General features: G+C 58.3%; 188 protein-coding genes, 3 tRNA genes, 4 rRNA genes and 2 pseudogenes (1 of these 197 cut by a window edge). 113 read left to right on the forward strand and 84 right to left on the reverse strand.

The annotated features are described in order from the left end of the window. The 4 genes from dnaA to gyrB are packed head-to-tail and all read left to right on the forward strand — an operon-like array spanning position 1 to position 6,211. Entirely contained in the window at positions 1 to 1,521 is a 1,521-nt protein-coding gene (gene dnaA / locus ACA063_RS00005; protein WP_497664307.1) for a chromosomal replication initiator protein DnaA, read from the forward strand. A 39-nt stretch (positions 1,522 to 1,560) separates the two neighbouring features. Then, positions 1,561 to 2,664, forward strand: coding sequence for a DNA polymerase III subunit beta (gene dnaN, locus ACA063_RS00010; protein ID WP_017341709.1), 1,104 nt, complete (start codon positions 1,561 to 1,563; stop codon positions 2,662 to 2,664). A gap of 20 nt (positions 2,665 to 2,684) precedes the next feature. Continuing rightward, a complete protein-coding gene (gene recF / locus ACA063_RS00015) occupies positions 2,685 to 3,788 on the forward strand; it encodes a DNA replication/repair protein RecF (RefSeq protein ID WP_497664308.1) in 1,104 nt (367 codons plus the stop codon). Positions 3,789 to 3,793: 5 nt separating this feature from the next. Continuing rightward, complete coding sequence (gene gyrB, locus ACA063_RS00020) at positions 3,794 to 6,211, forward strand: DNA topoisomerase (ATP-hydrolyzing) subunit B (RefSeq protein WP_497664309.1); 2,418 nt, start codon at positions 3,794 to 3,796, stop codon at positions 6,209 to 6,211. A 237-nt stretch (positions 6,212 to 6,448) separates the two neighbouring features. On the opposite strand, the gene ACA063_RS00025 is transcribed toward gyrB, so the two are convergent. From ACA063_RS00025 to glyQ, 4 genes are all read right to left on the reverse strand, one after another. After that, a complete protein-coding gene (locus ACA063_RS00025; protein ID WP_497666598.1) occupies positions 6,449 to 7,228 on the reverse strand; it encodes a lysophospholipid acyltransferase family protein in 780 nt (259 codons plus the stop codon). Between the two features lie 81 nt (positions 7,229 to 7,309). Further along, positions 7,310 to 7,849 (reverse strand): D-glycero-beta-D-manno-heptose 1,7-bisphosphate 7-phosphatase, encoded by a 540-nt coding sequence (gene gmhB / locus ACA063_RS00030; protein WP_497666599.1) that lies wholly within the window; start codon positions 7,847 to 7,849, stop codon positions 7,310 to 7,312. 4 nt (positions 7,850 to 7,853) lie between these two features. Further along, a complete protein-coding gene (glyS, locus tag ACA063_RS00035) occupies positions 7,854 to 9,908 on the reverse strand; it encodes a glycine--tRNA ligase subunit beta (protein WP_497664310.1) in 2,055 nt (684 codons plus the stop codon). Next, positions 9,905 to 10,858 carry a glycine--tRNA ligase subunit alpha gene (glyQ, locus tag ACA063_RS00040; RefSeq protein ID WP_008155694.1) on the reverse strand — a complete coding sequence of 318 codons (954 nt, stop codon included), beginning with the start codon at positions 10,856 to 10,858 and terminating at the stop codon, positions 9,905 to 9,907. The genes glyS and glyQ overlap by 4 nt, the downstream gene beginning before the upstream one ends. 81 nt (positions 10,859 to 10,939) lie before the next feature. Here glyQ and tag point away from each other — a divergent pair, with 81 nt between their 5' ends. The 3 genes from tag (at position 10,940) to ACA063_RS00055 (ending at position 12,771) form a co-directional block, all read left to right on the forward strand. After that, complete coding sequence (tag, locus tag ACA063_RS00045; RefSeq protein ID WP_497664311.1) at positions 10,940 to 11,497, forward strand: DNA-3-methyladenine glycosylase I; 558 nt, start codon at positions 10,940 to 10,942, stop codon at positions 11,495 to 11,497. A gap of 40 nt (positions 11,498 to 11,537) precedes the next feature. Beyond that, positions 11,538 to 12,425 (forward strand): lysophospholipid acyltransferase, encoded by an 888-nt coding sequence (locus tag ACA063_RS00050; RefSeq protein WP_497664312.1) that lies wholly within the window; start codon positions 11,538 to 11,540, stop codon positions 12,423 to 12,425. Positions 12,426 to 12,531: 106 nt separating this feature from the next. Continuing rightward, positions 12,532 to 12,771 carry a PilZ domain-containing protein gene (locus ACA063_RS00055; RefSeq protein WP_497664313.1) on the forward strand — a complete coding sequence of 80 codons (240 nt, stop codon included), beginning with the start codon at positions 12,532 to 12,534 and terminating at the stop codon, positions 12,769 to 12,771. On the opposite strand, the gene ACA063_RS00060 is transcribed toward ACA063_RS00055, so the two are convergent. The 5 genes from ACA063_RS00060 to def form a co-directional block, all read right to left on the reverse strand. Continuing rightward, entirely contained in the window at positions 12,772 to 13,086 is a 315-nt protein-coding gene (locus tag ACA063_RS00060) for a tetratricopeptide repeat protein (protein ID WP_497664314.1), read from the reverse strand. A 174-nt stretch (positions 13,087 to 13,260) separates the two neighbouring features. Next, positions 13,261 to 14,634, reverse strand: coding sequence for a Trk system potassium transporter TrkA (gene trkA / locus ACA063_RS00065; protein ID WP_497664315.1), 1,374 nt, complete (start codon positions 14,632 to 14,634; stop codon positions 13,261 to 13,263). 21 nt (positions 14,635 to 14,655) lie between these two features. Next, positions 14,656 to 15,966 carry a 16S rRNA (cytosine(967)-C(5))-methyltransferase RsmB gene (rsmB, locus tag ACA063_RS00070; RefSeq protein ID WP_497664316.1) on the reverse strand — a complete coding sequence of 437 codons (1,311 nt, stop codon included), beginning with the start codon at positions 15,964 to 15,966 and terminating at the stop codon, positions 14,656 to 14,658. Continuing rightward, complete coding sequence (gene fmt, locus ACA063_RS00075; protein WP_497664317.1) at positions 15,963 to 16,922, reverse strand: methionyl-tRNA formyltransferase; 960 nt, start codon at positions 16,920 to 16,922, stop codon at positions 15,963 to 15,965. Before fmt ends, rsmB begins: the two co-directional genes overlap by 4 nt. A gap of 57 nt (positions 16,923 to 16,979) precedes the next feature. Further along, the gene (gene def, locus ACA063_RS00080) at positions 16,980 to 17,486 is read right to left on the reverse strand and encodes a peptide deformylase (RefSeq protein ID WP_162437592.1); all 507 of its coding nucleotides are present in this window, start codon (positions 17,484 to 17,486) and stop codon (positions 16,980 to 16,982) included. A gap of 167 nt (positions 17,487 to 17,653) precedes the next feature. Here def and ACA063_RS00085 point away from each other — a divergent pair, with 167 nt between their 5' ends. The 3 genes from ACA063_RS00085 (at position 17,654) to tsaC (ending at position 20,471) form a co-directional block, all read left to right on the forward strand. After that, positions 17,654 to 18,679 (forward strand): LysM peptidoglycan-binding domain-containing protein, encoded by a 1,026-nt coding sequence (locus ACA063_RS00085; RefSeq protein ID WP_497664318.1) that lies wholly within the window; start codon positions 17,654 to 17,656, stop codon positions 18,677 to 18,679. Positions 18,680 to 18,758: 79 nt separating this feature from the next. Further along, positions 18,759 to 19,859: a DNA-processing protein DprA gene (gene dprA / locus ACA063_RS00090; RefSeq protein ID WP_497664319.1), complete on the forward strand. Its 1,101-nt coding sequence runs from the start codon at positions 18,759 to 18,761 to the stop codon at positions 19,857 to 19,859. A gap of 54 nt (positions 19,860 to 19,913) precedes the next feature. Then, the gene (gene tsaC, locus ACA063_RS00095) at positions 19,914 to 20,471 is read left to right on the forward strand and encodes an L-threonylcarbamoyladenylate synthase type 1 TsaC (protein ID WP_497664320.1); all 558 of its coding nucleotides are present in this window, start codon (positions 19,914 to 19,916) and stop codon (positions 20,469 to 20,471) included. Positions 20,472 to 20,583: 112 nt separating this feature from the next. Here the strand turns inward: tsaC and ACA063_RS00100 are convergent, their stop codons facing one another. Continuing rightward, complete coding sequence (locus ACA063_RS00100) at positions 20,584 to 21,561, reverse strand: NADPH:quinone reductase (RefSeq protein WP_497664321.1); 978 nt, start codon at positions 21,559 to 21,561, stop codon at positions 20,584 to 20,586. 173 nt (positions 21,562 to 21,734) lie between these two features. On the opposite strand from ACA063_RS00100, the gene hemF reads away from it, so the two are divergent. Next, positions 21,735 to 22,649 (forward strand): oxygen-dependent coproporphyrinogen oxidase, encoded by a 915-nt coding sequence (gene hemF / locus ACA063_RS00105; RefSeq protein ID WP_497664322.1) that lies wholly within the window; start codon positions 21,735 to 21,737, stop codon positions 22,647 to 22,649. A gap of 13 nt (positions 22,650 to 22,662) precedes the next feature. After that, positions 22,663 to 23,484: a shikimate dehydrogenase gene (aroE, locus tag ACA063_RS00110; protein WP_497664323.1), complete on the forward strand. Its 822-nt coding sequence runs from the start codon at positions 22,663 to 22,665 to the stop codon at positions 23,482 to 23,484. A 111-nt stretch (positions 23,485 to 23,595) separates the two neighbouring features. Here the strand turns inward: aroE and ACA063_RS00115 are convergent, their stop codons facing one another. The 3 genes from ACA063_RS00115 to betC all read right to left on the reverse strand — a co-directional run bounded on the left by ACA063_RS00115 (position 23,596) and on the right by betC (position 27,707). Further along, the gene (locus tag ACA063_RS00115) at positions 23,596 to 25,164 is read right to left on the reverse strand and encodes a SulP family inorganic anion transporter (RefSeq protein WP_497664324.1); all 1,569 of its coding nucleotides are present in this window, start codon (positions 25,162 to 25,164) and stop codon (positions 23,596 to 23,598) included. Between the two features lie 91 nt (positions 25,165 to 25,255). Further along, positions 25,256 to 26,176, reverse strand: a complete 921-nt coding sequence (choX, locus tag ACA063_RS00120; RefSeq protein WP_497664325.1) for a choline ABC transporter substrate-binding protein — start codon at positions 26,174 to 26,176, stop codon at positions 25,256 to 25,258. Between the two features lie 16 nt (positions 26,177 to 26,192). Further along, the gene (betC, locus tag ACA063_RS00125) at positions 26,193 to 27,707 is read right to left on the reverse strand and encodes a choline-sulfatase (RefSeq protein WP_497664326.1); all 1,515 of its coding nucleotides are present in this window, start codon (positions 27,705 to 27,707) and stop codon (positions 26,193 to 26,195) included. A 114-nt stretch (positions 27,708 to 27,821) separates the two neighbouring features. Here betC and ACA063_RS00130 point away from each other — a divergent pair, with 114 nt between their 5' ends. Next, entirely contained in the window at positions 27,822 to 28,772 is a 951-nt protein-coding gene (locus ACA063_RS00130) for a choline sulfate utilization transcriptional regulator (protein ID WP_497664327.1), read from the forward strand. A 173-nt stretch (positions 28,773 to 28,945) separates the two neighbouring features. On the opposite strand, the gene ACA063_RS00135 is transcribed toward ACA063_RS00130, so the two are convergent. Then, positions 28,946 to 29,611, reverse strand: coding sequence for an NAD(P)-dependent oxidoreductase (locus tag ACA063_RS00135; protein WP_497664328.1), 666 nt, complete (start codon positions 29,609 to 29,611; stop codon positions 28,946 to 28,948). An 84-nt stretch (positions 29,612 to 29,695) separates the two neighbouring features. On the opposite strand from ACA063_RS00135, the gene ACA063_RS00140 reads away from it, so the two are divergent. Next, positions 29,696 to 30,022, forward strand: coding sequence for a DOPA 4,5-dioxygenase family protein (locus tag ACA063_RS00140; protein ID WP_497664329.1), 327 nt, complete (start codon positions 29,696 to 29,698; stop codon positions 30,020 to 30,022). Here ACA063_RS00140 and ACA063_RS00145 read toward each other — a convergent pair. Continuing rightward, positions 30,023 to 30,424 (reverse strand): annotated as a pseudogene (locus tag ACA063_RS00145) (GFA family protein). Between the two features lie 436 nt (positions 30,425 to 30,860). On the opposite strand from ACA063_RS00145, the gene ACA063_RS00150 reads away from it, so the two are divergent. From ACA063_RS00150 to ACA063_RS00190, 9 genes are all read left to right on the forward strand, one after another. Then, entirely contained in the window at positions 30,861 to 32,168 is a 1,308-nt protein-coding gene (locus tag ACA063_RS00150; RefSeq protein WP_497664330.1) for a CitMHS family transporter, read from the forward strand. 85 nt (positions 32,169 to 32,253) lie between these two features. Then, the gene (locus ACA063_RS00155; RefSeq protein ID WP_497664331.1) at positions 32,254 to 33,021 is read left to right on the forward strand and encodes a TerC family protein; all 768 of its coding nucleotides are present in this window, start codon (positions 32,254 to 32,256) and stop codon (positions 33,019 to 33,021) included. A 371-nt stretch (positions 33,022 to 33,392) separates the two neighbouring features. Beyond that, positions 33,393 to 35,051, forward strand: coding sequence for a Na/Pi cotransporter family protein (locus tag ACA063_RS00160; RefSeq protein ID WP_162437576.1), 1,659 nt, complete (start codon positions 33,393 to 33,395; stop codon positions 35,049 to 35,051). Between the two features lie 176 nt (positions 35,052 to 35,227). Then, on the forward strand, positions 35,228 to 36,616 hold the full coding sequence (locus ACA063_RS00165; protein WP_497664332.1) for a M16 family metallopeptidase: 1,389 nt from the start codon (positions 35,228 to 35,230) through the stop codon (positions 36,614 to 36,616). A 217-nt stretch (positions 36,617 to 36,833) separates the two neighbouring features. Then, complete coding sequence (locus tag ACA063_RS00170) at positions 36,834 to 37,862, forward strand: DUF5924 family protein (protein WP_497664333.1); 1,029 nt, start codon at positions 36,834 to 36,836, stop codon at positions 37,860 to 37,862. A 54-nt stretch (positions 37,863 to 37,916) separates the two neighbouring features. Further along, entirely contained in the window at positions 37,917 to 39,065 is a 1,149-nt protein-coding gene (locus ACA063_RS00175) for an ABC transporter permease (RefSeq protein WP_497664334.1), read from the forward strand. After that, complete coding sequence (locus tag ACA063_RS00180) at positions 39,062 to 39,865, forward strand: ABC transporter ATP-binding protein (protein ID WP_497664335.1); 804 nt, start codon at positions 39,062 to 39,064, stop codon at positions 39,863 to 39,865. Before ACA063_RS00175 ends, ACA063_RS00180 begins: the two co-directional genes overlap by 4 nt. 1 nt (position 39,866) lies before the next feature. Next, positions 39,867 to 40,805 carry an MlaD family protein gene (locus ACA063_RS00185; RefSeq protein ID WP_162437571.1) on the forward strand — a complete coding sequence of 313 codons (939 nt, stop codon included), beginning with the start codon at positions 39,867 to 39,869 and terminating at the stop codon, positions 40,803 to 40,805. Continuing rightward, positions 40,802 to 41,443, forward strand: coding sequence for an ABC-type transport auxiliary lipoprotein family protein (locus tag ACA063_RS00190; RefSeq protein WP_497664336.1), 642 nt, complete (start codon positions 40,802 to 40,804; stop codon positions 41,441 to 41,443). The genes ACA063_RS00185 and ACA063_RS00190 overlap by 4 nt, the downstream gene beginning before the upstream one ends. A 108-nt stretch (positions 41,444 to 41,551) precedes the next feature. Here ACA063_RS00190 and ACA063_RS00195 read toward each other — a convergent pair whose 3' ends face one another. The 5 genes from ACA063_RS00195 to ACA063_RS00215 form a co-directional block, all read right to left on the reverse strand. Continuing rightward, the gene (locus ACA063_RS00195) at positions 41,552 to 42,781 is read right to left on the reverse strand and encodes a nucleoside recognition domain-containing protein (RefSeq protein WP_497664337.1); all 1,230 of its coding nucleotides are present in this window, start codon (positions 42,779 to 42,781) and stop codon (positions 41,552 to 41,554) included. A gap of 214 nt (positions 42,782 to 42,995) precedes the next feature. Next, a complete protein-coding gene (gltP, locus tag ACA063_RS00200) occupies positions 42,996 to 44,327 on the reverse strand; it encodes a glutamate/aspartate:proton symporter GltP (protein ID WP_162438875.1) in 1,332 nt (443 codons plus the stop codon). Positions 44,328 to 45,042: 715 nt separating this feature from the next. Further along, positions 45,043 to 45,507, reverse strand: coding sequence for an inhibitor of vertebrate lysozyme family protein (locus tag ACA063_RS00205; protein WP_162438876.1), 465 nt, complete (start codon positions 45,505 to 45,507; stop codon positions 45,043 to 45,045). Between the two features lie 2 nt (positions 45,508 to 45,509). Then, positions 45,510 to 45,674: a DUF1328 domain-containing protein gene (locus ACA063_RS00210; protein ID WP_003177151.1), complete on the reverse strand. Its 165-nt coding sequence runs from the start codon at positions 45,672 to 45,674 to the stop codon at positions 45,510 to 45,512. Positions 45,675 to 45,755: 81 nt separating this feature from the next. Beyond that, the gene (locus ACA063_RS00215) at positions 45,756 to 46,043 is read right to left on the reverse strand and encodes a hypothetical protein (RefSeq protein WP_162438877.1); all 288 of its coding nucleotides are present in this window, start codon (positions 46,041 to 46,043) and stop codon (positions 45,756 to 45,758) included. Positions 46,044 to 46,476: 433 nt separating this feature from the next. Here ACA063_RS00215 and algB point away from each other — a divergent pair, with 433 nt between their 5' ends. Then, positions 46,477 to 47,823, forward strand: a complete 1,347-nt coding sequence (gene algB / locus ACA063_RS00220) for a sigma-54-dependent response regulator transcription factor AlgB (RefSeq protein WP_162438878.1) — start codon at positions 46,477 to 46,479, stop codon at positions 47,821 to 47,823. A 10-nt stretch (positions 47,824 to 47,833) separates the two neighbouring features. Next, positions 47,834 to 49,624 carry a KinB sensor domain-containing domain gene (locus tag ACA063_RS00225; protein WP_497664338.1) on the forward strand — a complete coding sequence of 597 codons (1,791 nt, stop codon included), beginning with the start codon at positions 47,834 to 47,836 and terminating at the stop codon, positions 49,622 to 49,624. Positions 49,625 to 49,631: 7 nt separating this feature from the next. On the opposite strand, the gene ACA063_RS00230 is transcribed toward ACA063_RS00225, so the two are convergent. From ACA063_RS00230 to ACA063_RS00260, 7 genes are all read right to left on the reverse strand, one after another. Then, complete coding sequence (locus ACA063_RS00230) at positions 49,632 to 51,245, reverse strand: EAL domain-containing protein (RefSeq protein ID WP_497664339.1); 1,614 nt, start codon at positions 51,243 to 51,245, stop codon at positions 49,632 to 49,634. 76 nt (positions 51,246 to 51,321) lie between these two features. Continuing rightward, entirely contained in the window at positions 51,322 to 52,101 is a 780-nt protein-coding gene (locus ACA063_RS00235) for an N-acetylmuramoyl-L-alanine amidase (RefSeq protein ID WP_497664340.1), read from the reverse strand. A 103-nt stretch (positions 52,102 to 52,204) separates the two neighbouring features. Beyond that, complete coding sequence (locus ACA063_RS00240) at positions 52,205 to 54,232, reverse strand: GGDEF domain-containing protein (protein WP_497664341.1); 2,028 nt, start codon at positions 54,230 to 54,232, stop codon at positions 52,205 to 52,207. A 12-nt stretch (positions 54,233 to 54,244) separates the two neighbouring features. Continuing rightward, positions 54,245 to 55,108 (reverse strand): endonuclease/exonuclease/phosphatase family protein, encoded by an 864-nt coding sequence (locus tag ACA063_RS00245; protein ID WP_497664342.1) that lies wholly within the window; start codon positions 55,106 to 55,108, stop codon positions 54,245 to 54,247. A gap of 14 nt (positions 55,109 to 55,122) precedes the next feature. Further along, positions 55,123 to 55,764, reverse strand: coding sequence for a thiol:disulfide interchange protein DsbA/DsbL (locus tag ACA063_RS00250; RefSeq protein ID WP_497664343.1), 642 nt, complete (start codon positions 55,762 to 55,764; stop codon positions 55,123 to 55,125). 200 nt (positions 55,765 to 55,964) lie between these two features. Further along, positions 55,965 to 56,576: a c-type cytochrome gene (locus ACA063_RS00255; protein WP_162438885.1), complete on the reverse strand. Its 612-nt coding sequence runs from the start codon at positions 56,574 to 56,576 to the stop codon at positions 55,965 to 55,967. Between the two features lie 46 nt (positions 56,577 to 56,622). Next, the gene (locus ACA063_RS00260) at positions 56,623 to 56,913 is read right to left on the reverse strand and encodes a c-type cytochrome (RefSeq protein ID WP_150702330.1); all 291 of its coding nucleotides are present in this window, start codon (positions 56,911 to 56,913) and stop codon (positions 56,623 to 56,625) included. 191 nt (positions 56,914 to 57,104) lie between these two features. Between ACA063_RS00260 and yihA the strand changes: the two genes are divergently transcribed. Beyond that, positions 57,105 to 57,746: a ribosome biogenesis GTP-binding protein YihA/YsxC gene (yihA, locus tag ACA063_RS00265; RefSeq protein WP_162438886.1), complete on the forward strand. Its 642-nt coding sequence runs from the start codon at positions 57,105 to 57,107 to the stop codon at positions 57,744 to 57,746. A gap of 300 nt (positions 57,747 to 58,046) precedes the next feature. On the opposite strand, the gene polA is transcribed toward yihA, so the two are convergent. Then, complete coding sequence (gene polA, locus ACA063_RS00270) at positions 58,047 to 60,818, reverse strand: DNA polymerase I (RefSeq protein ID WP_497664344.1); 2,772 nt, start codon at positions 60,816 to 60,818, stop codon at positions 58,047 to 58,049. A gap of 74 nt (positions 60,819 to 60,892) precedes the next feature. Between polA and ACA063_RS00275 the strand changes: the two genes are divergently transcribed. Together ACA063_RS00275 and ACA063_RS00280 are read left to right on the forward strand one after the other, a co-directional pair. Next, positions 60,893 to 61,183, forward strand: a complete 291-nt coding sequence (locus tag ACA063_RS00275; RefSeq protein ID WP_162438888.1) for a DUF2782 domain-containing protein — start codon at positions 60,893 to 60,895, stop codon at positions 61,181 to 61,183. 58 nt (positions 61,184 to 61,241) lie between these two features. Next, a complete protein-coding gene (locus ACA063_RS00280; protein WP_497664345.1) occupies positions 61,242 to 62,192 on the forward strand; it encodes a homoserine kinase in 951 nt (316 codons plus the stop codon). Between the two features lie 78 nt (positions 62,193 to 62,270). Here ACA063_RS00280 and ACA063_RS00285 read toward each other — a convergent pair whose 3' ends face one another. Continuing rightward, positions 62,271 to 63,191, reverse strand: coding sequence for a zinc ABC transporter substrate-binding protein (locus ACA063_RS00285; RefSeq protein WP_497664346.1), 921 nt, complete (start codon positions 63,189 to 63,191; stop codon positions 62,271 to 62,273). Positions 63,192 to 63,257: 66 nt separating this feature from the next. Here ACA063_RS00285 and zur point away from each other — a divergent pair, with 66 nt between their 5' ends. Genes zur through ACA063_RS00305 form a run of 4 tightly spaced genes read left to right on the forward strand, consistent with a single transcriptional unit; the run spans position 63,258 to position 66,060 of the window. After that, positions 63,258 to 63,740, forward strand: a complete 483-nt coding sequence (zur, locus tag ACA063_RS00290) for a zinc uptake transcriptional repressor Zur (RefSeq protein WP_162438891.1) — start codon at positions 63,258 to 63,260, stop codon at positions 63,738 to 63,740. Further along, entirely contained in the window at positions 63,740 to 64,525 is a 786-nt protein-coding gene (znuC, locus tag ACA063_RS00295) for a zinc ABC transporter ATP-binding protein ZnuC (protein WP_162438892.1), read from the forward strand. The genes zur and znuC overlap by 1 nt, the downstream gene beginning before the upstream one ends. Beyond that, positions 64,518 to 65,306 (forward strand): zinc ABC transporter permease subunit ZnuB, encoded by a 789-nt coding sequence (gene znuB / locus ACA063_RS00300; protein ID WP_162438893.1) that lies wholly within the window; start codon positions 64,518 to 64,520, stop codon positions 65,304 to 65,306. Before znuC ends, znuB begins: the two co-directional genes overlap by 8 nt. Before the next feature lie 37 nt (positions 65,307 to 65,343). Next, on the forward strand, positions 65,344 to 66,060 hold the full coding sequence (locus ACA063_RS00305; protein ID WP_497664347.1) for a PA5502 family lipoprotein: 717 nt from the start codon (positions 65,344 to 65,346) through the stop codon (positions 66,058 to 66,060). 74 nt (positions 66,061 to 66,134) lie between these two features. Here the strand turns inward: ACA063_RS00305 and katE are convergent, their stop codons facing one another. Then, the gene (gene katE / locus ACA063_RS00310) at positions 66,135 to 68,273 is read right to left on the reverse strand and encodes a catalase HPII (RefSeq protein WP_497664348.1); all 2,139 of its coding nucleotides are present in this window, start codon (positions 68,271 to 68,273) and stop codon (positions 66,135 to 66,137) included. Positions 68,274 to 68,534: 261 nt separating this feature from the next. On the opposite strand from katE, the gene ACA063_RS00315 reads away from it, so the two are divergent. The 3 genes from ACA063_RS00315 (at position 68,535) to ACA063_RS00325 (ending at position 71,050) form a co-directional block, all read left to right on the forward strand. After that, positions 68,535 to 69,542: a methionine ABC transporter ATP-binding protein gene (locus ACA063_RS00315; RefSeq protein ID WP_497664349.1), complete on the forward strand. Its 1,008-nt coding sequence runs from the start codon at positions 68,535 to 68,537 to the stop codon at positions 69,540 to 69,542. Beyond that, positions 69,542 to 70,216, forward strand: coding sequence for a methionine ABC transporter permease (locus ACA063_RS00320; RefSeq protein ID WP_497664350.1), 675 nt, complete (start codon positions 69,542 to 69,544; stop codon positions 70,214 to 70,216). The genes ACA063_RS00315 and ACA063_RS00320 overlap by 1 nt, the downstream gene beginning before the upstream one ends. Positions 70,217 to 70,279: 63 nt before the next feature. Then, complete coding sequence (locus tag ACA063_RS00325) at positions 70,280 to 71,050, forward strand: MetQ/NlpA family ABC transporter substrate-binding protein (RefSeq protein ID WP_497664351.1); 771 nt, start codon at positions 70,280 to 70,282, stop codon at positions 71,048 to 71,050. Positions 71,051 to 71,229: 179 nt separating this feature from the next. Here ACA063_RS00325 and ACA063_RS00330 read toward each other — a convergent pair whose 3' ends face one another. The 5 genes from ACA063_RS00330 to ACA063_RS00350 are packed head-to-tail and all read right to left on the reverse strand — an operon-like array spanning position 71,230 to position 75,138. Continuing rightward, a complete protein-coding gene (locus ACA063_RS00330) occupies positions 71,230 to 71,865 on the reverse strand; it encodes an SCO family protein (RefSeq protein WP_497664352.1) in 636 nt (211 codons plus the stop codon). Then, the gene (gene cyoE, locus ACA063_RS00335) at positions 71,862 to 72,761 is read right to left on the reverse strand and encodes a heme o synthase (RefSeq protein ID WP_497664353.1); all 900 of its coding nucleotides are present in this window, start codon (positions 72,759 to 72,761) and stop codon (positions 71,862 to 71,864) included. Before cyoE ends, ACA063_RS00330 begins: the two co-directional genes overlap by 4 nt. Further along, complete coding sequence (locus ACA063_RS00340) at positions 72,749 to 73,828, reverse strand: COX15/CtaA family protein (protein WP_497664354.1); 1,080 nt, start codon at positions 73,826 to 73,828, stop codon at positions 72,749 to 72,751. Before ACA063_RS00340 ends, cyoE begins: the two co-directional genes overlap by 13 nt. 10 nt (positions 73,829 to 73,838) lie before the next feature. After that, on the reverse strand, positions 73,839 to 74,432 hold the full coding sequence (locus ACA063_RS00345; protein WP_497664355.1) for a PA_0111/PP_0108 family redox-active disulfide protein: 594 nt from the start codon (positions 74,430 to 74,432) through the stop codon (positions 73,839 to 73,841). After that, on the reverse strand, positions 74,398 to 75,138 hold the full coding sequence (locus ACA063_RS00350; protein WP_497664356.1) for an SURF1 family protein: 741 nt from the start codon (positions 75,136 to 75,138) through the stop codon (positions 74,398 to 74,400). Before ACA063_RS00350 ends, ACA063_RS00345 begins: the two co-directional genes overlap by 35 nt. Before the next feature lie 70 nt (positions 75,139 to 75,208). Here ACA063_RS00350 and ACA063_RS00355 point away from each other — a divergent pair, with 70 nt between their 5' ends. Beyond that, on the forward strand, positions 75,209 to 75,412 hold the full coding sequence (locus tag ACA063_RS00355) for a twin transmembrane helix small protein (RefSeq protein WP_008064738.1): 204 nt from the start codon (positions 75,209 to 75,211) through the stop codon (positions 75,410 to 75,412). A 4-nt stretch (positions 75,413 to 75,416) separates the two neighbouring features. Here ACA063_RS00355 and ACA063_RS00360 read toward each other — a convergent pair whose 3' ends face one another. The 4 genes from ACA063_RS00360 to coxB form a co-directional block, all read right to left on the reverse strand. Further along, the gene (locus tag ACA063_RS00360; protein WP_497664357.1) at positions 75,417 to 76,304 is read right to left on the reverse strand and encodes a cytochrome c oxidase subunit 3; all 888 of its coding nucleotides are present in this window, start codon (positions 76,302 to 76,304) and stop codon (positions 75,417 to 75,419) included. 25 nt (positions 76,305 to 76,329) lie between these two features. After that, complete coding sequence (locus tag ACA063_RS00365) at positions 76,330 to 76,881, reverse strand: cytochrome c oxidase assembly protein (RefSeq protein WP_497664358.1); 552 nt, start codon at positions 76,879 to 76,881, stop codon at positions 76,330 to 76,332. Positions 76,882 to 77,061: 180 nt separating this feature from the next. Further along, entirely contained in the window at positions 77,062 to 78,648 is a 1,587-nt protein-coding gene (gene ctaD / locus ACA063_RS00370; protein WP_150711544.1) for a cytochrome c oxidase subunit I, read from the reverse strand. Between the two features lie 82 nt (positions 78,649 to 78,730). After that, positions 78,731 to 79,858, reverse strand: coding sequence for a cytochrome c oxidase subunit II (gene coxB, locus ACA063_RS00375; RefSeq protein ID WP_497664359.1), 1,128 nt, complete (start codon positions 79,856 to 79,858; stop codon positions 78,731 to 78,733). A gap of 369 nt (positions 79,859 to 80,227) precedes the next feature. Here coxB and ACA063_RS00380 point away from each other — a divergent pair, with 369 nt between their 5' ends. After that, positions 80,228 to 80,878, forward strand: coding sequence for a hypothetical protein (locus tag ACA063_RS00380; RefSeq protein WP_497664360.1), 651 nt, complete (start codon positions 80,228 to 80,230; stop codon positions 80,876 to 80,878). 58 nt (positions 80,879 to 80,936) lie between these two features. On the opposite strand, the gene ACA063_RS00385 is transcribed toward ACA063_RS00380, so the two are convergent. The 3 genes from ACA063_RS00385 to ACA063_RS00395 all read right to left on the reverse strand — a co-directional run bounded on the left by ACA063_RS00385 (position 80,937) and on the right by ACA063_RS00395 (position 84,582). Further along, complete coding sequence (locus ACA063_RS00385) at positions 80,937 to 82,463, reverse strand: SulP family inorganic anion transporter (RefSeq protein WP_497664361.1); 1,527 nt, start codon at positions 82,461 to 82,463, stop codon at positions 80,937 to 80,939. A gap of 81 nt (positions 82,464 to 82,544) precedes the next feature. Further along, positions 82,545 to 83,279, reverse strand: coding sequence for a carbonic anhydrase (locus tag ACA063_RS00390; RefSeq protein WP_497664362.1), 735 nt, complete (start codon positions 83,277 to 83,279; stop codon positions 82,545 to 82,547). A 244-nt stretch (positions 83,280 to 83,523) separates the two neighbouring features. After that, positions 83,524 to 84,582, reverse strand: coding sequence for a PA0069 family radical SAM protein (locus tag ACA063_RS00395; RefSeq protein WP_497664363.1), 1,059 nt, complete (start codon positions 84,580 to 84,582; stop codon positions 83,524 to 83,526). A gap of 184 nt (positions 84,583 to 84,766) precedes the next feature. On the opposite strand from ACA063_RS00395, the gene ACA063_RS00400 reads away from it, so the two are divergent. Both ACA063_RS00400 and ACA063_RS00405 read left to right on the forward strand, forming a co-directional pair. After that, positions 84,767 to 85,072, forward strand: coding sequence for a hypothetical protein (locus tag ACA063_RS00400; protein WP_497664364.1), 306 nt, complete (start codon positions 84,767 to 84,769; stop codon positions 85,070 to 85,072). A 195-nt stretch (positions 85,073 to 85,267) separates the two neighbouring features. Further along, the gene (locus ACA063_RS00405; protein ID WP_497664365.1) at positions 85,268 to 85,924 is read left to right on the forward strand and encodes a dual specificity protein phosphatase family protein; all 657 of its coding nucleotides are present in this window, start codon (positions 85,268 to 85,270) and stop codon (positions 85,922 to 85,924) included. On the opposite strand, the gene ACA063_RS00410 is transcribed toward ACA063_RS00405, so the two are convergent. The 3 genes from ACA063_RS00410 to prlC all read right to left on the reverse strand — a co-directional run bounded on the left by ACA063_RS00410 (position 85,893) and on the right by prlC (position 90,412). Beyond that, entirely contained in the window at positions 85,893 to 87,962 is a 2,070-nt protein-coding gene (locus tag ACA063_RS00410; protein ID WP_497664366.1) for a M3 family metallopeptidase, read from the reverse strand. The genes ACA063_RS00405 and ACA063_RS00410 overlap by 32 nt on opposite strands. A gap of 120 nt (positions 87,963 to 88,082) precedes the next feature. After that, a complete protein-coding gene (locus ACA063_RS00415; RefSeq protein ID WP_497664367.1) occupies positions 88,083 to 88,364 on the reverse strand; it encodes a YheV family putative zinc ribbon protein in 282 nt (93 codons plus the stop codon). Continuing rightward, positions 88,361 to 90,412 (reverse strand): oligopeptidase A, encoded by a 2,052-nt coding sequence (gene prlC, locus ACA063_RS00420; protein WP_497664368.1) that lies wholly within the window; start codon positions 90,410 to 90,412, stop codon positions 88,361 to 88,363. The genes ACA063_RS00415 and prlC overlap by 4 nt, the downstream gene beginning before the upstream one ends. Positions 90,413 to 90,501: 89 nt before the next feature. Between prlC and ACA063_RS00425 the strand changes: the two genes are divergently transcribed. Both ACA063_RS00425 and ACA063_RS00430 read left to right on the forward strand, forming a co-directional pair. Then, entirely contained in the window at positions 90,502 to 91,047 is a 546-nt protein-coding gene (locus ACA063_RS00425) for a gamma carbonic anhydrase family protein (RefSeq protein ID WP_497664369.1), read from the forward strand. Positions 91,048 to 91,089: 42 nt separating this feature from the next. Then, on the forward strand, positions 91,090 to 91,740 hold the full coding sequence (locus ACA063_RS00430) for an HAD family hydrolase (RefSeq protein ID WP_497664370.1): 651 nt from the start codon (positions 91,090 to 91,092) through the stop codon (positions 91,738 to 91,740). Between the two features lie 99 nt (positions 91,741 to 91,839). Here ACA063_RS00430 and ACA063_RS00435 read toward each other — a convergent pair whose 3' ends face one another. Then, positions 91,840 to 92,931, reverse strand: a complete 1,092-nt coding sequence (locus ACA063_RS00435; RefSeq protein WP_497664371.1) for an aminopeptidase — start codon at positions 92,929 to 92,931, stop codon at positions 91,840 to 91,842. A gap of 60 nt (positions 92,932 to 92,991) precedes the next feature. On the opposite strand from ACA063_RS00435, the gene ACA063_RS00440 reads away from it, so the two are divergent. Further along, a complete protein-coding gene (locus ACA063_RS00440) occupies positions 92,992 to 93,414 on the forward strand; it encodes a PA0061/PA0062 family lipoprotein (RefSeq protein ID WP_497664372.1) in 423 nt (140 codons plus the stop codon). Between the two features lie 40 nt (positions 93,415 to 93,454). Next, positions 93,455 to 93,874 carry a PA0061/PA0062 family lipoprotein gene (locus ACA063_RS00445; RefSeq protein ID WP_497664373.1) on the forward strand — a complete coding sequence of 140 codons (420 nt, stop codon included), beginning with the start codon at positions 93,455 to 93,457 and terminating at the stop codon, positions 93,872 to 93,874. 6 nt (positions 93,875 to 93,880) lie between these two features. Here the strand turns inward: ACA063_RS00445 and ACA063_RS00450 are convergent, their stop codons facing one another. Continuing rightward, on the reverse strand, positions 93,881 to 94,120 hold the full coding sequence (locus tag ACA063_RS00450) for a DUF1161 domain-containing protein (RefSeq protein ID WP_497664374.1): 240 nt from the start codon (positions 94,118 to 94,120) through the stop codon (positions 93,881 to 93,883). A gap of 186 nt (positions 94,121 to 94,306) precedes the next feature. Beyond that, the gene (locus tag ACA063_RS00455) at positions 94,307 to 94,738 is read right to left on the reverse strand and encodes an OsmC family protein (RefSeq protein ID WP_064675278.1); all 432 of its coding nucleotides are present in this window, start codon (positions 94,736 to 94,738) and stop codon (positions 94,307 to 94,309) included. A gap of 240 nt (positions 94,739 to 94,978) precedes the next feature. Between ACA063_RS00455 and ACA063_RS00460 the strand changes: the two genes are divergently transcribed. Beyond that, complete coding sequence (locus tag ACA063_RS00460) at positions 94,979 to 95,980, forward strand: LLM class flavin-dependent oxidoreductase (protein ID WP_497664375.1); 1,002 nt, start codon at positions 94,979 to 94,981, stop codon at positions 95,978 to 95,980. Positions 95,981 to 96,043: 63 nt separating this feature from the next. Here ACA063_RS00460 and ACA063_RS00465 read toward each other — a convergent pair whose 3' ends face one another. Both ACA063_RS00465 and ACA063_RS00470 read right to left on the reverse strand, forming a co-directional pair. Further along, positions 96,044 to 96,265: a DUF1161 domain-containing protein gene (locus tag ACA063_RS00465; RefSeq protein ID WP_497664376.1), complete on the reverse strand. Its 222-nt coding sequence runs from the start codon at positions 96,263 to 96,265 to the stop codon at positions 96,044 to 96,046. 121 nt (positions 96,266 to 96,386) lie between these two features. Continuing rightward, positions 96,387 to 96,602: a dodecin gene (locus tag ACA063_RS00470; protein WP_162438925.1), complete on the reverse strand. Its 216-nt coding sequence runs from the start codon at positions 96,600 to 96,602 to the stop codon at positions 96,387 to 96,389. A gap of 157 nt (positions 96,603 to 96,759) precedes the next feature. Here ACA063_RS00470 and ACA063_RS00475 point away from each other — a divergent pair, with 157 nt between their 5' ends. After that, complete coding sequence (locus ACA063_RS00475) at positions 96,760 to 97,086, forward strand: ElaB/YgaM/YqjD family protein (RefSeq protein ID WP_162438926.1); 327 nt, start codon at positions 96,760 to 96,762, stop codon at positions 97,084 to 97,086. Here ACA063_RS00475 and ACA063_RS00480 read toward each other — a convergent pair. Then, a complete protein-coding gene (locus tag ACA063_RS00480; RefSeq protein ID WP_497664377.1) occupies positions 97,083 to 97,976 on the reverse strand; it encodes a LysR family transcriptional regulator in 894 nt (297 codons plus the stop codon). The two genes, ACA063_RS00475 and ACA063_RS00480, sit on opposite strands and share 4 nt — an antisense overlap. Positions 97,977 to 98,088: 112 nt before the next feature. Here ACA063_RS00480 and trpB point away from each other — a divergent pair, with 112 nt between their 5' ends. After that, entirely contained in the window at positions 98,089 to 99,324 is a 1,236-nt protein-coding gene (trpB, locus tag ACA063_RS00485; RefSeq protein WP_497664378.1) for a tryptophan synthase subunit beta, read from the forward strand. After that, a complete protein-coding gene (trpA, locus tag ACA063_RS00490; RefSeq protein ID WP_497664379.1) occupies positions 99,324 to 100,136 on the forward strand; it encodes a tryptophan synthase subunit alpha in 813 nt (270 codons plus the stop codon). The genes trpB and trpA overlap by 1 nt, the downstream gene beginning before the upstream one ends. A 212-nt stretch (positions 100,137 to 100,348) precedes the next feature. Here the strand turns inward: trpA and ACA063_RS00495 are convergent, their stop codons facing one another. The 10 genes from ACA063_RS00495 to ACA063_RS00540 all read right to left on the reverse strand — a co-directional run bounded on the left by ACA063_RS00495 (position 100,349) and on the right by ACA063_RS00540 (position 110,198). Next, positions 100,349 to 102,310 (reverse strand): DUF7844 domain-containing protein, encoded by a 1,962-nt coding sequence (locus ACA063_RS00495; protein WP_497664380.1) that lies wholly within the window; start codon positions 102,308 to 102,310, stop codon positions 100,349 to 100,351. After that, the gene (locus ACA063_RS00500) at positions 102,307 to 102,627 is read right to left on the reverse strand and encodes a DUF2388 domain-containing protein (protein ID WP_162438931.1); all 321 of its coding nucleotides are present in this window, start codon (positions 102,625 to 102,627) and stop codon (positions 102,307 to 102,309) included. Before ACA063_RS00500 ends, ACA063_RS00495 begins: the two co-directional genes overlap by 4 nt. A gap of 27 nt (positions 102,628 to 102,654) precedes the next feature. Continuing rightward, positions 102,655 to 102,972, reverse strand: coding sequence for a DUF2388 domain-containing protein (locus ACA063_RS00505; RefSeq protein WP_497664381.1), 318 nt, complete (start codon positions 102,970 to 102,972; stop codon positions 102,655 to 102,657). Positions 102,973 to 103,077: 105 nt separating this feature from the next. Beyond that, positions 103,078 to 103,395 carry a DUF2388 domain-containing protein gene (locus tag ACA063_RS00510; RefSeq protein ID WP_497664382.1) on the reverse strand — a complete coding sequence of 106 codons (318 nt, stop codon included), beginning with the start codon at positions 103,393 to 103,395 and terminating at the stop codon, positions 103,078 to 103,080. 367 nt (positions 103,396 to 103,762) lie between these two features. Then, positions 103,763 to 103,978, reverse strand: coding sequence for a DUF1127 domain-containing protein (locus ACA063_RS00515; protein ID WP_007902752.1), 216 nt, complete (start codon positions 103,976 to 103,978; stop codon positions 103,763 to 103,765). Positions 103,979 to 104,297: 319 nt separating this feature from the next. Further along, complete coding sequence (gene scpC, locus ACA063_RS00520) at positions 104,298 to 105,791, reverse strand: succinyl-CoA:acetate CoA-transferase ScpC (protein WP_497664383.1); 1,494 nt, start codon at positions 105,789 to 105,791, stop codon at positions 104,298 to 104,300. Between the two features lie 180 nt (positions 105,792 to 105,971). Next, positions 105,972 to 107,405 carry an NAD(P)(+) transhydrogenase (Re/Si-specific) subunit beta gene (locus ACA063_RS00525; RefSeq protein ID WP_162438935.1) on the reverse strand — a complete coding sequence of 478 codons (1,434 nt, stop codon included), beginning with the start codon at positions 107,403 to 107,405 and terminating at the stop codon, positions 105,972 to 105,974. Further along, positions 107,405 to 107,725 (reverse strand): NAD(P) transhydrogenase subunit alpha part 2, encoded by a 321-nt coding sequence (locus ACA063_RS00530; RefSeq protein WP_003187417.1) that lies wholly within the window; start codon positions 107,723 to 107,725, stop codon positions 107,405 to 107,407. The genes ACA063_RS00525 and ACA063_RS00530 overlap by 1 nt, the downstream gene beginning before the upstream one ends. 15 nt (positions 107,726 to 107,740) lie before the next feature. Beyond that, entirely contained in the window at positions 107,741 to 108,862 is a 1,122-nt protein-coding gene (locus tag ACA063_RS00535; RefSeq protein WP_497664384.1) for a Re/Si-specific NAD(P)(+) transhydrogenase subunit alpha, read from the reverse strand. 436 nt (positions 108,863 to 109,298) lie between these two features. Further along, complete coding sequence (locus ACA063_RS00540; RefSeq protein ID WP_497664385.1) at positions 109,299 to 110,198, reverse strand: LysR family transcriptional regulator; 900 nt, start codon at positions 110,196 to 110,198, stop codon at positions 109,299 to 109,301. 157 nt (positions 110,199 to 110,355) lie between these two features. Here ACA063_RS00540 and ACA063_RS00545 point away from each other — a divergent pair, with 157 nt between their 5' ends. The 8 genes from ACA063_RS00545 to rrf (ACA063_RS00580) all read left to right on the forward strand — a co-directional run bounded on the left by ACA063_RS00545 (position 110,356) and on the right by rrf (ACA063_RS00580) (position 118,806). Next, on the forward strand, positions 110,356 to 111,537 hold the full coding sequence (locus tag ACA063_RS00545; protein WP_497664386.1) for an acyl-CoA dehydrogenase: 1,182 nt from the start codon (positions 110,356 to 110,358) through the stop codon (positions 111,535 to 111,537). A gap of 13 nt (positions 111,538 to 111,550) precedes the next feature. Then, the gene (locus ACA063_RS00550) at positions 111,551 to 112,771 is read left to right on the forward strand and encodes a CaiB/BaiF CoA transferase family protein (protein ID WP_497664387.1); all 1,221 of its coding nucleotides are present in this window, start codon (positions 111,551 to 111,553) and stop codon (positions 112,769 to 112,771) included. Positions 112,772 to 113,356: 585 nt separating this feature from the next. Beyond that, a 16S ribosomal RNA gene (locus tag ACA063_RS00555) occupies positions 113,357 to 114,893 on the forward strand. A 122-nt stretch (positions 114,894 to 115,015) separates the two neighbouring features. Continuing rightward, positions 115,016 to 115,092: transfer RNA gene (locus tag ACA063_RS00560), tRNA-Ile, on the forward strand. Positions 115,093 to 115,102: 10 nt separating this feature from the next. Further along, a tRNA-Ala gene (locus tag ACA063_RS00565) sits at positions 115,103 to 115,178 on the forward strand. Between the two features lie 239 nt (positions 115,179 to 115,417). Then, positions 115,418 to 118,309: ribosomal RNA gene (locus ACA063_RS00570) — 23S ribosomal RNA — on the forward strand. A gap of 157 nt (positions 118,310 to 118,466) precedes the next feature. Beyond that, a 5S ribosomal RNA gene (gene rrf / locus ACA063_RS00575) occupies positions 118,467 to 118,582 on the forward strand. Positions 118,583 to 118,690: 108 nt separating this feature from the next. Next, a 5S ribosomal RNA gene (rrf, locus tag ACA063_RS00580) occupies positions 118,691 to 118,806 on the forward strand. Together the 16S, 23S and 5S rRNA genes with 2 tRNA genes alongside form the textbook arrangement of a ribosomal RNA operon. 199 nt (positions 118,807 to 119,005) lie before the next feature. Here the strand turns inward: rrf (ACA063_RS00580) and ACA063_RS00585 are convergent. Continuing rightward, positions 119,006 to 120,013 carry a DUF4880 domain-containing protein gene (locus ACA063_RS00585; protein ID WP_497664388.1) on the reverse strand — a complete coding sequence of 336 codons (1,008 nt, stop codon included), beginning with the start codon at positions 120,011 to 120,013 and terminating at the stop codon, positions 119,006 to 119,008. 296 nt (positions 120,014 to 120,309) lie between these two features. Continuing rightward, complete coding sequence (locus ACA063_RS00590) at positions 120,310 to 121,020, reverse strand: GntR family transcriptional regulator (RefSeq protein WP_497664389.1); 711 nt, start codon at positions 121,018 to 121,020, stop codon at positions 120,310 to 120,312. 202 nt (positions 121,021 to 121,222) lie between these two features. On the opposite strand from ACA063_RS00590, the gene lapG reads away from it, so the two are divergent. Together lapG and lapD are read left to right on the forward strand one after the other, a co-directional pair. Next, positions 121,223 to 121,915: a cysteine protease LapG gene (gene lapG, locus ACA063_RS00595; protein ID WP_497664390.1), complete on the forward strand. Its 693-nt coding sequence runs from the start codon at positions 121,223 to 121,225 to the stop codon at positions 121,913 to 121,915. A gap of 14 nt (positions 121,916 to 121,929) precedes the next feature. After that, positions 121,930 to 123,876 carry a cyclic di-GMP receptor LapD gene (lapD, locus tag ACA063_RS00600; RefSeq protein WP_497664391.1) on the forward strand — a complete coding sequence of 649 codons (1,947 nt, stop codon included), beginning with the start codon at positions 121,930 to 121,932 and terminating at the stop codon, positions 123,874 to 123,876. A gap of 103 nt (positions 123,877 to 123,979) precedes the next feature. Here the strand turns inward: lapD and ACA063_RS00605 are convergent, their stop codons facing one another. Continuing rightward, positions 123,980 to 124,318, reverse strand: a complete 339-nt coding sequence (locus ACA063_RS00605; protein ID WP_162441129.1) for a tryptophan synthase subunit beta — start codon at positions 124,316 to 124,318, stop codon at positions 123,980 to 123,982. A 148-nt stretch (positions 124,319 to 124,466) separates the two neighbouring features. Continuing rightward, positions 124,467 to 148,709, reverse strand: coding sequence for a retention module-containing protein (locus tag ACA063_RS00610; protein WP_497664392.1), 24,243 nt, complete (start codon positions 148,707 to 148,709; stop codon positions 124,467 to 124,469). A 547-nt stretch (positions 148,710 to 149,256) separates the two neighbouring features. Here ACA063_RS00610 and ACA063_RS00615 point away from each other — a divergent pair. The 7 genes and pseudogenes from ACA063_RS00615 to ACA063_RS00645 all read left to right on the forward strand — a co-directional run. Continuing rightward, positions 149,257 to 149,406, forward strand: a pseudogene (locus ACA063_RS00615) (TolC family outer membrane protein); the annotation flags it as partial. A 42-nt stretch (positions 149,407 to 149,448) separates the two neighbouring features. Continuing rightward, on the forward strand, positions 149,449 to 151,605 hold the full coding sequence (locus ACA063_RS00620) for a type I secretion system permease/ATPase (RefSeq protein WP_497664393.1): 2,157 nt from the start codon (positions 149,449 to 149,451) through the stop codon (positions 151,603 to 151,605). Beyond that, a complete protein-coding gene (locus ACA063_RS00625; protein ID WP_162440961.1) occupies positions 151,595 to 152,962 on the forward strand; it encodes an HlyD family type I secretion periplasmic adaptor subunit in 1,368 nt (455 codons plus the stop codon). Before ACA063_RS00620 ends, ACA063_RS00625 begins: the two co-directional genes overlap by 11 nt. Before the next feature lie 315 nt (positions 152,963 to 153,277). Continuing rightward, positions 153,278 to 154,165 carry a TauD/TfdA dioxygenase family protein gene (locus ACA063_RS00630; protein ID WP_497664394.1) on the forward strand — a complete coding sequence of 296 codons (888 nt, stop codon included), beginning with the start codon at positions 153,278 to 153,280 and terminating at the stop codon, positions 154,163 to 154,165. 16 nt (positions 154,166 to 154,181) lie between these two features. Then, a complete protein-coding gene (locus ACA063_RS00635; RefSeq protein WP_497664395.1) occupies positions 154,182 to 155,207 on the forward strand; it encodes an ABC transporter substrate-binding protein in 1,026 nt (341 codons plus the stop codon). Positions 155,208 to 155,212: 5 nt separating this feature from the next. Then, positions 155,213 to 156,073, forward strand: a complete 861-nt coding sequence (locus ACA063_RS00640) for an ABC transporter ATP-binding protein (RefSeq protein WP_497664396.1) — start codon at positions 155,213 to 155,215, stop codon at positions 156,071 to 156,073. A gap of 21 nt (positions 156,074 to 156,094) precedes the next feature. Continuing rightward, a complete protein-coding gene (locus ACA063_RS00645; protein WP_497664397.1) occupies positions 156,095 to 156,961 on the forward strand; it encodes an ABC transporter permease in 867 nt (288 codons plus the stop codon). A gap of 115 nt (positions 156,962 to 157,076) precedes the next feature. On the opposite strand, the gene ACA063_RS00650 is transcribed toward ACA063_RS00645, so the two are convergent. Beyond that, positions 157,077 to 158,081, reverse strand: a complete 1,005-nt coding sequence (locus ACA063_RS00650; RefSeq protein WP_497664398.1) for an RHS repeat-associated core domain-containing protein — start codon at positions 158,079 to 158,081, stop codon at positions 157,077 to 157,079. Positions 158,082 to 158,339: 258 nt separating this feature from the next. On the opposite strand from ACA063_RS00650, the gene ACA063_RS00655 reads away from it, so the two are divergent. From ACA063_RS00655 to ACA063_RS00690, 8 genes are all read left to right on the forward strand, one after another. Next, positions 158,340 to 159,257 (forward strand): LysR family transcriptional regulator, encoded by a 918-nt coding sequence (locus tag ACA063_RS00655; protein ID WP_497664399.1) that lies wholly within the window; start codon positions 158,340 to 158,342, stop codon positions 159,255 to 159,257. A 202-nt stretch (positions 159,258 to 159,459) separates the two neighbouring features. Then, positions 159,460 to 160,986: an MFS transporter gene (locus ACA063_RS00660; protein WP_497664400.1), complete on the forward strand. Its 1,527-nt coding sequence runs from the start codon at positions 159,460 to 159,462 to the stop codon at positions 160,984 to 160,986. Between the two features lie 26 nt (positions 160,987 to 161,012). Next, a complete protein-coding gene (locus ACA063_RS00665) occupies positions 161,013 to 162,077 on the forward strand; it encodes an HlyD family secretion protein (RefSeq protein ID WP_497664401.1) in 1,065 nt (354 codons plus the stop codon). After that, positions 162,074 to 163,651, forward strand: a complete 1,578-nt coding sequence (locus ACA063_RS00670; protein WP_497664402.1) for an efflux transporter outer membrane subunit — start codon at positions 162,074 to 162,076, stop codon at positions 163,649 to 163,651. The genes ACA063_RS00665 and ACA063_RS00670 overlap by 4 nt, the downstream gene beginning before the upstream one ends. A gap of 113 nt (positions 163,652 to 163,764) precedes the next feature. After that, the gene (locus ACA063_RS00675) at positions 163,765 to 164,349 is read left to right on the forward strand and encodes a hypothetical protein (RefSeq protein ID WP_497664403.1); all 585 of its coding nucleotides are present in this window, start codon (positions 163,765 to 163,767) and stop codon (positions 164,347 to 164,349) included. A 94-nt stretch (positions 164,350 to 164,443) separates the two neighbouring features. Then, entirely contained in the window at positions 164,444 to 164,953 is a 510-nt protein-coding gene (locus ACA063_RS00680) for a sigma-70 family RNA polymerase sigma factor (RefSeq protein WP_497664404.1), read from the forward strand. Then, the gene (locus ACA063_RS00685) at positions 164,950 to 165,906 is read left to right on the forward strand and encodes a FecR domain-containing protein (RefSeq protein WP_497664405.1); all 957 of its coding nucleotides are present in this window, start codon (positions 164,950 to 164,952) and stop codon (positions 165,904 to 165,906) included. The genes ACA063_RS00680 and ACA063_RS00685 overlap by 4 nt, the downstream gene beginning before the upstream one ends. A gap of 101 nt (positions 165,907 to 166,007) precedes the next feature. Then, positions 166,008 to 168,473: a TonB-dependent siderophore receptor gene (locus ACA063_RS00690; RefSeq protein ID WP_497664406.1), complete on the forward strand. Its 2,466-nt coding sequence runs from the start codon at positions 166,008 to 166,010 to the stop codon at positions 168,471 to 168,473. A 121-nt stretch (positions 168,474 to 168,594) separates the two neighbouring features. On the opposite strand, the gene ACA063_RS00695 is transcribed toward ACA063_RS00690, so the two are convergent. Together ACA063_RS00695 and ACA063_RS00700 are read right to left on the reverse strand one after the other, a co-directional pair. Further along, a complete protein-coding gene (locus ACA063_RS00695; RefSeq protein ID WP_162440859.1) occupies positions 168,595 to 169,353 on the reverse strand; it encodes a slipin family protein in 759 nt (252 codons plus the stop codon). Positions 169,354 to 169,355: 2 nt separating this feature from the next. Continuing rightward, positions 169,356 to 169,889 carry an NfeD family protein gene (locus tag ACA063_RS00700; protein WP_497664407.1) on the reverse strand — a complete coding sequence of 178 codons (534 nt, stop codon included), beginning with the start codon at positions 169,887 to 169,889 and terminating at the stop codon, positions 169,356 to 169,358. A 199-nt stretch (positions 169,890 to 170,088) separates the two neighbouring features. Between ACA063_RS00700 and ACA063_RS00705 the strand changes: the two genes are divergently transcribed. The 9 genes from ACA063_RS00705 (at position 170,089) to ACA063_RS00745 (ending at position 178,870) form a co-directional block, all read left to right on the forward strand. Further along, positions 170,089 to 170,550, forward strand: a complete 462-nt coding sequence (locus ACA063_RS00705) for an aminoacyl-tRNA deacylase (protein ID WP_162440861.1) — start codon at positions 170,089 to 170,091, stop codon at positions 170,548 to 170,550. Positions 170,551 to 170,691: 141 nt separating this feature from the next. Beyond that, on the forward strand, positions 170,692 to 170,937 hold the full coding sequence (locus ACA063_RS00710) for a DUF2789 domain-containing protein (RefSeq protein WP_497664408.1): 246 nt from the start codon (positions 170,692 to 170,694) through the stop codon (positions 170,935 to 170,937). Between the two features lie 365 nt (positions 170,938 to 171,302). Further along, positions 171,303 to 171,731, forward strand: a complete 429-nt coding sequence (locus ACA063_RS00715) for a MarR family winged helix-turn-helix transcriptional regulator (protein WP_497664409.1) — start codon at positions 171,303 to 171,305, stop codon at positions 171,729 to 171,731. After that, positions 171,728 to 173,800, forward strand: coding sequence for an FUSC family protein (locus tag ACA063_RS00720; protein WP_497664410.1), 2,073 nt, complete (start codon positions 171,728 to 171,730; stop codon positions 173,798 to 173,800). The genes ACA063_RS00715 and ACA063_RS00720 overlap by 4 nt, the downstream gene beginning before the upstream one ends. Beyond that, complete coding sequence (locus tag ACA063_RS00725) at positions 173,797 to 174,006, forward strand: DUF1656 domain-containing protein (protein WP_008034684.1); 210 nt, start codon at positions 173,797 to 173,799, stop codon at positions 174,004 to 174,006. Before ACA063_RS00720 ends, ACA063_RS00725 begins: the two co-directional genes overlap by 4 nt. Then, positions 174,003 to 174,890 carry an efflux RND transporter periplasmic adaptor subunit gene (locus ACA063_RS00730; RefSeq protein WP_497664411.1) on the forward strand — a complete coding sequence of 296 codons (888 nt, stop codon included), beginning with the start codon at positions 174,003 to 174,005 and terminating at the stop codon, positions 174,888 to 174,890. The genes ACA063_RS00725 and ACA063_RS00730 overlap by 4 nt, the downstream gene beginning before the upstream one ends. Beyond that, entirely contained in the window at positions 174,887 to 176,335 is a 1,449-nt protein-coding gene (locus tag ACA063_RS00735; protein WP_194691844.1) for an efflux transporter outer membrane subunit, read from the forward strand. Before ACA063_RS00730 ends, ACA063_RS00735 begins: the two co-directional genes overlap by 4 nt. Before the next feature lie 93 nt (positions 176,336 to 176,428). Further along, a complete protein-coding gene (locus ACA063_RS00740) occupies positions 176,429 to 177,064 on the forward strand; it encodes an NADH:ubiquinone oxidoreductase subunit N (protein ID WP_162440362.1) in 636 nt (211 codons plus the stop codon). A 294-nt stretch (positions 177,065 to 177,358) separates the two neighbouring features. Next, positions 177,359 to 178,870 carry a YdgA family protein gene (locus tag ACA063_RS00745; protein ID WP_497664412.1) on the forward strand — a complete coding sequence of 504 codons (1,512 nt, stop codon included), beginning with the start codon at positions 177,359 to 177,361 and terminating at the stop codon, positions 178,868 to 178,870. Between the two features lie 284 nt (positions 178,871 to 179,154). On the opposite strand, the gene ACA063_RS00750 is transcribed toward ACA063_RS00745, so the two are convergent. Then, the gene (locus tag ACA063_RS00750) at positions 179,155 to 179,508 is read right to left on the reverse strand and encodes a DUF6124 family protein (protein WP_497664413.1); all 354 of its coding nucleotides are present in this window, start codon (positions 179,506 to 179,508) and stop codon (positions 179,155 to 179,157) included. A gap of 665 nt (positions 179,509 to 180,173) precedes the next feature. Further along, positions 180,174 to 181,703 carry an FAD-dependent oxidoreductase gene (locus ACA063_RS00755; protein WP_497664414.1) on the reverse strand — a complete coding sequence of 510 codons (1,530 nt, stop codon included), beginning with the start codon at positions 181,701 to 181,703 and terminating at the stop codon, positions 180,174 to 180,176. A gap of 139 nt (positions 181,704 to 181,842) precedes the next feature. On the opposite strand from ACA063_RS00755, the gene ACA063_RS00760 reads away from it, so the two are divergent. From ACA063_RS00760 to ACA063_RS00780, 5 genes are all read left to right on the forward strand, one after another. Next, a complete protein-coding gene (locus tag ACA063_RS00760; RefSeq protein ID WP_497664415.1) occupies positions 181,843 to 182,403 on the forward strand; it encodes a YbhB/YbcL family Raf kinase inhibitor-like protein in 561 nt (186 codons plus the stop codon). 87 nt (positions 182,404 to 182,490) lie between these two features. Continuing rightward, positions 182,491 to 184,179, forward strand: a complete 1,689-nt coding sequence (locus ACA063_RS00765) for a vWA domain-containing protein (protein ID WP_497664416.1) — start codon at positions 182,491 to 182,493, stop codon at positions 184,177 to 184,179. Position 184,180: 1 nt separating this feature from the next. Continuing rightward, positions 184,181 to 184,747 (forward strand): RNA polymerase sigma factor, encoded by a 567-nt coding sequence (locus ACA063_RS00770; protein ID WP_497664417.1) that lies wholly within the window; start codon positions 184,181 to 184,183, stop codon positions 184,745 to 184,747. Then, positions 184,744 to 185,376: a hypothetical protein gene (locus ACA063_RS00775; RefSeq protein WP_497664418.1), complete on the forward strand. Its 633-nt coding sequence runs from the start codon at positions 184,744 to 184,746 to the stop codon at positions 185,374 to 185,376. The genes ACA063_RS00770 and ACA063_RS00775 overlap by 4 nt, the downstream gene beginning before the upstream one ends. Positions 185,377 to 185,397: 21 nt before the next feature. Beyond that, on the forward strand, positions 185,398 to 185,670 hold the full coding sequence (locus tag ACA063_RS00780; RefSeq protein ID WP_235992873.1) for a hypothetical protein: 273 nt from the start codon (positions 185,398 to 185,400) through the stop codon (positions 185,668 to 185,670). Positions 185,671 to 185,698: 28 nt separating this feature from the next. Here ACA063_RS00780 and ACA063_RS00785 read toward each other — a convergent pair whose 3' ends face one another. Both ACA063_RS00785 and ACA063_RS00790 read right to left on the reverse strand, forming a co-directional pair. After that, on the reverse strand, positions 185,699 to 186,553 hold the full coding sequence (locus ACA063_RS00785) for a hypothetical protein (protein WP_497664419.1): 855 nt from the start codon (positions 186,551 to 186,553) through the stop codon (positions 185,699 to 185,701). A gap of 153 nt (positions 186,554 to 186,706) precedes the next feature. Beyond that, a tRNA-Arg gene (locus ACA063_RS00790) sits at positions 186,707 to 186,783 on the reverse strand. A gap of 348 nt (positions 186,784 to 187,131) precedes the next feature. Between ACA063_RS00790 and gabD the strand changes: the two genes are divergently transcribed. The 3 genes from gabD (at position 187,132) to ACA063_RS00805 (ending at position 191,395) form a co-directional block, all read left to right on the forward strand. Next, entirely contained in the window at positions 187,132 to 188,574 is a 1,443-nt protein-coding gene (gabD, locus tag ACA063_RS00795; RefSeq protein ID WP_497664420.1) for an NADP-dependent succinate-semialdehyde dehydrogenase, read from the forward strand. Positions 188,575 to 188,760: 186 nt separating this feature from the next. Continuing rightward, on the forward strand, positions 188,761 to 190,038 hold the full coding sequence (gabT, locus tag ACA063_RS00800) for a 4-aminobutyrate--2-oxoglutarate transaminase (protein WP_162440351.1): 1,278 nt from the start codon (positions 188,761 to 188,763) through the stop codon (positions 190,036 to 190,038). Between the two features lie 142 nt (positions 190,039 to 190,180). Continuing rightward, positions 190,181 to 191,395, forward strand: a complete 1,215-nt coding sequence (locus tag ACA063_RS00805) for an HDOD domain-containing protein (RefSeq protein ID WP_497664421.1) — start codon at positions 190,181 to 190,183, stop codon at positions 191,393 to 191,395. A gap of 144 nt (positions 191,396 to 191,539) precedes the next feature. Here ACA063_RS00805 and ACA063_RS00810 read toward each other — a convergent pair whose 3' ends face one another. After that, a complete protein-coding gene (locus ACA063_RS00810) occupies positions 191,540 to 192,529 on the reverse strand; it encodes a GGDEF domain-containing protein (protein ID WP_497664422.1) in 990 nt (329 codons plus the stop codon). A gap of 187 nt (positions 192,530 to 192,716) precedes the next feature. Continuing rightward, positions 192,717 to 193,901, reverse strand: a complete 1,185-nt coding sequence (gene desA, locus ACA063_RS00815) for a delta-9 fatty acid desaturase DesA (RefSeq protein ID WP_162440348.1) — start codon at positions 193,899 to 193,901, stop codon at positions 192,717 to 192,719. A 147-nt stretch (positions 193,902 to 194,048) separates the two neighbouring features. Between desA and dibA the strand changes: the two genes are divergently transcribed. From dibA to ACA063_RS00845, 6 genes are all read left to right on the forward strand, one after another. Next, entirely contained in the window at positions 194,049 to 195,968 is a 1,920-nt protein-coding gene (gene dibA / locus ACA063_RS00820) for a phosphodiesterase DibA (RefSeq protein WP_497664423.1), read from the forward strand. Positions 195,969 to 196,202: 234 nt separating this feature from the next. Next, positions 196,203 to 196,385 (forward strand): sulfur starvation response protein OscA, encoded by a 183-nt coding sequence (gene oscA, locus ACA063_RS00825; RefSeq protein ID WP_022643503.1) that lies wholly within the window; start codon positions 196,203 to 196,205, stop codon positions 196,383 to 196,385. 148 nt (positions 196,386 to 196,533) lie between these two features. Further along, positions 196,534 to 197,547, forward strand: coding sequence for a sulfate ABC transporter substrate-binding protein (locus ACA063_RS00830; RefSeq protein ID WP_497664424.1), 1,014 nt, complete (start codon positions 196,534 to 196,536; stop codon positions 197,545 to 197,547). Between the two features lie 70 nt (positions 197,548 to 197,617). Further along, positions 197,618 to 198,436 carry a sulfate ABC transporter permease subunit CysT gene (cysT, locus tag ACA063_RS00835; RefSeq protein WP_497664425.1) on the forward strand — a complete coding sequence of 273 codons (819 nt, stop codon included), beginning with the start codon at positions 197,618 to 197,620 and terminating at the stop codon, positions 198,434 to 198,436. 12 nt (positions 198,437 to 198,448) lie between these two features. Next, complete coding sequence (cysW, locus tag ACA063_RS00840) at positions 198,449 to 199,318, forward strand: sulfate ABC transporter permease subunit CysW (RefSeq protein WP_497664426.1); 870 nt, start codon at positions 198,449 to 198,451, stop codon at positions 199,316 to 199,318. A gap of 3 nt (positions 199,319 to 199,321) precedes the next feature. Then, a complete protein-coding gene (locus tag ACA063_RS00845; RefSeq protein WP_162440343.1) occupies positions 199,322 to 200,311 on the forward strand; it encodes a sulfate/molybdate ABC transporter ATP-binding protein in 990 nt (329 codons plus the stop codon). A gap of 113 nt (positions 200,312 to 200,424) precedes the next feature. Here the strand turns inward: ACA063_RS00845 and ACA063_RS00850 are convergent, their stop codons facing one another. Next, positions 200,425 to 200,946, reverse strand: coding sequence for an Mpo1 family 2-hydroxy fatty acid dioxygenase (locus ACA063_RS00850; protein WP_497664427.1), 522 nt, complete (start codon positions 200,944 to 200,946; stop codon positions 200,425 to 200,427). A gap of 84 nt (positions 200,947 to 201,030) precedes the next feature. Here ACA063_RS00850 and ACA063_RS00855 point away from each other — a divergent pair, with 84 nt between their 5' ends. Further along, positions 201,031 to 201,717 carry a Crp/Fnr family transcriptional regulator gene (locus ACA063_RS00855; RefSeq protein WP_497664428.1) on the forward strand — a complete coding sequence of 229 codons (687 nt, stop codon included), beginning with the start codon at positions 201,031 to 201,033 and terminating at the stop codon, positions 201,715 to 201,717. A 57-nt stretch (positions 201,718 to 201,774) separates the two neighbouring features. Next, entirely contained in the window at positions 201,775 to 202,140 is a 366-nt protein-coding gene (locus tag ACA063_RS00860) for a response regulator (protein WP_497664429.1), read from the forward strand. Between the two features lie 160 nt (positions 202,141 to 202,300). Here the strand turns inward: ACA063_RS00860 and ACA063_RS00865 are convergent, their stop codons facing one another. Further along, a complete protein-coding gene (locus ACA063_RS00865) occupies positions 202,301 to 203,305 on the reverse strand; it encodes an AraC family transcriptional regulator (protein ID WP_497664430.1) in 1,005 nt (334 codons plus the stop codon). Positions 203,306 to 203,405: 100 nt separating this feature from the next. Between ACA063_RS00865 and ACA063_RS00870 the strand changes: the two genes are divergently transcribed. After that, positions 203,406 to 204,479: a fatty acid desaturase gene (locus ACA063_RS00870; protein ID WP_497664431.1), complete on the forward strand. Its 1,074-nt coding sequence runs from the start codon at positions 203,406 to 203,408 to the stop codon at positions 204,477 to 204,479. Positions 204,480 to 204,586: 107 nt separating this feature from the next. Here the strand turns inward: ACA063_RS00870 and ACA063_RS00875 are convergent, their stop codons facing one another. After that, entirely contained in the window at positions 204,587 to 205,507 is a 921-nt protein-coding gene (locus ACA063_RS00875) for a LysR family transcriptional regulator (RefSeq protein WP_497664432.1), read from the reverse strand. Positions 205,508 to 206,024: 517 nt separating this feature from the next. Between ACA063_RS00875 and ACA063_RS00880 the strand changes: the two genes are divergently transcribed. The 3 genes from ACA063_RS00880 to ACA063_RS00890 are packed head-to-tail and all read left to right on the forward strand — an operon-like array spanning position 206,025 to position 208,004. Beyond that, a complete protein-coding gene (locus ACA063_RS00880) occupies positions 206,025 to 206,831 on the forward strand; it encodes an energy transducer TonB (protein WP_497664433.1) in 807 nt (268 codons plus the stop codon). Between the two features lie 44 nt (positions 206,832 to 206,875). Continuing rightward, positions 206,876 to 207,601 carry a MotA/TolQ/ExbB proton channel family protein gene (locus tag ACA063_RS00885; RefSeq protein ID WP_497664434.1) on the forward strand — a complete coding sequence of 242 codons (726 nt, stop codon included), beginning with the start codon at positions 206,876 to 206,878 and terminating at the stop codon, positions 207,599 to 207,601. A gap of 1 nt (position 207,602) precedes the next feature. Further along, positions 207,603 to 208,004 carry an ExbD/TolR family protein gene (locus ACA063_RS00890; protein ID WP_003220570.1) on the forward strand — a complete coding sequence of 134 codons (402 nt, stop codon included), beginning with the start codon at positions 207,603 to 207,605 and terminating at the stop codon, positions 208,002 to 208,004. Between the two features lie 86 nt (positions 208,005 to 208,090). On the opposite strand, the gene ACA063_RS00895 is transcribed toward ACA063_RS00890, so the two are convergent. Continuing rightward, the gene (locus ACA063_RS00895; RefSeq protein ID WP_497664435.1) at positions 208,091 to 208,909 is read right to left on the reverse strand and encodes an IclR family transcriptional regulator; all 819 of its coding nucleotides are present in this window, start codon (positions 208,907 to 208,909) and stop codon (positions 208,091 to 208,093) included. 369 nt (positions 208,910 to 209,278) lie between these two features. On the opposite strand from ACA063_RS00895, the gene ACA063_RS00900 reads away from it, so the two are divergent. The 8 genes from ACA063_RS00900 to ACA063_RS00935 all read left to right on the forward strand — a co-directional run bounded on the left by ACA063_RS00900 (position 209,279) and on the right by ACA063_RS00935 (position 217,599). After that, the gene (locus ACA063_RS00900; RefSeq protein ID WP_497664436.1) at positions 209,279 to 210,037 is read left to right on the forward strand and encodes an ABC transporter substrate-binding protein; all 759 of its coding nucleotides are present in this window, start codon (positions 209,279 to 209,281) and stop codon (positions 210,035 to 210,037) included. Positions 210,038 to 210,109: 72 nt separating this feature from the next. Further along, positions 210,110 to 210,769, forward strand: coding sequence for an amino acid ABC transporter permease (locus ACA063_RS00905; RefSeq protein ID WP_497664437.1), 660 nt, complete (start codon positions 210,110 to 210,112; stop codon positions 210,767 to 210,769). Further along, a complete protein-coding gene (locus ACA063_RS00910; protein ID WP_497664438.1) occupies positions 210,766 to 211,497 on the forward strand; it encodes an amino acid ABC transporter ATP-binding protein in 732 nt (243 codons plus the stop codon). The genes ACA063_RS00905 and ACA063_RS00910 overlap by 4 nt, the downstream gene beginning before the upstream one ends. 66 nt (positions 211,498 to 211,563) lie before the next feature. Continuing rightward, a complete protein-coding gene (locus tag ACA063_RS00915; protein WP_497664439.1) occupies positions 211,564 to 212,847 on the forward strand; it encodes an NAD(P)/FAD-dependent oxidoreductase in 1,284 nt (427 codons plus the stop codon). A 241-nt stretch (positions 212,848 to 213,088) separates the two neighbouring features. Beyond that, positions 213,089 to 213,670 carry an alpha/beta hydrolase gene (locus tag ACA063_RS00920; protein ID WP_162437062.1) on the forward strand — a complete coding sequence of 194 codons (582 nt, stop codon included), beginning with the start codon at positions 213,089 to 213,091 and terminating at the stop codon, positions 213,668 to 213,670. Positions 213,671 to 213,725: 55 nt separating this feature from the next. Next, positions 213,726 to 214,658, forward strand: a complete 933-nt coding sequence (locus ACA063_RS00925) for a sigma 54-interacting transcriptional regulator (protein WP_497664440.1) — start codon at positions 213,726 to 213,728, stop codon at positions 214,656 to 214,658. A 296-nt stretch (positions 214,659 to 214,954) separates the two neighbouring features. Continuing rightward, complete coding sequence (locus ACA063_RS00930; protein ID WP_497664441.1) at positions 214,955 to 215,737, forward strand: MetQ/NlpA family ABC transporter substrate-binding protein; 783 nt, start codon at positions 214,955 to 214,957, stop codon at positions 215,735 to 215,737. Between the two features lie 716 nt (positions 215,738 to 216,453). Beyond that, a complete protein-coding gene (locus ACA063_RS00935; RefSeq protein ID WP_497664442.1) occupies positions 216,454 to 217,599 on the forward strand; it encodes an RHS repeat-associated core domain-containing protein in 1,146 nt (381 codons plus the stop codon). Between the two features lie 24 nt (positions 217,600 to 217,623). On the opposite strand, the gene ACA063_RS00940 is transcribed toward ACA063_RS00935, so the two are convergent. Next, positions 217,624 to 218,784, reverse strand: coding sequence for an AAA family ATPase (locus tag ACA063_RS00940; protein WP_497664443.1), 1,161 nt, complete (start codon positions 218,782 to 218,784; stop codon positions 217,624 to 217,626). 359 nt (positions 218,785 to 219,143) lie between these two features. Between ACA063_RS00940 and ACA063_RS00945 the strand changes: the two genes are divergently transcribed. From ACA063_RS00945 to ACA063_RS00960, 4 genes are all read left to right on the forward strand, one after another. Next, a complete protein-coding gene (locus ACA063_RS00945) occupies positions 219,144 to 220,247 on the forward strand; it encodes an efflux RND transporter periplasmic adaptor subunit (protein WP_497664444.1) in 1,104 nt (367 codons plus the stop codon). Next, positions 220,244 to 221,311, forward strand: coding sequence for an efflux RND transporter periplasmic adaptor subunit (locus ACA063_RS00950; protein WP_497664445.1), 1,068 nt, complete (start codon positions 220,244 to 220,246; stop codon positions 221,309 to 221,311). Before ACA063_RS00945 ends, ACA063_RS00950 begins: the two co-directional genes overlap by 4 nt. Then, a complete protein-coding gene (locus ACA063_RS00955; RefSeq protein WP_497664446.1) occupies positions 221,308 to 224,361 on the forward strand; it encodes an efflux RND transporter permease subunit in 3,054 nt (1,017 codons plus the stop codon). The genes ACA063_RS00950 and ACA063_RS00955 overlap by 4 nt, the downstream gene beginning before the upstream one ends. A gap of 102 nt (positions 224,362 to 224,463) precedes the next feature. Next, positions 224,464 to 226,719 (forward strand): glycoside hydrolase, encoded by a 2,256-nt coding sequence (locus ACA063_RS00960; protein ID WP_497664447.1) that lies wholly within the window; start codon positions 224,464 to 224,466, stop codon positions 226,717 to 226,719. A gap of 196 nt (positions 226,720 to 226,915) precedes the next feature. Here ACA063_RS00960 and ACA063_RS00965 read toward each other — a convergent pair whose 3' ends face one another. The 5 genes from ACA063_RS00965 to ACA063_RS00985 all read right to left on the reverse strand — a co-directional run. Next, the gene (locus ACA063_RS00965) at positions 226,916 to 227,545 is read right to left on the reverse strand and encodes a class I SAM-dependent methyltransferase (protein WP_497664448.1); all 630 of its coding nucleotides are present in this window, start codon (positions 227,543 to 227,545) and stop codon (positions 226,916 to 226,918) included. 187 nt (positions 227,546 to 227,732) lie between these two features. Beyond that, entirely contained in the window at positions 227,733 to 228,083 is a 351-nt protein-coding gene (locus ACA063_RS00970; RefSeq protein WP_497664449.1) for a DUF6124 family protein, read from the reverse strand. A 520-nt stretch (positions 228,084 to 228,603) separates the two neighbouring features. Beyond that, positions 228,604 to 229,248: a methionine ABC transporter permease gene (locus ACA063_RS00975; protein ID WP_497664450.1), complete on the reverse strand. Its 645-nt coding sequence runs from the start codon at positions 229,246 to 229,248 to the stop codon at positions 228,604 to 228,606. Continuing rightward, positions 229,238 to 230,359, reverse strand: a complete 1,122-nt coding sequence (locus tag ACA063_RS00980; RefSeq protein ID WP_497664451.1) for a methionine ABC transporter ATP-binding protein — start codon at positions 230,357 to 230,359, stop codon at positions 229,238 to 229,240. Before ACA063_RS00980 ends, ACA063_RS00975 begins: the two co-directional genes overlap by 11 nt. Before the next feature lie 2 nt (positions 230,360 to 230,361). Continuing rightward, positions 230,362 to 230,686 carry the final stretch of a MetQ/NlpA family ABC transporter substrate-binding protein gene (locus tag ACA063_RS00985; RefSeq protein WP_497664452.1) on the reverse strand. Its footprint extends 485 nt past the window's final position, so the window shows 325 of its 810 coding nt (coding positions 486-810); its start codon lies beyond the right edge, outside the window — the gene reads right to left on this strand; it ends in the stop codon at positions 230,362 to 230,364.

Here is a 230,686-nt window from a genome sequence, read left to right on the forward strand (position 1 = left end):
GTGTCAGTGGAACTTTGGCAGCAGTGCGTGGAGCTTTTGCGCGATGAGCTGCCTGCCCAACAATTCAACACTTGGATCCGTCCACTACAGGTCGAAGCCGAAGGCGACGAGTTGCGCGTGTACGCACCGAATCGTTTTGTTCTCGACTGGGTCAACGAAAAGTATTTGAGCCGCGTCCTTGAGCTGCTTGATGAGCATGGCAATGGCATGGCGCCGGCGCTGTCCTTATTAATAGGCAGCAAACGCAGTTCGGCACCTCGTGCCGCGCCGAATGCTCCGCTTGCCGCAGCTGCTTCTCAGGCCCAGGCCACGCAAGCGCCTGTCAGTGCTCCAACCCAGACTCCGGCATCCTTGCCGACCAAGCGGTCGACGCAACGCGTGGCGGACGTCAGTGAAGAGCCGTCTCGTGACAGCTTTGATCCAATGGCCGGTGCAAGCTCGCAACAGGCACCGGTTCGCGCTGAGCAGCGCACCGTGCAAGTCGAAGGTGCTCTCAAGCACACCAGTTACCTGAACCGTACGTTCACATTCGAAAACTTCGTCGAAGGCAAGTCCAACCAATTGGCCCGGGCTGCGGCCTGGCAAGTAGCTGATAACCCAAAGCACGGATACAACCCGCTCTTTCTTTATGGCGGCGTCGGCTTGGGTAAAACCCACTTGATGCACGCTGTGGGTAACCACCTATTAAAGAAGAATCCGAATGCGAAGGTCGTTTACCTGCATTCCGAGCGCTTTGTAGCGGACATGGTCAAGGCCTTGCAGCTGAACGCGATCAACGAGTTCAAGCGCTTTTATCGCTCGGTGGATGCGTTGCTGATCGATGACATTCAGTTCTTCGCACGCAAGGAACGCTCCCAGGAAGAGTTTTTTCACACCTTTAACGCGTTGCTTGAAGGTGGTCAGCAGGTCATTCTCACCAGTGACCGCTATCCGAAAGAAATCGAAGGCCTCGAAGAGCGCCTGAAATCACGCTTCGGTTGGGGCCTGACAGTTGCCGTCGAGCCTCCGGAACTGGAGACCCGTGTCGCGATCCTGATGAAAAAGGCCGACCAGGCCAAAGTCGATTTGCCACACGATGCGGCCTTCTTCATTGCTCAACGTATTCGTTCCAACGTCCGCGAACTGGAAGGCGCGCTCAAGCGCGTGATTGCCCACTCGCACTTTATGGGCCGCGATATCACCATTGAGCTGATTCGCGAATCCTTGAAGGACCTGTTGGCTCTACAGGATAAATTGGTCTCTGTGGATAACATTCAGCGCACTGTCGCCGAGTACTACAAGATCAAGATCTCCGACTTGCTGTCCAAACGTCGTTCACGTTCGGTTGCCCGTCCGCGTCAGGTTGCCATGGCATTGTCCAAGGAACTGACCAACCACAGTCTGCCGGAAATCGGTGACGTGTTTGGCGGCCGGGACCACACGACTGTTTTGCACGCTTGCCGCAAGATCAACGAACTTAAGGAATCCGACGCGGACATCCGCGAGGACTACAAGAACCTGCTGCGTACACTGACCACTTGATGAACACCAGCGCAGCTTATTAAGGCAAGGGACTAGACCATGCATTTCACCATTCAACGCGAAGCCCTGTTGAAACCCCTGCAACTGGTCGCAGGCGTCGTCGAACGTCGACAGACCTTGCCGGTGCTCTCCAACGTGCTGCTGGTTGTCGAAGGCCAGCAACTGTCGCTGACCGGTACCGACCTGGAAGTCGAGCTGGTCGGTCGTGTACAACTTGAGGAGCCTGCTGATCCGGGCTCCATCACTGTGCCGGCACGCAAGCTCATGGACATCTGCAAGAGCTTGCCCAATGACGCGCTGATCGACATCAAGGTCGACGAGCAGAAGCTTGTGGTCAAAGCCGGACGTAGCCGATTCACGCTGTCGACGTTGCCGGCCAATGACTTCCCGACGGTAGAAGAAGGTCCTGGCTCGCTGACCTGCAGCCTCGAGCAAAGCAAACTGCGTCGTCTGATCGAGCGCACCAGCTTTGCAATGGCCCAGCAAGACGTACGTTACTACTTGAACGGCATGTTGCTGGAAGTCTCGGCCGGTATCATCCGCGCTGTTGCTACGGACGGTCACCGCCTGGCGATGTGCTCGATGCAGGCCGATATCGGTCAGCCGGATCGTCACCAGGTCATCGTGCCGCGCAAGGGTATCCTTGAGTTGGCGCGTTTGCTGACCGAGCCGGACGGCATTGTCAGTATCGTCCTGGGTCAACACCACATCCGCGCTACTACGGGTGAATTCACCTTCACCTCGAAACTGGTCGATGGCAAGTTCCCTGACTACGAGCGCGTGCTGCCTAAAGGCGGCGACAAGCTGGTACTCGGTGATCGTCAGGCGTTGCGCGAAGCGTTCAGCCGTACCGCGATTCTGTCCAACGAGAAGTACCGTGGTATCCGTCTGCAACTGGCCAATGGTCAGCTGAAAATCCAGGCGAACAACCCGGAACAGGAAGAGGCGGAAGAAGAAGTCGGCGTTGAATACAACGGTGGCAATCTGGAAATCGGCTTCAACGTTAGCTACTTGCTGGACGTACTGGGCGTAATGACGACCGAGCAAGTCCGTCTGATCCTGTCCGACTCTAACAGCAGTGCGCTGGTGCAAGAGTCCGACAACGACGATTCGGCTTACGTTGTCATGCCGATGCGTCTGTAATCATGCTCAGCAGAAGCTAGATGTCTCTAAGTCGCGTCTCGGTCACCGCGGTGCGCAATCTGCACCCGGTGACCTTCTCCCCCTCCCCCCGAATCAACATTCTGTACGGCGCTAACGGCAGCGGCAAAACCAGTGTTCTGGAAGCCATTCATCTGCTGGGGCTCGCCCGGTCGTTTCGCAGCAGCCGCCTTTTACCCGTCATTCAGTATGAGCAGCTGGCGTGTACGGTATTCGGCCAAGTTCAGCTTGCCGAGGGTGGGCACAGTGCCTTGGGGATATCTCGCGACCGCTCGGGTGAGTTTCAGATTCGCATCGACGGACAGAATGCCCGCAGCGCGGCGCAGTTGGCGGAGATCCTGCCACTTCAGTTGATTAACCCCGACAGCTTCCGTCTGCTTGAAGGCGCACCGAAGATTCGTCGGCAGTTTCTCGACTGGGGAGTGTTCCACGTGGAACCCCGCTTCATGTCGACCTGGCAACGGTTGCAGAAGGCCCTGCGCCAGAGAAACTCTTGGCTGCGGCATGGTACACTTGACGCCGTTTCGCAAGCGGTTTGGGACAGGGAACTGTGTCAGGCCAGCGCTGAAATTGATGAATACCGCCGCGCTTATATCAAAGCCTTGAAACCAGTCTTTGAGAAGACCTTGAGCGAATTGGTAGAGCTTGAGGGATTAACGCTCAGCTATTACCGCGGTTGGGATAAAGATCGCGAGTTGAGTGCCGTGCTCGCCGGATCCCTTCAGCGGGATCAGCAAATGGGTCACACCCAGGCTGGACCACAACGTGCTGATTTGCGTCTTAGATTAGGTGCGCATAACGCCGCGGATATCTTGTCCCGGGGTCAGCAGAAGCTGGTGGTTTGTGCCTTGCGGATTGCTCAGGGGCATCTGGTCAGCCAAGCCCGACGCGGCCAGTGTATTTATCTGGTGGATGACTTGCCGTCCGAACTGGACGAGCAACATCGCCGCGCGCTTTGCCGCTTGCTGGAAGACTTACGCTGCCAGGTGTTTATTACCTGTGTAGATCACGAATTATTGAGGGAAGGCTGGCAGACGGAAACGCCAGTCGCTTTGTTCCACGTGGAACAGGGCCGTATCACCCAGACCCACGACCATCGGGAGTGAAGGCATTGAGCGAAGAAAATACGTACGACTCAACGAGCATTAAAGTGCTGAAAGGCCTGGATGCCGTACGCAAACGTCCCGGTATGTACATTGGTGACACCGACGACGGTAGCGGCCTGCACCACATGGTGTTCGAGGTGGTCGACAACTCGATCGACGAAGCTCTCGCCGGCCACTGCGACGACATCAGCATCATCATCCACCCGGATGAGTCCATCACCGTTCGCGACAACGGCCGTGGCATCCCGGTTGACGTTCACAAAGAAGAAGGCGTCTCCGCAGCCGAGGTCATCATGACCGTGCTGCACGCTGGCGGTAAGTTTGACGACAACTCCTACAAAGTATCCGGTGGTCTGCACGGTGTAGGTGTATCGGTGGTTAACGCCCTGTCCGAAGAGCTTATTCTCACGGTGCGACGCAGCGGCAAAATCTGGGAACAGACCTACGTCCACGGTGTTCCTCAAGAGCCGATGAGAATCGTTGGCGAGAGCGAAACAACCGGTACACAGATCCACTTCAAACCGTCCGATCAGACGTTCAAAAACATCCACTTCAGCTGGGACATCCTGGCCAAGCGGATTCGTGAACTGTCGTTCCTCAACTCCGGTGTCGGCATCGTCCTCAAAGACGAGCGCAGCGGCAAGGAAGAGCTGTTCAAGTATGAAGGCGGCCTGCGTGCATTCGTTGAATACCTGAACACCAACAAGACTCCGGTCAACCAGGTGTTCCATTTCAACATCCAGCGCGAAGACGGCATCGGTGTAGAAATCGCCCTGCAGTGGAACGACAGCTTCAACGAGAACCTGTTGTGCTTCACCAACAACATTCCACAGCGCGATGGCGGTACTCACCTGGTGGGTTTCCGTTCCGCACTGACGCGTAACCTGAACACCTACATCGAAGCGGAAGGCCTGGCGAAGAAGCACAAGGTTGCCACTACCGGTGACGACGCCCGTGAAGGCCTGACTGCGATCATTTCGGTAAAGGTTCCGGATCCGAAGTTCAGCTCCCAGACCAAAGACAAGCTGGTTTCTTCCGAAGTGAAGACCGCAGTCGAACAGGAAATGGGCAAATACTTCTCCGACTTCCTCCTGGAAAACCCGAACGAAGCCAAACTGGTCGTCGGCAAAATGATCGATGCGGCACGGGCTCGTGAAGCGGCGCGTAAAGCCCGTGAGATGACTCGTCGTAAAGGTGCGCTGGACATCGCCGGCCTGCCGGGCAAACTGGCTGACTGCCAGGAAAAAGACCCTGCCCTCTCCGAACTGTACCTCGTGGAAGGTGACTCTGCTGGCGGCTCAGCCAAGCAGGGACGTAACCGTAGGACCCAGGCCATCCTGCCGTTGAAGGGCAAGATCCTGAACGTCGAGAAGGCGCGCTTTGACAAGATGATCTCTTCGCAGGAAGTGGGCACCTTGATCACCGCCCTGGGCTGTGGCATCGGCCGCGACGAGTACAACATTGCGAAGCTGCGTTATCACAACATCATCATCATGACCGATGCTGACGTCGACGGTTCGCACATCCGTACCCTGCTACTGACCTTCTTCTTCCGTCAGTTGCCTGAGCTGATCGAGCGTGGCTACATCTATATCGCTCAGCCACCGCTGTATAAGGTCAAGAAAGGCAAGCAAGAGCAATACATCAAAGACGACGACGCCATGGAAGAGTACATGACGCAGTCGGCCCTGGAAGACGCGAGCCTGCACCTGAACGAAGAAGCCCCAGGTATCTCCGGACCAGCGCTGGAGCGCTTGGTGAATGACTTCCGTCTGGTGATGAAGACCCTCAAGCGTTTGTCGCGCCTGTACCCACAGGAGCTGACCGAGCACTTCATCTACCTGCCTGCGGTGAGCATGGAGCAGCTGTCCGATCACGCGGCGATGCAAGATTGGCTGGCCAAGTATGAAGTTCGTCTGCGCACTGTCGAGAAATCCGGCCTGGTTTACAAAGCCAGCCTGCGTGAAGATCGTGAACGTAACGTCTGGCTGCCAGAGGTCGAGCTGATCTCCCATGGCTTGTCGAACTACGTAACGTTCAACCGTGACTTCTTCGGCAGTAACGATTACAAGACCGTTGTTTCCCTGGGCGCTCAATTGAGCACCTTGCTGGACGAAGGCGCGTATATCCAGCGTGGCGAACGCAAGAAGCCCGTTACCGAGTTCAAGGAAGCTCTTGAATGGCTGATGGCTGAAAGCACCAAGCGTCACACCATCCAGCGCTACAAAGGTCTGGGTGAGATGAACCCGGATCAGCTGTGGGAAACCACCATGGACCCAGCGCAGCGCCGGATGCTCAAAGTGACCATCGAAGACGCCATTGGCGCGGACCAGATCTTCAACACCCTGATGGGTGATGCGGTCGAGCCTCGTCGTGACTTCATCGAAAGCAACGCCCTGGCGGTTTCGAACCTGGATTTCTGATTCAGCGTTACCCCGCTAAATAAAAAGGCCAACGCACAAGCGTTGGCCTTTTTGTTTGCGGCTTGATTTTCACCTATAAAAAAACCGGCTATATCAGCCGGTTTTTTTACGTCCTAAAAAAACTTATGCACCATTTCGGCAATTTTATGAATTTAAGAAATATGTATATAAATCATTAACCTATGAACAAATTACGTCGATTTTCAATCAAACGGTACACAGGTTATCCACAGAATCTCAGACAGCCATTTGATCGCTCTCGACCGGAGCCTGCGGTGCAGGTGGAATCGAGCCCATCTCGCGCTGCATTTGCTCGTTCCAGGCTTGAACCCGATCATTCAGTGCGGCGATGGCTCGCGGTCCGCTGCCTTCGGCATACATCGGTTCACCGATGATTACGGTAATCACGCCCGGCTTCTTGGCCCAACCGGTTTTTGGCCAGAACTTGCCGGCATTGTGTGCAATCGGCAGCACTGGAAGCGCAGCATTAACAGCGAGCGCGGTGCCCCCGCGGGAGAATTTGCCGACGGTGCCGTAAGGTACCCGCGTCCCTTCCGGGAAGATCAGTACCCAAACACCATCCTTGAGCAGCTCGTCGCCCTTCTTGGCTACGTGCTTGAGCGCCGCTTTCGGGTTGTCGCGATCAATCGCGATCGGACGCAACATGGCCATGGCCCAACCGAAAAACGGCACAAACAGCAACGAGCGCTTGAGGACCTGACTTAATGGCTGGAAATAGGCCGAGAGAAAAAACGTCTCCCAGGTGCTCTGGTGATTCGACTGAATTACGCAGGGTTGGTCAGGCACATTTTCTGCGCCCTTCACTTCGTAACTGATTCCCAGGAAAACCTTGCTCAGCCATAAGGCGCAGCGGCACCAGTAGACATTGATGAAGCGATAGCGCGCCTTGAACGGCAGGAAAGGCGCGATAAAAAAGCTCAGGCTGCACCAAAGCAGAGAGCTGGTGCCCAGCAACAGGTAAAAGAGGAAAGTTCTGATGGCCTGCAGTATCGACATGGCGACGTTTACCGTGCGGGCTTTGCCCGTCTTTATAAAGCGCACTCCCGATCAATCCTTGGTCAGAATATCGAAAACGCTCTAATTGTGGATAAGTTCTGCGGCAATCGCCGCCAGATCGTCAAAAATCAAGGTGCCCAACGGCAAGGTCTTGCCCAGCGTTTTTTCGCCCTTCCCGGTTTTAACCAACACAGGCTGAGAATCGACGGCTTTGGCGGCTTCCAGGTCACCAAGACTATCGCCGACGAACCATAGATTGGTCAGCGATACGTTGTAATGAGCGGCGATGTTTTTCAACATCCCGGGTTTTGGCTTACGGCAATCGCAGCCATCGTCCGGCCCATGCGGGCAATAGACAATCAGCCCGACTTCCCCGCCCTGCTCCGCCACGAGCGAGCGCAAGCGCTCGTGCATGGCATCCAGGGTGGCGATGTCGTAATAACCGCGAGCGATGCCCGACTGGTTGGTAGCAACCGCTACCGTCCAGCCGGCCTTGCTCAACTGCGCAATGGCTTCGATCGAACCGGGGAGTGGAATCCACTCCTCCACCGACTTGATGTAAGCGTCGGAGTCGTAATTAATCACCCCGTCCCGATCGAGAATCAGCAGTTTCAACAGCAGCCCCTCAGCCCAGCAGCGAAATGTCGGCGACGCCGAGGAACAGACCACGCAGGCGCGCCAGCAACGCATAACGGTTGGCGCGCACGTTGGCGTCTTCCGCGTTGACCATCACGGCTTCGAAGAACGCATCCACTGGCTCGCGCAAGGCAGCCAGGCGCGCCAGGGATTCACTGTACTGACGCGCAGCAGCCATTGGCTGAACAGCCTGATCAGCCTGTTGAATCGCCGAGTACAGGGAGAACTCGTTGGCGTTGTCGAAATACTTGGCTTCAACAACCGTCGGCACCGAGCCTTCGACCTTGCTCAGCAAGTTCGAAACACGCTTGTTTACCGCTGCCAGCGCAGCCGCTTCCGGCAATTGACGGAAGGCTTGTACGGCTTGAACACGCTGATCGAAGTCCAGCGCAGAACCCGGCTTCAAAGCACGCACCGACAAGTACGTCGCCACATCGACACCTTCGTCTTCGTAACGGGCACGTAGACGGTCGAAGATGAACTCCAGTACCGAGTCGTTCAGGCCGGCAACCTTGACCTTGGTGCCGAAGGCATTCACAGCGAATGCCACCGCGTCGTTCAGGTCGAGGTCGAGCTTCTTGTCGATCAGGATGCGCAACACACCAAGGGCAGCACGGCGCAGGGCGTACGGGTCTTTGCTACCGGTGGGCAGCATGCCGATGCCGAAGATGCCGACCAGGGTGTCGAGCTTGTCAGCGATGGCCACGGCCGCACCGGTCAGGGTGGTTGGCAACTCGGCGCCAGCACCGCGCGGCATGTACTGCTCGTTAAGTGCCAGAGCGACTTCTTCCGGCTCGCCATCGTTGAGGGCGTAGTAGTAACCGGCGACGCCTTGCATCTCCGGGAACTCACCGACCATTTCGGTCGCCAGGTCGCACTTGGACAACAGGCCCGCACGGGAAGCCCATGCAGCGTTGCCGCCGATGCGCTGAGCGATGAACGCGGCGAGTTTGGAAACGCGCTCGGCCTTATCGTAAACGCTGCCCAGTTTTTCCTGGAACACCACGTTTTGCAGGCGCAGGTTGAAGTCTTCGAGTTTCTGCTTCTTGTCTTGCTTGAAGAAGAACTCGGCGTCGGTCAGACGTGGACGAACCACTTTCTCGTTACCGGCGATGATTTGCTGCGGGTCTTTGCTTTCGATGTTGGCCACGGTAATGAAACGCGGCAGCAACTTGCCGTCGGCGTCCAGCAGGCAGAAGTACTTCTGGTTGTCCTGCATGGTCGTGATCAGCGCTTCTTGCGGCACGTCGAGGAAGCGTTCTTCGAACGAGCACACCAGCGGCACAGGCCATTCGACCAGCGCGGTGACTTCGTCGAGCAGCGCAGGTGGAACGATCGCCGTACCTTCCTGCAGCGTTGCCAGTTCTTCGGTGCGCTTGCTGATCAGCGCGCGACGCTCATTGGCATCGGCCAGCACGTAAGCAGCACGCAGGTCGTTCAGGTAATTGGCCGGCGAAGTAATGCGCACGTTTTCCGGGTGATGGAAACGGTGACCGCGAGAGTCGCGGCCAGACTTCTGGGCGAGGATTGTGCAATCGATCACCTGGTCACCGAGCAGCATCACCAGCCACTGGGTCGGACGTACGAATTCTTCCTTGCGAGCGCCCCAGCGCATGCGCTTAGGAATCGGCAGGTCGTTCAGCGAATCTTCAACGATGGTTGCCAGCAAGCTTGCGGTCGGTTTGCCGGCGATGCTTTGGCTGTAACGCAGTTTCGGGCCGCTCTGATCAATTTCGCTCAGGTCGACGCCGCACTTCTTGGCGAAGCCCAGGGCTGCTTGAGTCGGGTTGCCTTCGGCATCAAAGGCCGCCTGACGTGGCGGGCCGTCGAGGTTGATGCTGCGATCCGGCTGCTGGGTGGCCAGCGAGGTGATCAGCACAGCCAGTCGGCGCGGTGCGGCGTAGACGGTTTTGGTTTCGTAGTTCAGGCCAGCCGCTTGCAGGCCCTTGTCGATACCGGCCAGGAACGCATCAGCCAGCGTGTTCAGGGCTTTGGGTGGCAGTTCTTCAGTGCCCAGTTCAACCAGAAAATCCAGAGCACTCATTGTGCAGCCTCCAGCTTGGCCAGTACTTCATCACGCAGGTCCGGGGTCGCCATCGGGAAGCCCAGCTTGGCGCGAGCCAGCAGGTAGGCTTGCGCAACGGAACGCGCCAGGGTGCGCACGCGCAGAATGTATTGCTGACGCGCGGTCACCGAGATCGCCCGGCGCGCATCCAGCAGGTTGAAGGTATGGGAGGCCTTCAACACCATTTCGTAGCTCGGCAGCGGCAACGGCTGGTCGAGTTCGATCAGGCGCTTGGCTTCGCTCTCGTAGAAGTCGAACAACTCGAACAGCTTCTCGACGTTGGCGTGTTCGAAGTTGTAGGTCGACTGCTCGACTTCGTTCTGGTGGAACACGTCGCCGTAGGTCACTTTGCCCATCGGGCCGTCAGCCCAGACCAGGTCGTAGACCGAGTCCACGCCTTGCAGGTACATGGCCAGACGCTCGAGACCGTAGGTGATCTCGCCGGTCACCGGGTAGCACTCAATGCCGCCCGCTTGCTGGAAGTAGGTGAACTGCGTCACTTCCATGCCGTTGAGCCAGACTTCCCAGCCCAGACCCCAGGCGCCCAGGGTCGGCGACTCCCAGTTGTCTTCGACGAAACGAATGTCGTGGACCAGCGGGTCCAGACCGACGTGCTTGAGGGAGCCCAGGTACAGTTCCTGGAAGTTGTCCGGGTTCGGCTTCAGGACTACCTGGAACTGATAGTAGTGCTGCAGACGGTTCGGGTTTTCGCCGTAGCGGCCGTCAGTCGGGCGACGACTGGGCTGCACATAAGCGGCGTTCCAGGTTTCCGGGCCGATGGCGCGCAGAAACGTGGCTGTGTGGAAAGTGCCGGCGCCTACTTCCATATCGTAGGGCTGAAGTACCACGCAACCTTGCTCGGCCCAGTATTGCTGGAGGGCGAGGATCAAGTCTTGGAAGGTACGCACGGCTGGCGTAGGCTGGCTCACGAAATTCACCTGTTTCTTGGGCTGCGATTTAAAGAGCGGGAGTATACCCGATTCGGTCCTGCGCACGCCCCCTGGAGCCTTATGCCACGCTGCTTTTGGTGTTCCGAAGATCCGCTGTACATGGCTTATCACGATCAGGAGTGGGGCGCGCCGCTTCGCGATGCGCAGGGATTGTTCGAGTTGCTTTTGCTCGAAGGGTTCCAGGCCGGCCTCTCATGGATCACCGTGCTGCGTAAACGCGAGCGTTATCGCGAGGTGCTGTTCGGCTTCGACGTCCAGCGCGTGGCGCAAATGAGCGATGCGGAAATCGATGAGCTGATGCTCGATCCGGGGATCATTCGCAATCGTCTCAAACTCAATGCTGCCCGGCGCAATGCCCAAGCCTGGCTGGCGTTGGAGGACCCGGTGGCGTTTCTCTGGTCCTTCGTTAACGGTACGCCAGTGATCAATCATTTTAAGGATCGCAGCGAAGTGCCAGCGGTGACCCCGGTCGCCGTGGAAATGAGCAAAGGCTTGAAAAAGGCCGGGTTCACGTTCGTCGGACCGACCATTTGTTATGCGCTGATGCAGGCCTCGGGCATGGTCATGGACCATACCCAGGATTGCGATCGCTACGCGACGTTGGCGAACGGCGGTTAGAATGGCCGCCTCGCGCACAGCACAAGATCAGGAGTGACCTGTGGATAAGTTTAAAGGCGCCTTGCTGGTAGGCGCTCTGCGGTTGTTTGCCCTGCTTCCATGGCGGGCAGTGCAGGGAGTAGGTTCGGCGATTGGCTGGTTGATGTGGAAAACCCCCAACCGTTCCCGTGATGTGGTGCGGATCAACCTGGCCAAGTGTTTTCCGGACATGGACCCGGCCGAACGCGAGCGTCTGGTTGGCCAGAGCCTCAAAGACATCGGCAAATCCCTGACCGAAAGCGCGTGCGCGTGGATCTGGCCGGCTCAGCGCTCCATCGATCTGGTACGTGAAGTCGAAGGGCTCGATGTTTTGAAGGACGCCCTGGCGTCGGGTAAAGGCGTGGTCGGCATCACCAGTCATCTGGGCAACTGGGAAGTGCTGAATCACTTCTATTGCAGCCAGTGCAAGCCGATTATTTTTTATCGCCCGCCAAAATTGAAGGCGGTGGATGATTTGCTGCGCAAGCAGCGGGTGCAACTGGGTAACCGCGTAGCGGCCTCCACCAAGGAAGGCATTCTCAGTGTCATCAAGGAAGTGCGCAAAGGTGGTGCAGTGGGTATTCCGGCTGACCCGGAACCGTCCGAATCTGCCGGAATCTTCGTGCCCTTCTTCGCCACCAAGGCCCTGACCAGCAAATTCGTGCCCAACATGTTGGCTGGCGGCAAAGCGGTCGGCGTGTTTCTGCATGCCCTGCGGCTGCCGGACGGCTCAGGCTATAAGGTGATTCTCGAAGCCGCACCAGAGGCCATGTACAGCACCGACACCGAAACGTCTTGTGCCGCCATGAGCAAAGTGGTCGAGCGCTACGTGGCGGCTTACCCGAGCCAATACATGTGGAGCATGAAACGCTTCAAGAAGCGGCCGCCAGGTGAAGAACGCTGGTATTGACGTAAGTGGCACGCTCTGTGGATAACCTGTAGGAGCTGCCGAAGGCTGCGATCTTTTGATCTTGCTCTTCAGGTTATCCACAACCCGTTCAATAAGGGCGCTGAAGATGTCCGAACACCGTAAATCATTTCGCATCAAGATCAGTCACGACAGCTTCGGCGAATGCCTCGGCCAGACCCGCAATCTGTCGACCACGGGTGTCTACGTCAAGCATCCGCGCCTGTCGTCGTTGCCCAAAGGCGCGGTGGTTTATGGTCAGGTGCAGGGGTTACCCACTGGTGCGCCGCAAGTGCGCATGGAAGTTGTGCTGGTAGATGCCGATGGCATTGGGCTGCGCTATCTCTGATCAGTGAGCCTGACGCTCAAGCTTCTTCAGAAACACCGTCATCTCCTTCTCCGCCTGCTTGTCGCCATGGGCGCGGGCGGCTTCGAGGCCCTGTTCCCATGCCTGACGTGCAGCCGGAAAATCCGCCTGCGCCAGCCAGGCTTTGCCCAACAGCTTCCACGCCGCCGAATACTTGGGGTCGAATTCGACACAACGCTGGAAATGCTCGGCCGCCTTGGCGTTGTCGCCCAGATCCAGATAACCCTTGCCCAGGCCGAAGCGCAGCAAAGCGTTATCCACACCCTTGGCGAGCATCTTTTCCAGGGATTCGATCATGGTGGATTCCTTGTAGATGGGTGTCAGGATTGGGGCTGGTTTAGTTAGATCGCCATCGCGGGCAAGCCCGCTCCCACAGGGTGTTGCAGTGAACACGTATTTACGGACGGCTGATATTCCTGTGGGAGCGGGCTTGCCCGCGAAGAGGCCAGTCCAGCCACCGCGGAACAGGGATCAGAAAAAGCTCAACCCCACGTGAAACAGCTTTTCCACATCCCGGATATGCTTTTTATCCACAAGGAACAGAATCACATGGTCGCCCGTTTCGATCACCGTGTCGTCATGGGCAATGATCACTTCTTCATCGCGGATGATCGCCCCAATAGTCGTGCCCGGTGGCAGGCCGATGTTCTCGATGGCCTTGCCAATCACTTTGCTCGACTTTGCATCACCATGGGCAATTGCCTCGATGGCTTCCGCCGCACCCCGACGTAACGAATGCACGCTGACGATATCGCCGCGACGCACGTGGGCGAGCAAGGTGCCGATGGTGGCCAGTTGCGGGCTGATGGCGATGTCGATATCGCCGCCCTGGATCAGGTCGACGTAGGCCGGGTTGTTGATGATGGTCATCACCTTCTTCGCACCCAGACGTTTAGCCAGTAGCGAAGACATGATGTTGGCTTCGTCGTCGTTGGTCAGGGCCAGGAAGAGGTCCGCGTCTGCAATATTTTCTTCGAGCAGCAAATCGCGGTCCGAGGCGCTGCCCTGCAACACGACCGTGCTGTCCAGGGTGTCGGACAGATGGCGGCAGCGGATCGGGTTCATCTCGATGATCTTGACCTGATAGCGGCTCTCGATGGCCTCGGCCAGACGCTCACCGATTTGTCCGCCACCGGCGATGACGATGCGCTTGTAGGTTTCATCAAGGCGGCGCATTTCGCTCATCACCGCACGAATGTTCGCTTTGGCGGCAATGAAAAACACTTCGTCATCCGCTTCGATCACGGTGTCGCCTTGGGGCAAAATCGGTCGGTCACGACGGAAAATCGCTGCGACGCGGGTTTCCACGTTCGGCATGTGCTCACGCAATTGCCGAAGTTGCTGACCTACCAAAGGTCCGCCGTAATAAGCCTTCACGGCCACCAGCTGCGCCTTGCCTTCAGCGAAGTCGATTACCTGCAACGCGCCCGGATGCTGGATCAGGCGCTTGATGTAATTGGTGACCACTTGTTCCGGGCTGATCAGCACGTCCACCGGAATCGCTTCGTTGTCGAACAGTTCGGCGCGTGTGAGGTACGCAGCTTCACGGACACGGGCAATCTTGGTCGGCGTATGGAACAGGGTGTGGGCAACCTGGCACGCCACCATGTTGGTTTCGTCGCTGTTGGTCACGGCCACCAGCATGTCGGCGTCGTCCGCGCCGGCCTGACGCAGCACCGTTGGCAGCGAACCGCGGCCTTGCACGGTACGAATGTCCAGCCGGTCACCGAGGTCACGCAGGCGTTCGCTATCGGTATCGACCACGGTGATGTCATTGGCTTCGCTGGCCAAGTGTTCAGCCAGCGAACCGCCGACCTGCCCCGCGCCGAGGATGATGATTTTCATCCAGTCACTCCCTTAAACCGGTTAACCGCGCGCGGCGGCGATCTTGATCAGCTTGGCGTAGTAGAAACCGTCGTGCCCGCCTTGCTGCGCCAGCAATTGGCGACCATGGGGCTGCTTGATGCCGGCCGCTGTGGCGAGGTCCAGTTCACGGGCACCCGGTGTGCGAGCCAGGAAAGCCTCGATCACTTCCGTGTTCTCGGTGGGTAGCGTGGAGCAGGTGGCGTACAGAAGAATGCCGCCCACTTCCAGGGTTATCCACATGGCGTCCAGCAACTCGCCCTGAAGGACAGCCAATGCTGCGATGTCGTCGGGTTGGCGAGTCAGCTTGATGTCCGGGTGGCGACGAATCACGCCAGTCGCCGAACACGGTGCGTCGAGCAGGATGCGCTGGAACGGCTTGCCGTCCCACCAGTTTGCCGTGTCACGGCCGTCGGCAGCGATCAGCTCCGCGCTCAGTCCCAGGCGTGCAAGGTTTTCCCGCACGCGCACCAGGCGCTTGGCTTCCAGGTCTACCGCCACGACACCTGCAAGAGCAGGCTCGGCTTCAAGAATGTGGCAAGTCTTGCCCCCCGGTGCGCAGCAGGCGTCGAGTACCCGTTGGCCCGGTGCCAGATCCAGCAGATCGGCAGCCAGTTGCGCCGCTTCGTCCTGCACGCTGATCCAGCCTTCGGCGAAACCCGGAAGACTGCGCACGTCGGCCGCGGCATCGAGGATGATGCCGTCCTGGCTGTATACGCACGCGCTGGCAGCGATGCCGGCCTCACTCAGCACACCGAGATACGCGTCGCGGGAGTGATGGCGGCGGTTGACCCGCAGAATCATCGGCGGATGGGCGTTGTTCGCGGCGCAAATCGCTTCCCATTGTTCAGGCCAGAACGCCTTGAGGGATTTTTGCAGCCAGCGCGGATGCGCGGTGCGCACTACCGGGTCGTGTTCCAGTTCAGCCAGCAGCGCTTCACTTTCGCGTTGGGCGCGGCGCAGCACGGCGTTGAGCAAAGCCTTCGCCCAGGGCTTTTTCAACTTGTCGGCGCAACCGACGGTTTCGCCAATGGCGGCGTGGGCCGGGACGCGGGTGTAGAGCAGTTGATAGAGACCGACCAACAACAGCGCTTCGACATCGGCGTCTGCTGCCTTGAAGGGTTTCTGCAGCAGCTTGGCTGCCAGTGCGGACAAACGCGGTTGCCAGCGAGCGGTCCCGAACGCCAGGTCCTGGGTGAAACCACGATCGCGGTCTTCAACCTTGTCCATCTGCGTCGGCAGCGAACTGTTGAGTGAGGCTTTTCCGTTCAGAACAGCAGCCAGTGCCTTGGCGGCGGCCAGACGCGGGTTCATTGAGCGTCCGCCACTTGTCCAAGCACCGTGCCGACGGCGAATTTCTCACGACGGCTGTTGAAGAAGTCGCTGAAGTTCAGCGCCTTGCCGCCGGGCAACTGCAGGCGAGTCAGGCACAACGCCTGTTCACCGCAGGCGACGATCAAGCCGTCTTTGCTGGCACTGAGAATTGCCCCCGGTGCGCCCTTACCTTCGGCGAGGCTTGCGGCCAGCACTTTCAGTGCTTCGCCATTGAGCGTGCTGTGGGTAATCGGCCACGGATTGAAGGCGCGAACCAGGCGCTCCAGCTCAACGGCAGGGCGGCTCCAGTCGATGCGTGCTTCGTCCTTGTTCAGTTTGTGCGCGTAGGTGGCGAGGCTGTCGTCCTGCACTTCGCCGACCAGCGTACCGGCAGCGAGACCGGCAATCGCCTGCAGGACTGCCGGTGGGCCAAGTTCAGCCAGACGGTCGTGGAGACTGCCGCCCGTGTCCTGCGCCGTGATCGGTGTAATGGCTTTGAGCAGCATCGGCCCGGTATCGAGGCCCAGCTCCATACGCATCACGGTCACGCCACTTTCGCTGTCGCCGGCTTCAACGGCACGCTGGATCGGTGCCGCTCCGCGCCAGCGCGGCAGCAAGGACGCGTGACTGTTGATACAACCCAGACGCGGAATATCCAGCACCGCTTGCGGCAGGATCAAACCGTAGGCCACCACCACCAGCAAATCCGGCTTGAGCGCGGCCAGTTCTGCCTGAGCGTCTTCGTTGCGCAGGGTCGGAGGCTGCAACACCGGAATCTGGTTTTCCAGCGCGAGCTGCTTGACCGGGCTTGGCATCAGTTTTTGCCCACGGCCCGCCGGACGATCCGGTTGGGTGTAGACCGCAACGATCTCGTAGGGGCTGTCGAGCAGGGCCTTGAGGTGTTCGGCGGCGAATTCCGGGGTGCCGGCAAAGACGATGCGCAGTGGCTCAGTCATGGGAGCAATCTCTGAAAAGAAAAAGGCTTGCCGCAGCAAGCCTTTGATAGGAGGGCATCAAGCGTTCTGGCGATGGAGCTTTTCCAGTTTCTTCTTGATTCGGTCGCGTTTGAGGTTGGACAGGTAATCAACGAACAATTTGCCATTGAGGTGGTCGCATTCGTGCTGGATGCACACGGCGAGCAGGCCTTCGGCGATCAGTTCGTAAGGCTGGCCGTCGCGATCCAGGGCCTTGACCTTGACCTTCTGCGGGCGATCAACGTTTTCGTAGAAGCCCGGTACCGAGAGGCAACCCTCCTGATACTGCTCCATCTCGTCTGTCAGGGATTCGAACTCGGGGTTGATAAACACCCGGGGTTCCGTGCGGTCTTCGGAGAGGTCCATCACGACGATACGTTTGTGCACGTTGACCTGGGTCGCGGCGAGGCCGATGCCTGGCGCTTCATACATTGTTTCAAACATGTCGTCGACCAACTGACGCACTTCGTCGTCCACTACGGCCACAGGTTTGGCGATAGTGCGCAGGCGCGAGTCGGGAAATTCGAGGATGTCTAAAATGGCCATAAGCTTATTTGCTGCACGTGTGAGGTAAAGTCGGGTCGATGGCCTGGCGGGTCCGAAGATGCAGGCTACCGTTGTGAAGCGTAGCTCCCTTTTCTCTCAAGAGTCGGGAGCGAGCCACGAGGGCTCTGGCGTTTCACGCGAACGCACATAATAAAGGGATTCACCGCATGAGGAAATCACTACTCGCCCTGCTCCTTCTGGCTTCGGCCGGTTTGGCACACGGGCAAGTGCAACTCAGGGAAGGTTTTCCACAGCAATACACAGTGGTGGCTGGAGACACACTCTGGGACATATCGGGAAAATTCCTGCGTGAACCGTGGAAATGGCCAGAGCTTTGGCAGGCCAATCCCCAGATCGAAAACCCCAATCTTATTTATCCCGGCGACTCGCTTTCGCTTGTCTACGTCAACGGCCAGCCGCGCCTGACCCTCAATCGTGGGGCTTCCAGGGGCACTATCAAGCTGTCGCCGCGCATCCGCAGTTCGCCGGTGGCGGAGGCCATTCCGAGCATTCCACTGCAATCGATCAACAGCTTCCTGCTCAGCAATCGCATCGTCGACAAGGCTGAAGACTTCGACAAGGCGCCCTACATCGTCGCTGGCGATGCGGAGCGCGTGCTCAGTGGCAACGGCGACCGGATTTTCGCTCGCGGCCATTTCGATCCGAACCAGCCGGTGTACGGCATCTTCCGTCAGGGCAAGGTCTACACCGATCCGGACAGCAAGGAATTTCTGGGCATCAACGCGGACGACATCGGCGGCGGCGAGATTGTGGCCTCCGAAGGCGATGTCGCCACCCTCGCCGTGCAACGCACCACGCAGGAAATACGCCTCGGAGATCGTTTGTTCAGCGGCGAAGAACGATCGATCAACTCGACGTTCATGCCCAGCTCGCCAAAAAGTGAAATCAACGGCTTGATCATCGATGTGCCTCGCGGCGTCACGCAAATTGGCGCGATGGATGTGGTCACCCTCAACAAGGGCCAGCGTGATGGTCTAGCGGAAGGCAACGTACTGGTGGTGATGAAAACCGGCGAAACCGTACGGGACCGGATCACCGGACAACCCTTGAAAATCCCCGATGAGCGTGCCGGTTTGCTCATGGTTTTTCGCACCTACGACAAGCTTAGCTATGGATTGGTCCTTAATGCATCGCGCTCTTTGGCGGTGATGGACAAGGTGCGAAATCCTTAGTTTGCTCAACAAGTTACCAACAGAGTTATCCACAGCTTATTCCCGTTTGAACGGGGCTCATAACGATCAAGGATGATCCATGACACTGCCAGCCGTGACACCAGTATCCCCTGCGGAGCTGGAAGCCCGTTTACGCCTGCACCGTTTGCCTGAACTCGGTCCTGCGCGATTCAAGAAACTGCTCGAAGCCTTCGGTTCGGCGTCCAAAGCGCTAGGCGCACCGGCGAGTGCCTGGAAGTCGCTGGGTTTGCCTTTTGCTTGCGCAGAGGCTCGACGAGCCGTTGAAGTTCGTGACGGCGCCAGTCATGCATTGGCCTGGTTAGAGCGTCCGGGCCAGCATTTACTGATGTGGGACCAACCTGACTATCCGGCGCTGCTGGCCGAAATCAGCGATGCGCCTCCTCTGCTATTCGTGGCAGGTGATCCAGGCATTCTGGAAAAGCCGCAGTTGGCGATGGTGGGCAGCCGCCGAGCATCACGTCCGGGAATGGACACTGCCGCAGCGTTTTCCCGAAGCCTGGCGGGTGCCGGTTTTGTCATTACCAGTGGCCTGGCCTTGGGAATTGATGCCGCAGCGCATCAAGCAGCAGTCGATGTCGGTGGTCGAACGGTCGGGGTACTTGGCACGGGTCTTGAAAACTTTTATCCACAGCGCAATCAACGCTTGGCCGACGCCATGATCGCGTCCGGTAGCGCGGTCGTTTCTGAGTTCCCGCTGGACGCCGGACCCACCGCCAGCAACTTCCCCCGGCGCAACCGAATCATCAGCGGTTTATCCCTCGGGGTGCTGGTGGTCGAGGCGAGCGTTGCCAGCGGTTCGTTGATCACCGCGAGACTGGCAGCGGAGCAAGGTCGCGAGGTGTATGCGATTCCAGGATCGATTCATCATCCCGGCGCCAAGGGATGTCACCAACTGATCCGCGACGGTGCGGTGCTGGTTGAAACCATCGAGCATATTCTTGAAGCGTTACGCGGCTGGCAACAATTGCCGTTGTCTTCAGAGACACCGCCCGTGAGTCATCCATTGCTTATCCTGCTCCATGCGGCGCCGCACACCAGCGAAGCTTTATCCATCAGCAGCGGCTGGGCTTTGCCGAAAGTGCTGGCCGCTTTGACGGAGCTGGAAATGGACGGCAGGGCCGTTTGTGAAAGCGGGCGCTGGTTTGCGCGGGTGAGCTAGGTTTTACAAGGAAGAACGGTAAACTGCGCAGAGCCTTATTCCGGAGAGTTTTTCATGGTCAACAGTTGGCGTGTGCAACAAGCCGCGCAAGCCGTTCGCGCAGGAGCGGTCATTGCCTATCCAACCGAAGCGGTGTGGGGGCTGGGATGTGATCCGTGGGACCAACAAGCGGTAGAGCGGCTCCTGATGATCAAGGGTCGGTCCATGGAAAAGGGACTGATTCTGGTGGCCGACAACATTCGGCAGTTCGACTTTCTTTTCGAAGACTTCCCAGAGCTGTGGATGGACCGCATGGCCAGCACCTGGCCGGGACCGAATACCTGGCTGGTGCCGCATCAGAACCTGTTGCCCCAGTGGATTACCGGCGTGCATGAAACCGTGGCGCTGCGCGTCAGCGATCACCCGCAGGTCAGGGATTTGTGTTCGCTGGTCGGGCCGTTGGTGTCGACCTCGGCAAACCCGCAAGGCAGGCCGGCGGCGCGTACGCGGATTCGCGTCGAGCAGTATTTCCGTGGACAGGTTGATCTGGTCCTGGGCGGAAACCTCGGCGGGCGCAAGAACCCGAGCGTGATTCGGGACCTGGCCACCGGGCATGTTGTGCGCCCGGATTGAGACCGAGTCATCGTTCATCGCTGGCAAGCCAGCTCCCACAGGATTTTGGTCGTCCACATAACATGTTTACGACACTGAATCCGTGGGAGCTGGCTTGCCAGCGATGGCGTCCTCAAGGCAACAGAACAGTCGAACCCGTGGTACGCCGCGCTGACAACTCCGTCTGCGCCTTCGCCGCATCAGCCAAGGAATATTTCTGGCTGATATCCACTTTCAACTTCCCGCTGCTGATCATCTCGAACAGCTCATCCGCCATGCGCTGCAGGTTTTCGGCGTTGTTGGCATAAGTGGCAAGTGTGGGACGGGTCACGTACAGCGAACCCTTCGCCGACAAAATCCCCAGATTCACGCCGTCCACCGCGCCAGACGCATTGCCAAAGCTCACCACCAGGCCGCGAGGCGCAGCGCTGTCGAGCGACGTCAGCCAGGTGTCCTTGCCAACACCGTCATACACCACCGGGACTTTTTTGCCGTCGGTCAACTCCAGCACGCGCTGCGCTACGTTTTCGTGGCTGTAATCAATGGTCGCCCAAGCGCCATTCGCTTTCGCCAAGGCGGCTTTTTCCGGGGAGCTGACGGTGCCGATCAACTTCACTCCCAAGGCTTTGGCCCACTGGCAGGCCAATGAACCCACACCACCCGCGGCAGCGTGGAACAGAATGGTCTCGCCACTCTTGAGGTCATAGGTTTGGCGCAGCAGGTACTGGACGGTCAGTCCTTTAAGCATCACACCGGCCGCCTGTTCGAAACTGATCGCATCAGGCAGGTGCACCAGATTAGCGTCCGGCAGGACGTGAACATCGCTGTAAGCACCCAATGGGCCGCTGCCGTAGGCCACTCGATCACCGACCTTGAAACGGGTGACTTCACTGCCGACTGCCTCGACCACCCCCGCGCCCTCTGCGCCCAGGCCCGATGGCAGGGCCGGCGGTGCATACAGCCCGCTGCGGAAATAGGTGTCAATGAAGTTCAAGCCGATGGCCTTGTTGGCCACGCGTACTTGCTGCGGGCCGGGTTCGGCGGGCTGGTAGTCGACGTACTCGAGCACTTCTGGTCCGCCGTGGGCGCGGAACTGGATACGCTTTGCCATCAGAACTCTCCTTAAGGTCTTGGCTACGAGTGTTGTAGCGCGAAGCCGTCTATCGAACTCCCAACCTTGATCTTCGTCAACTGCGGTCGAACAGGGTGCGGTGTTATCCTACGCAGCAATTTGCCGCCGGCCATTCGTGCGCCGCGTAGCTTTGCCCGATTCAAGGTGATGACATGACGACCCGCACCGAGGCCGTAAAAGCCTACCTGCTCGACCTGCAAGACCGCATTTGCGCTGCTTTGGAAGCCGAAGACGGCGGCACGCATTTCGTCGAAGACGCCTGGACCCGGACAGCCGGCGGTGGCGGCCGAACCCGAGTGATTGAAAACGGAGCCCTCATCGAAAAAGGCGGCGTCAACTTTTCCCACGTGTTTGGTAGCGGTCTCCCACCGTCTGCCAGCGCTCATCGACCAGAACTGGCCGGCCGTGGCTTCGAAGCGCTCGGCGTGTCCCTGGTGATCCACCCGCACAACCCGCATGTACCGACTTCCCACGCCAACGTGCGCTTTTTCATTGCTGAAAAAGAAGGAGAGGAGCCGGTCTGGTGGTTCGGTGGTGGCTTCGACCTGACCCCTTACTACGGTAATGAAGAAGACTGCGTTCACTGGCACCGCGTTGCCGAGCAGGCGTGTGCACCGTTCGGCCCGGATGTTTACTCGCGCTACAAGGCGTGGTGCGACAGTTACTTCCACATCAAGCATCGCCACGAACCGCGCGGTATTGGCGGCCTGTTTTTCGATGATTTGAACGAGTGGGATTTCGACACCAGCTTCGCCTTCATGCGCGCCATCGGTGACGCGTTCATCGACGCGTACCTGCCGATCGTTCAGCGCCGCAAGAACGATGCATTCACTGCCAGGCAGCGCGAGTTCCAGGAATTCCGTCGTGGCCGTTATGTCGAGTTCAACCTGGTCTACGACCGCGGTACGTTGTTTGGCCTGCAATCGGGGGGGCGTACCGAATCGATCCTCATGTCCCTGCCTCCGCAAGTGCGCTGGAGCTATGACTGGAAGGCCGAACCGGGTAGCGAAGAAGCACGCCTGACCGAGTACTTCCTGCAAGACCGCGATTGGTTGGCCAAGGCCTGAAGGAGCACTACCGATGGACCGTTACGTCGTATTCGGCAACCCGATTGGCCACAGCAAATCGCCATTGATCCATCGTCTGTTCGCTGAACAGACCGCGCAGCAATTGGACTACAGCACCTCGCTGGCGCCGCTCGACGATTTTTCCGACTTTGCCCGGGCGTTTTTCCGCGAAGGTCGGGGGGCAAATGTCACGGTGCCCTTTAAGGAAGAGGCCTATCGCCTTGCTGACAGCCTGACCAAGCGGGCACAACGGGCCGGTGCGGTGAACACCCTGAGTAAACTGGCCGATGGCACGCTGCTGGGCGACAACACCGACGGCGCCGGGCTGGTGCGGGATCTGAAGGTGAATGCCGGTTTCAGCCTCAAGGGTAAGCGCATTCTGTTGCTGGGCGCCGGTGGCGCAGTGCGTGGCGCGCTTGAACCGTTACTGGCTGAACAGCCTGCTTCGGTGATCATCGCCAATCGCACGGTGGAAAAAGCCGAGTTGCTGGCGGAGCTGTTTGCCGATCTCGGTCCGGTATCAGCCAGTGGTTTTGATTGGTTGAAGGAATCGGTGGACCTGATCATCAACGCGACCTCCGCGAGCCTGTCGGGCGATGTTCCACCGATTGCCAGCAGCTTGATCGAGCCGGGCAAGACGGTGTGCTACGACATGATGTACGGCAAGGAACCGACTTCGTTCTGTCGCTGGGCCCAGGCGCATGGCGCGGCCGTGGCAATGGACGGGTTGGGGATGCTGGCAGAACAGGCGGCGGAAGCGTTCTACCTGTGGCGCGGCGTGCGCCCGGACACGGCGCCGGTGCTGGCTGAACTGCGCCGGCAATTGGCGCTTTAGAACGTTGTGGCGAGGGAGCTCGCTCCCGCTGGGCTGCGAAGCAGCCCCAAATTCTGCGGGCGCTTCGCACCCGAGCGGGAGCAAATTATCCGTCGTTCTCAATAATTTGTTTCAATCTTCAAACCGGATCGGGCAGTGTTCCGCGCCCTCCAGTTTTCTTAATTCTTCCACCACCTGAGGCCGAGCCCGCCGCAGGGTCAGGCTGCGATTCTGTTTCAGCAGGCGTCGCGCTTCCTGGTGGAGCATTTCGACTCCCGAGTAGTCGATGAAATTGATCTGCTGCGCCTCGATCACCACGCGCTCACCGTGCATGCGTTGCAAGCGCACCTGCAGGTAATGGCTGGCGCCAAAGAAGATCGAACCACCCACGCGCAAAATGTCCTCGTCGCCCTCACGCCAATGCTGCACCCGCGGTTGCGAGGTGCGCTTGAGGTAGAAAAACAGCGAAGCCAGCACCCCGGCGTAGATCGCCGTCTGCAATTCCAGCAGCAGCGTGGCGACACAGGTCAGCGCCATCACGACAAATTCGGCGCGACTGACCCGCAATAGCGCACGAATGCCGCGATGGTCCACCAGCCCCCAGGCGATCAACAAAATACTGCCGGCCATCGCTGGAATGGGAATGTGCGCGATCAGCGCCGCACCGAAAATCGCGAACAGCGCTACCCACAACGCTGAAAACACGCCAGCCAATGGCGAGCAGGCGCCCGCTTCGTAGCTCAGGCCCGAGCGAGTAAACGAGCCGGCTGACAGTGAACCGGAAAAAAATGCGCCGACGATGTTCGATAAACCCTGGGCGCGGACCTCTTGATTGGCATCAAGCAGTTGCTGCGATCGCGCCGACAGGGAGCGTGCGATCGACAAACTCGTCACCAGCCCAAGCATCCCGACCGCCACTGCGCTGGGCAGCAAGCGCAGGATCAGGTCCAGATCCAGCGGCACCGGGCTGAACGGCGGCAGCCGTCCGACAAAGGCACTGACCAGTTTCACATGACCGAACATCGATGGCCAAAGCCATACCAGCAGCCCTGCCAGTACCAGTGTGATCAACAGCGTCGGCCAGCGTGGCAGCAGCCATTTCAAGAAGACGCCCACGACAACGGTCGCCAGGCCCAGTATCAGTGAGGCCCTGTCAAATTGACCGAGGTGCTGGAGCAGCGTCATGAAACTGTCCAGCGCCGTGGCCTGACTGGGCAGGTCCAGCCCCAGTAAATTCGGCAACTGACCGATCGCAATCACCACCGCCGCGCCTAGCGTGAAGCCCAGTACCACGGAGTGGGAGACGAAATTCACCAGGGCGCCGAAACGCAGCAAGCCCAGCAGCCACTGAAAAATACCGGCCAACAACGTAAGCAGCAGGATAAGGGTGATGTAGTCCTGTGAAGCAGGAACGGCCAGAGGGCTGACACTCGCGTACAGAACAATGGAAATCGCTGCGGTGGGACCACAAATCAAATGCCACGACGAACCCCAAAGACAGGCGATCAGTACCGGGATGATCGCCGCGTACAAGCCATACTCCGGTGGCAGACCGGCGATCAGGGCGTAGGCAATAGACTGCGGTAACGCGAGAATCGCACCGCTCAGGCCGACGACAAGGTCGCGCCCGACGCTGGCGCGGGTTTGTCTGGGCAACCAGCTTAAGAAGGGGAAGAGCGAATGGCGGCTGGGGAAGGCCATGGGTCCTCTCGGGTGGGGTTTTGCGCAGGGTAGCAGGGTCAACGCAATCATTGTGGCAAGGGAGCAAGCTCCTTCGCCACAGGGAGATTCCTTACAGCTTGGCTTTCACCGCCGGCAACGCGTCTTTACCATCAACCGTCTTCACGCCATCAAGCCATTTATCCAGCACTGCAGGATTAGCCTTGATCCAGGCTTTAGCGGCGTCCGCATTGCTGACTTTCTTGTTCACCACCTCAGCCATGATGCTGTTCTCCATTTCCTGGGTAAAGCTCAGGTTGGCGAGCAACTTGCCAACATTCGGGCAGGCCTGTGCATAACCTTTTCGGGTCAATGTATAAACCGCGCCGGTATCGCCAAAGTATTTCTCGCCACCCTTGAGGTAATGCATCTTCAGCTGCACGTTCATAGGGTGCGGGGTCCAGCCGAGGAAGGTCACGAACTTCTGTTTCTTCACGGCACGTGACACTTCCGCCAGCATCGCCTGTTCGCTGGACTCAACCAGTTTCCATTGGCCCAGGTCGAAATCGTTTTTCTTGATGATGTCTTGCAGCGAGATGTTCGCTGGCGCGCCAGAGCCGATGCCGTAGATTTTTTTCTCGAACTTGTCGGCAAATTTGTTCAGGTCGGCGAAATTATGCACACCCGCATCCCAGACGTAATCCGGTACCGCGAGCGTGAACTCGGTTCCGTCCAGGTTCTTCGCTAATTGAATGACATCGCCGTTGGCGACGAACTTGTCGTAAAACCCCTGCTGCGCGGGCATCCAGTTGCCCAAAAATACATCGACCTGGCCGTCCTTGAGTCCCCCAAACGTTATCGGCACCGCAAGCGTGTCGACTTTGGCCTTGTAGCCCATGCCGTCCAGCAAAAATCCGGTAATGGCGTTAGTCGCGGCGATGTCGCTCCAGCCAGGATCGGCCATTTTCACCGTATCGCAGCTTTGCTCGGCAAAAGCCGAAGCGCTGCCCAGCGCCAATAGCCCGACCGTCAGTACTGTGGATAACCTTTGCATGGACTTCCCCTTAACATTATTGGTTTTGGCAGGGTTGTGGATAACGTGCTTTGCGCTCCAGATCATCGAGGTCGATGTGGTTGCGCATGTACTGCTGACTGGCGTCCACCAGCGGCTGGTGATCCCAGCTCTTCAGCTTGCCGATAGTCAACGCGTCGGCAACAAACCGTCGACGCCGCTGACTCGCGAGCACCTGTTGGTGAATCGCCGGGATATCCCATTTGGCGCGTGCCTCGGCGAGAAATTCCGCTAACAGTGGCTGATGCTGCGGCGACTGACTGAGCTCTTCCTGTTCTCGTGGGTCGTTGTGTACGTCGAAGAGTAGGCAAGGGTCGTCTTCGCTGTAGATGAATTTGTAAGCACCCCGGCGAATCATCATCAACGGGCTGATGGTGCCCTCTGCCATGTACTCGCCAAACACTTCGTCGTGCCCGCCCTGCCCCTTCAAGTGTGAAACCAGCGAGCGCCCATCCAGCGGCAATCCAGGCTCGAGCGAACCGCCAGCCAATTCAACAAAGGTTGGCAGCAAGTCGGCAGTGGAAACGGCCGCGCTGATCCTGCCCGCACCGAACTGCCCAGGCGAACTGATCAACAGCGGCACGCGGGCCGCCATTTCGAACCAATGCATTTTGTACCAGAGCCCGCGCTCACCGAGCATGTCGCCATGGTCCCCTGAAAACACAATGATGGTGTCATCAATCAAACCCGTATCTTCGAGGGTTTGCAGGAGTTTGCCGACATTGCTGTCGATATAGCTGCAAGCTCCGAAATAGGCGCGACGTGCGTCACGAATCTTATCCACAGGCAGCGGCTTGTCCCATAGGTCGTAAACCTTCAGTAGTCGCCGGGAGTGCGGGTCCAGGTCGGACTGAGGCGGTGTTTCAGGAAGCGGGATGTCGGCGTCGTCATACAGGTCCCAAAAGGCTTTTGGAATGGTGTACGGATCGTGTGGATGCGTCATGGAAACGGTCAGGCAGAAAGGTTGATCGCCGTCCTCGCGGATGTGGTCAAACAGATATTGCTGAGCCTTGAACACCACCTCTTCGTCGAAATCCAGCTGATTGGTACGCACGCACGGACCGGCTTGGAGCACCGATGCCATGTTGTGGAACCAGGTAGGTCGTACGTCCGGTTCGTCCCAGTTAACCGACCAGCCGTAATCCGCTGGGTAAATGTCGCTCGTCAGGCGCTCTTCGTAGCCATGCAATTGGTCGGGACCGCAGAAGTGCATCTTCCCTGACAGCGCCGTGCGATAACCGAGGCGACGCAAATAGTGAGCATAAGTGGGCACATCGGCGGGGAAGTCAGCCGCGTTATCGTAGGCGCCGATCTTGCTCGGCAACTGGCCGCTGACCAGGGTAAAGCGCGACGGCGCGCACAATGGGCTGTTGCAATAGGCGGCGTCGAACACCACGCCTTCGGCGGCGAGGCGGCTGAGATTGGGTAATTTGATTGGCGAAGGACCGTAGAACGGCAACATTGGCGCGGCCATCTGATCGGCCATGATGAAAAGAATATTCTTGCGCTTCATGTGATCGCGGCATTCCATAGTGAATATTTATGCGAGAGTGCTGCGACCGAGCATGGGATCCATAGAGTTTGAGGTAAAGCCCATGCCAAGCAATGACTAGGATAAGCACAGCTTATGTATGACGCCCTTGGTGATTTGTCCCTCGACCTGTTGCGCGCATTTGAAGCTGCCGCGCGCCAACGAAGTTTTACGGCTGCCGCGGCGGAGATTGGCACTACGCAGCCGGCCATTAGCCAGCAGATCAAACGACTGGAGGATCAGCTCGCCATCCGCTTGTTTGATCGTATCTATCGCGGCATCGAGTTGACCGAGGCTGGCGCTATCCTGTTTGAGCAAGTTCAACTCGGTTTGCAGAATATCGATGCAGGATTGAGCGCGATCAGTACACAGAACCAGCACGAGGTGCTGCAGGTCGCCACCGATTTTGCCTTCGCCGCCTATTGGTTGATGCCGCGACTGCACCGCTTCCACGCGGCGCATCCCAATGTTGATGTCAGTCTCGTCACCAGTGAGCGCAGCCAGAACATGCTGCGTACGGATATCGATGTCGCCGTTCTGTTCGGGGAAGGTCGTTTCAAGCAGGGCGAGAGTCATTGGCTGTTCAGCGAAGAAGTTTTCCCGGTGTGCAGCCCGCTGTTATTGAAGGACCGACCCCTATCCTTGCCCGTCCACTCATTGCTTGAATTTCCGCTGTTGCACTTACGGGGTGAAAACGGCAGTAACTGGTTTGATTGGAGCGGCGTTTTTCGCGAGTTGGGGATCAATTCGGCACCCGCGCCCGGGCAGCTGCGTTTCGACAACTACACCTTGCTCATTCAAGCGGCGATCGGCGGTCAGGGCGTTGCCATTGGCTGGCGCCACCTTGTGGATAACTTGCTCGCCCAGGGATTGTTGTGCCGACCCATCGCTGAAACGGTTATTTCGCGGCTGGGCTATTACGTTGTCCTGCCCCAGCGCAAGCGGCGTGGGGTGTTGATTCGTCAGTTCGTGGATTGGTTGATGGCAGAGCAGGCCAATAGCGCGCAGTCGCTGAATGGGCTGCCGTTGCCTTCGATTGCGGTGTGAGCTTACAAAAGATCACAAGATCGCAGCCTTCGGCAGCTCCTACAGGGATCGCGTGCTCAAGTCGGGCCAATCAAGCGATGCGAAACTTGCACTTGCTCGGTGAGGCTCAAGACAGTATCTACACGAGCACGCGATCCCCTGTAGGAGCTGCCGAAGGCTGCGATCCTTTGATCTTAGTGGGCCGAAGCCGCAACGAAACTCACATGCTCACCCACGTGCAGGTTCAGATGCAGCTCATCGGCAATCCCCACCGCGACCCTGTTCAACCGTTCAAGTGGCTCGGCCAAACCGGGCTCCAGACTGCTGCTGACCTGGCTGAAATGTTCAATGGTCAGCCCATGCACTCCGCGCGGCGCGTTGACCATCGTCCATTGCAATGAGCTGCTTTGCAGGGCTTCGCGAATTTCTTCAGCAGCGTGGCGTTGCAGGCGATCTTCTATATCCGGATCGTCCAGCAATTCGAAATCGCCCACCAGGAACAGCCGGGAAATGTTTGATGCCTGCATGCCCTCGATCAACGCATCGACCGCCAGCACTTGCTCGACCGGTCCCGGCACGATGGTTTTTTCCACGTATTCACTGTTGAACGGCAGCCCCGGTGCGTCTAAAAGACAGACCACCGCCGAGCTGCCTGCAACGCTCTGCTTGACACGTTCGGCATCAAACAAGTCACCGCTCTTGGCGCGCAAGCCTGGTCGTGGCGCGAGCGCTGTCAGGTCGTCGAGAATGGCGATCACTTCGTGCTGGCGCCGTAGCATTTCAGCCATCAGCGCACTGCCCAGGCTACTCATGGCACCATAGAGCACCACTTTCACAACGGGCGTTTCGGCATTTTTCATGGCTGAGCTTCCTTGATTCCTACGTATATGGCGTGTGACCTGTGGGAATCGGTGAGGGTTCGACTGGGTTTCAGAGGTATTCAGATGCAACGGATCAAGGGGTATCACGCCCATGTGTATTTCGACGCCAACAGCATCGATCAGGCGCGGGCCTTGTGTGAGCAGGCGGCTCAGTTGTTTGCGGTGAAGATGGGGCGCGTGCATGAGCGTCCGGTCGGGCCGCACCCTGACTGGAGCTGCCAATTGGCGTTCGAACCGCAATACATTGGCGATGTGTTGCCGTGGCTGGCGCTTAATCGCAAAGGGTTGGTGGTGTTCCTGCACCCGGACACCGGTGACGATCTGCTGGATCACACTGATCACGCGATCTGGATGGGCGAGGTCCGGCCGTTGAACCTGTCGATGTTCTGATCAGAGCGTTTCTTCGGGCTCAGAGGGCAGGTGTTCGTCCAGGTGCAGCCAGGGCAAACGGCTGTCGGTCCAGATGTGCCGCTCTGCTGGCGCCTGTTCCGGGTGATCGAGCGTGGCGATCGTAACGTCAATGCTCTCGGGGCTCAGGCGTGTCACCAATGCCAGTTACGCCCCGCAGTTGTCACAGAAATATCGCACACAGCTGGATGATGATTCGTACTGCGCAGGCGTCCCTTTCAGCCATGCGAAGGCTGATGCGGGCGTCGTGATCCAGGTGGTGATGATGCCGCCGCTGACCTTTCGACAGATCGAACAGTGGCAGTGGGCAATGTCGTGCAATGGCCCGCTGAACTGATAGCGCAATTGGCCGCAGTGGCAACCGCCGGTGTGAATTTCGTTCATGACAGGGCCTCCTGTTGTGTATTCGCTGACGCCATCGCGAGCAGGCTCACTCCTACAGGGATCTCCAGTGACCATAAATCTGTGCACGGCGCAGACTCTCCGTGGGAGTGAGCCTGCTCGCGATGGTCGCGACGCGTTCTGACTACCTTCCCCCGCCCGACGACCGGTTGCACATCCGGTCAATGCATTCACCAGCGAAAGCTGGCTGAAAGCTTTCGCGATTAGGATCGCCCTACTCCCGGCAACAGACCGGTTGGCCACTGCCAGTGTTTTATCGCTCGCACGGTCCATTAAACAACAACAATGGTGATTCTGATGTCCTCTGCTTCCCGCCGCTTCGCTGTCACTCCGCCCGTACATCTCGTGCTTCCCGTTCTGCGCTGAGCCCTTCCGGTTCGCCCATTTCCCTTAGCCGCGCTACGCCTGGAGTATTCCCATGCTGACTTTCCTTGGCTTTGCCATGGTCATCACGTTCATGTTCCTGATCATGACCAAGCGCCTGTCCGCGCTGATCGCATTGATCATCATCCCGATTGTTTTTGCCCTGTTCGGTGGTTTTGCACCGAAGATCGGTCCGATGATGCTCGAAGGCATCACCAAGCTTGCGCCGACCGGCGTGATGCTGATGTTCGCCATTCTGTACTTCGCCCTGATGATCGACTCCGGCCTGTTCGACCCGGCCGTGCGCAAGATCCTCAAACTGGTCAAGGGCGACCCGCTGAAAGTGTCGGTCGGCACCGCCGTACTGGCGCTCGTCGTTTCCCTCGATGGTGACGGCGCGACCACTTACATGATCTGCGTCGCCGCCATGCTGCCGCTCTACAGCCGCATCGGCATGAGCCCGCGAATCATGGCCGGCCTGATCATCCTCGCCGGTGGCGTGATGAACATGACGCCTTGGGGCGGTCCGACCGCGCGTGCAGCCAGTGCGCTGCATGTCGACCCGTCCGATATTTTCGTACCGATGATTCCGGCGATGCTGGCGGGCGTCGTGGCAATCCTGGCGATTGCCTACTTCTACGGTAAACGCGAGCGCGCTCGTCTGGGTGAATTGCACCTGGCCGGCGATGAAATCGACCACAGCGAGATCAGCGTTTCGCAGTTCCCGGATGCCCGTCGTCCGAAACTGATCTGGTTCAACGGCGCGTTGACGCTGGCCTTGATGTGCACCCTGATCGCCGGTCTGTTGCCGTTGCCGGTGCTGTTCATGGTGGCGTTCAGTATCGCGATGATCGTCAACTACCCGTGCCTGCAAATGCAGAAAGACCGCGTCGCCGCTCATGCCGGTAGCGTGCTGGCAGTGGTCGGTTTAATCTTCGCGGCCGGTATCTTCACCGGTATCCTGACGGGCACCGGCATGGTCGATGCGATGTCGAAAAGCCTGTTGGCGGTCATCCCGGATTTCCTCGGCCCGTACCTGGCTGTGATTACCGCGCTGGTGAGCATGCCGTTCACGTTCTTCATGTCGAACGATGCTTTTTATTACGGCGTGTTACCAGTACTTGCCGAAGCCGCGAGTCATTACGGTATAACCGCAGTTGAAATGGCACGTGCCTCGATCGTCGGTCAGCCCGTCCACTTGCTGAGCCCGTTGGTACCATCGACGTACTTGTTGGTGGCTCTGGCCGGGATCGACTTCGGTGACCATCAGCGCTTTACCCTGAAGTGGGCAGTGCTGGTGTGCATGTGCATACTGGTTGCAGCATTGCTGATGGGGATTTTTCCGCTGTTCAGCACTCTATAAGCTCAAGACTCACCAAGACGGGTCCAGGCTTTGTTTTTTGAAGCCCGGGCCCTTCGTGGTTTAACACTCGCTCAAAGGAATACACATGGAATGGCTGACCAACCCTGAAATCTGGGTTGCCTTCTTCACCCTGACCGCCCTGGAAATTGTCCTGGGTATCGATAACATCATCATGATCTCGATCCTGGTCAGCCGCATGCCCAAGCACATGCAGCAGCGCACCCGGATCTTCGGTCTGGCGTTGGCGATGGTCACGCGAATCGCGTTGCTGCTGTCGATCACCTGGGTCATGCAACTTACCGCCGATCTGTTCGAGGTCCTCGGCCAGGGTATTTCCGGACGCGACCTGATTCTGTTCTTCGGTGGTCTGTTCCTGCTGTGGAAGAGCTCGCAAGAGATGTACCACGCGCTGGAAGGTGAAGACGAAACCAGCGAAGAGCCAACAGGCAAAGGCGGCAACTTCCTGTACACGATCATCCAGATCGCGATCATCGACATCGTGTTCTCTCTGGACTCGGTGATCACTGCGGTCGGCATGGTTTCCCATGTGCCGGTCATGGTTGCGGCAATCGTCGTCGCCGTACTGGTGATGATGCTGGCTGCCGGCACCATCAGCTCGTTCATCGACAAGCACCCGTCGCTCAAGATGCTGGCACTGTCGTTCCTGTTGATCGTCGGTACCGTGCTGATCGCTGAATCCTTCGACGTACATGTGCCAAAAGGCTACGTCTACTTCGCCATGGCGTTCTCGCTGGCCGTGGAAGCGATCAATATCAAGATGCGCACCGCGATTGCGAAAAAGAAGAAGCAGCAAGACCCGGTGAAACTGCGCAAGGACATTCCTGGCCAGTAAAATGGGCTTTGGCAGCAACCATAGGGCTTTTGTGGCGAGGGAGCTTGCTCCCGCTGGATCGCGAAGCGGTCCTCAACCGGTGGTTTGCATACGCCGTTTTACGGCGGCTACGCAGCCGAGCGGGAGCAAGCTCCCTCGCCACAGTTAATCGGTCGCTCTACATAGAGTACTCAGATGATCAAGGAGCTTCGGCTCCTTTTTCGTTTCTGCATCAAGCTGTTTTTATGACAGTTTTGTTTCAAACACCTCTTTAGCTATGCGATGCTGGCGCACAGACCGTTAGCCAACTACAGCTTAAGTACAGAACGTAGAAAGTCGCGCGGCACCGTCAACTTGCCCCTTTGGGGCGCTACCACCACAGGGGGCCCCTTATGCTCACCCTGCTCAATTTGTTATCTGCCGTGGCCTTGTTGATCTGGGGCACGCACATCGTCCGAACCGGCATCTTGCGGGTCTACGGCTCCAACCTGCGCCACGTCATTGGCCAGAACATGTCCAAGCGATGGCTGGCGTTCATTGCCGGGATTGTCGTGACCGCCATGGTTCAGAGCAGCAACGCAACGGCGATGCTGGTCACCTCGTTTGTGGGGCAAGGCCTGATGGCGCTGACTCCGGCCCTGGCCACCATGCTTGGGGCCGACGTTGGTACCGCGTTGATGGCACGGGTGTTGACGCTCGACCTGTCCTGGCTGTCGCCGCTGCTGATTTTCCTCGGGGTCATCTTCTTTCTGTCACGCAAGCAAACACGGCTTGGACAGATGGGCCGCGTCAGCATCGGATTGGGGCTGATCATTCTGGCGCTGCAACTGATCGTCGAGTCCGCCGCGCCCATCACTCAGGCCCAGGGCGTGAAAGTGATTTTCGCGTCCCTGACCGGCGACATCCTGCTCGATGCCCTGGTCGGGGCGCTGTTCGCGATGGTGTCCTACTCCAGCCTCGCCGCCGTCCTGCTCACCGCCACCCTCGCCGGTGCTGGCGTAATCAGTTTGCCGGTGGCCATCGGCCTGGTGATCGGCGCCAACATTGGCAGTGGTGTGCTGGCCTTCCTCAGCACCAGCATGCAAAACGCCGCGGGTCGTCAGGTAGCGCTGGGCAGCCTGTTGTACAAACTGATCGGGCTGTTGCTGATCATCCCGGTGCTGGACCCGCTGGTGCACTGGATCGACAGCCTCGATTACAGCCCACAGGAAATGGTCATTGGCTTCCACCTGCTCTACAACACCGCGCGTTGCCTGATCCTGCTGCCCAGCGTTGGACCCATGGCCAGGCTGTGTGCCTGGCTGTTGCCAGAGCGACCGGAAATAAACGGGATGGCCAAGCCGCGGCACCTTGATCCGACGGCGCTGGTCACGCCCGGCCTGGCGCTGGCCAATGCCGCGCGTGAAACCTTGCGCATTGGCGATTTGATCGACAACATGCTCGAAGCCATGCTCGACGTCCTGCACGGCAAACAGACCGCCGTAACCCAGGAAATGCGCCGTCTGACGGACGATGTCGAAGCGCTCTATAGCGCCATAAAACTGTATCTGGCGCAAATGCCCCGGGAAGATTTGAGCGACCAGGATAGTCGGCGCTGGGCAGAAATCATTGAGCTGGCAATCAACCTCAAACTCGCCAGCGACTTGATCGAACGCATGCTGCGCAAGGTTCAGCAGCAGAAAACCTCGCAGCGTCGGTCGTTTTCCGAGGTCGGCCTGGAAGAGTTGGCGGGATTGCACAGTCAGTTGATTGCCAACTTGCGCCTGGGGCTTTCGGTGTTCCTCAGTTCCGATAAGGAAAGCGCCCGTCAGTTACTGCGTGAGAAACGTCGTTTTCGCGCACAGGAACGGCGTTTGGCCCACGCCCATGTCAGCCGGTTGCAACGTAAGATCGTGCAGAGTATCGAGACCAGTTCACTGCATCTGGAGCTGATTGCCGACATGAAACGCTTGAACTCATTGTTCTGCAGCAGTGCGTACGCTGTATTGGAAACGTCCGACACGGGCGCGTTGGTGGTGGACGATTTGGCTGACATCACGCATTCGCCTTGAACGTCTGGCACCGTGGTCAGTCAGTAACATTGGTTCAGGTTCAAGATCATCGCGAGCAGGCTCGCTCCCACAATGATCGGGTGTAACACCCAATAACCCGATGGGGGAGCGAGCTTGCTCGCGATGGCTGCCTGGAAAGCGACACGGATCTCCAATCAGCCGTATGGAAGCTCGTTATGCGTTGCCTGTTATTCGCCTGCCTATTGCTTGGATCATTCCCTTCATTCGCCCTGGACCGCTTCCAGGTTGAGGGCTATACGTTGCCCAATGGTCTGCAATTGCTGCTCAAACCCGGCCTGGACCGTGGGCATGTAGCAATCCGGCTGGTCGTTGGCGTCGGTCTGGATGACTTCGATTGCGCCGACAAGGAGCTGCCGCATTTGCTCGAGCACTTGCTGTTCAGCGGCATCGACGCCACCGGCGAAGGCGGTCTGGAAGAACGCATGCAGGCCTTGGGCGGTGAGTGGAACGCTTACACCAGCAATGCCGACACCACGTTCGTGATCGAAGCCCCGGCGAAAAACCAGCGCAAGGTGCTCGACCTGCTGCTGGCGCTGCTGACCCAGACCCATTTCGACGACAACGCTGTCAACGCCGCCAAGCAGGTGGTCGAGCGTGAAGACGGCGGCCATTACTCGCACCTGCAACGCTGGCTGGACCGGCAGGACCTGGGGCACACGGCCAGTAACCAGCTCGCCGTGGAACTGGGCCTCAAATGCCCCGAGCGTGCAGAAGTTGATCACCTGACCCGCGAGCAGCTCGAGCAGGTACGCAAAGCCTGGTACGCGCCCAACAACATGACGTTGATCGTCGTTGGTGACCTTGACCGGTTACTGCCGGCGTATCTGGAACGCTCATACGGCGAACTGGAGCCGGTTGACCCGACCGATCACCCGCCTCTGCCGGAGATCAAGGCGACGGCAGCGCACGAGCGTACGTTGAGCAACGGCCTGGTTGGCAATGGCGCGAAACTTCACTGGCTGGTACCGGAGCCTGTGCTGGAGGATCAGCACGATGAGACCTTCGACTTGCTCAAGGACTATCTGGACTGGGCGCTCTATCGCCAGATGCGTCTGGCCCATAGTTTGTCTTACGGGCCCTCTGCCGAGCGCGAGGTGTTTGGCGGGGTTGGCTTCATGAGCCTGAACGCCGATCTTGAGCGAGATGATCTGCCGCAAGCCAAGCAGGTACTCGAGGAATTGAAGGCCGGGTTGCTCAAGGACGGGCTCAACGCCGAGACCTTCAATCGCCTCAAGCAAGCCGCGATCGCGCGGCAGACCTGGGCGGTACAAGGCAATAGCGCGTTGGCGGATTACTACTGGAGCGCATTGGGCGACTTTCAAGACGGTCGTTTCGCCAACCCGGCCAAGGAGCTGCAAGGCGTGACGCTGGAAGAGGCGAACAAGGCCATGCGTGAACTTCTGCTGCAGCCGGGGTATCTACGGATTGAAACGCCGTTGATGAGCGATGATGAGCTGGTGTGGGCGATCGCCGGATTGTTGGGGTTGATTGTGCTCGGATTAGTGGCGTGGCGTTTACACCGAAAGACACGACGGACCCTGTAGCAGCTGCCGAAGGCTGCGTTCGGCTGCGCAGCAGTCGCAAATCCCGTTGGTCATTCATCTGGAGTACCGAGGTGACTGGTTGACGACTGCTGCGCAGCCGAACGCAGCCTTCGGCAGCTGCTACAGGGGATTTGTGTGAAATGCAGCCCCTCGCCACACCGCCCCTTCGGGCGGTAACCTGTCGAGGATTTTTCCTACGACTAGTGCGAACCGCCGAATGCCTACCCTGAACCTGTACGTCCAGCGCATCCTGGAATTGATGAAGCGCTACCCTGGGGTGATTGCGCTCGGTGGGTTTATCTCCGGGGTCGGCAGTTTCATTCTGGTTGATCGCCAGCAAGGCCTGGCCACCTGGATCACCATCATCATGGTGCTCAGCTGGATCTGGCTGATGCTGGAAAACAGCCTCACCAAGCTGTTCGCGAAGCTGTTCAAACGCGAAATTCCCCAGCCTTTGCTGCGTTACGCCACGCAGATGATCCACCAGGAAAGCCTGTTCTTCGTCTTACCGTTTTTCTTCATCACCACCACCTGGAACAGTGGCCAGTTTTTCTTCACCGGGTTGCTGTGCATCGCGGCACTGATTTCCATTATCGACCCGCTCTACTACAAGTGGCTGGCGCCCCGTCGCTGGGCGTTTCTGGCGCTGCATACGCTGACTTTGTTCGCGGCACTGCTCACCGCCCTCCCCGTCATTCTGCACCTGACCACCGCCCAGAGCTTCAAACTGGCGCTGGGTATCGCGGTCGTGCTGTCTTTCCCGAGCCTGGCGTCGATCTTTCCGATCCGTACGGTGCGCAACGCAGTGGCGATTCTGTGTATCACCGTGGGCATTGGTGGCGTGGGCTGGGTACTGCGCTCATGGGTACCGCCAGCCACGTTGTGGATGACCGATGTGGCCATCAGCACGCAACTGCAGGACCGTACCCCCGGCGACAGTCTTGATGAGGTCAGCGCAGAGCAGATACGCGGTGGCGGGCTATACGCCTATACCGCGATCAATGCGCCGCGTGGCCTGGACGAGCGGATTTATCATGTGTGGCAGTTCAACGGCAAAGAAGTCGATCGCATCCCGCTGGATATCCACGGTGGACGCAAGGAAGGCTACCGGGCCTGGACCCACAAACAGAACTTCCCCGGCAACCCGGCGGGCAACTGGCAAGTGCGCGTCCTGACCGAAGACGGCCAGGTCATCGGCGTGTTGCGTTTCAAGATCACGGACAGCACACCGATCAAAGAAAAGTAATACGCTTCGTGATATTACGTAGCCCAGCCTCTCAGTCGATCAAGCATGGAGCTTATGACCAGCAGCACAACGGCCGGCAATGCCCAACTGGACACCTCTCACTCTCCTGCACAGTTGCGGGTTACGGGTGACTGGACGCTTGCCCATTACGCCGACCTCAAGGACCTGAGCGAAAAGATTCGCGGCCAATACGACGACAGCGCCCACATCGACCTTAATGGTCTTGGCGCGCTCGATACCGCTGGCGCTTCGCTGCTGGTGGAGTTGCTGGGGTCCGAGCGTCTCGGCCGCTCCGCCGAACATCCGGATTGCACATTGTCCGGCGCCGATCGCGCGTTACTGCAAACCGTGTACTGCTCGATGACGGACTTCTGCGTACCGATCAAGGAACCGGAAATCAGCGTCGGCATTCAATTGCTGACCCGCATTGGTCGCGCAGTTGACACGGTCTGGCAGGACACCTTGCAGCTTTTGGGGTTTGTCGGCCTGATCCTCGAAACCATCGCCCGCAGCCTGTTTCGGCCCAAACGCTGGCGTATCACGCCAATGATCGCGCACATCGAACAGACCGGCCTCGACGCCGCGCCCATCGTTGCCCTGCTGACCTTTCTGGTGGGTGCCGTTGTGGCGTTTCTGGGGGCAACGGTGCTGGCGAGCTTTGGCGCGACCGTCTTCACCGTGGACCTGGTGGCGTTCTCTTTCCTGCGCGAGTTCGGCGTCCTGCTGACCGCGATCCTGATGGCCGGCCGCACCGCCAGTGCGTTCACCGCTCAGATCGGTTCGATGAAGGCCAACGAAGAAATCGACGCCATCCGCACGTTGGGCCTGGACCCGATGGAGTTGCTGGTGGTGCCGCGTGTCCTCGCCCTGTTGGTCGCGCTGCCGATGCTGACCTTTCTGGCGATGCTTTCGGGGATTATCGGCGGCGGCGTGGTGTGTGCCGTGTCGCTGGATATCTCGCCAGCGATGTTCCTGTCGCTGCTGCAATCGGACATCGGTGTTCAGCACTTTCTGGTGGGGATGGTCAAAGCGCCTGTTTTCGCCTTCCTGATTGCGGCTATTGGCTGTCTTGAAGGCTTCAAGGTGAGTGGCAGCGCTGAGTCTGTTGGCGCGCACACCACGTCCAGCGTGGTCCAGTCGATTTTTGTGGTGATCGTTCTCGACGCAGTCGCTGCGTTGTTTTTCATGGAGATGGGCTGGTGAGTCGTCTACCCCGAGCGCCCTCCGAGGCCGTGATCGAAGTCCGTGACCTGTGCAATCGCTTTGGCAATCAGAGCGTGCACGAACATCTGGACCTGGATTTGTACAAAGGCGAAATCCTCGCCGTGGTCGGTGGTTCCGGCAGCGGCAAATCGGTGCTGCTGCGCAGTATTGTCGGCTTGCGCCAGCCCACTGAGGGCGTGGTCAAGGTGTTTGGTAAGAATCTCCCGACGCTGTCCGAGCACGAGCGCTCGATGGTCGAGCGGCGTTTCGGTGTGCTGTTTCAGAAAGGTGCCCTGTTTTCTTCGCTGACCGTGACCGAAAACGTCGCCCTGCCCCTCATCGAACACGCAGGCTTGAGCCGCAACGATGCCGAGCACCTGGCGGCGGTGAAACTGGCATTGGCGGGCTTGCCGTTGTCTGCGGCGGACAAGTACCCCGCCTCGCTCTCCGGCGGCATGATCAAGCGTGCTGCGCTGGCCCGGGCGCTGGCGCTGGACCCGGACATTCTGTTTCTCGACGAACCTACGGCCGGCCTCGACCCGATTGGCGCTGCGGCCTTCGATCAATTGATCCTGACCCTGCGCGACGCGTTGGGCCTGAGCGTATTTCTGGTCACCCACGACCTGGACACGCTCTACACCATCACCGACCGTGTGGCGGTGCTGGCGCAGAAAAAGGTACTGGTGGCCGATGCCATCGACAAGGTTTCGGAAACCGACGACGCGTGGATTCACGAATACTTCCATGGCCCTCGTGGCCGCGCGGCGCTGACTGCCGCTCAACAGCTCAACGAGGTCTGACATGGAAACCCGAGCCCATCATGTGTTGATCGGCCTGTTCACTGTAATCGTGGTGGCAGGCGCCCTGCTTTTCGGCCTGTGGCTGGCCAAGTCCAGTGTCGACACCGAGTTCAAGGATTACGAAATCGTCTTCAACGAGGCGGTCAGCGGCCTGTCCAAAGGCAGCGCCGTGCAGTACAGCGGGATCAAGGTCGGCGATGTCGTGACGTTGCGCCTGGACCCGAAAGATCCGCGTCGGGTGCTGGCGCGCATCCGCCTTGGGGGCGAAACGCCGATCAAGGAAGACACCCGGGCCATACTGGCGCTGACCGGTATTACTGGCACCTCGATTATCCAGCTCAGCGGTGGCACGCCGCAAAGCCCGGCGCTCAAGGGCAAAGGCGGTGACCTGCCGACGATTGTGGCATCGCCCTCACCCATCGCCCGTCTGCTGAACGACAGCAACGACCTGATGGCCGGTGTGAATACGCTGATGCATAACGCCAATCTGATGTTCTCCACGGAGAACGTCGAACGCATCAGCAAGACCCTGGAGCATCTGGAGCAAACCACCGGCACCATTGCGGATCAACGTGGCGATATCCGTCAGGCCATGCAGCAACTGGCATCGGTGGGCAAGCAAGCAGGTGCCATGCTGGAACAGACCTCGGCGCTCATGCGGAACGCCAATGGCCTGCTCAATGATCAGGGAAAGCAGATGTTCGGCAGCGCCGAGCAGGCAATGAAGTCGCTGGAACAGAGCAGCGCGACCATCAACAAGCTGATCTCCAGCAATCAGGATTCCCTGAACAACGGCATGCAAGGCCTTAACGGGCTGGCGCCGGCGGTGCGTGAACTGCGTGACACGCTGACTTCGTTGCGCGCGATTTCCCAGCGCCTTGAAGCCAACCCCAGCGGTTATCTGCTGGGCAACGACAAGAACAAGGAGTTCACGCCATGAAGCTGAGCCACGTCGCCCTCCTGGCCAGCTTCGTGCTGCTTAACGGTTGTTCGATCCTGCCCAAGCCCGAGCCGTTCGATGTGTATCGATTGCCGTCGGCCCAGGGTGCCGCCCCGGCCAGCCACGTAGCGCCGCAACGCTGGTCGCTGCGCCTGGCCAAACCGCAGGCGAGTCAAGCGTTGAACAGCCCGAACATCGCGGTGATACCGCAGGGTGATCTGATCAGCAGCTACAAAGGTTCACGCTGGACCGATCCGGCGCCGGTGCTGTTGCGCAATCGTCTGCTGGACGGTTTTCAGCGTGACGGTCGAGTTCAGTTGTTGAGCACCGACGAAAGCAATTTCCAGGCGGACCTGGAGCTGGGCGGCAACTTGCAGGCGTTCCAGACCGAATATCAAGGCACAGTCGCGAGCGTGGTCGTGCGGCTGGATGCGTTGCTGGTGCGCGGCTATGATCAGCGAATTCTCGCCAGCCGACGCTTCGAAGTGCGCCAGCCGTTGAGTGATGTGCAGGTGCCGTCGGTTGTTGCCGGTTTTGGCCAGGCCAGTGACCAGTTGACGACGCAGGTGGTGAATTGGGCGGTGGAGCAAGGACAGAAAGTCGCGCCGCCCGCTCGAAACGTCGCAAATCCTTTGTAGCAGCTGCCGAGGCACGAGGCTGCGTTGGGCTGCGCAGCGGCCCCCGAGGGCGGTCCTGCGGACACGCAACGCAGCCTCGTGCCTCGGCAGCTGCTACAGGGATTGTTGTTAGCCGAAGAACCAGTAGCACACGCCGATGGCGGCGAGCACGCCGGCCAGCTCGGCCAGCAGTGCACAGCCCACCGCGTGCCGTGCGCGCTGGATGCCCACCGCACCGAAGTAAACCGCCAATACATAGAATGTCGTTTCGGTACTGCCCTGGATCGTCGCCGCCACCAGCGCCGGGAAGCTGTCGACCCCTGACGTTTTCATGGTTTCGATCAACATCGCCCGGGCGGCGCTGCCTGAGAATGGCTTGACCATTGCCGTCGGCAAGGCATCGACAAAGCGCGTGTCCCAACCCGCCCACTCGACCAGATGCCGAATCCCGTCGAGACCAAAATCCAGCGCACCGGATGCCCGCAGTACGCCGACCGCACAGAGCATTGCGACCAGATACGGCAGCAGATTCTTCGCCACATCGAAGCCTTCTTTCGCCCCTTCGACGAAGGCTTCGTACACCTTTACTTTGCGCAAGGCGCCGATCACCAGAAACAACATGATCAGGCCGAACAGCGTCAAATTGCCGAGGATCGAGGACAAACCGGCCAGTGCGGTGGCTGAAAGAGTCGCCAGCAAGGCCATGAAGCCACCGAGGACCAAGGCGCCGGGAATCAGGTAGGCAAGCACCACGGGGTCCCACAGGCGCAGGCGCTGCATGAACGCGACGGACAGCAAACCCACCAGCGTCGAACAGCTGGTGGCCAGCAGGATGGGCAGGAACACCAGCGTCGGGTCGGGCGCGCCTTGCTGGGCGCGGTACATGAAGATGGTCACCGGTAGCAGAGTCAACGACGAGGCGTTGAGCACCAGAAAGAGGATTTGCGCATTACTGGCAATCGTCGGGCTGGGATTGAGCTCCTGCAACGCTTTCATGGCTTTCAGGCCGATGGGTGTGGCGGCGTTGTCGAGACCCAGGCCGTTGGCGGCGAAGTTAAGGGTGATCAGGCCGATGGCCGGATGGCCCGCCGGCACTTCCGGCATCAGGCGCAGGAACAGTGGCCCCAGGGCTTTCGCGAGCCAATCGACGATTCCGGCTTTCTCGGCGATCCGAAGAAATCCGAGCCAAAGTGTGAGGGTGCCGAACAGCAGCACCATGACTTCGACCGACAATTTGGCCATGGCGAAAATGCTCTCCACCATCGCCGCGAAGATCCCGGCGTTGCCGCCGATCAGCCATTGCGCCAGTGCCGAAACGGCAGCCACGATGAAGAAGCCAAGCCACAGGCCATTAAGCATCAGTCAAATCCCCCAAAGAATGCGGCGAATGATAGCGGGGTAGCCAGAAACGACAAACCCCGGATTTCTCCGGGGTTTGTGGGCAGGGCTGACTCGATCACTGTGGGAGCCGGCCTGCTGGCGATGAGGCCGGCACATTCAACATCTCTGTTGTTTTATGTACCGCTATCGCCAGCAGGCTGGCTCCCACAGAAAAGCCACCACAGGGTTCAGATCAGTTACTGGAAATCTCGCCAGCCGGCAGCTTTTCCTTGCTGCGCCAGTGCGGCAGGGAGTTCCAGTAGCGCTCGCCCTTGGCGTCGTCGTACATGCCTTCCCAGCGGGAGATGACCAATACCGCCAAGGCATTGCCGATCACGTTCAACGCGGTACGTGCCATGTCCATGATGCGGTCGACACCGGCGATGAATGCCAGGCCTTCCAGCGGAATACCCACGCTGCCCAGTGTGGCCAGCAGCACCACGAAGGACACACCCGGTACGCCGGCGATGCCTTTGGAGGTGACCATCAATGTCAGTACCAGCAGCAATTGCTGGCTGATGGACAGGTCGATGCCGTACAGCTGGGCAATGAAGATCGCCGCGATGCTTTGATAAAGCGTCGAGCCGTCGAGGTTGAACGAGTAGCCGGTCGGCACCACAAAGCTGCAGATGGCCTTCGGCGCGCCGTAGGCTTCCATCTTCTCGATAACGCGTGGCAGCACGGTTTCCGAACTGGCGGTGGAGTAGGCCAGCACCAGCTCATCCTTGAAGATGCGCATCAGTTTGAGCACCGAGAAACCGAACAGGCGAGCAATCAGGCCCAGCACCACGAAGGCGAAGAAGGCGATGGCGACGTAAACCAGGATGACCAGTTTGGCCAGCGGGATCAGGGAAGCGAAGCCGAAGTTGGCGACCGTCACCGCGATCAGTGCGAACACGCCGATCGGGGCGTAGTTCATGATCATGTGGGTGACTTTGAACATGCTTTCCGATACGCCCTGGAACATTTTTACCAGGGGTTCGCGCAAGTCGGCTTGCAGGCTCGACAGACCAAGACCGAACAATACCGAGAAGAAGATGATCGGCAGCATCTCGCCACGGGCCATGGCCGCGAAGATGTTCGACGGGATCAGGTTGAGGATGGTTTCGATGAACGCATGTTCATGCTGAACCTCGGCAGCAGTCGCCTGGTACTTGGAAATATCCACGGTACCCAGGGTGCTCATGTCGATGCCGGTGCCCGGATGGAACACGTTTGCCAGCACCAGACCTACCACGATAGCGATCGTGGTAACGATCTCGAAGTAGATGATGGTCTTCAGACCGATACGCCCGAGTTTCTTCGCGTCGCCAACGCCGGCGATGCCGACGATCAGCGAGGAGATGACGATCGGAATCACGATCATCTTGATCAGACGGATAAAGATATCGCCCGCGGGTTGAAGGACGTTACTGATCCACCAGGCTTTTTCGGCACTGAAATGGTTGAGCAGCGCACCGATTGCAATCCCCAATACCAGACCGATGAGGATCTGCCAGGCGAGGCTAAGCTTTGCCTTCTTCATATCTTTACCCTTACTTGCGTTTGACTCAGGCAGATGCGCGGAACTGGAACGCTCGTGGCGAAAAAGTCTTGTGCATCGGCCTCCGTATAAGGTGCCCCGAAGCGCGTGTGTGCGGCTCTCTGGCAGGCGAAAAAAGGCGCAACTATTCCGATGCAAGGAAGCGACGTCTAATGCCGTAAACGCCTACCCTATGCCGAATCGGCATGAGCTTTTTTAAGTGAAACTCGCGTCCCAACCGGTTCGAATACGACATTTCGGCAGGCATAAGTGCCGTGAACCGGCCATCACAGAGCAGGTTGAACGTTTTTTGATCAGGCGAGGCGGGGTGGTTTTAGGGCTGAAATCGGACAATCCGACAGGAAGATGCCGTTGAAAAATCAGGCAATTTTTCTCGATGTACGGTCGCGATGAAACACCAAGAAAAGTATTTTTTCGAGAAGTTGATACAAATTGTAGAGAAGAGAAGCTCAACCGAGTGGTTGACCTAAGATCGATGCCTCAATTGCATAAGCTCTCCGCAAGTCCGTCGATGCCTATGATCGGCGAACTTGCGTCGCAGCTATTCCTGACCCGGTCCTTTCGCAAGTACTCCCTGTACTCGTAGGTCACTCCGCCCCTGAAACAGGCAGAACATCCCGACCCCCTGGTCATGCGTCTACCTTCCTCGGGTAGCGCATTTGGAAAGACGCCATTTGGCCTCTTTCTTGTTACGAACTCAGTACCAGTTCGGATCTTTCTTCAGTTGTTCCATCAACAGCTTTTGCATGCCCTCGTCCGGCTTTCCAAGGAAGCGATAGTCGGCATGTCGTGTAGGCGACTTGTCGGCTGGCAACCCGGCAGGCACTTCGACCAGCATGGCGTACGCATCCTTTTTGTCGAAGCTGACGGCGACGATCAAGCGCTTGTTGAGACAGGTCGCCTGCGTTTCGCAAAGCGGTCCAACGAGGTACTTATCGCCATCTTCTTCAACGGCATTCATTTGCTCGGCGTCGCCGGACAGGTTCATGACCCATTCCGGCAGGCGTTCTTCCTTCTTCACCACGCCTTGCCAGGTTTCCCGGTATTGCGGGTCAGTGTTCAGCAACTCGTTGACCCGCGCCTGGCCGTCATTGGCCGCCATCGCCATGGCACTACCGCCCAGGAGCAGGGCGGCTGCCAGTGTCTTTAACGAAACGCTCATGTTCAGCCTCGACCGCGACGGCCAAAGAAGAACGAAGCAATGAACATCACCAGGAACACGACAAAGAGAATCTTGGCGATACCCGTGGCGGTGCCCGCGATACCACCGAAGCCCAGTACGGCGGCGATGATGGCAATGATCAAGAATGTGATTGCCCAGCTCAACATGGTGATTCTCCTTACGCTTCTATTAGAGGTGATGCTTTGGTGGTGCATTTCCCGGCGCATCGAACGCGCCAAGTTCGTGAGTTAGAACACCCAACGTTCCTGACGAGGCATCTCATCCACAGGCTGAGCCTGGTCGACGTCCATCATTCGTAGCGGGGTTGTGTCAGCCTGATTGCTGCTGACGGCACTGAAGTGGGTCTGGGTCGGATGCTTGAGCGACACGTGTGGCGCTTCTGGCTGCTGGCTCTGCTCCCAGAGAAGAAACTGTTGGCCGCCGATCAGAGTGATCAAAAGGGCGAGCATGGCGAACAGACCTTGCTGGATATGCAGTGGCGAGATGCGCAATTGGGCGGCACGTTGGCGATTCATCCGGAAACTCCTCCCACTCTGGTGGTGATCTTGTTATGGGCGATGGTTTTGCCCTGATTGACCAGAGTATTGCAGCCTGCATGCCAGCTTTTTGATGTAAATAAACCCTTTAAAATCAATAACTTAAAAGATAGTTAAAAATCGTATTGAACGCATCCTGCACGATGGGCTCTGTACGGTCGTGCGTAATGCACGATAATGCCGTAGGAACTTTCATTCTTTTTGAATTGAGAGGAGGGCGCAGATGTCAGAAAAGGATGTGGGCAAAGGCTGAAAGCGCTGTTTTTCGATAAAAAACTAAAGAAATCAGGCCATTGGCTGGGAATCGCTTAGATAGCTACCCTGTCAGAGATGGAAAGGCACAGAATCAACCATGCAACTTGCCCGATTTTTACGGGACTAACCAAGATCATTCAGAAAGGAGCGTAGGAAAATGGAGTCAGCCACTGAGCATCAAGGCCGCATTCTGCTGGTGGACGACGAATCCGCCATCCTGCGAACTTTCCGTTATTGCCTCGAAGACGAGGGCTACAGCGTTGCTACTGCCAACAGCGCAGCCCAGGCGGATGCATTACTGCAACGCCAGGTGTTCGACCTGTGCTTTCTCGATCTGCGGCTAGGCGAAGACAACGGCCTTGATGTTCTCGCCCAGATGCGCATTCAGGCCCCGTGGATGCGGGTCGTCATTGTCACGGCTCACTCTGCCGTAGACACAGCTGTAGATGCCATTCAGGCGGGTGCTGCCGATTATCTGGTCAAGCCGTGCAGCCCTGATCAGTTGCGCCTTGCGACGGCCAAACAGTTGGAAGTTCGGCAATTATCGGCGCGTCTGGAAGCGCTGGAAGGTGAGATTCGCAAACCCAAGGACGGCCTGGATTCCCACAGCCCGGCAATGAAAGTAGTGCTTGAAACAGCACGCCAGGTCGCCAGTACCGATGCGAACATTCTGATTTTAGGTGAGTCCGGTACAGGTAAGGGGGAGCTGTCCCAAGCCATTCATGGCTGGAGCAAGCGCGCTAAAAAATCCTGCGTCACGATTAACTGCCCGTCTTTGACCGCCGAATTGATGGAGAGCGAACTGTTTGGTCACAGTCGTGGTGCGTTCACAGGCGCAAGCGAAAGTACTTTGGGGCGTGTGAATCAGGCTGACGGCGGAACACTGTTTCTTGACGAGATCGGCGATTTTCCTCTCACGTTGCAGCCAAAATTGCTTCGTTTCATTCAAGACAAAGAATATGAGCGTGTCGGTGATCCGGTTACCCGCCGCGCCGATGTGCGAATCCTGGCAGCGACCAACCTTAATCTTGAAGACATGGTGCGCGACGGTCGCTTCCGTGAGGACCTGCTCTATCGCCTGAATGTCATTACCTTGCACTTGCCGCCATTGAGGGAACGTCGCGAAGACATCCTGAACCTGGCTGATCGTTTCCTGGCGCGCTTCGTCAAGGAATATGCGCGTCCGGCTCGTGGTTTCAGCGACGAAGCCCGGGAAGCGCTGCTGAGTTACCGCTGGCCAGGCAATATTCGCGAACTGCGCAACGTCGTGGAGCGGGCGAGCATTATCTGCCCGCAGGAGCGTGTCGAGATCAGCCACCTGGGCATGGCCGAAACGCCGGTCAACAGCGCGCCACGTATAGGCGCCGCGTTGAGTCTGGACGAGTTGGAGAAAGCGCACATCGGTGCGGTCCTGGCCACGGCGGATACGCTGGACCAAGCCGCTAAAACACTGGGCATCGACGCTTCGACGCTGTATCGCAAACGCAAGCAGTACAACCTGTGAGTCATCCCCGATGAAACTGGCGATGAAGTTGCGCACCCGACTCTTCCTGAGTATTTCGGCGCTGATCACGGTTGCGTTGCTGGGGCTTTTGCTCGGGCTTGTCAGCGTGATGCAGATGGCCAGCTCTCAGGAAGCCCTAGTCCGCAACAACTTCGCGACCCTGGATTTGGGGCTGAAACTGAGGCAAACCTTAGGCGATCAATTAGTTGTCATGCTCAGTGACAAACCAGATGACGGGGCCTTTGAGAGATCCAGGCAGAAATATCTGGAGCTGCTCGATAAAGGTATCGCCCACGAACAAGCGGGCGATGTCATCCAGTATGGTTTCAGGCAGGCTAAAGCGGATTATCAGAGCTTTCTTGAGGCTTACGCACAATCCCGTGATACGAACCACGCGTTGAGTGGCAACGAGACGCTCACTGAAAAATTCAATGCGCTGCGAAATGGTTTGCTTACAGAGCACAAGCGCGCGCTGGATAACATTAATGAAACCCAGCGCAGCGCGCGCGACCGGGCGTTGTTGGTCGCGGGACTGCTGGGGTTGGTCGGGCTCGCGGTGCTGATCATAGGTTTTATTACCGCTCACGCCATCGCCAGGCGTTTCGGTGCTCCCATCGAAGCGTTAGCCCAAGCGGCAGACAATATAGGCAAGGGCAATTTCGAAGTGACGCTGCCGATTTCCTCGGCGGTGGAAATGAACCTGCTTACCAAGCGTTTCGGGATCATGGCCGAGGCATTGCGCGAGCATCAGGCCACGAACATCGATGAACTGCTCGCGGGGCAGCAGCGTTTGCAGGCGGTCCTCGACAGCATCGATGACGGGCTGCTGATGATCGACCGTGAAGGGTATCTGGAGCATTTGAACCCCGTCGCTCAACGGCAGTTGGGTTGGGACGCTGATCGACTCGGCCAGGGATTGGGCTCTGCGCTCGAACGCCCCGAACTGGATGAACAGCTGCAATTGGTTCTGCGCGGCGGCACTCTGGAGCGTGCACCGGAGGATCTGAGTATCGAGGTCGATGGTGAGTCGCGGCTGCTGACGTATAGCCTGACGCCGGTCAGTCATACGCAGGGTCATATTCTAGGTGCCGTGATGGTGCTGCATGACGTGACCGAGCAGCGTGCCTTCGAGCGGGTGCGCAGCGAGTTCGTGTTACGTGCTTCCCATGAGTTGCGAACCCCGGTCACGGGGATGCACATGGCCTTCGGCCTGTTCCGGGAGCGGGCGAAATTTCCTGAAGATTCACGCGAGGCCGATCTGCTGGATACCGTGAATGAAGAGATGCAGCGGTTGATGCAATTGATCAACGATCTGCTGAACTTCTCTCGTTACCAGAACGGATTGCAAAAGCTCACGCTGGCGCCGTGTTCCATCGACGAGTTGCTGGAAGAGGCGCGGTTGCGGTTTGCCGGGGTGGCACAGGACAGCGGCATCGATCTGCTGGTGGAAGTGCAAGGTCCTTTGCCCAGGCTGCAGGCTGACAAGGTCCAACTGGATCGCGTACTCGATAACCTGATTGATAACGCGTTGCGCCACACCGGGCCGGACGGGCAGATCCGTTTGCAAGCCCGACGCCATGGTGAGCGCGTCATCATCAGCGTCGAAGACAACGGCGAAGGCATTGCCTACGGACAACAAGGGCGTATCTTCGAACCGTTTGTGCAGGTGGGCCGCAAGAAGGGCGGCGCAGGGCTCGGTCTGGCGTTGTGCAAGGAGATCGTGCAGTTGCACGGCGGGCGGATGGGCGTTTATTCGAGGCCAGGGCAGGGCACGCAGTTCTATATGGCGCTGGCGGTTTAAAGTGGGTTCACGCTTCGTCGTCAAGGCGTCTACCGGCCAAGCGGCGACCCCGGGTAATCAGCTCAATGAATTGAACTGCACTTAACGCATGAGCGAATAGCCAGCCCTGGCCGTACTTAACGCCTTCGCTACTCAGGAACGCGGCTTGGGATTCCAGTTCGATCCCCTCGGCAATCACTTTGAGTTGCAGGGCCTGGGCCATGTGGATGATGTGCGGGGCAACACCGCTGCTGGCGGCGTCATGGCCCAGCGCATCGATGAATGCCTTATCGATCTTCAGGCAGTCCACTGGCAGAGTCTGCAGGTAGGCGAGGCTGCAATAGCCGGTGCCGAAGTCATCGATCAAAACTTGATGCCCTACATCTCGCAAGGCTTGCAGGTTTTCCCTGGCGACCACCACGTCGATCAATCCCCGCTCGGTCACCTCAAAAGCAATCTGCTGCGCTGCGACCCGGTGCAGGGTCAGCAAACGCGCCATCACTTGTCCGATACGGGGCACCATGACGTCGCATGCCGCCAGGTTGACCGAGATGTAAAGCTTTGGATTGGCTCGCAGTAGCTGTCCCAGCTGCTCAAGCAATCGCTGCAAGACGAAGTCGGTCATCTGCCGGATCTGACCGGTGTTCTCTGCCATGGGAATGAACAGGTCGGGACTGGTCAGGGTTCCATCCGGTCGACGCCAGCGCAGCAAGGCTTCCGCCCCGACACAATTACGGCTGTCGAGGTCGAAGATCGGTTGATACAACACCTGCAACTCGCCCCTGCGTATGGCGCCATTGAGCTCGGCATCCAGTGACTGTCGCTGACGGACCAGCAGGAACACCAGGAAACCCATGAAGCAGCCTAGTAACACGCTGGCTGGCAGCAACCACCACCACACTGCAGGCACGTGAATAACAGTGCGAGGTGAGATGAGCACGAGTTGGTACGCGGGATTATTGGTGGGCATGCGGTAGATCAAACTGGTTTGCGTGATCTGCAACGCATCGCGGCTTGTTGGTGGCCAGCCTTCTGGCGGCGGCCAGGCCTGTGCGACTCCCAGGACCGGAATCGCCCGAGCGCCACGGTCGAGCACCACCAACAGGCTGCTACCCGGCGACAAATCGACCATGTCGGTCAAGTGCCCGCGAGAGGTGGCGACGCGGAAGTTGCCACGTCCGAGCATCAATGCCGCGCGGTTTTCGTCGGGCTCGGTCGTGGTATTTAGCCAGTAGCTGTAGGTGGGGCCTGTGATATCAGGCGGTCTGCTCATCGATAGCCCTTCCTGGCGAGGGCGGTTGGAGCAGATCCGGGAGCCGTCCATGTAGGCGGCTTCGTAAACGAAGCGGTAGTTGAAGGTGACTTGCTGCAGGGTGGCGATCATTTCGTCGTCACAGCGTCTGAGCGGCTGGGCTTCAAGGTCGTCGAGGCTTTCGCGCAGCTGTCCGAAGAGTTGCTCCAGGCGGGCGAGGAATCGCTCGCCCTGGGCGTTCATCTCTTCGCTTTCGTTCTGGTCTACCTGGTGTACAGCAACGAAAAGACTGCCAGCCATCAGCAGTGTCGCGCTCAAGACAGCAGCCAGCGTCGCCAAAAACCAAGGGCGATAGAACCAGCTACGCAATGCCTCTCGAGCAGCAGCCATCAGTGAACATCCGAAGAATTACCAATGAGTTATAGCTGCTGATTGAGAAAAAGCGTTGACCGTCGGGCGGGCGTCATTATTTTGTCTGATTCAAAACCTGTAACAGCGCTGCGGTTTGGGCATCCGGTGTTCCGTCGAAGCGCGTAGGCCGGAAGTGCATCTGGAACGCGGCGATCACATGGCGAGTCGCTACATCCAGCTCACCGGTTTGCGGGGTGCTGTAACCCAGGCGCGCCAATTGACTCTGGTACCAGCCGATGGCCGGTAACTGGTTTTCGAATCGTGGTTGAAGGCGCGCGACGGCCTGCTCGTTCGGCCACACGCCCAGGCCTTCTGCTGCCAGACGTTTCCAGGGAAACAGCGGGCCCGGATCGAGTTTGCGCAGCGGTGCAATGTCGCTATGGCCGATGATGCTGTGGGGATTGATGGCGTAACGCTTGCTGATGTCCTTGAGCAGGGCGATCAGCGACTGGATCTGATCTTCGCTGTAGGGGTACCAGAGGCGTCCGGTCGGCGTGTCTTTGAAGCCCGGATTGACGATTTCGATGCCGATGGAGCTTGAGTTCAGCCAGGTTCTGCCTTGCCACTCACTTTCCCCGGCATGCCAGGCGCGGAGGTTTTCATCCATCAGTTTGTAAATGGTGGCGCCTTTGTCGTCACCGATCAGGTAGTGGCTGCTGACTTCGCCATGGGTCAGCAGCTGGAGCGAGCGCTCGAGCGATGCAGAGGTGTAATGCACCACCACGAACTGTATGCGACTGTCGTGATTGGCGGAGGCGTGGCTGGTGTCGTATCGCGGGCCGCTGGCGCAACCGGCCAATAGAATCAGTGAAACCAGTAGGGCTAAATATTTCATGGCGAAAGGCAGTACACACAGGACGATAATGCAACAGTGTAACGTACTGCCTTGATCGCGGTGGACTACGGTGCGTATTTAAACAAAATGGAACATTTTGTCTTCAGCCAGGTTCGACGCGATTCCGACCTGCATGTTTGGCCCGATATAGCGCCTGATCGGCTCTTTTGAGCACAATATCGCTGCGTTCGCCTGCTTTGAAAGCGGTCAAACCCACAGAGACAGTGATGGTTACCGGCTCACCCTTGAAGTGGAAAGGGCAGGCTTCAACCGCTGCGCGTAAGGTTTCCAGCAGTTTCACACCGGTCGTGAGCGCTGTGGCGGGTATCAGCAAGACGAACTCTTCACCGCCAAACCGGGCTATGAAATCAGATCCACGCAGGCGCTTGCGCAGCACGTTCGCAATGATCTTCAGAACCTTGTCGCCTGCCAGGTGGCCGTAGTTATCGTTGATGCGCTTGAAGTGGTCGAGATCCAGCATGGCCAGCAACAGCGTGTTGCCATGTTGTTGCCACTGGCTGATTTCGTGATCCAGCCGTTCGTTCCAGGCGGCGCGGTTGGGCAATCCGGTCAGCGGGTCGATCAAGGCTTTCTGACGCTGCTCCTCCAGGTGTTCGCGGAAACCCAGGGCTTCCTGTTCCATGTGGGCCACTCGATCCGCGAGGCCCTGCAGGCGGGTTGCCACTTCCTGCTCACGCTGGTCGCGCTGCTTCTGGTGATGATCGAGCGTGCCGAGCAAACCTTCGAGATGGTTTTCCAGTACATGCTTGAGATCGTCCAGATCCGCGGCCTCTTGCACACTGCTTTGCAAGCCATCGACCTGCTCACGGATCTGAGTGTCCATTTCGCGTGCGGCGGATCGGCTGTCAGCGTGGCCATCGCTGGCGGCCTGCAGGTTATTCTGGAACGCTTCGAGGCGCTCGTTGAGCTGCTGCAGGTACGTTTCGAACTCGTGCTGCCCACTGCCGGTGATGGCCAGCATCAAGGTGGCCAGATCATCGAGGATCGGGATCAATTCGTACCAATTCAAACCGTTTTGCAGGCGATGACGCATCGCTTCAGCTTGCGGGCGATGGCGTTCAGGGAGTGTCAGGTCGTCGAGCAGGCCAAGGAGGGTGTCTTCAATATGCTTGGCGACAGAGCTGTAGGTTGGCTCGGGTGAGACAGGTAGCGCGTAGAGCGCGTCGTGTACCGGTTGCTGCGGATTGATGGCGAGCGATTCCGGTACCGTTTCGGCGGGTATCGGCTGGCTGTCGATGACGTCCAAAGAATCGGGTTCGCTGGAAATGATTGAGGCGTGGGCGTCAGCGTCAGCTTTGGTGGTCGGTGCCGGCGGCTCTTTTGCCTGCTCAACGTCCAGTAGCACCGTTGGTGGTGGTGTGATTTTGGGCTGCGGCTCCGGCGCTACCTGAATAGGCGCGGCAGCTTGAGGCTCGTTCACGATGGGTTCGAGCGTGGCAGCGGGCGCCATGACGGGCATCGGTTTTACGGGTTCATCAACGGCAAATTCAGTCGGTGCGGGCTCTACAGCCGATGCGCGAACGGCCTCTACTGGTTGTACAGAGGGTAACTGCACCGTGGCGGGCAGGGGGGCGATTTCCTCCGGTTCTCGGTTACCGAACAATCGCTGAAGCAAACCCGGCCGGCCAGGTTCTTCCGGGCTTTCAAGCTGACTCAGCGCTTTGCCTTGCAAGCCACTCAACTCGCTCAGCAGCAAGGGCATTTCACGTGCCTGCCCGACACGAACATCGAGTTGTTTGGCAAATTGCTTGAGAGGTCTGGCCACTTCTCGTGGCAGCGGCAAGGTTTGCAGCTGAGCAACCAGCGCCGTCAGTGCGGCGTTCGTTTGGTTGACCCGGGTTTCACGGCGCTGCTCTGAGTCGAGAACGGCTTTTTCCAGGCGCGGGAGCAGGGCGGCGAGTCCGGCATCCATGTCATCTGTGCGCACGACGTCGCGCATTTCCTTCATGCATTCGTCAACTGCGCGATCAGTCCCCTCTGCCGCCAGGGTGCTGCGCACGAGCCCGCGCCGCAGCAAGTCGAGGCGGGCATCCCAACGGCGTTCGAGTTTTTCCTGGTGTTCAATGCTTTGAAGGTATTTCTCTTTCCAACGCTGTGCTTCGTCGCTCATTCAAGGGATCCGCTAGGGGGCAGGACTCAGCGCGGGCAATGCATCGGCCGTGAGCGAACCCGGCAGACGAATCTCTACCGCGACCGGCAGGTGATCGGAAATGGGTTGCGCCAGTACCTCGAATTTTTCCAGGGTCAGGCTCGGACTTAGCAGAATATGGTCCAGGCAGCGCTGTGGGCGCCAGCTAGGGAATGTCGCTTCCAGCTGCGGTGCCAGCAGGCCGAGATCACGCAGCGGGGAGTTTTGCAGCAAATCGCTGGCGTGGGTGTTCATGTCACCCATGAGCACCTGGTGTTTATAGCCGCCGATCAACTCGCGGATGTAGGACAGTTGCAGGCTGCGTACCCGGGCACCCAGCGCCAGGTGCATCATGACCACCACCAGTGCTTCGGGGCCTTCGCCGAAGCGCACCAGAATTGCCCCGCGACCCTTTGGCCCCGGCAACGGATGGTCCTCAATAGCCCACGGGCGCAGGCGACTGAGCACGCCATTGCTGTGCTGGCCGAGGCGACCGAGATTGCGATTGAGTTGTTGATACCAGTAAGGGAAGGCACCGAGCTGTGCCAGGTGTTCGACCTGATTGACGTAGCCCGATCGAAGGCTGCCGCCATCGGCTTCCTGCAAGGCGACCAGATCGAAGTCACCCAGCAGATTGCCGATTTTTTGCAAATTTCCGGCACGAGCGTTGTTGGGCAGCAGGTGCTGCCAGCCCCGGGTCAGGTAGTGCCGGTACCGCTCGGTACTGATGCCGACCTGAATATTGAAACTGAGCAGGCGCAGACGGCTGTCTGCGGGCAAGCCCGTCGATACCAGATGGTGTTCGTTGACCCGCGGATCATGCAGGCCAACAACGCGTTCAGTTCCCCAGCGGCGCATGGCAGGCTCCGCGCTTAGTTGGCAGCAGCCTTGTTAGCCGCTCGCTCTTGTTCGACCAGTTTGTCGGCCAGTTGCAGGGCTTGTTCGGCACCACCAGCAGAACCCACATCGAAGCGGTACTTGCCGTTGACGATCAGGGTTGGAACGCCGGTGATTTCATACTTCTTGGCGAGCTCGGTGGCCTTGACGATCTGACCCTTGATAGCGAAGGAGTCGAAAGTCGCCAGGAACTTGTCCTTGTCGACGCCTTGGGTGGCCAGGAAGTCAGCCATTTCATTTTTGTCGACCAGCTTCTTGTGCTGTTTCTGAATAGCTTCGAACACCGCGGCGTGAACCTTGTGCTCAACGCCCATGGCTTCGAGGGTCAGGAACAGCTGGCCGTGTGCATTCCAAGGACCGCCGAACATCGCCGGAATCCGCACGAAATTCACATCGGAAGGCAGCTTCTCGACCCAAGGATTGATCACCGGCTCAAAAGCGTAGCAGTGCGGGCAGCCGTACCAGAAAAGCTCAACGACTTCGATCTTGCCAGGTACCGCGACCGGGACTGGTTTGCTCAGTTCAACATAAGGGGCGGCAGGTGCTTCGGCGGCTTGTGCAGTCATGCCGAACAGGCTGGCAGCGACGAGAGCGGCGCTGATGATCAGATTACGCATGCTTTACTCCTGGACAATTTTGGTCGCCTCGCGCGACCTGTTTTCAGACAGGTCATGGCGGGCTTGAGTTCTGTAGTGTAACGGCAGCGGCCACAAAAAAGGGCGGCCTAAGCCACCCTTTTTATGCTTGCATCGACGGATTAATCGAGCGTTAACATTGCAAGAGACGAACATCTCTCGCAACGCTCGATCAACAGGCCTCAGTGCAGACCCTGGATATAGCTGGAGACTGCCGCGATGTCTTCGTCGCTCAGTCGTTTAGCAATGGTCTGCATGGTTTTGGTGTCGCCGTCGTTGGTGCGTCCACCTTCTTCCTTGCGGAAGTCAGTCAGTTGCTTGGCAACGTATTGAGCATGCTGGCCGCCCAGATGCGGGAAGCCTGCAGCTGCGTTACCTGCGCCATTAGGCGAGTGGCAGCCGGTGCAGGCTGGCAGGCCTTTGGCCAGGTCACCACCACGGAACAACGCTTCACCGCGAGCCACGACTTTCGGGTCGGCGGCGCCAACGCTGCCTTTCTGGGTGGCGAAGTAGGCGGCGATATCGGCCAGGTCCTGATCGCTCAGGTTGGTCAGCAGGCCGGTCATTTCAAGTACCTGGCGTTTGCCGGACTTGATGTCGTGCAGCTGCTTGTTCAGATAACGCTCGCCCTGACCTGCCAGTTTCGGAAAGTTAGGCGCCATGCTGTTGCCATCCGGGCCATGACAGGCGCCACATACTGCGGCTTTCGCCTGACCAGCAGTTGCATCACCTGCAGCATGGGCAATGCCGGAGATCCCCACGGTCAACAGCAGACTCACGATCAATTTGTTCATCAGCTAATCCAACTACGGCTAAGGGTTAAAGAGTTATGGACCGGGATCACTCGCTCATCCAGTGGATGATGGCCTGGTAATCCTCGGCACTGCAGTCCATGCACAAACCACGCGGCGGCATCGCCTTGAAACCCTGGGTCACGTGTTGCACCAGCGTCTCCATACCTTTCGCCAACCTCGGCGTCCAAGCTTCCTGATCGCCCTTTCTGGGCGCCATGGGTAGTTGGCCGGAATGACAGGCACCACAAACACGGTTGTACACAGCTTCCGGATCCTGTGTAGCCTGAGCGCTGTAAAGCGGTATCAAGACACCGGCAGCTAGCAGCCATTTCGTCATAAAACGACCTTTTCAGGGTTGAGAGCGTGCTGCGTTCTAATGCGCAATCGAGGTCTATCGCTCTCGTGAACTTCATCCTACGCTGGGACAAAGCGCACACAAAATCTGCGGCATTATATACTGGCGTCACTGAAACGGAAACGACACTGCTCGCCGCGTCCATTCCCGGCGCCGCCCACATCGGAAATCCCATGCAACTCAAGAATCCCATCCTCGGTCTGTGCCAACAGTCCACCTTCATGCTCAGCGCCGCCAAAGTCGACCAATGTCCCGACGACGAAGGCTTCGAAGTCGCTTTTGCCGGGCGTTCCAACGCCGGTAAATCCAGCGCCCTGAACACCCTGACGCACGCCAGCCTGGCACGAACCTCGAAAACCCCGGGTCGTACGCAGCTCTTGAACTTCTTCAAGCTAGACGATGATCGCCGTCTGGTCGACCTGCCAGGCTACGGTTACGCGAAAGTACCTATTCCGTTGAAGCTTCACTGGCAGCGTCACCTGGAAGCCTACCTGGGTGGTCGCGAGAGTTTGAAGGGTTTGATTTTGATGATGGACATCCGTCATCCAATGACCGATTTCGACCTGCTGATGCTGGATTGGGCCGTTGCCAGCGGCATGCCGATGCATATTTTGCTGACCAAGGCGGACAAACTGACTTACGGCGCGGCGAAAAACGTCCTGCTTAAAGTCCAGTCGGACATCCGTAAAGGCTGGGGCGATGCAATCAGCATTCAACTGTTTTCCGCCCCAAAACGCTTGGGGCTGGAAGACGCCTACACTGTATTGGCGGGCTGGATGGAGCTGGCAGACAAGGGTGCCGAACTCGCTGAGTAAGCGCCTTTGGACAAATCGCGGGCAAAAAAAACCCCGGACTTCTTATGGGGAGGGGGAAGTTCCGGGGTTCAAGCTCCGGACCGCTAGGGCGGGGTCCAGATATCTGCCAACACTTAACACAACATAGGAGCATCGAAGGGCTTCACCAGCCATTCAGTAACTCTGAGTGACGATTCACAGGATTAGTTCAGAATTTTTTCAAATGGCTTTGGAATAACGCTGAGCATTTTGCGAACTAATGGCCCTTCGCCGTTTTCTGCCGCGGCACTATGCCGCAGCAGAAAAAGCCAATTAGACGGCTCAGTGAGCCTCATCCCAGTTATTGCCTACCCCTACTTCGACCAGCAGCGGCACGTCCAGTTTCGCGGCATCACTCATGTGCGTGCGAATGTCCTCACGAACCTGATCCACCAGATCTTCACGCACCTCGAGCACCAATTCATCGTGCACCTGCAGGATGACTTTGGCGTCCAGGCCAGACGTCGTCAGCCAGTTATCCACCGCCACCATGGCTTTCTTGATGATGTCCGCGGCAGTGCCTTGCATCGGAGCGTTAATGGCCGTGCGTTCAGCGCCTTTGCGCAGGGCCGGGTTCTTCGCGTTGATTTCCGGCAGGTACAGGCGACGGCCGAAGATCGTTTCAACGAAACCCTGCTCGGCTGCCTGGGCGCGGGTGCGCTCCATGTACTCCAGTACACCTGGATAGCGGGTGAAGTAACGGTCGATGTAAGCCTGGGACTGCTTGCGATCCACACCAATCTGTTTGGCCAGGCCAAACGCGCTCATACCGTAGATCAAACCGAAGTTGATCGCCTTGGCGCTGCGACGCTGGTCCGTGGTGACGTCCGCCAGTTCCACGCCGAAGACTTCAGCAGCGGTGGCTTTGTGCACGTCCAGATCATTGCGGAAGGCGTGCAGTAATCCTTCGTCCTTGGCCAGGTGGGCCATGATGCGCAATTCGATTTGCGAGTAGTCAGCTGCCAGCAGCTTGTAGCCCTTCGGCGCGACGAATGCCTGACGAATCCGACGGCCTTCAGCGGTACGAATCGGGATGTTTTGCAGGTTTGGATCGCTGGAGGACAAGCGCCCGGTTGCCGCAACGGCTTGATGATAAGAGGTATGAATCCGGCCGGTGCGCGGGTTGATCTGCTCTGGCAGGCGATCGGTGTAGGTGCTTTTCAGCTTGCTCATCGAGCGATACTGCATCAGCACTTTAGGCAGCGGATAATCCTGCTCGGCCAGTTCAGCCAGCACGGCTTCGGCAGTCGAAGCCTGGCCCTTGGCAGTTTTACTCAGAATCGGCAGACCTAATTTTTCATACAGGATCACACCCAACTGCTTCGGCGAACCCAGGTTGAACTCTTCCCCCGCGATGGCAAACGCCTCGCGTTCGAGGGCAACCATTTTTTCGCCCAGCTCCACGCTTTGAATACCCAGCAGGTTGGCATCGACCAGCGCGCCTTGACGTTCAATGCGCGCGAGAACCGGTACCAGGGGCATTTCAATTTCGCTCAGAACCTTGCTCAGGCTCGGAATGGCATTGAGCTTTTCCTGCAGCGTTTGATGCAGACGCAAGGTCATGTCAGCGTCTTCGGCGGCGTAAGGCCCGGCCAGTTCGAGTGAGATCTGATCAAACGTCAGCTGCTTGGCACCCTTGCCGGCGATGTCCTGGAAGCTGGTGGTCGTGTGATTCAGGTACTTGAGCGCCAGGCTGTCCATATCGTGACGGGTGGCGGTGGAGTCCAGCACATAGGACTCCAGCATGGTGTCGAACGCGATGCCTTGCATCGTGATCCCGCAGCTTTGGTCACCGCCAATTGCGCAGTTCGCCAGGATGTTCATATCGAACTTGGCGTGCTGACCGACTTTGAGTTTGTTCGGGTCTTCCAGGATCGGCTTCAGTGCGCGCAGCACGGTGTCGCGATCCAGCTGGTCCGGCACGCCCATGTAGGAGTGGGTCAGCGGAATGTAGGCGGCTTCGTTGGCTTGTACGGCAAACGACAGGCCTACCAGTTGCGCCTGCTGCGCATCGATGCCGGTGGTTTCCGTGTCGAAGGCAATCAGTTTGGCGTCGTTGAGTTTCTTCAACCACAGGTCGAAATCGGCCTGGGTGAGGATGGTGGTGTACTTGAGTTCGGCATCGACGGTAGGTTCTTCGGCGACCGGCGCCACGACTTCCTGGCCGGAGCGCTTGGCATCGCGCTGATTTTCGTCGAACCAGCTTTTGAACTCGAGCAGCGTGTACAGCTCGGCGAGTTTGTCGTGATCCGGTTTGCCCATCTGCAGGTCGTCGAGTTCGACGTCCAGTGGCACGTCGATCTTGATCGTTGCCAGTTGATAGGAGAGAAACGCCATCTCCTTGTGCTCTTCCAGCTTGGCCGGCAGGGTCTTGGCGCCGCGAATCGGCAAGGTTGGAACGATGTCGAGGTTCGCGTACAGCTCGGTCAGGCCGCCATTCACGCCGACCAGCAGCCCGGACGCGGTCTTCGGGCCGATGCCTGGAACGCCCGGAATGTTGTCGGACGAGTCGCCCATCAACGCCAGATAATCAATGATTTGTTCGGGAGCGACGCCGAATTTCTCCTTCACGCCCTCTACATCCATCGCGCTACCGGTCATGGTATTGACCAAGGTAATGTGGCCGTCGACCAGTTGCGCCATGTCCTTGTCGCCGGTGGAGATGATCACCGGGCGGTCGGCCGCGGCGCTGCTGCGGGCCAATGTGCCGATCACGTCATCGGCCTCTACACCATCGACGCACAGGAGCGGGAAGCCCAGGGCGATTACGCTCTGGTGCAGTGGCTCGATTTGAACGCGCATGTCATCGGGCATGCTTGGGCGGTTCGCCTTGTATTCGGCGTACATGTCATCGCGAAAAGTCCCACCCTTGGCGTCGAACACCACGGCGAACGGACTGTCCGGGTACTGCTTGCGCAGACTCTTGAGCATGTTCAACACGCCTTTGACGGCACCGGTCGGCAGTCCTTTGGACGTGGTGAGCGGTGGCAGGGCGTGGAAGGCGCGGTACAGGTAAGAAGAACCGTCCACCAGGACGAGGGGGGCTTGGCTCATGAGCAGGATCAACCTTTTCGGCGGGTCCGGCGCTAGAATAGCGGGACCGTTGACGACAAAGGGACAAGGTTATCATGCGTACACTAAATCGCCTGTTGCTGGCTGGCTTGTTTGCAATCACTCCATTGGCCGTCATGGCGGCGGACGATGCACCCTCGCCGGAGCCGGAAGTCACCATCCGCACGGAAGGCGATAAAACCATCCAGGAGTACCGCCAAAACGGTTTCCTGTATGCGATCAAGGTTACGCCGAAGGGCGCGCCGCCTTACTTTCTGGTGCGCGCGGACGGGACCGATGCAAACTTCATCCGCTCGGATCAGCCGGATATGCTGATTCCGTCGTGGAAGATCTTCGAGTGGAAGTAGTTTCTTAATTTCAATCGGCGCTGGCTCATTCTGCGGCGCCCGTACTGGCAGTTTAAACATGTCTGTGTTCACCCCCCTGGCTCGGCCTGAGCTGGAAACCTTTCTCGCCCCATACGGGCTTGGCCGCCTGCTTGATTTCCAGGGGATTGCCGCCGGTAGCGAAAACACCAATTTCTTTATCAGCCTGGAGCAGGGCGAATTCGTCCTGACCCTGGTTGAGCGCGGTCCGGTGCAGGAGATGCCGTTCTTCATCGAGTTGCTCGACGTGCTGCATGATGCCGACCTGCCGGTGCCCTACGCGCTGCGAACCACCGATGGCGTTGCCTTGCGCGAACTGGCGGGCAAACCTGCATTGTTGCAGCCGCGCCTGGCGGGCAAACACATCAAGGACGCCAACGCGCAACATTGCGCTCAGGTTGGCGACTTGCTCGGCCATCTGCACCTGGCCACTCAGGCCAACATGATCAAGCGCAAGACCGATCGTGGTCTGGACTGGATGCTGGAAGAGGGCACCCGGCTGCTTTCTCATCTAGACGCCGGGCAAAGCGATTTGCTGAAGCGGGCGCTGGACGAAATCAGCGAGCAGAAAGCGAAAATCCTGGCGCTGCCGCGAGCCAACATCCATGCGGATCTGTTCCGTGATAACGCGATGTTCGAAGGTACGCACCTGACCGGGTTGATCGACTTCTACAACGCCTGCTCCGGTCCGATGCTCTACGACGTGGCGATTGCCTTGAACGATTGGTGTTCGGACGACGAAGGTCTGATCGACGGGCCTCGGGCGCGGGCGCTGCTGGGTGCTTACGCGGCGTTGCGACCGTTCACGGCGGCAGAGGCCGAGTTGTGGCCGACGATGCTGCGGGTGGCGTGCGTGCGGTTCTGGTTATCGAGGTTGATTGCCGCTGAATCGTTTGCCGGGCAGGACGTGTTGATTCACGATCCGATGGAGTTTCAGCGCCGATTGGCGCAGCGGCAGAAGGTCAGCACACCGTTGCCGTTTGCCCTTTAAAAATCAAGAGATCGCAGCCTGCGGCAGCTCCTACAGAGATCGGTGTAGGAGCTGCCGCAGGCTGCGATCTTTTCGGGGTTACAACGACTCCAGGCACCCCGCCAGGTCATTCCCCAACTTCTCCAGTACCTGTTCATACCCTTGAGCAGTCGCCGGCGTGTAGCCGCCCAGGGCGTCGAGCTCAGCCAACTTCACCGGTAGGCCGGCCACCAGGGTTTCTGCCAGGCGCGGACGCAGCGGTGGTTCGCTGAATACACACGTCTTGCCAACTTCCTGCAAACGCGTGCGCATGGCCGCGACGTGCTGGGCACCTGGCTGGACTTCGGCCGCGACGCTGAACACGCCGGTGTGCTTGAGGCCGTAGGCTTCTTCGAAGTAGTCGAATGCTTCGTGGAACACGAAGTACGGCTTGCCCACAATGCCGGCAAGGCGCGACTTCAGGCGCAAGTCCAGCGCATCAAGACGTTCATCGAAGGCCTTGAGGTTGCTCTGATAGCGCGCAGCGTTAGCGGGGTCGGCAGCACTCAGGTCAGCAGCCATTTTCGTAGCGATCACACGAGCATTCACTGGCGATAACCACAAATGCGCGTCCAGGGTGCCTGGGCGGTGATCGTGGTCGTGCTCGTCCGGCTCTTCGGTGTGCGACTGACTGTCTTCGGCAAAATGGCGAAGCTTCAGGTCAGGCAAATCCTGCACGGCGACGCTCGGCAGCGTCCGACCTTTCAGGACCCGGGGCAGGAAACCTTCCATGTCCGGACCGATCCAGTAAACCAGATCCACCGACTGCACCTTCCGTACGTCGGATGGGCGCAAAGCATAATTATGCGGCGAAGCACCGGGCGGCAGCAGCACTTCCGGGATCGCCACACCGTCCTGGACAGCCGCTGCGATCAGCTGCAGTGGCTTGATGCTGGTCAGCACCTTGACCTCGGCATGGGCGAAACCTGCCAGTGAAAAACTGGCGAGAACTGCGACACAAATAGAAAAAAGTCGGGACACAATGACCACTCGAAGAGGCGAGAACGGGTAACATAATAACGTCTCTCACAAAAATCGTCGCCGCTCATGCCTAAAACACCGATTGCCAGCCGTCCCCACGACCACTCTCATTGCGTGCATAACGCTCTGTCTGAGGCCGATGCTCTTTGCGCGCGTCAAGGCCTGCGCCTGACTGCCCTGCGGCGCCGCGTGCTCGAATTGGTGTGGCAGAGTCACAAACCGCTGGGTGCCTACGACATTCTTGCGGTATTGAGTGAGCAGGACGGTCGCCGCGCTGCACCGCCGACGGTGTATCGCGCGCTGGATTTCCTGCTGGAGAACGGTTTCGTACACCGCATCTCCTCGCTAAACGCCTTCGTTGGCTGCAATCACCCGGAACATGCGCATCAGGGACAGTTCCTGATTTGCCGCGAGTGCCACGCCGCCATCGAGCTTGAACAAAAAACCATCAGCGACGCCATCATTGGCAGCGCCAAGGATGTCGGGTTTGTGGTCGAAGGCCAGACTGTTGAAGTGGTCGGCCTGTGTTCGGGCTGCCAGGGGGCTTGATGAGCAACGCGTTGATCCGACTTGAGCAGGTCGCCGTCACCTTCGCCGGGCAAAACGTGCTCGATAACATCGAGTTGAGCGTCGAGCCTGGTCAGATTGTCACCCTGATCGGCCCCAACGGTGCGGGCAAGACCACGTTGGTCCGGGCAGTATTGGGCCTGTTGAAACCGGACAGCGGCAGTGTTTGGCGCAAGCCGAAACTGCGGGTTGGATACATGCCGCAAAAACTTCATGTCGATCCCACGCTCCCGCTCTCCGTGCTGCGCTTCTTGCGCCTGGTGCCAGGCGTCGACCGCGCCCGCGCGTTGGCGGCGCTCAAGGAAGTGGGTGCCGAGCAGGTCATCGACAGCCCTGTGCAAAGCGTATCCGGGGGGGAGATGCAGCGCGTGCTGCTGGCGCGTGCACTGTTGCGCGAGCCGGAGCTGCTGGTGCTCGATGAGCCTGTGCAAGGCGTGGACGTAGCGGGGCAGGCCGAGCTCTATAGCCTGATCACGCGGCTGCGCGACCGACATGGCTGTGGGGTATTGATGGTTTCCCACGACCTGCACCTGGTGATGAGCACAACCGATCAGGTCGTCTGCCTGAACCGCCATGTCTGCTGCTCCGGGCATCCCGAACAGGTCAGCGGCGATCCGGCGTTCGTCGAACTTTTTGGCAAGAACGCACAAAGTCTGGCGATCTATCACCACCATCACGACCATGCTCATGATCTGCATGGCTCAGTGGTTAGCGCGGCCCCTTCGGCCCACACCCATGTTCACGGAGATAGCTGCAAGCATGGCTGATTTTCTGCTCTACGCCCTGCTTGCAGGTTTGGCCCTGGCACTGGTTGCGGGCCCGCTGGGTTCATTTGTGGTCTGGCGCCGCATGGCCTACTTCGGCGACACCCTTTCCCATGCCGCGCTGCTCGGCGTGGCCTTGGGTTTTCTGCTGGATGTCAGCCCGACCGTCGCGGTGACCGTAGGCTGCCTGCTGCTGGCGGTGTTGCTGGTAACGCTGCAACAGCGTCAGCCGCTGGCGTCCGACACGCTGTTGGGTATTCTCGCGCCAAGCACCCTCTCGCTCGGCCTTGTAGTACTAAGCTTCATGCATGAAGTGCGGATCGACCTGATGGCCTATCTGTTCGGCGATTTGCTCGCCATCAGTCCAACCGATCTGGCCTGGATACTGGGCGGCAGCGCGGCGGTTCTGGCCCTGCTCGTGACGTTGTGGCGACCCTTGCTGGCAATCACGGTGCATGAGGAACTGGCCAGGGTTGAGGGATTGCCGGTTGCGTCGTTGCGGCTGACCTTGATGTTGTTGATCGCCGTGGTGATTGCCGTTGCGATGAAAATCGTCGGTGTATTGCTGATCACTTCGTTGTTGATCATCCCGGCTGCTGCGGCACAGCGTCACGCCCGGTCGCCGGAGCAGATGGCACTGGGCGCGAGCCTGCTGGGCATGCTCGCAGTGTGTGGCGGATTGGCATTGTCCTGGTTCAAGGACACGCCGGCGGGTCCATCGATTGTGGTAACGGCGGCCGCCCTGTTTCTGCTGAGTTTTGTCCTGCCCCGTCGAGGGGTGTAGACTTGCTCGTTTTTTGCGCAAATAGAGAGTCGCAGGAATGAAGCTGTTCACCTCCCGTTATCTGCTCCTTGCCGCATTTTCCTTGCTGCTGGGCGCCTGCCAAAGCACGCCCCCGGCGGCCACCCAGGCCACTGACGCGCGGGCTACGGCCATCGCACAGCTGGAGCAAAGCCTCGCCAGCAGCGAGCTGGCCACTGCCGAAGATCAATTGGCAACCTTGCAGGCGCAATCGCCAGATGATCCATCCCTTGAGCAATATCAGCGGCAACTGGCCGAAGCATATCTGCGCCGTAGCCAGATCGTGCTGCAGAAAGGCGATGTAAACGCCGCCGCTACAGCCCTCAGCCGCGCCCGATTGCTCATGCCCAAGGCGCCGGCACTGACCGGTGGGGTCAACAACGCTATTGTTAATGCGCGTAAGGCCGAGCTGGATAAGGCTGAAGCTGCCCTCATGGCTGCCGAAGCCAGGCCACGAGCCAAGGTCATTGACCCAACCGCCGAGAGCACGACGATCGCGTTGAATCTCACGGATATGACGAAACTTCGTCGACAGTTGGACGCTATCGCCGCCGATGTGGTGAATTATGAATGTGCTGTGAGCATTCAGGCGCCGCGCACCCAGGACTATCCGTGGCTGGCGACATTGCTGACCAAGCGAGTGAAGAAACTGGATGCGGATTTTGATCTGAACCTGCAGAAGCAGATTTTGCGAAACATTCCGGCGCAGATGGTGTTGAGTCCGCGTAAGCCCTGAAAGCATCGCGGGCAAGCCTTGCTCCTACAGGATCAAGTCTTGCCCGCGAAGGCGTTTCAACGATCGATAAAGCCTTAAGCCGGAACCGCTTTCGCCTTAGGCTCCCGATCCCAGACCCGATGCTGCCCAATCGCCGCAATAAACGGTTTGAACAACTTCGCATCTGCCCCTACGATCAATCCCGCATCAGCCTCCAGTTTCAGCACATCCAGCAACTGCTTGGCCTCGCCGTGCAGCGCGATCGCCTTCAGGTGCTTGTAGGCCTCCAGCACGTAATGCAGTGCAACGCCATCCGTGCTCAACGCCTTGATCGACGCCGCGCCGCCCGGCACAAATACCGCATCGAATGCCACTGACGGCAATCCTTCCATCGACGCGTCCACGGGCAGCGACTTGCCATCGGCGGTTGTAACCGGCGCTGACGTCGGCCCCAGCAGCTTGGCGTGAGCACCTTCAGCCATCAGGGCTTTCTTCAGCGCGTCAATTGCCGCGCCATCCACGCCGTTCGCCGCCAGAATCGCCACTTTGCGGGTTTTGATGTTTCCTGGCAGCAGGTTGGCCTGACTCAAGGCGGGCGAGCGATCCAGCGACGTTTTTGGAACCTCCACCGTACCGGCTTTCGGCGCAGGCAAACCAAGATTCTCGGCCACGCGCTTGGCCAGTTCCAGATCGATGTTGGCAAGAATTTCGTTCACTTGACGTGCACGAATGAACTCGCGCTCAACTTTGCCCAGCTCGAAGCTGTACGCGGCAATGATGTGCTCCTGCTCGTGCTTGCTCATGCTGTGGAAGAACAAGCGGGCTTGGGAGAAGTGATCGCTGAACGACTCGCTGCGTTGGCGAATCTTGTTCGCGTCGATGCGTTCCGGATAAGTCTCGAAACCACCATCCTGTGCCGCAGGTGGCGTTTCTTTTGGCCAGCCGCCGTCGATGGAATTTGGCTCGTAAGACGCGCGTCCCTTGTCGATCGTGGTGCGGTGCATCGCATCGCGTTGGCCGTTATGAAATGGCGCCACCGGACGATTGATAGGAATCTCGTGAAAATTCGGTCCACCCAGCCGGCTGATTTGCGTATCGGTGTAGGAAAACAGGCGACCTTGCAGCAATGGGTCATTGGAGAAGTCGATGCCCGGCACGATATGGCCAGGGCAAAACGCGACCTGCTCGGTTTCGGCGAAGAAGTTGTCCGGATTGCGGTTCAGAACCATCTTGCCCAGCGGCGTGATTGGGACGATTTCTTCGGGAATGATTTTGGTCGGGTCGAGAATGTCGAAGTCGAAGGAATGTTCGTTCTCTTCCTCAACGATCTGTACGCCGAGCTCCCATTCCGGGTAGTCGCCCATCTCGATCGACTCCCAGAGGTCGCGACGGTGGAAGTCGGTATCTTTGCCTGCGAGCTTCTGCGCCTCATCCCACACTAGCGAGCAAGTGCCAGCAGTTGGGCGCCAGTGGAATTTGACGAAGCGTGATTTACCCTCGGCGTTAACCAGCCGGAAGGTGTGGACACCGAACCCCTGCATGCTGCGCAGGCTCTTCGGAATGGCCCGGTCGGACATGGTCCAGATCACCATGTGGGCCGATTCCGGAACCAGGGAAACAAAATCCCAGAAGGTGTCGTGGGCCGAACCGCCAGTTGGGATTTCGTTGTGCGGTTCCGGTTTGACCGCATGGACGAAGTCAGGAAACTTGATCGCGTCCTGAATGAAGAAGACCGGCATGTTGTTACCCACCAGGTCGAAGTTGCCTTCTTCGGTGAAAAATTTCACGGCGAAACCTCGTACATCTCGCACGGTATCGCCTGACCCGCGAGGGCCTTGCACGGTGGAAAAGCGCGTGAAGACCGGCGTTTTCTTGCCCGGATCCTGTAGGAAACCGGCTTTGGTCAGCGCCGCGTGGTTTTCATACGTCTGGAAGTAACCGTGAGCGCCGGTACCGCGGGCATGCACGATGCGCTCCGGGATACGCTCATGGTCAAAGTGCGTGATTTTTTCACGCATAATGAAATCTTCAAGCAACGAAGGCCCGCGGGCGCCAACCTTCAACGTGTTCTGGTTGTCCGAAATCTTTACGCCCTGGTTGGTGCGCAGGGCCTGGCCCGTAGCGTCCGAGCGAAATGTTTCCAGGCTTTCGAGCTTGGTGCTGGTGTTGCCTCGGTCCAGGGTGTCGGTCCCGGCCAGGTCGCTGTTGGGTGTGGCAGGCTTCTTGGTACTCATCAGTCGTAAACTCCTCGTTGCGATCTCGTCCTAGCCGGACTTGTGAGCGATCTTCCAGGCACGGCACCTGGGGTTATCGAGTTGCTTAATTAGTGACTGATGAGGGCTTGAGCCGTTCCTTTTTTCTGACCTTTGATCGCGTTATTGCGAAATGACAGGTTGATTGCGAAATAAATGCTAAGAACCTCTATACGGACAGGCTAAAATGCGCGCCCAGCTAACCGCTGATCCATTTCTAACGCGCCCCACAAGGTTCGCTACGTGATCGAGTTTCAAAACGTCCACAAAACCTACCGCGTCGCCGGTAAGGATATTCCCGCCCTGCACCCGACTAATCTGACGATTGAAAACGGTCAGGTATACGGATTGATCGGCCATTCCGGCGCGGGAAAAAGTACCCTGCTGCGTCTGATCAATCGCCTGGAAAACTCCAGCGGCGGCAAGATCTTTGTCGATGGCGAAGAGGTCACGGCGCTCGACGCCAACAGCCTGCGGCGCTTTCGCCAACAGGTCGGAATGATCTTCCAGCACTTCAACTTGCTTGCATCCAAGACCGTGGCCGACAACGTCGCGTTGCCGCTGACCCTTGCCGGCGAACTGTCGCGCAGTGAGATTGATCAGCGTGTGGCCGAATTGCTGGCGCGGGTGGGCCTGTCTGACCACGCCAGAAAATACCCGGCGCAATTGTCAGGTGGCCAGAAGCAGCGCGTCGGTATCGCTCGCGCCCTGGCAACCAAGCCAAAAATCCTGCTGTGCGACGAAGCCACCAGTGCTCTGGACCCACAAACCACTGCTTCGGTCCTGCAATTGCTGGCCGAAATCAATCGCGAGCTGAAACTGACCATCGTTTTGATCACCCACGAGATGGATGTGATCCGCCGGGTCTGTGACCAGGTTGGAGTGATGGACGCAGGCGTGATCGTTGAGCAGGGGTCGGTGGCCGATGTGTTCCTGCATCCGAAGCACCCGACCACCAAGCGTTTCGTGCAAGAAAGCGAGCAGATTGACGAAAGTGAGCAGCGTGATGACTTTGCTCACGTGCCTGGCCGTATCGTGCGTCTGACGTTCCAGGGCGAAGCGACCTACGCGCCGTTACTCGGTACCGTTGCTCGCGAAACGGGTGTGGACTACAGCATCCTGGCCGGTCGAATCGACCGCATCAAAGACGTCCCCTACGGGCAACTCACACTGGCAGTCACCGGCGGCGACATGGAGGCGGCCTTTGCCCGCTTCACCGCGGCTGACGTCCACATGGAGGTGCTGCGCTAATGGAAGCTCTCACATCGTTCTTCTCCAACATCGACTGGTTCGAAATCTGGCTCGCCACCGGTGACACACTGTTGATGCTCGGCGGCTCGCTGTTGTTCACCGTGTTGCTGGGCTTGCCGCTGGGTGTGCTGTTGTTCCTGTGCAGCCCGCGTCAGTTGCTGGAAGCCAAGGGCGTCTACGCGATGCTGTCGCTGGTGGTGAACATTCTCCGCTCGCTGCCATTCATCATCCTGCTGATCGTGATGATTCCGTTCACCGTGTTGATCACCGGCACGTCCCTCGGGGTTGCTGGTGCGATTCCGCCACTGGTGGTGGGCGCCACGCCGTTCTTCGCTCGACTGGTAGAAACTGCGCTGCGTGAAGTCGATCGCGGCATCATCGAAGCGACCCAGGCCATGGGCGCTTCGACCCGGCAGATCATCACCAATGCCTTGTTGCCGGAAGCCCGACCGGGCATCTTCGCAGCGATTACGGTGACAGCGATTACACTGGTGTCCTACACGGCAATGGCCGGTGTGGTGGGCGCTGGCGGCCTGGGCGACCTGGCGATCCGCTTCGGTTACCAGCGTTTCCAGACTGATGTGATGGTTGTGACTGTGGTGCTGCTACTGGTGCTGGTGCAGGTGCTGCAAACCGTTGGCGACAAACTGGTTGTCCATTTTTCCAGAAAATAAACAAATGAGCCGGCCATTCGCTGGCAGGCGCCGAAGACAGGCGTCTCACATGGAGTTAGCTGAATGAAAAAACTACTCGTCGCGTTCGCAGCCGTTGCTGCGTTCTCTGCTCAGGCTGAAACCCTGACTGTCGCGGCCACCCCGGTCCCGCACGCAGAAATCCTCGAATTCGTTAAACCGGCCCTGGCCAAAGAAGGCGTGGACCTGAAGGTTAAAGTCTTCACTGACTACATTCAGCCGAACGTACAGGTCGCCGAAAAGCGCCTGGACGCCAACTTCTTCCAGCACCAGCCGTATCTGGATGAGTTCAACAAGGCCAAAGGGACCGATCTGGTCGTCGTTGCCCGTGTGCACCTGGAACCGTTGGGCGCGTACTCCAGCAAGTACAAGACCCTGGCCGAACTGCCAGGCGGCGCCAACGTGGTCATCCCTAACGATGCCACCAACGGCGGTCGCGCCCTGTTGCTGCTGCAGAAAGCCGGCCTGATCAAGTTGAAGGAATCAAACAACATCCTGTCGACCGTCAAGGACATCACCGAAAACGCCAAGGACCTTAAATTCCGCGAACTGGAAGCCGCGACCATCCCGCGCGTGTTGACTCAGGTCGACCTGGCGCTGATCAACACCAACTACGCGCTGGAAGCCAAGCTCGATCCATCCAAGGACGCGCTGGTCATCGAAGGCAACGACTCGCCTTACGTGAACATCCTGGTCGCTCGTCCAGACGACAAGGACAGCGAAGCGATGAAGAAACTGATTGCTGCCCTGCACACTCCAGAAGTGAAAGCCTTCATTCTTGAGAAGTACAAAGGCGCAGTACTGCCGGCGTTCTGATCTGAGGCTGTAACAAAAAATGGGGCGCATCAAATGCGCCCCATTTTTTTATGCCTGAAATACAGTCCACCTGTGGGAGTGAGCCTGCTCGCGATTGCGCCATCACTGCCAACATTGATGTTGAATGCCAGACCGAAATCGCGAGCAGGCTCGCTCCCACAGGGTTATGCGGTGTTTGCTTACTTGCGTTTAAGCATCACCGGCAACTGCGCCACCAGCTTCACATTATTCAACGGAGCCCGAATAAACCCGCGCTGTGTGCCGTCCGGGCCAATCACCGCCAGGTTGCCACTGTGATCAACCGTGTAATTCGGCTTGCTCGTGTCCGCAGGAATAAACGGGATGCTGACCGCGTTGGTGAATTTTTGCAGGTCCTCGATCGAGCTCGGCGTCAGGCCTATGAACTGCGGATCGAAGTAGCCGAGGTATTGCTTGAGTTGCTTCGGCGTATCGCGATTCGGGTCAACGCTTACCAAGATGATCTGCAACTTATCCACAGCCTCCGGTGGCAGTTCGCTTTTGATCTGGCGCAGTTGGGCGAGGGTGGTTGGGCAGATGTCCGGGCAGAAGGTGTAGCCGAAGAACAGCAGCGACCATTTTCCCTTCAGCTCGTCGACCGCAACCGGTTTGCCGTCCTGATCGGTCATTGTCACGTCCGGCAGGTTACGGCTTTGCGGCAACAGAATGATCCCGGCGTCGATCAATGCCGTCGGGTCGCCCTGGCCTTTACCGGACAGCACTTTGTTGATGGTCAGGCCCAGGACCAGCGCGATCAGGGCGACGAGGATGAAGACGGTTTTCTGGGTTCGAGTCATAGGTTCAACAGTAAGTAGTGGTCTACGAGCAGCGCGATAAACAGCAGGAACAAGTAGTAGATAGAGTACTTGAAGGTGTTGATCGCCGCGTGCGGCCGAGTGCCACGGTACAGCACCACGGCCCATTGCAGAAACCTCGCGCCCAGGCCCAGCGCGCAAATCAGGTAGAGCAGGCCGCTCATGTGGATCACGTAAGGCATGAGGCTGACGGCCAGCAGGGCGAAGGTGTAAAGCAGGATGTGGACCTTGGTGTAATGCTCGCCGTGGGTGACGGGCAGCATGGGGATGTCAGCCTTGGCGTATTCCTCTTTGCGGTGAATGGCCAGGGCCCAGAAGTGCGGCGGGGTCCAGGCGAAGATGATCAGCACCAACAACAGCGGTTCAGCGCTGACATGGCCGGTAGCGGCGGTCCAGCCGAGCAGTGGCGGGGCAGCGCCGGCCAGGCCACCGATTACGATGTTCTGCGGCGTCGCGCGTTTCAGGAATCCGGTGTAAACAACGGCGTAACCGAGCAACGAGGCGAGGGTCAGCCACGCGGTCAATGGGTTGGTGAAAGCCAGCAGCAACGCCTGGCCGAGCATCGCCAATACCAGAGCAAACGTCAGTGCAGCAGTCGGTGAGACCCGACCTTCAGCCAACGGCCGTTTGTGCGTACGAGCCATCACCGCATCGATACGCCGATCCACCACATGGTTGACCGCCGCTGCGCCACCGGCACACAAGGCAATCCCCAGATTACCGAAGATCAGCACCGTCCACGGCACGCCAGCGCGGGTCGCGAGAAACATGCCGACCAGTGAGGTGATGAGCATCAGCACCACCACTTTCGGCTTGGTCAGCTCCAAATAGTCACGCCAGATCGCCTGGCTGTGACGTTCGCCGATCAGAGTCGCCATGGCATCTCTCCTTTTATTGTTATGGGCCCGGCTGAATGCTTACGCGGACTGAAACGCCAGCGCGCGGGAGTTTGCTGCTTGACCCGAACCAGACTGGTTCGCGCGTGATAATTGACCAGCACCATCGTCAGTAAAAGTGCCGCACCACCGGCGTTGTGAGCGACGGCTACAGGTAGCGGCAAGTGGAAAATCACGTTGCTGATGCCCAGGGTGATTTGTGCGCCGAGCGCGATCAGCACCAGCCCCGCCAGCCGCGTCATGCCGACCACTTTGAGTTGCCAGGCCAGCCCGAGCAGTACGAGGGTCACCAACAGCGCGCCGATGCGATGGGTCAGGTGAATGGCGGTACGGGCATCACTGTCCAGTTGCCCACCCAGGTAGTTCGGGCCGATGTGTTGGGTCAGATGAAAGCCGTTGGCGAAATCTGCTGGCGGCAGCCATTGCCCATGACAGGTCGGGAAGTCGATACACGCCACGGCCGCGTAGTTGGAGCTGACCCATCCGCCGAGGGCGATCTGCCCTATAACCAGCAGCAGTCCTGCGGTGGCCCAGTACTGCAAGCGCCGTGGCACGGTGAGCGCGGGCAACACGCCGGACAGGCGCAAGGTCAGCAGAAGCAACAGGCTCAAGGTCGCAAAACCGCCGAGTAAATGCCCCGTGACCACTTGCGGCCAGAGCTTGAGTGTCACCGTCCACATACCGAATGCGGCCTGCGCAATCACCACCGCCAGCAGGAACAACGGTAACTTCACGGGTTGCCCCGGATGACGCCGATGCACCCAGGCACGCCCGGCCAGCACCGAAATCAACAGCCCCAGCGTGCCGGCGAAATAACGGTGGATCATCTCGTTCCAGCCCTTATGGGCTTCGACCGGCGTATCAGGAAAGTGCAATTCGGCATGAGCCAGTTGGGCTTCGCTTTTCGGCACGCTGATAAAGCCGTAGCAGCCCGGCCAGTCCGGGCAACCGAGGCCCGCGTGGGTCAGGCGGGTATAGGCGCCGAGCAACACCACAATCAGTGCCAGCAAGGTGGCAAACAGCGCGAGGCGAAATCCAGGTTTGGCCATGACGATGCCCTTATCCGATGTTCGACAGTTTCAGCAGATGACGCAGGTCGTTAAGCAGGTCCTTGCCCTTGACGGTCGGGTCGTAGCGCAGCACCAGATTGCCGTGGGGGTCGATGATCCACAGCTGCGGCACAGCCTTGTCACCTGTCGTCTTGCTGAAGGTAGTCAGGTCCATGGGGTAGCGTTGCAGTTGCGGGTACTCGCGGGTCAGCTTGGCGTCGTACTCGCTGCTCAACGGTTGCGCGGCAGCCAATGCGTGACTGGCGCGTGATGCATCGCGACCAAGGCCGATCTGAATCTGCCGGGCCAGATACACCAGTTGCTGGCAGTCCACCGAGCAATCCCTGGGCGCCGTCACCAGCATCTGCCAGCGATCCTCTTGCGCCTGTACACCGAGGTCGGCGCGCGTCTGGCCATTGCCGATCAACTCACCGTGATAACTGCGACCCTCCGGCACCCAGAACTGCAATTTGTACATGCCAGTGGCGAGGATCATCGGACCGATCACCCCAAGCAGGATCAGCAGCAACTGCAAGCGACCTTTACGCCGACTTGCCGGCGTTTTCGCCTCAGACATGCTGGGTGGATTCATGGCCGCTCCCATGGTGTTTCTCCTTTGCGTTGTGCCAGCCGAGGTAGATAAAAAGGCCGAGCAGGGCGATCGACATGGCGAACCACTGCACGGCGTAAGCGATGTGTTTTTCCGGGCCCATGGCAACCACCGGCCAATCGGCCTGATAGGTCGCCGGGCCGGTTTCGGCACGTAATTCGTAGGCGAAGCCTTCCCGATCGAGCGCCGTCCAGAGTTTTGCCGGATCAACGGCAGTCACCAGTTGTGGCCAGGTCGTGGTGCTGGGGTCGGCGTGCAGCTGGAAGGTTGCGCCAGGCGAGACGTAGACCCAGGCGTCAAGGCTCAACGCCTGAGTTGGTGTACTGAACTGCGGTGGAGTGCGCCGATCCGGCCATGGCAGCCAGCCGCGATTGACCAGCAACCAAAGACCGGTCGCCTGGTCCTGAAAGGGTTGCAGCAACTCGACGCCGACTTTTCCGTCGCGCTGGCGGTTATCCAGCAGCAGGCTGTGCGCAGCATCGAACTGACCGTGCAAGCGAACGCGGCGGAAAGCAGGGTCTTCAGTGTGTGGCAGTTCGGTGCTTGCCATCGGTTCGGCGGCACGACGCTCGGCGTAGCTGTGCAGCAGGGCGCTTTTTTCAGCGCCCCGGTTCAGCTGCCAGAACCCGAGCGACACCAGCAGGGGCAGCAACATGGCGACCACTAGTGTTGGCACGACGCCCGGCCGGAAGCGCTTCATGGCGTCGCCAGAAAGTCGGTAATCGCGATAGCTATACTCAAGTGCATCGCCTTTCCCCCGGAGTCTCACCATGCTCAAAGCAGCCATCGTCCTGATGCTGATTGCCACGGTTGTCAGCCTGTTCAGCGGCCTGTTTTTTCTGGTCAAGGACGACAGCAGCTCGAACCGCCTCGTCATTGCCTTGAGTGTTCGTGTGGCCCTGGCCGCCATCACCGTCGGCTTGATTGCCTGGGGTTTCTTCAGCGGCCAGCTGGTTTCTCACGCGCCCTGGTAGGGCCTTAGAGCACGTAAACGAATACGAACAAACCGATCCACACCACGTCCACGAAGTGCCAATACCAACTCGCCGCTTCGAAGCCGAACTGATGCTCGTTGTCGAAGTGCCCGCGCAGGATCCGCATCAGCATCACAATCAGGATGATGGTGCCGATGGTCACGTGGGCGCCGTGGAAACCGGTGAGCATGAAGAACGTCGCGCCATAGATGCCTGAACCCAGTGTCAGCCCCAGCTCACGGTAGGCGTGCATGTACTCTTCGGCCTGAAAGCCGAGGAACGCGCAACCCAGCAGTACAGTGATCGCCAGCCAGATTTTCAGCGCGCCTCGATGGCCCTTTTTCAAGGCGTGGTGAGCGATGGTCAGCGTGACGCTGGAGCTCACCAACAGAACGGTGTTGATTAGCGGCAGGCCCCACGGGCTGATGACTTCTTTGGGTGGCGGGAAGAGTTTCGAATCGGGATTGTTCAGCAGCGGCCAGACAAACTCGAAGTTTGGCCACAGCATATGAGCGATGCCTTTGGGGCCTTCACCGCCGAGTGCCGGTCCCGAGACGTGCCGCACATAAAACAGTGCACCGAAGAAGGCGATGAAGAACATCACCTCCGAGAAGATGAACCAGCTCATGCCCCAGCGGAACGAGCGATCCATTTGAGCGCTGTACAAGCCCGCGCGCCCCTCCTTGACCACCGTCCCGAACCAGCCGAACAGCATGTAGGCCAGCAGCAGGCCACCGACGAAAAATATCAGTGGGCCGTGGGAATCGGGCCGCACTGCCTTCAGGTCGTTGAACCAGGTGGCGAGGCCGAACACGGTGACAAACATGCCGAGCGTGCCAATGATTGGCCATTTGCTTTGGGCCGGTACGTAATAGTGCTCATGAGTTGCCATTTATTGTTCTCCTTATCGGGCACGCTCAGCCGCCAGTGTTTAAAGCCACCGGTGGATGTCGGGCGGTGATATCGAACAGCGTGTAGGACAGCGTCAGGTGCTTCACATCCTTGGGCATGTCGCGGTCAACAATGAAACGTACCGGCATCTCGATCCGTTGACCGGGCTGCAACACTTGCTGGGTGAAGCAGAAGCATTCGGTCTTGTGGAAGTACGCCGCCGCGGCGCTGGGCGCGATGCTTGGCACGGCCTGGGCGCTCATCGGTTTGTCGGTCGGGTTGTGGGCGATGAAGATCATCTCGTTCACGGCACCCGGGTTGGCGGTCAATTCATCACTCTTGGGATAGAAGTCCCAGGACATGTCCGCAGAGTTGGTCGACAGAAACTGCACGCGCACTTGCCGTGACGTATCGACGGTTTGCTCCCCTTCGTATTGCCCTGCGGTTTTGCCGTTGATGCCGAACGCCTTGCACATCACGTCATAGATCGGTACCAGGGCAAAGCCGAAAATAAACATCGCCACCACCACCAACAGCAGCCGGGTGACCAGCTTTTTCATTGAAATTGAATCAGCCATGGTTTCCATCCTCCAGCGAGAACCCTGTGGCGAGGGGATTTATCCCCGTTGGGTCGCGAAGCGGCCCCAAAACCTGCAACCGCGGTGTATCAGGCACGCCGCGTGTTTTGGTTTTACGACTGCTTCGCAGCCGAGCGGGGATAAATCCCCTCGCCACAAAGGCTTCGCCCGCCAGGGTGTTCATTTCACTTCCGGTGGAGTCGTAAAGGTGTGATACGGCGCCGGTGACGGAATGCTCCACTCCAGACCTTCCGCTCCATCCCAGGGTTTGGCCGGTGCAGGAGGGCCGCCACGGATGGTTTTGATCACGATGAACAGGAAGAAGATCTGTGTGGCGCCGAACATGAATGCGCCGATCGACGACACCATGTTGAAGTCGGCGAATTGCAGGTTGTAGTCCGGAATCCGCCGCGGCATCCCCGCCAGACCCACGAAGTGCATCGGGAAGAAGGCCATGTTCATGCCGATGAACGAGAGCCAGAAGTGCAGCTTGCCGAGGGTTTCGTCGTACATGTGGCCGGTCCATTTCGGCAGCCAGTAATAAGCCGACGCGAAAATCCCGAAGATCGCTCCCGGTACTAACACATAGTGGAAATGCGCGACCACAAAGTAAGTGTCCTGGTACTGGAAGTCCGCCGGGGCGATGGCCAGCATCAGCCCGGAGAAGCCGCCGATGGAGAACAGGATCACGAACGCCACCGCAAACAGCATCGGCGTCTCGAAGGTCAGCGAGCCTTGCCACATGGTGCTGGCCCAGTTGAACACCTTCACCCCGGTCGGCACTGCAATCAGCAACGTGGCGTACATGAAGAACAACTCGCCCACCAGTGGGATACCCACCACGAACATGTGGTGCGCCCAGACGATGAACGACAGGAACGCGATGCTCGCCGTCGCATAAACCATTGAGGTGTAGCCGAACAACGGCTTGCGCGAGAAGGTCGGAATGATCGAGCTGACGGCACCGAAGGCCGGCAGGATCATGATGTACACCTCGGGGTGACCAAAGAACCAGAACACGTGCTGGAACAGTACCGGGTCACCGCCACCGGCGGCACTGAAGAAGCTGGTGCCGAAGTGAATGTCCATCAGCATCATCGTCACACAACCCGCCAGCACTGGCATCACCGCGATCAGCAGGAACGCGGTGATCAGCCATGTCCAGACGAACAGCGGCATTTTCATCAACGTCATGCCGGGGGCGCGCAGATTGAGGATGGTGGCGATCACGTTGATCGCCCCCATGATCGAGCTGATCCCCATCAAGTGGATGGCGAAGATGAAGAACGTCACGCTTTCCGGCGCATAGGTTGTCGACAGCGGGGCGTAGAACGTCCAGCCGAAGTTTGGTCCGCCACCGGGGGTGAACAGAGTTGATACCAGGAGGATGAACGCCGCTGGCAGTAGCCAGAAGCTGAAGTTGTTCATCCGTGGCAGGGCCATGTCCGGCGCGCCGATCATCAACGGGATCATCCAGTTGGCGAGGCCGACGAACGCCGGCATCACCGCACCAAAGACCATCACCAGGCCGTGCATGGTGGTCATCTGGTTGAAGAACGCCGGCTCGACAATTTGCAGACCTGGCTGGAACAGCTCGGCGCGAATCACCATCGCGAACGAGCCCCCCAGCAGGAACATGGAGAACGCGAACCACAGGTACAACGTGCCGATGTCCTTGTGGTTGGTGGTCAGCACCCAACGCATCAGGCCTTTGGCGGGACCGTGGGCGTGGTCGGCATGACCATGGTCATCGATGACGGCGCTCATGGCGTGTCTCCTGCAAACAGATGGGCTGGGCAAGCCGGGGCGCGCTGCCCCGACCGGTTCCTTACATGCGCAATAGACTGGGTCATTTGCTTTCCGCCTGTTTCAGCTCCAGCACTTCTTTTGGAGTGACCATGTCGCCTTTGTTGTTGCCCCAGGCATTTCGTTCGTAGGTCACGACGGCCGCGATATCGACTTCCGAGAGCTGTTTGCCGAACGCTGCCATGGAGGTGCCAGGCTTGCCGTGGAAGACAATGCTCAGGTGGCCTTCTTTCGGTCCGGTGGCGATTTTCGAGCCTTTGAGTGCCGGGAACATCGGCGGCAGCCCCTGACCTTCGGCCTGGTGACAAGCCACACAGGTGGTGTGGTAAACCTTGTCGCCGCGCTCTTTGAGCTCGTCGAGGGTCCATTCCTTGCTGGTCAGCTCTTTGAGTTGTGCGGCTTCAGCCTTGCGCTCACCCAGCCATTTTTCGTAATCGGCCTTTTCCTTGACCTCGACTACGATCGGCATGAAGCCATGGTCCTTGCCGCACAATTCGGCGCACTGACCACGATAGATGCCGGGCTTGTCGACTCGGGTCCAGGCTTCGTTGACGAACCCCGGAATCGCGTCGCGCTTGACCGCGAAGGCCGGCACCCACCAGGAGTGGATCACGTCGGCGGAGGTGACGAGGAAGCGCACCTTGGCGCCGATCGGCAGCACTAACGGTTTGTCGACCTCAAGCAAGTAATGCTCGCCCTTGGCTTCCTTGTTGTGGATCTGGTCGGCCGGAGTCGCCAGGTTGCTGAAGAACTCAACGTCCTGGCCGAGGTATTTGTAGTGCCACTTCCACTGATACCCGGTGACCTGGATATCGATATCCGGCTCACTGGCGTCGTACATCTTGATCAGGGTAGCGGTCGCCGGAACCGCCATCGCCACCAGGATCAGGAAGGGCACGATGGTCCAGAGGATTTCGACGGTAGTGCTTTCATGAAATTTTGCGGCCACCTGCCCGGTCGAGCGGCGGTGGAGGATCATCGACCAGAACATGGCGCCGAAGACGATGATACCGATCACTACACATATCCAGAAAATGGTCATGTGCAGGTCAAATACTGCGTGACTGATTTCAGTCGCTCCAGGCGCCATATTCACAGTCCAGGCCGCTTGTGCCTGACTGAAAATCGACCACAACAGGAGGCCCATCCAGACGTGTGGATGTCGCATCATTGCGGGTTCCCCTTATCGTTCTTGTTATCCCGCCGGCTTTCACCTGCGGCAAGGGAGCGGCTTTTCAGACTACGAACTTGATTGCCGGGCCTTGCTGCGTGTGCAGTCGGGCGTCATCAGCTAACTCCATTCCAACCCGAGTATAGACAGCGACTGCAAGCCCGCAATGCGATGGCGTAAATGAACTGAAACAGACGGGACTTGCGCTCAAGGGCACGATTGGAGAAGGATGCAGACGAGTGGTGGCAAATGGATATAACGCTGATGTCTTAAGGATGAAATAATTATGACAAATGCGTCTTAGGATTTTTCCTGCGCCAGCTAAGTTATGTCTTCCCTATTTCTTTGCCTTTGTTACCTGGAGTTTTCATGAACACCGCCGCATTGCGCGAGCAGATCCAAAAAGCCCAAAAACATGAAGCCGAAACCGGCCTGCTGACTCGTCAGCTGGAAAGCAAGCTGCCTCATTTACACCCGGCTATCCAACTGCCGGAGAATGACGCCAACGGCGTACTGACGCGTTTTGTCGCGACCTACATCGACGAGGTTCCTGATTTGCTGGATGCGGCCAACGAAGTGGCCAAGGAAGCAGGTATCGAGTCACAGATCAAACCGGTGCTGAAAATCGCCGAGCAATACTTCCTCCAACCGCCGGCGATCATGGCCGGGCACGTCGGGCTCGACAGCCTGCTGGATGAGGCCTACCTGGCGCATCGGTTTGTCGAAGAGGTCAATGACCTGTACATCAAACATCTGGGCCAGCCATTGATCCCGTTGGACATGACTGTTGCCAACCTGATTGCCCATCAATTGATCGGTGAGTCGTTTGCCAACCAGCTGGATGAGGTGGTGCATCACGCTCTGGACGAGCTGCTCGATGACCAAAGCTTCGCGCTGGAATCTGTGGAAGCCTACCGCGAGAAACTCAGTAGCCCGGACACCGGCGCCGCGTGGAAGCGCTGGCCGTGCATGTCACGCCGGTTAGGCGTGGGCCTGGAACTGGATCAACCAGCGGCCTGATCCATTGCATGATGCATTTCCCCTGTGGGAGCGGGCAGGCTCGCTCCCACAGTGTTATCTACATGGCTGAACCTACGCCGGACGTCGTCCGCAACCGCCCCTCCAATCGGCGCTTCAACCCTCGCGCTTCAATCAGCAGCTTCGAACCTTTGGCCGCATTGGCCCGTCCCCATTCCTCAAGCAATTCAAGGCACGAGTGATCGATGTAACTCAGGTTGTTGAGAGGCACGTGCACCGTCGCGCCCGGTGGAATGGTTCCCAGCACCTGGGTCAGCGCCGGTACCTTTAAAAAGGTCGCGGCGCCCGTCAGCCGCAGCTCCATTTCACCTTCCTGAGGCAGGTCCACCAAGCTGATTTTCAAGCGTGAAGCTTTCCACGCCAGCTTGGCCAGCGTCAGGCCAAAACCGATCAGCACGCCAGTCAGCAGGTCGGTGAAGATGATCGCCAGCGCGGTGGCCGCATAGGTGAACATCGGCATCCGGCCATAACGACTCAAGCCGCGAAAGGCCTTGAGGTCGACCAGTTTGAAGCCGGTGTAAACCAGAACACCCGCCAGGCTCGCCACCGGGATACTTTGCAGCAGGCTCGATAACAGCAACACGAACGCCAGCAACCACAGGCCATGGAAAATCGCTGACATACGGGTGGTAGCGCCGGCCTGAACGTTGGCAGAACTGCGCACGATTACGCCGGTCATTGGCAGCGCGCCGAGCAGTCCGCAGAGCATGTTGCCCACGCCTTGAGCCGACAATTCGCGATCAAAATCGGAGCGCTGACCACTGTGCATGCGGTCCACCGCTGCGGCGGAGAGCAGGGTTTCGGCACTGGCGATAAACGCCACGGCGAATGCAGCGATCAACAGCGTCGGATCCGCCAGGTTGAGCAGGTCCGCAGGTTTTAGCCAGTCGATGGCCTCTGCCAGATTGGCCGGGACCTCCACTCGCTTCACTTGCAGGGCGAGCATCAGGCTGGCGATTGTCGCCAGTCCTACGCCAAGCAAGGCGCCAGGAATGAAGCGCAGAGAATGCGGACGGAATTTTTCCCACAGCCACATCACCGCAATCGTCGACAGCCCGAGCAAACCAGCCTGCCAGCCGAAGGACGGTAAAGCTTGCGCGACGGCGGCGGGGAACGCTGCAAGGTTATCCAGGCCAGAGGGTTTGGGCACGGCGTCGAGCATGACATGCACCTGGGACAGCACGATCAGTACACCGATCCCGGCGAGCATGCCGTACACCACAGCCGGCGCTGTCACCCGGAACCAGCAACCGAGTTTCAAGCGCCCAGCGACCAGTTGCAGAAAACCTGCGAGCAGCAGGATTGGCCCGAGCATGGCGATGCCATGCTGGCGCACCAGTTCGAACACCAGAACAGCCAGCCCCGCCGCCGGCCCACTGACCTGGAGGGGTGAGCCGGCCAGCCAGCCGACCACCAGGCCACCGATGATCCCGGTAATCAAACCTTTGGCGGGTGGTAGTCCAGAAGCGATGGCGATGCCCATGCACAAAGGCAGAGCGACCAGAAAGACGACCACTGAAGCGAGGAGCTCCCGTGGCAGAACAGCTTTGAGTTGCGCAACACGCATGGTGATTCTCCCGATATTTTTTCAGGCATGGCAAAGCCAGGCTGCAGGATCTGCAGCCTCGGCTATGTCACTTAGGAGGATTTAGAAGCGTGCTTTGGGCGTCGCCACCGGAATCGGATGGGTGCCATCCAGCGGCAGGAAACATCCCTGGTCCGCGTCGTAAGCTTTGATTGCGCTGGTTTCGATGTCGTACACCCAACCATGGATGAACAGATGGCCGTTCGCCATGCGCGAGGCCACGGACGGATGGGTCCGCAAGTGCTGCAATTGAGCGATCACATTCTCTTCGGTGAGGATGTGCATCGTCTCGTTTTCGTCGGCGCAGTCGCAGTTGTCGTGCACCATGGTTTTCGCAACTTCGGCGTGCCGCAGCCAGGCTTTGACCGTGGGCATTTTTTCCAGGCTATCGGGATTGAGCACTGCGCGCATTGCGCCGCAATCGGAGTGGCCGCAGATGATGATGTGCTGCACACCCAGCGCCAGCACCGCGTACTCGATGGCGGTGGAAACGCCACCGTTCATCTGACCGTAAGGCGGTACGACATTGCCGACGTTGCGGGTAACGAACAGATCGCCAGGCGAACTGTGGGTGATCAGCTCCGGGACGATGCGCGAGTCGGCGCAGGTGATGAACATTGCCCGAGGCTGTTGGGCCGTCGCGAGTTTCTTGAAGAGTTCTTCCTGTTGCGGAAAGATCTCATGATGAAAATGCAAAAAGCCGTCAACGATATGACGCAGCGCTGCATCGGCGCTTTCCACATCAGCAGGTGGTGTGGAAGCCGACGCAGCCAACGGCTGTTTATCCTTGTCACTCATGAATTGATCCTCATTGGCGGAGTCAGGGAAGTTTCCCGTTTTGTCCGGTGTGAAGCCAGTGGCTGTCTAAAAAACATCCAGGTCGGAAATCGCGACCCGTCAGTCACTCGATGAACAAGGTAGCCCGCGAAACTTAACTCAAACTGAATCAACCGCTCTAGAACGTGTGTTCCAGGTCACAAAAAACGTGACTGGCGTAATGGCAAGATACTTTTGCTCCTACTCAACCATAGGCTAATTGTCTCTAAATCAACGACATCTGGCGACCCGGCGGACAGAAGGCGTCGCAGTCCAGATTAAAACCTTCCCGACGATTAAGCCCCAGGCGTTTTATCGTTTTAGCGAACCGCTGCGCAAGCAGGTCGGCGAACGGGCCCTCGCCGCGCATTCGAGAACCGAACCTGCTGTCGTAAAGCTCACCGCCACGGCTTTGGCGAATCAGACTCAACACATGCGCAGCGCGTTGAGGGTAATGCGCAGCCAGCCATTCCTCAAATAGCGGCGCCACTTCCAACGGGAGGCGCAACATCATGTAGGCAGCGCTCTGCGCACCAGCGGCTTGCGCCTCAGTCAGCAGACTTTCGAGCTCACTGTCATTGATCATCGGAATCATCGGTGAGCACAGCACGCCTACCGGTATTCCTGCTTCTCGCATGACGCGTATTGCCCGCAGTCGGGCTTTGGGAGCCGCGGCGCGGGGTTCAAGGATGCGTTTGAGCTCGTCGTCCAGAGTGGTGAGGCTGATCATCACAGCCACCAGTCGCTGTTCGGCGAGTTCGGCCAACAGATCCAGGTCCCGAAGAATCAGCGAACCTTTGGTGATGATGGTCACCGGGTGACGGTAGCGCAGCAGCACTTCGAGGGTTTGCCGGGTGATCTTGTGCTCACGCTCGATCGGCTGATAGGGATCGGTGTTGGAGCCCAGGTTGATGGGCGCGCACTGGTAACCGCGCTTGGACAGCTGCTCCTCGAGGACATCGGCGGCATTGGTCTTGGCGATCAGTTTGGTTTCGAAGTCCAGTCCGGGTGACATGTCCCAATACGCGTGACTGGGACGCGCATAGCAGTAGATGCAGCCATGCTCGCAGCCGCGATAGGGGTTGATCGAGCGATCAAAAGGTAAGTCGGGTGAGTTATTGCGGGTGATGATGGTTTTCGCCGTTTCGATGCGAACTTCGGTGCCTTGGGTGATGGGAGCTTCCTGATACCAGCCGTCATCTTCCGCCACCGAACGATTCGGTGCGAAGCGGTTGTGCGGGTTGGTGGCGGTGCCGCGACCGCGAGGTGGTAGAGGACTGGTCATCGAAAATTCCCTTTGCTGTACGTGCATACAGTATCGGTCCGCGGGGGAATCGACCAGTGCCGTTCGGCGTTTTCGGGCGGGTCATCATGAGAAACATATGTCGGCTGGCACGTTCATCGGCGCTGTCAGTATTCTTCCTGGCACATGGAGTTTTCGTGTTCCCACTATTAAAAGGACTTAATAAATGTCTCATTACAATCAGCGTGGCATCTTTCTACAATTGTCAGCGCCTTCTATCGTTAGCCCGAAAGAAGTTCGGGTTTCCATGCAATTTGCTTTAAAAGAAGAAGGCTATGATCCCGTCAACCGAGAGCCCACCTACTCTCTGCTGGACTCCACCAGGCGTGAAGCCGTTTCGAATGACGGCGGTGTGACCTTCACCATGCGCGACGCTCAAGTCGACATAGATGGCGACGGTGATATCGATGCGCAGGACAAAGCAGTTTTGGTACTGTTGGCGAAAGCGTATTCGAAAATTGTTAATCCTTGATTGCTATTGAACCATTGCTTCCAGCAACCCTTGAGTTGAAGTGTTTTGTTAACGAATAACTATTAAACGGCACCTAAGTTCAGGTGCCGTTTTTTTATGTTCACGATTCTTTGACAACGGTCTCACAGGCCTTTGACCGTTCGGGGTTGAAACTGCACGTCATCCATTCACTCTTCCCCAAACGGTCGTTCAAGCATGCCCCTCCTGCGCCTTCCATTTGCGACGTTGCTGTTGTCGTTGGCTGCATTTTTCAACCTTTCGTTCGCTCATGCTGAAGACACTGCACTGCCTCGTCCGGCCGAATGGGCTCAATCGGTCGAGATTCCGTACAACCTCTTCCAGATGTCCCCATCGCTTTACCGCAGCGCACTGCCTGATCAAGGCTTGGTGCCTTTGCTCAAAAAACTCAATATCGCGACCGTGATCAACTTCCTGCCGGATTCGGATTCGAGTTGGCTGTCGACGCCAGACATCGCACAGGTGCAACTGCCTTATCGGACCAATCATGTGGATGACACGGATGTATTGAAGGCCCTACGTGCCATTCAAACTGCACAAGCCAAAGGGCCGGTTCTGATGCATTGCAAACACGGGTCGGACCGTACCGGTTTAATGGCGGCGATGTATCGGGTCGTGGTGCAGGGCTGGAGCAAAGAAGACGCCCTGAGTGAAATGACCCAGGGCGGTTTTGGTGACAGCACCCATTTCAAGGAGGGTGTGCGATACATGATGCGGGCTGATGTCGACAAACTGCGCACGGCGCTCACCAATGGCGATTGCAGCACCAGCCCCTTCGCGGCTTGCTCGATGAAGAGCTGGTTCAAGTCCGCAAACGTGGAGAGCGGGCACTGATGCTCGCTGGATCTAACGTTGCCGGGAATAGATCGGCGGCAACCGGGCGTCCGAGAAAGGCTTCCAGAACGTCCAGCAGCGAATTCGAATCGCCCGGTGCGAACACCGTCTCACGAAAATTCTTGCCTGTCTGGGCGTTGAACACCCAATCTTTTTCGAACCGTTTAAACGTTTCGGTGGCAAGTACGCCCGACCATTTATAGGCGTAAACCGAAACCTCATACCCGGTTACCAGATAATCGAAGCTATTAGGGAGGCGGCTCCATTGCGGAAGATTAAGGTAGGGGAAGTCTCGCAGTACATCGTCAAAAACCTGCTGAACATCACGTGCTTCGCCCTGCCCAAGATGCAGTTCCAGATCGAACATTGCGCTCATCAGCAGTTGCGCGGTCGCCCCGCTGTCATAGGCCTTGAGCGAAGCGATGGCGTTGTCGACCTGCGTCTCGGACAAGCGTTCGCCGGTCTGATAGTGAGCCCCCACCCACAACAGGAACTCCCGAGACAATCCGAAGAGTTCAAACACCTGCCCGGCAAACTCCGCCGTGTCTCGGCCCAGCTGCGAAATACCCGACAACGTGTAATGGGGTGAGCGAGTCAATACATGTTGCAAACAGTGGCCCAATTCATGGAGCAGTACACGCAAGTCTTTATGAGTGAGCAAGTACGGTTGACCCGCGGCGCCTCGTGAGAAATTGGCATGAAGCACGGCAATCGGTAGTGGCACGCGCCCTTCGGCGTTTCTACGACGGTTACGAAGTGTGGACGTCCTGGCGAAGTCTGGTGCTTCATTGCGCTGGTAGGGGTCGATGTAGATGTGACCGATGACTCGGGCGTGTTCACTGATCTCAAACAACCGAACACTGTCGTCCCATCGCTCGAACATCTTAAGTTCAGTCATCCGAATGCCAAACATACGCTCGCAAAACTCACAGAGTTTGCGCAGTGTTGCATCCAAAGGAAAAAACTTGCGCAGGCCTTTTAGTGCAAAGCCTTTGTGGGTTTCGCGCAGCTTTGCGACAAGAAACTCGAGATCCCAGGGTTCTACGCTTGAGAAACCTAGGGTAAGTGCGAAGTCCTTGATGGCTTGAGTCTCCTGCTCAAAAGCGGGTGTCGCCAGCGCAGTCTGCTGACGCAGGAACTGTTTGACCTGCTCAGGCGACTCAGCCATCCGGTTGATCAATTTCAATTGTGCGTAGTTTTCGAATCCGAGCAGTCGCGCTTTGCGTTGGCGCATGGCCACCAGCATTTGCAGCAGTGGTGCATTGTCGAATTGGTCTGCGTGGGGGCCTTGATCGGAGGCGCGTGTGGTGTACGCGCAATAGTATTCCTCACGCAGTGCCCGTTCTTCGGCGTAGGTCATCACCTGAGTGTAAGTCGCCTCGTCGAGCAGCAACCGCCAGCCATCGTGGCCCGCCTGTTGTGCGTTGAGCGCCAGGCGATCCAGGACGTCCTGCGATAAACCGTCGAGGTGTTTGACGTCATCGATGCGTTTGCTCCAGCTGGCGCTCGCCCATTTCAATTGACTCAAAAACAAGCCCTCGAGTGCGCCGATATCGAGATTCAGTTTGGCCAGCTCCTGTTGTTGCGGATCGGTCAACTCGACGCCAGCAAGGCGGAATGCCCGAAGAATCTTGTTCAAGACTGTTTTACGGTCCGAATCAAACAGCTCAGCTACGGGACTTTGTGCCAGCGTCTGATAAGCACGAAACAATGCGGCATTACTCATTTTTTCGATTTTGTACTGTGCGCTGATGTCCTCACAGACGGCCGCTGCCTGGCGCCAGGCGTTGTCGGGACGTGTCACCGTGTCGAGCGTCTGTATGACACCCATGGCTTCATCCAGACGCGCATCGGTTTCGTCCACGGCAAGTACCAGGTCGTCCCAGTTCGGGTAGGTGGATTGCGAATCGATGAGGGTTGAGAGGGTCAGGCGATTGTCGGCGACAATTTGCTTGATGGCGGGAACCAGGTGCTCGACCCGGATGTTCTGCCACGCAGGCAGGTCCCACTGTTGTAAAAGCGGATTGGTGTTGGGCATGACGTCTTCCTTGATTAGCGACTGTTCAAGCAGCCTAAAAAGGAAGTACGCGGAGCAGGTATTAGATAGGTACCACCTCCCACGCCGATCAGACGTGGGGGAGGTGGTGGCGTTTCAGTGTTACTCGTCAGTCTTTTTTTTCAGCTTCGGGTTCGGGAAAAACTGCACTGCCTGAACCTTGGCGTCCGGCACTTTCAATGCCGAGGTATTCACCCGCGTACCTAATTCCTTGGGTACTGACAGGCCTTGCTCATTAAGCGTGTCGGCGTAACCACAGGCCACGCACTCACGATGCGGAACATCGTCTTCGCTCCACATCATCAACTTGTCCGGCTCGCTGCAGGCCGGGCAAACTGCCCCGGCGATAAAGCGTCTTTTGGTGATCACAGGCCCCTCACTCATGCTGCCGCGTCCTCACTCAGGCCGCTGTGGCGCAAGAGTGCGTCAATCGATGGCGCACGGCCACGGAAGTCGACGAACAGTACCATCGGCTCCTGAGAACCACCCCGCGCCAGGATCGCTTCACGGAACGCGCGACCGGTTGCTTCGTTGAGCACGCCGTCTTCTTCGAATTTCGAAAAGGCATCGGCTGACAGCACTTCCGCCCACTTGTAGCTGTAGTAACCCGCCGCGTAACCGCCGGCGAAGATGTGCGCAAAGCTGTTGGGGAACCTGTTGTAGGCTGGAGGGCGCATGACCGACACCTCATCGCGTACGCCCTCGAGCACCTGCAGCACGCTGCGGCCGTCACCGTGGGTGGCGTGCAGTTCGAAGTCGAACAGCGAGAATTCCAGTTGGCGAACCATCATCAGGCCGGACTGGAAGTTTTTGGCGGCGAGCATTTTTTCCAGGAGATCCTGAGGCAGCGGTTCACCAGTTTCGTAGTGACCGGAGATCAGCGCCAGACCTTCAGGCTCCCAGCACCAGTTTTCCATGAACTGGCTTGGCAGCTCGACCGCGTCCCATGCGACGCCGTTGATGCCGGATACGCCAGCGTGCTCGACGCGGGTGAGCAGGTGATGCAAGCCGTGGCCGAATTCATGGAACAGCGTGGTCACTTCATCATGGGTCAGCAGGGCAGGTTTGCCGCTGTCCGCCGGGGTAAAGTTGCACACCAGATTGGCCACCGGGCTTTGCAACACGCCTTCAGCCGTACGACGGCGGTCGCGAGCGCCATCCATCCAGGCGCCACCACGTTTGTTGGCGCGAGCGTAAAGGTCGAAGAAGAAGCGGCCGACGTGCTGACCGTTTTCCTTGATTTCGAACAAGCGGACATCCGGGTGCCAGGTGTCGAAACCTTTCTGCTCGGCGATCTCGATGCCGTACAGGCGCTGAACGATGGCGAACAAGCCACTCAGCACTTTATCGATCGGGAAATAAGCACGCAGTGCTTCCTGAGCAACGCTGTACCGTTGTTCACGCAGTTTTTCACCGAAGAAACCGCTGTCCCAGCTTTGCAGGTCCGGGCAGCCTTGCTCGGCGGCGTACGCTCTGAGCTGCTCCAGATCCTGCGCGGCGAAGGGTTTGCTGCGCTTGGCCAGGTCGCGCAGGAAGCTGATGACCTGATCGCTGGACTCGGCCATTTTGGTGGCCAGGCTCAGTTCCGAGTAGCTGGCGAATCCCAGGAGCTTTGCCAATTCCTGACGCAGGTCGAGAATTTCTTCCATGACCGGGCCGTTGTCGTTCTGACCGGCATTGGGGCCTTGGTCCGACGCACGGGTGCAGTAGGCGGCGTAGACTTCCTCGCGCAAAGCACGGTCGTGTGCGTAGGTCATCACGGCGAAGTAGCTTGGGAATTCCAGAGTGATCAACCAGCCGTCCAGCTCTTTGGCGTGAGCGGCTGCCGCCATTTGCGCCTTCGCGGAATCGGTCAGGCCGGTGAGGGTGGCTTCGTCAGTGACGTGTTTGGTCCAGGCTTGAGTCGCGTCGAGCAGCTGGTTGGAGAAGCGGCTGCCCAGCTCCGACCATTTGCTTTGGACTTCGGCGTAGCGCTTCTGCTCGGCCTCAGGCAAATCGATACCCGACAGACGGAAGTCACGCAGCGAGTGTTCAAGAATGGTTTTTTGCGCAACGTCGAAGCCGGCCGCTTCCGGGCTGTTGGCCAACGCTTCGAAGGCCTGGAACAACTCGCGATTCTGGCCCATTTCCGTAGAGTAGGCGCTCAAGGCTGGCAGGCAGGACTCATAGGCTTCGCGCAGTTCGGCGCTGTTGCACACCGCATTCAGGTGGCTGACCGGGCTCCAGGCTGCGCCGAGCCGATCATTCAACTCGTCCATCGCCAGCACCAGGCCAGCCCAGGTCGGTTGTTTGCCTTGGGTTTTGAGTATCTCGATAATGGCGGCACGGTTGTCAGCCAGGATCTGTTCAATGGCCGGTTGCACGTGTTCGGCACGGATCGCGGAGAACGGCGGCAGATCGTAGGACTGCAAAAGAGGGTTATTCACGCTCACGGTTGACACCTTGGCTGGAAGAAACATGCCCCCATCTTAATTACAATCGACGCCGACCGCAGCTATCAGCAAAAGAGAGAGAGCCTATCGTGACCCTTCGCAAGTATCAGAACCACATGCCACTGCTGGGTAACGGCGCTTTTGTCGACAGCTCTGCAGTGGTCATCGGCGACGTCGAAATCGGCGACGACAGCTCTGTTTGGCCGTTGACGGTGATTCGCGGTGACATGCACCGCATCCGTATCGGCCAGCGCACCAGCGTTCAGGATGGCTGTGTCCTGCACATCACCCATGCTGGCCCGTTCAACCCGGACGGTTTTCCACTGCTGATTGGCGACGATGTGACCATCGCGCACAAAGTCATGCTGCACGGTTGCAGAGTGGGCAGCCGGGTTTTGATTGGCATGGGCAGCATTGTCATGGACGGCGCGGTGGTTGAGGACGACGTCATCATCGGAGCCGGCAGCCTGGTGCCGCCGGGCAAACGGCTGGACAGTGGCTTTCTTTATGTGGGCAGCCCGGTGAAACAGGTCCGCCCGCTGACTGACAAGGAGCGCGCCTTTTTCACCTACAGTGCGGCGAATTACGTGAAGCTGAAGGATTTGCATCTGGCGGAAGGCTACGACCAGCTCTGAAACAACTTTCACAAAGCCTTTCGCAATTGCCCAGGAATTTTCATGCATTACCAAACTGTTCTGTTCGACCTCGATGGCACCCTGACCGACCCGCGGGAAGGGATTACCCGTTCGATCCAGTTTGCCCTTAGCAAGCTGGGCATCGATGAGCCTGACCTGACCCAACTCGAACACTTCATCGGTCCACCGCTGTTGCAGGCGTTCATGCAGTTTTATGAGTTCGACGAGCCTAAAGCCTGGGAAGCGGTGAATTTCTATCGTGAACGTTTCAAGGTCACCGGCCTGTATGAAAACCGCGTGTTTGATGGCGTCACGCCGTTGTTGGAAACCCTTGGTGGGCAAGGACGACAGCTGTACATCGCGACCTCGAAACCTTGGATCTTCGCCCGGGAAATCGCCCGGCACTTTGATTTTGCCAAACACTTCAAGGTGATCTACGGCAGCGAACTGGACGGCACCCGGACCAACAAGGTCGAGCTGATTGCTCACCTGATGGCCGAAGAGGGCCTGGATCCGGCCACCACCCTGATGATCGGCGACCGCAAGCACGACCTGATCGGCGCCCGCAGTAATGGCCTCGATGCCGCAGCGGTGGGGTACGGTTTTGGAAGCCGGGAGGAGTTGAGCGCCGAAGCGCCGGCTTATCACTTCGAAACGCTGGATGAGTTGCATCAGGCGTTTTTGCGGCGCTGATCAGTACGCCATCGCGGGCAAGCCCGCTCCCACAGGGTGCGGATCAATATGTATTGCGTCGAAACCTGTGGGAGTGGGCTTGCCCGCGATGGCGTTCGTTCAGGCACTTGGATTTTCTGTTTCTGCCAACGCTTTCAGCGCTACCTTGCGTTCGTCAGCCGGCAGCGCGCCAAGCTTTTCCACTGCTGCGTAGAACTTCGTCCAATCCCCGTTCATCTGTTCATACAACGCCGCAAAAGCCGGGACCCATTGGTCATACAACCCGAATGGCAACAACCGGGCATTGTTCATTGGGGCGTTGATCCAGGCGTCATAGCGTTTATCCCCGGCCCATTGGTCGTCACGCATTTTCCGGTAATCATTGCGCAACCGTTCGAATTCGGCCGCTTTGCGCTGACGCATCTGGTCTGCAGGGAGCGGCAGGGCGTATAGCTGCTCAAGCCGCGTGCGGGTATCCAGAACCAGTTGAATGAACTGATCCCGCCGTTGGATCTCTGCCGTGTTGTCCGGCGCCAAGCCTCGGGTTGCGCGCCATTGGCGGGTGCCTTCCTGTTCCACGAAGGTGGCAAAAGACTCGTTGAACTCGGTGTCGTCCTTCACATAAAAGCGTTGATGCGCGAGCTCGTGGAAGATCAGTGTTGCCAGCCGCTCGTCGCCCCAGTTCATCATCGAACTGATTATCGGATCGTTGAACCAGCCAAGCGTCGAATAAGCCTCGACGCCGCCAATCGACACGTCCATACCTTGCAGGCGTTGTAACGCGGCCTCGCCACGCGCGGCGCTTTGACTGTAATAACCGCGATAGGCCACGCAGCCGGCGATGGGGAAACAATGGTTTTGCGGTGACAGGGAGAATTCGGGTGTGGCGAAGACGTTCCAGACTACGAACGGCCGACCAATATCGGCGTACAGACGGTAGCTCTGGTTATCGGGAAGGTGCAGTTGCTGGCTGGCAAATGTTCGTGCGGCTTGTGATTGAACCAGGCGGGCACGCAAATTCGCGTCCCTGCGAGGATCGGAAATCACCTCGGCAACCGGCTCACGTGCCCGCAGCAGTTGAAGCTGACCATTGGCCAACTGGCTGTAGTAGCTGACGCTGGTGCAACCGCTCAGAAACAAAAGCAGCACGCCCGGAAACAAAACGCGCAAAACGCGATCAAGTAACCCAAGGCTCAAAGACGGCCTGATCAAAATAAAATTATCCCCGGAAAGTCTGCCCGCAAGACTATCCCGCCTCACTGGAGCTCCGCTATGCGCAAATTAATGCTGACGGGAGGCCTGTTGATGCTGACAGGCTGTGCTGGTTTCGGCATACCTCAACAAGATCCTTCGCAAGCCTGGATCGACCTCGATCCACAGCAAGAAGACACCGCGCTGCAAGCGCTGGAAGTCGATGACAAGGCATCCTCCGACAAGCGTTATTTCGAGGTGCAGCCGGGCAGTCATGAGCTGACGGTGCGCTACCAATTCCCGGTTCAGCCCACCAACATCGGTCCGGACGCGGAGCCTTTATGGCGTGACTGCCAGCTGAACGTGAAATTCAACGACTTCAACGCCGGGGAAAAATATCAGCTGCAAGCAGGGAATATCGGCTTCCGACCCTGGGCAAAGCTCTATGATCAACAGCGAAAAGTGATTGGTCAGGGTAAACCGGCGGGCTGTCAGCGCACCTGATTGGCGCTATGCTGAATGTCTAATTCTTGGGACATTCATCATGCGCAGGTTGATGCTGTTGCTTGCTGCAAGCTTGGTTGCCGGCTGCCAGAGCCCCATGCCGGCCGTCAATCCGCAGATGGCCTGGGTCGACTTTGCTACACCAAGTCCTGGCGGCAAGTTGCTCATGGCCGAACGCCTGGACAATCAGCGGCTGCGGGACGGGCGTTACTTTCAGGTCGCTCCCGGCAGCCACGAGCTGTTGGTGCGTTTCGATTTCGAAGTATTTGGCGGGGGCGGAAGCTTGATGACCGGACCGGTCGAGCGATTGTGCTATCTGACCATCAACTACGACCATTTCGAAGCGGGCCAGCGCTATTTGCTCGAAGCCCGAAATCTGGCCTTCACCCCCAGCGCGAGGCTCTACAACGCCAAGCGTGAGATCGTTGCTGAAGACCGGCAAGTCAACTGCGTGATGTGAGCGGGATCAGTTGTCGTTTTTTTGATAAACGATCGCTTTGGTGCCGTTCTCGCATGTACCAACGACCATAGCTACGTCGTGCTTCTCAGCCTCTTCTTTCGAGACGATTTCCAATGTGTAGGAAGGCACGGCATTCGCCTGGATCTTGATCTCAATTTCTTTTTTGAGTTCTTCGCAGTCCTTGGGTGCTGCCAAGGCCGAAGTGGCCAGTGCACCGCAGATAACCGCCAGGGCAAAACGTTTCATGGTTGAAGCTCCTTTTCAGGCAACGCGCACGTCATGCGCTAAAGCTGCTGTCATTTATTCGACCACATTTTTACAAGCCGAGTTTTGTTTCAAGGCAAAAAAGATCGCAGCCTGCGGCAGCTTCTACATGAAACAGTGTTTCGTGCAGGAACCAACGCAGGCTGCGATCTTTTGCGACAACGCGATTTAGCTGACCAGCGTGGCGTCCAGGCTGATCTTCGCATTCAACACCTTGGAAACCGGGCAGCCTTCTTTGGCTTTGTTACTCAGTTCCTCGAACTGCGCCTGGGTCGCACCAGGGATTTTCGCTTTGAGGATCAATTTCACTGCTGTAATCGCGAAGCCGCCTTCAACCTGATCCAGCGTCACTTCGGCGTTGGTATCGATGCTGTCAGCCTTCAGGCCCGCATCGCCGAGAATCATCGAAAATGCCATGGAGAAACAGCCCGCATGAGCGGCGCCGATCAGTTCTTCCGGGTTCGTCCCTTTACCGCCTTCGAAACGCGCTTTGAAGCCATAAGGCGCTTCTCTGAGCACACCGGTCTCCGTGGAAATCGAGCCGATGCCGGTTTTCAGGTCACCTTCCCAATGCGCCGATGCTTTCTTAGTGATAGCCATGTCTGCCTCCTCAAGATCCGGCGCGAACGTCGCGCCTTCGTGGTTTTCGGTTGCTAGGGTTCTGAGGATAGACCGGGGCGAGAAGTTCACCAGATCTGATATGTCCTACTATTTTCGTAGGAAATTTCCTCGTGGCTATTGAAACTCGGGTATATGCCCTCATTGCATGAAACACGCTTATAGATTCGGCAGGTTTTCGTTCACGAGAAGAAACCTGCACCCAATTGGAGAAGCAGGTTTATGAAACGACTATCCGACATCAAATTTTCGACCCTTGATCTGGTACCCGTTCGGGAGAATGGCACTGCGGCACAGTCGCTGCGCAATTCTCTGGACTTGGCGCAACACGTAGAGAAGTTCGGCTACAACCGCTTCTGGGTGGCTGAACACCACAATATGGACGGTATCGCCAGCTCGGCGACGTCGGTATTGCTGGGCTATTTGGCCGGCGGCACGTCCACTATTCGCGTTGGCTCCGGCGGCGTGATGCTGCCTAATCACGCGCCGTTGGTGATTGCCGAGCAATTCGGGACGCTCGAAAGCCTGTATCCGGGTCGGATCGACCTGGGCTTGGGACGCGCGCCGGGTTCTGACCAGATGACTGCCCGTGCCCTGCGTCGTGAGCGTTCGGGCAGTGCTGACGAGTTCCCGGAAGATGTGGCGGAACTGATGCGCTACCTCGGCCCGCGCACGCCCGATCAACGGATCATCGCAATGCCTGGCACGGGCACCAATGTTCCCGTCTGGTTGCTGGGGTCGAGCCTGTTCAGTGCGCAACTGGCCGGTGAGCGTGGATTGCCTTACGCGTTCGCCTCGCATTTCGCACCGCGCTTCATGCATGAGGCGATTCGTGTCTACCGCAATCACTTCAAGCCTTCAGCGGTGCTGGATAAGCCTTACGTCATGCTGGGCGTGCCGTTGGTGGCCGCCGATACCGATGAGCAAGCCGATTACCTGGCGACGTCGGTTTATCAGCGAATTCTTGCGTTGATGCGTGGCCAGAGCCTGGTGCAACGTCCGCCGGTCAAAACCATGGACGGCCTGTGGCTGCCTCATGAAAAAGAAGCGGTCGGCGACTTCCTTGGCCTGGCCATGGTGGGCAGCCCGCAGAAAATCCGCGCCAAGCTGGAAGTGCTCGTTGAGCAGACCCAGGCGGACGAGTTGATATTCACCTGTGACCTGTATGAACACGCCGATCGTGTGCACTCCTATGAGCTGCTGGCGCAGGTCATGAAAGGCTGAAGCCTGGAAAACGCTGATAAAAAAGCCGACGTCATTGCGTCGGCTTTTTCATTTGTGGGGGATTTATCGTTTGTAGACAATTTCCTTGGTGCCTTTTTCACAGGTGCCGACGATTTTTCCGCCATCAGCAGTGCCTTTATCAACGATCTCAAGTGAATAACCAGCGACGCCCTTGGCGTCAAGCTTCGCAGCGATTTCGGCTTTCAGTTCTTCGCAAGACTTGCCATCAGCAAACGCTGCGCCGGCAAGGCTCAATAAACCTACCGCTAAAATAAACTTCTTCATTGGTCGCACTCCCTGGTCGGATCAATAGGGGCATCCAGCTTTCGCTGGATGCACTCATGTAGCGCTTTGCCATTCCCTATGGCATGCGGCCAGCGCGCAAGTTCAGAAGACTAGCTCAAACTCAGCTGCTGGCAATCCGGAAACCGACTTTGAGTGTTACCTGAAAATGCGCGGCCTTGCCGTCCTTGATGTGGCCGCGGGTTTCGGTCACTTCGAACCATTCCAGATGTTTTATGGACTTGCTGGCTTCGGCGAGCGCGTTGTTGATGGCGTCTTCAATGCTGCTGGCGGACGAGCCAACCAGCTCGATTTTCTTGTACGTGTGGTGGTCAGTCATAGCGTTCTCCTTGGGGTATGAAATACAGACTAGCAGTGATTTTTGGTCTTACTTCTGTCGCCTGATCCGACATGGAAGTTCAGATTTACTGCACTTTCTCGAACCGGTGCAGTCCCAACCAACACACGCCACTCATCACCAATGCAGGAGAGCCACCATGGCCAACACCTCTTTACGTAAAGCCTCATTGCAAAGCATGGAAGCCGAGATCGAGAGTCTGCTGAAGTCTTTGGAAAGCCTGAAGGACGACGCCTCGGACGAGTCGCGCAAAACCCTCAAAGTCTTGAAAAGCAACGCTGAAAACGCGCTGAAACATTCGCGTCACCTGCTCAGCGATGCGTACGAAGAAGTCAAAGTCAAAACCCGTGAAACCGGGATTGCTACCCGGGACTACGCTCAGGAACACCCTTGGACTACAGCCGGTGTTGCCGTGGGTGCACTGGGCCTGCTGGCCGCCTACCTGCTGTGCAAACGCGGTGACTAATCCGCTTGGTGCAGCTCGTTCTTGAGCCACTGCGCCAATTGCCCTGCGCGCCCGTCCGCGGCGCGCTTGGGTAGCCACAACGCCAGTTGTGCCGAGGTTTCTTTGAAACCCCAAGGCGCAACCAGGCGACCGGCCTTCAAATCCTCTGCCACCAACGGTTCGGGCGCAATCGCCACACCCAGTCCGGCAACCGCCGCCTCCAGCAAATAATACAAATGCTCGAAACCTTGCCCGTACTTCAATGACTTGGCATCAAGGTCACTTTGGTGTGCCCAGCTTGGCCATGCTTGCGGTCGTGACGTTGTATGCAGCAAGGGTTCGTTGAGTAATGCGCTGGCGGGTGCGTGCTGCAACCTTTCATAACCGACAAAGCGTGGGCTGATCACCGGCCCGATTCGCTCGCTAGCCAGGGCGTATACCTGCATGTCGGCGGGCCAGGGTGGTTCGGCAAATACCAGCAACGCATCCAGTCCCGGGCGACGGGGATCGAGATCACCTTCGCCTGCGGACAAGTGCAGGCGCAGATCCGGCAGCTCAGCATTCAGCCGTCCCAGCCGTGGAATGAACCAACGCGCCAGCAGGCTTCCCGAGCAACCCAGGACGAAAGGTGCATCCGCATGGCTTTGGGTCAGTTCTGCGCAGACGGTACGCAGGCGCTCGAAGGCTTCACCGCTGGCATCGCGTAAACGAACGCCGGCATCTGTGAGTTTCAGGCCGCGACCTTCCTTGATGAACAGGCTGACGCCAAGATGTTCTTCGAGCACTTTGAGCTGGCGGCTGACTGCACCGTGAGTAACGTGCAGCTGTTCCGCAGCCTGGCTGACGCTGTTCAAACGGGCAGTGGCCTCAAAGGCGCGCAGTGCGTTCAGCGGGGGGAGGTCATGGCTCATTTTATCTGTGAGTTTTCCTGACGGGTTGTGGCGATCTTATCGGTTTTCAGCATAGAGCGTCAGGGGTAGAGTAAGCCTCATTGTCATCACACGAATTCTACTGGAGCGACCCATGACCCAGACCAATCTGCGAAACGGCCCCGATGCCAGCGGCCTGTTTGGCGCCTTCGGCGGCCGCTACGTGGCTGAAACCCTGATGCCGTTGATCCTCGATTTGGCGCGTGAATACGAATTGGCCAAGGAAGATCCGGCGTTCAAAGAAGAATTGGCCTACTTCCAGCGCGATTACGTTGGACGTCCAAGCCCGCTCTATTACGCAGAGCGTCTGACCGAGTATTGCGGCGGTGCGAAGATTTATTTGAAGCGCGAAGAGCTGAACCACACCGGCGCGCACAAGATTAACAACTGCATCGGCCAGATCCTGCTGGCTCGACGCATGGGCAAGAAGCGCATCATCGCCGAGACCGGTGCCGGCATGCACGGCGTGGCGACCGCCACGGTGGCAGCGCGTTTCGGTCTGGATTGCGTGATTTATATGGGCACCACTGACATCGAGCGTCAGCAGGCCAACGTATTCCGCATGAAGTTGCTGGGCGCTGAAGTGATCCCGGTCGTCGCCGGCACTGGCACTTTGAAAGACGCCATGAACGAAGCGTTGCGCGACTGGGTAACCAACCTCGACAGCACGTTCTACCTGATCGGTACGGTTGCCGGTCCACACCCTTATCCCGCGATGGTTCGTGATTTCCAGGCCGTCATCGGCAAGGAAACCCGTGACCAATTGCAAGCCCAGGAAGGTCGTCTGCCAGACAGCCTGGTCGCCTGCATCGGCGGTGGCTCCAACGCGATGGGCCTGTTTCACCCGTTCCTCGACGATAAAAGTGTCGAAATCATCGGTGTTGAAGCAGCGGGCTACGGTATTGAAACCGGCAAGCACGCCGCCAGCCTGAACGGTGGCGTTCCAGGTGTGTTGCACGGGAATCGGACGTTCCTGTTGCAGGACGACGATGGACAGATCATCGACGCTCACTCGATTTCCGCCGGCCTCGATTACCCGGGCATCGGGCCTGAACACGCCTGGTTGCATGACATCGGTCGTGTTCAGTACACCTCGGTGACTGATAATGAGGCCCTCGACGCATTCCATAAATGCTGCCGCCTGGAAGGCATTATCCCTGCGCTGGAAAGCGCTCACGCCCTGGCCGAGGTGTTCAAGCGTGCACCGAGCTTACCGAAAGATCACCTGATGGTGGTCAACCTGTCCGGTCGCGGCGACAAAGACATGCAGACCGTGATGCACCACATGGAGCAATCCCAACAAAAGTCGTCCCAGCAGGAGAAACACTGATGAGCCGCCTGCAAACGCGTTTTGCCGAACTCAAGGAACAAAATCGTGCCGCACTGGTGACCTTTGTGACCGCAGGTGACCCGAGCTATGACACTTCACTGGCGATCCTTAAAGGCCTGCCGGGTGCTGGCGCCGATGTGATCGAGCTGGGCATGCCTTTTACCGATCCGATGGCTGATGGCCCGGCCATCCAGCTCGCCAACATCCGTGCGCTGGGTGCCAAGCAGAACCTCGTGAAAACCCTTCAAATGGTTCGCGAGTTCCGTGAGGGCAACGCCGAGACGCCGTTGGTGCTGATGGGTTACTTCAACCCGATTCACATGTACGGGGTGTCGCGCTTCATTGCTGACGCGAAGGAGGCCGGTGTTGATGGTTTGATCGTTGTGGACCTGCCGCCAGAGCATAACGGCGAATTGTGCGATCCAGCCCAGGCCGCGGGTCTGGACTTCATTCGTCTGACCACTCCGACCACTGATGATGTGCGTCTGCCGACTGTTCTGAATGGCAGTTCCGGCTTTGTTTACTATGTGTCTGTTGCCGGTGTGACCGGTGCTGGCGCCGCTACGCTGGAGCACGTTGAGGAGGCGGTGGCTCGCCTGCGTCGCCATACCGATCTGCCCATCAGTATCGGATTTGGTATCCGTACACCGGAGCAAGCGGCGTCTATCGCCCGTCTGGCAGACGGTGTTGTGGTGGGGTCGGCGCTGATCGATCACATTGCCAATGCAACGACGCCAGACCAGGCGATTGATGGCGTATTGAGCCTTTGTGCGGCGTTGTCGGAAGGCGTGCGTAAGGCTCGCGTCGGCTGAAGGTTAAGTTCTGATACAGAGGAATTAGCGCCTCGCGGCACACACTAATCAGCAAGATTGAGGGCTTCAGGACTACGTTCTGAAGCCCTTTTTGCTGTAAGTGCAGCGAGGATCAATTGATGAAAATGCCGAAACGTCTGAGGGTACCGGGCGCTGCAGGGCGACAATTCGACACGCTCCCTCGCCACAGGTCATCATCCATTTGTCGAACGTTAAGGCAGTTCCAGCCCACCCGCTGCCTTGTGCAGCTTGCGCAGATGTTCGCCGACTTGCTTCAGGTTGGCCTCATTGGCAGCCATCTCGGCAGCACGGCTTGGTTCAAGCAGCGCTCTCACTTCCTTGTCCAGGTCTCCGGTCAGTACTTGAAGCTGCTTTTGCCGCAAGCTGCTTTCCGATTCCAGGCGCTGCCATTCACTCGGCTGGGGCAATCCATAACCGCCCGTTCCGAGCAATTCGGCCGGACGGCTGAGGAAGCCACTGTTGGCGAGAATCTGTTGGAGAGTGGCGTTGGCTTTGTCCATGCCGCCATTCTTCATTTCCCGCGCGCCGAGGTAGCGTTGCTTGACTTCGTCCTGAGCCAGCACCAATTGCTGCCGGAACGCTGCCTGCTCCAGTAAAAGCAATGCAGCACTGGTGCGCAGGTCTGCCTGGTCGATCCAATGCCGGCGTTCATCGGCCTTGAGTGCCAGCCAGTCTTCGACTTTCTCCTGCTTGATCGGCAAGTGCTTTTTCAACACCTCAAACATGGCTTGATAGCGATCGCGGAAAGAATCGAAGCGATAGCCCAGGCGGAGGGCTTCGCGGGGGTCGTCCAGGACGCTGGTGTCCGCCAGCCCGCGACCTTTCATGACCTCCAGCAAACCATTGGGCATGATGCTGTCCAGGCCGACCAGCTGTTTGTTGTTGGTGCCGCTGCGCAATAATTTCAAGCCTTCCACAGCACAGTTGTTGGACAGGAAGAAGTAATTGCCGTCATAACTCCAGTGCATCTCCGCGGCATGCTCCACCACTTCCTCGATCTCTGTACGAGACAGGTTCAGCGGTACCGAAGCCAGGCTGCGCAGTTCGGTCTTGGTGTATTCATCGATGACCTGAGCCAGCGGCAAGACAAACAGGCGCGACGGATATTTTCCCACCAGGCCATCCCAGCTCGAGAGCTGTACGTCGCCCACAAAGGCGCGATAGGACAGCACCAGATGCTGGTCCAGGTCGAGTCGGCAATCGGGACCACGGGGACGACCGGGTGCACAGATCACCAGTCGCAACATGCTGTGACCCCAGCGACTGACCCAATTCTGATTGGCTTCAGCCAGCAGGTAGTCGACGGCGTATACACGCTCTGGATCAACCTGCCCCAAGGGCTGCTTGGCGAAATCGTTACCTGCGTTGAGGAAGGCGAAAGACTTGGCGCACGTATCTTTGGCCGCCGGTGCCCAGCCGAAGTGATCTTTGTAGTAGCGATACAGCGCGGGGCGACGGCAGGCGTAACTCGGGTCCAGGAGAAAATACTCCATGTTGACCGCGACGAACTCTTTGGGACTGCTCGTTTCGTAGATGTCAGGGCTGCGGGCGATCTGCCGATTGTGCTGCTCGCGTTCACCGCGGCGACCGACATATTGCTGCCAGCCTGCAAGGTCGAGCAGGCGCGGGTCGTCGCTGATGGTGAAGCGTCGATCCGTCTGGCCACGGCACTCATCCGGCAGGCCGACCAGTCCGGAGCTGCTGTTGCGCTGCGTGCAACGCTGGATCAGCTTGCGTTCAGCGTCTGGCCACAGGCGTGCGCGGTCGTAAATGTGGGTGAGTTCGTGCAGCACCGTGGCGAGCATCTCCCGGCGCACTGTGCCGTGGGGGCGATAGGTTTTTTTGCTCGCGGCGCTGCCATCGGTGAGGCTGGCGAGCAGGTTTCTGTTCAGGTCGAGTTCGGATACCAGAGACGCCTGTCCGTAGGCATTGCTCGGCATATCATCGGTCCAGCCAACGTCAATGCGTCGATCCAGTTGTTCAATGAAGCGCGGCGGTAATGCCTGCATGGCTTCATCGAGCAATGCCTGACTGGACTGCTGTTGCGCCGGGCTAAGACCTTCTGTCTTGAGTCGTAATTGCAGATCGGCCTGGGCCGTGTTGCCGAGCAGCAACACAACCCCGGCCAGCAGCCAGGCGCCTAGTGACCTCACAGTGCGAGGATGGCTTCAGCGAGCACCTGATCACTGGCGTCGCGAGCTTCCGGCACTCGGGTGCGCAAGGTATTGAAAGCCGCTTCCAGGTGAGCACCACGAATGTCTCCGTTACTCGCGACAAAGCTGGCCGCATCGTCATGAGCTTCGCGGACGATTTTAGAGTCGCGAATGGAGGTGGTGGTATCGGAAGTGAAATCAAGCGTGCGCTGGCTGGCACGGATGATGATGTTACTGGTGGCAACCAGGGTTTGCGCCTGGGCCACATCGGCCAACAACAACAGGCCAAGGGTGGCGGCAATCAGCGGGTTACGCATGGAACGACTCCGGAATAACAAAGATAACTATTGGACGAGAATTGCTTGCGCCAGTTCAAGGTCACTTGCATGAAGTTTTGGCCGGCTTTGACGCAAATAAACCAGTGCGGATTCAAGCTGCGCGCCTCGCAATTCACCGTCACTGGCGATGAACGCAGCAGCATCATCGTGCGCAGCGAGCAGTAGCTTACGGTCGAAGGGGGCGGAGGTCACCATGCTTGTGGCATAGCCGGTGGCCACGATGCCTTGGGTAGATAGATTGAAGGCGTCGAAAGCAACGGCCGGGCTAGCCCAGCAAACCGAAAGGAAGAGGGGTGTGACCGACAGTTTTAGAAGAAAACGCATGAGACTCGATAGTTGAAAGCGAGTCCGAAGGCTAGCGCAATGCCCGTTCTAGAGCCAGTGTTGAAACATTGGGACACCACCGGCGTGTCCCAATCAACGCTGTCTTCAGATGGTCAGAATGGCTTGGGCCAGCTGTGCATCGGTTGCGTTCAGTTGCGGCGCCTGATGGCGAATGTGATCCAGAGCACTTTCCAGTTTCACGCCACGAATGGAGCCTTCGCTGGCAACGAAGCTGGCGGCGTCATCACGGGCAGCACGTACGATCTTGTCGTCGCGAAAGGATGAGGTGACATCGGAAGTCGCATCGGAACTGGACTTCAGTGCGCCGACGACAGCATCGGTGGTCACGATGAAGCTGCTGGCGTGGGAATTGGCAGCCACGGCGAGCAGGGCTGCAGCGCTGAGCAGACGAAGACGGGACATGGTGTAACTCCTTTAAATGAACCGATTAAGAGGTGGCTTGTTGGAATCGGACGTCAGTTTTGCTTCATTCGCCACGTTCCAGTGGATATTAGGCCTCGGCGGATGGATTCGAACAGCAAATAACAAGTAAACGACGTGAAAGCGCTGTAGAAGGCTGTGAATCAAGGTTTAGAACGGACCGAAAGATCTCAGACTTTGGTCAATGTAAAAATTGTACCTATTAGAGTATGGAACGTTAAAACTGTACTGGTATGTCTTATAGCAGCCCTGAAACGACAAAACCCGTCGTGGTTTCCCACGACGGGTTTTGTTTGTTCAATTCGGGTTGCTGGCGGTGGACCCTACAGGTCAGAGCCAGCGACGCTACTTAGCGCCAGAACGGCTTGCTCAGCTCTTCATAGCGTTGTGCTTCGCTAATCCCGGCGTCAGCCAGCAGACGCGAATCCAGACGAGCCAGTTGATGGCGGCTGGAGATGCGGCGCTGCCACAACATCAGGTTGGCGATAACGCGAAGAGGCATCGAAGCCTGGGTTTTTGCAGCGGTATCTTCGAAGAACAGTTCGGAACTGAGTGTACGTTCCATGGTTGACATCCTTCCGCTTGTGGCGGGATTAGGTAGTGGTTTAACTGATGCCAATGATCCTCTTGTTTGGATAGTCTCTCTAGATACAGTTCACTTGTATTGTGAGGTACCAGTTAACTGTTAATGGAGGGTGTACTGGTCTAAATTGATGCAACTGTACCTGTGCGCATCAAAATAGTGCGATATGAGCGATTTATGGATTTTTAGGGGAGGGGAAGGCTTTAAAAAGACCAGTACAGCAGTACAGTTTTTTCAATTTTTGCGAGTTCAGATTGCGAGCTGGCGAAACTGTGTTTTCGCCAGCCGCGATCTGTACCAATCACACCGCCAGCATTCTTCCGGTTTCTTCCAGGTTCATGTGCCAGCTGAGGGCTTCACGCAGGATATGCGGGGTGTGCCCGCCGAGCGCACAGGCCGCGGTGAAGTAGTCATCCAGCGCCTGGCGATAGTCCGGGTGCACGCAGTTGTCGATGATGACGCGCGCTCGTTCCCGCGGTGCCAGGCCACGCAGGTCTGCCAGGCCGATCTCGGTGACCAGGATGTCAACGTCATGCTCGGTATGGTCGACATGGCTGACCATTGGAACCACGCTGGAGATTGCACCCCCCTTGGCGATCGACTTGGTCACGAAAATCGCCAGATGCGCGTTACGCGCAAAGTCGCCCGAGCCTCCAATGCCGTTCATCATCCGCGTGCCGCAGACGTGTGTGGAATTGACGTTGCCATACAAGTCGAATTCCAGCGCCGTGTTGACGCCGATGATTCCGAGGCGTCGCACGACTTCAGGGTGGTTGGAGATTTCCTGCGGGCGCAGGACCAGTTTGTCCTTATAGCGCTCAAGGTTGCCGAAGACATCGCTGTTACGACGCGCCGACAAGGTGATCGAGCTACCTGAAGCAAAGCTCAGCTTGCCGGCATCGATCAGGTCGAAGGTCGAGTCCTGCAGCACTTCGGAGTACATCGTCAAGTCTTCGAACGGCGAATCGATCAGCCCGCACATCACCGAGTTGGCAATAGTGCCGATGCCCGCCTGTAATGGGCCGAGCTTGTTCGTCATGCGTCCGGCGGCCACTTCTTCTTTGAAAAAATCGATCAGGTGATCGGCAATGGCCTGGGTGTCAACGTCCGGCGGCAGGACGGTAGACGGCGAGTCGGATTGATTGGTGATCACAATCGCGACGATTTTTTCAGGCGGGATCGGGATGGCCGTGCTGCCAATGCGATCATCGACTTTCACCAGCGGAATTGGCGTGCGTGTCGGCCGATACGTCGGGATGTAGATGTCGTGTAAACCCTCAAGGTTAGGGTTGTGAGCCATGTTGATTTCGACAATGACCTGCTTTGCAAAAATGGCGAAACTGGCCGAGTTGCCCACCGAGGTGGTTGGTACGATGTGGCCTTGCTCAGTAATCGCTACAGCCTCGATCACTGCGATGTCCGGCAATTTCAGTTGCTGGTTACGCAGTTGCTCCACCGTTTCCGAAAGGTGCTGGTCAATGAACATCACCTCGCCGGCGTTAATAGCCTTGCGCAGCGTGCTATCGACCTGAAAGGGCATGCGCCGCGACAGTACGCCGGCTTCGGTGAGCTGTTTATCAAGGTCGTTGCCCAGGCTGGCGCCGGTCATCAAGGTGATTTTCAGCGGGGTGATTTTGGCGCGTTCTGCCAGCGCGTGAGGCACGGCTTTGGCTTCGCCGGCGCGGGTGAAGCCGCTCATGCCGACGGTCATGCCGTCCTCAATCAGAGCGGCAGCCTCAGCGGCGCTCATCACCTTATCCAACAACGAAGGCAAGCGAATACGATCACGGTACATGGATTGTTATCTCGGGCAACGGAAGCAAGGTGTGCAGTCTAGTGATTTCGAAAAAATTCGTCCCGCTACCATGGTCGAATGCAGAGCCCTGATTTAGAGCCTTTGGTCGGGTTTTGACGAGCAATAAAAAACCCCAGCCTACTAAAGGCTGAGGTTTGGGGTATTGCGCTGGAGCAGGTTTTACTCGACGGCTTTAACCATGTCTTCGATGACTTTCTTGGCGTCGCCGAACACCATCATGGTTTTGTCGAGGTAGAACAGTTCGTTGTCCAGGCCGGCATAGCCGCTGGCCATCGAGCGCTTGTTGACGATGATGGTCTTGGCCTTGAACGCCTCGAGAATCGGCATGCCGGCAATCGGCGATTTCGGGTCGTTCTTCGCGGCCGGGTTGACCACGTCGTTCGCGCCCAACACCAGCACCACGTCGGCCTGGCCGAACTCGGAGTTGATGTCTTCCATCTCGAACACCTGGTCGTAAGGCACTTCTGCCTCGGCGAGCAATACGTTCATGTGGCCAGGCATGCGGCCGGCAACCGGGTGGATCGCGTACTTCACGGTCACGCCACGGTGGGTCAGCTTCTCGGTCAGTTCCTTCAGCGCATGCTGCGCCCGTGCCACGGCCAGGCCGTAACCCGGAACGATGATCACGGTGTCGGCGTTGGTCAGCAGGAAAGTTGCGTCGTCAGCCGAGCCGGATTTCACCGGACGGGCTTCCTTGGCGCCTGCAGGACCTGCTTCGGCCGTGTTGCCGAAACCACCCAACAATACGTTGAAGAACGAACGGTTCATCGCCTTGCACATGATGTACGAGAGGATCGCACCGGACGAACCCACCAGGGAGCCGGCGATGATCAGCATCGAGTTATTCAGCGAGAAGCCGATACCTGCGGCTGCCCAGCCGGAGTAGCTGTTGAGCATCGACACCACGACCGGCATGTCCGCGCCACCGATCGGGATGATGATCAGCACGCCCAGTACAAACGCCAGGGCCAGCATCAGTGCGAAGGCGCCCAGGTTGCCGGTCAGCATGAAGGTGATGCCCAGAGCGAGCGTCGCCAAACCCAACACCAGATTCAGTTTGTGCTGTCCGCCAAACTGTACCGGAGCGCCCTGGAACAGACGGAACTTGTACTTGCCTGACAACTTGCCGAATGCGATGACCGAGCCGGAGAAGGTGATTGCACCGATGGCAGCGCCCAGGAACAGCTCAAGACGGTTACCAGCAGGAATCGCATCGCCCAATTGCTTGACGATGCCCAAGGATTGCGGCTCAACCACGGCTGCGATGGCGATAAACACGGCGGCCATACCGATCATGCTGTGCATGAACGCGACCAGTTCTGGCATCTTGGTCATTTCAACGCGCTTGGCCATGATCGAGCCAGCAGTGCCGCCGACCAACAAACCAACGATGACGTAGCCGATTCCGGCAGTAGCCAGTTCGGCGCCCAGCTTATAGATGAGGCCCACGGTCGTGAGGATCGCCAGCGCCATGCCGAGCATGCCGTACAGGTTGCCGCGCCGCGACGTGGTCGGGTGCGACAGGCCTTTGAGGGCCTGGATGAAGCAGATCGACGCGATCAGGTAGAGCGTCGTTACAAGGTTCATGCTCATTACTTAGGCGCCTCTTCTTTTACTTTCGGGGCTTTTTTCTTGAACATCTCAAGCATTCTGCGAGTGACCAGGAATCCACCGAACACGTTCACTGCCGCCAGAGCTACCGCGAGGGTGCCCATGGTCTTGCCCAGAGGTGTCACGGTCAGCGCAGCGGCGAGCATGGCGCCGACGATCACGATCGCCGAGATAGCGTTCGTCACCGCCATCAAAGGTGTGTGCAATGCAGGTGTAACGTTCCAGACCACGTGATAACCGACATAAATCGCCAGCACGAAGATGATCAGGTTGTAGATACCGGGGGAGATAAGCTCTTCCATCGTCTGAATCCCTGCTTAGGCGTTTTTGCGGATGACTTGGCCGTCGCGGCACATCAGGCACGCGGCGACGATGTCGTCTTCGAGGTTGATCTCGAACTGGCCTTCTTTGTTGAAGATCAGCTTCAGGAAGTCCAGCAGGTTACGTGCGTACAGCGCCGAAGCATCTGCCGCAACGGCGCCGGCCAGGTTGGTCGGGCCGCAAATGGTCACGCCATTTTCGACGACGACCTGGTCAGCGACGGTCAGCGGGCAGTTACCACCCTGGGCTGCAGCGAGGTCGATGACCACGGAGCCGGGTTTCATCTGTGCCACGGTTTCCGCGCTCAGCAGCGTCGGTGCCTTGCGGCCCGGGATCAGGGCAGTGGTGATGACGATGTCGGCCTGTTTGGCGCGCTCGTGAACGGCCAGGGCTTGGCGTTGCATCCAGCTGGCTGGCATGGGTCGCGCATAACCGCCGACACCGACAGCGCATTCGCGTTCTTCATCGGTCTCGTAAGGCACGTCGACGAACTTGGCGCCGAGGGATTCGATCTGCTCTTTTACCGCAGGACGCACATCAGACGCTTCGATCACCGCCCCAAGACGTTTCGCCGTAGCGATCGCCTGCAACCCTGCCACGCCGGCGCCAAGAATCAGTACGCGCGCGGCTTTCACGGTGCCCGCAGCGGTCATCAACATAGGCATGAAGCGTGGATAGTGATGGGCGGCCAGCAACACGGCCTTATAGCCGGCGATGTTTGCCTGGGAGGACAGCACATCCAGGCTCTGAGCGCGGGAGGTGCGTGGCGCGGCTTCCAGTGCAAATGCGGTAATGCCGCACTCGGCCAGCTTCGCAATGGTTTCATTGCTGAACGGGTTGAGCATGCCCACTACAACGGTGCCGCTCTTGATCAGAGCGAGTTCGCTGTCGCTAGGAGCGACCACCTTGAGAATCAGCTCGGCACCAAAAGCATCGTTGGCGCTGCCAATAGTTGCGCCAGCCGCCTCATAGGCACTGTCGACAACGCTGGCCTGGATGCCGGCGCCGCTTTGTACAGTGACCTTATGACCTTGGCCGATCAGCTTCTTGATGGTTTCCGGGGTAGCAGCAACCCGTGTTTCACCCGTCTGGGTTTCGAGAGGAACACCAATGTGCACGTCAAATCTCCTGCGTGATCTTATTGAGTAAACCCAGGCACTTCGGATGGTGCGGCTGGGGCGGCCGATCAGCACGATCCCGCCAAATCAGGGCGGGGCGCGGCATTTTGCAGGCGAACTTTGTGCCCTTCAAGAGAATATGATCCGTGACGGAAAATTAACTACAAGTCACCCCGTGACCGAATGTCGCAACCATCCGGGGCAATCCCTTGCATACCGTGGGTTTGACGAGGTTTTTAATGAAATTCAATAAAATCCACATCGGCCATATGAATGAGGCGACATTGCTCTTGAAATCAGGCTGAACACCACGGTGGTAGCTGCTTGTGGGACATCTGTACTGCTTCCAGATACAGTTTACGAATATGCGACAGATAGATACATCTGTAGGGTTTCTATTTTTCTGACTACGAAGTCAATTAATCGTGGGGGGCCTTTATCCTTCTAGGCTGTAGCCATGCGCTTGACTAACTAGCCAATCGCGAAAGGCCCTTAAAGACGCCGATTCGACCTTTCGCTCAGGAATCATCAGGTAATACGCCTTGATACTCGATAAGGCCTGAGGATTCGCGATAACCAGTCGTTTCTCTGCCAGTTCGCGCTGAATCAGGAATGGCGGGATCAGCGCGATACCCATGTCATGCATCGCCGCCTGGGCAAGCATGGAGAATAGCTCGTAGCGTGGTCCTGTCATGTCTCTGGGGATATTAAGGTTCTGTGAGCTGAACCACTGGCGCCAGGCATAAGGTCGCGTGGTTTGCTGAAGCAGCGGTAACTCGGCAATTTCACCGGGTGTCAGTTGAGTCTTTTTCTGAAGCAGGCCAGGGCTGCAGACCGGCATCGGATTTTCGCCCATTAGCCTATGGGATTCTGTACCTGACCAATCGGCGTCGCCGAAGTAAATCGCGGCATCGAAGTCCGTATCGGCGAACAAGAAGGGCCTTGTGCGGTTTGTAAGATTTACCGTCACCTCGGGGTGTTGTTGCTGGAAGTCTTTGAGTCGAGGCAGCAACCATTGGGTGCCGAATGTCGGCACAACGGCCAGTTCGATCACGTTAGCGCCTTGCTGGCCCATCACTGACAGGGTGTCTCGCTCCACTGCGTCGAGTTGGGTGGCCACCCGTCGACTGTAGGAGAGTCCGGCTTCTGTCAGTTTCACTCCGCGCCGTGAGCGTCGGAATAGTTCGACGCTAAGGAACTCCTCCAGGCTGGCGATCTGCCGGCAAATGGCTCCTTGAGTAAGCGATAACTCTTGTGCGGCTTTGGTAAAGCTTTCGTGGCGCGCTGCCGCTTCAAAGCTGACCAGAGCAGTTGTGCTGGGGATTTTACGGCGCATGTACTTCAACCTCACTAATACATCGCATAAAGGCTCTTTCACGACGTTACGGAGTGAGAAATTAGCACAACAGTATGCGAATTCCTCGTTTGCCGAGATGCCGAAGCGGGCCTACGATCAGCTCACGTTATTTGACCCGATTCGAGAGGACACGCTCATGGCCGGTAAAGCTAGCTTCAACTGGATTGATCCCCTGCTGCTGGATCAACAGCTCACCGAAGAAGAACGCATGATTCGCGACACTGCCGAGCAGTTCGCTCAGCAGAAGCTTGCACCGCGGGTTCTGGAAGCTTTCCGCCATGAGAAGACTGATCCGATGATCTTCCGCGAGATGGGCGAAGTGGGTCTGTTGGGTGCAACGATCCCTGAGCAGTATGGTGGCAGCGGTCTGAATTACGTCAGCTACGGCCTCATCGCTCGTGAAGTTGAGCGGGTCGACTCCGGATACCGTTCGATGATGAGCGTGCAGTCTTCGCTGGTGATGGTGCCTATCAATGAGTTCGGTACCGAAGCCCAGAAACAGAAATACCTGCCGAAGCTGGCCTCGGGTGAGTGGATTGGTTGCTTCGGCCTGACCGAGCCGAACCACGGCTCCGATCCAGGCGCGATGATTACTCGCGCACGTAAGGTAGAAGGCGGCTATAGCCTGACCGGCAACAAGATGTGGATCACCAACAGTCCGATCGCTGATGTGTTCGTGGTCTGGGGCAAGGACGATGCTGGCGACATCCGTGGCTTCGTTCTGGAGAAAGGCTGGAAAGGCCTTAGCGCTCCCGCGATTCACGGCAAGGTTGGCCTGCGTGCGTCGATCACCGGCGAGATCGTTATGGACAACGTGTTTGTTCCAGAAGAGAACATCTTCCCGGATGTCCGTGGCCTGAAGGGTCCTTTTACTTGCCTCAACTCGGCACGTTACGGGATTTCCTGGGGCGCGCTGGGTGCGGCCGAGTTCTGCTGGCACACCGCTCGCCAATACACGCTGGATCGTCAGCAGTTCGGGCGTCCTTTGGCGGCTACTCAGCTGATCCAGAAGAAGCTGGCCGATATGCAGACCGAAATCACCCTGGCGCTGCAAGGTTGCCTGCGTCTGGGTCGTATGAAGGATGAGGGGACTGCGGCGGTTGAGATCACGTCGATGATGAAGCGTAATTCCTGCGGCAAGTCGCTGGACATCGCCCGTATGGCTCGTGACATGTTGGGTGGCAACGGCATTTCCGATGAGTTTGGGGTTGCTCGTCACCTGGTCAACCTGGAAGTGGTGAATACCTATGAAGGTACTCACGACGTCCACGCGCTGATCCTTGGTCGCGCGCAGACCGGCCTCCAGGCGTTCTATTAATAGGAGAACGACCATGGGCGCGCTTTCGCATCTACGGGTACTGGATTTGTCGCGAGTGTTGGCCGGGCCATGGGCCGGGCAGATTCTGGCGGACCTTGGCGCTGAAGTGATCAAGGTCGAGCGCCCGGGCAATGGCGATGACACGCGCGCCTGGGGGCCTCCATTCCTGAAAGACGCTTATGGCGAGAACACCAGCGAGGCTGCCTATTACCTGTCGGCCAACCGGAACAAGCAATCGGTGACTATCGATTTTACTCGTCCGGAGGGGCAGCAACTGGTTCGTGATCTGGCGGCCAGGTCGGACATCCTGATCGAGAATTTTAAAGTCGGTGGGTTGGCGGCGTATGGATTGGACTATGAGTCGCTCAGGGCGATCAATCCTGATCTGATCTATTGCTCGATTACCGGGTTTGGTCAGACGGGCCCTTACGCCAAGCGCGCAGGGTATGACTTCATGATCCAGGGGTTGGGCGGCCTGATGAGTCTGACCGGTCGACCTGAGGGGGATAAAGGGGCCGGCCCGGTGAAGGTGGGTGTGGCGCTGACAGATATTTTGACCGGGCTCTATTCGACTGTGGCAATTCTCGCGGCGCTTGCGCATCGAGATCATGACGGCGGGGGGCAGCATATTGATATGGCGCTGCTGGATGTCCAGGTGGCATGTCTGGCCAACCAGGCGATGAACTACCTCACTACCGGTAATGCACCCAAGCGGCTGGGCAATGCGCATCCGAACATCGTGCCCTATCAGGATTTTCCTACGGCGGATGGGGATTTCATCCTCACGGTGGGAAATGACGGACAGTTTCGCAAATTCGCTGAAGTGGCGGGTCATCCGCAGTGGGCTGATGATCCGCGATTTGCGACCAACAAGCTGCGGGTGGCAAATCGTCTGGAGTTGATCCCGCTCATCCGTCAGGCAACGGTCTTCAAGACTACTGCCGAGTGGGTACTGCAGCTGGAGCAGGCGGGTGTGCCCTGTGGGCCGATCAATGATCTGGCGCAGATGTTTGCCGATCCCCAAGTCAAGGCTCGCGGTTTGGCGATTGAGCTGCCTCATGTGCTGGCAGGGATGGTGCCGCAGGTGGCGAGTCCTATTCGGCTTTCGGAGACGCCTGTGGAGTACCGTAATGCGCCTCCACTATTGGGTGAACACACGCTGGAGGTTCTGCAGCGGGTGTTGGGGCTGGATGCAGATGCGGTAGCGAATTTCAAACAAGCTGGGGTGCTCTGAGCATTCCTTCTATATAGAGGGAGTGATTGCGTCTCTCTATATATAGTGCGCATGGCACGTTTTTGGCCTTTTCGTAAGTTATTGAAGGAAAAGCAAAATCAGTGCTTGACGGCAGATTCAGGATGTCTATAATTCGCCCCACTTCCGGTGCAGTCGAAACGGAAAACTCCTTGGTAAACAAAGAGTTACGCAGTTTTCGGCAGTGAGTTGCTTCAGGTCATCGAAGCGCGAAAGGAGTTGAAAAAGAGGTGTTGACAGCAGCGAGTAACGCTGTAGAATTCGCCTCCCGCTAACGAGAGATCGAAAGCGCAAGTGGTTGAAGTTACAAAGGAAACTTTGAAAACTTCTGAAAATAACCGCTTGACAGCAACAGAGGCTGCTGTAGAATGCGCGCCTCGGTTGAGACGAAAGATCTTAACCAACCGCTCTTTAACAACTGAATCAAGCAATTCGTGTGGGTGCTTGTGGAGTCAGACTGATAGTCAACAAGATTATCAGCATCACAAGTTACTCCGCGAGAAATCAAAGATGTAACCAACGATTGCTGAGCCAAGTTTAGGGTTTCTTAAAAACCCAAAGATGTTTGAACTGAAGAGTTTGATCATGGCTCAGATTGAACGCTGGCGGCAGGCCTAACACATGCAAGTCGAGCGGTAGAGAGAAGCTTGCTTCTCTTGAGAGCGGCGGACGGGTGAGTAATGCCTAGGAATCTGCCTGGTAGTGGGGGATAACGCTCGGAAACGGACGCTAATACCGCATACGTCCTACGGGAGAAAGCAGGGGACCTTCGGGCCTTGCGCTATCAGATGAGCCTAGGTCGGATTAGCTAGTTGGTGAGGTAATGGCTCACCAAGGCGACGATCCGTAACTGGTCTGAGAGGATGATCAGTCACACTGGAACTGAGACACGGTCCAGACTCCTACGGGAGGCAGCAGTGGGGAATATTGGACAATGGGCGAAAGCCTGATCCAGCCATGCCGCGTGTGTGAAGAAGGTCTTCGGATTGTAAAGCACTTTAAGTTGGGAGGAAGGGCATTAACCTAATACGTTAGTGTTTTGACGTTACCGACAGAATAAGCACCGGCTAACTCTGTGCCAGCAGCCGCGGTAATACAGAGGGTGCAAGCGTTAATCGGAATTACTGGGCGTAAAGCGCGCGTAGGTGGTTCGTTAAGTTGGATGTGAAATCCCCGGGCTCAACCTGGGAACTGCATTCAAAACTGTCGAGCTAGAGTATGGTAGAGGGTGGTGGAATTTCCTGTGTAGCGGTGAAATGCGTAGATATAGGAAGGAACACCAGTGGCGAAGGCGACCACCTGGACTGATACTGACACTGAGGTGCGAAAGCGTGGGGAGCAAACAGGATTAGATACCCTGGTAGTCCACGCCGTAAACGATGTCAACTAGCCGTTGGGAGCCTTGAGCTCTTAGTGGCGCAGCTAACGCATTAAGTTGACCGCCTGGGGAGTACGGCCGCAAGGTTAAAACTCAAATGAATTGACGGGGGCCCGCACAAGCGGTGGAGCATGTGGTTTAATTCGAAGCAACGCGAAGAACCTTACCAGGCCTTGACATCCAATGAACTTTCCAGAGATGGATTGGTGCCTTCGGGAACATTGAGACAGGTGCTGCATGGCTGTCGTCAGCTCGTGTCGTGAGATGTTGGGTTAAGTCCCGTAACGAGCGCAACCCTTGTCCTTAGTTACCAGCACGTAATGGTGGGCACTCTAAGGAGACTGCCGGTGACAAACCGGAGGAAGGTGGGGATGACGTCAAGTCATCATGGCCCTTACGGCCTGGGCTACACACGTGCTACAATGGTCGGTACAGAGGGTTGCCAAGCCGCGAGGTGGAGCTAATCCCAGAAAACCGATCGTAGTCCGGATCGCAGTCTGCAACTCGACTGCGTGAAGTCGGAATCGCTAGTAATCGCGAATCAGAATGTCGCGGTGAATACGTTCCCGGGCCTTGTACACACCGCCCGTCACACCATGGGAGTGGGTTGCACCAGAAGTAGCTAGTCTAACCTTCGGGAGGACGGTTACCACGGTGTGATTCATGACTGGGGTGAAGTCGTAACAAGGTAGCCGTAGGGGAACCTGCGGCTGGATCACCTCCTTAATCGACGACATCAGCTGCTCCATAAGTTCCCACACGAATTGCTTGATTCATTGAAGAAGACGATAGAAGCAGCTTTAAGCTCCAAGCTGATAGCTCTTAGCTAATCAGTTGCGCTCGAAATTGGGTCTGTAGCTCAGTTGGTTAGAGCGCACCCCTGATAAGGGTGAGGTCGGCAGTTCGAATCTGCCCAGACCCACCAATTTTGTTATGGGGCCATAGCTCAGCTGGGAGAGCGCCTGCCTTGCACGCAGGAGGTCAACGGTTCGATCCCGTTTGGCTCCACCATTAACTGTTTCTGCTGTTAGAGTTTAGAAATGAATATTCTGAAGTGAATATTGATTTCTAGTCTTTGATTAGATCGTTCTTTAAAAATTTGGGTATGTGATAGAAAGATAGACTGGACGTTACTTTCACTGGTAACGGATCAGGCTAAGGTAAAATTTGTGAGTTGCTCTTAATTGAGTATTATCGAATTTTCGGCGAATGTCGTCTTCACAGTATAACCAGATTGCTTGGGGTTATATGGTCAAGTGAAGAAGCGCATACGGTGGATGCCTTGGCAGTCAGAGGCGATGAAAGACGTGGTAGCCTGCGAAAAGCTTCGGGGAGTCGGCAAACAGACTTTGATCCGGAGATGTCTGAATGGGGGAACCCACCTAACATAAGTTAGGTATCTTAAGCTGAATACATAGGCTTAAGAAGCGAACCAGGGGAACTGAAACATCTAAGTACCCTGAGGAAAAGAAATCAACCGAGATTCCCTTAGTAGTGGCGAGCGAACGGGGACTAGCCCTTAAGTGGCTTTGAGATTAGCGGAACGTTCTGGAAAGTACGGCCATAGTGGGTGATAGCCCTGTACGCGAAAATCTCTTAGTCATGAAATCGAGTAGGACGGAGCACGAGAAACTTTGTCTGAATATGGGGGGACCATCCTCCAAGGCTAAATACTACTGACTGACCGATAGTGAACTAGTACCGTGAGGGAAAGGCGAAAAGAACCCCGGAGAGGGGAGTGAAATAGATCCTGAAACCGTATGCGTACAAGCAGTGGGAGCCCACTTTGTTGGGTGACTGCGTACCTTTTGTATAATGGGTCAGCGACTTATTTTCAGTGGCGAGCTTAACCGAATAGGGGAGGCGTAGCGAAAGCGAGTCTTAATAGGGCGTCTAGTCGCTGGGAATAGACCCGAAACCGGGCGATCTATCCATGGGCAGGTTGAAGGTTGGGTAACACTAACTGGAGGACCGAACCGACTACCGTTGAAAAGTTAGCGGATGACCTGTGGATCGGAGTGAAAGGCTAATCAAGCTCGGAGATAGCTGGTTCTCCTCGAAAGCTATTTAGGTAGCGCCTCATGTATCACTGTAGGGGGTAGAGCACTGTTTCGGCTAGGGGGTCATCCCGACTTACCAAACCGATGCAAACTCCGAATACCTACAAGTGCCGAGCATGGGAGACACACGGCGGGTGCTAACGTCCGTCGTGAAAAGGGAAACAACCCAGACCGTCAGCTAAGGTCCCAAAGTTATGGTTAAGTGGGAAACGATGTGGGAAGGCTTAGACAGCTAGGAGGTTGGCTTAGAAGCAGCCACCCTTTAAAGAAAGCGTAATAGCTCACTAGTCGAGTCGGCCTGCGCGGAAGATGTAACGGGGCTCAAACCATACACCGAAGCTACGGGTATCACTTAGGTGATGCGGTAGAGGAGCGTTCTGTAAGCCTGTGAAGGTGAGTTGAGAAGCTTGCTGGAGGTATCAGAAGTGCGAATGCTGACATGAGTAACGACAATGGGTGTGAAAAACACCCACGCCGAAAGACCAAGGTTTCCTGCGCAACGTTAATCGACGCAGGGTTAGTCGGTCCCTAAGGCGAGGCTGAAAAGCGTAGTCGATGGAAAACAGGTTAATATTCCTGTACTTCTGGTTATTGCGATGGAGGGACGGAGAAGGCTAGGCCAGCTTGGCGTTGGTTGTCCAAGTTTAAGGTGGTAGGCTGGAATCTTAGGTAAATCCGGGATTCTAAGGCCGAGAGCTGATGACGAGTGTTCTTTTAGAACACGAAGTGGTTGATGCCATGCTTCCAAGAAAAGCTTCTAAGCTTCAGGTAACCAGGAACCGTACCCCAAACCGACACAGGTGGTTGGGTAGAGAATACCAAGGCGCTTGAGAGAACTCGGGTGAAGGAACTAGGCAAAATGGCACCGTAACTTCGGGAGAAGGTGCGCCGGTGAGGGTGAAGGACTTGCTCCGTAAGCTCATGCCGGTCGAAGATACCAGGCCGCTGCGACTGTTTATTAAAAACACAGCACTCTGCAAACACGAAAGTGGACGTATAGGGTGTGACGCCTGCCCGGTGCCGGAAGGTTAATTGATGGGGTTAGCTAACGCGAAGCTCTTGATCGAAGCCCCGGTAAACGGCGGCCGTAACTATAACGGTCCTAAGGTAGCGAAATTCCTTGTCGGGTAAGTTCCGACCTGCACGAATGGCGTAACGATGGCGGCGCTGTCTCCACCCGAGACTCAGTGAAATTGAAATCGCTGTGAAGATGCAGTGTATCCGCGGCTAGACGGAAAGACCCCGTGAACCTTTACTATAGCTTTGCACTGGACTTTGAATTTGCTTGTGTAGGATAGGTGGGAGGCTTTGAAGCGTGGACGCCAGTTCGCGTGGAGCCAACCTTGAAATACCACCCTGGCAACTTTGAGGTTCTAACTCAGGTCCGTTATCCGGATCGAGGACAGTGTATGGTGGGTAGTTTGACTGGGGCGGTCTCCTCCTAAAGAGTAACGGAGGAGTACGAAGGTGCGCTCAGACCGGTCGGAAATCGGTCGTAGAGTATAAAGGCAAAAGCGCGCTTGACTGCGAGACAGACACGTCGAGCAGGTACGAAAGTAGGTCTTAGTGATCCGGTGGTTCTGTATGGAAGGGCCATCGCTCAACGGATAAAAGGTACTCCGGGGATAACAGGCTGATACCGCCCAAGAGTTCATATCGACGGCGGTGTTTGGCACCTCGATGTCGGCTCATCACATCCTGGGGCTGAAGCCGGTCCCAAGGGTATGGCTGTTCGCCATTTAAAGTGGTACGCGAGCTGGGTTTAGAACGTCGTGAGACAGTTCGGTCCCTATCTGCCGTGGACGTTTGAGATTTGAGAGGGGCTGCTCCTAGTACGAGAGGACCGGAGTGGACGAACCTCTGGTGTTCCGGTTGTCACGCCAGTGGCATTGCCGGGTAGCTATGTTCGGAATAGATAACCGCTGAAAGCATCTAAGCGGGAAACTAGCCTCAAGATGAGATCTCACTGGGACCTTGAGTCCCCTGAAGGGCCGTCGAAGACTACGACGTTGATAGGTTGGGTGTGTAAGCGCTGTGAGGCGTTGAGCTAACCAATACTAATTGCCCGTGAGGCTTGACCATATAACACCCAAGCAATTTGACTACTCGAAAGAGCATCAGATTGCGGTGTGTGAAGACGAAACGAACCGAAAGTTCGAGACCTTGCAAACACCGAAACCTGTCACATACCCAATTTGCTGAAGCGCGGCCACCCGGCCACGACTCGGTACCCGAATTTCTTGACGACCATAGAGCGTTGGAACCACCTGATCCCATCCCGAACTCAGCAGTGAAACGATGCATCGCCGATGGTAGTGTGGGGTTTCCCCATGTGAGAGTAGGTCATCGTCAAGATTAAATTCCGAAACCCCTGTTTGCTAACGCGAACAGGGGTTTTGTTTTAGTAGAAGTCACCAATTTTTACCTGCACGTTGCTGCTGCAACGGGCCGGTCACAGAATTTCTTGACGACCATAGAGCATTGGAACCACCTGATCCCATCCCGAACTCAGCAGTGAAACGATGCATCGCCGATGGTAGTGTGGGGTTTCCCCATGTGAGAGTAGGTCATCGTCAAGATTGAAATTCCAGAACCCCTGTCTGCTAATGCAGACAGGGGTTTTGTCGTTCAGGGCCTTTGGAAAGTGGCTAACTGAAGCACAAACGCTAGATGGCGTGAAAGTTAGACTTGAAAGCTTACTGTCGCCGCGACATTACGTTCTTCCCCCAAGTAACAGAAGTTGAGGCGCGGGCTTACAGGGAAACCCCGCAAACCAATTCAGACCTGCCGCTCGATAGTCACCCACCAACGCGTGCGATATCTCAATTGAACAGGCAAGGTTTGCGCAAGGATGGCGAGCAACTTGTCGGTGTCATCGAGTCGGAAAACACCCGAAAGCCGAAGATCGGCAATGTTCGCCGCACAGCGCAGATAGCCGGGACGATAACGTCCAACCTCATGAAGAAAGCTCTCGAGACGCATGTTGCGAGTGACGATCAGACCGTCTACCCAGGCGCCGGCGTCCATATCCAGTGCCGGTGCCAATCTCGCCCGGCTGTGATCAATCAAATAGCTCTGCCCGGGAAGCACCTGTATCGGCGCTCCATAGCCAGCAATTGGCGAATGAATGGCAACCCTGCCGGCAGTCACGCTGAGCCGGGTACAGTCTGGTTCCTGAAGAAGGATGAAGCGTGCATCCACTCCTTCGAATACACCGTGACGGCTTTGCACCCGTAAGGGACGATCGAACGAAGCGCCTTGATCAATCCCGCCGCAAGTGATGATGATTTCCCCACGAGTCAGCTTGATTAGTCGCAGTTGCGGTGTGTAGTCCAGATCCACCGCGCTGGCGGTATTGAGTTCCAGCCGTGTGCCGTCCGGCAGCTGGAAACCCCGCCGTTCTCCAGTATTGGTGGCGAAGTCGGAGCTCCACTGTTGCCAACCTACTGCGTCTTTGCCCATCCACGCGGCTGAACCCATCAGCAAGGCGCCAGAGAGCATTTTCAGGGCCTGACGTCTCCCCAATCCATGAGATCTGTTTTCCAGAGTATCCAGGGTACCCGGCACCGCACGAATGTTATTACTCAACTCAGCCTGCAGGGATTTCACCCTTTGCCAGGCCAGCTCGTGTTCCTTATGCTCTGCCCGCCAGACATCACATTGCTGACGCAGGCGGGCATTAGCGGCATTGTTGCGTAGGCGAAGCAGCCAATGGATAGCTTGTTTGACCACCTGCTGCCGAGGCTCGGAATGTCGGCTCTGCGACGCGTTATCCATGGGCGTCATACCGTATACCGCAAGGTAAAGCAGTAATAGAGCACGAGGGCAACATAGCGCTCCACTGGGCGCAGGGGCAAGCCCATTTGCCCTTGGGCCAGGTCCGCGGCGTCGGCAGAATAGCCAAGGCGAGCGCGCACCCACGAGATGAACCATACGTGATGACCGCTGTAAAGCGTCTGTACTGCCAACTCAGGTGAAAACATGGATGCGACTGCTCGGACGTCACAAATGATAATTAGTCGCATTGTCTTCAAGGGTGGGGGAATTTGCAACCGCCGGGAGTACAACGCTCATTTCGCACGTTACTTCGAGGTCTTCTGATTCTGCGACTCAGGATTATTGAGATACCGCGTGATGACCTCGACCGCCCGATTGAGGTGGTGCTCAAGCAGTTTCACGGATTCGTCGATGTTGCGGTCTTCCACCGCCCGCAAAAGCGCCCGGTGATCCTCCTGGGACAACTCACCCAGGTTCATGGCTTCCAGGTTGAAGCGTAGAAAGCGCTCCTCTTCGTTCAACCCGTCTTCGACCAATCTCAGGAGACGGCGATTAGGCGCTTTACCGTACAGTGCCATATGGAAAAGACGATTCAGCCGGCCGATCTCGGTGTAGTCGCTTTCGGTTTCGAGATTATCAATATGACGGGCTGCCTGTTGATAATCCTCGAGGGTGAGCAGAGGGATGGACAGGCGCAACGCTTCGGACTCCAGCAGGATGCGCAGCGCATAGGTTTCCACGGCGTCACCTTGAACCAGAGGCGCGACCACAGCCCCTTTGTGAGCAATCACGTTAAGCAGCGATTGCGCTTCGAGCTGACGTAACGCTTCGCGAACCGGCATGCGGCTGACACCGAAAAAATCGGCAAGATCTTGCTGGCGTAACGCGGTACCGCAGGGAATGCGTCCATCTAGAATGGCGGCGCGCAACGTCTCTTCAATTACCGATCGCGCCAAGTGCGCGGGAATCGGCCCATTGATCTTGATGCTGGCGAGAGGGTTGAGCTTCTGTGTCACAACGCACCCTGAATAAATTGTATGAATGATTGGATCCAAACTGACACTAGTGACTGCCTCTCAGGTTGTCAAACCAACAAATTCGACGCACCACTCTAAAAAGTTTAGCGCGTCATCAGTGATCTCATCGTGCCATTGTCTTTTAGCGGGCGAACCTTCACCATTCAACCGAATTCCATCTGCCTGATCTGGATGCCAAGCATTGGCGGCACGTTTCGCGATCCCTAGGACATTGCGCTGGCTGTCATGCGCCCTGCTACTGGCCAGTATCATGCTGGGCGGGCTGCATGCCGATTGGGATTTCTCGCTGATCAGTCGCCGCGCGCAGGCATTGTACGGCCCGTTGGGCGAAGGGCAGCAACGCATTGATGCCTGGCAACATTTATTGGCGACGCAAAAGCAGGTCGGGGAGCTGGAACAGCTCAACCTGGTCAATCAGTTCTTCAACAAGAAGGTGCGTTACGTAGAGGATATCGACCTGTGGCACGAGGTCGATTATTGGGAAACGCCTATCGAAGCCTTGTGGAAGGGTGCTGGGGACTGCGAAGACTACGCCATCGCGAAGTATTTCAGCCTGCGCCATCTCGGCGTTTCCAGTGATAAGTTGCGTATCACTTACGTTAAGGCCTTGCGCCAGAACCGCGCGCACATGGTGTTGACCTATTACTCAAGCCCCGAAGCCATGCCGCTGGTGCTCGACAGCCTGATCGATGCAATCAAGCCCGCCAGCCAACGAACCGACTTGCTGCCGGTCTACTCTTTCAATGCTGCAGGGTTGTACCTTCCCGGCACCAAGGGCAACAAGAAGGTCGGTGATACCAAGCGCCTGTCCCGCTGGCAGGATGTGTTGAAGAAAATGCAGGCCGAAGGTTTTCCGGTCGAGACGACTAACTAGGAGCACGCGCTCAGATGTCCTTGTTCAAACAGCTGTTGATCGCTATCTGTCTGTTCCTGGTGGTCGCCTTCACAGGCAGCTTCATGGTGAGCCTGGAAAGTTCGCGGACCCAGTACGTCAACCAGTTGCGCTCACACGCCCAGGACGCCGCGACGGCGCTCGCGTTGTCCCTGACGCCGAACATCGATGACCCCGCGATGGTCGAGCTGTTGGTGAGCTCCATCTTTGACAGCGGCTACTACGCGAGCATCCGGGTCATCGACGTCAGCAACGACAAAGTCATCGTCGAGCGCAGTGGCATTCCTGCGGTGAACAACGTGCCTGACTGGTTCGTCAAACTCATCGGCCTGGAACCGGCCGGTGGCGATGCAATAGTCAGCCGTGGATGGGAGCAGGCCGCTCGGGTCGAAGTGGTCAGCCACCCCATGTTTGCACTGGCCAAGCTCTGGCAAAGCGCGCTGGGCAGCCTCGGCTGGCTGCTGATCTGCGGCGCGGTGAGCGCTGTCCTCGGCGCGCTGTTGCTGCGTCGGCAGTTGAAGCCGCTGGACTACATGGTCAAGCAATCCCACGCCATTGCCCGTCGTGAGTTCCTCAGCTTGCCGGACCTGCCGCGCACTCCTGAATTACGACGTGTCGTGCAGGCCATGAACCAGATGGTCGAGAAGCTCAAGGCGCTGTTCCAGGAACAAGCCGAGCGCAGCGAAAAGTTGCGGATCGAGTCCTATCAGGACAACCTGACGGGGTTGGCCAACCGACGTTATTTCGAGATGCAGCTGAATGCGCGAGTGAGCAATCCGGAGCAGGCAAGCTCTGGTTATCTACTGTTGTTGCGGGTCACGGACCTGGCCGGATTGAACCAGCGCCTGGGCGGCCAACGCACCGATGAATTGTTGAAGGCAGTCGGCGAGCAGTTGTCTCGTGAGTGCGCCAAGTACCCTGAAACGCAGAACCTCGTCACACGAATTCGTGGCGGCGAGTTTGCCGTGTTGGCCCCAGGATTGGTGCGTGAGGAGGCGCTGCAACTGGCGCGCAATCTCGACGCTGCCTTGGCGAGCCTGCATGCGACGGGCGCCACCGATGTTGCCTCAGTCGCCACGATCGGGTTGGCGCCGTTTGTTCATGGAGACTCCCCTCAAGCGGTCATCAGCCTGGCGGATCAGGCATTGGCGCAAGCCGAAGGACAGGGCGAACAGAGCTGGGCTTGCCTTGACCACAGCGCGTCGTCACGGGTGGGCGACGATCATCACGCTTGGCACAATTTGCTGGATCAGGCATTGGTGCAGCGGCGTTTCCAGCTGTACTTCCAACCGGTGGTCGCCAGCCAGGACCCGCAGTTGGTACTGCACTACAAAGTGCTTTCGCGTTTGATCGACGATGAGGGGCAGACTATTCCCGCTGGACGTTTCCTGCCTTGGCTCGAGCGCTTTGGCTGGACGGCACGACTGGACCGTCTGATGCTGGAGTTGGTGCTTGCACAAATGGCGGGCCACGAAGAATCGCTGGCGCTGAACCTGTCTTCAGCGACGCTGGCGGATCCGCAGGCGCTGAACAAAGTCTTCGAGATTCTGCGCGCGCATTCCAATCTGGGACCACGGTTGACCCTGGAAATCGGCGAGGAACAAATTCCCGAACAAGCCGTGCTTGAGCAGTTGACGCAACGACTGCGCGAGTTGGGGTTCTCGCTCAGCCTGCAACGCTTCGGCGGACGCTTCAGCATGATCGGCAACCTTGCGCGGCTTGGGTTGGCGTACCTGAAGATCGATGGCAGTTACATCCGGGCGATCGATCAGGAAGGCGACAAGCGTCTGTTTATCGAAGCCATTCAGCGAGCCGCGCACAGTATCGACCTGCCGCTAATCGCCGAGCGGGTCGAGACAGAGGGAGAGCTGTCGGTGATTCGCGAGATGGGGCTTTATGGGGTTCAGGGCCAATTGTTCGGTGAGCCCAAGCCCTGGCAGTAAGAAGTCAAAAGCAAAAAAGATCGCAACCTTCGGCAGCGCCTACAGGAAAATGTATTCCTCCCGTAGGCGCTGCCGAAGGATGCGATCTTTTGCGTTACAACGCTTAAATCAATCCAGTCTCATCATCATCGATCAGATGACTCAACCCACCCAACGCCTCACGGGCCTGGGTCCGATCCATCAGTTTGGCCTGTGCAGCCGGCGGCAGATCGGTGACGCGAATCACACCTTTGCTGGTCAGCACCTGAATCAAGTCGTCCAGTACCCGAATCATTTCGAAGTCGCTCTGCTTGAGCTGCTTGAGGCTGACTTCCATCACTTCATTGGCGTACCACGCCTGGATTTCATGATGGTCGGCGGGCAGTGTTTCCGTGGCCTCTGCATAAGCTGCGGCTTCCACGCGCACTAATTGTCCTTGCGCATCGCGTTGCACGTAAAACATTGAGCATCCCTCAGAAATGGACCAGCGTCATGCTGTCAGCAGCATAGGCCAACTGCGCGCGAGTATGCGGTGCGACGACGAAATCGTCACCGGGGTGATTCTCGCAAACGTGATGGCCGCCCGTTTCGGGCGGCCATTTCGTCAGCTATCAGCTGTTGTTGTGATCAACCTTGATGGTCGGATCGCTACCGGCAATCAGGTTGTGCAGGTTGGCGGTGGACCAGTTGTTACCTTCCAGTTTGATCGTCACATCAGGTGCTGCCGCAGCTCCGCTGGTATTGAACTTGCCAGCGGAACTGACCTCAAGGGACGAAACACCGCCCGCCGTGGTGATCTTCAGGAAGTTGTCGATGGTGCTGCCGGTTTCACCCTGCAGCAAATCACGCAGGTCGATGCGGTCACCTTCGGCAGCCTTGAAGTCTTTGATCACATCGGTACCGGTGTCGCCTGCTTTCCAGACGAACGTGTCGCCACCCAGACCGCCAATCAGCGTGTCGGTGCCCTTGCCACCCATGAGGATGTCATTGCCATCGCCACCGTCCAGCAGGTCGTTGCCGGTGCCGCCGAGCAGGATGTCATTGCCGGCATTGCCGTAGAGCTTATCGTCGCCACCCTGGCCGAAGATGATGTCGTTGCCGGCACCGCCGAGCAGCGTATCCGCCCCGTCGTTGGCGCCAGACACATCGAACACGTTGTAGTGCTCGGTGAGGTACTGATGCACGTTGCTGGTAGTCACCTTACTGGCGTCCACACCGGTCTGCTGGGCCACAAAGGCCTGCATGGCCTGGTAACCCTCGCCAGCAATACCATTGAAGCTCACCAGGTCGCCGAAGATAATGTCGTTGCCGTCACCGCCGTTGACCGTGTCGGCACCTGGCAACGTCGCCTCGGTGTGACCCAGAATCGCGTCCGCCAGTTTGCTCGGGTCGATGTTGGTTTGCGGCTTGCCATCGGAGTCGTAGGGCACAAGGTCTAAAAGCTTGATGTCACTGTTTATGCCAATCGCTTCCACCACCGGACTCAGCTTCACCAGCGCGTCGTAGGCGGCGTCGGACCTGCCGGCCACGTCATTGTAGTTATTGTCGGTGGCTTTACCGGTGCCACCCAGTGATGAGATCTCGTAAGTGCCATCGCCTTGTGCGTGCACGTACCCGACATTACTGGTGTCCCAGACAGTATTGCCCCACCAGTTCTTACTGGCTGTCTGCAGCGTTGCGTAGCCGTCGCTGTCGATAAACAGCTTGTGTGTAGAGTCGATGGTTTTGCTGAAGGTATCCCCCAGTTTGTAATTGGTCGTCGTGACCACATCATCGAGTTTCACGCTGCCATACAGCGTCGGGTTGACCTGTTCCGACTTCTGGTAATACGTCGGCTTGCCATCGGTGATGAAGTAGGTGAGGTTGGTTGCGCCGGTGTTGGCCAGCGCCTCGGCACTCTTGAAGAAGTTGGCCGTAGCCTTGAACACGTCCTCATAGTTGGTGCCGCCGACCGGAGACATCGAGTTCACGACCTCCCTGAGCAGCTCCAGGGCTTTAGGGTCATTCAGGTTGATCGAGATGGTCTTGTTGACCTGGGTGTCGAAGTCCGCGAGGAAGATATTCACGGTCCCCGAGGTATTGCTACCCAGGCTGTTCTTGAGGCTGGTGAACATGGCCATCAACGACGTCTTCGCGGCCGCCATCGAGTCTTCCATGCTGCCCGAACTGTCGACCATGAAGGCAATGTTGTAATTCTTGCCCTGAACCACGTTCAAGCCCGCCACGTCAGCGACAATAATGTCGTTGGCTTCGGTACCCGAGAAATTGTCGTTTCCGGAAGTCCCTACCGATGCGTTGTACACCGCAGGGTAAATAGTGACCGGAATTGTCGCCGTACTTGAAGCCGAACCACCCAGTAGCTCAGTCGAAGTCGACGTCACTGTCAGGTCGAACTTGCCGTTGTAGTAAGCCGGTGGTGTCAGGGTCAGGTTGGCCAGGTTCCAGCCAGTCACTGTCGCCGAGCCATCGGTACCCACCGTCCAGCTGTGACCCGCGTCGTCGCTCAGCACCATGCCTTTCGGGAAGCCGCTGATGGTCACGCTGAGGCTTTCCGAACCGTCGGTATCGGTCAGTGCGGTGGTGATTTTCGACAAATGTACACTGCCGTTTTCAGCACCTTCGTTGAGTTTGTAGCCCTCGTAATAACCTTCACCGTTGGTGCCATGCAGGTCGGAAACCGTCACGCCGGACGCGGCCAGATTGTCCACGCCGGTGTACAGCGGAATGCCGGCACTGCTCAGGTCGACAGCGGCTGCGCCGTTGATCGACAGGTTAACGTCGTAGCTGCCCGGGCCACTCTGGTTGTGGTGGTAGATGTCGATGGTGTAGTAGCCGCTGGTACCCGGGGTGAAGCCTGCTCCCGAGATACCGCCGCCTTTACCCCACAACGCACTGGCCACTTCTTTGCCGCCAATGGTCACCAGCAGACTGTCGTCAGCGCTGCCGCTGAAGGTGTAAGTCTTGCCAGCTTCCAGGTAGATCAGGCCGGAGGTTTTCGATGCGGTACCCGCAACGACATCACCACTGGACTGCACGTTGGTGGAGGTGCTGGTGCTGTTCGGATTTTTCGCCGCATCAATCACCGACTTCAAGATCGCAGTCGCTGCACCGCTACCGGTGCTACCGTCATAACCTGCATTCAGACCGGACAAACCTGTCCAGACTTCCTTGAGCAGACCTGTAGAAGTCACGGCATTGCTATCGACAGTCAGCGTAGGCTTGTCAGCCACCGGTGTGATGTCGACTTTCAGCGTTGCTTCGTTGCCCAGGTTGAAACCATCAGTAGGCTTGAACTTGATCTGCGCGTAGTCAGCCGCTTTGTTACCGACGCCAGTACCGCCGTAGCCATCAGCACCGGATTCGTTCGCGACCGGCACGAACTTCAGTTTGCCAGCGGTGATATCTGCCTGGCTGATGACCTGGCCTGCGGCAACTTTCACCCAGCCGGCCGCACCGTTGAACATCAGGTCGCCACGACCCGCGATGTCCGTGATGGTGATGCTCAGCGGGCTGTCGTTGTCGACATCGGTCGTTTTGAAGTTATTCCACGTCAGCACGACATCCGTGTCTTCGAGGCCGGTGACGCTGCCACTGACGGCTACCGGCGCATGGTCGTTATCAACAATGGTCGTGTTAACGCTGGCGTTGTTAGGGTCGACTGCGAGGTTCTCGAAAGTACCGCCGCTGACATTGCCGATGGTGATCACGAATTTCTCGGAACCTTCAACGTACTTGTCGTTGATGGTCGCGATGTCGAAATTCACACTGTTGCTGTTGGCCGGGATCTTGACCGTAGTCACACCCCTGAAGTCCGTGCCATCCGCCGCAGTACCGCTGTACGACAGCGTGACAGTGACTTCGGACTTGGCAGTATTGCTCAGCGTCAGTGTGTAGTGCGCCGTTTGGCCTTCAACGACCGATGTGTCGCCGGAGATACCAATAGTGACCTTGTCACCCTGGCCCGAAGACTCATCGGTGACGGTGGTGGTCAGCGTGGTTTTATCCAGCGTCAGCTGTTCAAACTTCGTGCTGCCGCCCGTGACGGTTTCAAGCTTGTTGACCAGGGTGGTTTGGCCGCCGGTGTACACGTCATCCACGGTGTTCACGACCAGCGTACCGCTGCTGGCGTTGGCCGCGACGCTGATGGTCTTGCCGTCGGTGAGCGTGAAGGTCATGGCGTCGTGGTTGTTGATCAGCAGGCCGTCTTTGTTGGTCAGGGTCACGGTGTAGGTGACCGCGCCGCCTTCGACGACGGTGGATTTGTCCACGGTCAGCTTGGCGATGACTTCGCTGGTGGTGTCGTTGATGGTTACCGACGCTGGGCCACCGATCACTGGGTTTTCCAGGGCTGCGCCATTCGACGTGGCGCCGGTAATGCTCAATTGTGCGGTGCCGCCGTCTTTGTAGACGTCGTCGCCTTGCGGGGCGAGGGTGTGGACCTTCTCGGTTTCACCTGCAGCAAAGACCACGGTCTTGCCGTTGCTCAAGGTCACAGTGACCGGTTGAAGCTGGGCTTTGTCGAGCTTGATGGTGAAGGCTGCACCCTGGTTTTCCAGTACTGGGCCATTGCCGGTGATGGTGATGCCGACGGCATCGCCTTGACCGGTTGGTTCGTCAGTCACGGTGGTTTGCACCGAGTTCTGACCCAGGGTCAGTTTCTCGTAGGTGTCTGCACCGGTGACCGTTTCCAGCTTGTTGACGATGGTCGGTTGACCACCGACTGCGATGTCGTCGGCGGCGAAAATCGTCTTCTGGCCAGTGACGCTGTTCGCTGGAACGGTAATCAACGTGCCATCGGTGAGCTTGAAAGTCAGCTCAGGATGGTTGGTCAAAGGCAGACCGGTGCTGGTGGTCAGGGTCACGGTGTAGGTGACCTGGCCGCCTTCAGCGACGGTGGTTTTATCTGCGGTCAGGGTCGCAAACACTTCGCTGGTGGTGTCGTTGATGGTTACCGACGCTGGGCCACCGATCACTGGGTTTTCCAGGGCTGCGCCATTCGACGTAGCGCCGGTAATGCTCAATTGCGCGGTGCCGCCGTCTTTGTAAACGTCGTCGCCTTGCGGGGCGAGGGTGTGGACCTTCTCGGTTTCACCTGCAGCAAAGACCACGGTCTTGCCGTTGCTCAAGGTCACAGTGACCGGTTGAAGCTGGGCTTTGTCGAGCTTGATGGTGAAGGCTGCACCCTGGTTTTCCAGTACTGGGCCATTGCCGGTGATGGTGATGCCGACGGCATCGCCTTGACCGGTTGGTTCGTCAGTCACGGTGGTTTGCACCGAGTTCTGACCCAGGGTCAGTTTCTCGTAGGTGTCTGCACCGGTGACCGTTTCCAGCTTGTTGACGATGGTCGGTTGACCACCGACTGCGATGTCGTCGGCGGCGAAAATCGTCTTCTGGCCAGTGACGCTGTTCGCCGGAACGGTAATCAATGTGCCATCGGTGAGCTTGAAAGTCAGCTCAGGATGGTTGGTCAGAGGCAGACCGGTGCTGGTGGTCAGGGTCACGGTGTAGGTGACCTGGCCGCCTTCAGCGACGGTGGTTTTATCCGCCGTCAGGGTCGCAAATACTTCGCTGGTGGTGTCGTTGATGGTTACCGACGCTGGGCCACCGATCACTGGATTTTCCAGGGCTGCGCCATTCGACGTGGCGCCGGTAATGCTCAATTGTGCGGTGCCGCCGTCTTTGTAGACGTCGTCGCCTTGCGGGGCGAGGGTGTGGACCTTCTCGGTTTCACCTGCAGCAAAGACCACGGTCTTGCCGTTGCTCAAGGTCACAGTGACCGGTTGAAGCTGGGCTTTGTCGAGCTTGATGGTGAACGCTGCACCCTGGTTTTCCAGTACTGGGCCATTGCCGGTGATGGTGATGCCGACGGCATCGCCTTGACCGGTTGGTTCGTCAGTCACGGTGGTTTGCACCGAGTTCTGACCCAGGGTCAGTTTCTCGTAGGTGTCTGCACCGGTGACCGTTTCCAGCTTGTTGACGATGGTCGGTTGACCACCGACTGCGATGTCGTCGGCGGCGAAAATCGTCTTCTGGCCAGTGACGCTGTTCGCCGGAACGGTAATCAATGTGCCATCGGTGAGCTTGAAAGTCAGCTCAGGATGGTTGGTCAGAGGCAGACCGGTGCTGGTGGTCAGGGTCACGGTGTAGGTGACCTGGCCGCCTTCAGCGACGGTGGTTTTATCCGCCGTCAGGGTCGCAAATACTTCGCTGGTGGTGTCGTTGATGGTTACCGACGCTGGGCCACCGATCACTGGATTTTCCAGGGCTGCGCCATTCGACGTGGCGCCGGTAATGCTCAATTGTGCGGTGCCGCCGTCTTTGTAGACGTCGTCGCCTTGCGGGGCGAGGGTGTGGACCTTCTCGGTTTCACCTGCAGCAAAGACCACGGTCTTGCCGTTGCTCAAGGTCACAGTGACCGGTTGAAGCTGGGCTTTGTCGAGCTTGATGGTGAACGCTGCACCCTGGTTTTCCAGTACTGGGCCATTGCCGGTGATGGTGATGCCGACGGCATCGCCTTGACCGGTTGGTTCGTCAGTCACAGTGGTTTGCACCGAGTTCTGACCCAGGGTCAGTTTCTCGTAGGTGTCTGCACCGGTGACCGTTTCCAGCTTGTTGACGATGGTCGGTTGACCACCAACTGCGATGTCGTCGGCGGCGAAAATCGTCTTCTGGCCAGTGACGCTGTTCGCTGGAACGGTAATCAACGTGCCATCGGTGAGCTTGAAAGTCAGCTCAGGATGGTTGGTCAGAGGCAGACCGGTGCTGGTGGTCAGGGTCACGGTGTAGGTGACCTGGCCGCCTTCAGCGACGGTGGTTTTATCCGCCGTCAGGGTCGCAAACACTTCGCTGGTGGTGTCGTTGATGGTTACCGTTGCTGGGCCACCGATCACTGGGTTTTCCAGGGCTGCGCCATTCGACGTGGCGCCGGTAATGCTCAATTGTGCGGTGCCGCCGTCTTTGTAGACGTCGTCGCCTTGCGGGGCGAGGGTGTGGACCTTCTCGGTTTCACCTGCAGCAAAGACCACGGTCTTGCCGTTGCTCAAGGTCACAGTGACCGGTTGAAGCTGGGCTTTGTCGAGCTTGATGGTGAAGGCTGCACCCTGGTTTTCCAGTACTGGGCCATTGCCGGTGATGGTGATGCCGACGGCATCGCCTTGACCGGTTGGTTCGTCAGTCACAGTGGTTTGCACCGAGTTCTGACCCAGGGTCAGTTTCTCGTAGGTGTCTGCACCGGTGACCGTTTCCAGCTTGTTGACGATGGTCGGTTGACCACCAACTGCGATGTCGTCGGCGGCGAAAATCGTCTTCTGGCCAGTAACGCTGTTCGCCGGAACGGTAATCAACGTGCCATCGGTGAGTTTGAAAGTCAGCTCAGGATGGTTGGTCAGAGGCAGACCGGTGTTGGTGGTCAGGGTCACGGTGTAGGTGATCTGGCCACCTTCCGCGACGGTGGTTTTATCCGCCGTCAGGGTCGCAACCACTTCACTCGGGGTGTCGCTAACGACTACCGAGCCCGGGTTGCCGATGACCAGATTTTCCAGCGCGGTGCCACCGGAGGTGACATTGCTAACGCCCAGCTCAACGGTTTCGCCGTCTTTGTAGACGTCATCACCTTGCGCGGTCAGCGAGTGCACTTTCGAGGTTTCGCCCGCGGCGAAAGTGATCGTCTGGCCGTTGCTCAACGTCACGGTCAACGGCACTGCTTGTGCCTTGTCCAGCGTGATGGTGAAGCTTGGCGCCTGGTTTTCCAGGACCGGACCGTTGCCCACGATGCTGATTGCGACTTTGTCGCCTTGGTTGTCGGTTGGCGTACCGGTACCCGGTTCGTCAGTGACCGTGGTTTCCAGCGAGTTCTGACCCAGGGTCAGTTGCTCGAAGTTGTCCGCACCGTCGACGCTTTCCAGTTTGTTAACGATGGTCGGCTGACCACCGACCAGCACGTCATCTGGCGCGGTGATGGTGAACGAACCACTGGCGGTGTTCGCTGGAACAGTAATGGTGGTGCCGTCAGTCAGGGTGAACGTCAGCTCACCGTGATTATTGATCGGCAGACCGGCCGCATTGGTCAGGGTCACGGTGTAGGTGATCTGGCCACCTTCCGCGACGGTGGTTTTATCCGCGGTCAGGGTTGCAACCACTTCACTCGGGGTGTCGCTAACGACTACCGAGCCCGGGTTGCCGATGACCAGATTTTCCAGCGCGGTGCCACCGGAGGTGACATTGCTAACGCCCAGCTCAACGGTTTCGCCGTCTTTGTAGACGTCATCACCTTGCGCGGTCAGCGAGTGCACTTTCGAGGTTTCGCCGGCAGCGAAGGTCACGGTCTGGCCGTTGCTCAACGTCACGGTCAACGGCACTGCTTGTGCCTTGTCCAGCGTGATGGTGAAGCTCGGTGCCTGATTTTCCAGGACCGGACCGTTGCCGACGATGCTGATGTTGACCGGATCACCTTGACCCGATGGCTCGTCGGTGACGGTGGTTTCCAGCGAGTTCTGACCCAGGGTCAGCTGCTCGAAGTTGTCAGCACCGTCGACGCTTTCCAGTTTGTTAACGATGGTTGGCTGACCACCGACCAGAACATCGTCTGGGGCAGTAATGGTGAACGAACCGGAAGTGCTGTTTGCAGGAATAGTGACAACCGTGCCGTCAGTCAGGGTGAACGTCAGCTCACCGTGATTATTGATCGGCAGGCCCGCCGCGTTGTTCAGGGTCACGGTGTAGGTGATCTGGCCACCTTCCGCGACGGTAGTTTTGTCCGCGGTCAGAGTCGCAACCACTTCGCTCGGGGTGTCGCTGACGACCACCGAGCCCGGGTTGCCGATGACCAGGTTTTCCAGCGCGGTACCGGCGGAGGTGACATGGCTAACGCCCAGCTCGACGGTCTCGCCGTCTTTGTAGACGTCATCGCCTTGCGCGGTCAGCGAGTGCACTTTCGAGGTTTCGCCGGCGGCGAAAGTGATGGTCTGGCCGTTGCTCAGGGTCACGGTCAGCGGAACTGACTGTGCTTTATCGAGCGTAATGGTGAAGCTTGGTGCCTGGTTTTCCAGGACCGGACCGTTGCCGACGATGCTGATGTTGACCGGATCACCTTGACCCGATGGTTCATCAGTCACAGTCGTTTCGAGTTGGCCTTGACCCAAGGTCAACTGCTCGAAGTTGTCCGCACCGTCGACGCTTTCCAGTTTGTTAACGATCGTCGGCTGACCACCTACAAGCACATCGTCTGGTGCGGTGATGGTGAACGAACCGGAAGTGCTGTTCGCGGCAACGGTGACAACCGTGCCGTCAGTCAGGGTGAACGTCAGCTCACCGTGGTTATTGATCGGCAAGCCCGCCGCGTTGGTCAGGGTCACGGTGTAGGTGATCTGGCCGCCTTCAGCCACGGTGGTTTTATCCGCGGTCAGAGTCGCAACCACTTCACTCGGGGTGTCGCTGACAACCACCGAGCCCGGGTTGCCGATGACCAGGTTTTCCAGCGCCGTGCCACCGGAGGTGACATTGCTAACGCCCAGCTCGACGGTCTCGCCGTCTTTGTAGACGTCATCACCTTGCGCGGCCAGCGAGTGCACTTTCGAAGTTTCGCCCGCGGCGAAGGTCACGGTCTGGCCGTTGCTCAACGTCACGGTCAGCGGCACGGCTTGTGCCTTGTCCAGCGTGATGGTGAAGCTTGGCGCCTGGTTTTCCAGGACTGGACCGTTGCCGACGATGCTGATAGCGACCTTGTCGCCCTGGTTATCGGTTGGCGTACCGGTACCCGGTTCGTCAGTGACCGTGGTTTCCAGCGAGTTCTGACCGAGGGTCAGCTGCTCGAAGTTGTCCGCACCGTCGACACTTTCCAGCTTGTTGACGATGGTCGGCTGACCACCGACCAGCACATCGTCTGGCGCGGTGATGGTGAATGAACCGGAAGTGCTGTTTGCTGGAACGGTCACAACCGTACCGTCAGTCAGGGTGAACGTCAGTTCACCGTGATTGTTGATCGGCAAGCCCGCCGCGTTGGTCAGGGTCACGGTGTAGGTGATCTGCCCGCCTTCCGCGACGGTGGTTTTGTCCGCCGTGAGGGTCGCAACCACTTCACTCGGGGTGTCGCTGACAACTACCGAGCCCGGGTTGCCGATGACCAGGTTTTCCAGCGCCGTGCCACCGGAGGTGACATTGCTAACGCCCAGCTCGACGGTCTCGCCGTCTTTGTAGACGTCATCACCTTGCGCGGCCAGCGAGTGCACTTTCGAAGTTTCGCCCGCGGCGAAGGTCACGGTCTGGCCGTTGCTCAACGTCACGGTCAGCGGCACGGCTTGTGCCTTGTCCAGCGTGATGGTGAAGCTTGGCGCCTGGTTTTCCAGGACCGGACCATTGCCAACGATGCTGATGTTGACCGGATCACCTTGGCCCGATGGTTCGTCAGTGACAGTGGTTTCCAGCGAGTTCTGACCGAGAGTCAGCTGCTCGAAGTTGTCCGCACCGTCGACACTTTCCAGCTTGTTAACGATAGTCGGTTGACCTCCGGCCAGCACATCGTCTGGCGCGGTGATGGTGAACGAACCTGAAGTACTGTTCGCCGCAACGGTGACAACCGTGCCGTCGGTCAGGGTGAACGTCAGCTCACCGTGATTATTAATCGGCAGACCGGCCGCATTGGTCAGGGTCACGGTGTAAGTGATTTGCCCGCCTTCCGCGACAGTAGTTTTGTCCGCGGTCAGGGTCGCAACCACTTCACTCGGGGTGTCGCTAACGACCACCGAGCCCGGGTTGCCGATGACCAGGTTTTCCAGCGCGGTGCCACCGGAGGTGACATTGCTAACGCCCAGCTCGACGGTCTCGCCGTCTTTGTAGACGTCATCACCTTGCGCGGTCAGCGAGTGCACTTTGGAGGTTTCGCCGGCGGCGAAGGTGATGGTCTGGCCGTTGCTCAAGGTCACGGTCAGCGGTACGGCTTGTGCCTTGTCCAACGTGATGGTGAAGCTTGGCGCCTGGTTTTCCAGGACCGGACCATTGCCAACGATGCTGATGTTGACCGGATCACCTTGGCCCGATGGTTCGTCAGTGACAGTGGTTTCCAGCGAGTTCTGACCGAGAGTCAGCTGCTCGAAGTTGTCCGCACCGTCGACACTTTCCAGCTTGTTAACGATAGTCGGTTGACCTCCGGCCAGCACATCGTCTGGCGCGGTGATGGTGAATGAGCCGGAAGTGCTGTTTGCTGGAACGGTGACAACCGTACCGTCAGTCAGGGTGAACGTCAGTTCACCGTGATTATTGATCGGCAAGCCCGCAGCGTTGGTCAGGGTCACGGTGTAGGTGATCTGGCCACCTTCAGCCACGGTGGTTTTGTCCGCGGTGAGGGTCGCAACCACTTCACTCGGGGTGTCGCTGACAACTACCGAGCCCGGGTTACCAATCACCAGGTTTTCCAGCGCGGTGCCACCCGACGTGACATTGCTAACGCCCAGCTCGACGGTTTCGCCGTCTTTGTAGACGTCATCACCTTGTGCGGTCAGCGAATGTACTTTCGAGGTTTCGCCGGCGGCGAAAGTGATCGTCTGGCCGTTGCTCAAGGTCACGGTCAACGGCACTGCTTGTGCCTTGTCCAGCGTGATGGTGAAGCTCGGTGTCTGGTTTTCCAGGACTGGACCATTACCGACGATGCTGATGTTGACCGGATCACCTTGACCCGATGGTTCATCAGTAACAGTCGTTTCCAGCGAGTTCTGACCCAAGGTCAGCTGCTCGAAGTTGTCCGCACCGGTTACCGATTCCAGCTTGTTAACGATGGTCGGCTGACCACCGGCAAGAACATCATCCGGGGCAGTAATGGTGAACGAACCCGATGCCGTGTTCGCCGGCACCTTGATCTGCGTGCCATCAGTCAGGGTGAACGTCAGCTCACCGTGATTATTAATCGGCAGACCGGCCGCATTGGTCAGGGTCACGGTGTAAGTGATTTGCCCGCCTTCCGCCACGGTGGTTTTGTCTGCGGTCAGGGTCGCAACCACTTCACTCGGGGTGTCGCTGACAACCACCGAGCCCGGGTTCCCAATCACCAGGTTTTCCAGCGCGGTGCCACCGGAGGTGACATTGCTAACGCCCAGCTCGACGGTTTCGCCGTCTTTGTAGACGTCATCGCCTTGCGCGGTCAGCGAGTGTACTTTCGAGGTTTCGCCGGCGGCGAAGGTCACAGTCTGGCCGTTGCTCAGGGTCACGGTCAGCGGCACCAATTGTGCCTTGTCCAGCGTGATGGTGAAGCTCGGCGCCTGATTCTCCAGAACCGGACCGTTGCCAACGATGGAGATAGCGACTTTGTCGCCTTGGTTATCGGTTGGCGTACCGGTACCCGGTTCGTCAGTAACCGTGGTTTCCAGCGAGTTCTGACCCAAGGTCAGCTGCTCGAAGTTGTCCGCACCGTCGACACTTTCCAGCTTGTTGACGATGGTTGGCTGACCACCGACCAGAACATCGTCTGGCGCGGTGATGGTGAACGAACCGGAAGCCGTGTTCGCGGGCACCTTGATCTGCGTGCCGTCAGTCAGGGTGAACGTCAGTTCACCGTGATTATTGATCGGCAGACCGGCGGCGTTGGTCAGGGTCACGGTGTAGGTGATCTGGCCGCCTTCAGCGACGGTGGTTTTGTCCGCCGTGAGGGTCGCAACCACTTCACTCGGGGTGTCGCTGACAACCACCGAGCCCGGGTTACCAATCACCAGGTTTTCCAGCGACGTGCCACCGGAGGTGACATTGCTAACGCCCAGCTCAACGGTTTCGCCGTCTTTGTAGACGTCATCACCTTGCGCAGTCAGCGAGTGGACTTTCGAGGTTTCGCCCGCGGCGAAGGTCACGGTCTGGCCGTTGCTCAGGGTCACGGTCAACGGCACTGCTTGTGTCTTGTCCAGCGTGATGGTGAAGCTCGGTGCCTGATTTTCCAGGACCGGACCATTGCCAACGATGCTGATGTTGACCGGATCACCTTGGCCCGATGGCTCGTCGGTGACGGTGGTTTCCAGCGAGTTCTGACCGAGGGTCAGCTGCTCGAAGTTGTCCGCACCGTCGACACTTTCCAGCTTGTTAACGATAGTCGGTTGACCACCGGCCAGCACATCGTCTGGCGCGGTGATGGTGAATGAGCCGGAAGTGCTGTTTGCTGGAACGGTGACAACCGTGCCGTCAGTCAGGGTGAACGTCAGTTCACCATGATTGTTGATCGGCAGACCGGCCGCGTTGGTCAGGGTCACGGTGTAGGTGATCTGCCCGCCTTCCGCGACAGTAGTTTTGTCCGCGGTGAGGGTTGCAACCACTTCACTAGGGGTGTCGCTAACGACCACCGAACCCGGGTTACCAATCACCAGGTTTTCCAGCGCGGTGCCACCGGACGTGACATTGCTAACGCCCAGCTCAACGGTTTCGCCGTCTTTATAGACGTCATCACCTTGCGCGGTCAGCGAGTGCACTTTGGAGGTTTCGCCGGCGGCGAAGGTGATGGTCTGGCCGTTGCTCAACGTCACGGTCAGCGGCACCAACTGTGCCTTGTCCAGCGTGATGGTGAAGCTCGGCGCTTGGTTTTCCAGGACCGGACCATTGCCAACGATGCTGATGTTGACCGGATCACCTTGGCCCGATGGCTCGTCGGTGACGGTGGTTTCCAGCGAGTTCTGACCGAGGGTCAGCTGCTCGAAGTTGTCCGCACCGTCGACACTTTCCAGCTTGTTAACGATAGTCGGTTGACCACCGGCCAGCACATCGTCTGGCGCGATGATGGTGAATGAGCCGGAAGTGCTGTTTGCTGGAACGGTGACAACCGTGCCGTCAGTCAGGGTGAACGTCAGTTCACCGTGATTGTTGATCGGCAGGCCCGCCGCGTTGGTCAGGGTCACGGTGTAGGTGATCTGGCCGCCTTCAGCCACGGTGGTTTTGTCCGCCGTGAGGGTCGCAACCACTTCACTCGGGGTGTCACTGACAACCACCGAGCCCGGGTTACCAATCACCAGGTTTTCCAGCGCAGTGCCACCGGAGGTGACATTGCTAACGCCCAGCTCAACGGTTTCGCCGTCTTTGTAGACGTCATCACCTTGTGCGGTCAGCGAATGTACTTTCGAGGTTTCGCCGGCGGCGAAAGTGATCGTCTGGCCGTTGCTCAAGGTCACGGTCAACGGCACTGCTTGTGCCTTGTCCAGCGTGATGGTGAAGCTCGGTGTCTGGTTTTCCAGGACTGGACCATTACCGACGATGCTGATGTTGACCGGATCACCTTGACCCGATGGTTCATCAGTAACAGTCGTTTCCAGCGAGTTCTGACCCAAGGTCAGCTGCTCGAAGTTGTCCGCACCGGTTACCGATTCCAGCTTGTTAACGATGGTCGGCTGACCACCGGCAAGAACATCATCCGGGGCAGTAATGGTGAACGAACCCGATGCCGTGTTCGCCGGCACCTTGATCTGCGTGCCATCAGTCAGGGTGAACGTCAGCTCACCGTGATTATTAATCGGCAGACCGGCCGCATTGGTCAGGGTCACGGTGTAAGTGATTTGCCCGCCTTCCGCCACGGTGGTTTTGTCTGCGGTCAGGGTCGCAACCACTTCACTCGGGGTGTCGCTGACAACCACCGAGCCCGGGTTCCCAATCACCAGGTTTTCCAGCGCGGTGCCACCGGAGGTGACATTGCTAACGCCCAGCTCGACGGTTTCGCCGTCTTTGTAGACGTCATCGCCTTGCGCGGTCAGCGAGTGTACTTTCGAGGTTTCGCCGGCGGCGAAGGTCACAGTCTGGCCGTTGCTCAGGGTCACGGTCAGCGGCACCAATTGTGCCTTGTCCAGCGTGATGGTGAAGCTCGGCGCCTGATTCTCCAGAACCGGACCGTTGCCAACGATGGAGATAGCGACTTTGTCGCCTTGGTTATCGGTTGGCGTACCGGTACCCGGTTCGTCAGTAACCGTGGTTTCCAGCGAGTTCTGACCCAAGGTCAGCTGCTCGAAGTTGTCCGCACCGTCGACACTTTCCAGCTTGTTGACGATGGTTGGCTGACCACCGACCAGAACATCGTCTGGCGCGGTGATGGTGAACGAACCGGAAGCCGTGTTCGCGGGCACCTTGATCTGCGTGCCGTCAGTCAGGGTGAACGTCAGTTCACCGTGATTATTGATCGGCAGACCGGCGGCGTTGGTCAGGGTCACGGTGTAGGTGATCTGGCCGCCTTCAGCGACGGTGGTTTTGTCCGCCGTGAGGGTCGCAACCACTTCACTCGGGGTGTCGCTGACAACCACCGAGCCCGGGTTACCAATCACCAGGTTTTCCAGCGACGTGCCACCGGAGGTGACATTGCTAACGCCCAGCTCAACGGTTTCGCCGTCTTTGTAGACGTCATCACCTTGCGCAGTCAGCGAGTGGACTTTCGAGGTTTCGCCCGCGGCGAAGGTCACGGTCTGGCCGTTGCTCAGGGTCACGGTCAACGGCACTGCTTGTGTCTTGTCCAGCGTGATGGTGAAGCTCGGTGCCTGATTTTCCAGGACCGGACCATTGCCAACGATGCTGATGTTGACCGGATCACCTTGGCCCGATGGCTCGTCGGTGACGGTGGTTTCCAGCGAGTTCTGACCGAGGGTCAGCTGCTCGAAGTTGTCCGCACCGTCGACACTTTCCAGCTTGTTAACGATAGTCGGTTGACCACCGGCCAGCACATCGTCTGGCGCGGTGATGGTGAATGAGCCGGAAGTGCTGTTTGCTGGAACGGTGACAACCGTGCCGTCAGTCAGGGTGAACGTCAGTTCACCATGATTGTTGATCGGCAGACCGGCCGCGTTGGTCAGGGTCACGGTGTAGGTGATCTGCCCGCCTTCCGCGACAGTAGTTTTGTCCGCGGTGAGGGTTGCAACCACTTCACTAGGGGTGTCGCTAACGACCACCGAACCCGGGTTACCAATCACCAGGTTTTCCAGCGCGGTGCCACCGGACGTGACATTGCTAACGCCCAGCTCAACGGTTTCGCCGTCTTTATAGACGTCATCACCTTGCGCGGTCAGCGAGTGCACTTTGGAGGTTTCGCCGGCGGCGAAGGTGATGGTCTGGCCGTTGCTCAACGTCACGGTCAGCGGCACCAACTGTGCCTTGTCCAGCGTGATGGTGAAGCTCGGCGCTTGGTTTTCCAGGACCGGACCATTGCCAACGATGCTGATGTTGACCGGATCACCTTGGCCCGATGGCTCGTCGGTGACGGTGGTTTCCAGCGAGTTCTGACCGAGGGTCAGCTGCTCGAAGTTGTCCGCACCGTCGACACTTTCCAGCTTGTTAACGATAGTCGGTTGACCACCGGCCAGCACATCGTCTGGCGCGATGATGGTGAATGAGCCGGAAGTGCTGTTTGCTGGAACGGTGACAACCGTGCCGTCAGTCAGGGTGAACGTCAGTTCACCGTGATTGTTGATCGGCAGGCCCGCCGCGTTGGTCAGGGTCACGGTGTAGGTGATCTGGCCGCCTTCAGCCACGGTGGTTTTGTCCGCCGTGAGGGTCGCAACCACTTCACTCGGGGTGTCACTGACAACCACCGAGCCCGGGTTACCAATCACCAGGTTTTCCAGCGCAGTGCCACCGGAGGTGACATTGCTAACGCCCAGCTCAACGGTTTCGCCGTCTTTGTAGACGTCATCACCTTGCGCAGTCAGCGAGTGCACTTTCGAAGTTTCGCCGGCGGTGAAAGTGATGGTCTGGCCGTTGCTCAAGGTCACGGTCAGTGGCACCAATTGTGCCTTGTCCAGCGTGATGGTGAAGCTAGGCGCCTGGTTTTCCAGGGCCGGACCGTTGCCGACGATGCTGATGTTGACCGGATCACCTTGCCCCGATGGTTCATCAGTAACAGTCGTTTCCAGCGAGTTTTGACCCAAGGTCAGCTGCTCGAAGTTGTCCGCACCGGTTACCGATTCCAGCTTGTTGACGATGGTCGGCTGACCGCCGACCAGAACATCGTCTGGCGCGGTGATGGTGAACGAGCCCGAAGTGCTGTTTGCTGGAACGGTGACAACCGTCCCGTCAGTCAGGGTGAACGACAGTTCACCGTGATTATTAATCGGCAAACCGGCGGCGTTGGTCAGGGTCACGGTGTAGGTGATCTGGCCGCCTTCGGCGACAGTAGTTTTGTCCGCGGTCAGGGTCGCAACCACTTCACTCGGGGTGTCGCTGACAACCACCGAGCCCGGGTTACCAATCACCAGGTTTTCCAGCGACGTGCCACCGGAGGTGACATTGCTAACGCCCAGCTCAACGGTTTCGCCGTCTTTGTAGACGTCATCACCTTGCGCAGTCAGCGAGTGGACTTTCGAGGTTTCGCCCGCGGCGAAGGTCACGGTCTGGCCGTTGCTCAGGGTCACGGTCAACGGCACTGCTTGTGTCTTGTCCAGCGTGATGGTGAAGCTCGGTGCCTGATTTTCCAGGACCGGACCATTGCCAACGATGCTGATGTTGACCGGATCACCTTGGCCCGATGGCTCGTCGGTGACGGTGGTTTCCAGCGAGTTCTGACCGAGGGTCAGCTGCTCGAAGTTGTCCGCACCGTCGACACTTTCCAGCTTGTTAACGATAGTCGGTTGACCACCGGCCAGCACATCGTCTGGCGCGGTGATGGTGAATGAGCCGGAAGTGCTGTTTGCTGGAACGGTGACAACCGTGCCGTCAGTCAGGGTGAACGTCAGTTCACCATGATTGTTGATCGGCAGACCGGCCGCGTTGGTCAGGGTCACGGTGTAGGTGATCTGCCCGCCTTCCGCGACAGTAGTTTTGTCCGCGGTGAGGGTTGCAACCACTTCACTAGGGGTGTCGCTAACGACCACCGAACCCGGGTTACCAATCACCAGGTTTTCCAGCGCGGTACCGGCGGAGGTGACACCACTGATGCCCAGATCAACGGTTTCGCCGTCTTTGTAGACGTCATCGCCTTGCGCGGTGAGCGAGTGCACTTTGGAGGTTTCGCCGGCGGCGAAGGTGATGGTCTGGCCGTTGCTCAACGTTACGGTCAGCGGCACTAACTGTGCCTTGTCCAACGTGATGGTGAAGCTTGGCGCCTGGTTTTCCAGGACTGGGCCATTACCGACGATGCTGATAGCGACTTTGTCGCCTTGGTTGTCAGTTGGCGTGCCCGAACCTGGTTCGTCAGTGACCGTGGTTTCCAGCGAGTTCTGACCCAGGGTCAGCTGCTCGAAGTTGTCCGCACCGGTTACCGATTCCAGCTTGTTAACGATGGTTGGCTGACCACCGACCAGAACATCGTCTGGCGCGGTGATGGTGAACGAACCGGAAGCCGTGTTCGCGGGCACCTTGATCTGCGTGCCGTCAGTCAGGGTGAACGTCAGTTCACCGTGATTATTGATCGGCAGACCGGCGGCGTTGGTCAGGGTCACGGTGTAGGTGATCTGGCCGCCTTCAGCGACGGTGGTTTTATCCGCCGTCAGGGTCGCAACCACTTCACTCGGGGTGTCGCTAACGACAACCGAACCTGGATTACCGATGACCAGGTTTTCCAGCGCGGTGCCACCCGAAGTCACATTGCTGATGCCCAGCTCGACGGTTTCGCCGTCTTTGTAGACGTCGTCACCTTGCGCGGCCAGCGAGTGCACTTTCGAAGTTTCGCCCGCGGCGAAGGTCACGGTCTGGCCGTTGCTCAACGTCACGGTCAGCGGCACGGCTTGTGCCTTGTCCAGCGTGATGGTGAAGCTTGGCGCCTGGTTTTCCAGGACCGGACCATTGCCAACGATGCTGATGTTGACCGGATCACCTTGGCCCGATGGTTCGTCAGTGACAGTGGTTTCCAGCGAGTTCTGACCGAGAGTCAGCTGCTCGAAGTTGTCCGCACCGTCGACACTTTCCAGCTTGTTAACGATAGTCGGTTGACCTCCGGCCAGCACATCGTCTGGCGCGGTGATGGTGAACGAACCCGATGCCGTATTGGCAGGAACAGTAATGGTGGTGCCGTCAGTCAGGGTGAACGTCAGTTCACCGTGATTATTGATCGGCAAGCCCGCCGCGTTGGTCAGGGTCACGGTGTAGGTGATCTGGCCACCTTCAGCCACGGTGGTTTTGTCCGCGGTCAGGGTTGCAACCACTTCACTCGGGGTGTCGCTGACGACCACCGAGCCTGGGTTGCCGATGACCAGGTTTTCCAGTGCGGTGCCACCGGAGGTGACGTTGCTAACGCCCAGCTCAACGGTCTCGCCGTCTTTGTAGACGTCATCACCTTGTGCGGTCAGCGAATGTACTTTCGAGGTTTCGCCGGCGGCGAAGGTCACGGTCTGACCGTTGCTCAGGGACACGGTAAGCGGCACCAATTGTGCCTTGTCCAGCGTGATGGTGAAGCTCGGTGCCTGGTTTTCCAGGACTGGGCCATTACCGACGATGCTGATAGCGACTTTGTCGCCCTGGTTATCGGTTGGCGTACCGGTACCTGGTTCGTCGGTGACGGTGGTTTCCAGCGAGTTCTGACCGAGGGTCAGCTGCTCGAAGTTGTCCGCACCGTCGACACTTTCCAGCTTGTTAACGATAGTCGGTTGACCACCGGCCAGCACATCGTCTGGCGCGGTGATGGTGAATGAGCCGGAAGTGCTGTTTGCTGGAACGGTGACAACCGTGCCGTCAGTCAGGGTGAACGTCAGTTCACCATGATTATTGATCGGCAGACCCGCAGCGTTGGTCAGGGTCACGGTGTAAGTGATCTGGCCGCCTTCAGCGACGGTGGTTTTATCCGCCGTCAGGGTCGCAACCACTTCGCTCGGGGTGTCGCTAACGATCACCGAACCTGGGTTACCAATCACCAGGTTTTCCAGCGCGGTACCGGCGGAGGTGACATTGCTAACGCCCAGCTCGACGGTCTCGCCATCTTTATAGACGTCATCACCTTGCGCGGTCAGCGAGTGCACTTTCGAGGTTTCGCCGGCGGCGAAGGTGATGGTCTGGCCGTTACTCAACGTCACGGTCAGCGGCACCGACTGTGCCTTATCGAGCGTAATGGTGAAGCTCGGGGCCTGGTTTTCCAGGACCGGACCGTTACCAACGATGGAGATAGCGACTTTGTCGCCTTGGTTATCGGTTGGTGTGCCGGTACCCGGTTCGTCAGTGACGATGGTTTCCAACGAATTCTGACCCAGGGTCAGTTGCTCAAAGTTGTCCGCCCCAGTCACCGATTCCAGCTTGTTAACGATAGTCGGTTGACCACCGGCCAGCACATCGTCTGGCGCGGTGATGGTGAATGAGCCGGAAGTGCTGTTTGCTGGAACGGTGACAACCGTGCCGTCAGTCAGGGTGAACGTCAGTTCACCATGATTATTGATCGGCAGACCCGCAGCGTTGGTCAGGGTCACGGTGTAGGTGATCTGGCCGCCTTCGGCGACAGTAGTTTTGTCCGCCGTCAGGGTCGCAACCACTTCGCTGATCGTATCGCCGACAACCACAGTCGCCGGATTACCCAGGACCAGATTCTCCAGCGCCTTGCCATCGGCAGTCGCGCCGCTAACGCCCAGCTCAACGCTGCTGCCGTCTTTATAAACGTCATCGCCTTGGGCAGGCAGGGCATAAGTGGTCTGCAACGCACCCGCAGCGATGACCACGGTCTGGCCATTGCTCAAGGTCACGGTCAGGTCGTGATCAAGTTTTTGATCGACCTTGATAGTGAAGGTCGGTGCTGCGTTTTCCAGCACGTCGCCAGCGCTTTCGATGGTGACGGTGACCTTGTCGCCTTCACCAGCCGGTTGATCAGTGACGGTGGTGGTCAGGGTCTGCTGATCGAGCGTCAGCTGTTCAAACTTCTCGCCGCCGGTCACGGACTCCAGCTTATTTGCCAGAGAAGGCTGGCCGCCAGTGAATATGTCGTTGACCGTTGTGATGGTGGCCGAGCCGCTGGTGCCGTTCGCCGGAACCGTGATGGTCGTGCCATCGGTGAGCTTGAAGGTCAGCTCGCCGTGGTTGTTGATCGGAAGGCCTGCAGGGTTGGTCAGGGTCACGGTGTAGGTGACCTGGCCACCCTCAACGACCGACGTCTTGTCGACGGTCAGTGTCGCGATCACTTCGCTGGTGGTATCGCCAATGGTCACTTCGGCTTCTTTGCCAATCACCAGATTCTCGAAGGATTTACCTTCTACCACTGCATCCGTGATGCCCAGCTTGATGGTCTCGCCATCTTTGTAAACGTCGTCGCCCTGAGCAGGCAGCGTGTAAGTGGTTTCTGTAGCACCTGCCGCGATGGTTACCGTCTGGCCGTTGCTCAACGTTACCGTCAGATCGTGATCGAGTTTCTGATCAACCTTGATGGTGAAGGTCGGTGCTGCGTTTTCCAGTACGTTGCCAGCGCTTTCGATGGTCACGGTGACCGTATCGATGCGGTCGGTAATGGTCGTAACAGCAGGCGTGGTGCTTGGCACCAGGTTCTCAAAGTTGCCGCCAGTCACGCCGGTGATTGTGGTGCTGACGGTGCTGCCGTTTACATAAACGTCATTCGCTGGAGTCTCGACCACGACAGTGCCAGTGGTCTGGCCAGCGCCAATGGTAATGACCGAGCCATTGCTCAAGGTCACAGTCACCGGAGTGCCAGCAGGGTTGGTCAGGGTCGAGGTGTAGGTGATCGGACCGCCTTCAACCACAGTACCGGTCGAGGTCAGGGTCAGGCCGGTCGTGTCCTGCGAATCGGTGATGGTCGTAACAGCAGGCGTGGTGCTCGGCACCAGATTTTCAAAGTTGCCGCCAGTCGCGCCGGTGATTGTGGTGCTGACGGTGCTGCCGTTTACATAAACGTCATTCGCTGGAGTCTCGACCACGACAGTGCCGGTGGTCTGGCCAGCGTCGATGGTGATGACCGAGCCGTTGCTCAAGGTCACAGTCACCGGCGTGCCGGCAGGGTTGGTCAGGGTCGCGGTGTAGGTGATTGGACCGCCTTCAACCACAGTACCGGTCGAGGTCAGGGTCAGGCCGGTCGTGTCCTGCGAATCGGTGATGGTTGTAACTGCAGGCGTGGTGCTCGGCACCAGATTTTCAAAGTTGCCGCCAGTCGCACCGGTGATTGTGGTGCTGACGGTGCTGCCGTTTACATAAACGTCATTCGCCGGCGTCTCGACCACGACAGTGCCGGTGGTCTGGCCAGCGCCGATGGTGATGACCGAGCCGTTGCTCAAGGTCACAGTCACCGGCGTGCCGGCAGGGTTGGTCAGGGTCGCGGTGTAGGTGATCGGACCGCCTTCAACCACAGTACCGGTCGAGGTCAGGGTCAGGCCGGTCGTGTCCTGCGAATCGGTAATGGTCGTAACAGCAGGCGTGGTGCTCGGCACCAGGTTTTCAAAGTTGCCGCCCGTTGCGCCGGTGATTGTGGTGCTGACAGTGCTGCCGTTCACATAAACGTCATTGGCCGGCGTCTCGACCACGACGGTGCCGGTGGTCTGGCCAGCGCCGATGGTGATGACCGAGCCGTTGCTCAAGGTCACGGTCACCGGAGTGCCGGCAGGGTTGGTCAAAGTCGCGGTGTAGGTGATCGGTCCGCCTTCAACCACAGTACCGGTCGAGGTCAGGGTCAGGCCGGTCGTGTCCTGCGAATCGGTGATGGTTGTAACTGCAGGCGTGGTGCTCGGCACCAGATTTTCAAAATTGCCGCCAGTCGCACCAGTGATCGTGGTGCTGACGGTGCTGCCGTTTACATAAACGTCATTCGCTGGAGTATTGACCACGACGGTGCCGGTGGTCTGGCCAGCGCCGATGGTGATGACCGAGCCGTTGCTCAAGGTCACAGTCACCGGCGTGCCGGCAGGGTTGGTCAGGGTCGCGGTGTAGGTGATCGGTCCGCCTTCAACCACAGTACCGGTCGAGGTCAGGGTCAGGCCGGTCGTGTCCTGCGAATCGGTGATGGTTGTAACTGCAGGCGTGGTGCTCGGCACCAGATTTTCAAAGTTGCCGCCAGTCGCACCGGTGATCGTGGTGCTGACGGTGCTGCCGTTTACATAAACGTCATTCGCCGGGGTCTCGACCACGACTGTGCCAGTGGTCTGGCCAGCGCCAATGGTAATGACCGAGCCGTTGCTCAAGGTCACGGTCACCGGAGTGCCAGCAGGGTTGGTCAAAGTCGCGGTGTAGGTGATCGGACCGCCTTCAACCACAGTCCCGGTCGAAGTAAGGGTCAGGCCGGTCGTGTCCTGCGAATCGGTAATGGTCGTAACAGCGGGCGTGGTGCTCGGCACCAGGTTTTCAAAGTTGCCGCCCGTTGCGCCGGTGATTGTGGTGCTAACGGTGCTGCCGTTTACATAAACGTCATTCGCTGGAGTATCGACCACGACTGTCCCGGTGGTCTGGCCAGCACCGATGGTGATGACCGAGCCATTGCTCAAGGTCACAGTCACCGGAGTGCCAGCAGGGTTGGTCAAAGTCGCGGTGTAAGTGATCGGACCGCCTTCAACCACAGTCCCGGTCGAAGTAAGGGTCAGGCCGGTCGTGTCCTGCGAATCGGTAATGGTCGTAACAGCAGGCGTGGTGCTCGGCACCAGGTTCTCAAAGTTGCCGCCAGTAGCACCGGTGATCGTGGTGCTGACGGTGCTGCCATTCACATAAACATCATTCGCCGGCGTCTCGACCACGACAGTGCCAGTGGTCTGGCCAGCGCCAATGGTAATGACCGAGCCGTTGCTCAAGGTCACGGTCACCGGAGTGCCAGCAGGGTTGGTCAAAGTCGCGGTGTAGGTGATTGGACCGCCTTCAACCACAGTACCGGTCGAGGTCAGGGTCAGGCCGGTCGTGTCCTGCGAATCGGTGATCGTGGTGACCGCTGGCGTGGTGCTCGGCACCAGGTTTTCAAAATTGCCGCCAGTCGCACCAGTGATCGTGGTGCTGACGGTGCTGCCGTTTACATAAACGTCATTCGCCGGCGTATCGACCACGACAGTGCCGGTGGTCTGCCCAGCGCCGATGGTGATGACCGAGCCATTGCTCAAGGTCACGGTCACCGGCGTCTGGGCCGGGTTGGTCAGGGACGCGGTGTAGGTGATCGGGCCGCCTTCAACAACAGTCGGGCCGGCGGTCAGCGTGACGGTAGTGGTATCGACGGTGTCAGTGACCTGGGTCACGGCTGGAGTGGTCGGAGGGACCACTGTCATCCCGCCGCCGGTAGTGCCGGTGACGGTGACTTCGATTTGGCTCGGGTCGTTATAAACAGTGTCGTTGGGCGCGAGTGGCACATTCACGGTGCCAGTGGTCTGGCCCGCAGCAACGACGATGACCGCGCCATTGGACAGCGTAATGGTCAGGTCACTCAGAGGCGCCTGGCTCAGGTTCGCGGTGTAGACCAGTACGCCGCCGGCCTCGGTAATGGTCGGGGTCGCGCTAAGGCTCAGCGTCGAGGTGAGAGGGGCGTCGACAATCGCGTTGTTGTTAGTGTTCTGGGTGTTAACGGTTTCCAGCGTGGTCAGGGGCACAGCGCCGAAACCCGCGGTTGGGAAGCCAACGGTCGGGTCGACCCGGCCAGCCGTTGCATCGAGCATCACGAAGCTATGACCACCGCCCGCTGCGCCGCCCTGTCCTGAGGCTGTCGGGCCGGCTGCGGTGGCTTCGAGGTCTTTAGTCGGGTCAGCGCCGGCAACGATGGCCTGCTGCAGTTCTTCAACCGATGGCGCTGCTTGTGCGGTGGCTTCTGCCAGGTCGGTGCTGGAGTCTGGAGCGCTGCCGCTCCACTGAGTGTCGCGGCCCAGGTCCAGGGTCCGGCCGTCGGCCAGTTCGAGCGTGACAGCGCCAGCCACTCCTGTGTCTACCTGGTCGCCAACAAACAGCCGGTCGCCTTCAACGAGTACACGACGGATGCCCTCTGGGGACACCACGAAAACTTGACCAACAATGCTTTTGACGATGGCAACAACACTGCTCATTGAAGACTCTCCGGGTGTCACGTTCAGTAGACTTCCATGGACCTGAAGGCATTGTTGCCAATCAGTCTGGACGCTCTTTCCTACAATAATAGTTACTACTTTGACGCTTTTTTTCGTCAATATTCTGTCTATATTTTTTGGCTATTAACCATATGCCAAACTATTGACCATGTGGCTGCCATCCTAAACAATCGCCCCGGTAATGTCACATTGATATTCGGGAGTCGGAGGGGGTCGAACCGTGTGATCCAGTACCCATTTTGGACTTTCCGACAAACGGTCGTTTGTCTTCTCGGGAATAGCTGTGGCTGCAGGTTTTGCAGTGATTCAGGACAACAAAATGCCAAATATTCAAACTGCGCATTTGCGTGGATCCGTTCCCGGGCATTTCCCTCGGTCGCACGTTTCGCATCATTTTGATCGGGGATGGACGTTGACCATTGCACGCAGATTTTCAGTCGCGGCGCATGTCGTTCATGTGCGCTAAACGATGTTTTCGACGGGTACGCGGCGTGTCTCGCAGCAACGCGTCAACAAACCGTGATCTGCGTGGATCAGAAACATTCAGTTATTTACTCAATACCGAATCAAGGCGACCATGGGCGAGTTGCTCAAGAGCCAGGGAGTGGTCGCACCGTTGGCATCCGTCGTGCAGAACGACGTGAAGCCAAAGGTCCAACTGCCCGGCATGAATTGAGCAGAACCTTAATTGTTCAATCGTCAGCCAAGAGTGCCGAGCGTGGAATCAGAAGTCAGTCGAGTTCATCTCATCCATGATCCACGCGCGTTGCATGACGATCCGTTGCTGGACGGTCTGCTAGCCCTTTGCACGCTACATCAAAAGCCTGCCAGTGCCGCGATGTTGACCACCGGTCTGCCGTTGCCCAAGCAGCGGCTGAGCGTCGAGTTGCTGCCACGTGCAGCCGCTCGCGCCGGTCTGCAAGGGCGGGTGCTGGTGCGCAAACTGGAGCAGATTCCAGAAATTGCGATGCCGGCGTTACTGCTGCTCAAGGATGGTCGCAGTGCGGTGCTGCTTGGCTGGCAAGGTGAAGACCAGGCCCGTCTGCTGCTCAGTGAAAGTGACGGCGGCGAAAGCCTCGTCAGTCGCGAGTTGCTGGCCGACGACTACATCGGCAAAGTCTTCTTCGCCCAGCCTCAGCATAAATTCGACGTCAATCACGGCACGCTGATCCCGCGCGCACGGTCGTGGTTCCGTGACACCCTCAAGCGCTCGCGCTGGCTGTATGCCGACGCCATCGCTGCCAGTTTCCTGATCAACATCATCGCCATGGCCGCGCCATTGTTCGTGATGAACGTCTATGACCGCGTGGTGCCCAACCAGGCCGAATCGACCTTGTGGGTCTTGGCCATCGGTATCACCGGCGCTTATTTTTTCGACCTGATCCTCAAAAGCCTGCGCAGTCTGTGCCTGGACCTGGCCGGCAAGAAAACCGACCTGATCATTTCGGCGACGCTGTTCGAGCGCATCGTCGGCATGTCGATGAAGTACCGCCCGGCCCGGGTCGGCAGCTTTGCCCAGAACATCCATGAGTTTCAGAGCCTGCGCGATTTCCTCGCGTCGCTGACTCTCACCAGCCTGATCGACTTGCCGTTTACGCTCCTGATCTTCCTGGTCATCGCGATCCTCGGCGGGCATCTGGTATGGATTCCGGTGTTGGCGTTTCCGATTGCCTTGTTGATTGGCTACGCGTTGCAGAAGCCGCTGGTGGCCACCATGGAACGCACCATGGCCCTGGGCGCCGAGCGTCAGTCGAGTCTGATCGAAACACTGGCCGGCCTCGACGCGGTGAAGGTCAACAACGCCGAGAGCGAGCGCCAGTATCAGTGGGAGCAGACCATCGGCACCCTCAGCCGCCTCGAGTTGCGGGTAAAAATGCTGTCTGGCCTGGCCATGAACATCACCTTGCTGATTCAGCAATTGGCCGGCGTGATCATGATTGTGTTCGGCGTGTACCAGATCATCGCCGGTAACCTGAGCATGGGCGGCCTGATCGCCTGTTACATGCTCAGTGGTCGCGCACTCAGCCCGCTGGCGTCGTTGTCCGGTCTACTGACCCGCTATCAGCAAGCCCGGGTCACCATGACCTCGGTCGACCAGATGATGGAGTTGCCGCAGGAGCGCAATTTTGAAGAGCGCCCTCTGAGCCGCAAGGTTCTGCAAGGTGGCATCGAATGCCGTCAGATGAACTTCACCTACCCGGATCAGCAGAATCCGGCGCTCAAAAACATCAACCTGATCATCAAGCCCGGCGAAAAAATCGGCATCATCGGTCGCAGTGGCTCGGGTAAAAGTTCGCTCGCCAAACTGGTCGTGGGCCTTTATCAGCCGGACGAAGGCGCGTTGTTGGTGGATGGCGTCGACATTCGTCAGATAGACGTCAGCGAACTGCGACACAACATCGGCTACGTGCCTCAGGACATCCAGTTGCTCGCCGGCAGCCTGCGCGACAACCTGGTCTCGGGTGCGCGTTACGTCGAAGACGAAATGGTTTTGCAAGCCGCTGAACTGGCCGGCGTGCACGAATTCGCCCGTCTGCACCCGCAAGGCTACGAGCTTCAGGTGGGCGAGCGTGGGCAGAACCTGTCCGGCGGTCAGCGCCAGAACGTCGCGCTGGCCCGTGCACTCTTGCTCAACCCGCCGATCCTGCTGCTCGACGAACCGACCAGCGCCATGGATAACACCGGTGAAGAACGCCTCAAGCAACGCCTCGCCGCAGTGATTGAAAACAAGACCGTAGTACTGGTGACGCACCGTGCGTCGCTGTTGTCGCTGGTCGATCGCCTGATCGTCATCGACCGTGGACAGATACTCGCCGATGGCCCGAAAGCTGTGGTGATGGAAGCATTGAAAAAGGGGCAGATCAGTGTTGCTTAAGTCCGGGGTCAAGGGTTCCATTCGCCGTTATTTCAAGGGCACCGATTCACTGCATGGCCAGCCACTTCCCGAGGTCAATAAAGCCCTCATTGAAGACGCGCCACGGGTGGTGCGGCTGACGATCTGGGCAATCATCGGCTTCTTTTTGTTCCTGATGCTGTGGGCCAACTTTGCGGTGATCGACGAAGTCACCAAGGGCGACGGCAAGGCGATCCCATCGTCGAAGATCCAGAAAATCCAGAACCTCGAAGGCGGTATCGTCTCTGAGCTGTTCGTCTCGGAAGGGCAGATCGTTGAGGCGGGTGCGCCGCTGATTCGCCTGGACGACACCCGATTCGCATCCAACGTAGGCGAGACCGAAGCCGATCGGCTGTCGATGTTGTTGCGAGTGGAGCGCCTGAGTGCCGAAGTGGACGACCGTCCGCTGAATTTCCCCGCTGACGTGCTGAAGGCCGTTCCTGGCCAGGCCGCCAGCGAAGAGTCGCTGTACATCAGCCGTCGTCAGCAGTTGCGTGATGAAATCGGTGGGTTGCAGGAGCAGTTGATCCAGCGTCAGCAGGAATTGCGCGAGTTCACCTCCAAGCAGTCCCAGTACCGCAACGGCCTGGCCTTGCAGCGCCAGGAGATCAATATGTCCGAGCCGTTGGTGGCTCAGGGCGCGGTATCGCCAGTCGAAGTGTTGCGCCTCAAGCGCGCCGAAGTTGAAACCCGTGGGCAGCTCGACGCCACCACCCTGGCGATCCCGCGGGCAGAATCGGCGATCAAGGAAGTGGCGCGCAAGATCGACGAAACCCGTGGCAAATTCCGCAGTGAAGCGCTGACTCAGCTCAATGAAGCACGCACCGACCTGAACAAGGCCCAGGCCACCGGCAGCGCACTGTCTGACCGTGTCAGCCGGACCCTGGTGACATCGCCCGTGCGTGGCATCGTCAACAAGTTGCTGGTGAACACCATTGGTGGCGTGATCCAGCCGGGCAGTGATCTGGTCGAAATCGTTCCTCTGGACGACACCTTGCTGGTAGAAGCGAAGATTCGTCCGCAAGACATCGCATTCCTGCATCCGGGACAAGAGGCGACGGTGAAATTTACCGCGTATGACTACACCATCTATGGCGGGCTGAAGGCCAAACTCGAGCAAATCGGTGCGGATACCATCACCGATGAAGACAAGAAAACCACCTACTACGTCATCAAGCTGCGTACCGATCGCAGCCATTTGGGGACGGATGAGAAACCGTTGCTGATCATTCCGGGGATGGTGGCGTCGGTGGATATCATTACCGGCAAGAAGACGGTTCTCAGCTATTTGCTGAAGCCGATTATCCGGGCGCGGGCTGAGGCTTTGCACGAACGGTAATGCTCGGTCACTCAGTCGGTGCTGATGGCCTCATCGCGAGCAGGCTCGCTCCTACAGGGACTCTGTGTTGATCACATAAACCCTGTAGGAGCGAGCCTGCTCGCGATGGCGGCCTCAAAACCCCCCTCATCAAAAACGCCATATCGTTATTCGCTAACGGTATTTAAATTCCAATTCTTATACCTATAAAGTCACTCCCCTGCGTACCTGCCGACCAATCGGCGCGCCGCACGACACGAACCAACACGGGACCTCCGTGAGTTTCTTGATCGACGCGCGCGCTCTTGAGCGTGCCGTGCGTGGGAGTGATTTTCTATGTCAGCCGTCTCCGCTTCTAACAGCATCGCGCCACAAACCTTCGACATTCGCCCGTTCACGGGTGCTGTCGGTGCCGAAATCATCGGCCTGGACCTGGCCCGCCCCATCAATGATCAGGATTTTGCCCGCATTCACCGCGCGCATCTGGATCATCACGTCGTGGTATTCCGCGACCAACGCATCACTCCGGAACAGCAAATCGACTTCAGCCGCCGCTTCGGCGTGCTGCAGATCCACGTGCTCAAGCAGTTCCTGCTGGCCGGGCACCCGGAAATTCTCATCGTCTCCAACATCATCGAGAACGGCCAATCCATCGGCCTCGGTGATGCCGGCAAATTCTGGCATTCCGACCTGTCCTATAAAGAACTCCCGAGCCTGGGCTCGATGCTGCACGCCCAGGAGCTGCCGTCCGAAGGCGGCGACACGCTGTTTGCCGACATGCACAAAGCCTGGGACAGCCTGCCGGATGCATTGCGTAAAGCGGTGAAAGGACGCTCCGCCGCGCACTCGTATACAGCGCGCTACAGCGAGACAAAATTCGAAGGCAACTGGCGTCCGACCCTGACGCCGGAGCAGCTCGCTCAAGTCGCCGAAGTGGTTCACCCCATCGTCCGCACGCACCCGGAAAACGGTCGCAAGGCGTTGTTTGTCAGCGAAGGGTTCACCACGCGAATCGTCGGTCTGCCGGAAGACGAGAGCAAGCAATTGCTCGATGAGCTCTACGCCCAAAGCGTGCTCGCGCAAAACATCTATCGCCATCAATGGCAGCCCCACGACCTGGTGTTCTGGGACAACCGCTCGCTGATCCACCTCGCCGCCGGATGCCCAAGCCATCTGCGCCGCAAGCTGTATCGCACGACCATCCAGGGCGATGCGCCTTTCTGATTTGCCGGAGAACACCATGTCCAAACGTCTTCCATTTGCACCCCTGGCCGCCGCCATCGGCCTGGGTTTCAGCTTGATCGCCGGTAGCCTGGTGGCTCCCAGTGTTGCCCGGGCCGAAGGGGAAATCCGCATCGCCGAACAGTTCGGCATTGTTTACCTGCTGCTCAACGTGGTGCGTGATCAGAACCTGATCGAGAAGTACGGCAAGCAGGAAGGCCTCGACATCAAGGTCGACTGGACTCAACTGTCTGGTGGCGCGGCCGTCAACGATGCGCTGCTGTCCGGTTCCATCGACATTGCTGGCGCCGGCGTCGGTCCGCTGCTGACCATTTGGGATCGCACCCACGGTAAGCAGAACGTCAAGGCTGTCGCCTCCCTCGGCAACTTCCCTTACTACCTGGTGAGCAATAATCCCAAGGTGAAAACCATCGCTGACTTTACCGAAAAGGACCGTATTGCGGTGCCCGCGGTCGGCGTCTCTGTGCAGTCGCGCTTCCTGCAATACGCGGCGGCCAAGCAATGGGGTGACAAGGAATTCAATCGCCTCGACAAGTACACCGTCGCACTGCCGCACCCTGATGCGACGGCTGCGTTGATCGCCGGCGGCACTGAATTGACTGGCCATTTCTCCAATCCGCCGTTCCAGGATCAGGCCCTGCAAAACCCCAATGTGCATGTGGTGCTGAACACCTATGACCTGCTCGGTCCGAACTCGCCGACCGTGCTGTTTGCCACCGAGAAATTCCGCAACGAGAACCCGAAAACCTACAAGGCATTCGTTGAAGCCCTGACCGAAGCGGCGCAGTTTGCCCAGAACGATAAAGGGGCTGCGGCCGATACTTACATCCGCGTGACCAAGGCGAAAATCGACCGCGCTGAATTGCTGAAGATCATTGATAACCCGCAGTTTGAATTCAGCGTCACGCCGAAAAATACCTACCCGCTCGCGGAGTTCCTCTACCGAGTCGGCGCGATCAAGAACAAACCGGATTCGTGGAAGGACTACTTCTTCCAGGACGCCAAACCTTTGCAGGGGAGCTGATCGACATGAACGCCCCTTTGCAAGGCCACACGGTCAGCAAACCGAACGCAACAGCCCAGGCGCTGCTGTCGGTCGACAAGGTCAGCCTCGAGTACCGCACGCCCCAGCGTGTGGTCCGGGCGACGCATCAAGTCAGTTTCGAGATCGATCCGGCGGACCGCTTTGTACTGCTCGGTCCGTCGGGCTGCGGTAAGTCCACGCTGCTGAAAGCCGTTGCCGGGTTCATTCAACCCTGTGAGGGCGAAATTCGGCTGCAAGGGCAAAACGTCCATGCACCGGGCCCGGACCGGATTGTGGTGTTCCAGGAATTCGATCAACTGCCACCGTGGAAAACCGTCAAACAGAACGTGATGTTCCCGCTGCTCGCCTCAAAGACCCTCAAGCGTAAAGAGGCTGAGGAGCGCGCGTTGCATTACCTGGACAAGGTCGGTCTGGCGGCGTTTGCCGATGCCTATCCGCACACCTTGTCCGGCGGCATGAAGGCACGGGTGGCCATCGCGCGGGCGTTGGCGATGCAGCCGAAAATCCTCCTGATGGATGAACCTTTCGCCGCGCTCGACGCCCTGACCCGACGCAAGATGCAGGAAGAACTGCTGCTGCTGTGGGAAGAAGTGCGATTCACGCTGCTGTTCGTCACTCACTCCATCGAAGAAGCGCTGGTGGTCGGCAATCGGATCCTGCTGCTGTCACCGCATCCGGGCCGCGTACGGGCGGAAGTCCACAGCCACCAATACGATTTGCACAGCCTTGGGGGTGTGGCGTTTCAGGAATCGGCACGACGGATTCATCGGCTGTTGTTCGACGAAGGCCAGTCAGCGGAAACCGAGCGCGAGCTGGATTTTTCCGACATCCGCATCGCTTATTGAGCCTATTGAGAGGAGTGCCCGATGAGCCTTTTATCATCCCCGCGCGAAGAGTTTGAAACAGACCTGCAGCCCCTGTTGAGCGTGCCAGTGGAGCGCGAACTGCCTTTGCGGCAGCGTCTTTGGCAACAGGGGTGGCTGCGCAAAAGCCTGATCCTGATATTGCTGGCGGTGCTGTGGGAAGTGGCCGCCCGATACACGAACAACGACCTGCTGCTGCCGAGTTTTCTGCAAACCGCCCGGGCACTGTATGACGGCCTGCTCAGCGGCGAGTTGCTGGGCAAGGTGTGGATTTCCCTGGTCGTTTTGCTCAAGGGTTACCTGATCGGCATCGTCCTGGCGTTCGCCCTGACCACGTTGGCGGTGTCGACCCAGTTTGGTCGCGATCTGCTGAGCACGCTGACGTCGATGTTCAACCCGCTGCCAGCGATTGCGCTGCTGCCGTTGGCGCTGCTGTGGTTCGGCCTGGGACAGAACAGCCTGATTTTTGTGCTGGTGCATTCGGTGTTGTGGGCCCTGGCGCTGAACACCTACGCCGGTTTTCTCGGCGTCTCGGAAACCCTGCGCATGGCCGGCCGCAACTACGGCCTCAAGGGCATGCGCTTCGTGCTGTTCATCCTCATCCCCGCCGCGCTGCCCTCGATCCTTGCCGGCCTGAAAATCGGCTGGGCTTTCGCCTGGCGCACATTGATCGCCGCTGAACTGGTGTTTGGCGCAACCAGCGGCAAGGGTGGGTTGGGCTGGTACATCTTTCAGAACCGCAACGAGCTGTACACCGACAAGGTGTTTGCCGGGCTGGCGGTGGTGATCCTGATTGGATTGCTGGTGGAGAATCTGGTGTTCGATACGCTGGAGCGGGTGACGGTGAAGCGGTGGGGGATGCAGCGGTGAAATGAGTAATCCTAGCGCGGGGCGGCTCTAGGATTGAGTAAAGGATCATCAAGCAAACCGCAAAAAACAAGAACGGCGTTACCCAGAATTCGCTTCGCCCGCCTTGTAAGAATTATTAATTACTCTGCCGCACTCTCGAAACGTCTGACAAAGTCGCTCCACGTGACCGGGGGACAAACCCAAATCCCCCAGCTGCTATTCCGTGTGGTAACACGGCTGGTGCCGGTGGTAAGGCTGCCGCTACTTGGCGTGTGTTCACAGGAGGAGGTCTGTTTACATGAAATCGTGGTTGTACCACATCGTTCGGAGGATTGAAGCTCATTCGGTTAACCGTAACGTATGAGGGGGGTTGCGAACTTGCAAAAGTGTCTGCATTCGAGAGGGCCATTGTTTCATTGTTAGGAGGTGGCGGGCCGTAAGGTGGCGTTGAGTTGCTCCCTATTATTCGCCGAGTCGAAGAACGTGTGCTTGATGAACCTGAATCTGAGCCTGATCTCGAACTGAATCCACCAACCTTGGAGAAGTCAGAGAAAAATGCACCGGGCCCTGTTAGAGCTGGGACTTCAAAAGAACGCTCCACTGGAAGGTGGCTGCTCGTCCTATCCCAGAAAGTCTGCTTGAACTGTTTAGCTGTTTGTATGTTGACTAAGATCCCTCCACCAGCCTTGGCCCGTCCGCTTCCTCCCCCTGAGGCAACAAATCCGCGGTCTCCAGAAAGAAATCGCTTCACTCCGAAAATTAAGTCAAAGAAACCGGGGCGGTGCCCCGTAGGGTCTGACCGATTCACCGGATCCCCAGCGCAATACATATAAGGATTCAGCCCGCCCGCCCCGAACGGGCTCCAGCTGTCCGGGCTATGAAAGCGCATCAATCGTGTGTTGTAGGCGCGGTAGCCGTTACCCAGCAAGTACCAACTGGTCTGTGCTTCGCGCAGTTCGCCGTTAAAGCCAAGCCGTGTCCTGACGTCCTGTTCCGCAGACTGACACCCGTAGGCGGAGTAGGCCATTTGATTGGGTTTTTGACCAAAGACTACTTCGGCAAGCACCGAATTTTTGTTATCGGTCGCCAGCAGGACGGTTCGTTGAGACTTCTTTTGATCACCAACATTTGTCGGGGGCATGGAGAAGCTTCCAAGTGAGTAGGTAAGGTCAATCCGTCCTTTGTTTTACTCGCCAGAGACGAAATTGAGAACTAGCAGAACTGATAGTCGTGTAGCACCGAACCCTGATCACCCAGGAACAATGCTTACTCGCGATGGGGCGAGACGGCACCTGAATGAACCGCGTAATCGTTCATCGCGAGCAAGCTTTGCTGCTACAGGAGGATACGCTGGTAACATTGCATCAGAATCAATCCTGATCAGCCAAGAGTGCTCAGCATGCAACTCCCGGACATGAATCTACTAATCGCCCTCGACGCCCTGCTCGACGAGGGCAGTGTGGTGGGTGCTGCGCGGCGGATGAATTTGAGCCCGGCGGCGATGAGCCGGACCTTGACCCGTATTCGTGAAGCGATCGGCGATCCGATTCTGGTGCGTGCCGGTCGCGGCCTGGTGCCCACACCCAAGGCGCTGGCGTTGCGTGAGCAGGTGCGCGATGTCGTGGAACAGGCGTCGTTGCTGTTTCGTTCCGCCGATGACGTGGATCTGGGCAGCTTGCGCCGGCGTTTCAGCATCCGGGCCAACGACTTTTTCGTGGGTGTCTATGGCGGCAAGCTGTTTGACACCATGGAGCGTCAGGCCCCGCATTGTGAATTGCGCTTTGTTCCCGAGGGCGATGGGGACGACGAAGCCTTGCGCGAAGGGCGCATCGACTTGAGCGTCAGCAACAACCGTCCGGTGATGCCAGAGGTGAAGGTGCAGAACCTCTTCGCCACTCACTTTGTCGGGTTGGTGCGCGAGGATCATCCGCTGTTCGATGACGAAATTACCGCGGAGCGTTACGCGGGGTTTTCCCATATCAGCATGTCTCGTCGCGGTATTGCTCGCGGTCCTATCGATTCGGCACTAAACGCCTTGGGGCTGGAGCGGCGGGTGGCGGTGATTGCGCCGAGTTTCCATGCAGCAATGTTTGCGTTGCCCGATTCGGATCTGATCCTGCCGGTGCCCAAAGAGGCGCTGTTGAGTGTCCGGCGCCTGGGCCTGAAGCTTCGTTCGTTCACCCTGCCGATCCCGTTGCCGACCATCATGCTGACCCAGGCCTGGCACCCGCGATTTGACAAGGACCCGGCGCATCGCTGGATGCGCGAAACCTTGAAGTCCTGCTGCGACGAAACGTGGCTGGCTGCGCAACCTTGAAGATCAAAAGATCGCAGCCTTCGGCAGCTCCTACATTTTGGGGTCAGACCATTTTGCGTACACCTGTAGGAGCTGCCGAAGGCTGCGATCTTTTGATCTGATAGTTGCGTGCAGCACACTTATAACCTGCCGATAAGTTGATTTTCGTCAGCACCCACACTTCTTAAAATGCCCCGGTATTCAATCCCGGAGCCTGCAGTACATGACTTCCCTCACGGTCTCGGCACCGCTTGCCACGGCCGCTGCCTCGCCGCCGGTATTCGGTCCGCGGATCATCATTGGCCTTGTAGGCGTGCTGATTGCGGTGCTGGTGTCAGGCCTCAACGAGATGGTCACCAAAGTGGCCCTGGCCGACATCCGTGGCGCATTGGCCATCGGCTACGACGAAGGCACCTGGCTGGTCGCCAGTTACACCGCGACCTCGGTGGCGGCCATGGCGTTCGCCCCCTGGTGTTCGGTGACATTCTCCCTGCGGCGGTTCACCCTCTGCGCCATCAGCGTTTTCACGCTGTTAGGCGTGCTCTGCCCATTCGCCCCGAACTACGAAAGCCTGCTGGTCATGCGCACGTTGCAGGGCCTGGCGGGGGGCGCACTGCCGCCGATGTTGATGACGGTCGCACTGCGTTTTTTACCGGCCAATGTGAAGCTCTACGGACTGGCGGGTTATGCCCTGACGGCAACGTTCGGCCCAGGCCTCGGCACACCGCTGGCCGGGCTATGGACCGAATATGTGGGCTGGCAATGGACGTTCTGGCAAATCATCGTGCCGTGTTTACTGGCAATGGTCGCGGTGGCTTACGGTTTGCCCCAGGACCCGCTGCGCCTGGAGCGTTTCAAACAGTTCAACTGGCGCGGCTTGCTTTTGGGTTTCCCCGCGATCTGCATGCTGGTGATCGCGATCTTGCAAGGCAATCGGCTGGACTGGTTCGAGTCGAGCCTGATCTGCGCATTGCTCGGTGGCGGTTCACTGCTGCTGGTGCTGTTTTTGATCAACGAATGGTCGCAGCCGATCCCTTTTTTCAAGATGCAGATGCTCGGTATCCGCAACCTGTCGTTCGCCTTGTTGACCCTTGCCGGCGTGCTGGTGGTGTTGCTGGCCGTGATCATCATTCCCTCAAGTTATCTGGCGCAAGTGCAGGGATACCGTCCGGTGCAGACCGCGCCGATCACGCTGCTGGCGGCGCTACCGCAGTTGATTGCACTGCCATTGGTGGCGGCGCTGTGCAACCTGCGTTGGGTTGATTGCCGCTGGGTACAGGGCATCGGGCTGAGCATGCTTGCACTCTCCTGCTTCGGCGGTTCGCAGCTGACCTCGGCGTGGATTCGCGATGATTTCTACGTGCTGCAGCTGCTGCAGATCTTCGGCCAGCCCATGGCGGTGTTGCCGCTATTGATGCTTGCCACTGGCAGCATCAGTCCGATGGAGGGGCCCTACGCTTCGGCCTGGTTCAACACCGTGAAAGGCCTGTCTGCAGTGATCGCTACCGGAGTGATCGAGGCGCTGACCACCGCACGGCTGCATTTTCACTCGACGATGTTGGTCGATCGCCTCGGTAACTCCCCGTGGGTGGACGGCGATAGCGCCGGGCTTGCTCACAGGCTGCACGAACAGGCCGTAGTGCTGACCGCATCGGATCTTTACCTGTGCATGGCCGGCATCGCACTCGCGCTGATCCTGTTGATTTTCTGGCTGCCGACGCGGGTTTATCCGCCCCGTGCGCCGATCTGAATGCTCCACTGAAACAGAAGGTTTTTATGACAACTCAATCCAGAAAAAAAGTGGCCATCGGCGTCGCCGGGGTGGTCGCCGTTGGCGTGTTGATCTGCGTGTTGGTGCCCGGTCTTTTCGGCAAGCGCACGCAGCAGAGCACCAATGACGCCTTTGTCTCGGCAGACTTCACCCTCGTGGTGCCTCGCGTTGCCGGGTTCATCAAGGAAGTGCTGGTGGAAGACAATCAGCAGGTCAAGGCCGGGCAATTGCTGGCGCTGATCGATGACCGGGATTTGCGCGCCGCGGCGCAAGCCGCCGATGCCGAAACACTGGTCGCCCGGGCTCAGTTGCAAAACGCCCGAGCGACGCTGGAGCGTCAGGCGTCAGTAATCGCTCAGGCACAAGCGACTGTCGTCTCTGCCAAGGCCGAAATGGCTTTCGCCGATCATGAATTGAACCGCTACAACCACCTCGCCGGTGTCGGCGCGGGTACGGTGCAGAACGCTCAGCAAGCCCGGACCCGCATCGATCAGGCCACCGCGCGGTTGGCTAATGCGACTGCGGTATTGGCGGCGGAACGTAAGCAAGTCGATATCCTCACCGCCCAGCGTGACGCGGCTGACGGCGGGCTTAAACGTGCGCAAGCGGCGTTGGAAATGGCCAGCTACGAGCTGTCTTACACACGCATCGTCGCACCTCAGGACGGCATGGTCGGCGAGCGTGCGGTGCGGGTCGGTGCGTACGTCACGCCGGGCAGCAAGATGTTGGCGGTGGTGCCGCTGGAGCAGGCGTATGTGGTGGCCAATTTCCAGGAAACCCAATTGGCTGACGTGCAAGCGGGGCAGAGCGTGCAGGTACTCGTCGACAGCCTCGATGGTCAGGCCCTGAAGGGGCGTGTCGAGAGCATCGCGCCGGCTACGGGCGTGACCTTTGCGTCGATCAAACCGGATAACGCGACCGGGAATTTCACCAAGGTTGTGCAGCGGATTCCGGTGAAAATCGTGCTCGATCCGGGTCAGCCATTGGCCGAGCGGCTGCGGGTGGGGATGTCGGTGGAGGCGAGTATTGATACTGCCGGTACCGACAAGCATGAGGTAGCGCAGCGATGAACAACAGCCACCACTTGCCCCTGTGGCGAGGGAGCTTGTCGAATCGTCGCACCGTCCCGCTCGAGTGCGCAGCGCTCGCCAATCTTGGGGCCGCTGCGCGACCCAGCGGGAGCAAGCTCCCTCGCCACAAGGTCTGCGTTCGCTCAATCGCATTTGTGCTGAGCTTGTCGTCGTTGAGCGCCTGCACTGTTGGCCCGGATTTCCAGAAACCACAGCCACAACAGATCGCCGAATGGTCAGTACCACAGAAAACCGCCGCCAGCCAAGCCATTGCTGAACCCATGGACGAACGCTGGTGGGACGTCTTCCACGACCCCAAACTTTCGGCCCTGACCCAGCGCGCCCTGACCGATAACCTCGACCTCAAACTCGCCAGCAGCCGTTTGCAGCAAAGCCGCGCGGCGCGTCAGGTGGTCACCGCCGAGCGCTATCCGAACACTGCCGCCACGGGCAGTTACGGGCGCGAACGCAATAGCGCGAAAGGCCTCAGTGACCCGTCAGGAAATAATGGCGACTCGGCGTTCAACCTGTGGAATGCCGGTTTCTCCGCGTCCTGGGAACTGGATTTCTGGGGACGTGTACGCCGCGAGACCGAAGCCGCCGACGCCACGCTCGAAGTCGCCGAAAACGACCGTCGCGGCGTACTCCTGTCGGTCCTTGCCGAAACCGCGCAGGACTACATCCAACTGCGTGGCGTGCAAAGCACTCGAGCAGTCACCGAGCAGAACCTCGATGTCGCTCGCCACAGTCTGAAGCTTTCACAGTTGCGCCTTGCCGACGGTGTTGCCACGGACCTGGATGTCGCTGAAGCCGCCGCGCAAGTTGCGGCCATCGAATCCCGTCTGCCGGCGCTTGAGCAGCGCCAGTCGCAGCTGATCAACGCGCTCAGCTTGTTGATGGGCGAACCGCCGCACGCGCTGTCCGTTGAGTTATCCACCGATGCGCCGGTGCCGCAAACCCCGCCTCAAATTGCTATTGGCCTGCCCTCGCAACTGGCCGAGCGTCGCCCTGACATCCGTCAGGCCGAAGCGCGCCTGCATGCCGCCACCGCGAACATCGGCGTGGCCAAGGGGGATTTTTATCCACGGATCACCTTGTCCGGCAACATTGGCTCCCAAGCCATGCAGCTCAGCGATTTAGGTTCCTGGGGCTCACGTGCCTTTGGCATCGGCCCGCAATTCAGCCTGCCGCTGTTCGACGGCGGACGCTTGCGTGGCGTGCTGAACCTGCGCGAAGCCCAGCAACAGGAAGCCGCCATCGCGTACCAACAAACCGTGTTGCGCGCCTGGCACGAAATCGACGACCAACTGAGCGATTTCAACGCCAGCCAACGGCGCCGGGACAGCCTCGCCGAAGCCGTGCGCCAGAACCAGATCGCACTCAGTACCGCACAACATCAATACGTGGAAGGCGTCGTCGATTTCGTCAACGTCCTCACCGTGCAAGGCGCATTGTTGGCGACGCAGGAACAGTGGGTAGAGAGCTCGACTGGCGTTTCATTGGCGATGGTCGGTTTGTACAAAGCGCTGGGCGGGGGATGGGAGTCGGTGTATCCGCTGGCGACGCAGCGTTGAGTGAAATGAGGTGAGTAGACGTAGGACGTGTCTTGATTTTTTTGTGTGGGCATTGTCAGTACGTTCGAGCGTTTAGCATCTCAGGCCAAATTTCTTACGATGACAACGCTCACATGACCGATGATCCGTACGCCACTCCTATCGCAAACCTGAAAAACGATGCGTCAGGCTCACCTGCTTTTTTTGTCGTAGCCAAACGCAAATTTTTGCTGATGTTCTTCCTGGGTGCCGGTTTTTATTTCACTTATTGGGTTTATAAAAACTGGAAGCTGCAGCGAGCCGCTGGCCATTTTGTTTTACCGCTGATACGCACCTTTTTCAGTTTGTTTTTTGTTTACTCGCTGTTCACCAGAGTTAATCAACGAATTATCGCGTCGCAGCGCCAATTTGACTGGTATCCACGAAGTATGGCTCTAGTCCTTCTCTTGCTCCCGGTGGCAAGTGTTTTATGGCAATGGCTGCTGAGCGTGAATCTGCTACTTGTGCTAATTCTTCTGGTTCTTTTAGTGCAGGCTTATTGTTATTCGCGGGCACAAGAAGCTATCAATTATGCGGAAAATGATCCTGAGGGGTTAAGCAACGCAACGCTCACTTGGGCCAATGGTTTTTGGATGGTGATGGGCGTCTCCGTCTGGGCTCTAACGGCTTACGTCTATTTTTTCTTTTTGAGGTTGTCACTCTTATCGTCAGTAAGCTAAAAGCACACCGCCTCAGCCATTGATCAATGTCGTTTTGCCAGTCGCTACGTAAAGTGTAATGATAATTGCTATCAATCACGCGCGTAGACCTCCCATGGACGCAACAACTGACGGCAACGATTCGATTCATCGTCTTTACCGCGATAACCATGGCTGGTTGCAAGGCTGGTTGCGTAAACGCCTGGGAGATCGCGAGCATGCGGCGGATGTGGCGCAGGATACGTTCCTGCGCTTGCTGGTGTCGGGGCGCTTGCCCGGTCCGCAGGAAAGTCGCAGCTACCTCGCGCAGATTGCCCGCAACCTGGTGATCGACCAGTGGCGGCGACTGCGAATCGAGCGCGCTTACCTGGAGAGCATCGCCCATCTGCCGGAGCCGGAATCACCCTCGCTGGAAACCCGGGCCTTGATCCTTGAAACGCTGACCCAGATCGATGCGATGCTCGATCGCATGCCGGATAACGTGCGCCAGGCCTTTGTGCTCTCGCAATTCGAAGGGCTGAGTTACGCGCAAATTGCCGAACGGCTCGGGGTTACCGTCAGCTCGGTGCAGAAGTACATGACCCGCGCGATCCTGGCCTGCTATCAACTGGTCTACGAATCATGAACCGCGTCCACGATGCTCCCATCGAGCCTGCCATCGTCGAGCAAGCCAGTGAATGGTTGATGCTGCACTGGGGCGGCGACCTGGATGCAGAAAAGCGTCAGGCCTTCACGCTTTGGCAGCAAGCCCATCCGGAACACAGCCGCGCCTGGCAGCGATTGCAGCAGTTGCAGGAAACCTTCGGCGCGGTGCCGGCCGGGCGTGCACGGGCCGTACTGCGCGATAGCCCTGATCCGCAGCGCCGCGCAGCCTTGAAGATGCTGGGCCTGCTACTGGTTGCCGGTGGCAGCGGCTATCTGCTGCGGAACCAGGTGTCCTGGCGCGCAACCCTTGCCGAACACCGCACTGCCACCGGCGAGATTCGCCACATGACCCTGAGCGACGGCACCCGGCTCGATCTCAACAGCAACAGTGCGATCGATCTGCGTTTTACCGCGCAAGAGCGCCGGATAAAGCTGATCCGGGGCGAAATTCTGCTTACCAGCGGAAACGACCCCGTCCGCCCATTGATCGTGGAAACCGCCAGCGGCGATGTCCAGGCATTGGGAACACGGTTCTCTGTGCGTGAAATGGACAACGGCGCGCTTGTCGAACTGTATGAAGGCCAGCTGCGCATCAGCCCTCGGCATGCAGCCCCGATGCTGATGAATGCGGGCAACAGCGTATGGTTCAGCGCCAATGGCACCGACCCGATGAAGCCTGCGAACCCGAACGGCAGCAGTTGGAGCCAGGGGCGCCTGGTGGCCGAGCGTCAGCCGCTGGGTCGGTTCCTGGCCGAGCTGGCGCGTTATCGACCGGGCTGGATTCGTTGCGATGACACGGTCTCGCACTTGCTGCTGACCGGGGTTTTTCCACTCGACAACACGGACACCGTCCTTGCCGCTCTCGAACGCACATTGCCCGTGCAGGTCGAGTCAGTGACCCGTTATTGGGTGACGGTGAAGCGCCGCGTCTGATATCCAAAAAAAAAATTTAAGAAGCGCTTGTCGGTTTTCATGCCCCGTCCGGGATACCTCTTGAAAGCAAATCAAGAAGCATTCTCATGGGGAGTTCCGGAATGCCACGTCATCCGACACAGACGTTTTTTCCGTTCAATGGCGTATTGCGCCGCGGCGTGTTCGCCACTTTGCTGGCCACCACGCCAATGCTGCCGAACCTGGCCTGGGCCGATGACGCCAGCGTGAGTCAGGCGCGCCAGTACAGTATCGCCGCCGGCAACCTCGATCAGGTTCTGAATCGTTTTGCCAGTGACGCGGGAATCCTGCTGTCGGTGGATGCGCAACTCACCGAGGGCAAGCGCAGCACCGGACTACAGGGGCGTTTCGATGTGGCCCAAGGGCTTGAACGGGTGCTCGCCGGCAGTGGCTTGCAGGCTGTCTACGCCCAAGGTGGCTGGTCATTGCAGCCCATCGCGCAAAGCGGTCCATTGCAACTGGGCGCCACGCGTGTGAGCGCTACCGAGGCGGTTGAAAATGCCTGGGGACCGGTCGACGGCATCGTTGCCAAGCGCAGCGCCACCGGCACCAAGACCGATGCAGCGCTGGTGGAAATTCCGCAAACCATCAATGTCGTTACCGCCGCCGAGATCAGTTCCCGTAGCGCGCAAAGCGTGACCGAAGCCCTGCGCTATACTCCGGGCATTACCGGTGGTGGCTTTTCCGACCGCGTGAAAATTTTCGATGAGCCGACGTCGCGAGGCTTCTCGCCTACGCCGCTTTACCTCGATGGATTACATCTGCCCTATGGCGGCGGCAGTACCGGTGGTGCGCTGCAAATCGAGCCCTACTCGCTGGAACGTATCGAGGTACTCAAAGGCCCGGCATCGGTGTTGTACGGACAGAATCAGCCCGGCGGTATCGTGAATCTGGTCAGTAAGCGTCCGACCGAAACCGCCTTGCGCCAAATCAAATTCGAGGCCGGCAGCTACGACCATAAAAGCGCTGCCATCGACCTCGGTGGTCCGCTCGATGACGAAGGCAAGTTTCTCTACCGCCTGACCGCGCTGGCCAACGACAGCAACGATGAGATCGACTATGTCGAGGAAAAACGCCAGTTCATTGCCCCCAGTTTCACCTGGCGTCCGAGTGAAGACACTAGCCTGACGCTGTTTGCCCAGTACCAGAAAGACAAAGGCGTTCCCGAAGCGCAGGGGCTTCCTGCCGTGGGCACGTTGTTCGATAACCCCAATGGCAAGATCGACCGCGACCTGTTCCTCGGTGAGCCCGACGTCAACGATTACCACCGTGAGCAGTACGCCTTCGGCTACGAGTTTTCCCATCGGCTGAATGACGTCTGGACCCTGAAGCAAAATGCGCGCTACGCACGGGTCAATGACCACTACACCGCGCCGCTGCATGGCTACCGGTTCGTCACCAACCCGATCACCGGGCAAAACGACCAGCGCTACCAGACTCGCTACGGCGTGGACTGGAAACAGGACAACAAAGTCTTCGGGGTGGATAACATTGCCCAGGCCGAGTTCGACACCGGCCCGTTCAGCCACACGGCGATCGTCGGGCTGGATTACTACCACTTCAATTCGAAATTCGACGGCCTGTACGACTACAACCCGCCGATCATCGACTTGTTCACACCGACCTACGGTCAGCCACTTAACTTCGGCAACAACTACCGCTGGGACAACACCATCACCCAGACCGGGTTGTACGCCCAGGATCAGATCAAGCTCGATCAGTGGGTTTTCGTCCTCGGCGGCCGCTATGACTGGGCCGAGACCGACAACAAGCAACCGCTGAGCGGCGCTCACACCAGTAGCAAGGATGAGAAATTTACCGGGCGCGGTGGCATCGTCTACCTGTTCGATAACGGCCTGGCGCCTTTCATCAGCTACTCGGAATCGTTCCTGCCGCTCAGCGGCACTAACGTGCAGGGCAAAGCCTTCGATCCTTCTACGGGCAAACAGTACGAGGCGGGCGTGAAATACCAACCGCCAGGGCAGAACAGTTTCGTGCAGATTTCCGCTTATGAACTGGAGCAGGAAAATATCCTGACCACCGACCTCGGCAACCCCGGGTTCAGCAATCAAAGCGGTGCCATTCGCTCCAAGGGCGTCGAGTTTGAAGCCAAGGCAGAGCTCACTGAAGCGCTGGATGTGATCGCCTCGGCATCGCGCAACGACATCAAATACACCAAGGACAACGACGGTCGCAAAGGCCGTCATCCTGCGGGCAATCCGCCGCTGACCGCCGCGCTTTGGGTCAATTACACGGTGCTCGGCGATACGCTATTGGCAGGCGTCGGTGCAGGGGTTGGCGCACGTTATGCCCGAGGCAGCTATGGCGATGACTACGAGGGCGCGTTTCAGATCGATTCATACACGGTGTACGACGCAAGTCTGACGTATGACCTGGGCATGTCGGCCTTCAAACTTAAAGGCGTGAAACTGGCGCTGAACGTAAAAAACCTCGCCGACAAGGAATACATCGCCAGTTGCGTCAGCCAATGGGATTGCTACTACGGGGATGGGCGAACGGTGGTGTCGAGCGTGAGTTACGACTGGTAAGTCGCGCTAACCCTGTGGCGAGGGAGCTTGCTCCCGCTGGGCTGCGCAGCAGTCCTTTTTTTGGGACCGTTTCGCGCCCGAGCGGGAGCAAGCTCCCTCGACACAAATGTGCATTTCTTTTTCACGGTTTCGACGACAAATCCGCCATGCCCTTGAGCAATTCGATGGGCAGTGGGAAGACAATGGTTGAACTCTTGTCCCCGGCAATCGAACTCAGCGTCTGCATGTAGCGCAACTGCATGGCACCTGGCTGACGGCCGAGCATTTCGGCCGCCTGCATGAGTTTTTCCGAGGCCTGTAATTCGCCTTCGGCATGGATGACTTTTGCCCGGCGTTCCCGCTCGGCTTCGGCTTGCTTGGCGATGGCGCGGACCATCGATTCGTTAAGGTCGACGTGCTTGATCTCCACATTGGCGACCTTGATGCCCCAGGCGTCGGTCTGGGCGTCGAGCACTTGCTGGATGTCGATGTTCAATCGTTCGCGTTCGGCCAGCAATTCATCCAGTTCATGTTTACCCAGCACCGCGCGCAACGTGGTCTGCGCCAATTGGCTGGTGGCCATGAGGAAGTCCTCGACCTGAATGATTGCCTTCTGTGGATCGAGGACACGGAAATACAGCACAGCGTTGACCTTGACCGACACGTTGTCGCGGGTGATCACGTCCTGGGGCGGCACATCGAGCACCACGGTACGCAGATCGACGCGAACCATCTGCTGGACCACCGGGATCAGCAGGATCAGACCGGGCCCCTTGACCTGCCAGAAGCGGCCGAGCTGGAACACCACGCCGCGTTCGTATTCGCGCAGGATGCGAAAGGTCGAACCCGCCAGTGCAATCAGCAACAGCAGCAGCGCGGCAAAACCCAATTGCAGGCCCATGACTATTCTCCTGGCGGTGCCGCGTCAGCCGCGGCGACTTGCAGCAGTAATCCCTTGCGCGCCACCACTCGCACACGTTGCCCCGGTTGCAGCGGTGTGGCGCTGAGTACTTGCCACTGTTCGCCTTGCAGGCGCACCCATCCGGTCAAGGCATTGCCGGCTTTTAATGAAGTGACCGGGGTGACGCTGCCAATCAGCCCGGCATCGCCACTGACGTTGTGGCGTGGTCGGGTTTTCAGGGCGTGGATCAGCAGGAAGATCAGCAGCAGCGCACTGACCAATCCCAGGCCGATCATTAACGGCACGGGCACATCGGTGTTGGTCAGGATCACTGCGCCGATCACGAACATCACAATGCCGCCCAGACCGATCACGCCGTAGTTGGGCAACGCCGCTTCAGCAATCAGAAACGCGATGCCAAAGACGATCAACCAGGCGCCGATCGGGTTGGGCACCAACAGCACAACCGGGTCCGCCGCGAAAGCTGATCCGCTCACGGCCAACAACAGTGCAACGGCACAACAACGGGTAATCACGTGACCCTCCGGGAGAGTCGTCAGGGGGCTCTGTATACAGTTTAGTCGAGGCGAGAGCTGTATGAATTTTGATCAGTTGCCGGCTGCGTTCCAGTGGGCAGATTTCCCGCGCGCTGGCCCAGGCGCGCCTAGACTTTTAAGGGAAAGAACGGGTTTAACCATCGTCCGCCGATCTTCATTGCGGACACCGAGGTGCATCATGCGTATGGCAAGAACCGTGCAGAGCAGCCTGGAAAAAGCCAACTGCGAATTTGACATCGTCACCCACCCTCACTCGGCCAGCAGCCTCGAAACGGCGCGGGTCGCGGGCATTCCTGCCGAACGGGTGGCCAAATCGGTGATCCTCGACGACCACCACGGTCATTACCTGATGGCTGTATTGCCAGCGAGCCGTCATCTGGACCTGAGCAAAGTGCGCGGCAGCGGCGAATGGCAGATCACCCGGGAAAGCACCCTGGCGCATCTGTTCAACGACTGTGAGCGTGGGGCAGTGCCGGCGCTGGGTGAATCCTACGGACTGGACATGGTCATCGACCCGCTGCTGACCCGGCAGAAAGACATCTACCTGGAGGCCGGCAACCACAACAATCTGTTGCACATGAGCATGCCGGAGTTTCTGAAAATGGTGCCGCATGCTGAGGTGTGCGAGCTGAGTCATTGAGGTTTGCGGCGTTAGTGATACCGCCTTCGCGGGCAAGCCACGCTCCCACAGGAAGTCGCGGTCCACTGTGGGAGCGTGGCTTGCCCGCGATTGACTGCGCAGCAGTCACCCATCCTTCAAATCATTCACAAGGAGCCCAACATGCAATCCCCAACCCACAGCCTCCCATCCTTGTTCAAACAACTCGGCCTGGACGATGACCCGGTCAGCATCGACCAATTCATCGCTACGCACTCACCACTTAAACCGGAGTTGCACTTGGCAGACGCGTTTTTCTGGACCGATAGCCAGGCGGAATTTTTGCGTGACGAAATACTCGACGACGCGGATTGGGCGGAGGTGGTGGATCAGTTGGATGTGTTGTTGAGGAAGGGGCGAGGTGTGTGAAGGGCTAGAGCCCGTCTAAGGGAAAAATGGCGTTCGATATCTTGGTGGCTGATACCTTGCCCTTCCAGTATCGATAACTGCGCTATTGCCACTTTTTTCTGCAAAAAGCTTCTGTATTCATCCTCCGATGGAGAATGCAGGTCATTGCCTGAATTCGAATAAAAAAAATCAGTCATTAGTAATCTCAGGTCGAGATATTGGGCATCTATTCCGACTTTACAGCGAGTCAGGCGACAAACAGGACGTGTTCTTCAGCGGTAAAATTGTTTCAAAACTTGACCGCCTTTCCCTTCAAATGCGATATTGATAGTTAGCAAACTAACAGTGTGCATTCTCCCGTGCCGAAAAATCTCGACGCTCTCCAGATGAACATCAGCAGTGCCATGGTGGTGGCCGCCAGGCATTGGCGGAAGATCTGCCAGACCACACTGGTCAATTATGGAATTTCCGAAGCCTGCGCCGTCCCGTTGTTGATGATCGGGCGTCTGGGGGAGGGTGTGCGGCAGGTCACGGTGGCGCAGGCAGCGGGGATGGAAAGTCCTTCGTTGGTGCGCTTGCTCGATCAGCTCTGTCATTCCGGCTATGTCTGTCGAACCGCCGATGCCCATGACCGCCGCGCGAAATGCCTGAGCCTCACCGAGCGTGGGCGGGAGCTGGTGCAGGCGGTCGAAATCGAGTTGGTGCGCCTGCGCCATGAAGTCCTCGAAGGGATCGACCAGAGCGATCTGGAAGCGACGCTGCGAGTGCTGAGAGCCTTTGAAGCTGCGAATGCGCCGTCGGTGGTCACCTCTTGAACGGATTTTTTGCCGGCATGCCCCCAGCGCGGGACTGGTTCTACGGTGTGCGCACGTTCGCCGCATCGATGATCGCGCTGTACATCGCCATGCTCATGCAAATGCCTCGTCCGTATTGGGCAATGGCCACGGTTTATATCGTCTCCAGCCCGTTCGTCGGCCCTACCAGTTCCAAGGCGCTGTACCGCGCCATTGGTACTTTTCTCGGGGCGATGGCGGCGGTGTTCTTTGTGCCGATGTTCGTTCAGAGCCCTTATGTACTGGTGGTCGTCATCGCCTTGTGGACCGGAACGCTGCTGTTCCTGTCCCTGCACCTGCGTACCGCCAATAGCTATGCGCTGATGCTCGCCGGCTACACCTTGCCGCTGATCGCCCTGCCGGTGGTGGATAACCCGCTTGCGGTGTGGGACGTGGCCGAGGCGCGCACGGAAGAGATCTTTCTGGGCATTGCCGTCGCGGCGGTAATGGGTGCCATGTTCTGGCCGCGAAGGCTGGCGCCGGTGTTCAATGATTCGGTGAGCAAATGGTTCGCCGATGCTTCGACCTACAGCCTGCGGTTCCTCAGCCGTAATGTGCAACCGGACGAAGTCAGCGCATTGCGCTCCTCAATGGTGACCACCTTCAACACCCTGGAATTGATGATCGGCCAACTGCCCCATGAAGGCGCTCGGCCGCAAACCGTGCGCAATACCAAGGAGTTGCGCGGGCGAATGATTCATCTGCTGCCGGTCATCGACGCCCTTGACGACGCGCTGTATGCCCTTGAACGGCGAACGCCGGAGCTGGTGGCGAAGTTCGCTCCGCTGCTCACCGCGACCACCGAATGGCTCGACCATAAAGACGCCGACCTCAACCGTTGGCAGGCACTGAAAAATCAGCTCGAAGCGCTGCAACCGAGTGCCGATGAGCTGGAAGATCGCAAGCAGTTGCTGTTCTCCAACGCGATCTATCGCCTCGGTGAGTGGATCGATTTGTGGCAGGACTGTCGCAGCCTGCAATACGCCATCCAGTGCGAAAGCCAGGACAGCTGGCGCGCGGTGTATCGGCACTGGCGTCTGGGTCGCCTGTCGCCGTTCCTGGATCGCGGGCTGATGCTTTATTCGGCGGCGTCCACCGTCACCGCTATCATCGTGGCCTCGGTGTTGTGGATTCTGCTCGGCTGGACCGACGGCGGCAGTGCGGTGATTCTCGCGGCGGTGGCGTGCAGCTTCTTCGCCTCGATGGACGACCCGGCGCCACAGATTTATCGGTTCTTTTTCTGGACGGCGATGTCGGTAGTGTTCGCCAGCCTCTACCTGTTTCTGGTGCTGCCGAACCTGCATGACTTCCCGATGCTGGTGCTGGCCTTTGCAGTGCCGTTCATTTGCATCGGCACCCTGACGGTCAAACCGCAGTTCTATTTGGGCATGCTGCTGACGCTGGTCAACACCTCGTCCTTCATCAGCATCCAGGGCGCTTACGACGCGGACTTCCTGAGCTTCGCCAACTCCAATCTGGCCGGTCCTGTCGGTTTGCTGTTCGCTTTTGTCTGGACCCTGATCGCCCGTCCGTTCGGTGCGGAACTGGCGGCCAAGCGCCTGACCCGTTTCAGCTGGCGCGACATCGTCAGCCTCACTGAACCGGCCACGCTGTCCGAGCATCGTCACCTGGGTGTGCAGATGCTCGATCGCCTGATGCAGCACCTGCCGCGACTGGCCATCATCGGCCAGGACACTGGCATCGCGCTGCGCGAAGTGCGCGTGGCGCTGAACCTGCTTGACCTGCTGGCCTACACGCCGCGCGTCACCGGCGTGCCGCAAACGCTGCTGCATCAGGTGGTGGCCGAGGTCGGCGAATACTTCAAGGCCTGTCTCAAGGCTGGCGAACGTCTGCCGGCGCCGAGCGCACTGTTGATGACCCTCGACCGCACCCGTCGCGCGCTCAACACCGAGTGCGATGACGGCGCGCGTCTGCATTTGCTGCATGCCTTGAGCGGGTTGCGCCTGGCGTTGTTGCCGGGGGTGGAATTTGTCGGCACGGGCGAACTCGAAGAACCGCTTCCCCATGGCATCGATGGAGCGCCTTTATGATCGGTGATCTGGATATCAGCGGAGTGTTCCTGCCCACGCTGCTGGTGCTGATGGGCATTACGTATGTGATTTACCTGCTGGTGCACGGGCTGCTGACGCGTCTGCACTTTTACCGTCTGGTCTGGCACCGGGCATTGTTTAACGTGGCTCTCTACGCCCTGCTCCTCGGCGCCGTGGATTCACTCAGTCGATACCTGATGACATGAAAAAACCTTTTTTGACTATCGGTCGCGTGGTTCTGACCCTGCTGATCGTGACCTTCGCCGTCGTCGTGGTCTGGCGCATGGTGATGTACTACATGTTTGCCCCGTGGACCCGGGACGGGCACATCCGTGCCGACATCGTGCAGATCGCGCCGGACGTGTCCGGGCTGATCCAGACCGTGGACGTGCGCGACAACCAGTTGGTGAAACGGGGTCAGGTGCTGTTCAGCATCGATCAGGACCGTTTCAAACTGGCGTTGCGCCAGGCCAAGGCAGCTGTGGCCGATCGCCAGGAAACCCTGGCTCAGGCGCAACGCGAGCACAAGCGTAACCGTGGCCTGGGCAACCTGGTGCCTGGCGAGCAGCTGGAAGAAAGCCAGTCCCGTGTGGCCCGCGCCGAAGTGGCCCTGATGGAAGCTCAGGTGACGGTGGACAGTGCCCAGCTCAACCTGGATCGCTCGACCATTCGCAGCCCGGTGGACGGTTATGTCAACGATCGCGCCCCGCGCACCCAGGAGTTCGTCACGGCCGGGCGTCCGGTGTTGTCGGTGGTCGACAGCAATTCTTTTCACATCGACGGGTATTTCGAAGAGACCAAACTGGACGGCATTCACGTCGGTCAGAGCGTCGACATTCGGGTCGTCGGCGACCGCGCTCGTTTGCGTGGGCACGTCGAAAGCATCGTGGCGGGTATTGAAGACCGCGACCGCAGCAGCGGCAGTAACCTGCTGCCCAACGTCAATCCGGCGTTCAGCTGGGTGCGGCTGGCCCAGCGGATTCCGGTGCGAATCGCCTTCGACGACGTGCCGGCAGATTTCCGCATGATCGCCGGGCGGACCGCGACGGTGTCGATCATCGACGATCAGCAGCAGGAGCCCGCGAAATGAGCAGGGCCTCGGGTTTGGCGGTCGCCGGATTAGGCCTGTTGCTGTCGGCGTGTCAGGTGGTCGGGCCGGATTATCACTTGCCTGACGAAGCCGCGGTGCACCGTGATGATTTTCAGGGTGAGCTGGCGGTGAACGACAAGAACGTTGTTTCGGCGCCGGTGCCCAGTGATTGGTGGCGGTTGTACAAAGACCCGCGCCTCGATCAACTAGTCCAGCAAGCCATGGCCACCAATACCGATTTGCGCGTCGCTGCGGCGAGTCTTTTAAGGGCGCGAGCTCAAGTCGACGAAGCCGAAGCGGCTGGGGGCTGGAGTGGCGGCGTGAAGATCGGCGCCCAGCGTTTGCAGGAGTCTGGCGAAGCGTTCCTGCTGCCGGAAAAAGTGCCCGTGGCCAACGTTGGCGACATCGGCATTACCACCTCGTATCAGTTCGACCTGTTCGGCACGTTGCAGCGCGGTATCGAGGCGGCGAAAGCCAATGCCGATGCGACACAAGCCGCAGCCGATACCGCACGAATCACCCTGGTGGCCGACGTCGTTCGGGCTTACACCCAGGTTTGCGCGGCCAATGAAGAGCGGGAAATCGCCCAGCATTCTCTCGACTTGCAGGCCCAGGGCACCACGCTGATCCAGCGTTTGCGCGACGCCGGACGTGGCGATGAAACCCAGGTCACCCGCTCGCAAACCCAGTTCAAATCCCTGCGCGCCGAGATGCCGCGTTATGAGGCTGCGCGTCAGGCCGGCTTGTTCCGTCTGTCGATGCTCCTGGCCAAACCGGTGGACCAACTGCCCGCTGGCACCGCTACCTGCGCCGAGCTGCCGAAAATTGCCCAGCTGTTGCCGGTGGGCGACGGCGCGACCTTGCTCAAGCGCCGCCCCGATGTACGGCAGGCCGAACGCAGACTCGCCGCCGCGACCGCCGGTATCGGCATTGCCACCGGCGAGTTGTACCCGGACATCAGTATCGGCGCTTCCGTCGGTACCGTCGGCATTCTGGAAAACCTTGGCAAGCCGGCCACCAATCGCTGGGGTTTCGGCCCGTTGCTCACCTGGACCGTGCCGTCCAATGGTTCGCGGGCGCGCATTCGTGAGGCCGAAGCGACAACCCAAGGCTCGCTGGCGCATTTCGATGGCGTGGTGCTCAACGCCATCCGCGAGACCCAGACCGGTCTGGCCCAATATTCGGCATTGCTGCAACGGCGCGATGCCCTGGCCGACGCCGAGCAATCCGCGCAACAGGCGGCAGACCAGACCCACCGCTTCTTCCAGGCCGGCCGCGCGTCGTTCCTGGCGGACTTGCAGGCCACCCGGACCTACACCGATGTGCGGGCACAACTGGCTGCCGCCAATACTCAAGTCGCCATGAGCCAGATCGATTTGTTCCTCGCGTTGGGTGGCGGTTGGGAAAGCGGACGAACGCAAGGCTCGAACGCCAGCAAACCCTGAGGCCGTTGCTATGCTTTGATTGTTGGGCTGACGCGCCACGAGCCACGCCAGTCCACTGATCAAGGCTCGCGTTGGTCATGGGGATTAAAAATAATGAAAAACCCTTATGCTCCCGGCTTCTGGTGCGCTATTGCCGCGCTGGTCCTGCTGTCGGCCACTTATTTCTACGGCATCATGCTGGCCCACCAGATCGACAAGGCACTGGTGTTCCTCGACAGCGCGTCGGCGCTGATTGCGGTGTTGGCCATTGTGGTCGTCGCCTGGGCTTCGGTTCAGGGCACCCGGATCAAAAAAAGACACCTCGAACAAGGCAAAACCCTGGTGCTCATCTGGGACACCAAGGTGGCGTTGCGTCGGGTGGAAACGGTATTCGACCGTTATTTCTGGGGCAGCTACTGGCAACCGGGGCGCACGTTTCAGGAAGTCATGGGCGAACTGACCGGCACGCCGCTGGAAAAAAGCCTCGAAGCCTTGAAGAAGCAATGCCTGGCACTGGACAGGCAAGTCGCTGACGAAGGGCGGCACTGGCTCAACAATGCCCGTGAACTCTCCGACGTCGCCACCGCCATGGCCCGCGAACGCTATCAACTGGACTTCTGCGACCCGCGCGCGGACGTGACGGGCGGGGCGGTGATCAATCGGGATTTTGAGGTGCTGGTCTATACGTGGACCGCGCGGCTGAAAAGCTTTGATCACCAGCTGGATGAGATAGAGGTTCAGTATTCCTGATTTTGTGTCGTTGGTTCGAACGCTATCGTCGGAACGCCGCCCGGAGCAGGCTCGCTCCCACAGGGTTTGATGTGATCCTGAGGGGGCAAGCCTGCTCGCGATGGCGATTTCATGTGTGCCGAAACTCTCACTCCCCTCGCACGGTCCCATAGACACTCTTTCACCTTTAATCATTGGGTCGCCCGGCGTGGCCGGTGCTAATCTCCATTCCACTTTCAGCGCAGTCCTATCCATAACCCGACACGGGTTCAGGGAAGACGGCCACACCTTCAAATCACGGACATTGGGTACTTCATGAATAAATCAGCAGGCGTGCTACTTGGAATTGTCGTGGCCATCGGTGCAATCAGCGCCGGCGGTGCCTGGTACACCGGAACCAAACTGGAAGGTGTGCTGAACAGCTCGATCGCTGATGCCAACAAAGAACTGCAAGCCGCGCTGGTCGGTTCCAACGGCACTGCCTCGCTGGAGCTGGTTTCGCTGGAACGCAATGTCTTCAGCAGCACCGCCCACTATCGCCTCAAGGGCGAAGGCGAGATGTTCGGTGAAGCGCCGGTTGAATTGCTGTTCGTCGACCATATCGAACACGGTCCGCTGCCGTTCTCGCGCCTGGTGTCGCTGAAGTGGCTGCCGGTCATGGCCACCAGTCATTACGAACTGGAAAGAACGCCGCTCACCGAGAAGTGGTTCGCGGCGGCCAAGGACAAATCCCCGCTGACCGGCGTGGTCAACATCGGCTATGACAAGGCCACCAACGGCACGCTGAATTTGCTGCCGCTGGACGTGGCGCTGGACGACAAGTCCAACCTGAAGTTTTCCGGCCTGAACCTGGATGTCGCTGCCAGCGCGCAGGCGCAGAAGGTCAAGGCCGATGGTTACATGGACAGCCTGACCCTGAGCACGGTGGCTGAAGATCAGACACCGGTGAAAGTCGAGATGAACGGCCTGACCTTCGCCAGCAACCTGACCAAGAGCACGTACGGTTATTACACCGGCGAAAACACAGTCGAACTGACCGACAGCAAGACCACCTTCGGCGCCAAGCAGTCGATTCTGGGTGTGAAGAAATTCGAGATGAAGAACAAGACCGAAGAATCGGGCACCAGCGCTTCGGGGCGTGCCGATTACAAGGTGGGTGAAGTGTCCATGAACGGCAAGAACATTGGCTCGGCGCAAATGGCCATGAGCCTGAAGAACCTCGATATTCCGGCAACGATGTCGTTGATGCAGATCTACCAGACCAAGCTGCAACCGTACGAGAAAGCCGCAGCTGAAGCTGCCGCCGCCGGTGAACCCGCGCCAGAACTGGTCCTGACCCCGGCTGAAGAAGCACAGGTCAAAACCGGCCTGGAGAAACTGCTGGCTGCAGGCCCGCAGGTGGCACTGGAAAACCTGTCGCTCAACACGGCCAACGGCGAAAGTCGCGCCAACCTGGTGCTTGACCTGACCAAACCGCAATCCATGGACTTGCCGGCAGATCAACTGACGCGCCAGCTGATCGCCCTGCTGGACGTCAATGTCCAGGTCTCCAAACCGATGCTTGTTGACCTGTTCACCGTGCAATCGCAAATCGACGGTCAGACTGACGCCAAGCTCATTGCCGATCAGGCCACGGCCACCGCTGACATGTTCAGCAGCATGGCGGTCGGTTCGCAGTTTGCGAAACTGGACGGCAACAACATCGTCAGCAAATTGCACTACGCCAATAATCAGGTGGAATTCAACGGCCAGAAAATGACCGTGGAAGAATTCATCGGCTTCCTGATGAGCAAAGTAGGCGGTCCTGGCGAAGTCGAAGTCCAGTAAACCTGTAGCCTCAAAAAAACGCCCGGCCTCTGCACACTGCAGACGCCGGGCGTTTTGTTGTTCGAAGCTTGTACATCATTCATTGACCCTTCAAACATCTCTGAATCACACGCGCTCCCCCTCGCTCCCCCTCGCTCCCTGTAGGAGCTGTCGAGTGAAACGAGGCTGCGATCTTTTGATCTTAAAAATCAAAATCAAAATCAAAATCAAAAGATCGCAGCCTCGTTTCACTCGACAGCTCCTACAGGGATCGGATCGGACCGGATTGGTTTGCGCCAGTTTTTTTACTTAATGGCAGCCGGCTCGAACCGATCCAGCGCCCGATTGACTGTCAGCTCGCTCAGCATGATCACCTGCGCAATGCCCAACAGCGCATTACGCGACGTCCCTTCCAGATGATCCGCCAGATCAGTGGCCATCACATTGGCTGACGCGAGCGACTCGCAGGCATAAGCCAGCAGGGTTTCGGTATCGGCCTCGGGATGGACGGTGAAGAGGGAGCAGAGTTTGCGTGGGGTGGCTTTGATGTCGGCGAACGAGGGGGTGTGCTCGATGGCTTCGTGAGGAGAATTTGAATAGGGATTGCCAGCTGACGCTGTTGGATCGGTATCAGGAGGATCTGGAGTTATCTTGGACATAGGCTGTGTTCCCTGGCTGAGCGCCTACCTTTTTGCTACTAAACGAAAGGGAGGCGGCTATACGCAGGTTAGTAGACCGGGGAACTCAGCAAAGCCGGCGCGCCCGAAGGCGCCCTACGTACAGCCACCATCAAAATCCAGGTATAGGAATACCTGTCTGACAGTTGCACGTGCGGCTGAAATACCACGGGCTACTAAACCCGATCACTGCGAATCAGTGACCCGAATCAAGTTACCGACCCGCCCCAAGGCGCACAAGCCGGTGGATTCTGGCGTACCTGTAGGCATCCACGCAAGATGATGTAGCTTTCAAGAAGTGAAGCTGACGGCGATTAAACAGGGCAATCTGGAACGAAATTCAGCAAACCCAAAGCCATATCCCAACCAGACAGAAACCCCCCAACAAACACGGTCAAACTGTGGGGATGAGCCTGCTCGCGATGGGGCCAGAACAGCCACACAAATCACAAAAACCTAACAACAGCACACCAGGACCCGGATGTTTTCCTACATCTTCAGCAGAAACATCTCCCTCTGTAGGAGCTGCCGCAGGCTGCGATCTTTTGATCTTCAAAGGCAAAAGATCGCAGCCTCGTTTCACTCGACAGCTCCTACGGTGGGCGCGGGCAAGTTTCTACCAATACCTGTCGAGTACCGTCGAAGGCTCATCCAACGTCCCGAATCAACCGCCACGCCTCATCCACCGACAACGGCTGCTTCATCCGCTCGGCAAGCATCGCCATCGCCCGTTCTTCATCGCAAGCCACCGCTGCCGCCACCACGCCGTTCTTGCCAAACAGCCCAATAAACGGCGGATGGTTCGGATCGCCCTTGAACTCGACTTCATCCCACTTCTCGGCATGCCCGAGGTAGTCGTAGTTTTTGCCGAAATGCCAGGTCCAGAAATACGGCACGTCGAGGTAGTGCTCGTCCCCGCCCAGCATGTTTGCCGCTGCGATGCGCGCGTGTTGCTGGGCCAGACGCCAGTGCTCGATTCGCTGAGGCTGGCCGTTGAGCGGGAAGGTGGCGATGTCGCCAACCGCCCAGAGTCCTTCGGTCACGCGCATGCCGCCGTCGACTTTGAGCGACTGATCTTTTTCCTTTGGCAAATCACTGAACACTTCAGTCGCGGGTGTGACACCAATCCCCACCAACACCAGGTCCGCGGGCAACCGCTGACCGGTGTCCAGCAGCACTGCTTCCACTTTTGCACTGCCTTCGATGTGCGTGGCTTCGCCTTCTGTTTGAAAACGCACGCCGTTCGCTTCGTGCCGGGCACGGATGGCCTTGCCGACGGTGTCGCCGAATTGTGCGGCGAAAGGCACGGCATGTCGGGCGAGCACGGTCACGTCCATGCCGTATTGACGCAGTGCCCCCGCAGATTCCAGGGCAATGAAACTGTCACCGATAATCACGGCTTTCTGGTCTGGTGTTGCCGTTTTCAGGATCTCCTGCGCGTGCTGTTTGGAGCGCAGCAAAAAGACCTGCGGCAAATCGGCGCCGGGCAGCTTGAGCGGGTTGGGTGTGCCGCCGGTGGCGAGCAATGCGGCGTCGTACGTCAGGGACTGACTGTCCTTGAGTCGGAGGGATTTGTTACCGGCATCGAAGTGGGCGACTTCACCGGTGATTCGTTCGATGCGTTGTTCGCGGTAAAACTGTTCATCGCGCAGCGGCGGGATTTCTTCCGGTGACATCTCCCCGGCGATCACGAATTTGCTCAGTACCGTACGGTCGTATCCCGCATCGGTTTCTTGATCGATCAACAGGATTCGACCGCCGAAGCCTTTTTCTCTCAACGCTGCAGCGCCCGCTGTGCCTGCGGCGCCCGCGCCAATGATCACAAATATCCGATCATCGTCCGCAGGCGTGGTATGGGCGTCCGGCAGTGTCTGATCATCCACCCAGACCTCGTCGTCGCGCACTTCCACCGGATAGCGTTTCAGGCTGTCGAGCGAGGGCGGTTCACACAGCGCACCGTCTTCGATCCGATACGCCGCTTTATGCCACGGGCAAATCAATCGCCCGTTGCACACCGCGCCTTCTGCCAGCGGTGCGCCAGCGTGAGGGCATTCACCCTGATAGGCGCGGACTTGATCGCCGAACCGCAGCAAAACAATTTTTGTTTCCCCGATCTGGACCTCAAGGCCATGGCGTTCAGGCACATCGGCGAAACGGGCGACGCGGTGCAGGGTCATGATCGCTCTCCGGGCAGTCATTTCAGTTAAGAGTTGGCTGTGGAACACGAGGTTCAGCCAAATCCCACTGCCACGGCACGAACGGTACAGCTATAGTTCGCAAGCCGACGACGGCCCCATCCGCACAAGGTGCTCCGGAATGACCCGATTGACCTCTCTGTCCCCTTGGCTGGCGGCCCTTGCCGTCGCCTTCTGCGTGCAGTTTCCGGCGCAGGCTCAGGAGCGTTTCACCCTGAACATTCCAGGTGTCACCGACGATCGACTCTTCACGGCTGCCGCCGCCAGCGATGCCGAAGGGTGTGGCGGTCACAATCTTTCTCCAGCGCTGAACTGGAACGCCGGCCCGGCAGGCACGCTCAGCTATGCGATCGTCATGCACGACCCGGATGGTCAGAAAGGCCAGGGCGTCGATCACTGGGTGCATTACGGGATCAAGGCCAACACCCATCAAATCGCAGCGGGTGCAGGCGCGAAACCCGGCCTTGAAGGCTTGGGTGGCACTAACAGCAAAGGCACCACGACCTATGTCGGTCCTTGCCCGCCGATCGGTGACAGTGCGCATCACTACATTATCCAGCTGTATGCCCTGGACCTCGCTCCGGACGCCTTACCCGCCGGCCTGACGCGTGCGCAACTGCTGGAAAAAATCAAAGGTCATGTGCTCAGGAACAGCAGCGTGGTGCGGCGTTACCACCGCTGAAGTTTTTTTCGGATGACTTAACCCGAACTGACCGGGCTGCCCGTCTCAGAGGATGAATGGATCATTATTCTCCTGAGGTCAGCCCCCATGTCCCTTCCTCTGCATTTCCTTCGCCCGGCCGCCCAGGGTTTCGCCGCCGGCTTGTTGCTGTCGATTGCCGGATGTGGCGCTTCGTCCAAAACGGAACCGGCGCCTGTTTCCGTGTCGGCGCCGGCTCAAGCCGAGCTGAAGACAGAGGCGCTGGCGCTGGGTGACGCCACAATGGCCAAGCGCGCTGTTCGCGCGGCACCGTTTGCACCGATGCCTGAAGCGCCCCCATCGGGCTACCAGGATGAGCAGCGCGAGCAGTATGAAGATCTTGCTGATAACCCGATCCACAGTGTTGCCGAGGTACCGGTGTCGACCTTCAGCGCCGACGTCGATACTGGTGCTTATGCCGACGTTCGTCGTTTGCTCAATCAGGGGCGGCTGCCACCCGACGGCGCGGTGCGACTCGAAGAAATGGTCAATTACTTCCCCTACGATTACGCCTTGCCCACGGACGGCTCGCCCTTTGGCGTGACCACCGAACTGGCGCTTTCACCGTGGAACCCGCATACGCGTTTGTTGCGGATCGGCATCAAGGCGTCGGACCGCGCGGTGGCGGAGCTGGCCCCGGCGAACCTGGTGTTTCTGGTCGACGTGTCGGGCTCCATGGACCGCCGCGAAGGTTTGCCGCTGGTTAAAAGCACACTGAAATTGCTGGTCGACCAACTGCGCGAACAGGATCGCGTGTCGCTGGTGGTGTATGCCGGTGAATCCCGTGTGGTGCTGGAACCTACGTCCGGACGGGAAAAAGCGAAAATTCGCACAGCCATCGATCAATTGTCGGCGGGCGGTTCGACTGCTGGCGCGTCCGGCATCGAACTGGCCTATCAAATGGCGCAACAGGCCTTCATCCCCAAAGGCATCAACCGCATCCTGCTGGCCACGGACGGCGACTTCAACGTCGGCATCAGCGACTTCGACAGTCTCAAGCAAATGGCTGTGGATAAACGTAGAACGGGTGTGTCCCTGACCACCTTGGGTTTTGGTGTGGATAACTACAATGAGCACTTGATGGAGCAACTGGCCGATGCCGGCGATGGGAACTATGCCTACATCGATAACCTGCGCGAGGCGCGCAAAGTGCTGGTGGACCAGCTTGGCTCGACCCTCGCCGTCGTGGCGAAGAACGTGAAGCTGCAAGTGGAGTTCAACCCGGCGCAGGTCAGCGAATATCGGCTGTTGGGTTATGAGAATCGCGCGTTGAAACGTGAGGATTTCAGCAATGACAAGGTCGATGCCGGTGAGATCGGTGCAGGGCACACGGTGACGGCCCTGTATGAAATTGTTCCGAAGGGTGAGAAGGGTTGGCTTGAGCCGTTGCGTTATGGCGAATCCACTGTCGCCAAGTCCGGGAGTTCAGATGAAATGGCGATGCTACGAGTGCGATATCAGTTGCCGGAAGGTGGGAACAGTCGCCTGATCGAGCGGCCGATTGCGGCGGATCTGGAAGGCAAAGCCAGCGACGACTTGCGATTTGCAGCGGCCGTGGCGGCGTTTTCTCAACAGCTCAAGGATGGACGTTACACCGGCACTTTCAGTTTGAAGGACACCGAGGCGCTGGCGCGGGGTGCCAGGGGTGACGACCGTTTTGGCCTGCGCGCGGAGTTCGTGCAGTTGGTGGAGCTGGCGCAGAGCCTTCAACCGCCCGCCGCCGCGAACCAGCAGGCGCAGACAGGAGGCAACCACTGACATGTCTGCATCCGAACCGAGCGACGAATCGCTGCTGGCCCGATATCGCGCGGGTGACGGGCCGGCGTTCGAGATCTTGTACGCTCGTCATCGGCAGGGCCTTTATCGGTTCCTGCTCGGGCTCAGCGGCAAATCCGAGCTGGCCGAAGAGGTCTATCAAGACACCTGGCTCAGCCTGATCCGCAGCACCAGTCAGCCACAAGGTCGGGCGAATTTTCGTACATGGTTGTATCAGATCGCCCGCAACCGACTGATTGATCACTGGCGTAAACACGGCATCCGCAACCCGTTGCACGACAGCTATGACGAACAGGTGCATGCCTTGAGCGACGACTCTGCCGACCCCGAGCAACTGCTGAGCCTGAGCCGCGACAGCCAACGCCTGGAAAACGCTCTGCACACCTTGCCCGCCGACCAGCGCGAAGTCTTCCTGCTGCGCGCCCACGGCGATCTCGACTTGCCGCAGATCGCCACCCTTACCGAAACCCCGCTGGAAACGGTTAAAAGCCGCTTGCGTTACGCACAGCAAAAACTGCGTCGGCTGCTGGCCGAGGAGGTACTGACATGACTGACGCCCGTCCTGCACCGGAAGAGGAAGTGGTGAAGCACTTCCGTGAACACGCCAGCGGCGAGCCACCCGCGCACCTGGATGCCTTCATCCTGTCCGCTGCACACCGTGAAACGCCCACGCCGAAACCCTCTGTTTGGCAACGCTGGGTACAAGCCTGCCAAAAACCCCGTTGGCAAGTGGCCTTCGCCAGCCTGGTCGTCGTCGCGCTGATGCTGGCGCTGGTCCAACGCACGCCCGAGCACGCGACAACCTACGATTCCACCCCGGCACCCAAAACCTCGTCTTTTGCGGCTAAGAAAGAATCCGCAGAAACACCGGCATCGCTTGCCCGCTCAATGGCTGCCCCGGCCGGCGCGAAGCCCGCGCCTGCACCTGCAGCACCCATGGCCGATTTTGCCGCCCCGGCCCAGAGCGAATCGGTCCATGCCGAAATGGCCGATGAAGCGAAGGTCAGCAAAAGTCCAGCGGCGGCTCCGTCGAAGTTTATCGACGACCAATTACGTGAAGTGATTCGCCTGCAAAGGGCCGGTCAGACTAAAGCGGCAGACGACCTGATGACGACATTGCACAAACGCTTTCCCAAGGAAAACCTCGCCACCCGACTCAAGGAGCTGCAGAAACACTAAGCGGCTGGGGCGGTCGACCATTTGGCAACGAGACCCGAAAGCGCGCACTATCGGCCTATAGCCGATGCGTTGGAGGAAGCCATGGCGAAAAAAATCGACCGCATCGCCCAAATGCTCAACTGCCCGGTCAAGGGCGAGGAACTGCGGCGAGCAGTGACTGAGAGTCGCAAAGAGTTTCTGTTGGCGCAGGAAAAGGAACAGGCCCTTCTGGCGGATGACCTTGATGACGAGGTGTTCGAGGAGGAGGAGGGCGATGACGAGGAATATGACGAGTTTGATTGGACGACTGAATGAAAAAACCGCTTAGGCGGTTTTTTTACCTTTAATTCCCGTACTTCTGAGCGCGATGACTTCCGACCACGTTGCTGATGACTACGTGAAGCGCGACGCATTCAATGAAACAATCGAAACCAATTTTCATACGTAGGTAGCATCCATTTTTAAGCCTTGTCAGTGTTGCACTTACCGGGCCTTCAAAATTACTGCCTCGAATTTCCATTTCACTTATGCCAGTGACCGAGACATCAAACTCACAATAGGTGAAGGCTGTACTGGGCGGCCAATCGGGAGGCCGAAAAATCAGGCTGTTTAAATGTCCCTCGGTACTTAATGTTAGTCCGTCAGCAAGTCGGACGGATCCTTTCGTTTTTAGATCGGACGGCGTTATTGCGAGGTGAAAGACGTCCTTCCAAGCTTCAGGGTTATCTACTCTGAAGATCCAGTCCGGCGAACCCAGATCACGCTTTGGTATTACCCTGCAGCTCTGCAGAGAAGGCAAGCTGGATCGCATCAGATCTTCACACCAGACCTCTTTGGCAGTATCCCTGATAGCTTGGAATAAACCTCGAGGGTCGTCGAACTCTGGCCATCCGGATGGCCATTCCCACTCGAAGTGTTGAACTTCATCCTCTTCCCATATGTGGGCAAAATCGAAATTCGGGTCGCTGAGTGCTGCTTCTAGCAAATCAAACTGAGCCCTGCGGTGTCGAAAATTTTCACCTGAAGACGACTCCAGACAATACCGGCGAACAACAAGGTCGCGATCAACCGGGTCATTTGGGTTGTATTTACTAAGCTCATCACTAACATCGTGAGACCTGTGACAGATATTGAAACAGCCGATGAAGTAAGCAAGGTCGGGTCGGTAAGGGTGACAGCGGAATCGATCAAGCAACATAGGACCTCCCGTCCAAAGAAAGGCGTGCATCAAAGCCTTATTTGATAGTGGGAGGTAGGTTAAAAATGTATCGACATTTTTACCTGGTCAGCAAACAACACCCACAAAAAAGCCCCAGACCCTAAGGCCTGAGGCTTTCTCGTTTCTACTATATGGTGCACCAGGCGGGATTCGAACCCACGACCACTGCCTTCGGAGGGCAGTACTCTATCCAGCTGAGCTACTGGTGCAAGCGGGCGCCATGATACTCATATGCACTGCGGGCGTCCATGCTGCTGAATCGCCTGTGTTTTTCGCGCGCTGAACGGCTGTTCGCTACGTTGATCAGAAAAAACAGGCGAATATGGCGTTTTCGTTCTTTTTTTCGAACAACCTATTGTCCTTTACCCCCTTTGATCCTAGGATTCGTTTGAGATTTCAAACGCTCTTGTCTGGGTGCTGAACCGCACGAGTTCGATCCGTGCGCTATTTATGTGCTTCAGCCCGGTGAATGATTTCCCTGACGGCAGCCTCCAAGGCGCCTTTCTACAATCATAATTCGCTCCGCGCTGGTCGCGGTGCTGTTAAGGAAAGCCGACATGCAGCTTAAAGACACCCAGTTGTTCCGCCAGCAAGCCTTTATCGATGGCGCTTGGGTTGATGCGGACAATGGTCAGACGATCAAGGTCAATAACCCGGCAACGGGCGAAATTCTGGGCACTGTGCCGAAAATGGGCGCTGCTGAAACCCGTCGTGCAATCGAAGCCGCTGACAAAGCGCTGCCGGCCTGGCGTGCACTGACCGCCAAGGATCGCGCGAACAAGCTGCGTCGCTGGTTCGAACTGATCATCGAGAACCAGGATGACCTGGCTCGCCTGATGACACTGGAGCAAGGCAAGCCATTGGCCGAAGCCAAGGGCGAGATCGTTTACGCCGCTTCCTTTATCGAGTGGTTCGCTGAAGAAGCCAAGCGCATCTACGGTGATGTGATTCCTGGTCACCAACCCGACAAGCGTCTGATCGTGATCAAGCAGCCAATCGGTGTGACCGCCGCCATTACGCCGTGGAACTTCCCGGCCGCGATGATCACCCGTAAAGCCGGCCCGGCACTCGCCGCGGGTTGCACCATGGTGCTCAAGCCTGCTTCGCAAACCCCGTTCTCCGCGTTCGCGTTGGCTGAACTGGCTCAGCGTGCCGGCATTCCTGCTGGTGTGTTCAGCGTTGTGTCCGGCAGCGCCGGTGACATCGGCAGCGAGCTGACCAGCAACCCGATCGTGCGCAAACTGTCCTTCACTGGCTCGACCGAAATCGGTCGTCAGCTGATGGCTGAGTGCGCCAAGGACATCAAGAAAGTGTCCCTGGAACTGGGTGGTAACGCTCCGTTCATCGTGTTCGACGACGCGGACCTGGATAAGGCCGTTGAAGGCGCGATCATTTCCAAATACCGCAACAATGGCCAGACCTGCGTCTGCGCCAACCGTCTGTACATCCAGGATTCGGTCTACGACGCGTTTGCCGAGAAGTTGAAAGTGGCTGTGTCCAAACTCAAGATCGGCAACGGTCTGGAAGACGGCACCACCACGGGTCCGCTGATCGACGAAAAAGCCGTCGCCAAGGTGCAAGAGCACATCGCTGATGCCGTCAGCAAAGGCGCGACCGTGCTGTCCGGTGGCAAGAGCATCGAAGGCAACTTCTTCGAGCCGACCATCCTGACCAACGTGCCAAACAACGCCGCCGTGGCCAAGGAAGAAACCTTCGGTCCGTTGGCGCCACTGTTCCGTTTCAAAGACGAAGCCGACGTGATCGCGATGTCGAACGACACCGAGTTCGGTCTGGCGTCGTACTTCTATGCGCGTGACCTGGGTCGTGTGTTCCGTGTGGCTGAAGCCCTGGAATACGGCATGGTCGGCGTCAACACCGGGTTGATCTCCAACGAAGTCGCGCCGTTCGGCGGCATCAAGGCGTCGGGCCTGGGCCGTGAGGGCTCCAAGTACGGCATCGAAGATTACCTGGAAATCAAATACCTCTGCCTGGGCATCTAAGCTCGGAAGACGGGAACTGCAGTAAGCGCAAAGGGCACGAGAGAGCTGATCCTTTGCGCGTTTCAACCGAAATTTTCTCGGTGGCCGGGAAAGCTGTGGCAGTCGATCATCGCATGCTGCCGTAGTTGCCTCCCCGCCGCTTTATCCTTGAGCTACGCCGACCGATGAGCGGCGAATGAGGAATGTATGAGCAAGACTAACGCTTCTTTGATGAAACGCCGCGAAGCCGCTGTACCACGTGGTGTTGGCCAGATTCACCCGATCTTCGCCGAGTCCGCGAAGAACGCCACCGTGACCGACGTTGAAGGTCGCGAGTTCATCGACTTCGCCGGCGGTATCGCCGTGCTGAACACCGGTCACGTGCACCCTAAAATCATCGCCGCCGTGACTGAGCAGCTGAACAAGCTGACTCACACTTGCTTCCAGGTGTTGGCGTACGAACCGTACGTAGAGCTGTGCGAGAAAATCAACGCCAAGGTGCCAGGTGATTTCGACAAGAAAACCCTGTTGGTCACCACCGGTTCCGAAGCGGTAGAAAACGCTGTGAAGATCGCCCGTGCCGCCACTGGCCGTGCTGGCGTGATCGCCTTCACTGGCGCATACCATGGTCGCACCATGATGACCCTGGGCCTGACCGGTAAAGTCGTCCCTTACTCGGCTGGCATGGGTTTGATGCCTGGCGGCGTGTTCCGCGCGCTGTACCCGAACGAACTGCACGGTGTGAGCGTCGACGATTCGATCGCCAGCATCGAACGCATTTTCAAGAACGACGCCGAGCCGCGTGATATCGCTGCGATCATCATCGAGCCGGTTCAGGGCGAAGGCGGTTTCTACGTCGCGCCTAAAGAGTTCATGAAGCGTCTGCGCGCCCTGTGCGACCAGCACGGCATCCTGTTGATCGCTGACGAAGTACAGACCGGCGCTGGCCGTACTGGCACCTTCTTCGCGATGGAGCAGATGGGCGTTAGCGCTGACCTGACCACCTTCGCCAAATCCATCGCTGGCGGCTTCCCGCTCGCCGGTGTGTGCGGCAAGGCTGAATACATGGACGCCATCGCTCCAGGCGGCCTGGGCGGCACCTACGCCGGTAGCCCGATCGCTTGCGCCGCGGCCCTGGCTGTGATGGAAGTGTTCGAAGAAGAGCAACTGCTGGATCGCTGCAAGGCAGTCGGCGAGCGTCTGGTGACTGGTCTGAAAGCCATCCAGGCCAAGTACCCGGTGATCGGCGAAGTTCGTGCCCTGGGCGCAATGATCGCCGTCGAGCTGTTCGTTGATGGCGACAGCCACAAGCCGAACGCCGCTGCTGTGGCATCGGTTGTGGCCAAGGCGCGCGACAAGGGCCTGATCCTGCTGTCCTGCGGTACCTACGGCAACGTTCTGCGTGTACTCGTACCGCTGACCTCGCCCGACGAGCAATTGGACAAAGGTCTGGCAATCATCGAAGAGTGCTTCTCGGAGCTTTGATCTAAAGTGCTCGTATGAAAGTGTGAGCTGATCAACAAAAAAACCCGCTTTGGCGGGTTTTTTTGTGTCCGTGAAACCCATCGTGCTGTATCGAATGGCCAGCATTGAACTAAGGTGCAAGCATCGTCTTCGGAGCGTACAGATGACTGTTGTAGTTTTGCCTGCGGCACCGCGTGTGCTGATTGCCGAGGCCGATCCCTGGTCCCGCGATCTGCTTAAACAGGTGTTATTGAATGTTCGGTGCGACGCACTGCTGGACCTGTGCGCTAACGGTCAGGAAGCGCTGCACCTGTTGTCGCAGAACCCTTACGACCTGGTGATCGCCGATTGGGAGCTGCCCGGCGTCGATGGTTTGAATGTTTTGCGCAGTATTCGCCAGCGTAAACGCAATCCGCCGCTGCCGTTCATTCTGATGAGCAGCCGTAATGACAGCGTCAGCGTGCGCGAGGCCTTGCCTTTGGCACCCTCGGCGTATCTGACCAAGCCCCTGAACATGGAGAGCCTGACCCAGCGTCTGCAGGCGTTGCTGTTGAACGTAGGTGAAGAAGTCTTGTGCGAAGCACCGACACTGGCGCCGGGCATGACTTTGTCGGTGTACCTGGAGCGCCGTCGTGAGCAGGCCGATGGCGCGCCCTTGATGACCGACGTGGAATTGGCAGTCAAACGTAGCCTCAATCCCACTGGTCTCGATCTGACCGCGCTGCACGACGAAACTAGAACGGATCCTCAAGTCACCGCCGTATTGATCGCTGCCGCCAACAGCGCCGCCCAGCACAAAGGCGCACCCGTGCAGACCCTGCTTGAAGCGCTGCATCGTCTTGGTACGGGACAAAGCATGAACCTGATTCTGGGGCTGGTGCTCAAGCGTAGCGCCCGGCTCAGTGATCCGTGTCTGGCGGACTACGCCGAGCGCTATTGGGAGCTGTCGCTGCACACCGCTGAATACGCACGCACCTTGGCGCGCCTGCTGGATCTGGATCAGGAGCGTTGTTATTGCGCCGGCATGCTGCATCGCCTGGGTGATCTGGCGTTGCTGCGGTGCTTGCAGGAATGGAAGCAGTCTGGCGGCGCGCTGGATGACCTCGAGGAGGTTGGCGAGGCGCTGGCTGAATTCGGGGCGGCTTACGGGTCGGCCTTGCGTACCCGCTGGCGTCTGCCATTGGAGCTGCGTGAGCTGATTGCGGCGGTCTACCAGTTCGGTGGTGGCGTTTACTCGCGCGAAGCGCTGGTGATGAACATGGCCGCGCAACTGGCGCGGCTGGGCGAGCACGAGGGGCTTGAGGCGCTGGCCAAGAGCCGAACGGCGCGCTTGCTGAAGATCGGGCTGCCGGAATTGATGCGGTTGCGCAAAAAGTAGTTCGCACTGGAAATCCCCTGAGCTGTCGAGTGAAACGAGGCTGCGATCTTTTGATCTTCGCTTTTAAAGGCAAAATCAAAAGATCGCAGCCGCGTTTCACTCGACAGCTCCTACACAGTATCTGCAGGGTTTGTGTGGGTGCTATCAGCCGCTGATTATGCGGTTCTTACCCTGTCGCTTCGCCTCATACATCGCCGCATCCGCCCGTGCATACAGGTCGTCGAGACTTTTATCTTCGGCCATCAGGCTGGTCAGCCCCTGGCTGATGGTGATGCCGAAGGTCTGATCGTCGTGGCTGAAACTCAGCAGTTGAATCTCCCGTTGCAGACGCTCGGCCACTAGCAACGCAACGGCGGGTTCGCACCCTGGGAACACGGCCGCGAACTCTTCCCCGCCAATGCGCCCGAACACGTCCCCACGGCGTAATGCAGCGCGACCGCACTCGGCGATACGTTGCAGCACGTTATCGCCTTCCTGATGGCCGTAGGTATCGTTGATAACTTTAAAGTCATCGATGTCCAGCATCAGGAACGACAGCGGCGTGCCTTGTTCTCGTGCCTTTTCGAACTCGCGGTTAGCGCACTCGAAAAAGTAGCGACGGTTGCTGCTTTCCGTCAATTCGTCGGTGGTGGCCAGACGCTGAAGTTCGGTTTCCAGCTGCTTCTTTTCCGTGATGTCTTCGGCAATGCCGACAATGATCACAGGCTGTCCCGGCTCGGCCTGACGGTTCATGAAGCACTTGTCACTCAGCCAGCGTACCTGGCCATCGGCGGTAATGATTCGATACTCACGATCTTCAACGGCGCCTTTTTCCAGCACTTCGGCCAGGCTGCGCTCGGCATGCTCGAGATCGTCGGGGTAAACGCTGTCACGCCACTGGTTGTAGTCCGACAGCAACAGCTCGGCGGAACGGCCAGATATTCGTTCGTAGGCGGGGCTGACGTAGAGCACCTGACGGGTTTCCCAATTGAACGCCCAGAGCACCGCATTGACGCTCACGAGCAGGGAATTGAGCAGCTGTTCGCGCTCGCTCAGTCGGGCGACTTCGCCTCGGGCACGCATTAGCGCCATGAGTGTTTGCGCGGCCTCGGGCCACTGGGGAGCGGATGAGTCTTGTAGTTTTTTATCGACCATCGACACAAATCTCAAAGCGTGCCGCGAGTCGACAGCGGCCACAACGAAGCCCGCCAGGGTGGCGAAGTGTTTGTGAGATAGGGGATTTGGAGGTTAGTTCCCGGGTTGCGCGGCAGAGGGGGTGGCTCCCGCCGGGCGGTAATGGCGACGCGTTTTCGGCAAAAACGCGTCGCCCTATCGGCAGCGGTCAGGCAGTCGTTGGCCGCAGGGAGTAGGTTTTCAGCTGGTTGGCGAAGTCGCGCAGGGAATGGATTCCGCTGGCTTCGGCTTCGTGGATCCAGTCCTTGATCGCGGCCAGCATGTCATGACCGTTCGAGCTGGTCTTGACCCAGATCTGCTGCAAGGCCAGGCGTTTCTCGTAAATGACCTTTAGCGCCTGACTGTGTTCGAGCATGTTCTGGATGCGCACGTGGTGTTTGTCATCCAGCAGGCTGGTTTCCCGCGAGAGCAGGCGTTTGGCCCGATGGAACTGGTGACGGACCGAATGATCGGCCCTTTCCAGCTCTTGCTTGACCAGTGGCGCGATCACCAACTTGCGGTACTGGGCCATGATCTGGAAGCGGTTGTTGAGAATCGCCATCGCAGTGTCCATGTCCAGATTGCCTTTACCTTCAACGCGGTGGGCAATCGGTGCGACCCGCTGGACCTTGGCCAGACGCAGGAAGCTGAAGACCTGAATCCAGGCCCAGCCGAGATCGAATTCCCACTTCTTCACGGACAGTTTTGCCGAGTTCGGGTAGGTGTGATGGTTGTTGTGCAACTCTTCGCCGCCGATCAGGATGCCCCACGGTACGAGGTTGGTCGCTGCGTCGCGGCATTCGAAGTTGCGGTAGCCAATGGCATGGCCCAGGCCATTGACCACGCCGGCAGCCCAGACCGGGATCCACATCATCTGGATGGCCCAGATGGTGATGCCGATGGTGCCGAACAGCAGCAGGTCGATGACGCCCATGATCGCCACACCCAGCAGCGGGAAGCGGCTGTACAGGTTACGCTCGATCCAGTCTTCGGGACAGTTCTTGCCGTAGATGCGCAAGGTCTCGGGGTTTTCCGCCTCGGCGCGGTACAGCTCGGCGCCTTTGCGAAGCACGGTGGACAAACCTTTGACGACCGGGCTGTGCGGGTCATCGACGGTTTCGCATTTGGCGTGGTGCTTGCGGTGGATGGCTGTCCACTCGCGTGTGTTCTGCGCCGTGGTCAGCCACAGCCAGAAGCGGAAGAAATGTTTCAGGCCGGCATTGAGCTCCAGGGAGCGATGGGCTGAATAACGGTGCAGGTAGACCGTGACGCCGATGATTGTGACGTGGGTCATCAGCAGGGTGACTGCCACCAGTGACCAGGGCGACAAGCCAAGAAAACCTTCGTACCACATAGGCTGTAGGGCCCTCGATAAATAAAAAAATAGCCGATGCATTATCACTAAGCTCACAGATAAAACCAGTCGCCCTTTCAGATAAGAGTGGCTGGATGTGTCTTTGCTCTATAATTCGAACCTTTTTGTAGGGACATGGACGGTCGAATGTCTGCCACCACTCGCGATGCCTTGCGTGCAGCGCTGCTTTACCTGTTGCTGTCTGTTGTCTGGCTGGGGTTCAGTGGTTATTTATTAAACAGTTTCTTCGATAGCTCCACCGAACGCCTGCAGTGGCAACTGATCAACGGTTACGCCTGGGTTGTGCTCAGTGCCGGGTTGATTTTCTTTGCCCGGGCGCGATTGTTCCGTTGTCTGGGGATCGATGTGCAACTGCGCGAGCGGCGTGCAGAGCGCGAGCATTTGCGACAGGCCGCAGCGGTGTTCGATTGCACGCGTGAGGGAGTGCTGGTCACCAATGACAAAGGGCTGATCGTTCATGTGAACCGCGCCTTCATGGACATCACCGGCTACCAGCGTGAAGAAGTGATGGGCCAGCCACCCAGCCTGTTCAAATCCGGTCGCCACCCACCGGCGTTTTACCAGGCGATGTTCGGAACCCTCAGCAGCAACGACGAGTGGAGCGGCGAGATCTGGAACCGCCGCAAAAGTGGCGAGATTTATCCGCAATGGCAGACCATTCGCATCATTCGTGACGATCAAGGCCAAGTGAGTCAGTACGTGGCGGTGTTTTCCGACATCAGTGCGATCAAGAACTCCGAGCATGAGCTCACACACCTGGCCCACCACGATCCCCTGACCGACTTGCCCAATCGCCTGTTGTTCACCGACCGCGCCGAGCAGGCCTTGGCTTCGGCGCAAACACATAAACGCGGTTGCGCCCTGCTGCTGATCGATCTGGATCACTTCAAGATGATCAACGACAGTCTCGGTCATACCATGGGCGACCAGTTGCTCAAGGCCGTGGCTGACCGCTTGCGAGCGATGTTCGGGGCGGGAATCACGTTGGCGAGACTGGGGGGTGACGAGTTCGCCGTACTCGCCGAAAGCTGTCCGCAATTGGTTCACGCCGCCGCACTCGCGCAAAAAATCCTGGATGGCCTCAAGGAGCCGTTCCATCTCGACGGCAATCAGCTTTTTATCAACGCCAGCGTCGGGATCAGTCTGTTCCCTGGCGACGCCTTGAGTGCCGAGCAATTACTGCACAATGCCGATTCGGCGCTGTTCAAGGCCAAAAGCGCCGGTCGCGACAACTACGCCCTCTACACCGAAGAGCTCACCGCCCAGGCCCAACAGCGGGTCGAGACCGCGTTCGAATTGCGCCGTGCACTGGAGCAGAAAGAGTTGCGGTTGTATTACCAGCCGGTTTACGACTTCAAGACCCGTCGCCTGGTTGGCGTCGAGGCATTGGTGCGCTGGGAACATCCGCAGCGCGGGCTGGTGTCCCCTGCTGAGTTCATCCCCATTGCCGAGCGCACCGGGCTGATCGCCGAAATCGATGCCTGGGTCATGCGCGCAGCCTGTCAGCAGATGTGCAAATGGCAGCAGGCGGGAGTCGTGCTGTCGTTTGTCGCGGTGAATGTGTCCTCACGGCTGTTCGCTCGCCGTGAGCTGTATCAGCAGGTAGCGCAAGTGTTGCGCGACACCGGGCTGGACCCCGCTTATCTGGAGATCGAAGTCACTGAAAGCGCAGTGATGGACGACCCGGAGGTCGCGCTGGAACAGATGCATCGATTGCGCGAGCTGGGCGTGCGGTTGGCCATTGATGACTTCGGTACCGGGTACTCGTCGCTGCTGCGACTCAAGCGCCTGCCGGTGCAGAAACTGAAGATCGACCAAGGCTTCGTCGCCGGGTTGCCATGGGATGAGGACGATGCAGCCATCGTGCGGGTGATCATTGCGCTGGCCCAGAGCATGGGCATGCAGGTGCACGCCGAAGGGATCGAACAAGTCGAACAAGCGGTTTTCCTTGTCGAGCACGATTGCGATCTGGGGCAGGGCTACTGGTTTGGACGGCCCGTGCCGGCGGAAAAACTGCAGTGGACACACACGCCCGTCATTCATTAGATCGCAGTTCGCATGGAAGGCAGACCCCTGTAGGAGCTGCCGCAGGCTGCGATCTTTTGATCTTTTTCTCCCCGTTCCCGCCCGCAAACCTTCGCCCCTTCAAATAATCACTTCTGGTTATATAAACATTCTTAAATAGTCTTTTTAAGAATATCCGCACCTATCTACTATTGGCCTCACGCCGCAAGCAGTGCCGCCACTGCCAGGCAACCTCTCAGTCGAAGGAGCAGCATCATGAGCGCATCCCTACGTAGCGTTGACGGCCAGGACGAAGCAACCATTTTGCGCGAGATCCAGAGCGCACTGCGCGACCTGCGTTTCGGAGCGGTGGAAATCACCGTGCACAACGCTCAAGTCGTGCAGATCGAACGCAAGGAAAAATTCCGTTTGCAGCAGCCGGGTAACAAACCGAGCTGAGCCCGAAGATCAAAAGATCGCAGCCTGCGGCAGCTCCTACGGGGGATTGGTGTAGGAGCTGCCGAAGGCTGCGATCTTTGAACGGCACCGCGATTCCAGAAATCCATAAGAACTAGCCAACACAAATAGAATTCCAGGAGCTTTCACCATGTCGTCGATTCGTCATTTCGCTTTGGCCGCCCTGGCCAGTGCCCTTTTTGCTGGCTCCGCGGTTGCCAAGGACTACGAGCTGCTTAACGTGTCGTACGACCCGACCCGTGAGCTGTATCAGGACTACAACGCCGAATTCATCAAGTTCTGGCAGGCAGATCACGCCGGCGACAACGTGAAAATCCAGCAATCCCACGGTGGTTCGGGCAAGCAAGGCCGTGCTGTGATCGATGGCCTGCGTGCTGACGTAGTGACCCTGGCACTGGCCGGTGATATCGACGAAATCGCCAAGCTGGGCAAGACCCTGCCAGCCGATTGGCAGAAGCGTCTGCCGGAAGCGAGCACGCCCTACACCTCGACCATCGTGTTCCTGGTGCGCAAGGGCAATCCCAAAGGTATCAAGGACTGGGGCGACCTGGTCAAGAACGACGTCTCAGTCATTACACCCAACCCGAAAACCTCCGGTGGTGCACGCTGGAACTTCCTCGCAGCCTGGGCCTATGGCCTGAAAGCCAACGGCGGCAATGAAGCCAAGGCCAAAGAATACGTGCAGACCTTGTTCAAGCACGTTCCGGTGCTGGACACCGGTGCTCGCGGTTCGACCATTACCTTCGTCAACAACGGTCAGGGTGACGTGTTGCTGGCCTGGGAAAACGAGGCGTTCCTGGCGCTGAAAGAAGACGGCGGTGCCGACAAGTTCGAGATTGTCGTGCCTTCGCTGTCGATCCTCGCTGAGCCACCAGTCGCTGTAGTCGACAAGAACGCCGAGAAAAAGGGTAACGAGCAGATCGCCGAAGCGTACCTCAAGCACCTGTACAGCCCGGCCGGTCAGGAGATCGCGGCGAAGAACTTCTATCGTCCACGTGACAAGGACGTGGCCGCCAAGTACGCCAAGCAGTTCCCGACGCTTGATCTGGTGACCATCGATAAGGACTTCGGCGGCTGGAAAACAGCACAACCGAAATTCTTTAATGACGGTGGTGTGTTCGACCAGATTTATCAGGCGCAGTAATCTTTAATAGGTCATAAATGAGCCCCGATTTTACCGTCGGGGCTTTGTGCGTTCTCAACCAGGGACTTTTATGTCGCGTCGTATCTCCCCCGTCATACCCGGCTTCGGGCTGACGCTGGGTTACACCTTGGTGTACCTCAGCCTGATTGTGCTTATTCCACTGGCGGCGATGTTCATCCATGCCGCTCAACTCTCCTGGGATCAGTTCTGGGCAATCATTTCGGCACCTCGTGTGCTGGCGGCCATGAAGCTCAGCTTCGGCACCGCGCTGTATGCCGCGATCATCAACGGCATCATCGGCACGCTGCTGGCCTGGGTGCTGGTGCGCTACACCTTCCCGGGTCGCAAGATCATCGATGCGATGATCGATCTGCCCTTCGCATTGCCCACCGCCGTGGCCGGTATCGCCTTGACCGCGCTGTACGCGCCGAATGGCTGGGTTGGCCAGTTTGCCGCGGACCTGGGGTTCAAGATCGCCTACACCCCCATCGGCATCACGCTCGCACTGACGTTCGTGACGCTTCCATTCGTGGTACGTACCGTACAGCCAGTATTGGCCGATATCCCACGTGAAGTGGAGGAAGCGGCGGCGTGCCTGGGTGCCAAACCGTTACAGGTTTTCCGCCATATCCTCGTGCCCGCACTCTTGCCCGCCTGGCTGACAGGGTTCGCGCTGGCCTTTGCCCGCGGGGTTGGTGAGTACGGTTCGGTGATTTTCATCGCCGGTAACATGCCGATGAAAACCGAAATTCTGCCGTTGCTGATCATGGTCAAACTCGACCAGTACGATTACACCGGCGCCACGTCCATTGGCGTACTGATGCTGGTGGTTTCCTTTGTCCTGTTGCTGCTGATCAACTTGCTGCAGCGGCGCATCGAAACCCCATAAGGAGGCGCACACATGTCCCAATCGTCTATTGCTGCTGCTTCCTCCAACGCTGCCCGCCGTGGCAGCGCCAGTTCACGCCGAATCCTGATCGGCCTTGGCTGGCTGGTTTTTGCACTCTTTCTGCTGTTGCCGCTGGTGATCGTGGTGTCCCAAGGGCTGAAACTCGGGATTGGCGCGTTCTTCACCGCGATCTTTGAGCCGGATGCTGTTTCCGCATTGAAGCTCACGCTGATCGCCGTTGCGATTTCGGTGCCCTTGAATGTGGTGTTCGGCGTCAGCGCGGCGTGGTGCGTCAGCAAGTACTCGTTCCGCGGCAAGAGCATGCTGGTCACCCTGATCGACCTGCCGTTCTCGGTATCGCCGGTGATCGCGGGCCTGGTCTATGTGTTGATGTTCGGCGCTCAAGGCCTGTTCGGGCCGTGGTTGCAGGACCACGATATCCAGATCGTCTTCGCCTTGCCCGGCATCGTTCTGGCCACGATCTTCGTCACTGTGCCGTTCGTGGCACGCGAACTGATCCCGCTGATGCAGGAGCAGGGCACTCAGGAAGAAGAGGCCGCTCGCCTGCTCGGAGCCAATGGCTGGCAGATGTTTTGGCACATCACCGTTCCCAACATCAAATGGGGCCTGATTTATGGCGTGGTGCTGTGTACGGCGCGGGCCATGGGTGAGTTCGGTGCGGTGTCGGTGGTTTCCGGGCATATTCGCGGGGTGACCAACACCTTGCCGTTGCACGTCGAGATCCTCTACAACGAATACAACCACGTGGCCGCGTTCGCGGTAGCGAGCCTGTTGCTGATCATGGCGCTCTTCATCCTGCTGCTGAAGCAGTGGAGCGAAAACCGTATTAACCGCCTGCGCGCCAGCGCCGCGGAGGAATAATTCATGTCGATCGAAGTGCGTAACGTCAGCAAGAATTTCAATGCGTTCAAGGCGCTGGACAACATCAGCCTGGACATTCATAGCGGCGAACTCGTCGCGCTGCTTGGCCCGTCGGGTTGCGGCAAGACCACGCTGCTGCGGATTATCGCCGGCCTGGAAACGCCGGATCAGGGCAACATCGTGTTCCACGGCGAGGACGTTTCGGGCCACGACGTGCGTGATCGCAACGTCGGTTTCGTGTTCCAGCACTACGCGCTGTTCCGCCACATGACGGTGTTCGACAACGTCGCGTTCGGCCTGCGCATGAAACCGAAAAACCAGCGCCCGAGCGAAAGCCAGATCGCGGTGAAGGTTCACGAACTGCTGAACATGGTGCAGCTGGACTGGCTGTCGGATCGCTACCCGGAACAACTTTCCGGTGGTCAGCGCCAGCGTATTGCGTTGGCTCGCGCCCTGGCGGTCGAACCCAAAGTGCTGCTGCTCGACGAACCTTTCGGCGCCCTCGACGCCAAGGTCCGTAAAGAGCTGCGCCGCTGGTTGGCGCGCCTGCACGAAGACATCAACCTGACGTCGGTGTTCGTGACCCACGACCAGGAAGAAGCCATGGAAGTGGCCGACCGCATCGTGGTCATGAACAAGGGCGTGATCGAGCAGATCGGTTCACCGGGCGACGTTTACGAGAACCCGGCCAGCGATTTCGTTTATCACTTTCTGGGCGATTCGAATCGGTTGCACCTGGGTGAGGACAACCACGTGTTGTTTCGTCCGCACGAAGTGTCGCTGTCGCGCCATGAGCTGGAAGATCACCATGCGGCCGAAGTGCGGGATATCCGTCCGTTGGGCGCAACGACCCGGGTGACACTGAAGGTCGAAGGCCAGAGCGAGTTGATCGAAGCCGAAGTGGTCAAGGATCACGACAGCCTGACCGGGTTGGCAAAGGGCGAAACCTTGTTCTTCAAGCCGAAGGTCTGGCAGAAAGTCGCCAACATTTAAGATCAAAAGATCGCAGCCTGCGGCAGCTCCTACAGTGGGTGGGTTGAACACAAAATTCGTGATCAACCCACCCACTGTAGGAGCTGCCGCAGGCTGCGATCTTTTAAAGCGGCCTAAGCCGCCGCCTTTTTCGGATTGACCCGCACCCCACCCGCCCGCGCTTCGATCTGCTCTTTCAGGTCATGTCGCATCCCCAGCAAAAACGCCAGTTCGGCCACCACAAACAGCGGCCCGACAATCAGCCCCGTCACGTCATCGACAAACGCCGGCTTGCGTCCTTCGTAGTGATGGCCGACAAACTGAATCGCCCAGCCCACCACGAACATCGCTGCGCCACTGCTCAACCAGACCAGGGTGCTTTGCTGCGCCAACACGTGACCGGCCCAGATACACAGCCCGAGGAGCACCGTCATCAAGACCCCGAGGCGCAGTTCCAGGCGCAGGTAGAACCAGGCCGATGCCAGCGATACCAGTACCGCCGGCGACAGCCAGCCTCCCGCCCATTGCGGCCGGGACAGCAACACCGCTACTGCGACCACAATCAACGGAATGCCGATGAAATGACTGGCGATGTTTCTCGGATCACGGTGATACGCGGCATATTGACTGAGGTGGTCAACCAGGCTTTTTTTCATTGTTATTCCTCCTGTAGGGTGCTTGATCATGACCCGGGTTCATCTTTCGCTCTGTCAGCCAGACGACAATCTCAAGGAGTTTTCATGGACATGCAGGTCTGGCGTTCGCGCTTGATGAGCGGCCAATGGTTCAGTCATCTACCTGTGTCCTTACAGGATAGCCTGCTGTCCGCCGCCAGGTTGCGAAGCTTGTCGCCGGGACAGCGTTTGTTCAAACGCGGCGATCCGCCCTGCGGGTTGTACGCCGTGCTCGAAGGAGCCGTGCGCATCGGCGCCGTCAATGAGCAGGGAAAGGAGGCGCTGCTGAGTCTGGTCGAGCAGCCTCACTGGTTCGGCGAAATCTGCCTGTTCGATGGGCAGGCGCGGACCCATGATGCGTTCGCGCTGGGTCAATGCACCCTGCTGCACATCCCGCAAACCGCGCTGCTGGCCTTGCTCGACGAACAGCCGGTGTACTGGCGGCAACTGGCATTGTTGATGAGCCAGAAACTGCGCCTGACCTTCATCAACCTTGAACAACTCAGCCTGATGCCCGCATTGGCACGCCTGGCGCACCGCTTGCTGATGATTGCCGACAGCTACGGCGAGCTCGATCCGCCGCGCCGCGTACTGCAGCTCCCGCAAGACCAGCTGGCTTCCATGTTGTCGTTATCGCGCCAGACCACCAATCAACTCCTCAAAGACTTGCAGGGACAAGGGATCGTGAACCTGAAGTACGGCGAGATCGAGATTCTTGACGCCGGTCGGTTGCGGGCATTGGCGATCTTTTAAAGGTGGGCTTTGTCCACAAAGGCGCCTAGCCTGTACAGACGACAATTGAGGTGTGCCATGCGTGTGCTGTTAGTAGAAGACGAGCCGGAGACCGCCAAACTCCTGGCCAACGGCCTGAGCGAAGCCAGTTATGCCGTCGATGTGGCGCTGAACGGGATGGACGGTCGTCGCTTCATCGAGTCCGGCGAATACGACTTGATCATCCTTGATGTGATGCTGCCAGGACTTAACGGCTGGCAGTTGCAGCAACAGGTCCGCAAGCTTGGCGCCACGCCGGTACTGTTCCTCACCACCAGGGACGGCATCGAGGATCGCCTGCGCGGGCTGGAGCTGCATGAAGACGATTACCTGCTCAAGCCCTTCACCGTGAGCGAGCTGGTGGCTCGGGTGCGCAAGTTGTTGCGGCGTGATCGCGGGCGTTAGGGGTTATTTCGGTGTCTGGTCTGGCCTCATCGCGGGCAAGCCCGCTCCCACAGTGTTTACTATTGGCCACATATTTTGTGTTCACCAACGATAAATGTGGGGCCGGGCTTGCCCGCGAAGAGGCCCGCCCAGACAACACCACCCTCCAGACCTGAACCCATCACCGCAACCCATCCCGAAACTGCCCCGGCGTCATCCCTGTCCAGCGCTTGAACGCCCGACTGAAACTACTCGTATCCGCAAACCCCAACAAATAACTGATCTCACTCAGCGAGCATTGCGGGTCCCGCAAATGCAGCAACGCCAGGTTCTCGCGGCTTTCATTGAGCAGCGTATCGAACCGACACCCCTCATCCGCCAGGTGCCGTTGCAGGCTGCGCAAACTCAGGTGCAGGGACTTGGCAATGTGTTCCGCACTGGGCTCGCCCTCGGGCAACTGCTCTTCAATCGCGTCGCGCACCTTGCGTTCCCAGGTCAGCGGCTTGAGTTGCGCCAGGGCGCGCTTGAGCACGGTTTCGTTGTGCTCGGCCAGTTCCGGGTTGGCATCGTCCAGATGGCTGTCGAAATCCACCAGGGAAAATTCCAGTCGATCTTCGTCCGCGGCAAAGTACACCGGGGAGCGAAAGACCTTGTGCCATTGGTGCGCGTCCGCCGGTTCCGGACGCCTCAGGTACACCGCCAGCGGAGCATACTCGCGACCCAGGCGATTGCGGCACGTGCGCACGTAAATCGCGGTGAAGGCGTCGATGGCTTCATACGCCGGTGCCGGAGTGCCCGGCGCAATCTTCAGGCGAAAGCGATAGCGATCTTCGGTGCGGGTCAATTCAAGCTCAAGGGCGTCGCTGACCACCTGGTGATAGCGCACGATTCGCTCGAACACCTCGCGCAAACTGCCGCTGGCCACCAGCGCATACCCGAGCGCGTGAAAAGTGGTCGGGCTGACAAAGCGCGACACCCGCAGGCCAATCGCCGGGTCGCCGCTGACCTGCACCGCGATTTCCCACAGGCGCGTGGTGCCTGACAACGGATAACGGGCGTTAGGGTCGTCCATCAACTGCGGGTCGAGCCCCGCCTGATGACACAGGGCGGTGCTGTCCAGCCCCAACGCATCGAGTTGCTTGCGCAGGGCGCGGGTCCAGCTGGCGAGGGAGGTCGGTTCAGTCATGCTGATTGGCGCTTCCGGTCAACAGGTTGGCGTTCACGGCTACCACCTTGCGAGGGTTCGCAGGGCAGGATGCGAACATCAATAAACAGAGGATGGAAGCATGGACGGTACTTCTGCAAGTCCCCAGCGACTGAATGCATCTCAACGATCAGCGCATATTCGCGAAGTGGTGCTGGCCAAGGGCGTCGAACTGCGTCAGCGCTACCCGATTCTCAACCATCAGGACGCGTTGGGCGTGGGCATTCTGGCGTTCGCGCTGGCCGGCATGATCGGTTCGGCGGCGCTCTATATCAACGGTTACATGGCCTGGTGGGTGTGCCTGTTGCTCAACGCGTTCTTCGCGTCCCTGACCCACGAGCTCGAGCACGACCTGATACATAGCATGTACTTCCGTAAAAAACGCGTGCCGCACAATGTGATGATGGGCCTGGTCTGGCTGGCGCGGCCGAGCACGATCAACCCGTGGATCCGCCGCCATCTGCACCTCAATCACCACAAGGTGTCCGGTACGGAGACCGACATGGAGGAGCGGGCAATCACCAACGGCGAGCCTTGGGGGTTTGCCCGATTCCTGATGATCGGCGACAACATCATGTCGGCATTGATTCGCATGCTGCGGGCCAAAACCTGGACGCATAAATTCAGCATCATCAAACGCACGCTGAAGGTATACGCACCGCTGGCGTTGGTGCACTGGGGCGCGTGGTACGTGTTTCTCGGGTTCCATACCGCCAACGGTGTCGCGCATCTGTTTGGGGCGCCGATTGAATGGTCGGCGACCACGCTGTCAGTGATGCAGGTGATCGATATCGCCGCCGTCGTGATCATCGGCCCGAACGTTCTGCGCACGTTTTGCCTGCACTTCGTCAGTTCCAACATGCACTACTACGGTGATGTGGAACCGGGCAATGTGATTCAGCAGACCCAGGTGCTGAACCCATGGTGGATGTGGCCGTTGCAAGCGTTTTGCTTCAACTTTGGCAGCAGCCACGGGATCCACCATTTTGTGGTGAAGGAACCGTTTTACATCCGCCAGATGACCGTGCCGGTGGCGCATAAAGTCATGCGTGAGATGGGCGTTCGGTTTAATGATGTCGGGACGTTTGGGCGGGCGAACCGGTTTGTGCGCAGGGAGGAAGTTCAGGGGCGGGCCGTGGAGGGTGTGAGGGTCTGATGGCCTCATCGCCAGCAGGCTGGCTCCCACATTTTGATCTCCGGTGAACACATTATTTGTGAACAACGAGGAACCTCTGTGGGAGTGGGCTTGCTCGCGAAAGCTTCCTAAATCGCAACACTCATCTCCTGCTTATCCACCGCCATCAACGTCTCAATCATCGCTCTCGCCGCCGGCGACAACCGAAACCCCGTCCGACTCACAATCCCGCACCGCGAATTCATGGTCTCAATGTTTTGCGGCAGATTGCGCCAGTGCAGCAGCACTAAAGACCCTTTGGCAATGTCCTCGACAAATGCTTCTTGAGTGCCCACGCCGATGGCGTTCGATTGCAGCACGATCTTCACCAGCGCCGGAAAATGTTCGGTCTCGATACTCGGAGAAAAATCGGTCCGTCCACTGAGGTTCGCCAACAGCTTGCGAACGCCCGGCGGGATCAGCGTGGTCGCCAGCGGGTAGTCGAACATGTCGTTGGTCGACAGGCTTTCCTTCGCCAACAACGGATGACCCGGTCTGCAGAAGAACACCCCTCGCCTGGGCGTCAGTGCCTGAGTCTGAAAGTTGGGGTCGGCTTCGAAATGACGGATGTCGGTGATGAAGAACTCTATCTCCTCGCGGCTCAGGGCGCGGCTGAGTTTTTCCCAGTTATCCACCTGAAAGCAGGTGCGCACTTTCGGGTGGGCGTTGATGAATTGGGCCACCGCATCCGGCACCAGTTTCACCGCTGGGGCAGGACCACAGCCAAAGCGTAATTCGCCGGCATCGAGCTTGGTCATTTGCGCGACTTCAGCGCTAAGCAGCGCGGCGCCCTGCACCAGCGTCAACGCATGTTGCAGCACTACCTGGCCCTCGGGTGTCGGGCGCAAGTCCTTATTGCCACGATCCACCAGCACGCAGCCGAACTCCTGCTCCAACCCCTGAATACTGCGGCTGAACGCCGGTTGAGTAATGCCCATGGCGTCGGCCGCGCGGACAAAACTGCGGTGCTCGTTGAGGGCGATGAAGTAGCGCAACTGGCGAAGATCCATATGCTTTTCCGGCATCCTGAGAATAGCTCGAAGGCATCTGCGACGAGGAGTGCTGGAGGTTTAAATGCAAGCGCTTATTCCGTCAACGAGGCATCTGCATATTTATTAGATCTGTATTGAATATAGATAGAGCATTGTTTCGATGTGCCTGAACCGTAAGCATTGGTGGCTCCTGTGGCCAGAAGCCGTTGCTGTTCTAAAGCGTCCGCCGTCGCTTTAGCTATCGCCGTTGTAAGAGGGCGTGTGCATGTGCAGAAACCCTTCGAATCCATGCCTGCCGTGAATATTTTCCATGCCGCAAAAGCATGCGTTGTCAGCCTCATGGCCAGACCCCTTGAAAGATAAGGGCCCCAGAGAGTCGATCATTTTTAATATTCGTTTTCGATCTATCCATAACTTTAAAGATTACTTTCAGAGATAAGCGTCTAGCCCAATGATTCACCCATCGATACGTCGTACGGGGGATGTCGGGTCCGGCCTATCGGGATATTCGCAAAGAGACCGCAGGAGTAAATCAATGGGTAATGTCCAGACCGCCGCCAGCGCACAAGAGGTGCTGTGGCGCCAGGGGCCGGGTGGCGAGTTGGTCGACCTCGGCCGGGTACATCGCGTGCCCTTGGGGCAGCTGCGTTTGCAGCGTGCGCCCAAGGGCATTCTCAGTCGCCGGGAAACGATTCTGCTGGGTGTGCTGGCGCTGTTGGTACACGGTGCGGTGATCTATTGGGTCAGCCAACAGCCGACCGCCGTGCTGCCGATCGTGCCGCCGGAAATTCCACCGATGACTATCGAGTTTTCGCAACCGGCACCGCCGGTGGTCGAGCCGCCACCGCCGCCTGTTCAAGAGGTGGTCGAGCCACCGCCGCCGGTGGAGGACGAACTGGCGGTAAAACCACCGCCGCCAAAACCGGTTCCGAAGCCGAAACCGGTCGCCAAACCGATTCCGAAACCGGTGCCCAAAGCGGTTGAGAAACCGCCAGCACCACCGCAACCGGTCGCACCTGTTGCCGCGCCGGCGCCACCCGCTCCACCCGCACCTGCTCCGGTGACACCGGCCTCGGCCAACGCCGGGTACCTGAAAAACCCGGCGCCAGAATACCCGTCGCTGGCCCAGCGTCGCGGTTGGGAAGGGACGGTGTTACTGCGGGTACACGTGCTCGCCAGCGGCAAGCCCGGCGAGATTCAGATTCAGAAAAGCAGCGGTCGCGAAGCCCTCGACGATGCAGCCCTGAGCGCTGTGAAGCGCTGGAGTTTTGTGCCCGCCAAACAGGGTGATGTCGCCCGGGACGGCTGGGTCAGCGTGCCCATCGATTTCAAAATTCATTAAACAGAAACCTATTTCACGCGAAACGTTTACACGAGGAATCCACCATGACGTTACTGGCATCTCCACTTGAATCCATCGAAAGCGCGGTGATCTGGCTGCTGGTGGTTTTTTCCGTTGCGACCTGGGGACTGGCTTTGCTCAAGGGCGTGCAGTTCGGCCGACTGAAAGCTCAGGATCGCAAGTTTCATAAAAAGTTTTGGGCCGCATCGAGTCTTGATTCGGCGGCAGAATTGGCTGAAACCCAGCCAGGCGCTGCGGCGCGGGTGGCGCAAGCCGGCTACGCGGCAATCCAGGTCGGTGAAGCGCCACACGCGGCGGATCTGAGTCAGGCGATCAATCATCAGGATCGCCTCGAGCGAGCCTTGCGTCAGCAGATCGTGCGGGAGCGCCGTTCGCTGGAAACCGGGTTGGCAGTGGTCGCCAGTATTGGCAGTACGTCGCCGTTCATTGGGTTGTTCGGCACGGTGTGGGGAATCATGGAAGCGTTGAAAGGTATCAGCGCGGCAGGCTCGGCGAGTCTGGAAACGGTCGCCGGACCAATTGGTGCGGCACTCGTCGCCACGGGTGTGGGGATCGCGGTCGCGGTGCCGGCAGTGCTGGTTTACAACTACTTTTTGCGTCGTCTGAAACTGACGGCGGCGGACCTGGATGACTTCGCCCATGACTTCTACAGCCTGGCGCAGAAGAGTTCGTTCCGCGTGCTGATTCACCCGACGGCGCATAAAACCGTGGCCTCGGGCAACGCGCAGAAAGTGAAGGAGGCGTCCTGATATGGCCTTCTCCACGCAAGACAGCGACGAGGTACTGAGTGAGATAAACGTGACACCGCTGGTGGACGTCATGCTGGTGCTGCTGGTGGTGTTCATCGTCACCGCACCGCTGCTGACCAATGCCATACCGATCAACCTGCCCAAGACCGAAGCCGTGGCGCCGGTCGAGCAGAAGGATCCGCTGGTGGTGAGCATCGACGGGGCCGGGAAACTGTTTATCAACAAGGATGAAATCCAGCCGGACCTGCTGGAGTTCAACCTCAAGTCGGCGAAGGCCAAGGACCCGGAGGTGCGCGTGCAATTGCAGGCGGACGACGGAGTGAATTATGGCGAAGTGGCGCGAGCCATGGCGTCAATTGAGCGGGCAGGTATTACCAAGTTGTCGGTGATTACCGCGCGTTAAAAAATGTCGTTTTTCCGGGGCCGTCTCCTTGGCAGGGTGCGGCCCTTTTTTTTCTTCGCCAGACCTGGCTGATGGTTGGGTCGTCGTTACGGCTGTTCGATGTTCGGGCCGAGAAACGAGGTCAGCGGCCGCTGGGTGGGTGGCGTGGTCGAGATCAATCGTGCCGTGTCCTGCATCATCGGGACGAAGCGCGATACTGCTTTCTTGAGCGTCCACTTGGACACCGGCACGGACATCTGCAGGCTCGCGACCACCTGATGATTGAGGTCGAACACCGGCACAGCCAATGCTAGGTCGCCTCGGTAATATTCCTCATTGCAGTACGCATAGCCTTCTTCCCGTGCCAGTTGCAGGCGGCCGAGCAGTTCTTGCAGATCGACGACGGTGTTGGGCGTGAAGCGAATCCGCTGGGTGCTTTCCAGGATTTCGATGGCGTGCTCTTCAGGCAGCGACGAGAGATAGGCGCGTCCGGTTGAAGAGCAATACATCGGAATGCGACGCCCCACCGGCATGTGCACCAACAGGCGCGTGGGACTTGGAAACCGGCCGATGTAGATCATGTCCGTCCCCACCGGTTCAGCGAGGTTGACCGTTTCTCCCGCGTTTCGATTCAGGTCGAGGAGGTAGGGGTTGGCCCGGTCCAGCAGCGAGTGCGACTGCAGGTAGTGACAGCCTGCATCCAGGGTGCGCGACGATAACGAATAGCGCTTGCTGACCGGGTCTTTGATCAACAGGCCTAGGGCCTCCAGCGTGAAGGCGAATCGCTGCGCAGCGCTACGGCTGATGCCGGCAGCTACGGCGATCTCCGGCAAACTCATCGACGCATGCTGCGGATCGAAGGCATCCAGCACCGCGATTCCGGTGGCGAGAGATTGCACATAGAGCGTCGATTCTGAAGGGTTCATGGTTGGTCCGTGGCTTGGCGACAACGCCGTCCGATTGTCAGTGGAAAGAAACTGCATCGCGATAAGAAGCGACCGTATAGCGATAGATGAAGTGCGTCAAGTCGCTGCCAACTCTCTCCGAAAATATCCCGTTCACGTTATTTAATCCTGCGTATGCGGGGCTAAGCGAATCTGGCGGGTTGTGAATACCTTCCTGTGCACTCGAATTTTTGACTATTGACGGTAAAGGGTTGGTGATGCAGGATCGAATCTGCATGCAATACATGCATATCGCTATGCGATAAGGCTAGAAACCTGATATTCCGTCCTGACCGATCTTCGTCGGCACGGTCCGCGCGCTACCAGAGGCGGTTCACAAGGGGATTCCACATGCTGCACAAAACAATAAAATCGTTGGTCGCCGTCGTTTCCACCGTTGCCTTGCTGTCGACCGCACACGCTGAAATGCCAGTGCTGAAGGTCGGCGCCACACCCAGCGCGGTGCCGTTCAATTACCTGGATCCGCAGAGCAACACCCTCAAAGGCTTGATGATCGACATCGCCGATGCCGTCGGTAAGGAGGTCGGCTTCACACCCGAAATCATGCCGATTCCATTCACGTCCCTCGTCCCCGCCTTGCAAACGGGCAAGATCCAGATCATTGCATCCGCGTTCGCCCGCACGCCGGCCCGCGCCGAAGTGGTCGACTTTTCCAGCATCGTTGTGAGCTATGGCGAGGGCTTGATCGTCCCCGCCAAGGACACCACGGCTTACCTGAGTTTTGCTGACCTTAAAGGCAAGGTCATCGGCGTGCAGGTCGGCACGTCTTATGTCGAACCGATCACGGCGGTGAGTGGCTTCAAGGAAGTGAAGCTCTACGACACGATGGCCGACATGGTTCGCGACATCGCCCTTGGTCGCCTGGACGCGGCGTTCGGTGACGGTCCGGTCGTCGCTTATCAGGTACGCCAGGTTGGCGCGAAGGTGCGTCTGGTCGACACCTATAAGCCAGTGATCGCCACCGACATCGCGCTGGCGGTGAAGAAGGGTGACAGCGAGACCCTTGTGAAGCTCAACGCAGCCATCGACAAGCTCCGCCAGGACGGCACATTGCGCACCATTCTTGCGAAGTGGGCCGTCGCCTCCTGATCGTTTTTTCTCCCAACCCGCACGCGGTCCCTGAGTCCGGGATGGCGCGTGCACACGCTCCGGAGGTTGCAGATGTTCGATTCCTTCCTGACTGATGCGGTGGACTACCTGCCCATGCTGTTGCAGGGCGCACTGACCACGATCTACATCACCGCTACCGCGCTGGTGATCGCTACCGTGCTTGGCTTGTTCTGGGCCCTGTTGCGGGTGAGTGGTATTGCGCCGCTTGCGCATGCCAGCCGCGTGCTGACCAACGTTATCCGAGGCATCCCGATCATCGTGGTGCTGTTCTACATGTACTTCGTGATCCCGGAAATCGGCATCAGCCTGACCGCGTTTCAGGCCGGTTCCCTGGGGCTGGGCATTGCCTATTCCTCGTACATGGCCGAAGTGTTTCGCGCCGGCATCGATGCCGTGGATGTCGGGCAGTTCGAGGCCGCCCAGTCGATTGGCATGTCACGCGCGAAATTGATGCGCCGGGTGGTGCTGCCGCAAGCGTTGCGCATCGCGTTGCCGCCCTATGGCAACAACGTGGTGATGATGCTCAAGGACTCTTCCCAAACCGCTGTCATCACCGTGGTCGAGCTGTCGATGCAAAGCAAACTGATCGCAGCCGCCACCTTCCAGAGTTCGACGGTATTTACCCTTGTCGCGCTGATGTACCTCGCGATGAGCTTGCCAATGATGTTTGCGATCGGCCGTCTCGAAAAACGCATGGGGACCCAGAAATGATCAAGATCGAGAACCTGAGCAAGTCATTCGGCACCCACCATGTGCTAAGCGGTATCAACGCTGAAATCCATGCCGGCGAAGTGGTGTGTCTGATCGGACCTTCGGGCTCCGGCAAGTCCACGCTGCTGCGCTGCATCAATGGGCTTGAGCGCTATGAGGCCGGCAGCGTGACGGTCGAAGGCCTGCGGGTAGACGCAGCGCGATCGGACATTCGCCAGGTGCGGCAACGTGTCGGGATGGTGTTCCAGCGATTCAATCTGTTCCCTCATCGCACGGCGCTAGAGAACGTGATCGAAGGTCCGGTGCATGTGAAAGGCGAGGATCCTCGCGAGGCCACCGAGCGGGGCCGCGAGCTGCTCGCCAGCGTGGGCCTCGCGGAAAAATTCGAGCACTTCCCTCATCAGTTGTCCGGGGGCCAGCAGCAGCGTGTTGCCATTGCCCGCGCGTTGGCCATGCAACCCGAAGCCATCCTGTTTGACGAACCGACCTCGGCGCTTGACCCGGAACTGGTCGGCGAGGTGTTGGCGGTGATGCGCGGGCTGGCCGAGAAAGGCATGACCATGATCATCGTCACCCACGAGATGGGCTTCGCCCGTGACGTCTCCGACCGCGTGCTGTTTCTCGATGGCGGACGCATTGCCGAGCAAGGGCCGTCCAGAGAGGTGTTGACTGCACCGAGCAATGAACGGATGCGCGATTTCCTGCGCCGAGTCACGCACGCCAGTTGAGCCGCAACGCGGCACTTGCCGTCTCCGTACCCGCAGACCCGTATAGGCTTTTTCATGACAGCGAATATGCACTTCCCAACGTCCACGCTGTGGGCGGCGACCACTGCTGCACGTCGCACCACACCTCCGATCACCGGGCCCCTCAACGTCGATGTCGCCGTGATCGGTGGCGGCTTCACCGGCTTGTCCGCCGCGCTCCATCTTGCTGAGTCGGGTGTCGACGTCGCCTTGTTCGAGGCATCCGAAATCGCCCACCGAGCCTCCGGTCGCAACGGCGGCCAAGTGGTCCCGGGCTTTAAACCGACACCGGAGGCGCTGATCAAACGGTTTGGCGCCGAGACCGCGACGCGCATGATGCGGTTTGGGTATCGCAGCGCCGATGAGCTGTTCGAGCTTGTCGAGCGTCACAAGATCGATTGTTCGCCGACCCGCGATGGCTGGATCCAGGGCGCATTCTCCGAAGCATCGGCGCGGTATCTCCAGACGCGAGCGCGGGCAATCAATCACCACGGCGGTGACGCCCATTACCTTGACCGCGACGCCATGGCCGAGGCGACCGGTTCGGCATTCTGGCCGGCCGGTCTGCTCGAGCGGCGTGCCGGCGCGGTGCATCCACTGGCCTATGCCCGCGGGCTAGCAGACGCTGCACTCACTTGCGGGGCGGCGATTCATGAGCACTCGCACGTCAGTGCAATGACGCCCGTGGCAGGCGGTGTCGAGCTGACCGTGAATGGCCATCAGGTTCGTGCAAAGCAGGTGATCCTGGCCACGGATGCATATACCGACCGGCTGTGGCCTGCCGTTGCGCAATCCTATGTCACGGTGTCGAGCGCGCAGATTGCGACCGACCCTCTTCCGATAGCCTTGCGTGAGCGCATCATGGCGCGCGGAGCGGGCGTCTCCGAGACACGCAAAATCACTTACTACTGCCGTATCGATCCGGACGGACGCTTCGTCATCGGCGGCCGCGGGCACTCTGCCGACACGCTTGATCCCGCCACACGCGCGCAACTCATTGCGGCTGCCATCGAGCGCTTTCCAGAACTGGCGGGCGTGGACTGGGTACACGGCTGGGCGTGCCGGGTGGGCATGACCATTGATGACTTGCCACGCTTGCATCGACTGGCGGATGGCGTGTGGACTGCCTTCGGTTATTGCGGTCGCGGTGTGGCGATGGGGACGGCGTTGGGGCGTGTGCTGGCGCAGGCCGTACGGGGTTGCGATGTGGCGCAACTGGAATTTCCCGTGACCCCGGTCTCACGCCTGCCGTTGTACCCGGCCAGGCAACTGGGTGCGGCGCTGGCGATCAGTTGGTACCGACTGCGGGATTCGCTCGGGTATCCCGCCTGATCTGCCGTCGTTTGAGTGCTCCCCTTGATGAATCGCAGCCCGTAGGAGCTGCCGAAGGCTGCGATCTCTTGATCTTTCTTTTCATAAAATCAAAATCAACAGATCGCAGCCTTCGGCAGCGCCTACCGGCTTTTCCGTATATTCAATTTAGGTCTTAATAAATAGCTTCTTATTCCTTAACGGATATAAATTCGCTCCCTATACTCGGTCAGGAACAGACACGCAGCAGGAGAGCTCCCCCATGCGCAACGAATCAATTCGCTACCTGATTGTGCCGGGCTGGCAAGGATCGCCAGAAGATCATTGGCAAAGCCACTGGCAGAACAGTTTGCCGAATAGCGCCCGGGTGGAGCAGGCCGATTGGCTGACACCGCGCCGTGAAGATTGGGTGGCCGCGCTGGCCGAAGCGATTGCCGCTGACAGCACGCCGGTCATCCTGATCGCCCATAGCCTGGGTTGCATCACCGTTGCCCATTGGGCCGCCACCGCGCCCGTGCAATTTCTGCGTCAGGTGCGCGGTGCCTTGCTGGTCGCGCCAGCGGACGTCGAGCGTCCAGCCTGCGCACCGGCCTTGCGCAACTTCGCGCCGATTCCTGTGGATCTTTTGCCATTCCCGAGCCAGGTCGTCAGCTCCGACAACGACAGCGCCGTCAGCGCACCGCGAGCACTGGAGCTGGCGCGAAACTGGGGGGCTGAGGCGGGGATTCTGGCGGGCGCGGGGCACATCAACGTGAAGTCCGGCCACCAGCGTTGGGAGCAGGGTTTTGCTTACCTCTATCGCCTGCAAAACCGCATGGAACATCACGCCCTGCGTCGCGCCTGAATTTTTCTTTTTTCAAACGCCCCCGCCTCCCGGCGGTTTTGGGCGGGAGTCTGCCATGAGCTTTGAAACCTTCGGTCAGCCGCTGCTGACCTTTCCCGACGCCGAAAAAAGCCCGCTGAGCATCCGCGCCAAAGCGCTGGTGTTTGTCGATCCGCGCTCGCGGCAATTGCGCCAGGAGCTGGAGAATCTGGCGCCGCGCGCCATCAGTGTATTGATTCGTGGCGAAACCGGCAGCGGCAAGGAATTGCTCGCGCGTCATATCCATCGTGCAAGCGATCGTGGTGGTTTGTTCGTGTCGGTCAATTGCGGTGCGATCAGCCCGACGTACGCTGACGCCGAGTTGTTCGGCTATGCCGCCGGCAGCTACAGCGGTGCGGCGAGCAGTCGAGCTGGATGGTTTGGTTCAGCCAATGGCGGCACGTTGTATCTGGACGAGATCGGCGACCTGCCGCTGCCGATTCAGATCAAGTTGCTCGCGGCCCTGGAAAATCATGAAGTCACCCGCGTTGGCGCAACTCAGCCGAGCCCGGTGGACGTGCGGCTGGTCGCGGCCACCAGCATTGATCTGGCGCAGGCCGTGGCTGCCGGAAAATTTCACGAGCGTCTCTATCATTACCTCAGCGAAGGCCAACTCGAACTGCCGGCCCTGCGCGAACGGGTGGGCGATATTCTGTCGCTGTCCGAATATTTTCTCGGCATTTATAGCCAGCGCCTCGACTTGCCCGTGCCGCTGATCAGCGAGGCGGCGCAGCACGTGTTGGAGCAGCATCCCTGGCCCGGTAACACCCGGGAGCTGGAAAACGTCATCCACTTTGCGCTGTTGGTCAGCACTGGCGACGAGATTTTGCCTGAACATTTGAATTTGCCGTCGGTGCCTGCGCCTCTCGAGCAAATTGAGCAGGAGGTGGCTCGGCTTATTAAGAACGGCTCCCCTTCAGAACGATCCGGGTTGAGGCACTTGTTCGAGCGCCTTGCGCTGATTGTGTAGCAGCTGCCGAAGGCTGCGTTCGATTGCGCAGCAATCGTAAAACGGCACAACAAGGGATTACTGGAAGACCGCAGCGCTGGATTTGCGGCCGCTGCGCGCCCGAACGCAGCCTTCGGCAGCTGCTACAAAGGTCTGCTCGTCTGTATGAACAAAATGGAATATGAAAGTGAATAAAAGATATTGTTCGGGAATAAAAAATCCCGGTATTGTCCGCGTCACGCCAGCGATAGCACTTCACTGGCACCTCACTTGAAGCCGTCGTCGATGACGACCGTGATTTTCGATAAGGACACTGCATGAAAAAGGTTCTGTTGTTCACCGCATTGGCGGCTGCCCTGACCGCGGGCCTGGCCCAGGCTGGCGAAAAACTGGTAGTGGCGGCGACTCCGGTTCCCCACGCCGAAATTCTGGAACTGATCAAACCGACCCTCGCCAAAGAAGGCGTGGATCTGGAAATCAAAGTGTTCACCGACTACGTTCAGCCGAACGTTCAGGTTGACCAGAAGCGTCTGGACGCCAACTACTTCCAGACCCTGCCTTACCTGAACAGCTTCAACGAAGGCAAAGGCACCCACCTGGTGACCGTCATAGGCGTGCACGTGGAACCGTTCGGTGGCTACTCCAAGAAAGTCAAAACCCTGGCTGAGCTGAAAGACGGCGCGACCATCGCAATCCCGAACGAAGGCAGCAACAGCGGCCGTGCCCTGATCCTGCTGCAGAAGGCTGGCCTGATCGAGTTGAAAGACCCGAAAAACGCGCTGGCTACGCCGAAAGACATCGCCAAGAACCCGCACAACTTCAAGTTCAAAGAACTTGAGTCGGCCATGCTGCCGCGTGTTCTCGACCAGGTCGACCTGGACATGATCAACACCAACTACGCGCTGGAAGCAGGTCTGAACCCGGCAAAAGATGCGCTGATCATCGAAGGCGCCGATTCGCCTTACGTGAACTTCCTGGTGGCACGTCCGGACAACAAGGACAGCGTAGCCATCCAGAAACTGGCCAAGGCGTTGACCAGTCCTGAAGTGAAGGCTTTCATCGAGAAGAAATACAGCGGTGCGGTACTGCCGGCGTTCTGATTGACGCGGTAAACCATTCACGGTTTCAAGCGCCGACGGCTACCAATAGCGTCGGCGTTTTTTATTTGGGAGTGAGCCTGCCCGCCAAGCCCTGTAGCAGCTGCCGAGGCACGAGGCTGCGTTGCGGGCCGAAGGACCGCCTTTTTGGGGCTGCTCCGCAGCCCGACGCAGCCTCGCAGGCTCCGCAGCTGCTACAGGAAGCTACACGAACACATTGAGAATTTTTTGCCCCTATGAGGCTTAGGCCGTCTTGGCTTTCAACGCCTTTCGCAACGCCAGCAGCAGCTTCAATAGATCCTGCGTGTCCATCGGCTGCGGCACTTCTTCATCTGCCATTTTTTCGCTTCCTTGTGAGGGTTCGGCCGGGAGTCTGGCCAAAAGGTGTCCATCCCTGAAGGGTCCTACCGAAAAATAGATCTTTCCTACGACGCTGGGGAAAATAGTCGTGTTCTTTCATCCCGGCAAATCCGCAGAATAGTTTTTTGAGTGATGATCCAACTGTTTTTCGTCTACTTGGCATTACCAGCTCAAGCTGTATGACCACAGGTGCGCAAAACACTAAGCGATACACCAGGCCTGAGAGCGTTATTGTTGAGGGGTAAGTGACAGGGGTGAGTGCGTGACATGCGTATGACGTTCCGGGTACCTAGCATTTCTGCTAGGTGTTAAACCGTTGGTATCGGTGCAATATTTGCGTTCGACCAAGAGGTTTATCCATGAGGACTTTAACCGCCGAAGTTTGTCGGTATCGCTATGACGCACTGGACCTGCTCACAGGACTTGAGCACGCCGGTCATGCTGACCTGCAGCGTTTCTATCGCCATCAGCATCTGGTCACCGAGCTGCAAGGGCAGGCCAGTCAATCTGTATTCCAGCAGGGCGAGCAACTGCTGGCCGTGCAATCGCGCGAGTACGCCCGCCTCAATAGCCAGTTGTTGGCCACCGACCAGCAGCGCTCCGTTTTGCAACAGATCGATTCGGCGGGGGTGTTGCCGCAGGCCTACACACCCTACGGTCATCATGCGGCCGAAAGCGGTCTGACCAGTCTTCTCGGTTTTGGCGGCGAGCGTCGCGACCCGGTGACCGGGCATTATTTGCTGGGCAACGGGCACCGGGCGTTCAACCCGGTGCTGATGCGTTTCAACAGCCCTGACCGGCTGAGTCCGTTTGGGCGGGGTGGCTTGAATCCGTATGCGTATTGTCTGGGGGATCCGGTGAATCTTAGTGATCCGACGGGTGGGATTCCGAGGCTGCTCAGCGCTCTGATAAGTGTGGCGAACGCAAAAATTGTCATGTCCCCGGCCATCCCCTACAAATTGGCGAAGGACGCATTGCAACGGGGAGCGGCTGGTCAATTGAAAGGCAGATATACGGTGGGGGCCGCTGGTTCGACCTTGGCAGGCGTCACAACGATGCTTACGAGTCTGGCGGGCGTGGCCAGTGCTGTTGCGGGAATTACAGGAGACACTGACGCAGCGAAAACCCTGGGATTTGTTACGTTGGGTTTGGGAGCACTCACATTGGTATCGAGAGCAGGTTCCTATTGGGCGGCTCGGGACCCCGAAACCATTCCTGCGTTGAAAGCATTTGTGGAAAGCGGTAAACATCCGATGGCTATGCCTTCACCTGTTTCAGAAGGGGGGCCAGCGTCCCCTCTGCCTTCGGCGCCTCCCCTATCGGCTCTTCCTCAGACGCCTGGCTCACCTCAAGCGTCAGCTCGATTCCCCACACCTGAGCCGATTGGTTCTGAGCGCTTCAACTTTTCCGGAAATAATTTGGCAGTCAATTTGTTTAACAAACAATTCGACGGGCAGCTTGGTATTTCCAAGAACGCCAAGCGCATTCGCCGTCACTCCACATAAAGCACAGCCGTAACGTTGGATCAGTCAATCTGGCCAATTCCACGCTGGCTCATCCAGCATCCGTTGCCCGACAATCCCGGTCTGGCCGAGATTTTTCTCCAGCACGATGCAGTTGCACTCATCGTCCTCCTGCAATGCCGAAATCAATCGTCGGGCATGGGACACCACCCACACCTGACACTGCTGCGACGCACGAATAATCAACCGCGCCAGCGCCGGCAACAGGTCCGGGTGAAGGCTGGTTTCCGGCTCGTTCAGCACCATCAGTGATGGCGGTCTAGGCGTCAGCAACGCGGCAACCAGCAGTAAGTATCGCAACGTCCCGTCTGATAACTCGGCCGCCGATAACGGTCGCAACAATCCTTCCTGATAAAACTCGATGGCAAACCGTCCACCTTGCAGCGGTGCGATATTCAATCTCGCCCCGGGAAACGCATCGCTGACGGCCGCTTGCAAGGCGTCGGGATCACCGATTTCGCGAATGGTTTGCAACGCCGCCGCCAGGTCCCGGCCGTCGTGATGCAACACCGGTGTGCGCGTGCCCAATTGTGGTTGACGAACGGGCGCGTCGGCATCGCTGCGAAAATGATCGTAGAAGCGCCAGCGTCGGATGAATTCGCGCAGCTGCAAGACTTCGGGGGACGTGCGAAGACTGCCGACCTGATCGAACAGGCTGTCGAAATTTGGCGTGTGCTGGGCGAGCACTTCCCAGCCACGACCGTCGCGAGTGCGGATCATCGGACCATCGCGATCCACCAGCAGGCTGGCGGGACGGTAGAACGGACCGGACCAGATGCATTCCTTTTTGATTTCCGGATCAAGGGAGAACTCAGAAAGACTCGGTTCCGGCAGGCCCAGGGCAATCGAATAGCTGAAGTCTTCGCCGGCAAACCCCAGGCGCAGGCGTTTGACGCCTTGTCGCACGGTTGCCTGGATTGGCACTTCCCCGTTACGCATGCGCCGAGAGATGCTCTCCGGCCCCGCCCAAAATGTCGAATCCAGCCCGCCCTCACGGGCCAATGCATTGACCACACCGCCCTGAGCGGTTTCCGCCAGCAGGCGCAACGCTCGGTAGAGGTTGGATTTGCCACTGCCGTTGGGGCCGGTAATGAGGTTCAGACGGCCCAGCGGAATGACCAGTTTGTTGATCGAGCGATAATTGGCCACTGCAAGAGTTTTGAGCATTGGGGAGCTTCCAGCTGCGCGGTGCATCAGTTTGCCTTATTGTCCGCAACATCGTTATGCCCTGTAGCATCCGCTGCCCCACGATCCCTGTAGCAGCTGGCGAAGCCTGCGTTCGGCTGCGAAGCAGTCACAGTCCGGCTTGCACGGTCTGTCTGTTGCACCGCGAGTACTGATTTACGACTGCTTCGCAGCCGAACGCAGGCTTCGCCAGCTGCTACAGGGGTGTGACAGGGTTTCGATTGGGGTGCGATGCAGTGTTATCGCTTTATTTGACGGGCATCAGAGGCGCCTGTTGAACCCTGTTCTAAGCTCACAGTCGTATCGACAATCGCACGCCCGTTCTACGCAAAGGAGTCTGCATGGCTGGTCCCGGATTGAAATTAGTGGTTGGGTTGAGCCTCCTGGCTTTGCTGACCGCCTGCGGCGAAAAAAAACAGGCTGAAAAGGACCGCCCCCGGGTGTTCGTGCAAGAGGTCGAGCTGGCGGATTACGCGGCGACGGTGACCCTCACGGGCGATGTCCAGGCACGGGTGCAGACCGAACTGTCGTTCCGTGTCGGGGGCAAGATCATTCAGCGCATGGTCGACGTCGGTGATCGTGTGTCGGCCAAGCAAGTGCTGGCCAAGCTTGATCCCAAAGACCTGCAGACCAATGTCGACTCGGCACAGGCCCAGGTCACCGCCGAACAGGCCCGGGTCAAACAGGCCGCCGCGTCCTTCGTCCGCCAGCAAAAACTCCTGCCCAAGGGTTACACCAGCCAAAGCGAATACGATGCTGCCCAAGCCGCATTGCGCAGCAGCCAAAGCGCGCTGACGGCCGCCCAGGCGCAACTGGCCAATGCCCGAGAGCAATTGAGCTACACCTCGCTGATTGCCGACGCTCCGGGGGTGATTACTGCGCGCCAGGCCGAAGTCGGCCAAGTGGTGCAGGCCACGGTGCCTATTTTCAGCCTGGCCCGGGATGGCGAGCGCGACGCCGTGTTCAACATCTACGAGTCGCTGCTGACCGAGGCGCCGGAGGATAAAACAGTGGTTGTGAGCTTGCTCGACAATCCCGCCATCAAAACCACCGGCACCGTCCGCGAGATCACCCCGGCTGTATCTGCGCAGACCGGCACGGTGCAAGTCAAAGTGACGCTCAGCAGTTTGCCGGAGGGCATGCAACTGGGCTCAGTAGTGAGCGCCACCGCGAAGACGCCAGGCAAATCCGCCGTAGTCCTGCCGTGGTCAGCCCTGACCAAAAACATCAGCGAACCCGCCGTGTGGCGGGTAGACGGCGAAGGCAAAGCTGAACTGCACACCGTCACCGTCGGCCGTTACCTCACCGGAAAAGTCGTCATCAGCGGCGGCTTGAATGCCGGCGATAAAGTAATCATTGCCGGCGGTCAGTTACTGCACCCCGGTGTAAAAGTGGAAGTGGCCGAAAACACATACAAGGATCTGGAAGTGGGGAATCAGCCATGACGCGCCTATTGCTGGTTTTAGCCGCTGTCATGCTGGCGGCCTGCTCGAAAAAAGAGCCGCCACCGGAGCCGGTACGCCCTGTGCTGTCGATCAAGGTCCTGGCCCTGAACGAAGAAACCCTCGGCCGATTTGCCGGCACTATCCAGGCGCGTTATGAAAGCAATGTCGGGTTCCGCGTGCCGGGTCGCATTGCCAGTCGCAACGTCGACGTGGGCGCCGAAGTCGAAAAGGGCGCCTTGCTCGCCACGCTTGATCCCACGGATCAGCAGAACCAATTGCGTTCTGCCCAGGGCGATCTGGCGAAAATCCAGGCGCAATTCATCAACGCCCAGGCCAATGCCCGACGCCAGCAGGAACTGTTCAATCGTGGCGTGGGCGCCCAGGCGCAACTGGACGCTGCCCAGACCGACCTGAAAACCACCCAGGCCTCCCTCGATCAAGCCAAGGCCGCGGTCGATCAGGCCAAGGACCAACTGGGCTACGTCGAACTGCGCACCGATCACAAGGCTATCGTCACCGCGTGGAATGCCGAAGCCGGGCAAGTCGTCACGGCCGGCCAGCAAGTCGTGACCCTGGCGCAGCCGGACATCAAGGAAGCGGTGATCGACCTGCCGGACACCCTGGTCGACCAGCTGCCGGCGGACGTGGTGTTCCAGGTCGCCGCGCAACTGGACCCGAGCATCACCACCACCGCCATCATTCGAGAAATCGAGCCACAGGCACAGAGCGCGACCCGCACTCGCCGGGCACGCCTGACGCTGACGGATACACCACCGGGCTTTCGCCTCGGCACGGCCATCAGCGTGACCCTCAGTTCGGCGATCAAACCGCGCATTGAATTGCCCGTCACCGCGTTGCAGGAGGTGGACGGCAAGCAGCGAATCTGGGTGATCGACGCACAAACCCAAACCGTTTCTCCGCGAGACGTTCGCTTGATCAGCCGCACGGATGACACCGTGGTGCTGGCCGATGGCGTGAAGTCTGGCGAGCGCGTGGTCAGCGCCGGCGTGAACAGCCTGAAACCTGGGCAAAAAGTGAAAATCGACGAGGAAAGCCCACAATGAAAGGGAGTTTCAATTTATCCGAATGGGCCCTCAAGCATCAGTCGTTTGTCTGGTACTTGATGTTCGTCGCGTTGTTGATGGGTGTGTTCTCGTACATGAACCTGGGCCGCGAGGAAGACCCCTCGTTCACCATCAAGACCATGGTTATCCAGACCCGCTGGCCGGGCGCAACCCAGGAAGAGACCCTCAAGCAGGTCACTGACCGCATCGAAAAAAAGCTCGAAGAACTCGACTCCCTCGACTACGTGAAAAGCTACACCCGACCCGGTGAATCCACCGTGTTCGTCTATTTGCGCGACACCACCAGTGCCAAGGACATTCCGGAAATCTGGTATCAGGTGCGCAAGAAGATCAACGACATTCGCGGCGATTTCCCTCAAGGCCTGCAAGGGCCGGGGTTCAACGACGAGTTCGGTGACGTGTACGGCTCGGTCTACGCCTTCACGGCGGATGGCATGTCGCTGCGCCAGCTACGCGATTACGTCGAGCAGGTCCGGGCAGAGATCCGTGATGTGCCGGGGCTGGGCAAAGTCGAGATGATCGGCGAGCAGGACGAAGTGATCTACCTGAACTTCTCCACGCGCAAACTTGCCGCCCTGGGACTCGATCAGCGCCAGGTGGTGCAGAGCCTGCAATCCCAGAACGCGGTGACCCCGGCCGGGGTGATCGAGGCAGGTCCCGAGCGGATTTCGGTGCGTACATCGGGCCAGTTCGCGTCTGAGAAAGACCTGGCCAACGTCAATCTGAAGCTCAACGATCGCTTCTATCGCCTGGCGGACATCGCTGAAATCAGCCGTGGTTATGTCGATCCGTCGACGCCCGAGTTTCGCTTCAACGGCCAGACCGCCATAGGCCTGGCCATCGCGATGAAGAAGGGCGGCAACATCCAGGAGTTCGGCAAGGCCCTGCATCAACGCATGGAAGAGCTGACTGCCGACTTGCCGGTGGGCGTGGGCGTGCACAGCGTTTCCGACCAGGCCGAAGTGGTGGAAAAAGCCGTCGGCGGTTTCACCAGCGCGTTGTTCGAAGCGGTAGTCATTGTATTGATCGTCAGCTTCATCAGCCTTGGCGTGCGTGCCGGGCTGGTGGTGGCGTGCTCGATCCCGCTGGTGCTGGCGATGGTGTTTGTGTTCATGGAATACAGCGGCATTACCATGCAGCGGATCTCGCTCGGCGCGCTGATCATCGCCCTCGGTCTGCTGGTGGACGACGCGATGATCACGGTGGAGATGATGGTCACGCGCCTGGAGATGGGCGAAACCAAGGAGCAGGCGGCGACGTTCGCCTACACCTCGACCGCCTTCCCGATGCTCACCGGTACGCTGGTGACTGTCGCCGGTTTCGTGCCGATTGGCCTCAACGCGAGCTCGGCGGGTGAGTACACCTTTACGCTGTTTGCGGTGATCGCGGTGGCGATGCTGGTGTCATGGGTGGTCGCGGTGCTGTTCGCCCCGGTGATCGGCGTGCACATCCTCAGCGCCAATGTGAAGCCGCACAATGCAGAGCCTGGCCGCGTGGGTCGGGCGTTCAACAGCGGCATGCTGTGGGCGATGCGCAATCGCTGGTGGGCCATCGGGATCACGATTGCGCTGTTCGTGGCGTCGGTGTTTTCCATGCAATTCGTGCAGAACCAGTTCTTCCCGTCGTCGGACCGCCCGGAAATTCTCGTCGACCTCAACCTGCCGCAAAACGCCTCGATTGCCGAAACCCGCAAGGCCGTGAACAAGCTCGAGGAAACGCTTAAAGGCGATCCGGACATCGTGCGCTGGAGCACCTACATTGGCGAAGGTGCGATCCGTTTCTACCTGCCCCTCGACCAGCAATTGCAAAACCCGTACTACGCGCAACTGATCATCGTCAGCAAAGGCCTGGAATCGCGAGAGGCCCTGAGCCAGCGCTTGCGTGAGCGTCTGCGCAAAGAATTCGTCGGCATCGGCAGTTACGTCCAGGCGCTGGAAATGGGTCCGCCCGTGGGTCGGCCTATTCAGTATCGGGTCAGTGGCAAGGACATCGATCAGGTGCGCAAGCATGCCATTGCACTGGCGACCGAGCTGGATAAGAACTCCCACATCGGCGAGATCATTTACGACTGGAACGAGCCGGGCAAAGTCCTGCGGATCGACATCGCCCAGGACAAGGCACGGCAACTGGGGCTGTCATCGGAAGACGTGGCCAACCTGATGAACAGTATCGTGGTCGGCGCGCCGGTGACGCAGGTGGATGACGATATCTATCTGATCAACGTCGTGGGCCGTGCGGTGGATGCCGAACGCGGAACTCCGCAAACTTTGCAGAACCTGCAGATCGTCACGCCGGGAGGGACGTCGATTCCGCTGTTGTCGTTCGCGACCGTGCGCTATGAACTGGAACAGCCGCTGGTGTGGCGTCGAGACCGCAAGCCAACTATCACGATCAAGGCTGCCGTGCGTGACGAGATTCAGCCGACTGACCTGGTGAAACAACTCAAGCCGGCCATCGACCAGTTCGCCGCTACGTTGCCAGTGGGCTACAAGGTCGCCACCGGTGGTACGGTCGAGGAAAGCGGCAAGGCCCAGGGGCCGATCGCCAAGGTCGTGCCGCTGATGCTGTTCTTGATGGCGACCTTCCTGATGATCCAGCTGCACAGTGTGCAGAAGCTGTTCCTGGTGGCCAGCGTCGCGCCGCTCGGGTTGATTGGCGTGGTGCTGGCGCTGATCCCGACCGGCACGCCGATGGGCTTCGTGGCGATCCTGGGGATTCTGGCGCTGATCGGTATCATCATCCGCAACTCGGTGATTCTGGTGACGCAGATCGAAGCGTTCGAGAAGGACGGTTATTCACCGTGGGAGTCGGTGGTACAAGCCACTGAGCATCGACGCAGGCCGATCTTGCTGACGGCGGCGGCGGCGAGTCTGGGGATGATCCCCATTGCCCGGGAAGTGTTTTGGGGGCCGATGGCCTACGCGATGATTGGCGGGATTATTATCGCGACCTTGCTGACGCTGCTGTTTTTGCCGGCGCTGTATGTGGCCTGGTACAGGATCCGGGAACCGAAGAGCGAGGCGCAGTAAGCGGTGTTCCGATCGTTCCCGAAATGATATTTGGGAACGGTCCTACTTACAGATCGGGTACGTTGCGTTAGGGTCCCTCTCCCAGATGGAGGAGGGGCTTTGATGCCACACGTAACCCGTCGCCTGTGGTGGCTATCGTTGATAGGCACTCTATTTTTTTCTTCCTCGGTACTTGCCGCTAACGTGCTTGAGAATTCGATGTGGCGTATCGAACTTGAGCCCGCGACGCTGGCTATCCGCGTTACCCCTGCACAACAACCGTCAGTACAAGCCTCGGTGGGTGTTGCGGCACATAAAGTCAGCCATCTTCAACAAACTACCAATCGACTTGATTGGCAATGGGATGACGGTGCCTGGACCCTCAGCGCCGCCCTCGATCAACATGACCTGTCCCTGTCCATCACGGCCCGCGATCCTGGTGAACTGAGCTTCCTCAAGCAGCCCGGCAACGCCATGGGCAAAGGCTTGATGTGGCCGCTCGCCGAGGGGCATTACGTACCCTCCGGTGATTCACAGTGGCAAACCTTTTTGCTGGACCAGGGTGAACTCAACACCACCCAGGACTTGAGTCTCCCGCTATGGGGCGTTGATCACGGTGGTTTCACGCTGAACTGGCTGATGACCAATCCCTACAATAACCGTCTGCAGTTCAGCGCAGAGGGCAAGGAACTTGCCTTATCGGCCAGCCACGAATTCACCACGCTGGACCCGAGTGCACCGTTGACCTTTCGTCTTGCGCTGGGTGAAGCCGATCAACTGAGTGGCGCCAAACGCTATAGGCAATGGTTGGTTGAGACTGGACGCTATGAAACCCTCGATGCCAAATTGCTTGAAACCCCTGACGGAGAAAAGTTACTCGGGGCCGCTCATATTTACCTGTGGGGTGGAGGTTTATTAGGGCTCGACGATGTACGGGACTGGTCAACGCTGATCGCGTTGCTAAAGGGTAAAACGCCTTTGGCCACTCAAGTGCGTGGCTATCTGGATGCGGAAAGTCGAAGGGTGTTGTTGCAAGCGAAGCGTGAACTCAATGGTTATGAACAACGTGTACTGATACGTGGACTCAACTCGGCGCTAAACAGCGCAGCGCGGCAAAGTTGGCAAACCGCTGGCGAGCCGGACATGAATGCGCTGGCCAACCGTTATGGGGCGCTACGAGCAGAGGTCGCGCAGGTGTTTGCGCCTGCTCTTGCCGAGTTTCCCGAGCGGTGGGGAGACGGCGTATCAGTGAGCATGATTGAGCAACTCCAGAGGGAGAAGTTGCCCCGTCTTTGGCTTGGAATAGGCGAGGCGTGGGAAGCCGGACTCTGGCATCCCGAAGCAGTTCGTGCGGCCGTCAGTGCGGGTTATCTGATGGCGCCCTATGACTCCTACGAAACAGTGCTGAAGTCGACCGAGAACGCCGACTGGACCACTGCACACCTGGGGGCGGCCGCTTACCGTAACTGCGGCATTGTGCTGAAGAGCGGTCGAGTCAAAAGTGGTTTTCTCAATAGCGGGTACTACACCGATCCCCGGTGCGTCAGGCCGTTGCTCGAATTGCGCATCAAGGCGATTGAAGCCAAGACGGGTTTCAACAGCTGGTTCCTCGACGTAACGGCGGCCGGCATGTTGTTCGACAGCTACCGTTCGGGCGCAACCATGACGCAGGCGCAGAACGCCGTCGAAAACATCGCGGCCGGTCGCTGGATCAACGAAACCCTCAAGCTGCCCATGGGATCCGAGGATGGAAACGCTGTGACGGCACAGGGCATTTTATTTGCCCATGGTATGCAGACACCGGTGTTTGGCTGGGGTGACGAAGACATGAGCAAAAACCAGGCATCACCCTATTATCTGGGTCAATGGTTTCCTCCCGAGCAACCCGATGTTTTTTTCAACCCGGTGCCGGTCAAGGAGCCGTATCGTCGTCTTTATTTCGATCCGGTCATGCGTTTGCCGTTGTACCAGGCGGTGTTCCATGGATCGGTGATCACTACCCATCACTGGACGTTCGATAGCCTGAAGTTGACCAATGTTCAGGTGGAAAATGAGTTGACCCAACTGCTCTACAACGTACCGCCGCTCTATCACCTGAGTGCCGCGACACTGAAGCAGCGTTTACCGTTGATTGCTCGCCAGGATGCGTTCTTCCGACCGTTGCATGAGCGACTGGGCACCCAGGCGATGACGGATTTTCGCTGGCTCACCGAGGATCGGCTGGTGCAGCAGACCACCTTTACCGATGGAACACGGTTGATAGCCAATTTTGACCCTCGTAAGCGCGAGGTGGATGGACAGAGGCTGGCGGGGCAGAGCATTTCAACATTTGGTGTGCAGGGGAGCGTGGTGAGCTACCAGGTTGGCGTGTCGCGCTGAAAACAATCGCGAGCAAGCGATCCAGGTATGTCGGGCAACAGTCATGTTGAATGTGCGGGCCTCATCGTCGGAATGCCGCCCAGAACAAGCCACGCTCCCACTGGTTTTGTGTCGAATCCGGATGTTGTGAACGACGCAAAACCTTGTGGGAGCGGGCTTGGTCTGGGCGGCATTCCGACGATGGCGTCCTGCCTGTCTACACCGGCTTACGCCAGACACTCGCCAACCAAGGCTGCTGCTCCCGCGGCAGCCCCGCTGGCCGGTAGTAATGCTCGAGTTCCACAAACCCCGCGTCGGTCAGGAGTGCCTGCCACGCCGGCAAGTCGTGATATGCGCCATAACGCGGTCCGTTCCAGCCTTCCTGATTTTCGCCACGGGGATTGGAACTGAACAACACGCCACCCGGTTTCAACGCACCGTGCAACTGCTTCAATACCCGAGGTAGTTCCTGGCGCGGGATATGAAACAGGACTGCGTTGGCAAAAATGCCGTCAAATCGTTGGTCTGGCAAATTTAGCTTTAGAAAGTCTTGCTGCAAGACTTCACACCCACTGTCTTCACGCGCCATCTGCGCGAACTTTTCTGAGCCATCAAGCCCGACAGCGGTGTGGCCCAGGCGGGTGAAGGTTTGCAGGTCGCGTCCCGGTCCGCAGCCGAAGTCGAGGATGTTGAAGGGCGCCTCGCCCTGAATATGCCGTAGCAGGGCGTCGATGTTCTGGGTGACGTCGTGATCACGCGTCCCTTCACGAAAGCCTTCGGCCACCGAGTTGTAGTGGCCCAAGGTCGTGGAGGTGATTTTTTCGAGGTCGTCCGGGGTTTGTTTCATGGTGGGCTGCGCGGGTAATGTGAGTGTGCCGAATATACGCCATCGGGATTTGGGCTGCTGCGCAGCCATCGCGAGCAGGCTCACTCCTACAGTGGATCGTGTTACACACATGTCGTATCCGCTGACGATCTATTGTAGGAGTGAGCCTGCTCGCGATGGCGGTATCCATAAACACCAAAAACCTGAATCAGTCCTCGGTGTTCTTCATCCCCAGACAATCAATCGACCGATCAACCATGGCCTTGGCGATCTCCAGCAAATGCCAGATGGAAAACACCATCGCCCTGTCAGCGCCTTTGAGATGGTCCCCGCACTGGTACGCCGTGACCGAAGCGCAACGCAGCAAATCAGCGATATAAAGTTGGGTATCTTCGAAGCTCACATCGTTGCTGACGTTGTAGAACCGAAGTTCATCCGGTGCGGACGGTTGCTCGCCGGTCAGGTAGAAATCGATTGCACGGTAGAGCGCGGAGCGGTCTCTGAGACGTTCATCGTTTTTGGTTGCGTTGGAGGGTGGGTCGGGGACTGGTTTTTTCATCTGTGTTGCTCCTATTGCTGCGTGGGAGCCGACACTTCTCGCCTACTAAACGATGGGTGGCAGCTGTGCGCAGGTTAGTAGGCCGGTCAATAGGAAACCCGGTGCATCCGAAGATGCCCCACGCACAGCCGCCATATTCAGTACCCGACAGAGCGCCGGGCATGAGCATGAGACGCTATGCACCTATTGATCCGGGCTACTAAACCCGATCACTGATGAGCAGTGACGGACGGAGACTAGGCACGGAATTCTGCAGGCGCACGCGTGCGAAATAATCTAGGAAACGTCCTGCAAAGGGAAGGGACCAGCCTTGTAAGAACGCTGATTTTTCTGTGAGAAAACGTCCAGTTTTGTAGTGGATTTCCTACAGCCAAGATCGCAGCCTTCGGCAGCTCCTACAGGGTCAGTGTTCATCCCCAACATCGTCGGTGACCCCGGTAAATGAACACACACACACAACATCGTTTGCGAACCCGATCAATGTAGGAGCTGCCGAAGGCTGCGATCTTTTGATCTTGATTCAGCGTTTGTTAAGACCCCGCGCCAATCGATCCCCACCCAGCTGGATAATAGCCACCAACACCACCAGCAACACGATCACCGTCAGCATGATCTGGCTATCGAATCGCTGATAGCCGTACCGATACGCAATGTCCCCCAACCCACCGGCGCCAATCGCACCGGCCATGGCCGAGGAGTTGATCATGGTGACCAGGGTAATGGTGAAACCGCCGACAATCCCCGGCAGCGCTTCCGGCAGCAGTACATGCCAGACGATGTGCCAGCGCCGGCATCCCATCGCCTGTGCTGCTTCGATGAGCCCATGATCGACCTCACGCAAGCTGACCTCGGCGATACGCGCAAAGAATGGTGTGGCGGCGATTGTCAGGGGGACCACCGCTGCCCACACGCCATACGTGGTGCCGACGATCAGGCGGGTGAACGGGATCAGCGCCACCATCAGAATCAGAAACGGTATAGATCGAAACAGGTTCACGAACGCCCCCAATGCGCGGTTCAGCGCCGGTGCTTCGTAGATACCGCCCTTGGAGCTGGTGACCAGAATCACCGCCAGCGGTATGCCCGCCAGCAATGCGATCATCGACGACACGCCGACCATCAGGAAGGTGTCGATGAAGCCTTGTAGCAAACGATCAAACCACATAACCCAACACCTCCACCTGTTGCGCCCAAAGGGCGGCGCGCTGGCGCAGTTCTTCCGCGCCCAAAGATGAACCTGTCACCGCCAACAGCAGTTGTCCAAGCGCATGCCCCTGAATCCGTTCCACGCCACCTTGCAGCAGCCGCACGCGACCGCCAAGGGCGCTGAACAACGCGGCCAGATCGGGTTCGTCGGTGGCGCTGCCGGTGAATTGCAGACGCAGTACGACGGCGGCGTCCGACGTGGGAGGCTGCGCGTGCAAGCGGCTTTGCAGCTCTTGCGGCAGCGCGTGTTGCAACGGCGCAAGCAGGGTCTTGCTGACCTCATGCTGCGGGTTGCCGAACACTTCCCAGACCGGCCCCTGTTCGACGATCCGGCCGTGTTCAAGCACCACGACCCGGTCACAGATATCGCGGATGACCGCCATTTCGTGAGTGATCAGCACGATGGTCAGGCCGAGCCGTTGGTTGATCTCGCGCAGCAGCCCGAGGATCGATTGCGAGGTCTGCGGGTCGAGCGCTGAAGTGGCTTCGTCGCACAGCAGAATCGCCGGATCGTGGACCAGTGCGCGAGCGATGCCGACGCGTTGTTTCTGTCCGCCGGAGAGCTGCGCCGGATAGGCCTTGTGTTTACCTTCAAGCCCCACCAGTTCCAATAATTCGCGTACTTTCTCCTCGCGTTTTTCCTTCGGGACACCCGCCACTTTCAGCGGCAATTCGACGTTCTGCCAAACCGTCTTGGCCGACATCAAATTGAAATGCTGAAAGATCATGCCAATGCGCCGACGCAGCGCGACCAACCGGTCTTCATCGAACTCGCCAATGTCCACCTGATCGATCAACACGCGACCGCTGCTCGGCTGTTCAAGTCGGTTGATGGTGCGGATCAGCGACGACTTGCCAGCGCCGCTGCGGCCGATGATGCCGAACACTTCGCCGCGCTGAATCGCCAGGTCGATGCCGTGCAGGGCGGCGACCGGACCTTGCTGGCCGTTGTAGGTTTTGCCCAGGCCGATAAAACGCACATGAGCGCGGTTCAGGTCTGGATGCAGTTCGGCTTTTTGGGCCTGACGTTGCTCTGGAATTTCCAGTCGCAGTTGCGTGGCAGCCGTCATTCTCAGCTTTCCCAACCGGCTTGGTAGAGCTTGCCGTGGGCTTTATCCAGCGCTGCACGGACCGCCGGCGAATGCTGGTAAATGTCGACGAACTTGATCAGGCGAGGATCGGTTTTGCTCTTGGGCTGAATCACGAACTGGATGACGTATTCCTTGTGGTCGAGCCCGTCGAACAGCAGCGCAGAGCCGGCATCGAAGGTCTTGGACAAGCGGATGTAGGCCGGGTAGCCCTGCACCAGATCGGCGTCGTCATAAGCGCGCACCAGTTGCACGGCTTCCACCTGGAGAATTTTGATTTTCTTTGGGTTGCTGACGATGTCTTCTTCG

Source organism: Pseudomonas sp. LBUM1643 (assembly GCF_059716215.1).

What these genes read in the sequence shown, in the direction of transcription:
- ACA063_RS00255 (WP_162438885.1), bottom strand. Translation starts at nt 56,576, where the DNA reads ATGAACAAATTGATCGTGAGTCTGCTGTTGACCGTGGGGATCTCCGGC.
- ACA063_RS00810 (WP_497664422.1), bottom strand. Translation starts at nt 192,529, where the DNA reads ATGGTCGATAAAAAACTACAAGACTCATCCGCTCCCCAGTGGCCCGAG.
- ACA063_RS00540 (WP_497664385.1), bottom strand. Translation starts at nt 110,198, where the DNA reads ATGCGCCGTAAAATCCCCAGCACAACTGCTCTGGTCAGCTTTGAAGCG.
- ACA063_RS00925 (WP_497664440.1), top strand. Translation starts at nt 213,726, where the DNA reads ATGAGCTTTGAAACCTTCGGTCAGCCGCTGCTGACCTTTCCCGACGCC.
- ACA063_RS00275 (WP_162438888.1), top strand. Translation starts at nt 60,893, where the DNA reads ATGCGTACACTAAATCGCCTGTTGCTGGCTGGCTTGTTTGCAATCACT.
- ACA063_RS00155 (WP_497664331.1), top strand. Translation starts at nt 32,254, where the DNA reads ATGGAATGGCTGACCAACCCTGAAATCTGGGTTGCCTTCTTCACCCTG.
- ACA063_RS00940 (WP_497664443.1), bottom strand. Translation starts at nt 218,784, where the DNA reads ATGCTCAAAACTCTTGCAGTGGCCAATTATCGCTCGATCAACAAACTG.
- desA (WP_162440348.1), bottom strand. Translation starts at nt 193,901, where the DNA reads ATGTGGTACGAAGGTTTTCTTGGCTTGTCGCCCTGGTCACTGGTGGCA.
- ACA063_RS00230 (WP_497664339.1), bottom strand. Translation starts at nt 51,245, where the DNA reads ATGGCTGCTGCTCGAGAGGCATTGCGTAGCTGGTTCTATCGCCCTTGG.
- lapD (WP_497664391.1), top strand. Translation starts at nt 121,930, where the DNA reads ATGTCCTTGTTCAAACAGCTGTTGATCGCTATCTGTCTGTTCCTGGTG.
- ACA063_RS00415 (WP_497664367.1), bottom strand. Translation starts at nt 88,364, where the DNA reads ATGAGTGAGGGGCCTGTGATCACCAAAAGACGCTTTATCGCCGGGGCA.
- betC (WP_497664326.1), bottom strand. Translation starts at nt 27,707, where the DNA reads ATGAAGCGCAAGAATATTCTTTTCATCATGGCCGATCAGATGGCCGCG.
- ACA063_RS00710 (WP_497664408.1), top strand. Translation starts at nt 170,692, where the DNA reads ATGCAATCCCCAACCCACAGCCTCCCATCCTTGTTCAAACAACTCGGC.
- tsaC (WP_497664320.1), top strand. Translation starts at nt 19,914, where the DNA reads ATGGTCAACAGTTGGCGTGTGCAACAAGCCGCGCAAGCCGTTCGCGCA.
- ACA063_RS00975 (WP_497664450.1), bottom strand. Translation starts at nt 229,248, where the DNA reads ATGTGGTTTGATCGTTTGCTACAAGGCTTCATCGACACCTTCCTGATG.
- ACA063_RS00855 (WP_497664428.1), top strand. Translation starts at nt 201,031, where the DNA reads ATGGACATGCAGGTCTGGCGTTCGCGCTTGATGAGCGGCCAATGGTTC.
- ACA063_RS00665 (WP_497664401.1), top strand. Translation starts at nt 161,013, where the DNA reads ATGACAACTCAATCCAGAAAAAAAGTGGCCATCGGCGTCGCCGGGGTG.
- ACA063_RS00640 (WP_497664396.1), top strand. Translation starts at nt 155,213, where the DNA reads ATGAACGCCCCTTTGCAAGGCCACACGGTCAGCAAACCGAACGCAACA.
- gabT (WP_162440351.1), top strand. Translation starts at nt 188,761, where the DNA reads ATGAGCAAGACTAACGCTTCTTTGATGAAACGCCGCGAAGCCGCTGTA.
- ACA063_RS00730 (WP_497664411.1), top strand. Translation starts at nt 174,003, where the DNA reads ATGAAAAAACCTTTTTTGACTATCGGTCGCGTGGTTCTGACCCTGCTG.
- ACA063_RS00845 (WP_162440343.1), top strand. Translation starts at nt 199,322, where the DNA reads ATGTCGATCGAAGTGCGTAACGTCAGCAAGAATTTCAATGCGTTCAAG.
- ACA063_RS00140 (WP_497664329.1), top strand. Translation starts at nt 29,696, where the DNA reads ATGCAACGGATCAAGGGGTATCACGCCCATGTGTATTTCGACGCCAAC.
- ACA063_RS00770 (WP_497664417.1), top strand. Translation starts at nt 184,181, where the DNA reads ATGTCTGCATCCGAACCGAGCGACGAATCGCTGCTGGCCCGATATCGC.
- ACA063_RS00875 (WP_497664432.1), bottom strand. Translation starts at nt 205,507, where the DNA reads ATGGATCTTCGCCAGTTGCGCTACTTCATCGCCCTCAACGAGCACCGC.
- ACA063_RS00610 (WP_497664392.1), bottom strand. Translation starts at nt 148,709, where the DNA reads ATGAGCAGTGTTGTTGCCATCGTCAAAAGCATTGTTGGTCAAGTTTTC.
- trpB (WP_497664378.1), top strand. Translation starts at nt 98,089, where the DNA reads ATGACCCAGACCAATCTGCGAAACGGCCCCGATGCCAGCGGCCTGTTT.
- ACA063_RS00260 (WP_150702330.1), bottom strand. Translation starts at nt 56,913, where the DNA reads ATGACGAAATGGCTGCTAGCTGCCGGTGTCTTGATACCGCTTTACAGC.
- ACA063_RS00400 (WP_497664364.1), top strand. Translation starts at nt 84,767, where the DNA reads ATGTCTCATTACAATCAGCGTGGCATCTTTCTACAATTGTCAGCGCCT.
- tag (WP_497664311.1), top strand. Translation starts at nt 10,940, where the DNA reads ATGCCACGCTGCTTTTGGTGTTCCGAAGATCCGCTGTACATGGCTTAT.
- algB (WP_162438878.1), top strand. Translation starts at nt 46,477, where the DNA reads ATGGAGTCAGCCACTGAGCATCAAGGCCGCATTCTGCTGGTGGACGAC.
- scpC (WP_497664383.1), bottom strand. Translation starts at nt 105,791, where the DNA reads ATGTACCGTGATCGTATTCGCTTGCCTTCGTTGTTGGATAAGGTGATG.
- ACA063_RS00060 (WP_497664314.1), bottom strand. Translation starts at nt 13,086, where the DNA reads ATGATCGAATCCCTGGAAAAGATGCTCGCCAAGGGTGTGGATAACGCT.
- ACA063_RS00735 (WP_194691844.1), top strand. Translation starts at nt 174,887, where the DNA reads ATGAGCAGGGCCTCGGGTTTGGCGGTCGCCGGATTAGGCCTGTTGCTG.
- ACA063_RS00350 (WP_497664356.1), bottom strand. Translation starts at nt 75,138, where the DNA reads ATGAAGCGCTTCCGGCCGGGCGTCGTGCCAACACTAGTGGTCGCCATG.
- ACA063_RS00930 (WP_497664441.1), top strand. Translation starts at nt 214,955, where the DNA reads ATGAAAAAGGTTCTGTTGTTCACCGCATTGGCGGCTGCCCTGACCGCG.
- ACA063_RS00900 (WP_497664436.1), top strand. Translation starts at nt 209,279, where the DNA reads ATGCTGCACAAAACAATAAAATCGTTGGTCGCCGTCGTTTCCACCGTT.
- ACA063_RS00660 (WP_497664400.1), top strand. Translation starts at nt 159,460, where the DNA reads ATGACTTCCCTCACGGTCTCGGCACCGCTTGCCACGGCCGCTGCCTCG.
- ACA063_RS00765 (WP_497664416.1), top strand. Translation starts at nt 182,491, where the DNA reads ATGTCCCTTCCTCTGCATTTCCTTCGCCCGGCCGCCCAGGGTTTCGCC.
- ACA063_RS00390 (WP_497664362.1), bottom strand. Translation starts at nt 83,279, where the DNA reads ATGAGTGACAAGGATAAACAGCCGTTGGCTGCGTCGGCTTCCACACCA.
- ACA063_RS00170 (WP_497664333.1), top strand. Translation starts at nt 36,834, where the DNA reads ATGCCTACCCTGAACCTGTACGTCCAGCGCATCCTGGAATTGATGAAG.
- ACA063_RS00305 (WP_497664347.1), top strand. Translation starts at nt 65,344, where the DNA reads ATGAAGCTGTTCACCTCCCGTTATCTGCTCCTTGCCGCATTTTCCTTG.
- ACA063_RS00395 (WP_497664363.1), bottom strand. Translation starts at nt 84,582, where the DNA reads ATGACCAGTCCTCTACCACCTCGCGGTCGCGGCACCGCCACCAACCCG.
- ACA063_RS00680 (WP_497664404.1), top strand. Translation starts at nt 164,444, where the DNA reads ATGGACGCAACAACTGACGGCAACGATTCGATTCATCGTCTTTACCGC.
- ACA063_RS00865 (WP_497664430.1), bottom strand. Translation starts at nt 203,305, where the DNA reads ATGACTGAACCGACCTCCCTCGCCAGCTGGACCCGCGCCCTGCGCAAG.
- choX (WP_497664325.1), bottom strand. Translation starts at nt 26,176, where the DNA reads ATGCAAAGGTTATCCACAGTACTGACGGTCGGGCTATTGGCGCTGGGC.
- ACA063_RS00830 (WP_497664424.1), top strand. Translation starts at nt 196,534, where the DNA reads ATGTCGTCGATTCGTCATTTCGCTTTGGCCGCCCTGGCCAGTGCCCTT.
- ACA063_RS00785 (WP_497664419.1), bottom strand. Translation starts at nt 186,553, where the DNA reads ATGTTGCTTGATCGATTCCGCTGTCACCCTTACCGACCCGACCTTGCT.
- ACA063_RS00455 (WP_064675278.1), bottom strand. Translation starts at nt 94,738, where the DNA reads ATGGCTATCACTAAGAAAGCATCGGCGCATTGGGAAGGTGACCTGAAA.
- znuC (WP_162438892.1), top strand. Translation starts at nt 63,740, where the DNA reads ATGAGCAACGCGTTGATCCGACTTGAGCAGGTCGCCGTCACCTTCGCC.
- ACA063_RS00115 (WP_497664324.1), bottom strand. Translation starts at nt 25,164, where the DNA reads ATGGCCTTCCCCAGCCGCCATTCGCTCTTCCCCTTCTTAAGCTGGTTG.
- ACA063_RS00525 (WP_162438935.1), bottom strand. Translation starts at nt 107,405, where the DNA reads ATGAGCATGAACCTTGTAACGACGCTCTACCTGATCGCGTCGATCTGC.
- ACA063_RS00805 (WP_497664421.1), top strand. Translation starts at nt 190,181, where the DNA reads ATGACTGTTGTAGTTTTGCCTGCGGCACCGCGTGTGCTGATTGCCGAG.
- ACA063_RS00320 (WP_497664350.1), top strand. Translation starts at nt 69,542, where the DNA reads ATGGAAGCTCTCACATCGTTCTTCTCCAACATCGACTGGTTCGAAATC.
- ACA063_RS00225 (WP_497664338.1), top strand. Translation starts at nt 47,834, where the DNA reads ATGAAACTGGCGATGAAGTTGCGCACCCGACTCTTCCTGAGTATTTCG.
- ACA063_RS00160 (WP_162437576.1), top strand. Translation starts at nt 33,393, where the DNA reads ATGCTCACCCTGCTCAATTTGTTATCTGCCGTGGCCTTGTTGATCTGG.
- ACA063_RS00905 (WP_497664437.1), top strand. Translation starts at nt 210,110, where the DNA reads ATGTTCGATTCCTTCCTGACTGATGCGGTGGACTACCTGCCCATGCTG.
- ACA063_RS00760 (WP_497664415.1), top strand. Translation starts at nt 181,843, where the DNA reads ATGACCCGATTGACCTCTCTGTCCCCTTGGCTGGCGGCCCTTGCCGTC.
- ACA063_RS00695 (WP_162440859.1), bottom strand. Translation starts at nt 169,353, where the DNA reads ATGGGCCTGCAATTGGGTTTTGCCGCGCTGCTGCTGTTGCTGATTGCA.
- ACA063_RS00585 (WP_497664388.1), bottom strand. Translation starts at nt 120,013, where the DNA reads ATGACGCCCATGGATAACGCGTCGCAGAGCCGACATTCCGAGCCTCGG.
- yihA (WP_162438886.1), top strand. Translation starts at nt 57,105, where the DNA reads ATGCAACTCAAGAATCCCATCCTCGGTCTGTGCCAACAGTCCACCTTC.
- cysW (WP_497664426.1), top strand. Translation starts at nt 198,449, where the DNA reads ATGTCCCAATCGTCTATTGCTGCTGCTTCCTCCAACGCTGCCCGCCGT.
- ACA063_RS00345 (WP_497664355.1), bottom strand. Translation starts at nt 74,432, where the DNA reads ATGGGAGCGGCCATGAATCCACCCAGCATGTCTGAGGCGAAAACGCCG.
- gltP (WP_162438875.1), bottom strand. Translation starts at nt 44,327, where the DNA reads ATGAAGAAGGCAAAGCTTAGCCTCGCCTGGCAGATCCTCATCGGTCTG.
- ACA063_RS00880 (WP_497664433.1), top strand. Translation starts at nt 206,025, where the DNA reads ATGGGTAATGTCCAGACCGCCGCCAGCGCACAAGAGGTGCTGTGGCGC.
- ACA063_RS00450 (WP_497664374.1), bottom strand. Translation starts at nt 94,120, where the DNA reads ATGAAACGTTTTGCCCTGGCGGTTATCTGCGGTGCACTGGCCACTTCG.
- ACA063_RS00240 (WP_497664341.1), bottom strand. Translation starts at nt 54,232, where the DNA reads ATGAGCGACGAAGCACAGCGTTGGAAAGAGAAATACCTTCAAAGCATT.
- ACA063_RS00850 (WP_497664427.1), bottom strand. Translation starts at nt 200,946, where the DNA reads ATGAAAAAAAGCCTGGTTGACCACCTCAGTCAATATGCCGCGTATCAC.
- katE (WP_497664348.1), bottom strand. Translation starts at nt 68,273, where the DNA reads ATGAGTACCAAGAAGCCTGCCACACCCAACAGCGACCTGGCCGGGACC.
- dprA (WP_497664319.1), top strand. Translation starts at nt 18,759, where the DNA reads ATGACACTGCCAGCCGTGACACCAGTATCCCCTGCGGAGCTGGAAGCC.
- ctaD (WP_150711544.1), bottom strand. Translation starts at nt 78,648, where the DNA reads ATGAGCGCCGTCATCGATGACCATGGTCATGCCGACCACGCCCACGGT.
- ACA063_RS00245 (WP_497664342.1), bottom strand. Translation starts at nt 55,108, where the DNA reads ATGCGCCGCTGGGGAACTGAACGCGTTGTTGGCCTGCATGATCCGCGG.
- trkA (WP_497664315.1), bottom strand. Translation starts at nt 14,634, where the DNA reads ATGAAAATCATCATCCTCGGCGCGGGGCAGGTCGGCGGTTCGCTGGCT.
- dnaN (WP_017341709.1), top strand. Translation starts at nt 1,561, where the DNA reads ATGCATTTCACCATTCAACGCGAAGCCCTGTTGAAACCCCTGCAACTG.
- ACA063_RS00185 (WP_162437571.1), top strand. Translation starts at nt 39,867, where the DNA reads ATGGAAACCCGAGCCCATCATGTGTTGATCGGCCTGTTCACTGTAATC.
- ACA063_RS00385 (WP_497664361.1), bottom strand. Translation starts at nt 82,463, where the DNA reads ATGCGTGTTGCGCAACTCAAAGCTGTTCTGCCACGGGAGCTCCTCGCT.
- ACA063_RS00215 (WP_162438877.1), bottom strand. Translation starts at nt 46,043, where the DNA reads ATGAATCGCCAACGTGCCGCCCAATTGCGCATCTCGCCACTGCATATC.
- trpA (WP_497664379.1), top strand. Translation starts at nt 99,324, where the DNA reads ATGAGCCGCCTGCAAACGCGTTTTGCCGAACTCAAGGAACAAAATCGT.
- ACA063_RS00630 (WP_497664394.1), top strand. Translation starts at nt 153,278, where the DNA reads ATGTCAGCCGTCTCCGCTTCTAACAGCATCGCGCCACAAACCTTCGAC.
- ACA063_RS00685 (WP_497664405.1), top strand. Translation starts at nt 164,950, where the DNA reads ATGAACCGCGTCCACGATGCTCCCATCGAGCCTGCCATCGTCGAGCAA.
- ACA063_RS00165 (WP_497664332.1), top strand. Translation starts at nt 35,228, where the DNA reads ATGCGTTGCCTGTTATTCGCCTGCCTATTGCTTGGATCATTCCCTTCA.
- ACA063_RS00650 (WP_497664398.1), bottom strand. Translation starts at nt 158,081, where the DNA reads ATGCCCCCGACAAATGTTGGTGATCAAAAGAAGTCTCAACGAACCGTC.
- ACA063_RS00715 (WP_497664409.1), top strand. Translation starts at nt 171,303, where the DNA reads ATGAACATCAGCAGTGCCATGGTGGTGGCCGCCAGGCATTGGCGGAAG.
- rsmB (WP_497664316.1), bottom strand. Translation starts at nt 15,966, where the DNA reads ATGAACCCGCGTCTGGCCGCCGCCAAGGCACTGGCTGCTGTTCTGAAC.
- ACA063_RS00645 (WP_497664397.1), top strand. Translation starts at nt 156,095, where the DNA reads ATGAGCCTTTTATCATCCCCGCGCGAAGAGTTTGAAACAGACCTGCAG.
- ACA063_RS00445 (WP_497664373.1), top strand. Translation starts at nt 93,455, where the DNA reads ATGCGCAGGTTGATGCTGTTGCTTGCTGCAAGCTTGGTTGCCGGCTGC.
- ACA063_RS00470 (WP_162438925.1), bottom strand. Translation starts at nt 96,602, where the DNA reads ATGACTGACCACCACACGTACAAGAAAATCGAGCTGGTTGGCTCGTCC.
- ACA063_RS00705 (WP_162440861.1), top strand. Translation starts at nt 170,089, where the DNA reads ATGCGTATGGCAAGAACCGTGCAGAGCAGCCTGGAAAAAGCCAACTGC.
- ACA063_RS00280 (WP_497664345.1), top strand. Translation starts at nt 61,242, where the DNA reads ATGTCTGTGTTCACCCCCCTGGCTCGGCCTGAGCTGGAAACCTTTCTC.
- ACA063_RS00755 (WP_497664414.1), bottom strand. Translation starts at nt 181,703, where the DNA reads ATGACCCTGCACCGCGTCGCCCGTTTCGCCGATGTGCCTGAACGCCAT.
- ACA063_RS00915 (WP_497664439.1), top strand. Translation starts at nt 211,564, where the DNA reads ATGCACTTCCCAACGTCCACGCTGTGGGCGGCGACCACTGCTGCACGT.
- ACA063_RS00950 (WP_497664445.1), top strand. Translation starts at nt 220,244, where the DNA reads ATGACGCGCCTATTGCTGGTTTTAGCCGCTGTCATGCTGGCGGCCTGC.
- ACA063_RS00340 (WP_497664354.1), bottom strand. Translation starts at nt 73,828, where the DNA reads ATGGCCAAACCTGGATTTCGCCTCGCGCTGTTTGCCACCTTGCTGGCA.
- ACA063_RS00210 (WP_003177151.1), bottom strand. Translation starts at nt 45,674, where the DNA reads ATGTTGAGCTGGGCAATCACATTCTTGATCATTGCCATCATCGCCGCC.
- ACA063_RS00635 (WP_497664395.1), top strand. Translation starts at nt 154,182, where the DNA reads ATGTCCAAACGTCTTCCATTTGCACCCCTGGCCGCCGCCATCGGCCTG.
- ACA063_RS00885 (WP_497664434.1), top strand. Translation starts at nt 206,876, where the DNA reads ATGACGTTACTGGCATCTCCACTTGAATCCATCGAAAGCGCGGTGATC.
- ACA063_RS00100 (WP_497664321.1), bottom strand. Translation starts at nt 21,561, where the DNA reads ATGGCAAAGCGTATCCAGTTCCGCGCCCACGGCGGACCAGAAGTGCTC.
- ACA063_RS00440 (WP_497664372.1), top strand. Translation starts at nt 92,992, where the DNA reads ATGCGCAAATTAATGCTGACGGGAGGCCTGTTGATGCTGACAGGCTGT.
- ACA063_RS00130 (WP_497664327.1), top strand. Translation starts at nt 27,822, where the DNA reads ATGTATGACGCCCTTGGTGATTTGTCCCTCGACCTGTTGCGCGCATTT.
- hemF (WP_497664322.1), top strand. Translation starts at nt 21,735, where the DNA reads ATGACGACCCGCACCGAGGCCGTAAAAGCCTACCTGCTCGACCTGCAA.
- ACA063_RS00960 (WP_497664447.1), top strand. Translation starts at nt 224,464, where the DNA reads ATGCCACACGTAACCCGTCGCCTGTGGTGGCTATCGTTGATAGGCACT.
- ACA063_RS00250 (WP_497664343.1), bottom strand. Translation starts at nt 55,764, where the DNA reads ATGCGTAATCTGATCATCAGCGCCGCTCTCGTCGCTGCCAGCCTGTTC.
- ACA063_RS00890 (WP_003220570.1), top strand. Translation starts at nt 207,603, where the DNA reads ATGGCCTTCTCCACGCAAGACAGCGACGAGGTACTGAGTGAGATAAAC.
- ACA063_RS00365 (WP_497664358.1), bottom strand. Translation starts at nt 76,881, where the DNA reads ATGGCTGATTCAATTTCAATGAAAAAGCTGGTCACCCGGCTGCTGTTG.
- ACA063_RS00965 (WP_497664448.1), bottom strand. Translation starts at nt 227,545, where the DNA reads ATGAAACAAACCCCGGACGACCTCGAAAAAATCACCTCCACGACCTTG.
- ACA063_RS00870 (WP_497664431.1), top strand. Translation starts at nt 203,406, where the DNA reads ATGGACGGTACTTCTGCAAGTCCCCAGCGACTGAATGCATCTCAACGA.
- coxB (WP_497664359.1), bottom strand. Translation starts at nt 79,858, where the DNA reads ATGATGCGACATCCACACGTCTGGATGGGCCTCCTGTTGTGGTCGATT.
- ACA063_RS00860 (WP_497664429.1), top strand. Translation starts at nt 201,775, where the DNA reads ATGCGTGTGCTGTTAGTAGAAGACGAGCCGGAGACCGCCAAACTCCTG.
- ACA063_RS00235 (WP_497664340.1), bottom strand. Translation starts at nt 52,101, where the DNA reads ATGAAATATTTAGCCCTACTGGTTTCACTGATTCTATTGGCCGGTTGC.
- ACA063_RS00505 (WP_497664381.1), bottom strand. Translation starts at nt 102,972, where the DNA reads ATGCGTTTTCTTCTAAAACTGTCGGTCACACCCCTCTTCCTTTCGGTT.
- ACA063_RS00935 (WP_497664442.1), top strand. Translation starts at nt 216,454, where the DNA reads ATGAGGACTTTAACCGCCGAAGTTTGTCGGTATCGCTATGACGCACTG.
- ACA063_RS00725 (WP_008034684.1), top strand. Translation starts at nt 173,797, where the DNA reads ATGATCGGTGATCTGGATATCAGCGGAGTGTTCCTGCCCACGCTGCTG.
- ACA063_RS00510 (WP_497664382.1), bottom strand. Translation starts at nt 103,395, where the DNA reads ATGTCCCGTCTTCGTCTGCTCAGCGCTGCAGCCCTGCTCGCCGTGGCT.
- ACA063_RS00675 (WP_497664403.1), top strand. Translation starts at nt 163,765, where the DNA reads ATGACCGATGATCCGTACGCCACTCCTATCGCAAACCTGAAAAACGAT.
- ACA063_RS00670 (WP_497664402.1), top strand. Translation starts at nt 162,074, where the DNA reads ATGAACAACAGCCACCACTTGCCCCTGTGGCGAGGGAGCTTGTCGAAT.
- ACA063_RS00205 (WP_162438876.1), bottom strand. Translation starts at nt 45,507, where the DNA reads ATGAGCGTTTCGTTAAAGACACTGGCAGCCGCCCTGCTCCTGGGCGGT.
- ACA063_RS00330 (WP_497664352.1), bottom strand. Translation starts at nt 71,865, where the DNA reads ATGACTCGAACCCAGAAAACCGTCTTCATCCTCGTCGCCCTGATCGCG.
- fmt (WP_497664317.1), bottom strand. Translation starts at nt 16,922, where the DNA reads ATGACTGAGCCACTGCGCATCGTCTTTGCCGGCACCCCGGAATTCGCC.
- ACA063_RS00895 (WP_497664435.1), bottom strand. Translation starts at nt 208,909, where the DNA reads ATGAACCCTTCAGAATCGACGCTCTATGTGCAATCTCTCGCCACCGGA.
- ACA063_RS00380 (WP_497664360.1), top strand. Translation starts at nt 80,228, where the DNA reads ATGAACACCGCCGCATTGCGCGAGCAGATCCAAAAAGCCCAAAAACAT.
- ACA063_RS00550 (WP_497664387.1), top strand. Translation starts at nt 111,551, where the DNA reads ATGGGCGCGCTTTCGCATCTACGGGTACTGGATTTGTCGCGAGTGTTG.
- ACA063_RS00920 (WP_162437062.1), top strand. Translation starts at nt 213,089, where the DNA reads ATGCGCAACGAATCAATTCGCTACCTGATTGTGCCGGGCTGGCAAGGA.
- ACA063_RS00465 (WP_497664376.1), bottom strand. Translation starts at nt 96,265, where the DNA reads ATGAAGAAGTTTATTTTAGCGGTAGGTTTATTGAGCCTTGCCGGCGCA.
- ACA063_RS00955 (WP_497664446.1), top strand. Translation starts at nt 221,308, where the DNA reads ATGAAAGGGAGTTTCAATTTATCCGAATGGGCCCTCAAGCATCAGTCG.
- ACA063_RS00460 (WP_497664375.1), top strand. Translation starts at nt 94,979, where the DNA reads ATGAAACGACTATCCGACATCAAATTTTCGACCCTTGATCTGGTACCC.
- oscA (WP_022643503.1), top strand. Translation starts at nt 196,203, where the DNA reads ATGAGCGCATCCCTACGTAGCGTTGACGGCCAGGACGAAGCAACCATT.
- ACA063_RS00025 (WP_497666598.1), bottom strand. Translation starts at nt 7,228, where the DNA reads ATGTCGATACTGCAGGCCATCAGAACTTTCCTCTTTTACCTGTTGCTG.
- def (WP_162437592.1), bottom strand. Translation starts at nt 17,486, where the DNA reads ATGGCCATTTTAGACATCCTCGAATTTCCCGACTCGCGCCTGCGCACT.
- ACA063_RS00745 (WP_497664412.1), top strand. Translation starts at nt 177,359, where the DNA reads ATGAATAAATCAGCAGGCGTGCTACTTGGAATTGTCGTGGCCATCGGT.
- ACA063_RS00475 (WP_162438926.1), top strand. Translation starts at nt 96,760, where the DNA reads ATGGCCAACACCTCTTTACGTAAAGCCTCATTGCAAAGCATGGAAGCC.
- ACA063_RS00945 (WP_497664444.1), top strand. Translation starts at nt 219,144, where the DNA reads ATGGCTGGTCCCGGATTGAAATTAGTGGTTGGGTTGAGCCTCCTGGCT.
- ACA063_RS00750 (WP_497664413.1), bottom strand. Translation starts at nt 179,508, where the DNA reads ATGTCCAAGATAACTCCAGATCCTCCTGATACCGATCCAACAGCGTCA.
- ACA063_RS00190 (WP_497664336.1), top strand. Translation starts at nt 40,802, where the DNA reads ATGAAGCTGAGCCACGTCGCCCTCCTGGCCAGCTTCGTGCTGCTTAAC.
- cysT (WP_497664425.1), top strand. Translation starts at nt 197,618, where the DNA reads ATGTCGCGTCGTATCTCCCCCGTCATACCCGGCTTCGGGCTGACGCTG.
- ACA063_RS00360 (WP_497664357.1), bottom strand. Translation starts at nt 76,304, where the DNA reads ATGGCAACTCATGAGCACTATTACGTACCGGCCCAAAGCAAATGGCCA.
- ACA063_RS00055 (WP_497664313.1), top strand. Translation starts at nt 12,532, where the DNA reads ATGTCCGAACACCGTAAATCATTTCGCATCAAGATCAGTCACGACAGC.
- ACA063_RS00690 (WP_497664406.1), top strand. Translation starts at nt 166,008, where the DNA reads ATGCCACGTCATCCGACACAGACGTTTTTTCCGTTCAATGGCGTATTG.
- ACA063_RS00430 (WP_497664370.1), top strand. Translation starts at nt 91,090, where the DNA reads ATGCATTACCAAACTGTTCTGTTCGACCTCGATGGCACCCTGACCGAC.
- ACA063_RS00740 (WP_162440362.1), top strand. Translation starts at nt 176,429, where the DNA reads ATGAAAAACCCTTATGCTCCCGGCTTCTGGTGCGCTATTGCCGCGCTG.
- polA (WP_497664344.1), bottom strand. Translation starts at nt 60,818, where the DNA reads ATGAGCCAAGCCCCCCTCGTCCTGGTGGACGGTTCTTCTTACCTGTAC.
- ACA063_RS00355 (WP_008064738.1), top strand. Translation starts at nt 75,209, where the DNA reads ATGCTCAAAGCAGCCATCGTCCTGATGCTGATTGCCACGGTTGTCAGC.
- ACA063_RS00910 (WP_497664438.1), top strand. Translation starts at nt 210,766, where the DNA reads ATGATCAAGATCGAGAACCTGAGCAAGTCATTCGGCACCCACCATGTG.
- ACA063_RS00175 (WP_497664334.1), top strand. Translation starts at nt 37,917, where the DNA reads ATGACCAGCAGCACAACGGCCGGCAATGCCCAACTGGACACCTCTCAC.
- cyoE (WP_497664353.1), bottom strand. Translation starts at nt 72,761, where the DNA reads ATGGCGACTCTGATCGGCGAACGTCACAGCCAGGCGATCTGGCGTGAC.
- gabD (WP_497664420.1), top strand. Translation starts at nt 187,132, where the DNA reads ATGCAGCTTAAAGACACCCAGTTGTTCCGCCAGCAAGCCTTTATCGAT.
- ACA063_RS00480 (WP_497664377.1), bottom strand. Translation starts at nt 97,976, where the DNA reads ATGAGCCATGACCTCCCCCCGCTGAACGCACTGCGCGCCTTTGAGGCC.
- zur (WP_162438891.1), top strand. Translation starts at nt 63,258, where the DNA reads ATGCCTAAAACACCGATTGCCAGCCGTCCCCACGACCACTCTCATTGC.
- ACA063_RS00135 (WP_497664328.1), bottom strand. Translation starts at nt 29,611, where the DNA reads ATGAAAAATGCCGAAACGCCCGTTGTGAAAGTGGTGCTCTATGGTGCC.
- recF (WP_497664308.1), top strand. Translation starts at nt 2,685, where the DNA reads ATGTCTCTAAGTCGCGTCTCGGTCACCGCGGTGCGCAATCTGCACCCG.
- ACA063_RS00515 (WP_007902752.1), bottom strand. Translation starts at nt 103,978, where the DNA reads ATGGAACGTACACTCAGTTCCGAACTGTTCTTCGAAGATACCGCTGCA.
- ACA063_RS00775 (WP_497664418.1), top strand. Translation starts at nt 184,744, where the DNA reads ATGACTGACGCCCGTCCTGCACCGGAAGAGGAAGTGGTGAAGCACTTC.
- ACA063_RS00085 (WP_497664318.1), top strand. Translation starts at nt 17,654, where the DNA reads ATGAGGAAATCACTACTCGCCCTGCTCCTTCTGGCTTCGGCCGGTTTG.
- ACA063_RS00605 (WP_162441129.1), bottom strand. Translation starts at nt 124,318, where the DNA reads ATGTTTTACGTGCAACGCGATGCGCAAGGACAATTAGTGCGCGTGGAA.
- ACA063_RS00530 (WP_003187417.1), bottom strand. Translation starts at nt 107,725, where the DNA reads ATGGAAGAGCTTATCTCCCCCGGTATCTACAACCTGATCATCTTCGTG.
- ACA063_RS00195 (WP_497664337.1), bottom strand. Translation starts at nt 42,781, where the DNA reads ATGCTTAATGGCCTGTGGCTTGGCTTCTTCATCGTGGCTGCCGTTTCG.
- dibA (WP_497664423.1), top strand. Translation starts at nt 194,049, where the DNA reads ATGTCTGCCACCACTCGCGATGCCTTGCGTGCAGCGCTGCTTTACCTG.
- znuB (WP_162438893.1), top strand. Translation starts at nt 64,518, where the DNA reads ATGGCTGATTTTCTGCTCTACGCCCTGCTTGCAGGTTTGGCCCTGGCA.
- ACA063_RS00500 (WP_162438931.1), bottom strand. Translation starts at nt 102,627, where the DNA reads ATGCGTAACCCGCTGATTGCCGCCACCCTTGGCCTGTTGTTGTTGGCC.
- aroE (WP_497664323.1), top strand. Translation starts at nt 22,663, where the DNA reads ATGGACCGTTACGTCGTATTCGGCAACCCGATTGGCCACAGCAAATCG.
- ACA063_RS00410 (WP_497664366.1), bottom strand. Translation starts at nt 87,962, where the DNA reads ATGCCCAACACCAATCCGCTTTTACAACAGTGGGACCTGCCTGCGTGG.
- ACA063_RS00150 (WP_497664330.1), top strand. Translation starts at nt 30,861, where the DNA reads ATGCTGACTTTCCTTGGCTTTGCCATGGTCATCACGTTCATGTTCCTG.
- ACA063_RS00980 (WP_497664451.1), bottom strand. Translation starts at nt 230,359, where the DNA reads ATGACGGCTGCCACGCAACTGCGACTGGAAATTCCAGAGCAACGTCAG.
- ACA063_RS00405 (WP_497664365.1), top strand. Translation starts at nt 85,268, where the DNA reads ATGCCCCTCCTGCGCCTTCCATTTGCGACGTTGCTGTTGTCGTTGGCT.
- glyS (WP_497664310.1), bottom strand. Translation starts at nt 9,908, where the DNA reads ATGAGTGCTCTGGATTTTCTGGTTGAACTGGGCACTGAAGAACTGCCA.
- ACA063_RS00970 (WP_497664449.1), bottom strand. Translation starts at nt 228,083, where the DNA reads ATGAAAAAACCAGTCCCCGACCCACCCTCCAACGCAACCAAAAACGAT.
- ACA063_RS00655 (WP_497664399.1), top strand. Translation starts at nt 158,340, where the DNA reads ATGCAACTCCCGGACATGAATCTACTAATCGCCCTCGACGCCCTGCTC.
- ACA063_RS00545 (WP_497664386.1), top strand. Translation starts at nt 110,356, where the DNA reads ATGGCCGGTAAAGCTAGCTTCAACTGGATTGATCCCCTGCTGCTGGAT.
- ACA063_RS00325 (WP_497664351.1), top strand. Translation starts at nt 70,280, where the DNA reads ATGAAAAAACTACTCGTCGCGTTCGCAGCCGTTGCTGCGTTCTCTGCT.